The 230,686-nt window shown below is 40.2% G+C and carries 193 protein-coding genes and 1 tRNA gene (2 of these 194 running past the window's edge); 94 read left to right on the top strand and 100 right to left on the bottom strand.

Annotated features, from left to right (window positions below; translation table 11 throughout):
- Positions 1 to 1,495 carry the 3' portion of a translocation and assembly module lipoprotein TamL gene (gene tamL / locus H8B21_RS11340; protein ID WP_190313855.1) on the top strand. It extends 857 nt beyond the left edge of the window, so the window shows 1,495 of its 2,352 coding nt (coding positions 858-2,352); its start codon lies off the left edge, out of view; the stop codon is at positions 1,493 to 1,495.
- Here tamL (H8B21_RS11340) and H8B21_RS11335 read toward each other — a convergent pair.
- Entirely contained in the window at positions 1,492 to 2,025 is a 534-nt protein-coding gene (locus tag H8B21_RS11335; protein WP_165296018.1) for a hypothetical protein, read from the bottom strand. The genes tamL (H8B21_RS11340) and H8B21_RS11335 overlap by 4 nt on opposite strands.
- Positions 2,026 to 2,100: 75 nt before the next feature.
- Here H8B21_RS11335 and H8B21_RS11330 point away from each other — a divergent pair, with 75 nt between their 5' ends.
- A complete protein-coding gene (locus H8B21_RS11330) occupies positions 2,101 to 2,361 on the top strand; it encodes a hypothetical protein (RefSeq protein ID WP_165296017.1) in 261 nt (86 codons plus the stop codon).
- Between the two features lie 58 nt (positions 2,362 to 2,419).
- Here H8B21_RS11330 and H8B21_RS11325 read toward each other — a convergent pair whose 3' ends face one another.
- The 3 genes from H8B21_RS11325 to H8B21_RS11315 are packed head-to-tail and all read right to left on the bottom strand — an operon-like array spanning position 2,420 to position 5,219.
- A complete protein-coding gene (locus H8B21_RS11325) occupies positions 2,420 to 2,836 on the bottom strand; it encodes a hypothetical protein (RefSeq protein WP_190313854.1) in 417 nt (138 codons plus the stop codon).
- A 48-nt stretch (positions 2,837 to 2,884) separates the two neighbouring features.
- Entirely contained in the window at positions 2,885 to 4,549 is a 1,665-nt protein-coding gene (locus tag H8B21_RS11320) for a M28 family metallopeptidase (RefSeq protein ID WP_190313853.1), read from the bottom strand.
- Positions 4,550 to 4,586: 37 nt separating this feature from the next.
- Positions 4,587 to 5,219 carry a SprT-like domain-containing protein gene (locus H8B21_RS11315; protein WP_190313852.1) on the bottom strand — a complete coding sequence of 211 codons (633 nt, stop codon included), beginning with the start codon at positions 5,217 to 5,219 and terminating at the stop codon, positions 4,587 to 4,589.
- Positions 5,220 to 5,321: 102 nt separating this feature from the next.
- Here H8B21_RS11315 and recN point away from each other — a divergent pair, with 102 nt between their 5' ends.
- Positions 5,322 to 6,983 carry a DNA repair protein RecN gene (gene recN, locus H8B21_RS11310; protein WP_190313851.1) on the top strand — a complete coding sequence of 554 codons (1,662 nt, stop codon included), beginning with the start codon at positions 5,322 to 5,324 and terminating at the stop codon, positions 6,981 to 6,983.
- 222 nt (positions 6,984 to 7,205) lie between these two features.
- Complete coding sequence (locus tag H8B21_RS11305; protein WP_190313850.1) at positions 7,206 to 10,607, top strand: TonB-dependent receptor; 3,402 nt, start codon at positions 7,206 to 7,208, stop codon at positions 10,605 to 10,607.
- A 295-nt stretch (positions 10,608 to 10,902) separates the two neighbouring features.
- On the opposite strand, the gene H8B21_RS11300 is transcribed toward H8B21_RS11305, so the two are convergent.
- From H8B21_RS11300 to H8B21_RS11290, 3 genes are all read right to left on the bottom strand, one after another.
- Positions 10,903 to 11,880, bottom strand: coding sequence for a bifunctional metallophosphatase/5'-nucleotidase (locus H8B21_RS11300; RefSeq protein ID WP_190313849.1), 978 nt, complete (start codon positions 11,878 to 11,880; stop codon positions 10,903 to 10,905).
- Positions 11,855 to 12,607 carry a 5'-nucleotidase C-terminal domain-containing protein gene (locus H8B21_RS11295; RefSeq protein WP_190313848.1) on the bottom strand — a complete coding sequence of 251 codons (753 nt, stop codon included), beginning with the start codon at positions 12,605 to 12,607 and terminating at the stop codon, positions 11,855 to 11,857. The genes H8B21_RS11300 and H8B21_RS11295 overlap by 26 nt, the downstream gene beginning before the upstream one ends.
- Positions 12,608 to 12,712: 105 nt before the next feature.
- Positions 12,713 to 13,273 (bottom strand): type 1 glutamine amidotransferase domain-containing protein, encoded by a 561-nt coding sequence (locus H8B21_RS11290; RefSeq protein ID WP_190313847.1) that lies wholly within the window; start codon positions 13,271 to 13,273, stop codon positions 12,713 to 12,715.
- Between the two features lie 290 nt (positions 13,274 to 13,563).
- Between H8B21_RS11290 and H8B21_RS11285 the strand changes: the two genes are divergently transcribed.
- Entirely contained in the window at positions 13,564 to 15,090 is a 1,527-nt protein-coding gene (locus H8B21_RS11285) for an FAD-dependent oxidoreductase (protein WP_190313846.1), read from the top strand.
- 2 nt (positions 15,091 to 15,092) lie between these two features.
- Here H8B21_RS11285 and H8B21_RS11280 read toward each other — a convergent pair whose 3' ends face one another.
- The 4 genes from H8B21_RS11280 to H8B21_RS11265 form a co-directional block, all read right to left on the bottom strand.
- A complete protein-coding gene (locus H8B21_RS11280) occupies positions 15,093 to 16,160 on the bottom strand; it encodes an AI-2E family transporter (RefSeq protein WP_190313845.1) in 1,068 nt (355 codons plus the stop codon).
- A 107-nt stretch (positions 16,161 to 16,267) separates the two neighbouring features.
- Entirely contained in the window at positions 16,268 to 16,870 is a 603-nt protein-coding gene (locus H8B21_RS11275) for a hypothetical protein (protein ID WP_190313844.1), read from the bottom strand.
- Between the two features lie 29 nt (positions 16,871 to 16,899).
- A complete protein-coding gene (locus H8B21_RS11270) occupies positions 16,900 to 17,265 on the bottom strand; it encodes a hypothetical protein (RefSeq protein ID WP_190313843.1) in 366 nt (121 codons plus the stop codon).
- A 146-nt stretch (positions 17,266 to 17,411) separates the two neighbouring features.
- Positions 17,412 to 17,666 carry a SemiSWEET transporter gene (locus H8B21_RS11265; protein WP_190313842.1) on the bottom strand — a complete coding sequence of 85 codons (255 nt, stop codon included), beginning with the start codon at positions 17,664 to 17,666 and terminating at the stop codon, positions 17,412 to 17,414.
- Between the two features lie 414 nt (positions 17,667 to 18,080).
- Between H8B21_RS11265 and H8B21_RS11260 the strand changes: the two genes are divergently transcribed.
- Positions 18,081 to 18,479 (top strand): SPW repeat domain-containing protein, encoded by a 399-nt coding sequence (locus H8B21_RS11260; protein WP_190313841.1) that lies wholly within the window; start codon positions 18,081 to 18,083, stop codon positions 18,477 to 18,479.
- A 53-nt stretch (positions 18,480 to 18,532) separates the two neighbouring features.
- Here the strand turns inward: H8B21_RS11260 and H8B21_RS11255 are convergent, their stop codons facing one another.
- Positions 18,533 to 19,432, bottom strand: a complete 900-nt coding sequence (locus tag H8B21_RS11255; protein WP_190313840.1) for a diacylglycerol/lipid kinase family protein — start codon at positions 19,430 to 19,432, stop codon at positions 18,533 to 18,535.
- 74 nt (positions 19,433 to 19,506) lie between these two features.
- On the opposite strand from H8B21_RS11255, the gene surE reads away from it, so the two are divergent.
- Positions 19,507 to 20,232, top strand: coding sequence for a 5'/3'-nucleotidase SurE (gene surE, locus H8B21_RS11250; RefSeq protein ID WP_190313839.1), 726 nt, complete (start codon positions 19,507 to 19,509; stop codon positions 20,230 to 20,232).
- A gap of 75 nt (positions 20,233 to 20,307) precedes the next feature.
- Positions 20,308 to 21,333, top strand: coding sequence for an aldo/keto reductase (locus H8B21_RS11245; RefSeq protein ID WP_190313838.1), 1,026 nt, complete (start codon positions 20,308 to 20,310; stop codon positions 21,331 to 21,333).
- 69 nt (positions 21,334 to 21,402) lie between these two features.
- Here the strand turns inward: H8B21_RS11245 and H8B21_RS11240 are convergent, their stop codons facing one another.
- The 3 genes from H8B21_RS11240 to H8B21_RS11230 all read right to left on the bottom strand — a co-directional run bounded on the left by H8B21_RS11240 (position 21,403) and on the right by H8B21_RS11230 (position 22,765).
- Positions 21,403 to 21,582, bottom strand: a complete 180-nt coding sequence (locus H8B21_RS11240; protein WP_190313837.1) for a spore protein — start codon at positions 21,580 to 21,582, stop codon at positions 21,403 to 21,405.
- A 27-nt stretch (positions 21,583 to 21,609) separates the two neighbouring features.
- Positions 21,610 to 21,680, bottom strand: a tRNA-Cys gene (locus H8B21_RS11235).
- An 86-nt stretch (positions 21,681 to 21,766) separates the two neighbouring features.
- Positions 21,767 to 22,765, bottom strand: coding sequence for a sensor histidine kinase (locus H8B21_RS11230; RefSeq protein ID WP_190313836.1), 999 nt, complete (start codon positions 22,763 to 22,765; stop codon positions 21,767 to 21,769).
- Positions 22,766 to 23,197: 432 nt separating this feature from the next.
- On the opposite strand from H8B21_RS11230, the gene H8B21_RS11225 reads away from it, so the two are divergent.
- On the top strand, positions 23,198 to 23,842 hold the full coding sequence (locus tag H8B21_RS11225; RefSeq protein ID WP_190313835.1) for a porin family protein: 645 nt from the start codon (positions 23,198 to 23,200) through the stop codon (positions 23,840 to 23,842).
- A gap of 65 nt (positions 23,843 to 23,907) precedes the next feature.
- Here the strand turns inward: H8B21_RS11225 and rpsJ are convergent, their stop codons facing one another.
- The 10 genes from rpsJ to H8B21_RS11175 all read right to left on the bottom strand — a co-directional run bounded on the left by rpsJ (position 23,908) and on the right by H8B21_RS11175 (position 32,063).
- Positions 23,908 to 24,213, bottom strand: a complete 306-nt coding sequence (rpsJ, locus tag H8B21_RS11220; RefSeq protein WP_002993539.1) for a 30S ribosomal protein S10 — start codon at positions 24,211 to 24,213, stop codon at positions 23,908 to 23,910.
- A gap of 64 nt (positions 24,214 to 24,277) precedes the next feature.
- Positions 24,278 to 26,401: an elongation factor G gene (fusA, locus tag H8B21_RS11215; protein ID WP_190313834.1), complete on the bottom strand. Its 2,124-nt coding sequence runs from the start codon at positions 26,399 to 26,401 to the stop codon at positions 24,278 to 24,280.
- Between the two features lie 103 nt (positions 26,402 to 26,504).
- Complete coding sequence (rpsG, locus tag H8B21_RS11210; protein ID WP_190313833.1) at positions 26,505 to 26,972, bottom strand: 30S ribosomal protein S7; 468 nt, start codon at positions 26,970 to 26,972, stop codon at positions 26,505 to 26,507.
- A gap of 19 nt (positions 26,973 to 26,991) precedes the next feature.
- Complete coding sequence (rpsL, locus tag H8B21_RS11205) at positions 26,992 to 27,399, bottom strand: 30S ribosomal protein S12 (RefSeq protein ID WP_130140989.1); 408 nt, start codon at positions 27,397 to 27,399, stop codon at positions 26,992 to 26,994.
- A gap of 178 nt (positions 27,400 to 27,577) precedes the next feature.
- The gene (locus H8B21_RS11200) at positions 27,578 to 27,922 is read right to left on the bottom strand and encodes a DUF488 domain-containing protein (RefSeq protein WP_190313832.1); all 345 of its coding nucleotides are present in this window, start codon (positions 27,920 to 27,922) and stop codon (positions 27,578 to 27,580) included.
- A 44-nt stretch (positions 27,923 to 27,966) separates the two neighbouring features.
- Positions 27,967 to 28,392: a cytochrome C gene (locus H8B21_RS11195; protein WP_223814973.1), complete on the bottom strand. Its 426-nt coding sequence runs from the start codon at positions 28,390 to 28,392 to the stop codon at positions 27,967 to 27,969.
- Positions 28,393 to 28,399: 7 nt separating this feature from the next.
- Positions 28,400 to 28,660, bottom strand: a complete 261-nt coding sequence (locus H8B21_RS11190; protein ID WP_190313831.1) for a hypothetical protein — start codon at positions 28,658 to 28,660, stop codon at positions 28,400 to 28,402.
- A 4-nt stretch (positions 28,661 to 28,664) separates the two neighbouring features.
- Positions 28,665 to 29,675, bottom strand: a complete 1,011-nt coding sequence (locus tag H8B21_RS11185; protein ID WP_190313830.1) for a cbb3-type cytochrome c oxidase subunit II — start codon at positions 29,673 to 29,675, stop codon at positions 28,665 to 28,667.
- 12 nt (positions 29,676 to 29,687) lie between these two features.
- Positions 29,688 to 31,529 (bottom strand): cbb3-type cytochrome c oxidase subunit I, encoded by a 1,842-nt coding sequence (locus H8B21_RS11180; RefSeq protein WP_190313829.1) that lies wholly within the window; start codon positions 31,527 to 31,529, stop codon positions 29,688 to 29,690.
- 99 nt (positions 31,530 to 31,628) lie between these two features.
- The gene (locus H8B21_RS11175) at positions 31,629 to 32,063 is read right to left on the bottom strand and encodes an RrF2 family transcriptional regulator (RefSeq protein WP_190313828.1); all 435 of its coding nucleotides are present in this window, start codon (positions 32,061 to 32,063) and stop codon (positions 31,629 to 31,631) included.
- Positions 32,064 to 32,261: 198 nt separating this feature from the next.
- Here H8B21_RS11175 and H8B21_RS11170 point away from each other — a divergent pair, with 198 nt between their 5' ends.
- From H8B21_RS11170 to H8B21_RS11120, 11 genes are all read left to right on the top strand, one after another.
- Positions 32,262 to 33,884 (top strand): DUF6377 domain-containing protein, encoded by a 1,623-nt coding sequence (locus H8B21_RS11170; RefSeq protein ID WP_223814972.1) that lies wholly within the window; start codon positions 32,262 to 32,264, stop codon positions 33,882 to 33,884.
- Between the two features lie 222 nt (positions 33,885 to 34,106).
- The gene (locus H8B21_RS11165) at positions 34,107 to 37,088 is read left to right on the top strand and encodes a SusC/RagA family TonB-linked outer membrane protein (protein ID WP_190313826.1); all 2,982 of its coding nucleotides are present in this window, start codon (positions 34,107 to 34,109) and stop codon (positions 37,086 to 37,088) included.
- A 12-nt stretch (positions 37,089 to 37,100) separates the two neighbouring features.
- Complete coding sequence (locus tag H8B21_RS11160; protein ID WP_223814971.1) at positions 37,101 to 38,774, top strand: RagB/SusD family nutrient uptake outer membrane protein; 1,674 nt, start codon at positions 37,101 to 37,103, stop codon at positions 38,772 to 38,774.
- Positions 38,775 to 38,814: 40 nt separating this feature from the next.
- Positions 38,815 to 40,110 carry a histidine-type phosphatase gene (locus H8B21_RS11155; RefSeq protein ID WP_190313825.1) on the top strand — a complete coding sequence of 432 codons (1,296 nt, stop codon included), beginning with the start codon at positions 38,815 to 38,817 and terminating at the stop codon, positions 40,108 to 40,110.
- A gap of 198 nt (positions 40,111 to 40,308) precedes the next feature.
- Positions 40,309 to 40,494, top strand: a complete 186-nt coding sequence (locus tag H8B21_RS11150) for a DUF1801 domain-containing protein (protein ID WP_223814970.1) — start codon at positions 40,309 to 40,311, stop codon at positions 40,492 to 40,494.
- Positions 40,495 to 40,592: 98 nt separating this feature from the next.
- On the top strand, positions 40,593 to 41,339 hold the full coding sequence (locus H8B21_RS11145) for a YoaK family protein (protein ID WP_190313824.1): 747 nt from the start codon (positions 40,593 to 40,595) through the stop codon (positions 41,337 to 41,339).
- Between the two features lie 202 nt (positions 41,340 to 41,541).
- Complete coding sequence (locus tag H8B21_RS11140; RefSeq protein ID WP_262891554.1) at positions 41,542 to 42,324, top strand: substrate-binding domain-containing protein; 783 nt, start codon at positions 41,542 to 41,544, stop codon at positions 42,322 to 42,324.
- Entirely contained in the window at positions 42,314 to 43,204 is an 891-nt protein-coding gene (gene pstC / locus H8B21_RS11135; RefSeq protein WP_190313822.1) for a phosphate ABC transporter permease subunit PstC, read from the top strand. Before H8B21_RS11140 ends, pstC begins: the two co-directional genes overlap by 11 nt.
- Positions 43,194 to 44,051: a phosphate ABC transporter permease PstA gene (pstA, locus tag H8B21_RS11130; protein ID WP_190313821.1), complete on the top strand. Its 858-nt coding sequence runs from the start codon at positions 43,194 to 43,196 to the stop codon at positions 44,049 to 44,051. The genes pstC and pstA overlap by 11 nt, the downstream gene beginning before the upstream one ends.
- The gene (gene pstB / locus H8B21_RS11125; RefSeq protein WP_190313820.1) at positions 44,041 to 44,787 is read left to right on the top strand and encodes a phosphate ABC transporter ATP-binding protein PstB; all 747 of its coding nucleotides are present in this window, start codon (positions 44,041 to 44,043) and stop codon (positions 44,785 to 44,787) included. The genes pstA and pstB overlap by 11 nt, the downstream gene beginning before the upstream one ends.
- Before the next feature lie 83 nt (positions 44,788 to 44,870).
- Positions 44,871 to 46,076 carry an NAD(P)/FAD-dependent oxidoreductase gene (locus H8B21_RS11120; RefSeq protein ID WP_190313819.1) on the top strand — a complete coding sequence of 402 codons (1,206 nt, stop codon included), beginning with the start codon at positions 44,871 to 44,873 and terminating at the stop codon, positions 46,074 to 46,076.
- Here the strand turns inward: H8B21_RS11120 and H8B21_RS11115 are convergent, their stop codons facing one another.
- Entirely contained in the window at positions 46,077 to 46,676 is a 600-nt protein-coding gene (locus H8B21_RS11115; RefSeq protein ID WP_190313818.1) for a nitroreductase family protein, read from the bottom strand.
- Positions 46,677 to 46,788: 112 nt separating this feature from the next.
- Between H8B21_RS11115 and H8B21_RS11110 the strand changes: the two genes are divergently transcribed.
- On the top strand, positions 46,789 to 47,268 hold the full coding sequence (locus H8B21_RS11110) for a GNAT family N-acetyltransferase (RefSeq protein WP_190313817.1): 480 nt from the start codon (positions 46,789 to 46,791) through the stop codon (positions 47,266 to 47,268).
- A gap of 28 nt (positions 47,269 to 47,296) precedes the next feature.
- On the opposite strand, the gene H8B21_RS11105 is transcribed toward H8B21_RS11110, so the two are convergent.
- Positions 47,297 to 47,683, bottom strand: coding sequence for a DoxX family protein (locus H8B21_RS11105; RefSeq protein WP_190313816.1), 387 nt, complete (start codon positions 47,681 to 47,683; stop codon positions 47,297 to 47,299).
- 93 nt (positions 47,684 to 47,776) lie between these two features.
- Between H8B21_RS11105 and H8B21_RS11100 the strand changes: the two genes are divergently transcribed.
- Positions 47,777 to 48,151 carry a hypothetical protein gene (locus H8B21_RS11100; protein WP_223814969.1) on the top strand — a complete coding sequence of 125 codons (375 nt, stop codon included), beginning with the start codon at positions 47,777 to 47,779 and terminating at the stop codon, positions 48,149 to 48,151.
- A 408-nt stretch (positions 48,152 to 48,559) separates the two neighbouring features.
- Here H8B21_RS11100 and rnr read toward each other — a convergent pair whose 3' ends face one another.
- From rnr to fsa, 6 genes are all read right to left on the bottom strand, one after another.
- Positions 48,560 to 50,689 (bottom strand): ribonuclease R, encoded by a 2,130-nt coding sequence (gene rnr / locus H8B21_RS11095; RefSeq protein ID WP_190313814.1) that lies wholly within the window; start codon positions 50,687 to 50,689, stop codon positions 48,560 to 48,562.
- Positions 50,690 to 51,215: 526 nt separating this feature from the next.
- Positions 51,216 to 51,662, bottom strand: a complete 447-nt coding sequence (locus tag H8B21_RS11090; protein WP_190313813.1) for a Fur family transcriptional regulator — start codon at positions 51,660 to 51,662, stop codon at positions 51,216 to 51,218.
- Positions 51,663 to 51,738: 76 nt separating this feature from the next.
- The gene (locus tag H8B21_RS11085) at positions 51,739 to 52,419 is read right to left on the bottom strand and encodes an anaerobic ribonucleoside-triphosphate reductase activating protein (protein ID WP_190313812.1); all 681 of its coding nucleotides are present in this window, start codon (positions 52,417 to 52,419) and stop codon (positions 51,739 to 51,741) included.
- Complete coding sequence (gene nrdD / locus H8B21_RS20750) at positions 52,412 to 52,585, bottom strand: anaerobic ribonucleoside-triphosphate reductase (protein ID WP_190313811.1); 174 nt, start codon at positions 52,583 to 52,585, stop codon at positions 52,412 to 52,414. Before nrdD ends, H8B21_RS11085 begins: the two co-directional genes overlap by 8 nt.
- Positions 52,582 to 54,687 (bottom strand): ribonucleoside triphosphate reductase, encoded by a 2,106-nt coding sequence (locus H8B21_RS11075; protein ID WP_190313810.1) that lies wholly within the window; start codon positions 54,685 to 54,687, stop codon positions 52,582 to 52,584. The genes nrdD and H8B21_RS11075 overlap by 4 nt, the downstream gene beginning before the upstream one ends.
- A gap of 188 nt (positions 54,688 to 54,875) precedes the next feature.
- Positions 54,876 to 55,535, bottom strand: a complete 660-nt coding sequence (fsa, locus tag H8B21_RS11070) for a fructose-6-phosphate aldolase (RefSeq protein WP_190313809.1) — start codon at positions 55,533 to 55,535, stop codon at positions 54,876 to 54,878.
- A 121-nt stretch (positions 55,536 to 55,656) separates the two neighbouring features.
- On the opposite strand from fsa, the gene H8B21_RS11065 reads away from it, so the two are divergent.
- Positions 55,657 to 56,880: an MFS transporter gene (locus H8B21_RS11065; RefSeq protein ID WP_190313808.1), complete on the top strand. Its 1,224-nt coding sequence runs from the start codon at positions 55,657 to 55,659 to the stop codon at positions 56,878 to 56,880.
- Positions 56,881 to 56,888: 8 nt separating this feature from the next.
- Here H8B21_RS11065 and H8B21_RS11060 read toward each other — a convergent pair whose 3' ends face one another.
- From H8B21_RS11060 to H8B21_RS11040, 5 genes are all read right to left on the bottom strand, one after another.
- On the bottom strand, positions 56,889 to 58,139 hold the full coding sequence (locus H8B21_RS11060) for an acyloxyacyl hydrolase (RefSeq protein ID WP_223814968.1): 1,251 nt from the start codon (positions 58,137 to 58,139) through the stop codon (positions 56,889 to 56,891).
- 14 nt (positions 58,140 to 58,153) lie between these two features.
- Positions 58,154 to 58,591 (bottom strand): retropepsin-like aspartic protease, encoded by a 438-nt coding sequence (locus tag H8B21_RS11055; RefSeq protein ID WP_190313806.1) that lies wholly within the window; start codon positions 58,589 to 58,591, stop codon positions 58,154 to 58,156.
- Between the two features lie 42 nt (positions 58,592 to 58,633).
- Positions 58,634 to 59,578 (bottom strand): malate dehydrogenase, encoded by a 945-nt coding sequence (locus H8B21_RS11050; protein WP_190313805.1) that lies wholly within the window; start codon positions 59,576 to 59,578, stop codon positions 58,634 to 58,636.
- 77 nt (positions 59,579 to 59,655) lie between these two features.
- The gene (tamL, locus tag H8B21_RS11045) at positions 59,656 to 61,983 is read right to left on the bottom strand and encodes a translocation and assembly module lipoprotein TamL (protein ID WP_223814967.1); all 2,328 of its coding nucleotides are present in this window, start codon (positions 61,981 to 61,983) and stop codon (positions 59,656 to 59,658) included.
- Positions 61,952 to 67,237 carry a translocation/assembly module TamB domain-containing protein gene (locus tag H8B21_RS11040; RefSeq protein WP_223814966.1) on the bottom strand — a complete coding sequence of 1,762 codons (5,286 nt, stop codon included), beginning with the start codon at positions 67,235 to 67,237 and terminating at the stop codon, positions 61,952 to 61,954. The genes tamL (H8B21_RS11045) and H8B21_RS11040 overlap by 32 nt, the downstream gene beginning before the upstream one ends.
- 358 nt (positions 67,238 to 67,595) lie before the next feature.
- Here H8B21_RS11040 and H8B21_RS11035 point away from each other — a divergent pair, with 358 nt between their 5' ends.
- The 4 genes from H8B21_RS11035 to H8B21_RS11020 all read left to right on the top strand — a co-directional run bounded on the left by H8B21_RS11035 (position 67,596) and on the right by H8B21_RS11020 (position 70,550).
- A complete protein-coding gene (locus H8B21_RS11035; RefSeq protein WP_190313802.1) occupies positions 67,596 to 68,267 on the top strand; it encodes a response regulator transcription factor in 672 nt (223 codons plus the stop codon).
- A 4-nt stretch (positions 68,268 to 68,271) separates the two neighbouring features.
- Positions 68,272 to 69,555, top strand: a complete 1,284-nt coding sequence (locus H8B21_RS11030) for a sensor histidine kinase (RefSeq protein ID WP_190313801.1) — start codon at positions 68,272 to 68,274, stop codon at positions 69,553 to 69,555.
- Positions 69,556 to 69,628: 73 nt separating this feature from the next.
- Positions 69,629 to 70,072, top strand: coding sequence for a PepSY-like domain-containing protein (locus H8B21_RS11025; RefSeq protein WP_190313800.1), 444 nt, complete (start codon positions 69,629 to 69,631; stop codon positions 70,070 to 70,072).
- Positions 70,073 to 70,085: 13 nt separating this feature from the next.
- Positions 70,086 to 70,550 (top strand): PepSY-like domain-containing protein, encoded by a 465-nt coding sequence (locus H8B21_RS11020; protein ID WP_190313799.1) that lies wholly within the window; start codon positions 70,086 to 70,088, stop codon positions 70,548 to 70,550.
- Here H8B21_RS11020 and H8B21_RS11015 read toward each other — a convergent pair.
- The 3 genes from H8B21_RS11015 to H8B21_RS11005 all read right to left on the bottom strand — a co-directional run bounded on the left by H8B21_RS11015 (position 70,547) and on the right by H8B21_RS11005 (position 75,739).
- Positions 70,547 to 70,744, bottom strand: coding sequence for a YqaE/Pmp3 family membrane protein (locus tag H8B21_RS11015; protein WP_190313798.1), 198 nt, complete (start codon positions 70,742 to 70,744; stop codon positions 70,547 to 70,549). The two genes, H8B21_RS11020 and H8B21_RS11015, sit on opposite strands and share 4 nt — an antisense overlap.
- A 400-nt stretch (positions 70,745 to 71,144) precedes the next feature.
- Positions 71,145 to 73,757: a CHAT domain-containing protein gene (locus H8B21_RS20815; protein WP_190313797.1), complete on the bottom strand. Its 2,613-nt coding sequence runs from the start codon at positions 73,755 to 73,757 to the stop codon at positions 71,145 to 71,147.
- Complete coding sequence (locus H8B21_RS11005; protein ID WP_190313796.1) at positions 73,745 to 75,739, bottom strand: PKD domain-containing protein; 1,995 nt, start codon at positions 75,737 to 75,739, stop codon at positions 73,745 to 73,747. The genes H8B21_RS20815 and H8B21_RS11005 overlap by 13 nt, the downstream gene beginning before the upstream one ends.
- Positions 75,740 to 75,913: 174 nt before the next feature.
- On the opposite strand from H8B21_RS11005, the gene H8B21_RS11000 reads away from it, so the two are divergent.
- Both H8B21_RS11000 and H8B21_RS10995 read left to right on the top strand, forming a co-directional pair.
- Positions 75,914 to 76,483, top strand: coding sequence for an RNA polymerase sigma factor (locus H8B21_RS11000; protein ID WP_190313795.1), 570 nt, complete (start codon positions 75,914 to 75,916; stop codon positions 76,481 to 76,483).
- Positions 76,480 to 77,193, top strand: coding sequence for a hypothetical protein (locus H8B21_RS10995; RefSeq protein WP_190313794.1), 714 nt, complete (start codon positions 76,480 to 76,482; stop codon positions 77,191 to 77,193). The genes H8B21_RS11000 and H8B21_RS10995 overlap by 4 nt, the downstream gene beginning before the upstream one ends.
- Before the next feature lie 46 nt (positions 77,194 to 77,239).
- Here H8B21_RS10995 and H8B21_RS10990 read toward each other — a convergent pair whose 3' ends face one another.
- The 3 genes from H8B21_RS10990 to H8B21_RS10980 are packed head-to-tail and all read right to left on the bottom strand — an operon-like array spanning position 77,240 to position 81,067.
- A complete protein-coding gene (locus tag H8B21_RS10990) occupies positions 77,240 to 77,992 on the bottom strand; it encodes an isocitrate lyase/PEP mutase family protein (protein ID WP_190313793.1) in 753 nt (250 codons plus the stop codon).
- 46 nt (positions 77,993 to 78,038) lie between these two features.
- Positions 78,039 to 78,452: a DUF6157 family protein gene (locus H8B21_RS10985; RefSeq protein WP_190313792.1), complete on the bottom strand. Its 414-nt coding sequence runs from the start codon at positions 78,450 to 78,452 to the stop codon at positions 78,039 to 78,041.
- Positions 78,449 to 81,067 carry a valine--tRNA ligase gene (locus tag H8B21_RS10980; protein ID WP_190313791.1) on the bottom strand — a complete coding sequence of 873 codons (2,619 nt, stop codon included), beginning with the start codon at positions 81,065 to 81,067 and terminating at the stop codon, positions 78,449 to 78,451. Before H8B21_RS10980 ends, H8B21_RS10985 begins: the two co-directional genes overlap by 4 nt.
- 219 nt (positions 81,068 to 81,286) lie before the next feature.
- Here H8B21_RS10980 and H8B21_RS10975 point away from each other — a divergent pair, with 219 nt between their 5' ends.
- Complete coding sequence (locus H8B21_RS10975) at positions 81,287 to 83,221, top strand: LTA synthase family protein (RefSeq protein ID WP_190313790.1); 1,935 nt, start codon at positions 81,287 to 81,289, stop codon at positions 83,219 to 83,221.
- Positions 83,222 to 83,258: 37 nt separating this feature from the next.
- On the opposite strand, the gene H8B21_RS10970 is transcribed toward H8B21_RS10975, so the two are convergent.
- From H8B21_RS10970 to H8B21_RS10955, 4 genes are all read right to left on the bottom strand, one after another.
- On the bottom strand, positions 83,259 to 84,269 hold the full coding sequence (locus tag H8B21_RS10970) for a hypothetical protein (RefSeq protein WP_190313789.1): 1,011 nt from the start codon (positions 84,267 to 84,269) through the stop codon (positions 83,259 to 83,261).
- Positions 84,270 to 84,359: 90 nt separating this feature from the next.
- A complete protein-coding gene (gene odhB / locus H8B21_RS10965) occupies positions 84,360 to 85,613 on the bottom strand; it encodes a 2-oxoglutarate dehydrogenase complex dihydrolipoyllysine-residue succinyltransferase (RefSeq protein ID WP_190313788.1) in 1,254 nt (417 codons plus the stop codon).
- Positions 85,614 to 85,661: 48 nt separating this feature from the next.
- On the bottom strand, positions 85,662 to 88,391 hold the full coding sequence (locus H8B21_RS10960) for a 2-oxoglutarate dehydrogenase E1 component (protein WP_190313787.1): 2,730 nt from the start codon (positions 88,389 to 88,391) through the stop codon (positions 85,662 to 85,664).
- 126 nt (positions 88,392 to 88,517) lie between these two features.
- Positions 88,518 to 89,753 (bottom strand): deoxyribodipyrimidine photo-lyase, encoded by a 1,236-nt coding sequence (locus tag H8B21_RS10955; protein WP_190313786.1) that lies wholly within the window; start codon positions 89,751 to 89,753, stop codon positions 88,518 to 88,520.
- 212 nt (positions 89,754 to 89,965) lie between these two features.
- Here H8B21_RS10955 and H8B21_RS10950 point away from each other — a divergent pair, with 212 nt between their 5' ends.
- From H8B21_RS10950 to asnB, 3 genes are all read left to right on the top strand, one after another.
- Positions 89,966 to 90,823 carry a Rossmann-fold NAD(P)-binding domain-containing protein gene (locus tag H8B21_RS10950; protein ID WP_190313785.1) on the top strand — a complete coding sequence of 286 codons (858 nt, stop codon included), beginning with the start codon at positions 89,966 to 89,968 and terminating at the stop codon, positions 90,821 to 90,823.
- A 68-nt stretch (positions 90,824 to 90,891) separates the two neighbouring features.
- Positions 90,892 to 92,730 carry a UbiD family decarboxylase gene (locus H8B21_RS10945; RefSeq protein ID WP_190313784.1) on the top strand — a complete coding sequence of 613 codons (1,839 nt, stop codon included), beginning with the start codon at positions 90,892 to 90,894 and terminating at the stop codon, positions 92,728 to 92,730.
- Positions 92,731 to 93,510: 780 nt separating this feature from the next.
- Positions 93,511 to 95,202, top strand: coding sequence for an asparagine synthase B (asnB, locus tag H8B21_RS10940; protein ID WP_190313783.1), 1,692 nt, complete (start codon positions 93,511 to 93,513; stop codon positions 95,200 to 95,202).
- Positions 95,203 to 95,253: 51 nt separating this feature from the next.
- Here the strand turns inward: asnB and H8B21_RS10935 are convergent, their stop codons facing one another.
- Positions 95,254 to 95,988 (bottom strand): 3-keto-disaccharide hydrolase, encoded by a 735-nt coding sequence (locus tag H8B21_RS10935; protein WP_190313782.1) that lies wholly within the window; start codon positions 95,986 to 95,988, stop codon positions 95,254 to 95,256.
- A 93-nt stretch (positions 95,989 to 96,081) separates the two neighbouring features.
- Here H8B21_RS10935 and H8B21_RS10930 point away from each other — a divergent pair, with 93 nt between their 5' ends.
- The 8 genes from H8B21_RS10930 to H8B21_RS10895 all read left to right on the top strand — a co-directional run bounded on the left by H8B21_RS10930 (position 96,082) and on the right by H8B21_RS10895 (position 105,561).
- Positions 96,082 to 96,447 carry a dihydroneopterin aldolase gene (locus tag H8B21_RS10930; protein WP_190313781.1) on the top strand — a complete coding sequence of 122 codons (366 nt, stop codon included), beginning with the start codon at positions 96,082 to 96,084 and terminating at the stop codon, positions 96,445 to 96,447.
- 149 nt (positions 96,448 to 96,596) lie between these two features.
- Positions 96,597 to 97,040, top strand: coding sequence for an Hsp20/alpha crystallin family protein (locus tag H8B21_RS10925; RefSeq protein WP_190313780.1), 444 nt, complete (start codon positions 96,597 to 96,599; stop codon positions 97,038 to 97,040).
- Between the two features lie 140 nt (positions 97,041 to 97,180).
- Positions 97,181 to 97,819: a TetR/AcrR family transcriptional regulator gene (locus H8B21_RS10920; RefSeq protein WP_190313779.1), complete on the top strand. Its 639-nt coding sequence runs from the start codon at positions 97,181 to 97,183 to the stop codon at positions 97,817 to 97,819.
- A gap of 33 nt (positions 97,820 to 97,852) precedes the next feature.
- Positions 97,853 to 99,208: a TolC family protein gene (locus tag H8B21_RS10915; RefSeq protein WP_190313778.1), complete on the top strand. Its 1,356-nt coding sequence runs from the start codon at positions 97,853 to 97,855 to the stop codon at positions 99,206 to 99,208.
- A gap of 2 nt (positions 99,209 to 99,210) precedes the next feature.
- Positions 99,211 to 100,269: an efflux RND transporter periplasmic adaptor subunit gene (locus H8B21_RS10910; protein ID WP_190313777.1), complete on the top strand. Its 1,059-nt coding sequence runs from the start codon at positions 99,211 to 99,213 to the stop codon at positions 100,267 to 100,269.
- An 11-nt stretch (positions 100,270 to 100,280) separates the two neighbouring features.
- Positions 100,281 to 103,331: an efflux RND transporter permease subunit gene (locus tag H8B21_RS10905; RefSeq protein ID WP_190313776.1), complete on the top strand. Its 3,051-nt coding sequence runs from the start codon at positions 100,281 to 100,283 to the stop codon at positions 103,329 to 103,331.
- Between the two features lie 295 nt (positions 103,332 to 103,626).
- On the top strand, positions 103,627 to 104,853 hold the full coding sequence (locus tag H8B21_RS10900; RefSeq protein ID WP_190313775.1) for an MFS transporter: 1,227 nt from the start codon (positions 103,627 to 103,629) through the stop codon (positions 104,851 to 104,853).
- Positions 104,854 to 105,093: 240 nt separating this feature from the next.
- Positions 105,094 to 105,561 carry a DUF2721 domain-containing protein gene (locus H8B21_RS10895; RefSeq protein WP_190313774.1) on the top strand — a complete coding sequence of 156 codons (468 nt, stop codon included), beginning with the start codon at positions 105,094 to 105,096 and terminating at the stop codon, positions 105,559 to 105,561.
- Between the two features lie 27 nt (positions 105,562 to 105,588).
- Here H8B21_RS10895 and H8B21_RS10890 read toward each other — a convergent pair whose 3' ends face one another.
- Genes H8B21_RS10890 through treY form a run of 4 tightly spaced genes read right to left on the bottom strand, consistent with a single transcriptional unit; the run spans position 105,589 to position 114,196 of the window.
- Entirely contained in the window at positions 105,589 to 106,107 is a 519-nt protein-coding gene (locus tag H8B21_RS10890; RefSeq protein WP_190313773.1) for a DUF421 domain-containing protein, read from the bottom strand.
- Between the two features lie 29 nt (positions 106,108 to 106,136).
- Positions 106,137 to 107,966 carry a malto-oligosyltrehalose trehalohydrolase gene (gene treZ, locus H8B21_RS10885; RefSeq protein ID WP_190313772.1) on the bottom strand — a complete coding sequence of 610 codons (1,830 nt, stop codon included), beginning with the start codon at positions 107,964 to 107,966 and terminating at the stop codon, positions 106,137 to 106,139.
- A 40-nt stretch (positions 107,967 to 108,006) separates the two neighbouring features.
- Positions 108,007 to 110,124: a glycogen debranching protein GlgX gene (gene glgX / locus H8B21_RS10880; RefSeq protein WP_190313771.1), complete on the bottom strand. Its 2,118-nt coding sequence runs from the start codon at positions 110,122 to 110,124 to the stop codon at positions 108,007 to 108,009.
- A gap of 34 nt (positions 110,125 to 110,158) precedes the next feature.
- Positions 110,159 to 114,196, bottom strand: a complete 4,038-nt coding sequence (gene treY, locus H8B21_RS10875; RefSeq protein ID WP_190313770.1) for a malto-oligosyltrehalose synthase — start codon at positions 114,194 to 114,196, stop codon at positions 110,159 to 110,161.
- A gap of 286 nt (positions 114,197 to 114,482) precedes the next feature.
- Here treY and H8B21_RS10870 point away from each other — a divergent pair, with 286 nt between their 5' ends.
- From H8B21_RS10870 to H8B21_RS10860, 3 genes are read left to right on the top strand one after another with little or no spacing between them, the layout of a single operon-like run.
- Positions 114,483 to 114,965, top strand: coding sequence for an adenylyltransferase/cytidyltransferase family protein (locus H8B21_RS10870; RefSeq protein ID WP_223814965.1), 483 nt, complete (start codon positions 114,483 to 114,485; stop codon positions 114,963 to 114,965).
- A 43-nt stretch (positions 114,966 to 115,008) separates the two neighbouring features.
- Positions 115,009 to 115,446 carry an adenylyltransferase/cytidyltransferase family protein gene (locus H8B21_RS10865; protein ID WP_190313769.1) on the top strand — a complete coding sequence of 146 codons (438 nt, stop codon included), beginning with the start codon at positions 115,009 to 115,011 and terminating at the stop codon, positions 115,444 to 115,446.
- A 43-nt stretch (positions 115,447 to 115,489) separates the two neighbouring features.
- Positions 115,490 to 115,906, top strand: a complete 417-nt coding sequence (locus H8B21_RS10860) for a hypothetical protein (protein ID WP_190313768.1) — start codon at positions 115,490 to 115,492, stop codon at positions 115,904 to 115,906.
- Positions 115,907 to 115,921: 15 nt separating this feature from the next.
- Here the strand turns inward: H8B21_RS10860 and idi are convergent, their stop codons facing one another.
- The 8 genes from idi to H8B21_RS10820 all read right to left on the bottom strand — a co-directional run bounded on the left by idi (position 115,922) and on the right by H8B21_RS10820 (position 122,543).
- Positions 115,922 to 116,443, bottom strand: coding sequence for an isopentenyl-diphosphate Delta-isomerase (gene idi, locus H8B21_RS10855; protein ID WP_190313767.1), 522 nt, complete (start codon positions 116,441 to 116,443; stop codon positions 115,922 to 115,924).
- A gap of 29 nt (positions 116,444 to 116,472) precedes the next feature.
- A complete protein-coding gene (locus H8B21_RS10850; RefSeq protein ID WP_190313766.1) occupies positions 116,473 to 117,774 on the bottom strand; it encodes a cryptochrome/photolyase family protein in 1,302 nt (433 codons plus the stop codon).
- Positions 117,758 to 118,462: a lycopene cyclase domain-containing protein gene (locus H8B21_RS10845; protein WP_190313765.1), complete on the bottom strand. Its 705-nt coding sequence runs from the start codon at positions 118,460 to 118,462 to the stop codon at positions 117,758 to 117,760. Before H8B21_RS10845 ends, H8B21_RS10850 begins: the two co-directional genes overlap by 17 nt.
- Positions 118,462 to 118,917, bottom strand: a complete 456-nt coding sequence (locus H8B21_RS10840) for a sterol desaturase family protein (RefSeq protein WP_223814964.1) — start codon at positions 118,915 to 118,917, stop codon at positions 118,462 to 118,464. Before H8B21_RS10840 ends, H8B21_RS10845 begins: the two co-directional genes overlap by 1 nt.
- Complete coding sequence (locus H8B21_RS10835) at positions 118,914 to 119,750, bottom strand: phytoene/squalene synthase family protein (RefSeq protein WP_190313764.1); 837 nt, start codon at positions 119,748 to 119,750, stop codon at positions 118,914 to 118,916. Before H8B21_RS10835 ends, H8B21_RS10840 begins: the two co-directional genes overlap by 4 nt.
- 6 nt (positions 119,751 to 119,756) lie before the next feature.
- On the bottom strand, positions 119,757 to 121,226 hold the full coding sequence (locus tag H8B21_RS10830) for a phytoene desaturase family protein (RefSeq protein ID WP_190313763.1): 1,470 nt from the start codon (positions 121,224 to 121,226) through the stop codon (positions 119,757 to 119,759).
- A 3-nt stretch (positions 121,227 to 121,229) separates the two neighbouring features.
- Positions 121,230 to 121,895 (bottom strand): MarR family winged helix-turn-helix transcriptional regulator, encoded by a 666-nt coding sequence (locus H8B21_RS10825; protein WP_190313762.1) that lies wholly within the window; start codon positions 121,893 to 121,895, stop codon positions 121,230 to 121,232.
- Between the two features lie 174 nt (positions 121,896 to 122,069).
- The gene (locus tag H8B21_RS10820; RefSeq protein WP_190313761.1) at positions 122,070 to 122,543 is read right to left on the bottom strand and encodes a hypothetical protein; all 474 of its coding nucleotides are present in this window, start codon (positions 122,541 to 122,543) and stop codon (positions 122,070 to 122,072) included.
- Positions 122,544 to 122,674: 131 nt separating this feature from the next.
- Here H8B21_RS10820 and H8B21_RS10815 point away from each other — a divergent pair, with 131 nt between their 5' ends.
- The 9 genes from H8B21_RS10815 to H8B21_RS10775 all read left to right on the top strand — a co-directional run bounded on the left by H8B21_RS10815 (position 122,675) and on the right by H8B21_RS10775 (position 133,498).
- On the top strand, positions 122,675 to 123,646 hold the full coding sequence (locus H8B21_RS10815; RefSeq protein WP_190313760.1) for a TolB family protein: 972 nt from the start codon (positions 122,675 to 122,677) through the stop codon (positions 123,644 to 123,646).
- A 16-nt stretch (positions 123,647 to 123,662) separates the two neighbouring features.
- Entirely contained in the window at positions 123,663 to 124,268 is a 606-nt protein-coding gene (locus H8B21_RS10810; RefSeq protein ID WP_190313759.1) for a hypothetical protein, read from the top strand.
- 49 nt (positions 124,269 to 124,317) lie between these two features.
- Positions 124,318 to 126,345, top strand: a complete 2,028-nt coding sequence (locus H8B21_RS10805; RefSeq protein WP_190313758.1) for a tetratricopeptide repeat-containing sensor histidine kinase — start codon at positions 124,318 to 124,320, stop codon at positions 126,343 to 126,345.
- A complete protein-coding gene (locus tag H8B21_RS10800; protein WP_190313757.1) occupies positions 126,338 to 126,958 on the top strand; it encodes a response regulator transcription factor in 621 nt (206 codons plus the stop codon). The genes H8B21_RS10805 and H8B21_RS10800 overlap by 8 nt, the downstream gene beginning before the upstream one ends.
- 78 nt (positions 126,959 to 127,036) lie before the next feature.
- Entirely contained in the window at positions 127,037 to 128,158 is a 1,122-nt protein-coding gene (locus H8B21_RS10795) for a vWA domain-containing protein (protein ID WP_190313756.1), read from the top strand.
- Between the two features lie 67 nt (positions 128,159 to 128,225).
- Complete coding sequence (locus tag H8B21_RS10790) at positions 128,226 to 129,689, top strand: sigma 54-interacting transcriptional regulator (RefSeq protein ID WP_190313755.1); 1,464 nt, start codon at positions 128,226 to 128,228, stop codon at positions 129,687 to 129,689.
- Positions 129,690 to 129,741: 52 nt separating this feature from the next.
- Positions 129,742 to 130,932, top strand: coding sequence for a hypothetical protein (locus tag H8B21_RS10785; RefSeq protein ID WP_190313754.1), 1,191 nt, complete (start codon positions 129,742 to 129,744; stop codon positions 130,930 to 130,932).
- A gap of 48 nt (positions 130,933 to 130,980) precedes the next feature.
- Positions 130,981 to 131,850, top strand: a complete 870-nt coding sequence (locus tag H8B21_RS20810; protein ID WP_190313753.1) for a helix-turn-helix domain-containing protein — start codon at positions 130,981 to 130,983, stop codon at positions 131,848 to 131,850.
- A 145-nt stretch (positions 131,851 to 131,995) separates the two neighbouring features.
- Entirely contained in the window at positions 131,996 to 133,498 is a 1,503-nt protein-coding gene (locus tag H8B21_RS10775; RefSeq protein ID WP_190313752.1) for an acyl-CoA dehydrogenase family protein, read from the top strand.
- A 3-nt stretch (positions 133,499 to 133,501) separates the two neighbouring features.
- On the opposite strand, the gene H8B21_RS10770 is transcribed toward H8B21_RS10775, so the two are convergent.
- Entirely contained in the window at positions 133,502 to 133,948 is a 447-nt protein-coding gene (locus tag H8B21_RS10770; RefSeq protein WP_190313751.1) for a GNAT family N-acetyltransferase, read from the bottom strand.
- A gap of 78 nt (positions 133,949 to 134,026) precedes the next feature.
- Here H8B21_RS10770 and mgrA point away from each other — a divergent pair, with 78 nt between their 5' ends.
- Both mgrA and H8B21_RS10760 read left to right on the top strand, forming a co-directional pair.
- Entirely contained in the window at positions 134,027 to 135,058 is a 1,032-nt protein-coding gene (gene mgrA / locus H8B21_RS10765) for an L-glyceraldehyde 3-phosphate reductase (protein ID WP_190313750.1), read from the top strand.
- Positions 135,059 to 135,082: 24 nt separating this feature from the next.
- Positions 135,083 to 135,631, top strand: coding sequence for an AAA family ATPase (locus H8B21_RS10760; protein WP_190313749.1), 549 nt, complete (start codon positions 135,083 to 135,085; stop codon positions 135,629 to 135,631).
- A 25-nt stretch (positions 135,632 to 135,656) separates the two neighbouring features.
- Here the strand turns inward: H8B21_RS10760 and H8B21_RS10755 are convergent, their stop codons facing one another.
- Complete coding sequence (locus tag H8B21_RS10755) at positions 135,657 to 136,274, bottom strand: MCP four helix bundle domain-containing protein (RefSeq protein ID WP_190313748.1); 618 nt, start codon at positions 136,272 to 136,274, stop codon at positions 135,657 to 135,659.
- Between the two features lie 229 nt (positions 136,275 to 136,503).
- On the opposite strand from H8B21_RS10755, the gene H8B21_RS10750 reads away from it, so the two are divergent.
- Genes H8B21_RS10750 through H8B21_RS10740 form a run of 3 tightly spaced genes read left to right on the top strand, consistent with a single transcriptional unit; the run spans position 136,504 to position 139,119 of the window.
- Positions 136,504 to 137,202: a type 1 glutamine amidotransferase domain-containing protein gene (locus H8B21_RS10750; protein WP_190313747.1), complete on the top strand. Its 699-nt coding sequence runs from the start codon at positions 136,504 to 136,506 to the stop codon at positions 137,200 to 137,202.
- 27 nt (positions 137,203 to 137,229) lie between these two features.
- A complete protein-coding gene (locus tag H8B21_RS10745; protein ID WP_190313746.1) occupies positions 137,230 to 138,168 on the top strand; it encodes an NAD-dependent epimerase/dehydratase family protein in 939 nt (312 codons plus the stop codon).
- A 39-nt stretch (positions 138,169 to 138,207) separates the two neighbouring features.
- Positions 138,208 to 139,119: a helix-turn-helix domain-containing protein gene (locus tag H8B21_RS10740; protein WP_190313745.1), complete on the top strand. Its 912-nt coding sequence runs from the start codon at positions 138,208 to 138,210 to the stop codon at positions 139,117 to 139,119.
- A 45-nt stretch (positions 139,120 to 139,164) separates the two neighbouring features.
- Here the strand turns inward: H8B21_RS10740 and H8B21_RS10735 are convergent, their stop codons facing one another.
- Positions 139,165 to 141,534: a TonB-dependent receptor domain-containing protein gene (locus H8B21_RS10735; protein ID WP_190313744.1), complete on the bottom strand. Its 2,370-nt coding sequence runs from the start codon at positions 141,532 to 141,534 to the stop codon at positions 139,165 to 139,167.
- 377 nt (positions 141,535 to 141,911) lie between these two features.
- Between H8B21_RS10735 and H8B21_RS10730 the strand changes: the two genes are divergently transcribed.
- Both H8B21_RS10730 and H8B21_RS10725 read left to right on the top strand, forming a co-directional pair.
- Positions 141,912 to 142,550 carry an OmpA family protein gene (locus H8B21_RS10730; protein ID WP_190313743.1) on the top strand — a complete coding sequence of 213 codons (639 nt, stop codon included), beginning with the start codon at positions 141,912 to 141,914 and terminating at the stop codon, positions 142,548 to 142,550.
- Between the two features lie 34 nt (positions 142,551 to 142,584).
- Complete coding sequence (locus H8B21_RS10725; RefSeq protein ID WP_190313742.1) at positions 142,585 to 143,349, top strand: PRC-barrel domain-containing protein; 765 nt, start codon at positions 142,585 to 142,587, stop codon at positions 143,347 to 143,349.
- A gap of 76 nt (positions 143,350 to 143,425) precedes the next feature.
- Here H8B21_RS10725 and H8B21_RS10720 read toward each other — a convergent pair whose 3' ends face one another.
- The 4 genes from H8B21_RS10720 to H8B21_RS10705 are packed head-to-tail and all read right to left on the bottom strand — an operon-like array spanning position 143,426 to position 148,842.
- Positions 143,426 to 144,355, bottom strand: coding sequence for a hypothetical protein (locus tag H8B21_RS10720; protein ID WP_190313741.1), 930 nt, complete (start codon positions 144,353 to 144,355; stop codon positions 143,426 to 143,428).
- Between the two features lie 19 nt (positions 144,356 to 144,374).
- Positions 144,375 to 145,427, bottom strand: coding sequence for a hypothetical protein (locus H8B21_RS10715; protein WP_190313740.1), 1,053 nt, complete (start codon positions 145,425 to 145,427; stop codon positions 144,375 to 144,377).
- Positions 145,428 to 145,473: 46 nt separating this feature from the next.
- Positions 145,474 to 147,813 (bottom strand): alpha-L-rhamnosidase-related protein, encoded by a 2,340-nt coding sequence (locus tag H8B21_RS10710; RefSeq protein ID WP_190313739.1) that lies wholly within the window; start codon positions 147,811 to 147,813, stop codon positions 145,474 to 145,476.
- A gap of 30 nt (positions 147,814 to 147,843) precedes the next feature.
- A complete protein-coding gene (locus H8B21_RS10705) occupies positions 147,844 to 148,842 on the bottom strand; it encodes a hypothetical protein (protein WP_190313738.1) in 999 nt (332 codons plus the stop codon).
- 223 nt (positions 148,843 to 149,065) lie between these two features.
- On the opposite strand from H8B21_RS10705, the gene H8B21_RS10700 reads away from it, so the two are divergent.
- The 8 genes from H8B21_RS10700 to H8B21_RS10665 all read left to right on the top strand — a co-directional run bounded on the left by H8B21_RS10700 (position 149,066) and on the right by H8B21_RS10665 (position 160,813).
- The gene (locus H8B21_RS10700) at positions 149,066 to 149,629 is read left to right on the top strand and encodes an RNA polymerase sigma-70 factor (protein ID WP_190313737.1); all 564 of its coding nucleotides are present in this window, start codon (positions 149,066 to 149,068) and stop codon (positions 149,627 to 149,629) included.
- A gap of 87 nt (positions 149,630 to 149,716) precedes the next feature.
- A complete protein-coding gene (locus H8B21_RS10695; RefSeq protein WP_190313736.1) occupies positions 149,717 to 150,886 on the top strand; it encodes a FecR family protein in 1,170 nt (389 codons plus the stop codon).
- A 210-nt stretch (positions 150,887 to 151,096) separates the two neighbouring features.
- Positions 151,097 to 154,558: a TonB-dependent receptor gene (locus H8B21_RS10690; protein WP_190313735.1), complete on the top strand. Its 3,462-nt coding sequence runs from the start codon at positions 151,097 to 151,099 to the stop codon at positions 154,556 to 154,558.
- 13 nt (positions 154,559 to 154,571) lie between these two features.
- Positions 154,572 to 156,248, top strand: a complete 1,677-nt coding sequence (locus H8B21_RS10685) for a RagB/SusD family nutrient uptake outer membrane protein (RefSeq protein WP_190313734.1) — start codon at positions 154,572 to 154,574, stop codon at positions 156,246 to 156,248.
- Between the two features lie 36 nt (positions 156,249 to 156,284).
- Entirely contained in the window at positions 156,285 to 157,463 is a 1,179-nt protein-coding gene (locus tag H8B21_RS10680) for an IPT/TIG domain-containing protein (protein WP_190313733.1), read from the top strand.
- Between the two features lie 38 nt (positions 157,464 to 157,501).
- Entirely contained in the window at positions 157,502 to 158,515 is a 1,014-nt protein-coding gene (locus H8B21_RS10675) for a hypothetical protein (protein WP_190313732.1), read from the top strand.
- A 147-nt stretch (positions 158,516 to 158,662) separates the two neighbouring features.
- Entirely contained in the window at positions 158,663 to 159,550 is an 888-nt protein-coding gene (locus H8B21_RS10670) for a hypothetical protein (protein WP_190313731.1), read from the top strand.
- A 174-nt stretch (positions 159,551 to 159,724) separates the two neighbouring features.
- Positions 159,725 to 160,813, top strand: coding sequence for a hypothetical protein (locus H8B21_RS10665; RefSeq protein ID WP_190313730.1), 1,089 nt, complete (start codon positions 159,725 to 159,727; stop codon positions 160,811 to 160,813).
- A gap of 160 nt (positions 160,814 to 160,973) precedes the next feature.
- Here H8B21_RS10665 and H8B21_RS10660 read toward each other — a convergent pair whose 3' ends face one another.
- Complete coding sequence (locus tag H8B21_RS10660) at positions 160,974 to 161,660, bottom strand: YceI family protein (protein ID WP_190313729.1); 687 nt, start codon at positions 161,658 to 161,660, stop codon at positions 160,974 to 160,976.
- A gap of 144 nt (positions 161,661 to 161,804) precedes the next feature.
- Here H8B21_RS10660 and H8B21_RS10655 point away from each other — a divergent pair, with 144 nt between their 5' ends.
- Positions 161,805 to 162,167: a winged helix-turn-helix transcriptional regulator gene (locus H8B21_RS10655; protein WP_190313728.1), complete on the top strand. Its 363-nt coding sequence runs from the start codon at positions 161,805 to 161,807 to the stop codon at positions 162,165 to 162,167.
- A gap of 351 nt (positions 162,168 to 162,518) precedes the next feature.
- On the opposite strand, the gene H8B21_RS10650 is transcribed toward H8B21_RS10655, so the two are convergent.
- The 9 genes from H8B21_RS10650 to H8B21_RS10610 all read right to left on the bottom strand — a co-directional run bounded on the left by H8B21_RS10650 (position 162,519) and on the right by H8B21_RS10610 (position 177,964).
- Positions 162,519 to 164,087, bottom strand: a complete 1,569-nt coding sequence (locus H8B21_RS10650; RefSeq protein WP_190313727.1) for a choice-of-anchor Q domain-containing protein — start codon at positions 164,085 to 164,087, stop codon at positions 162,519 to 162,521.
- A gap of 56 nt (positions 164,088 to 164,143) precedes the next feature.
- The gene (locus H8B21_RS10645) at positions 164,144 to 166,261 is read right to left on the bottom strand and encodes a glycoside hydrolase family 20 zincin-like fold domain-containing protein (RefSeq protein ID WP_190313726.1); all 2,118 of its coding nucleotides are present in this window, start codon (positions 166,259 to 166,261) and stop codon (positions 164,144 to 164,146) included.
- Entirely contained in the window at positions 166,239 to 167,918 is a 1,680-nt protein-coding gene (locus tag H8B21_RS10640; protein ID WP_190313725.1) for a glycoside hydrolase family 32 protein, read from the bottom strand. Before H8B21_RS10640 ends, H8B21_RS10645 begins: the two co-directional genes overlap by 23 nt.
- A gap of 5 nt (positions 167,919 to 167,923) precedes the next feature.
- On the bottom strand, positions 167,924 to 169,606 hold the full coding sequence (locus H8B21_RS10635) for a DUF4091 domain-containing protein (protein WP_190313724.1): 1,683 nt from the start codon (positions 169,604 to 169,606) through the stop codon (positions 167,924 to 167,926).
- A complete protein-coding gene (locus tag H8B21_RS10630; protein ID WP_190313723.1) occupies positions 169,603 to 170,934 on the bottom strand; it encodes an IPT/TIG domain-containing protein in 1,332 nt (443 codons plus the stop codon). Before H8B21_RS10630 ends, H8B21_RS10635 begins: the two co-directional genes overlap by 4 nt.
- Before the next feature lie 31 nt (positions 170,935 to 170,965).
- Entirely contained in the window at positions 170,966 to 172,597 is a 1,632-nt protein-coding gene (locus H8B21_RS10625) for a RagB/SusD family nutrient uptake outer membrane protein (RefSeq protein ID WP_190313722.1), read from the bottom strand.
- A 21-nt stretch (positions 172,598 to 172,618) separates the two neighbouring features.
- Positions 172,619 to 176,026 (bottom strand): TonB-dependent receptor, encoded by a 3,408-nt coding sequence (locus H8B21_RS10620; protein WP_190313721.1) that lies wholly within the window; start codon positions 176,024 to 176,026, stop codon positions 172,619 to 172,621.
- Between the two features lie 151 nt (positions 176,027 to 176,177).
- The gene (locus H8B21_RS10615; protein ID WP_190313720.1) at positions 176,178 to 177,338 is read right to left on the bottom strand and encodes a FecR family protein; all 1,161 of its coding nucleotides are present in this window, start codon (positions 177,336 to 177,338) and stop codon (positions 176,178 to 176,180) included.
- Between the two features lie 62 nt (positions 177,339 to 177,400).
- Entirely contained in the window at positions 177,401 to 177,964 is a 564-nt protein-coding gene (locus tag H8B21_RS10610; RefSeq protein WP_190313719.1) for an RNA polymerase sigma-70 factor, read from the bottom strand.
- Positions 177,965 to 178,280: 316 nt separating this feature from the next.
- On the opposite strand from H8B21_RS10610, the gene H8B21_RS10605 reads away from it, so the two are divergent.
- The 3 genes from H8B21_RS10605 to H8B21_RS10595 all read left to right on the top strand — a co-directional run bounded on the left by H8B21_RS10605 (position 178,281) and on the right by H8B21_RS10595 (position 181,542).
- A complete protein-coding gene (locus H8B21_RS10605; protein WP_190313718.1) occupies positions 178,281 to 178,862 on the top strand; it encodes a hypothetical protein in 582 nt (193 codons plus the stop codon).
- A gap of 58 nt (positions 178,863 to 178,920) precedes the next feature.
- Positions 178,921 to 179,634: a hypothetical protein gene (locus H8B21_RS10600; RefSeq protein ID WP_190313717.1), complete on the top strand. Its 714-nt coding sequence runs from the start codon at positions 178,921 to 178,923 to the stop codon at positions 179,632 to 179,634.
- A 270-nt stretch (positions 179,635 to 179,904) separates the two neighbouring features.
- Positions 179,905 to 181,542, top strand: a complete 1,638-nt coding sequence (locus tag H8B21_RS10595) for an ABC-F family ATP-binding cassette domain-containing protein (protein ID WP_190313716.1) — start codon at positions 179,905 to 179,907, stop codon at positions 181,540 to 181,542.
- Between the two features lie 389 nt (positions 181,543 to 181,931).
- Here H8B21_RS10595 and H8B21_RS10590 read toward each other — a convergent pair whose 3' ends face one another.
- Complete coding sequence (locus H8B21_RS10590; RefSeq protein WP_190313715.1) at positions 181,932 to 183,062, bottom strand: TlpA disulfide reductase family protein; 1,131 nt, start codon at positions 183,060 to 183,062, stop codon at positions 181,932 to 181,934.
- 548 nt (positions 183,063 to 183,610) lie between these two features.
- On the opposite strand from H8B21_RS10590, the gene H8B21_RS10585 reads away from it, so the two are divergent.
- The gene (locus H8B21_RS10585) at positions 183,611 to 184,822 is read left to right on the top strand and encodes a TPM domain-containing protein (RefSeq protein ID WP_190313714.1); all 1,212 of its coding nucleotides are present in this window, start codon (positions 183,611 to 183,613) and stop codon (positions 184,820 to 184,822) included.
- 35 nt (positions 184,823 to 184,857) lie between these two features.
- Here the strand turns inward: H8B21_RS10585 and H8B21_RS10580 are convergent, their stop codons facing one another.
- The 3 genes from H8B21_RS10580 to H8B21_RS10570 all read right to left on the bottom strand — a co-directional run bounded on the left by H8B21_RS10580 (position 184,858) and on the right by H8B21_RS10570 (position 187,059).
- On the bottom strand, positions 184,858 to 185,046 hold the full coding sequence (locus tag H8B21_RS10580; protein ID WP_190313713.1) for a hypothetical protein: 189 nt from the start codon (positions 185,044 to 185,046) through the stop codon (positions 184,858 to 184,860).
- A gap of 158 nt (positions 185,047 to 185,204) precedes the next feature.
- Positions 185,205 to 185,774: a Crp/Fnr family transcriptional regulator gene (locus H8B21_RS10575; protein WP_190313712.1), complete on the bottom strand. Its 570-nt coding sequence runs from the start codon at positions 185,772 to 185,774 to the stop codon at positions 185,205 to 185,207.
- A gap of 10 nt (positions 185,775 to 185,784) precedes the next feature.
- A complete protein-coding gene (locus H8B21_RS10570) occupies positions 185,785 to 187,059 on the bottom strand; it encodes an adenylosuccinate synthase (protein WP_190313711.1) in 1,275 nt (424 codons plus the stop codon).
- Positions 187,060 to 187,402: 343 nt separating this feature from the next.
- Here H8B21_RS10570 and H8B21_RS10565 point away from each other — a divergent pair, with 343 nt between their 5' ends.
- The 3 genes from H8B21_RS10565 (at position 187,403) to H8B21_RS10555 (ending at position 188,970) form a co-directional block, all read left to right on the top strand.
- Positions 187,403 to 187,762: a MarR family winged helix-turn-helix transcriptional regulator gene (locus H8B21_RS10565; protein ID WP_223814962.1), complete on the top strand. Its 360-nt coding sequence runs from the start codon at positions 187,403 to 187,405 to the stop codon at positions 187,760 to 187,762.
- A gap of 10 nt (positions 187,763 to 187,772) precedes the next feature.
- Complete coding sequence (locus tag H8B21_RS10560) at positions 187,773 to 188,195, top strand: organic hydroperoxide resistance protein (RefSeq protein WP_105715840.1); 423 nt, start codon at positions 187,773 to 187,775, stop codon at positions 188,193 to 188,195.
- Between the two features lie 142 nt (positions 188,196 to 188,337).
- Positions 188,338 to 188,970 carry an NAD(P)H-dependent oxidoreductase gene (locus H8B21_RS10555; protein ID WP_190313709.1) on the top strand — a complete coding sequence of 211 codons (633 nt, stop codon included), beginning with the start codon at positions 188,338 to 188,340 and terminating at the stop codon, positions 188,968 to 188,970.
- A 14-nt stretch (positions 188,971 to 188,984) separates the two neighbouring features.
- Here the strand turns inward: H8B21_RS10555 and H8B21_RS20890 are convergent, their stop codons facing one another.
- Positions 188,985 to 189,098, bottom strand: a complete 114-nt coding sequence (locus H8B21_RS20890; RefSeq protein ID WP_380906749.1) for an ORF6N domain-containing protein — start codon at positions 189,096 to 189,098, stop codon at positions 188,985 to 188,987.
- Positions 189,099 to 189,119: 21 nt separating this feature from the next.
- On the bottom strand, positions 189,120 to 189,257 hold the full coding sequence (locus H8B21_RS10550; RefSeq protein ID WP_190313708.1) for a hypothetical protein: 138 nt from the start codon (positions 189,255 to 189,257) through the stop codon (positions 189,120 to 189,122).
- A gap of 283 nt (positions 189,258 to 189,540) precedes the next feature.
- On the opposite strand from H8B21_RS10550, the gene H8B21_RS10545 reads away from it, so the two are divergent.
- Entirely contained in the window at positions 189,541 to 190,662 is a 1,122-nt protein-coding gene (locus H8B21_RS10545; protein WP_190313707.1) for a Fic family protein, read from the top strand.
- Here the strand turns inward: H8B21_RS10545 and H8B21_RS10540 are convergent.
- Entirely contained in the window at positions 190,659 to 191,264 is a 606-nt protein-coding gene (locus H8B21_RS10540) for an ORF6N domain-containing protein (protein ID WP_190313706.1), read from the bottom strand. The two genes, H8B21_RS10545 and H8B21_RS10540, sit on opposite strands and share 4 nt — an antisense overlap.
- A gap of 356 nt (positions 191,265 to 191,620) precedes the next feature.
- Here H8B21_RS10540 and H8B21_RS10535 point away from each other — a divergent pair, with 356 nt between their 5' ends.
- A complete protein-coding gene (locus H8B21_RS10535) occupies positions 191,621 to 192,202 on the top strand; it encodes a hypothetical protein (protein ID WP_190313705.1) in 582 nt (193 codons plus the stop codon).
- Between the two features lie 6 nt (positions 192,203 to 192,208).
- On the opposite strand, the gene H8B21_RS10530 is transcribed toward H8B21_RS10535, so the two are convergent.
- The 3 genes from H8B21_RS10530 to H8B21_RS10520 form a co-directional block, all read right to left on the bottom strand.
- Positions 192,209 to 193,021 carry a hypothetical protein gene (locus tag H8B21_RS10530; protein WP_190313704.1) on the bottom strand — a complete coding sequence of 271 codons (813 nt, stop codon included), beginning with the start codon at positions 193,019 to 193,021 and terminating at the stop codon, positions 192,209 to 192,211.
- A gap of 76 nt (positions 193,022 to 193,097) precedes the next feature.
- Complete coding sequence (locus tag H8B21_RS10525) at positions 193,098 to 193,553, bottom strand: GNAT family N-acetyltransferase (protein WP_190313703.1); 456 nt, start codon at positions 193,551 to 193,553, stop codon at positions 193,098 to 193,100.
- A 171-nt stretch (positions 193,554 to 193,724) separates the two neighbouring features.
- Entirely contained in the window at positions 193,725 to 194,063 is a 339-nt protein-coding gene (locus tag H8B21_RS10520) for an EF-Tu C-terminal domain-related protein (RefSeq protein WP_190313702.1), read from the bottom strand.
- A gap of 174 nt (positions 194,064 to 194,237) precedes the next feature.
- Between H8B21_RS10520 and H8B21_RS10515 the strand changes: the two genes are divergently transcribed.
- Together H8B21_RS10515 and H8B21_RS10510 are read left to right on the top strand one after the other, a co-directional pair.
- The gene (locus tag H8B21_RS10515; protein WP_190313701.1) at positions 194,238 to 195,125 is read left to right on the top strand and encodes a sce7726 family protein; all 888 of its coding nucleotides are present in this window, start codon (positions 194,238 to 194,240) and stop codon (positions 195,123 to 195,125) included.
- Between the two features lie 65 nt (positions 195,126 to 195,190).
- Positions 195,191 to 196,333: an ImmA/IrrE family metallo-endopeptidase gene (locus H8B21_RS10510; protein ID WP_190313700.1), complete on the top strand. Its 1,143-nt coding sequence runs from the start codon at positions 195,191 to 195,193 to the stop codon at positions 196,331 to 196,333.
- A gap of 62 nt (positions 196,334 to 196,395) precedes the next feature.
- Here H8B21_RS10510 and H8B21_RS10505 read toward each other — a convergent pair whose 3' ends face one another.
- From H8B21_RS10505 to H8B21_RS10490, 4 genes are all read right to left on the bottom strand, one after another.
- Positions 196,396 to 197,565, bottom strand: a complete 1,170-nt coding sequence (locus H8B21_RS10505; protein WP_190313699.1) for a hypothetical protein — start codon at positions 197,563 to 197,565, stop codon at positions 196,396 to 196,398.
- 226 nt (positions 197,566 to 197,791) lie between these two features.
- A complete protein-coding gene (locus tag H8B21_RS10500; RefSeq protein ID WP_190313698.1) occupies positions 197,792 to 198,439 on the bottom strand; it encodes an SEC-C domain-containing protein in 648 nt (215 codons plus the stop codon).
- A gap of 2 nt (positions 198,440 to 198,441) precedes the next feature.
- The gene (locus H8B21_RS10495) at positions 198,442 to 199,323 is read right to left on the bottom strand and encodes an adenylate/guanylate cyclase domain-containing protein (protein ID WP_190313697.1); all 882 of its coding nucleotides are present in this window, start codon (positions 199,321 to 199,323) and stop codon (positions 198,442 to 198,444) included.
- 115 nt (positions 199,324 to 199,438) lie between these two features.
- Positions 199,439 to 199,951, bottom strand: coding sequence for a hypothetical protein (locus H8B21_RS10490; protein ID WP_190313696.1), 513 nt, complete (start codon positions 199,949 to 199,951; stop codon positions 199,439 to 199,441).
- A gap of 233 nt (positions 199,952 to 200,184) precedes the next feature.
- On the opposite strand from H8B21_RS10490, the gene H8B21_RS10485 reads away from it, so the two are divergent.
- The 9 genes from H8B21_RS10485 to H8B21_RS10445 all read left to right on the top strand — a co-directional run bounded on the left by H8B21_RS10485 (position 200,185) and on the right by H8B21_RS10445 (position 212,022).
- The gene (locus H8B21_RS10485) at positions 200,185 to 201,240 is read left to right on the top strand and encodes a helix-turn-helix domain-containing protein (RefSeq protein ID WP_223814961.1); all 1,056 of its coding nucleotides are present in this window, start codon (positions 200,185 to 200,187) and stop codon (positions 201,238 to 201,240) included.
- Positions 201,241 to 201,255: 15 nt separating this feature from the next.
- Positions 201,256 to 201,774: a PIN domain-containing protein gene (locus tag H8B21_RS10480; protein WP_190313695.1), complete on the top strand. Its 519-nt coding sequence runs from the start codon at positions 201,256 to 201,258 to the stop codon at positions 201,772 to 201,774.
- Positions 201,775 to 202,470: 696 nt separating this feature from the next.
- A complete protein-coding gene (locus tag H8B21_RS10475; RefSeq protein ID WP_223814960.1) occupies positions 202,471 to 203,712 on the top strand; it encodes an exonuclease SbcCD subunit D in 1,242 nt (413 codons plus the stop codon).
- A 1-nt stretch (position 203,713) separates the two neighbouring features.
- Positions 203,714 to 207,448: an AAA family ATPase gene (locus H8B21_RS10470; RefSeq protein ID WP_190313694.1), complete on the top strand. Its 3,735-nt coding sequence runs from the start codon at positions 203,714 to 203,716 to the stop codon at positions 207,446 to 207,448.
- Positions 207,445 to 207,582 (top strand): hypothetical protein, encoded by a 138-nt coding sequence (locus H8B21_RS10465; protein ID WP_190313693.1) that lies wholly within the window; start codon positions 207,445 to 207,447, stop codon positions 207,580 to 207,582. Before H8B21_RS10470 ends, H8B21_RS10465 begins: the two co-directional genes overlap by 4 nt.
- 20 nt (positions 207,583 to 207,602) lie before the next feature.
- Positions 207,603 to 208,121 (top strand): hypothetical protein, encoded by a 519-nt coding sequence (locus H8B21_RS10460; RefSeq protein ID WP_190313692.1) that lies wholly within the window; start codon positions 207,603 to 207,605, stop codon positions 208,119 to 208,121.
- 28 nt (positions 208,122 to 208,149) lie between these two features.
- Positions 208,150 to 210,429 carry an AAA family ATPase gene (locus H8B21_RS10455; RefSeq protein WP_190313691.1) on the top strand — a complete coding sequence of 760 codons (2,280 nt, stop codon included), beginning with the start codon at positions 208,150 to 208,152 and terminating at the stop codon, positions 210,427 to 210,429.
- Positions 210,429 to 210,734, top strand: coding sequence for a hypothetical protein (locus H8B21_RS10450; RefSeq protein ID WP_190313690.1), 306 nt, complete (start codon positions 210,429 to 210,431; stop codon positions 210,732 to 210,734). Before H8B21_RS10455 ends, H8B21_RS10450 begins: the two co-directional genes overlap by 1 nt.
- Complete coding sequence (locus H8B21_RS10445; protein ID WP_190313689.1) at positions 210,700 to 212,022, top strand: hypothetical protein; 1,323 nt, start codon at positions 210,700 to 210,702, stop codon at positions 212,020 to 212,022. Before H8B21_RS10450 ends, H8B21_RS10445 begins: the two co-directional genes overlap by 35 nt.
- Positions 212,023 to 212,485: 463 nt before the next feature.
- On the opposite strand, the gene H8B21_RS10440 is transcribed toward H8B21_RS10445, so the two are convergent.
- Positions 212,486 to 212,929, bottom strand: coding sequence for a DUF4145 domain-containing protein (locus H8B21_RS10440; protein ID WP_223814959.1), 444 nt, complete (start codon positions 212,927 to 212,929; stop codon positions 212,486 to 212,488).
- Between the two features lie 425 nt (positions 212,930 to 213,354).
- Positions 213,355 to 213,807 (bottom strand): hypothetical protein, encoded by a 453-nt coding sequence (locus H8B21_RS10435; RefSeq protein WP_190313687.1) that lies wholly within the window; start codon positions 213,805 to 213,807, stop codon positions 213,355 to 213,357.
- Between the two features lie 838 nt (positions 213,808 to 214,645).
- Between H8B21_RS10435 and H8B21_RS10430 the strand changes: the two genes are divergently transcribed.
- From H8B21_RS10430 to H8B21_RS10420, 3 genes are read left to right on the top strand one after another with little or no spacing between them, the layout of a single operon-like run.
- Positions 214,646 to 216,397, top strand: a complete 1,752-nt coding sequence (locus tag H8B21_RS10430; RefSeq protein WP_190313686.1) for a TlpA family protein disulfide reductase — start codon at positions 214,646 to 214,648, stop codon at positions 216,395 to 216,397.
- The gene (locus H8B21_RS10425; protein ID WP_190313685.1) at positions 216,387 to 219,590 is read left to right on the top strand and encodes a SusC/RagA family TonB-linked outer membrane protein; all 3,204 of its coding nucleotides are present in this window, start codon (positions 216,387 to 216,389) and stop codon (positions 219,588 to 219,590) included. The genes H8B21_RS10430 and H8B21_RS10425 overlap by 11 nt, the downstream gene beginning before the upstream one ends.
- A gap of 2 nt (positions 219,591 to 219,592) precedes the next feature.
- Positions 219,593 to 220,936, top strand: a complete 1,344-nt coding sequence (locus tag H8B21_RS10420) for a RagB/SusD family nutrient uptake outer membrane protein (protein ID WP_190313684.1) — start codon at positions 219,593 to 219,595, stop codon at positions 220,934 to 220,936.
- Between the two features lie 47 nt (positions 220,937 to 220,983).
- On the opposite strand, the gene H8B21_RS10415 is transcribed toward H8B21_RS10420, so the two are convergent.
- Complete coding sequence (locus tag H8B21_RS10415) at positions 220,984 to 221,301, bottom strand: hypothetical protein (protein ID WP_190313683.1); 318 nt, start codon at positions 221,299 to 221,301, stop codon at positions 220,984 to 220,986.
- Positions 221,302 to 221,324: 23 nt separating this feature from the next.
- Positions 221,325 to 221,834 carry a MauE/DoxX family redox-associated membrane protein gene (locus H8B21_RS10410; protein ID WP_190313682.1) on the bottom strand — a complete coding sequence of 170 codons (510 nt, stop codon included), beginning with the start codon at positions 221,832 to 221,834 and terminating at the stop codon, positions 221,325 to 221,327.
- Between the two features lie 303 nt (positions 221,835 to 222,137).
- Between H8B21_RS10410 and H8B21_RS10405 the strand changes: the two genes are divergently transcribed.
- The gene (locus H8B21_RS10405; RefSeq protein WP_190313681.1) at positions 222,138 to 222,707 is read left to right on the top strand and encodes an RNA polymerase sigma factor; all 570 of its coding nucleotides are present in this window, start codon (positions 222,138 to 222,140) and stop codon (positions 222,705 to 222,707) included.
- Between the two features lie 21 nt (positions 222,708 to 222,728).
- Positions 222,729 to 224,009, top strand: a complete 1,281-nt coding sequence (locus H8B21_RS10400; protein WP_223814958.1) for a FecR domain-containing protein — start codon at positions 222,729 to 222,731, stop codon at positions 224,007 to 224,009.
- Between the two features lie 63 nt (positions 224,010 to 224,072).
- Here the strand turns inward: H8B21_RS10400 and H8B21_RS10395 are convergent, their stop codons facing one another.
- The 4 genes in view from H8B21_RS10395 to H8B21_RS10380 are tightly spaced (at most 23 nt apart) and all read right to left on the bottom strand, a layout consistent with a single transcriptional unit that may run on beyond the window.
- Positions 224,073 to 225,749 (bottom strand): IPT/TIG domain-containing protein, encoded by a 1,677-nt coding sequence (locus H8B21_RS10395; protein WP_190313679.1) that lies wholly within the window; start codon positions 225,747 to 225,749, stop codon positions 224,073 to 224,075.
- A gap of 5 nt (positions 225,750 to 225,754) precedes the next feature.
- Positions 225,755 to 227,428: a hypothetical protein gene (locus H8B21_RS10390; protein WP_190313678.1), complete on the bottom strand. Its 1,674-nt coding sequence runs from the start codon at positions 227,426 to 227,428 to the stop codon at positions 225,755 to 225,757.
- A 16-nt stretch (positions 227,429 to 227,444) separates the two neighbouring features.
- Entirely contained in the window at positions 227,445 to 229,178 is a 1,734-nt protein-coding gene (locus H8B21_RS10385) for a hypothetical protein (RefSeq protein ID WP_190313677.1), read from the bottom strand.
- 23 nt (positions 229,179 to 229,201) lie between these two features.
- Positions 229,202 to 230,686: the 3' portion of an IPT/TIG domain-containing protein gene (locus H8B21_RS10380; protein ID WP_190313676.1), read on the bottom strand. The gene runs 189 nt beyond the window's last position; 1,485 of the gene's 1,674 nt are visible here — the last part of the coding sequence; its start codon lies off the right edge, out of view — the gene reads right to left on this strand; its stop codon occupies positions 229,202 to 229,204.

The following is a 230,686-nucleotide window of genomic DNA, read 5'->3' as shown; positions in this document are numbered from 1 at the left end:
GTATATGTATTTACGGGCGGGTATGCGCTATGATCTCAAAAAGGAAAATCAATCTTACGACCGTCTTTATGAAATGAATGGTTTTAGGAATGTAAAGATCAATCATCAGAAAACAGGAAACGGCCGTTTGAATACATTTTATGAACTGACTCCTCGTCCGGTTATGGCAAACCAAGTAGAAGGGGAATTTACATTTAGTTCGGGTATGAGTGGTTTTAATATCGGAAATACCTTTTCCCATCGTAATGTATTTGGTGGGGCGGAGCAACTGGAGATAAAAATGCGGTATGGGGTGTTGTTTGACCCTCGTTTGGAAGGGAACTTAGCGAATAAGATTTTTAATAATGATTTTCAAGTAGGCGTCAATCTTATTATCCCGCGTTTGATGACACCTTTTGAAAATTCCAGCACGGGAACCTATGGCCTGCCACGAACCACGTTTTCCAGCACATTGCAGTTTTTTCAACAAGACCGAACCTATTCCAATAGATATTTTACGAACTCACTAAATTACATCTGGTATACTAGCCCGCGCTCGCAACATAGTCTAACGCCGGTTTCTATTGAATATCGCGTTGGGAGATTAGACGATGCATTTCAGCGGCAATTGGAGGATGAGGGGTATCTGTTGTATGTGCGAAGTAATAATCGGGAGTATTTTGGTTTAAGTGCACAGTATAATTATACCTATAATGCCGCAAAGCTAATAACTAGGGAGAATTTCAGTTACTTCCGTGTTGGATTGGAAAGCAGTGGAAATGTATTAGGCGTATTAAGCGATGTATTGAAGTTGGAGACATCGCAGGAAGGTGAACGCTTGCTATTTGGTGTACCTTATCTACAATTTGCCAAAACGGAAATTGATTACAGGTGGTATCGTCATTTAGGAGGCAATAAACAATTTGTGCTACGATTCAACGGCGGAGTTGCTGTTCCGTATGGCAATAATTCCAGATTATTGATATTTGAAAAAAGCTTCTTCGGTGGGGGGATGAATGGAATTCGAGCCTGGCAGGCACGTACATTGGGCCCGGGTAATTATAACCGGGCAGATCTACCGGAACGTTTACGGCTGAATTTGCGAAACCTGGATCAGCTGGGTGAACTTAAATTAGAAGCAAATGCAGAATATCGCTTTCGGATGTTGAATAATTTTTTGGGTGCGAAGTTGAATGGAGCTACATTTCTGGATGCCGGAAATATCTGGCTATTAAGGGATAATGAAATAACGACTAATGGCACGTTTAAAACGAGTGAATTTCTTTCGCAGATTGCTCTTGGTACAGGGTTTGGCGTTCGGTTGGATATGGATTATTTCATTATCCGTTTGGATGCAGGACTAAAATTAAAAGATCCGCAATTTGCAAAAGGGGAACAGTGGGTGATAAAAGAGTTCTTTAATAGTCGCGAATTCAAACAGAACTATTATGAAACACACCGTCCCGACCGTTATAATTTTATCCAATACAATTTTAGTGTGGGATTACCTTTTTAGATCAAATTCTTCAACGCATCCAGTATACTTTCCATGATCGTGGAAAAATCCAATCCTTTAGCAAAGTGGAAATAGGCGTATACGATGGCTATGATGACGAGGGTCACGATAAATCGTCTAAATAGATAAGCTATCAGTAGGATGGCCAGCGGAATAAGTAATAGCAACAAACCGTTAATTTTAAATGGCTTCAGTTCCTTGTCTTTCTTATGGATGTAGTATAGCTTGCTTACTGTATTTTCCTGATTTTTGTGTTTGAAGAAAACAAATGTAGAGGATTCTACTGGCTGTTGTACAACTGCAACTCCATCGTGAAATTGGAGGTTTTGTTGAAAACCATTTAGATTAAAAACAAACGTCCCGTTGATTCTTTCTAAAGGTTGTTCGGTACTGTCAAGAGCGATAATGGCAAGCTTGCTGTTTTGGGTCAGATTCTCTTTGACGATAAAATTATCAATGCGTTGGGGTTGGGCCTGAGCGTGTGCAACAGACAAAAGAACGAAAACCAGTATGCGAATGATTTGCTTCACGTTAGATTAAAATCTCCGCTGCAATAATAAGAAAAAAGTAATATATTTGTGGAAATAAAAAAGATATAGACTGATATGGAAAATACTGTGTCTCAAAGACCCGCAAAAAAGACAGACAATAACGCAAACCGTACAGAATATTATGTACAGTTAACAGTTGCAATTGTCATTGGTTTGGTAGGTGTATTCATCCGGTTCGTTCCTGATGTTTTGCCTTCATTAGACCAGATGACTTTTGTATTTTCTCTAATAGCAAACATATTGATGATTGTGGCATCGATCATTGCATTTAAAGTGGTATTCGATATTTTGGGATTTGGAAAGAACAAAAACTAAGTTTCCTTTTTCAGTAATTAAAAACAAAAGCCCGGACACATAAATCCGGGCTTTTGTTTTAGGCGAAAAGTGACCATGTACTCCAAGGAATACGGGATAAAAATACGATTAAGCCAATAGTGTACATAATGAACACCGTCCTATTGGCGGCATAACCCTCGGTTGCTCTTTTTGCTTTTGAATAACCGATGGTAATCAGTACAATCCCAATAAGCATCATCAGCGGATGCTCTAAAAAATATAATCTGGATAAGCTGTTGCTCATGTTCGCTCCGGAGAAACTCTGTATCCCGAGAGGGGAAACGAAATAGATAACTAACCCGACAACAAGCTGAAGGTGCGCAGTGATGAGTCCAATCAATGCTATTTTGCGGTTGTAAGGATTTGCCTTGAAATAATTGACTGCTGTAATTACGATTGAAATAACTAAAGCCAATAATAAGATAACGGCTAAAGTGGAGTGTAGATGTTTCATTCCTGTTAACATGTTTGTTTGTATTTAATTGTTCTCTCTCTAATAAATCTATAATCCCAAACGTTTATCGCCCAGTTCCTTAAATTCGGACTTCGCTTTAAAATTAGGAAATGTACTTTCCATACTCATGGTATAGCCGATGTCGAAAAATAAACGTATATCTTCAATGATACCACCAAAATCCCAATTTTCATCCACTTCATCAGCTACCGTATGATATCTGCCTGCAAGCGCCTCTCTTCTCCGCTCGATATCAGCCGTATCGGTAGACAGAAGTTCGCTTCCAGCCCCCATAAAAAGCCCAGGAACACCTGCTTTGACAAAGTTGAAGTGATCGGAACGATAAAAACCACCAGAAGTCGGATCACTTTCTCCTTTCATTATACGGCCAAATTTGGCTGCTGATTTTTCTACATAATCTTCAATTTCTGTTTGTCCGATGCCTACTACTGAAACGTCTTTGGTCGCTCCCAATGCACTGAAAGCGTCCATATTGAGGTTAGCGACGGTCTTATTTAAGGGATAAATAGGATGTTGTGCGTAATAAGCTGACCCCAATAGACCCTCCTCTTCCGCTGTTACAGCTAGAAAAATAATCGAACGCTCGGGTTTTACCTGCGCCGATTGGAAGGCCTTTGCTATTTCAAACAAGGCTGCTACACCGGCTGCGTTGTCAATTGCACCATTATAAATAGCGTCTCCATCAACAGGCTCGCCCACACCCAAATGATCCCAGTGTGCCGTATAAATGATGACCTCGTCCTGTCTCTTTGAACCTTCCAATTTCGCAATAACATTATTCGAAGTTGATTTTCTAAACGTATTATGAATACTTACAGACGTGGTTACATTTAACGGTACAGCCTTAAATCCCGGTTTCTTGGCATCTTCTATGATATTCGGCGATATTCCTGCCAGCTGGAAGAGTTTCTTTGATGTTTCATTGGAAATCCAGCCTTCGAACTCAGCGAATGAAGCGCCGTCGTCTTCTGACACCAATTCTAGCTGCGGTCCGGACCATCCTGATCGCACGACATTCCAACCATAACTTGCCGCCTCTGTTTCATGGATTAATAGAATACCGGTTGCACCCTGCCGGGCAGCTTCTTCATATTTATATTTCCAACGCCCATAGTAGGTCATCGTATCGGCTTTAAATAAGCTTTTATCATATCTGCCCGGGTCGCTCACCAAGGCTACCACTGTCTTACCTTTTACATCCAAACCCTCATAATCGTTCCAATCGAATTCCGGAGCGACGATGCCAAATCCTACGAAAACCAATTCTGATTCGGATATATCGATATCGTCTTGTAGACGTCGGCTTCCAATAACATAATCGTCGAGATGGTTTGCTGAAACAGTACCCAATTCGCCTTTGAACGTTAGCACTTTATTTTTGGGCTCCGAGGCAATCTCCACCAAAGGTACTTCTTGAAAAAAAGATTCACCATTGCCCGGTTGTAGTCCCAAATCTTTAAACTGCTGCTCGATATATTGTACGGTGAGTGTGTCTCCCTTCGTAAATGGCTTCCGTCCAAGAAACTCATCAGAAGAGAGTTTAACTACATGTGCTTTATAGGCGTCCTCTGTGATGGCAGACAAAGCGGTAGAATCAAGCCCATCGGTATTATGGCTGTCTTGTGTGCCCTCCTGACAAGAGAATAGTATACTCACAAGAGCAGGAATCAATAGTAAATTTGGTTTCATCATATATATTGAAAGATTATGCGTGTTTAAAAATACGAGATTATTTTTTAATACCGTCTGCTTCCTTGATTAAAATGACCTCTGCCATAGGGTGAATGAGGTAGGTGCGATCGGTATTAAGCTCTACACACTTATATCGCTTTCTAAGTTTTTCTCGTTTTTCAAAAACGCGTCCGTTCTCTAATGCAAATATACTATTTGGTGGAATAGATTCTATGGTACATTGTTCGTCGGCGTTTTCGTCGTATTTTCTTAATGCCCGATATAGATGTATATCTGTACAGCTGGAAGCCGCCGGATTTTCCATGTATTGAACAATAGCATGTCGAACGTCCGCTGGAAAAACGCCCAATTGGAGAAAAGGGGCCATAAGTTGTTTGTAGTGACCTTTCCATTCGATACCATGTGGTTTCACCCGATGTTTGTACTGTTTCCACGTTTGTAAATGTGCAAATTCGTGTATAGTCGTAATGAGAAAAGCATAAGGATTGAGATCGTGATTGACAGATATCTTATGTGAAGCACCGCGGAAAGGTGCGGTATAATCGCCGAGTTTCGTTCTGCGACTGCGCGAAACTCTAAATTGGCAGCCCGTATCGTTAATCCATGCGGAGATAATCGGAGCAGCGGCCTCCGGCAGATATTGACTGAGTTGTTTAGAAAAATCTGGCATGTGTTGCAAACATATTGATTTTTTTCTACATGACTTCTAGAGATAAATCGTTTTTTGCAAGCCCGCTGAAATCGTTATCTTTGATAGCACGAATCAGAAGCCATGCTAAATAGACTTTTTATTAAGAATTACGCATTGATTGAAAACCTGGATATCCTATTTGATGCAGGGTTGAACATAATCACTGGCGAAACAGGAGCAGGTAAATCCATTATGATGGGAGCGTTGGGACTCATATTAGGTAACCGTGCGGAAGGTAAGCATTTCTTTCGGGAAGACCAGAAATGTGTAATAGAAGGTTTTTTTAAAATAGATGCTTATGGTTTGCAAGATTTTTTTCAAGAAAATGAATTGGATTACGACGATGAAACTATCATCCGTCGGGAGATAGCCGTTGACGGTAAGTCACGTGCCTTTGTAAACGATTCCCCTGTAACCTTAAATATCTTAAAATTGTTAGGGGAGCAGTTGATCGATATCCATTCGCAGCACGCTACTTTGCAGTTGAATACCGAACGTTTTCAATTGATGATACTGGATAACGTAGCAAAGAATCAAGCGATTTTACAAGATTATAAACAAAACTTATCGCAATACAAGCATCGGCAGGAATCCTTGAGCCTTCTGCGTGAAGATATTGCCAGTGCAAATGCTGCCTTGGACTTTAACCAGTTTCAGTTTGATGAATTGGATCAAGCTCATTTAGAAGATGGTGAACAGGAAAGGCTGGAAGCGGAGTTGAGCCAATTGGAAAATGCAGAGGAGATAAAAAGAGGACTGTTGGGGGCTAGTCATTTGTTGAGTGAAAGCGAACAATCTGCTACTTTTTCTTTAAAAGAGTCGTTGCAACAACTCCAATCCGTAGAGCGTTTTATGCCTTCAATGGAGGAATTAGTGAAACGTTTGCAAAGTGTATGGATTGAAGTGAAAGATATTGCGGACGAAGTCGGTGCCAAGGAGCAGGAGGTGTTTATGGATGAGGGGCGATTAGTAGAGGTTAATGAACGACTAAGCGTATTATATAGCTTGCAAAAAAAGCATAGGGTGGATACTGTTTCGGAACTCATTACATTGCGAGATGAATTGGAACAAAAGGTTTTGGTTGTGGCTAATCAAGGCGAACAGCTGGCGGCTTTAGAGCAGGACGTCGCCAAGTGTTTGGAGGCATTGGAAAAAACGGGGAAATATTTGCATGATGCCCGACAACAGGCGGTGACACATGTGGAAAAATATGTGCAAGAGGTTTTAGCAGAGATAGGAATGCCGAATGCCCAGCTAAAAATAGAACTTTCCTTGTTGGAAATTGATAAATATAAAACGACAGGTGCGGATGATGTTCGGTTTCTGTTTTCTGCCAATAAGGGGCAGCCTTTGCAGCCTATACACCGTGTCGCATCGGGCGGAGAGTTGTCCCGTGTTATGCTTGCCGTTAAGTCACTCGTAGCACAAACGTCAGCGTTGCCAACGATTATATTTGATGAGATAGATACCGGTATTTCCGGTGAAGTTGCATTAAAAGTAGGAGAGATTATGGAACGCTTAGCCGGCGACATGCAAGTACTGGCCATCACCCATTTACCGCAAATAGCGTCAAAAGGCCAAGCCCATTTTAAGGTGTTTAAGGAAGACGAGGGAGAGAAAACCAAGACCGATATCACGCTGTTGGCTAGAGAAGACCGTATCTTGGAAGTTGCGCAAATGCTCAGCGGGGCCAATCCCGGAGCGTCGGCTTTGCAGCATGCGAAAGAGCTGATTGAAAGATAGATCTTCAAGCGTAATTATCCATGTGTTTCGAAGAGTCTCGTGTGTGCAGATTATATGTTTAAACAGAATAAAATATATATTTTTTTATCGTTAAACGAATAATTGATATATAAGTCTTATGGAATCAATATTAAGTTTGTGTTAAGTGATCAAAGTACTCATTTTATATGTATAACTTTGTCGTGTTAAATTTTGAAACAAACAACAAACTAAAAGTTGATTATGAAGAAATCTTTACTAATCTTCGCCCTAGCTTTATCTAGTTATGGGGTAATCCAAGCTCAAGTAACGACAAGTAGTATGCAAGGGGTAGTAACTCAATCTACAGGACATGCTACAGTCGGGGCTACGATCAAGGCAACCCACGTACCTTCCGGGACGATTTATTCTGGCTCGGCCAATGTGGCGGGCCGTTTTAATTTGGCAAACATGCGTGTAGGAGGCCCTTATCGTGTGGAAGTAACCTATGTCGGTCAAAATCCTGTGGTTTACGAAGGCATTTACCTGCAATTGGGACAGCCTTTTGTTTTAAATCCTACATTCGGTGAAAACGCGATGTCCTTGGAGGAAGTCACTGTTACAGGTCAAGTCGTGCGTAACCAAAAAACAGGTGCGTCGACAAGCGTTGGTCAAAAGCAATTGCAGGAGTTGCCACAGGTAAATCGGAGTATCACGGAGTTTATGCGATTGACACCACAAGCCAATGGAACCTCATTTGGGGGACGTGACGCGCGCTATAACAATCTGCAAATCGACGGTGCAAACTTTAATAATGGATTTGGATTGAATGATGATCCTCTTCCCGGAGGAAAATCTCAGCCTATTTCATTGGATGCGATTGAGGCTATTTCGGTAAATATAGCTCCTTTTGATGTTACTCAGTCGGGTTTTACAGGAGCAGGGATAAATGCGATTACCAAAAGTGGTACGAATACTGTAACAGGTACAGCCTATTATTTTCTTCAAAATCAGAATTTGCAAGGTCATAAAATCGGTGACGTAACATTAGAGAAAACTGATGCGGCAAAGAAAAATTTTGGTTTTAGTTTGGGTGGACCAATTGTGAAAGATAAGCTATTCCTTTTTGTAAATGCAGAGCGTGAAGAGGCGACGGGTGCGAATGCTTCTGGAGCAAACTTATGGCGTGCTTCTGAAAATGGTGTTGCAGACGCTGCTAACAATATTGCGAGAACATCTCGTTCTGACCTAGAAGCTGTTCGAAATCATTTGATTAACCAATGGGGGTACGATCCAGGAAGATATGAAGGTTATGCGAACGAAGCGGAACAAGTAAGTACGAAGTTCTTAGCAAGATTGGATTGGAATATCAATGACAAACATAAACTTGCCCTGCGTTATAATCAAGTAATTGGGGAATCTATGAATGTAGCGAATGGTAATTCGGGGCCTCGACCTAGGGCTGACTTTGAAGCTTACAGCCGGGTGGGCCAAAATTCAATTGCCTTTGAAAATGCTAATTATGGATCAAAAAATGTAGTACGTTCTATTACGGCGGAACTTAATAGTAATTTCAATTCAAGATGGAACAATCAATTTTTGGCAACCTATACACGTATCCAAGATACACGGACTACACCAAGCAATCATTTATTTCCGTTTGTAGATATAGGTGACGGTAGTCATCAGGAATTTCTGGATAACCGAACTCCAGAACAAATTGCGGCAAATGCTCAACCTGGTTTCCATAATAATTACATGAGTTTTGGTACAGAATTGTTTTCTTATAATAATGACGTAATCAACAATAATTATTCATTTATCAATAATCTTAGCCTACAGGCTGACAAACATAATTTTACTTTTGGTGCAGCATTCGAAATTCAAAATTTTGGAAATAGCTATATACGTATGGGGAGTTCCTATTATCGTTATAACTCGGTTGAGGACTTCTTAACAACGGGTACACCGAATGAGGTGGCTCCAATTATGTTTGGATTGACCTATCCGTATGAAGGACAGGATACGTATTCCAGAGTCAATTTTGGATTGGCGTCTTTGTATGCGCAAGACCGCTGGTCCGTAGCTGACAACTTAACGTTGACATATGGTATACGTGCGGAGTTACCAATTTATATGAATAAATTAACAGCGAATCCGTCCATAGATGAACTTACCTTTCTAGATGTCAGTGGTATGCCAAAAAATTACGATTCGGGACTTTGGCCTAAATCAAGACTGTTGGTTTCGCCTCGGTTAGGCATCAATTATGATGTATTTGGAGACCGTTCTTTGGTACTACGCGGAGGAACAGGCTTCTTCTCGGGTCGAGTACCCTTTGTATGGTTGACCAATATGCCGACAAATGCTGGTGTGTTACAAAACGTTGTTGAACCAGGATCTTATGGTGATGTGCAAGGATGGATAGGAAATGTACGTTTTAACCCCGATCAATATTATCACCTGAATAATGTTCCTCAGGGGGCGGAAGATGTATTTATTCGTACACCCAATGAAGGTGCGCCGAGCTCTTTTGCATTAGTGGACAGAGATTTTAAAATGCCGATGGTTTGGCGTACTAGTATTGGTGGAGATTACCAGATTCCGAATACGCCATTGGTATTAACAGGAGACTTTTTATATACTAGAGATATTAATGCCGTATTCCAATTTGGTGCAAATCGTGTAACATCGAATACTTTCTTAAATTACGGATCGTCCGACGAGGCAGGTGACTACGGTGACAACCGGTCTTTTTATCCTTCGGGAGCACAGCGCTATAATGATGCCATCGGAGCCAACAACGCCACCGTTTTGACGAATACTAACGTCAAAGGTCATGCTTTGAGCGCGACTTTGGGATTAAGTGTGCCAAATTATCAAGGGTTTAGTGGTAGTGTATTTTATACCTATTCAGATGCACGTGAAGTAACCGGTAACACGGGATCAAATGCAAGTTCCGCTTGGGGAGCTTCTGCTAATATTCATGGTCCGAACGATCAATTCTTATATAAATCCAATTTTGCTGTTCCCCATCGTGTAGTAGCGAATATAAGCTATCGCATCGAATATGCAAATACGTTAGCGACGACGGTTGGTGTATATTATAACGGTGCGCATCAAGGCCGGTTCTCGTACATCTACGGAACAGATATTAATAACGATGGGCAAAATGCAGATCTGATTTATTTACCTAAAAATTTGAATGACCTTCCCCTTGTGGATATCGTGAATGATGGAGATGTTGTAAAAACTGCTGCTGAGCAACGCGATGCTCTTGAATCATTTATAAATGAGAACGGGTTAAGTAAATATAAAGGAAAATACTTGCCAAGAAATGCATTTTTAATGCCATGGCTGAACCGCTTCGATGTACGTGTTTTACAAGATATCTTTACCAATATCGGTCCTCGTAGACATACCTTACAGTTGAGTTTAGATGTCATTAATTTTGGTAACCTTCTCAGCAAAAGTTCCGGTATCCGAAGTACGTTGACTCCCGCACAACAATTATTACGGACTACTGGAGCAGTTCCTGCTTCTGGAGTTCCGTCATTTAACATGACGATGGTTGATGGAGAACTTCCGAATACACCTTTCCGGGATTTTACTAGTGATTTATCTACTACATGGCAAATGCAGCTAGGTGTTAGGTATATTTTCTAGATAGTTTACACTATTATAAAGAGGCTGTCTCAAAAATATGCGAGACAGCCTTTATTTTGTATCCCTATACAATAGCTTATCTTTTAATCACAACGACTTAAACTCCTATCAAGATAGCTCTATTTGTAGTTGGAGAATAAGCTGCACTTTGTCGTGAAGCACGTTTGTATTTGCGGAATAAGATGGGTTTTGTGGTGAAAAAAGCCCTTTTTACGTAAAAAAGGGGGGGTAAAATGTCGCCAAAATTTTTTGTTTATATGTTCGCTATCGTTTTAGCACGAAATTATGGATTCGTCTATAGAACGGCAAGCTGTGAATGTGAAATGGGACGATCTAGCTTGTGATCAATAGGATAATGCTGTGCCATTATCTTTTTTTCGCCGGTAGCTTTATTGAAAACAACATCCAGACGTCCTAGGCGTATGCCTGCAAAACCGACCTGATTGACCCAAACCTCGTTGCCATCCAGATTGTGTATACGGGTAGGCTCGTTCAGAAAAGTGTGTGTATGGCCGCCTAGAATAATATCTAGATTTTGGCTAGCAGCTGCGAGTTTCAGATCATCAATCTTATCGTCGTTATATTTATATCCCAAATGGGAAAGGCAAATGACCAGATCACATTTTTTATTTTCCTTAAGCATTTTGGCGATACGGTTCACAACCGGAACGGGATCGAGGTAAGCCATGCCTTTGTGATTATTGGGGTCTACTAATCCTGTTATATCGATGCCTACACCAGTGAGGCCGATGCGAATACCTCCTTTTTTGATGATAACGTATTCTTTAGTACGACCAGCTAAAGGCGTTCCGGAAAAATCATAATTGGCGGTCAAAAAAGGAAAGTTGGCATTGTGGAGCTGTTCAGCGAGTCTTTCGATCCCATTGTCGAATTCATGATTGCCAAAGGTTCCTGCTTCATAACCCAATTTAGACATCAATTCCAACTCTAGCTTTCCATCAAACATGTTGAAGTAGGGCGTGCCTTGAAACATATCTCCGGAATCGACCAACAATACGTTTTTTTCCTCTCCACGAATCTTGTTTATAAGTGTGCTTCGTCTTGCCACACCGCCTAAACCTTGATTCCTCGAACCATCCATAGGAAAAGGATCGATTCTGCTATGCACGTCGTTGGTATGCAAGATAGTCAAACGCTTGGTTTTAGGCGCGGTGGCTGCTTGCGCTGGAAAAGGCCCCAATGTTGCAATTGCTCCTAACATGAGCGATTGCTTGATAAAGCCTCTTCTATTTAATGATTTGAACTCTTCCATCTAATTGACTCTTAACGTGCTTTCCTTGTTTTTTTAAATCCAAAACATATTCCATCAACGTTTCGCGAAGAAGTTGCGTATAATCTTCGCGTGCGATAGGACTGTCGAAAAATTTTATATAATCTCCACCATTTGCTAGATAGTCATAAGTAACTAGTTTATAATGTGCGTTTGGGTCAATCGGTTTCCCCTGCACCAAAAACTCCTTGATCTTTCCATTTTCGATGATGAGTTTGATACCACTAACCGGTTGTCCTCCTGTTTTTACCATATAGTCTGCCAAACGCAACATATCCACGCCACGTAACGTTAAAATAGAGACGACATTTTCAAAAGGCATAATCTCAAAAATATTGCCCACTGTTATGTCTCCAGCGTTAATGTCTGCCCGGATGCCGTCTTTGGTGGCAAAACTTGCCTGTACCTCCGGGTCCAGTAGCCTTCCTTTCCACAATAATCCGTCTGCAAAGAAATTACCCATCAGGCTCTCTGGTGCATTACGGTTACGTGTGACATGATCGTTGGCATAACCCACCACCCGGTTCATTTCGGCTTCCAATTTTGCTTTGTAAGGTGCGTAATAGTTAATAATACTGCTGTCAGCGATGATCGAGGCGTCAACCTCATAATATTGCCCCTTATTTATGTGGTGATGAAGTTGTGTTCTACAGGAAAATAACCATAACGTAACAGAAAACAATGAGCACCATAATACGGCACGTTTCATACACTTGAAATTTTTAGTAAAGCTAAAGATTAAAAATAAAAAGGAGAACATTTAATGTTCTCCTTTTGTTGTATTTTAGTTAAAAAATAATTACTACAAATGGCGTTAAACATGTTGTCCATCATGTTCTCCTTCCGCGTATTCTTCTACAATTTTTCTGTTAAAAGCAGGAAGATCATCCGGTGTGCGGCTAGTCACCAGTCCTTGATCAGTCACTACCTGGGTATCTTCCCAACGTGCTTTTGCATTGATCAGATCCTTTTTAATTGCCGCGACTGAAGTAAGTTTGCGACCTTCTACCACTTCGGCATCGATCAACACCTGAGGTCCATGACATATAGCTGCAACAGGTTTACCGGCCGCAAAGAAATCACGCACGAAAGATAGTGCTCTTTCATTGGTACGCAATTTATCCGGATTAATTACACCTCCTGGAATCAGTAATCCATCATAGTCATCGACTCTTGCCTGACTTAGTGGCATGTCAACCGGATATTCATCGTCCCAATCATCACCTTTTTTCGAGCGTACAACCTTTTCTCGTGGAGAAACGATATCTACCTGGGCACCCTCGTTTTTTAATGCTTCTTTCGGACTTGTTAACTCAATTTGTTCAAAACCATCTTCTGTCAATATGGCAATTCTTTTTCCATTTAATTTTCCCATAACAATTATCTTTTTTAAATTTTTCACTTGAACATTCTTAATCAGAGAACAACCGACGAATTATCTAGTTCTGATAAATTCAAAATATTGACACTGTTATTATTTACGGCCTTAATTAAGCGTATCAAACATTCCGCCTAAACTATGGAGCATCGTATTTAATTTTATAAAAACGAAAAATACGTAGACCGAGGTAATACTACCTGTTTTGGAGTCCGTAGGAAACAACGAAGCTCCTTTGTGCATTCTATTAATGGAGATAGACAATAAAAATAAATAAATAGAATTATATGCAAAGAGACGGAACAAACAAGAGCATTTGGCAGGAGGTTGATGCACCAGAACTATCCGTGCCTTACGATCAGGAGCATGTTGAGATAATTGTTGTTGGTGCGGGTATCACCGGACTTACAGCAGCATTAATGCTCAAAGAAGCTGGCAAAAGTTGTATCGTTATGGAAGCCAATACAATAGGATTTGGTACCACGGGGGGGACTTCTGCTCATATAAATACAGTACTCGACACACCATATACTGAAATAATTGAGCAACATGGTTTAGAAGCGGCTCGCACGGTGTTGGCATCTACACGAAAAGCGATATCAATAATCAAGGAAAATATAGATCGTTATAAAATTAACTGTGACTTTACACCCTGTTCGGGTTTTATGTATGCTGAAAATGATGAAGAAAAGAAAGAGCTCATAGAAATAAAAGATGCGTTAGAACAAGTAGGAATACCCTGTTCTGAAGTAGACGAAATTCCTGTTCCAGCTCCGTTTATTTATGCAATCGAATTTGATGAACAGGCCCGGTTCCACCCGACGAAATACCTTGTCGGGTTAGTGAACGCTTACAGTAGTTTAGGAGGGCAGATCAGAGAAGGAACGATTGTGCAACACGTGAAGGAGGAAAACAATGTGCTGTTGGTCAAAACTGCTGAAGGTATGGTTTTTTCTTCCGATTTCGTTCTATATGCTACGCACACCCCGCCGGGTATACAATTAATGAACTTTCGTTTAGCACCCTATAGAAGCTATATACAGGTATGGGAATTAGTACGCCCGATAAATTTTCCAGAAGCGCTGGTCTACGATATGCAGGAGCCTTTCCATTATTTTCGAACCGTAGAACACGACGGTAAATCTTATCTTTTAGTAGGTGGGCAGGATCATAAGACAGCTCATCATGATAATGAAAAGCAGAATTTCCGAGAACTGGAAGCACATATTAGAAGTCTTTATACGGTAGACAAAAAGATATATGAATGGTCGTCTCAATATTATGAAAGTCAAGATAGTTTGCCTTTTATTGGCTATTATCCAGGTAAGAAACATCATCGAGAGCTACTGTCTACGGGGTATGGTGGAAACGGGATGATTTTCGGGTCACTCGGTGGCACGATGATGGCAGATTTAGTACTACATGGGAAAACAGATTTTCAAGACATCTATTCGCCTAGTCGTGTAGGACCGATTTCGGCAATCCGTGATCTGCTTGTAGAAAATTATGATGTAGCAAAACATTTCGTAAAAGACCGTTTTTTTCTAGAAGAGATAGAAGAACTCGCGGAATTGAGCCGTGGCGAAGGAAAGATATTGAATTATGAGGGAAAAAGGATAGGTTTGTTTAAGGATGAGAAAGGTGAGCTATTTGCCATTGACCCCGTGTGTCGCCACGCTGCATGTATTGTAAAATGGAATAATACGGAGCGGAGCTGGGATTGCCCGTGCCATGGAGCGCGATACGCGCCTGATGGAAGTTTGTTGAATGGCCCTTCTATCGCACCCCTGAAAGTATGGCAATTGGAAGAGTAAAATTACTTTTTACGCTTCCAAAAAGTCCGTTTATTTTTTTTATCGCTGCCTATCAAGTAACCGTAAGGTTGCAATCGGGGGATACGGTCACATATAATCTTGATCATGCCGGTAACTGGAATAGCGAGTACCATGCCTGGGATACCCCACACCGCTTCAGCAGCCACCAAGCTGAATATGGTAAACAACGGATTGATGTTAACCTCATTCCCGACGATTAGAGGTTCCAGCAGATAGGTTTGAATAAATTGAACAAACCCGTATATCAATATAACACCTAAAATTATGTCGGTCTCACCACCTTGAGCCGTCACTCCTAATATTGTTATTGCGGTGCCTGTTAGATTTCCTATGAAAGGAACAAGCTCTAATAACCCGCATATTACGGCAAAAAATAATGCATTTTCTACTCCAATCGCTGTAAACCCTAATCCATAGAGAATCCACAAAACTACGATCATTTTCGCAAGACCCGTCATATAATTCGCTGCCACCTGGCTTGCCGATTCAGCGATCTCTATGGTTTTTTCTTGGTCTCCGGATGGTGTTATTTTAAGCAAAAATTTCTTCAACCGAGAGCGGTAAAAGAGCAAAAGGTAAGTATAAACCATCACTAAGATGAAATCCACAAGCAGGCCAAAAAAGACAGATGCAATTTGAGTGACTGTGGAACCTTCTTTAGACTGGCCTTTCATTTGCTCTTCTGCTATGGCTTGTTGTTTAGCTTGATCGATGTCCAAACGGTTCTGTATCCAAAGTTGTAAATTGGAAAGCATCTGCGATAGGTTTTGTTTCAAAGAGCTGATCTGTTCGGCAAAGTTTTGTAACTGCCAGCTCAAAAGGAAACCGATTCCTACCAGACATATTCCTAGAATACCGACCGCGATCAGCGCACTTGCCCACCGAGGTAAGCCCTTTTTTTCCATCCAAGTGGAAGGTGCGACAAACAACATCGATAAAATGCAGGCAATGGCCAACGGAGCCAGTATGCTCTTTCCATAATACAAGATAACTACAATTAAAACGATGGTGAAGGTTATTTGCAATACGCTAGAAATTGATTTGCTCATATTTTCGCTGTGAAAAATCTTTTATTTTTTACAATACAACAATTGAGATAGTAAATAGTTGTTGAAATTATAAATGATATTCACCGCGTACATTGACACATGTATTATTAGCTATCAACATCACCGAGCCCTTCAACTAGCGCCTTCCACTGTGGAAATGACGCACCCATTTTTGCTCCCAAACCTACCATAAAATTGCGCAAATTGTCTAACATCGACTCATTATCCGTGTTGATGATTTCATTACGTCCGGCGTAGTGCAAGGAAATATGTTTGCCTTTTTGTTCCACCAGGAAAGACGAAGTTGCTAGTCGTTTGAAGAAATGTGCTGTATCCGTACCATCTTGTGTTGGATCGGGGCAAGGCCTTAATGTCAAAAGAATGCTAGCGTCTTCGGTATTGGCCGTCTCTGTTATGTCTTCTACTTGTACCCAGTCATATCCTTTAGCAGAGGGAAGTCCAGGTCCGGGAATATCGATTTGGATATAGTCACCTTGTTGAACCGTGCGTTCCATCGTACGACCGGAAGCATCCTTGATGGTAAATGTGGCAGAAGGTGCTTTTGTGATTTCGTTCCAATGGTTGACATCGAATAATTTGCTTCTTATACGTTCAAAAAATGTCGTGGCCTCCTCATGGGATGGCAAATTTACAGACTTAAAACAATCCAGAGATTTACCCTCCACTTGTTCTGGAATTTTCTTTTTCATAATACTTTTCTTATCGCATCTTAAAACAGTTATCGCCCATTTGTGATATCCTCATTATCTTCTAGATTGCTGATATCCAGATTTTCCTCTTCTGAATCAGTTGGCATATCAGACTCTTCTCTTTTTTCTTGATTTCTCTCGATTTGTTTATCTTCATCTTTTAGATGTTTGATATCCTCTTGGAGAGGTTCTGCGTCTACTATGTCAGAATCCCGCAGATCGTCCGTGGGGTTCTCGCGATATACATCATCTGCACCTCCTATAATAGGATCTTTATTAATTTCCTGACCTTCAGCGTCTCCGAATTCCTCATCTGTGCGACCCGGACTATCGGTAATCATCGTTATTACAACCCAAGCTGATTTTTCCAAGTTTATTTCGTAATTTGCTTTCATCTGTTTATTTTTTTCTCTAAGTCACTGCTCATCTTATTATTGAACAGTCGATTTACCTTTATGTTTAAGAGGATTAACACGTGATTTTTTATTTATATACGTGTATCTTATAATATAGTTTTAAGCAATAAAAGTTTATTTGGGATCTACTGCTCCCTAAATAAAAAATAGCAGACTAATAAGGTTGCATTGACGAGCACAGAAAATAAGTTCGAAAGGATAATAGGCCATTCATGTAACATAAAACCGTAAACGACCCACAACGATACACCTGTTAATAGGATAGCAATCATATAGGGAGAGAGGTTCTCCACATCTTTTTCCTTTAAAACCTTTAGTAATTGTGGCACCATGGAAATAGACGTAAATATGCCAGCTGTAATCCCTATGATTGTTTCCATATTTTTTTATTAGAGTACGCAAAATCAATCGAAATTGTTTTGTAAAAAGCTGATTCATAAAAAATCCTGAGGCGGGGAACCTCAGGATTTTAACTAACTAACCAATTATAAACCTAAATTATGAAGTACTATTATAGTATCAATTTCTATGCCTTTTGGTATATACAACGTGTAGTTTTAACACCTCTTTAACATATTGGCGCGATAGTCTTTTATACAGTTGACAGATCTTTGGCATATTTAGTTTTTTTGTCATTTCCGACCTGCCAACATTGCGTATACTATGACAAGAAATATAGACGACTCATACTTTTTGTCAGTATAGCTTGTTATAACTACGCGTTTTGACAAGACGAACAACTATTTGCCGTGCACTTTGTCCATTATAAAGAACACACCAAAAAATAAGAAGGTATGAGAAAATTGATTCCAACCCACTGGCATGCATTTATGGATTATATATTGAGCATTGTACTCTTGAGTAGTCCATGGCTTTCCACGTTTCATCAAGTGGAGGCGGCGAAGATTACGAGTTTATGTAGCGGCGGTCTTATCGCGCTACTTTCCATTCTCACGGCGAATGAGGGCGGAATAGTTCGCCTAGTACCCATGAGAATTCATTTGATTATGGATTTTTTATTAGGCATTTTTCTTATTTTATCGCCATTTCTGTTCGGATTTAGTAACGACACTTATCTGTTTCATATATTTATAGGATTTGTTGTTTTAGGTTCTGCACTCTTTACGAAAGTAGAGCCTAAGAAATATAACCCACCAAGACCTGTAACTGGACCGGAGGAGGGGGGACAATAACTCCTGTTCCTGTCGTAAAAGACTATCGCTTTATCGGAACATACAGCCTTGGTCTACATAATGAGATCAAGTATATGTTCACGCACTTCTATATTAAGAGAACCATTGGGTATGGATAGGTATTTGTCGTCGATATGGATATTTTTGTTAGTTGATTGTATCTCGAATTTTTTTGCCCGAAGCGTCTGAAAATCAAAAGATGTTTCTTCTTGATTGATAATTTTTTTAACATGCAATGCGAATGCATTCCGCTCCTGTTCCGCGATCATCACTAAATCAAGATAGCCGTCGTCTATCTGAGCAGCGGGGGCTAACACAAGGTTGGGACCTATGGACGGAATATTCATAGCTTCCAATAACAGATATCTACCTTCATACGTTTTTTCATCCACATGGATTATGTAATGATATGCTTCTTCGGTTAATATAATTTGATACAGTTTCTCCAGCGCAAATTGCAATTGCTCTTCTGTCGTTTCTAAATGACTGACGTCTATCTTATCCATTGTTTGGATGAGTGTTGGAAATAGACCGTACCCGACACCTTCTAGAAAAAAATCAAAACGACCATCGTACGCGAGGCTACCGATATCAAATCGCCGGCGTTTGCCATATTTCCAGGTACCTATTTGATCTTCAAAACTTGCTTCTTTGTCCAGGAATAATGTCTTGGACAAATTGTTCGCCGTGCCCATAGGTAGAAGTGCCATTGTTATTCTTTTGTCGCCAGTGCGTATTTGGACAAGTGCTTTAACAACTTTTCGCACAGTACCATCGCCGCCAGCTACGACAGCAAAATCTGCTTCGTCGAGCTGATTCTTCCACCTGTCATCTTCTTTAATCGAAAAGTAAGTACATCGATATCCTTCTTTCTCGATAGCTTCGATGAGATCCGCCTTAAAATGGTCGGCGTCGCCTGCATTGGGATTGTGTAATAGGATTATCTGCTTCATATATCATGTTTAATAGGAGAACATTTTGGTAGGCTTAATTGTTGTTAGATTAAGAAAAAAATATAGAAAGTGTTATGAGAATTTTAGTGACGAATGATGACGGTATATACAGCCCAGGTATTGCAGCCCTGGCGAAAGTAGCAAAGAATTTTGGAGAAGTGAGGGTAGTCGCGCCAGATGTGGAACAATCTTCTATGGGGCATGCGGTAACACATTCAAGGCCATTAGCTTATAAAAAATCGCCTATTGAATTCCCTGATATAGAAGCTCACCGCGTAAATGGAACACCTGCTGATTGCGTAGCGATGGGAATGCACTTATGGAAGAATGTGGATGTGGTGTTATCGGGGATTAATATGGGGCCTAATCTAGGGAATTCCATGTGGCATTCAGGGACTTTAGCGGCGGCTAAACAGGCAGTGCTATTCGGTGTGAAAGGAATAGCCTTGAGTACACCCGTTGGAAAGGACGAGCCTGATTTTGAACATTTAGAGACGTATGTATCGAAGACGTTAGAACTCTTGCTGAAAAATAATGAACTCGCATTATATAATGTCAATTTTCCACCTGATCCTACTGATATTGCATGGACGAGACAGTCCGTGCGACTATATGATGGTACTATCGTTCCTGGAACGGATCCGCTGGGTAGAAAGCACTATTGGTTTACGGTGACGCCCTTGGATCCGGCAGAAGAAGGAACCGACCGCTGGGCGATAGAAAATAATATGGTTTCGATTACACCTTTACGTTTGGATTTAACAGATGAAAAAATATTGAACGAGAAATCTCATTTTTAACCATTGGAATGAATTGGTTTTAGCATAATTATACATATTATTGCATCTATTCATTCGGTCAAGAAAAGGATATAAATGCGAAACAACAATAAACATCTGAATTTAAGTCATCAATTACCTCCCATAGTATTCGGAACAAGTGGACTGGGAAATCTATATGTAGATTTACCCTTCGAAGAAAAATTGGCGATTGTGAAGGAATGTATAAAATACGCTCCAGGAAAAGTGGTGTTTGACACTGCCGGAAAGTATGGTGCTGGTCTCTCTCTGGAATCGATAGGAAAGAGCTTAAGCCAATTGGGCGTTGAGCCTTCAGAGGTGCTGATTAGTAATAAACTCGGCTGGTATCAAGTGCCGTTGATAGCAGAAGAACCGACATTCGAGCCGGGTGTATGGAAAGGGTTGAAAAATGATGCGGTGCAGAAAATAAGCTATGACGGTATCTTATCATGTTTCCACCAAGGCAATGCATTATTGGGTGGTTACACGGCACAGTTAGTTTCAGTTCATGATCCAGATGAATATTTAGCCAATGCAAGAAATCTGGAAGAAGAGGAAGAATTTTATCGAGACATTCTAGATGCTTATCGTGCGCTTGCAGAATTGAAGGCTGAAGGAAAAGTTTTGGGTATAGGTGTGGGGGCAAAAAATTGGAAAGTTGTTCAACGTATAGCAAATGATGTTGCACTAGACTGGGTGATGATAGCAAACAGCCTAACAATATACAATCATCCCAAAGAGCTTGTTGATTTTATAGGAGATTTGGGAAGAAGAGGTGTTGCTGTCATTAACTCCGCCGTATTCAATGGAGGGTTTTTAGTGGGAAGCGATTATTATAATTATCAACTTATTGATAGGGAAACTGAAGAGGGAAAAGCGCTATATGCTTGGCGAGATAAATTCTGGGAACTTTGTGCTAAGTTTGACATATTGCCCGCTGAAGCTTGTTTTAATTTTGGATTTAATATCTCCGGTGTCTGTAGTGTAGCGTTGAATACTACAAAATCTGAAAAAGTTCGTAATAACGCAGCAATGGCTACAAAAGATATTCCTGCTGTTTTTTGGAACGCCATGCGAGAAGAAGGACTTATATTATTATAGGTAGGAAAATAAAAAAGGAGAACCTTATTACTGCGTTCTCCCTGTACTTTATGATCGTTAAAACGATTATTATTTTGCTTCTGCAGCTAATTTATCCAAAATCTCGTTGTTCTTTGTGATTTGGCTGTTTTTAGGCATTCTGCTTCTTGAGCCTAACTCAACATTGCGACCTAACTTCAAAAACTGTACTTCCATACGTGAAGTAGTTTTATTTCTTCTATCTTTTCTTTTTAAACGTGTAACTCCCATGGTTCAATTTTTTTTATCTTTAAAGCGAGGTCGGAAGCGGATTCGAACCGCTGTAGGAGGTTTTGCAGACCTCAGCCTAGCCACTCGGCCATCCGACCCTTTCCCGTTGAGGGAACGCAAAAATAAAACTTACTTTTGATATATCCAACTAATTGAAAAGTAAAAGTGATAAAAATCTTCGTGGCTATGGTACGTGTGTTTTTTTTGAGAGTGGCAGCGAGATGCTGAACACCGACCCCATATTTGGTTGGCTTCGCACACTACAATCCCCGTCATTTTGCTGTAGTAATTCTCGGCTTAGAAATAATCCAAAACCACTGCCTCGTTCCCCTTGGGTTCCATGTGCGGGAACCTGTATGTAATTAAATAGGCTGCTTAATTGATCTTGGGGGATACCTATTCCTGTATCCCTGATCTCAATAAACACTTTTCCATGGTTACGCATGGCCGAAAAATGTATGGTGCCTCCAAAATGACTATACTTGATGGCGTTGCTAAGTATATTTCGGAATACAATAAGTATTTGATCCCGATCGATGTAGGCTATTAGGTTCTTTTCGATATTTTCTTCCCATATGATCGCTTTTCGTTTTGCTTGTGGCATAAGGAATTGGTAGACTTCTTCGTATAATGCATCTATACATACATCTGTCCGCTGGATTGTTGTACCTTGCATATTACGCCCACCCCAGCGGAGGAGATTGTCCAATGCATCATTTAATAGGGTTATTCGCAGCTTTATAAGAGAAGCATTTTCGTGAGCAGTTTGTGAGGTAATGATATTTTTTTCGAATAGCGATAACATGTCGTAAACCGAAGTTAGCGGTTCTCTTATATCGTGTGCTATGATGGAGAAAATATTTTCCATCGTGCCGTTTATCTGTTTCAGTTGCGCATGCTGTTCTGCAATCTTTTTTTGATAGGCGTATTGTATATCTTTAAAAACAGCAATAATAATTAAGAGAAAAGAAATAGCACTTACGAAATTGAACATTACCCGTTGCACAGGAACATAATTATCCGAAAAAAAATCACTTGGGTAAAATATCACCAATATAATAGCTAGTATAGTAGCGCAACTGGCCAAAATTTGTATATAAATATTATCATAAACTAGTAAGGTCACGATTAACACACATAGAAGCAAGTACTCAGCACCATTGTGAAAATAATATCCTCCCATAGTAAAGAAGATTAGGTTAAAGATGATAAGGGTGGATCTAGCCGCTTTATAATAGCGGTAATGGTGAAGTATGAGAGTGGAGAGCGAGGATATAAAACTACAGGCATTAATGAAGGCTAGAAAGGGTCTATCACCGATTAAATTAGTGCAAGTGAAAAAGAAGGTTAATGGAATGCAAAATAAGACAATCAAATTGAGCATTTGGATTTTTTTTCCTTCCAAATACGGCAAATCGGGGTATATACCTATAGATTGTAGTGCCTTAAGGCATTTCCATATTCTTCTCATTTTGATTTATTCAACATTTTACGGCAGTGGCTATATAGGTAAATCCCACACAAAACTACAAATAAAACAGTAGAGTAGGGGACAGCTGATAGTTTTGGTCTGAATATTGTATACCCTACATTGTTAAAACAAATTTTAAAGAGTATGAAGAAGATTTTACTTTCATTAGGAGCAGCTGTTTTATTGGCTGCAGGAGCACAAGCCCAAACATCTTGGGGTTTGAAAGCAGGTGTTAACTTGGGTAAATATAGTAACGCGCCTGATGGAGCAAAAGACTATCAGAAAATGAATACGTCTTTTTATGTAACAGGTTATGCTGACCTTCCGGTAGCGCCGAATTTTTCCGTTCAACCAGGATTATCTTTACAAGGCAAAGGTGATAAGTACAGTTTTGATGGAGATAATTTAGATGGTAGCAGTACAACGAATGTGATGGCCTTAGAGGTGCCGGTTAATGCTGTTTATTATATCCCTACCGGATATAGTGGATCGGTATTCTTAGGAGCGGGCCCTTATGTAGGATACTCGCTTAGCGGAAAACAAAAAATAAAAGGAAATATAGGTGGCACGCAGGCAGAAGGAGAATACGATATTGATTTCTCGGGAGATGATAAACACCAAAAACCATTTGATTTTGGTTTGAACTTTATGGCGGGATACAAATTGTCTAATGGATTTCTGGTTAATGCAGGATACGGTCTTGGTTTGACAAATTTGTCACCAAGCAGCAACAGCGACAATAAGTTTTCTAACCGCGTATTATCTTTTGGAGTCGGTTACCAATTCTAAGGAATACATTATCAAAAAAATAGGCTGCTTTGAAAAAAGCAGCCTATTTTTTGACTTGAAATCTATCACACTTTGATTTCCACTTCAACACCCGAAGGTAATTCAAGTTTCATTAACGCGTCAACAGTTTTAGAGTTGGACGAGTAGATGTCCAATAATCTTTTATAAGCACATAATTGGAATTGCTCACGTGCTTTTTTGTTAACGTGTGGTGAACGCAAAACCGTATAGATTTTTTTCTCTGTAGGCAATGGAATAGGACCACTTACTACTGCACCTGTAGGTTTTACCGTTTTTACGATTTTCTCAGCAGATTTGTCTACCAAGTTGTAATCGTAAGATTTCAATTTAATTCTGATTCTTTGGCTCATTTTTATTTGTTTAAATATGACTGCTGATTAGAGCTATTCACAACCAGCAGCCGGTAAATTATTATTAATCTTCGATCGCTTTGACCTTACCTTTAGATTTCGCGATTACATCGTCTTGTACGTTACGAGGAGCTTCTGCGTAGTGATCAAACTCCATCGTAGAAGTTGCACGTCCAGAAGTAATCGTACGCAATTGCGTTACATAACCGAACATCTCGGAAAGAGGCACGTGTGCTTTGATAACCTGCGCCCCGCCGCGTGTATCCAAACCTTGCATTTGCCCACGACGACGGTTCAAGTCGCCCATTACATCACCCATGTTTTCTTCCGGAGTCAATACTTCTACCTTCATGATAGGCTCCATCAATACAGGAGAACATTTAGGTAATGCATTACGGTATGCCATTTTAGCTGCCAATTCGAATGATAAAGAATCCGAGTCGACCGCGTGGAATGAACCATCGATCAAACGAACTTTCATGCCCGAAAGAGGATAACCTGCCAATACACCATTGCTCATAGATACTTCAAATCCTTTCTGTACCGAAGGAATGTATTCTTTTGGAATAGCACCACCCACGATTTCGTTTACGAATTGAAGAGGAGATTTTGATAGATCGTAGTCCTCATCTGCAGGAGAAACAACCACTTTGATGTCGGCAAATTTACCACGACCACCGGATTGTTTTTTGTATACTTCGCGGTGTTCAGTAGTTCCATTGATAGACTCTTTGTAAGCTACCTGTGGAGCACCTTGGTTAACTTCAACTTTAAACTCACGTTTTAAACGGTCGATCAGGATATCCAAGTGAAGTTCACCCATACCAGAAATAACCGTTTGACCAGTCTCTTCATCCGATTTTACAACGAACGTAGGGTCTTCTTCAGCTAGTTTACCTAAAGCAATACCCAATTTATCTACGTCAGCTTGTGTTTTAGGCTCGATCGCTAAACCAATAACTGGCTCAGGGAATACCATAGATTCTAGAACGATAGGGTTCTTTTCATCACAAAGAGTATCACCTGTTTTGATATCTTTAAAACCAACTACTGCACCAATATCACCCGCACCGATGCGTTCAATTGGATTTTGTTTGTTGGCGTGCATTTGGAAGATACGTGAAATACGTTCTCTGTTGCCCGAACGCGTATTTAAAACATAAGAACCGGCCTCCAATACGCCCGAATATGCTCGAATAAAGCAAAGACGACCAACAAAGGGGTCAGTAGCAATCTTAAATCCTAAAGCCGCGAAAGGCTCTGCTTCGGATGGTTTACGCTCGATTTCGTTTTCGTTGCGAGGATCTGTACCTTTAACGGCTTCGATATCCAATGGAGAAGGCAATAGTTCCATTACCAAATCAAGCATGGTTTGTACACCTTTGTTTTTGAAGGATGAACCACATACCATAGGAACGATAGCGTTATCCAATACCGCTTTACGCAAAGCGTCAAGGATTTCACGCTCCGTTAATGAATTAGGATCATCGAAGAATTTCTCCATCAATGATTCGTCGTAAGAAGCTACAGCTTCCAATAATTTCTCACGGTATTCAGCAACTTCGTCAGCCATATCGTCTGGGATAGGTACTTCTGTAAAGGTCATACCTTTATCTTCCTTATTCCATACCATACCACGGTTATTGATCAAGTCAACTACCCCTTCGAAATCATCTTCTGCGCCGATAGGCAATTGTAATGCAACTGCCTCGGAGCCCAACATTTCTTTTACTTGTTTTACAACTTTCAAGAAATCAGCACCTGAACGGTCCATTTTGTTAACAAAACCGATACGGGGTACTTTATATCCGTCAGCCAAACGCCAGTTCGTTTCTGATTGAGGCTCAACACCATCAACTGCCGAGAATAAGAAAACCAATCCGTCCAATACACGCAAAGAACGGTTTACCTCTACGGTAAAATCCACGTGTCCGGGGGTATCGATAACGTTTACTTGATATTTCTTGTTGCGGTAATTCCAGAACACGGTAACAGCAGCAGAAGTAATCGTGATTCCACGCTCTTGCTCTTGTGCCATCCAGTCTGTTGTAGCAGAACCTTCGTGGGTTTCCCCCAATTTGTGGTTAACACCAGAGTAGAATAGAATACGCTCTGTTGTTGTTGTTTTACCGGCATCAATGTGAGCGGCGATACCGATGTTTCTTACTAAACTTAAATCTTTTGCCATTTTGTTTTTAAATGAAAATTACACAAATCGAAAAAGGATTACACAGATTTCAATTATATCCATCTGTGTAATCCCTTATATCTGTGTAATCAATTTCATGATATTAGAATCTGAAGTGTGAGAACGCTTTGTTTGCTTCCGCCATTTTGTGCGTATCTTCTTTCTTCTTCACAGCAGCACCTTCGCCTTTAGAAGCGGAGATGATTTCCCCTGCTAATTTTTCACGCATGGTTTTTTCACCGCGCTTACGAGAGTAGGAGATTAACCACTTCATACCCAAAGCGATTTTACGTTCCGGGCGTACTTCCATAGGAACCTGGAAGTTGGCACCACCCACACGGCGAGATTTAACCTCTACAGAAGGCATTACGTTGTTCAAGGCTTTCTTCCAAGCCTCTAAACCGTTCTCTTGTGTTTTTTGCTCAACTATTTCTACAGCATCGTAAAAGATGGAATATGCGATAGATTTTTTACCGTCTACCATCATGTTGTTTACGAAACGTGTTACCTGAACATCATTAAACTTTGGGTCAGGTAAAATGATTCTTTTTTTTGGTTTTGATTTTCTCATTTTCTTTTCCTCCGTTTAATTATTTTTTACCTTTTGCTGGAGCTGCAGCTTGTCCTGGTTTAGGACGCTTAGTTCCATATTTAGAACGACGTTGGTTACGACCATTAACACCAGAAGTATCCAATGCACCACGAATGATGTGGTAACGAACACCTGGTAAGTCTTTAACACGACCGCCACGGATTAACACGATAGAGTGCTCTTGTAAGTTGTGTCCTTCACCAGGGATGTAGGCATTCACCTCTTTACCATTGGTAAGACGTACACGAGCGACTTTACGCATTGCTGAGTTTGGTTTTTTAGGGGTAGTAGTGTATACACGAGTACACACACCTCTTCGCTGTGGACATGAGTCCAACGCCGGAGACTTACTCTTGTCTTCCAGAGCTACTCTACCTTTTCTAACTAATTGCTGAATAGTAGGCATTTACCTGTTTTTGTTTTTAATTTGTTTAAAATTAATTTTTAAGTCTGCAAAGATAGTGATTCTGTTTTGAATAATAAATAGTTGATATATAAAATTTTAATGTGCAGGTTTTAGCCACGACCAATAGAAGTCAATAAAATGGTTAAACTTTTTTTAATTTGATACTGAAGAAAATCCACTATTTGATCCCCTCTAGTACTTCTTCCAATACAACAGCTTGATTTATCTGTTCGTTTTTTGCAGCATAGAGTAAGGTCAGGTTTTGTTTTTTAGCAATGGCTTTTATTCGTTTCAATTCTTCAGTTTTGTTACGCAGTTCTACTTTATAGCGCTTGGAGAATTCTTCAAAAAATTCCGGTTTGTGTCCAAACCATTTTCTTAGTTCGGTGGATGGTGCTATATCTTTGTTCCATTCATCCAAATTAGCCTCCCCTTTAGATACACCACGGGGCCAAATCCTATCTATCAGCATACGGTAGCCATCTTCGGGTTCCGGTGCTTCGTATATGCGTTTAATCTTCATGGCAGCTTTTTATGCTAAGTTCTATAAATTTTTTGGTTGATTCATCATACAAAAGATTTATATAGATCAGGTTTCCAATACATAATCAAGTAAAACAGCGCAAAAGCCACGAAAGCAATAAGAAGTGCCCAAACCCAGGCAGGGATAGCTTTGGGTGTTTCTGAGCCCGTAACGACAAAAATATCTTTACGTTCGCTACCATAGGCATTGATGGTAATGGATATTTGCTCATTGACGGTTTCATTTTCCTTTAATCCTACGACCGCTATGGCAGGCCCGTTCCGTACTTCAAACGGAATGGTTCGGATGCCCTCTACATTATCGGTAGATTTCGCGACGATTTTAAGTTGATGTTTTCCATCTGGAATTTTGGTGGTATCAAATACAAATTTTATTGGAGGGGAGAACTCTGCAAAAGGTATAGGATCATCGTCTAAAAATATTTTTATGATTCTGTTGTCTTCCATCATCGTATTATTAATGAATAGTTACGTTCTTTATATGATCTGGGGCAGATTCTTTGGGTCTGACGAGGTATTTGATGCTCAGAAGCAACGTTATGGCTACAATGATAACAGCCCCCCAGATAATAATATAATCTATGTCTCCATTTGGTCCTGTTCCGTGAGTGATACCTCGGAGTGCCTTGGGCTGTTTTTGTTGACATAATTCGCAAGCTAATAACTCAAACGGCATGAGAAATAGTAAGATGGCTATGTATGTGTTGGTCCTTTTCATTTAATTATTCTTTTAGGTTTTGAATCAATTTCCTAATCTCTTTTACTTTCTGCGGACTTACGGCGGGGGCGTTGTTACCCCAATTGCCACGTTCATGCGTAGCGATAGCTGCTATTTCTTCATCCGAAAGCATATTAGCAAAAGGAGCCATTACACCGTATTCCGGTCGGGTATCATAGCCTTCTAAGATGATCCGGATAAGGGTTTCAGGATTTTCATCATTGACGATTGCGCTGCCGGCCAATGGAGGAAATGCTCCCGGAAGTCCTTCCCCATCAGCCTGATGGCAGGCAGCACAAGTACTCGCGTAGAGAGCAGTCCCATCAGGCAAATTACCTGTCTCTTCGCTTTCACTGACAGTAGCCTTTTTCTTTTTAATGGAAGCGATAAATTCTGCTGTGCCATCGCCTTGAAGAGCGGGCTGCTCCAACGATTGGAGGTAGGCTACCAAATCAAGTGCTTGTTGCGTTGCCACAATCTTCTTAGATGGATGGCGTAAGAAAGAAGCTGGCACGGGGATAACCCGATCATCAGGTGCTATATCTTGTTCATTTTTTTCTTCAAATAACCAAGGATATCCGGGCATAATGGATTCTTTTACAACGGTACGGGGGTTGTACAAATGCAGTAGATGCCATTCCTCTCCCGATTGCCGCTTGCCCACATTGGTAAGATCCGGTCCGGTGCGTTCACTGCCTAAAATGGAAGGAGACTGCCGCCACACATCCATGCGCTTCTTACTGAAATAATAATCGGACGGGATAGATGGCCGTTCGCCCCATGCATTATCCATTTCTATATTACGAACTTGTTGCGTATGACAAGACACACAATTCTCCGCTATATAGATATTGAACCCACGATGTTGCTGTTCTGTCAACGGTTCCATAGATGGTAAAGGCTTCGTCTCCTGCATTTGAAAAGCGGGGACTACAGCAATGAAAATGCTTAACCCTACAAAAACAAAGAGGGCTGTATTGGCTAAACTTTTATGATCTTTATGAAAATTGAACATCACTTTTTTGTTTTATATATTGACGGATTTTAATGCAGCTGTTTCAGCTTGTGTGCCCGTATCTTTTTTCTTCACCATGACATAGAAATTGTAGGCAAAAACCAAATGTGATAAGAACATCAAGCTTCCGCCTATCGCACGCCATACCCAGTAAGGCTGCATCAGTATAACCGAATCGATAAAGGGTTTACCATCAATCCAGCTTAATCCTTTTAGCGTACCACCTATCATTAATGAAATCATATAAGCAAATAGTCCGATGAATGCCATCCAAAAATGTGCACCTACAAAAATTTGCTTGGGCTCACTACCAGTAAGCTGTGGAAGAATGGCATAGACACAAGCCCAAAGTAGAAAACTGATGATACCGTACATGGTCATGTGTGAGTGAGCGACATTGAAGTCGGTGAAGTGCCATACATAATTGGTAAAGCGAAAAGCTTGAAAACTTCCTTGGGTAGAACCCACGAAATAGAAGATGACACCGACTAAGAAAAACGGTAAAACATAGCTTTTTGATATCTCGCTCCAACTTCCGCGCATGGTCATCAAGAAATTGGTCGTTCCTGCGACAACAGGGATAAACATACCTGCACTGAACACGATGGCAACTGTCTGTAGCCACCAGGGTAAAGGGCTAAATATAAAATGGTGGGTGCCAATAAGGGTGTAAAATAGCATTTGTGTCCAGAAAGCCAATACGCCGAGCGAATATGAGTAAATCGGTTTATTTAACGAAGATGGCAAATAGTAATAAACCAACCCTAGCGTAAAAGTCATAAACCACATCCCCACACCTTGATGCATATAGTAACCCTGGATCACTGTTTCACCTAACCCGTCTTGGTAGTTTGGTAAATATCCGATGATGGCTAAGGTAATTGTCCAGAGCAAACCACCAAACAGATACCAGTTAGAAACATAAATATCGGAAATCCGGCGATTCGCTACTGTTTTATAAAAATTTCTGAAAGTATAGATCAGACCTACCATGAACAATACAGCCACCGACCAAATGTATTCCCGGTATTCACCACCTCCGTTGTTGATGCCCGCCAGTAGAAAGATATTGCCAATTAACACGGAGAGATTGATGAGATACCAGCTCCGCCATGCCCACTTATATTTATAGATAACAGTGTTTGATGTTCGGGCGATTACAAAATACCCTAATCCGATCATAGCCATGGAAGCCCACCCCCAAAAAACAGTATTGGTATGCACAGGCCGTAATCTGCCAAATGAAAGCCAAGGAACGGTATCCATTTCTGGCCATATAAATTTCATCCCAACATATTGACCTATCAATGTGCCGAATACCAGCCAGAAAATGGAGGCGCCTAAATACCAAATAACAATTTTCTTCAATGGAACGGGTGTCTCCATATTTAGACGTGTCTTCTTTTTTTCGTCAAATAGTGGGTTTTCCGGTTCATGTGTAACTTTGGAAACGATACCTTTCGTATCATTTGCCGTTTCTTGGCTACCCAGTTCCCTCCCTGTTAGCCGGTATTTCAGCGCAGCTTTTCGTTTTTCTAAGATATCGTCAATTTCGGCTTCATCCATATCTATAAGCTCTTCCGAAAAAGTAAGTTTCTTTTTCGCCTTTGCCTTGTGGTTCATCATATCCAGATAGGTCGATAATCGGATATATACGATGACAACCACCACTGCCAATACAATAAAAATCAGGACAATCGTTCCGATGATGCCGGGACTTAGAAACCAATTGGAGGTATCTGGGTTTGGAGTGGGCTGCGCAAGAGCAGCATGACTGGACAATAAGAGCAGTGCCAATATACAAATTCTATTTGCGATAAATTTGTCGTAAATATGTTTAAATTTTTTTTTCATCTAATTTAAATTATTTATGAATGTTAAATCATTAATGAATCAGTAAGCTAATTGCAAGCGGTTTGTTTTTTTAGTTTAGTAATTATTCCCTCAAATGGTTTATCGTATAAGGATCGATATCCCCGATTTTAGCTTCGTAGCTAAATCGTATATTGTTGTCGTCTGGAGCATCGTTTTAAGCCGGCCTCTCACTTTGACAAAATTCTCGTGCATAGGGCAAGGTTCCATTGGATTACATTCACTTAGTCCCAAAGCGCAGCCATTATAAATCGAATCACCATCTATAGCAAAAACAATATCACTGACATTTAACTGTTTCATTCTATTTACATCGATCTCAAAACCGCCGTATGGTCCTTTTACAGATCGTACGATATCGTATTTATTTAACGTGCCGAGTATCTTCGCCGTAAATGCTTCTGGTGTACCTGTATTTTCCGATACATCGCCTATTTTCACCCGATTTCCTTCCAAAGACTGGGTTGCAATGTAAATAACGGCCTTAATGCCATGTTGGCACGCTTTTGAAAACATAGATTATTAGTTTCTTCATCAAAGTTAGTAGATATTTTTATTTCGGACAAATTTATCTTAAAATGTTTTTGCAAAAAAATATTGATAATAATTTCATTACTTTGTGGTTATCTTAACATCCAAAGAGCCGATAGAGCAATTGATTGTATTTGAAGTATAAGGAATATAGCGCGGCGATATTGTTAACGTAATCTAATAATGATAAAAGGATTTTTGTGCTTTTTGTTTTTGGTTCTATGTCACATGTCTATCGTAGGCATGACTGATGCGACAGATTCGCTGTTGAAAAAACTCGATAGAGCAATTACACAGAAGGAAGAGTTTGCTGTCCGTCGGATAGCTAGAATGGATTCCATCAGAAAGGAAGCTATGTTGGCGCCTGATAAAGCCAAAAGGTTTGAGGAGTTGCAAAAGTTATTCCGACGCTATCGTTCCTATCAGTTGGATTCTGCATTTACTATTGCACAACAATGTATACAATTGGCTGAAACGATCGACGATGAAAAAGTTGCTGAAGCTGAGATGAATATGTCGGAAGTTTTGGGGGTTATGGGAATCTATAAGGAATCGATGGATATCCTACATGCTATACCGAAAGATCGTCTAGATACTTCTTTATTGGCGCACTATTATCATTTACACCATGCCACTTATTCCTTATTGGCAGAAAACGCATTAACGAACATAGAAAAAGACAAGTATAATAAGTTAATACAGTTATACAGAGACTCGTTGCTTCGTGTGAATGATCCCGCTACATTAGGCTATAATATGTTAAAAAGTAAGCAGTTATTAGATTCCGGACAATATGAGGAAGCGCTGTCTTTAATGCAGGATTGCTACGACCGATATCATACGGATGAAAGTCTACTAGCTTCGGTGTCTTATGAATTATCCTTGGTTTATGAAAAGCTTCAAGATACAGAGCAAGAGAAAAAATACCTGACCATTTCGGCGTTGGCCGATATTAGACGAGCTGTAAAGAGTTATATCGCTCTTCGTAAGCTGGCTGTGATGTTGTATCAGGAGGGGGATTTGGATCGTGCATATTCCTATATAAAATGCGCGATGGAAGATGCTACTTTTTGCAAAGCAAGGTTCCGTACCATGGAAATTTCCGAAACGCTGCCCATTATTATAGCAGCATACGATAAAAAAATGCAGCAGGAAAAAGAAAATCTGTTTAAATACCTGATATTGATTTCTGTCCTTTCCCTAGTATTGGCAGCCAGCATATATTACGTATATAGACAGTTACGAAAACTCTCTGCAGCAGAAAAAGCCATGAAGAAGCTAAACGACGAGTTATCAGATATGAATGTTGGCCTGCAAGAGTTGAACAAAAGTTTGTCCGAATCCAATTTGGTAAAGGAAGAATATATAGGCTCTGTCTTTAATCTATGCTCATCTTATATCGATAAACTGGATAGTTATAGAGTTAGTATAAATCGAAAACTACGCGTACAAAAGATCGAAGATGTGATTCGGCTTACGGATTCTAAAAACTTTGTATCGGAAGAATTGAAAGAATTTTTCCAAAACTTTGATGCAATTTTCTTAAACATCTATCCAAACTTCATAGATGAATTTAATGCGTTGCTGAAAGAAGGCGAACAGATTCATCCTAAGAATGAAGAGCTTTTATCTGCCGAACTGCGAATTTATGCACTGATCAAATTGGGAATAACCGATAGCAGTAAGATTGCTACCTTTTTGCATTATTCTCCACAAACGGTATACAATTACAAACTTAAAGTGCGTAATAAATCGCGTATACCGAAGGATGAATTTATGGATGCTTTACAAAAAATTGGCCGATAGACATCTTTTTATCTACCCAAAAAGCTTCCAAAGTCTACTTATTCGTGTTATTTAATCCGTACACAAATTACTGTATTTTAGTGTTTTATGTTTTTTATTGAAGAATAAAAATCTACTTCCTTACCTTACTTTGCTGGCTTTACGTTTTGATTTGCTATAGATTTGCTTCATACGCTTTTGGGGTTAATACCTCACCAAATAAATCTATAAAAACGAAAACTTATGAAGTTAAAACTTTATGTATTCCGTAAGTCTTATTTAAGTCTAGTAACCCTTGTGGTAGGACTGTTGTTTTTTGACTATGCAACAGCTCAGGTAGACCAGCAGGTTTCTATCACGGGAAGGGTAATTGATGCCTTGTCTAACCAACCGCTGGAAGGTGCAACGATAAAACGGAAAGGTGCATCAGAAGCGACTTCTTCTGATGGGACGGGAAATTTTAAATTAATGGTTTCGGCAGGGTCGATTATCACGGTTTCTTATACAGGATATGTGCAAGAAGAAATAACCGTAGATTATCCTGCGGAAAACCTTATTGTCGCAATGACCTCGGAATCAGAGCAGTTGGACGATGTGGTGGTAATCGGGTATGGAACGGTAAGGAAAGGGGATGTAACGGGTTCCTTGACAACCATAAAGCCTGATGAAAAAAACAGGGGGATACAGCTTAAAGCTGAAGATGCGCTTGTCGGAAAGGTAGCGGGTGTTAATATTGTGCCGGCAAGTGGCGCACCGGGAAGCAGTAGTACCATCCGCATCCGTATGGGAGCTTCGCTATCCGCTACTAATGATCCGTTGATCGTCATTGATGGTGTGCCAGTGAGCAATGTCGCATTAGATGCGATCAATCCCAACGATATTGAGACATTTACTGTCCTTAAAGATGCCTCGGCAACCGCTATTTATGGTTCCAGAGCCTCCAACGGTGTGATCATTGTTACAACAAAGAAAGGTAGTCTCGGTGCTACAAAACCTTCATTTTCCTATAATTCAAACTTTAGCTTGAGTAAGCCCGGCGGATATTTTGATGTGTTGGATGCCGATGCCTACCGCACCGCATTCCAACAACACGCCAATGCACCCGATGGTTTTGAATTGGGGAATGCAGCTACAGACTGGCAACGCGAGATCTTCCGCAATGCAGGTGGTATGGACCACAATTTTTCTGTAACGGGTGCGACAGCAACCATGCCGTATCGTTTATCGGTAGGGCATCTGGATCAAAATGGCACGTTGATAGCGAACAATTTTAAGCGTACAAATGCCGCTATTGGTCTTGCACCGAAATTTTTTGACAATCACCTTTCAGTTGATGTAAACCTAAAAGGTAGTATCCAGCGCAATAGATCTGTTTCGGAAGGAAGTATCGGTAGTGCGATTGGTTTTGATCCGACAAGACCGGTATATGAAAGCTATGCATCCGAGATGGGTTTAGGATATTATATGTGGATGGACAGCGGTGTACCTATTGTGCTTGCACCAAGCAATCCGCTATCGGATCTGGAACTTCCTGACCGTCTTGAAAAAACAAGACAATCTACCGGAAATATCGCGTTGGATTATAAAATACATGGATTTGAAGATCTCCGTATAAATGTCAATACCGGCTATGATATACGGGAAAATAAATATGATGAAATGATTCCGCAGTATGCTCCTTCGATGTATACGGGTAATTTAAACGACGGTACCGGACGCATAAGCCATCGTAATGGTCTTCAGCGGAATTATCTATTCAATACTTACCTTAACTATAACAAAGATTTCGGAGGTAACCACCATATCGATGCCATGGGCGGATACGAATGGCAACGATTCTGGTACAACGAACGTACACCTGTTGCAACAGATTTAGATCATAATCCTATTTCCAGCGACGTAGAGCGATACGATGAACAGGAACTTTATCTTCTTTCGTTCTTTGGACGGCTAAACTATTCATTTGCCCAAAAGTTCATGTTGACGGCAACCTTGCGTGCAGATGCCTCTTCGAGATTCGCCAAAGATAACCGATGGGGTTATTTCCCATCCGTTGCCGCTGCCTACCGCCTTTCGGACGAGCCCTTTTTACAAGACAACACCTGGTTGTCTGATCTTAAAGTTCGGTTGAGCTATGGTGAAACCGGTCAGCAGGATATCGGTAATTATTATGTCCATCTGGCGGATTATTCGGCATCTTATAACAACGCACAATATCTGTTTGGAAATCGGTGGATAACCATGTACAGGCCTAATGGCTCTGACCCCAATATTCGCTGGGAAACTACCGGCACCTGGAATGCCGGGTTAGATTATGGATTCCTAAATAACCGTATACAAGGTACGGTAGATGTATATAAACGTTATACACGTGATTTGTTGAATACGATTTTCGTACCGGCGGGAAGTAATTTTACCAGTGTGCTCAGTACGAATATCGGTGATATGGAAAGCCAGGGATTCGAACTGGGTATCAATACGGTACCTGTTCGTAATAGTGACTGGGAGTGGACATTGTCCGGTAATTTCTCTTATGGAACGGCTAAAATTACGAAACTGAATACCATCGATACCGAAGATAATTATGTCATGACGGGAAATGCAGGAGGAACGGGACGGTACTTGCAAGTACATATGGTCAACGAAACGCCAAACACCTTCTTTTTATTGCAGCAAGCTTATGACGATCAGGGAAACCCATTGGACGGACAGTATGTGGCGAAAGATGGCTCATTGACCTCCAGCGAAGCGGATGCAAATAAATATGTGACAGATAAAAGTTCGCGCGTTCCATATTTCTACGGTCTTTCAACACGGGTCAATTACAAAGATTGGGATTTTGGTTTGAACGGACACGGTAGCTTTGGAAACTATGTATATAATTACCAGCAAGCATCGATCTCCATGGATGATCTTTTTACAGCGAACAGGGTGTCGAGCAACATCACACCGCAGACGTTAGCGAATCAATTTACCCAACAGCGGATCTACTCCGATCACTTTTTGGAAAAAGGAGGGTTTTTCCGAATCGATAATATTACCGTTGGTCGCGTATTCCAGAACCTATGGAACAATAACAGCTCCCTTCGTATAGCATTAAGTGCGCAGAATGTAGCCACCTTTACCGGGTATTCCGGGCTTGATCCCGAAATTTTTGACGGTATTGACAGAAATACCTACGTGCGCCCAAGAATTTATACCATGTCATTAAACCTGAATTTTTAAATAAAGATTGTTATGAAGATGAAACCTATATATAAAATAGCAGCTGCGGCGTTGATGTTCTCTTTTACATCTTGTCTAAAAGACTTGGACACCTTGCCCTTGGACCACAATCGTTTGGTGGCAGAAGATGTATATGCGACGCCTGAAGGTTACGAAGGGATCTTGGCTAAATGTTATGGTTCGCTTATCATGACTGGTCAAACCGGCCCGGATGGTAATCGTGACGTACCAAATATCGATGAAGGATATAGCGGATTTACGAGGGCTCTGTTTTATCTGCAAGTAGGAGGTACGGATGAAATTGCTGTACACGCTGGCGGTAGCCACGGTACCCGGGATATTCTCTTTATGAATTGGGATGCGTCTACGAAGGTGGTAAGTTATCCGTACTATCGGCTTTATATGACCATCAATTACTGTAACGAGTTGCTGCGTGAAACAACAGAAGAGAAATTGCGGGATAGAGGAGTGTATGAAGCGCTAGCGAATGAATATGAATATTACCGTGCAGAAGCACGTTTCATCCGGGCGTATTGCTATACGGTTATTTGTGACCTCTATGGTTCAGGTCCTTTTGTGGACGAAAATAGTGTAGTAGGAGAAAATCCGAATCAGCGGACGAGGAGGGAGATTTATGATTATGCCGTTGCAGAAGCCGAGGCTGCGGCAGATTTACTTAAAGCCCCGAAATCCAATGTATATGGACGTGTAGACAAAGTTGCTGCCTGGTTTTTATTGTCGCGGATTTATCTGAACGCGGAAGCTTGGGTAGGTGAAAATGAATATGAGAAAGCCTATCAGAATGCGAAAAAAGTGATCGATGATGGTTCCTATCCGTTGGATAAGGACTACCGGCATATTTTTCTGGCAGATAACCATACTGCCAGTGAAATTATTTGGCCGTTGGTACAGGATGAAGACCATTCTCCCGGACATGCCGGAACAAATTTTATGGTCAAAGCCCTCGTGAACGGCGTCATGAATAACTATTATCCTACTGGTGTTGGTGCACGCGGATGGGGAAATGCGCGGGTGAAAACACAATTGGTGAATCTTTTCGACGTGCAAGACCAGACATTTGACGCAAATGATATCTGGGGGAATAATAAAAAAGATAAACGGGCGCAGTTTTTCACCATTGGACATACGAAAGAAACGTGGCGATCCGGTCAAGCTTTTCAAAACGATTTTAATACAGGATATGCCAGTATCAAATGGCGTAATGTGTTGAAAGACGGAACAGACCTCGATGCCACTTATACAACGATTGACTTTCCGATGTTCCGTACGGCGGATGCCTATTTGATGGCCGCAGAAACTATTTTAAGAGGAGCTAGCGGTTCTCGTGCAGAAGCGCTGGAGTATGTCAACGAAATTCGTGATCGTGCTTACCTGTCGGGTAGTTATGGTACCTCAGCATCTGGACAGATTACAGATAGCCAGCTTACATTGGATTTTATATTAGACGAACGGGCGAGAGAGTTGCATACAGAACTTGTAAGAAGAACAGACCTTATCCGATTCAATAAATATACGAGTGGATACAACTGGGACTGGAAGGGAAGTGATGGCAATGCTGGAAACCATGTTGGTAAAGATGTTTCTGCCAAATATAAGTTATATCCAATTCCACAAGATGAGTTTACGGTGAATCCAAATCTGGCGCAGAATCCAGATTACAATTAATGCTGATTTCACATTTAGTTTTAGAAAGATACATAAGAAAATGAGGTTAAAATATTTGTTTGCATGTTTATCATGGTTTAGTATATTGTTCAGTTGGGCGCAGACATCTCCCAAAGAAGTATTTGATAAAGTTGAGCGGAGTGGAGGTGTCTATTATGCTTACCCCTATCAGGAGATAGGGGTGCATAGCGCTCCCCCTAAAGGATACAAACCGTTTTACATTAGTCATTTAGGTAGACATGGTTCCCGTTATCTTATTGATGATGCGGACTATAAAAATACGTTGGATTTATTGGCATCCGCCGAATCGCAAAGTGCGCTCACCCCTTTGGGAAAGGATGTCTATCATCGCTTGTTGAAAGTATGGGATGAGGTGGAGTGGAGAGGTGGAGATTTATCACCACGAGGTGTACGGGAGCAGCGGGGGATAGCAGAAAGAATGTTCGAAAGGTATCCAGAGGTATTTCGTGACGAAGCAAATATCACGGCATACTCCACGACGATTGTCCGTTGTGTATTAAGTATGGATGCTTTTAGCGAAAGACTAAAAGAATCTAACCCGAAGCTACACATATATCGGGATGCCAGTGTGTTCCATCAACGATATTTAAATCACCACACAGAAGAAGCTATCGCTTTTCGTTCAGCTAAAGATACTTGGCGGGAAGAGTATCGTAAATTTGAAGATCAGCATATACAACCCGATGCATTGATGACAAGATTGTTTTCTGATAGCAACTTTGTACGGAAGAAAGTTAATCCAAAAGAGGTGATGATAGCACTTTTTGAGATTGCCAATAATATGCAAAATATAGAAACGGATGTCTCTTTCTACGATATTTTTGAAAAACAGGAATTATTCGATCTTTGGCAGTGTAAAAATTACAAACTGTATGTGAATGATGCGAATGCTGCGCTTAACGGAGGGCTAATGTTTGAAAACTGTAAACCTTTGCTGAAACAAATGATAGCAGATGCCGAAAATATGATAGATAATGGAGGCTATGGTGCTAATTTTCGCTTTGCACATGATGGTAATATTATTCCGCTGGTCATGCTGTTGCATCTGAAAGATACCTATAACAGCGTTGATAATCCGGCAGATTTCTATAAAGCGTGGAGTGATTTTAAGATAGCACCTATGGCTGGAAATGTACAACTCGTATTCTATAAACACGAGAAAACAAAGGATATATTGGTTAAGTTTCTTTTACATGAGAACGAAATCACCGTTCCACCGATAGCCGGACAAAACTTGCCTTATTATTATCGCTGGGAAGATGTGAAAGCTTTCTATCTTTCTCTTATTAATGAGGGGCAGCCGAAAAGCAAATAGTAGAAGAGATATCACATAAATTTAATATCATGGGTCCATAAAACCCATGGCCGTCTAAATGAAGTGCCGCTGTATAACAACGGTACTTTTTTTGTGAAAGCGTCCTATAAAGTGTAGTAGGATTTTTATGTTATACTCGGTGACTGTAATTCAGAGAGGTTTTGTATTTTTAATCATAAATCCAAAACAGGATATTAAATGGCAGAGCTAAATACCAAACAATACGATTCGGATGTCGTTGGATTTAGCCAATATCATTATAAGTCCGATAAAAGTAAACAAGAAGGAGATTGGCCATTGGTCGGTTTTTCGCCAAGAAAAGCCGCAATTTCGCTATACGTTTATAGCGGTTGCAGCGTACAAGATGAGCAGTTCTACGATTGAGTTTCTTCAATCTAAATATGAGCACCTTCCTATGTCTCCACGGCATAGTGATTAGATTCCTATATAAAAGTTGTGTATCTTAGGCGAAAAAGGGCATCATGTTTAGGCATCGGGATAGAGGGCGTACATATTACCATAACGTACGTTTGGCGGCACTATTGTCAACAGTGGCGGGTACAGTAAATATAGTCGGCTTACTGTCACTTAAAACATTGACAACAAATGTAACAGGACATTTTGCTTATTTTTCAGAAGGATTGTTTTTGAAAAACTATACGTTAGCTTTTACGAGTGTATTATATGTGCTGTTTTTTTTTGTCGGGGCGTTTGTGGCCAATTCAACGATGGAACTAACATCCAAAAATAAATCACATTTCTCCTATATGTTGCCCATTTCGTTAGAAATTATATGCCTTGCTGTTGTCGCTTTTTCCGATCTGCTACTATCGAATATTTTATTACCCTTAGGCTGTATATTGTTGTTTACTATGGGAATGCAGAATGCATTGGTTACCAAAATATCGGGATCTGTTGTTCGCACTACCCATTTGACGGGTTTATTCACCGATATGGGGATTGAACTTTCCCAAATGCTATTCTATAAGAAGGATAGTGAGCGTTCTCGGTTAAAAAAAAATGTATTCCTGCGGGTAATCATTATAAGTGGATTTTTCATTGGCGGCGTTATTGGCGCATTGCTCCATAAAGAGTATCATCTGCGAACCCTGTTGATTCCTGTTGGAATGCTTATACTAGCAATCTATTACGATAGAATGCTTCTCAACTATTACCATTGGAGAAAAAAAATAAAGCTGGTTTCTCGAAAAAAACGAATGAAGCAATAGTTGCCACAATTAACCTATTTATTACGTAAAATTTATATTAAAGGAAGAGAAGTATGACCTTAATATTAAATTAACAATTTGTTAATATGTGTTTTTCATCTTTGTAAAGATGAAACAGAGGCTATTAAAATTGTTTCCATACATAGGACTGGTTGTAACATTGCTATCTATTTCTTGCAGCAATAGCAACAACTCAATAAAAATGAAGGGCTCGGATACAGAGGTTAATCTTGCTGTTAATCTTGCGGAGAAATTTACGGAGCAAGATCCGACTTTTAGCATTGCCATTTCGGGTGGTGGATCTGGATTGGGTATAACCTCACTTTTAAATGGACAGGCAGATATCGCGAACTCATCTAGACCCCTTTCCGAAGAAGAAGAACAACAGTTTAAAGAAAAAAAAATTGCATTGAAAACGGTCGTCTTTGCGGAAGATGCCACAGCTTTCGTTGTTCATAAAGATCTGCCGATAGATGAAATTGACGTCGAAACGTTGGCGAAAATTTTAAGTGGTGAAATTCGAAATTGGTCGGAATTGGCCAACGTATACTACCCTATTAATATTTATGGTCGCCAAAGTAGTTCAGGTACACATTCTTTTATTAAGAAAAAGCTAACGATCGAATTTTCTAATGCAGCTAAAGAAATGACGGGAAATGCCCAAATTATTGAAGGAGTAAAAGCAGATAAAACGGGAATAGGGTATGTAGGAGCAGGCTATGTGGCTCATGACCCTTTAGCAACTCAAGGAATAAAAGTGTTGGAGATTATGGAAAAGAAAGGAGAGAAAGCAGTTTCTCCCTTGGACGAGGAAGCAATTAATAAAGGTGCCTATTTTTTTCAACGACCCTTGTACCAGTTTGTCTTAGCTGAATCCTGGGAGAAAGTTCGTCCTTTTATTGCTTTTGAAAGAAGTACCATAGGTAGAAAGCTCATCGAAGATCATGGATATTATATATTAGACAGTCAAGAAGATGAAATATAAGACCCGTTTATCCTTAGATATTCTTTTTAAAATTGTATTTAAAGGGACAGGACTGTTGGTTTTAATATTATTAGGAGGTATCCTAGCTATGTTGGTATATAACTCGTTTTCATTTTTTATAGACGTAAAACCATTAGACTTTATCACTGGCATGGAATGGAGTCCAACAGCCAAGGTTCCAAAATATGGCATGTTGCCTCTAGTGCTCAGTACGACGATAGTTACTTTTGGTGCAATGCTTATTGCTATTCCACTGGGGATAGGTACGGCAGCTTATATTGCCGAATATGCCACTCCGCGTGTGAAAAATTTATTGAAACCTGCTATTGAAATGTTGGCAGCAGTTCCTTCTGTTGTGATAGGTTTTCTAGGGATCGTAGTTGTAAGCCCAGGTATAGCAAACCTAGCAGATCTCTCCAATGGATTGAATGCCTTGAATGGAGCCATTTTACTAGCGGTAATGGCACTGCCGACTATTATTACCATAGCGGAAGATGCTATACACGCTGTACCCCAAACATATAAAGAAGCCAGTTACGCGGTAGGAGCAACGAAATGGCAAACGCTTCGCAAGGTAATTATTCCGGCGGCTGCTCCTGGCATTATCGCTGCAGTCATGTTAGGGGTCGGTCGGGCTATTGGCGAGACAATGACTGTTTTGATGGCAACAGGGAATGCCGCTATTTTGCCGACAGGTATGTTTGACTCTGTCAAAACAATGACAGCCACCATCGCCATAGAGATGGGAGAGGTTCCTTATCAAACTACACATTATTTTGCACTTTACGCCATTGCCACGGTATTGTTCTTAATGACATTGGCCGCAAATATGTTGGGTGAATATTTTATTAACCGTTTTAGAAAATATCATGCTGTTTAAACCATCGAAACTATCTACTTTTATAGAATGGGGAACGTTGTTGATAAGTACTATTTTGGTTTGCTTTTTTCTGGTTGTTGTCATTTGGGAGATTGTTTCTAAAGGAGCGGGTCAATTATCATGGGATTTCATCAGTAGGGTTCCTAGCGATGGGATGACCAAGGGCGGAATTTTAACGCCTATTATCGGTACGGTGATGTTAACGATACTCACTGCCCTATTTGCGATTCCGTTTGGTGTGTGTTGTGCTATCTATCTAAACGAATATGCGGAGAACAATTGGTTGACACGTACCATCAGAGCTTCCATCCGTAATCTTTCAGGTGTTCCCTCTATCATTTATGGATTATTTGGATTAGCCTTGTTTGTTCAAGCACTTCAATTCGGGACGTCTTTGCTAGCCGCAGGACTTACACTGGGCCTATTGTCTTTACCTTATATTATTACAACTACAGAAGAAGCGCTGTTGCGAATTCCTAATAGTACTAGAGAAGCAGCATTGGCCGTGGGCGCAACCAAATTTGAGACAATTAAAGATGTGGTATTGCCTTCTGCTATGCCGGGTATACTAACAGGCGTCGTGCTTACGCTGTCACGTGCTGCGGGGGAAACAGCTCCAATATTGTTCACCGGAGCAGCGTTCTATATCAATAACTCCAGTGGTTATCTGAATCAAGAGTTTATGGCTTTACCTTACCATCTCTATATGCTTTCTACGCAACATCAATCCATTGATGAAGTACGGCCTATCGCCTATGGAACTGCGTTGGTATTGATTATTGTTGTATTTCTTATGAATTTGACCGCCTTCTATATTCGATTTAAATACAGGAAAAATGAAAGTTAAGTTGTCTGCTGAAAAGCTCAATATAAGTTTTGGAACCAAACAAGTACTGAAAAATATCGATATACAATTTGTCGAAAATGAAATAACCGCTTTAATAGGTCCATCTGGTTGTGGAAAGAGTACGTTATTGCGTTCCTTTAACAGGATGCACGATCTCTCCGCTGATGCCAAGATTACGGGCACACTAAAGTTGGAGGATTTAGACTTATACTCCAGATCAGTTCCTGTTACAGAGATACGGAAGAGAATAGGTATGGTCTTTCAAAAAGCGAATCCTTTTCCTAAGAGTATTTATGAGAATATAGCTTATGGCTTGCGTATCAATAATCTGCCGTGTGATAGATCAATCGTGGAGAAAGCCTTGCGGGAGGCTTTTCTTTGGGAGGAAGTTAAAAACGATTTGAAGATGCCTGCAACGCGTCTTTCGGGCGGTCAGCAACAACGTTTATGTATAGCTAGAGCCGTGGCTTTACGGCCAGAAGTGATTCTAATGGACGAGCCGTGTTCGGCACTTGATCCTGTTAGTACACTGAAAATTGAAGAATTGATTGTGTACCTAAAAAAGAAGTATACCATTATTATCGTGACGCACAATATGCAGCAGGCCCAACGTATTGCAGACAAAACGGTATTCTTATATCTGGGAGAAATCAAAGAAGAGGGGTCTACCCGTAAGATTTTTGACTTTCCGGAAAATGAAATGACTGCCAATTATATTCATGGTCAGTTTGGATAGGAAGGACTAGTTTTAAAATTGTATGGGAGAAGTCATTAAAACTATTGATTTATAATTTTGTTATAGGATATAAATCGATATTTATGGACTTAAAATCTAACGAACCATTTTGGTTAGTTAAAAATGGTGTGATAAACAGCTTTCCATCATTAAGGGAAAATGCCGTATGTGATGTCTTGGTCGTGGGCGGTGGTATTACAGGAAGCTTAATTGCACATCAATGTGTACAGGATGGTTTTAAAACGGTGCTGATTGATAAACGGGAAGTAGCCAATGGTAGTTCGTCGGCAACGACTTCGATGCTCCAATATGAAATTGACACACCATTGTATAAGCTGATCGAAATGATCGGAGAAAAAGGTGCTGTAGCGAGTTACAAAGCCTGCTCACAAGCGATAGATCAATTAGGTGAAATTGCCCATAAATTAAAATCTAAGGCTGGTTTTATCAAAAAAGATTCTCTTTATTTTGCTGCTTTGAAAAAGGATGTCGCATGGCTAACGCGGGAATTTGAAGCAAGAAAGAAAGTAGGGTTTGACGTGAAATGGATGGAGGCTGATGATGTCCTCAAGAAATACAACTTGCAAAAGGCATATGGCGGTATATTGTCCAAACAAGGCGCGAGCATAGATGCCTTTCTATTTGTTCACGAAATGCTGGCGTACAATGTTAAAAAAGGTTTGGAGGTATACGATAAAACCGAACTTGCCAACGTCACATACAAGGTGCGTCAGAACGAAGTGACACTAAACACCGGAGCTAAAATTAAATGTAAGAAAATTGTGTACTGCGTAGGGTATGAAAGCGCGACCATGATAAAAGAAAAATTTGTTGATCTCGTCAGTACGTATGCAATTGTTTCGGAAATGATACCCGAGGAAAGTAGAAAATATAAGGATATACTGCTCTGGAATACGGCGGACCCTTATCATTATATGCGAACAACGGACGACGGTCGAATGCTTATCGGTGGAGAAGATGAAGAGTTTAGAAACCCGCAGCAACGTGATTCCTTAATTGGGAATAAAGAACAGAAATTGCTTAAATCAGTTGAAAAATATCTCCCTAACCTTCCGTTCTATCCGGATTTTGCATGGGCAGGTACTTTCGGTACAACCAAGGACAGTTTACCGTATATCGGCGAACATAAGGATTTTAAAAATTCCTATTTCGTTTTAGGGTTTGGCGGCAACGGCATTACTTTTTCTGTTACGGGAATGGAAATGGTTTCCAACTGGTTGAAAGGAAAGAAACACCTATTGACGCCTTACTTCGCGTTCGGACGGTAGTTATATACTCTCCACTACCTCCTCTAGCGGTCGCCGGAATTTTGGTTTGAACGTAGGTTGATTAAAATCCGCCACATCCCTACGGCCTATCACAGCTGCAAACAGTGCTGTATATCCATCATATTTCAATATTTTGTTATACTCATCTGGTTGAATACCCTCCATAGGAGTCGAATCAATACCCATGCTTGCGCAGGCGGCTAGAAAAAAGCCCAACGAAAGGTAAACTTGATGCTGCATCCAATTTTTGATGCCGGCTTCACCTAATGATTTTACACGTTGATTGTAGAAGTTTGTAGCGGTTTCGGGTAATTGCGAGAGGTTCTCGTTCTCAAATTTTTCTACGTTATCAATTACACTGAATACAACTAAATGGCTTGCTTGCTCGATTTTTTCCAGATTGTGGTATGATACTGTCGCCAAGGCACTTTTGATTTTTGTATCGGAGATAAACGTAAACTTCCACGGTTGGCTATTGATAGAGGAGGGGCTTAACCGTAAGATTTGCGTCAATTGTTGAACGATATCTTCTGATAGTTTTTCGTTTGGATTATATTGTTTTGTGCTATATCTGTTTTTGGCAATGTCTAAAAAATGCATACGTTGAAATGTTATTAATTGTTTATGTTTGGCAAAGCTAATTATTTCGTCTTTTGGATATAGATACCAAATGTTTAAATAATGTAATTTCAATATATATATAACTTTTCTTATGCTTCAACTTCTAAAATATAAATGGGAAGATTTACATGATTACCGTTCGTTAGTTGCGGACGATCATGTCATGAAATACATTACAGGAAAGGGGATGTCGGAAGAACAAGCCAGAGAAAAATTTATGTCAATTATGCAGATTAATGAAGAAGATGATTTGCTGGGCTATTTTAAAGTTATAGATTACCATGCTGGATTGATTGGAGATTGTAAGCTCGTAAGATATAAATATGACCGTTCTATATTGGAAATGGGATATCTCTTAAAACACGCTTTTTGGAGAAAGGGCTTCGGAACAAAAATATGCGAAAAACTTTTGGAACGAGCTACGGAGATAGCACCTAATGACAATATCATCGGGGTTATAGATCCCGATAATATTGCATCACGCCGATTGTTAGAAAAATTTGGATTTAAAAGCTATTTTGTAGGAGAGGAAGACGGCATTCCTACAGAAAAACTTGTTCTTTGCAAATAATCGGTAGAAAATATCTTTTTTTGCTACGTCAAGGTCGTGCGATTAAATGACGGTTCACCTTCTGATTGTAGATATAGGAGACTGCAAGTATAGCCCCGATGATAATCGGCAATAAAATAAACCCAATATTGCCATCGACTACTATATGGCTTAGGGCAGCAAAAATTAAATTAAAGGTCAAGCCGGCATATGCCCATTCCCTTATTTTTGGGTGTAGACTAGGGATGATTAAGGCTGTTGCCCCTAACACTTTGCAGACCATAAGCGAATATGCAAAATAATCAGGATATCCCAAAGGTTTTGTGCCGACATTGAATTGTTCGGGAGCAAAAATTAGCGAACTCAGTGGCATCACGGCTTCAAACAGGAATATGAAAATTGTTGAAGCCCAAAAAATAATTTTATCTCTTTTCATGTTATTTATTTTTGGTCATCTAAGCTACGGGCATTTTTAGATGATAAACTTTACATAGGGCAAGAAATTTGTATATTTAAACAGAACAACACTTTGAAGTTATTATCGACCTCTATGTTTACAATTGATAAGCAGACTCTTTCTGATTTAAATGCGGTGAGTTGGAACGCTTCCAGCCTGTTGGATTTTTTTGATAATACCATTACTGTTGGAGGAAGAGACGTCCTGTATGATTATTTTCTCCATCCGCTGAATGATCAAGAACAAATTCAGCATAGACAAGAAGCGATAGCTTATCTTGCTAAGATAAATATAGACAAGCTCCTCGATAAATATATGATGGATGATCTGGAGCGATACCTCAATCTACCCCAAGAACTACATTCCCAAAGTCAATTTTTTCATTATCTGGATAAGCTATCCACCAACTTGGTCTCTCAATTACGAAAAAGAACAGCTGTTGATTAAGCAGTCTATTGGTGAAATAGCACAAATTTTAGTAAATATTTTCACACTTTTTGAGGATGCTCGATGTTCAGGGAAACCCATAGGGCTCCTGAAAGCGTTATCCGATTCGTTCCGTGAGTTATCGAAAGATTTTGATGTAGAGGAGTTAAAAGAAGTTTCTCTAGGTAAAAATAGACTTCATACTGTCATAAAATATGATTACATTTTTAGGAACATAAAAAAAAGCAACATAAGAGAGTGCTTTGTGATTTGGTATACGGTGGATGCTTTACGGAGTGTATCAAAATCATTTAGTAAAAATACTAGTTTTTCCAAAGTTTGTAACAAAAGGAGAAGGTTTAAGCAAGTTAAGTCGGGTAAGTAACTTTTCCAAAGTTCGAAACTTTGGAAAAGTCATGAAGTTATTTCCTATGATACCAATGTAAAATCAATCTGTCTTTTTTCTAGATCGACCTTTTTTACCTTAATCTGTACTTCATCTCCAAGCTGATATTTCTTTTTCTTCCGTTGGCCGATGATGGCATAGTTTTTTTCGTCAAGCGTGTAGAAATCGTCCGTGATATCGCGTAGACGTACCATGCCCTCACATTTATTTTCCTGAATTTCCACATACATACCCCATTCGGTGACACCCGATACGATCCCTGTGTATTCTACGCCGATCTGGTCTTCCAGAAATTCTGCCTGTTTATATTTAATAGAAGCACGTTCCGCTTCGGCAGCCCTTTTCTCCATTTGGGAGGAGTGCTCTGCTAGTTTTTCGTAATGCTCTGCATTGATTTTCTTGCCACCTTCTAGATAAAATTGCAATAGACGGTGTACCATGACGTCCGGATAACGACGGATAGGGGAGGTGAAATGTGTATAATAATCGAAAGCAAGCCCATAGTGGCTGCTGCTTTTAGTCGTATAAATAGCTTTTGCCATGGAGCGGATAGCGAGTGTCGTTAAGAGGTTCTGTTCTTTCGTTCCCTCGATTTTTGTCATAAGCGCATTCAGTGACTTGGCGGCTTCTTTGTCTGTTCTGATGGTCAGTTTATGTCCAAATCGTGAAGCAAATTGCGAGAAGGTGGTCAATGTTTCAAGATTGGGGTTGTCGTGAAACCGATAAACAAATGTCAGTTTATTTTTACCTTTTCCTTGTTTTCCGATATACTCCGCAACTTTCCGGTTGGCAAGAAGCATGAAATCTTCTATAAGCTTATGCGCATCTTTTCGCTCTTTGGTATAGACGCCTAAAGGTTTTCCTTTTTCGTCTAGATGGAATTTAACCTCTTCACTTTCGAAGCTGATGGCGCCGTTCTTAAACTTGCGCTCCCGTAAAATATAGGCAAGTTCATTTATTTTAAGGATTTCGGGAGCATGATCTCCTTGTTTGGTTTCAATGACCTCCTGCGCTTCCTCATAGCTAAAACGACGATTGGAGTTGATAACCGTGCGCCCAAACCATTGGTTTAAAACGTTTGCCTTGTCGTCCATTTCGAATACAGCGGAAAAACAGAGCTTATCCTCGTTTGGGCGTAGAGAACATACACCATTTGATAAACGTTCGGGAAGCATAGGGATAACACGGTCAACCAAATATACAGATGTGCCCCGTTCAAAAGCTTCCTTATCTAACAGGGAATCCGGCTGCACATAATGGGAAACGTCGGCAATATGGACACCTATCTCGTAATTTCCATTATCCAGTGTTTGGAAAGAAATAGCATCATCAAAATCCTTTGCATCAAACGGGTCTATGGTGAATGTAAGGATATCACGGAAATCACGCCTTTTCTTTATTTCGTCTGAGGGTATTTGTTCAGGGATAGCGTTAGCCTCTGCTTCTACCTGAGCGGGGAATGATAGGGGGAAGCCAAAGTCTGCAAGAATAGCATTCATTTCGGTGTCGTTTTCCCCTTTTTTACCTAGAATACTTTTAACTTTTCCGATCGGATTTTTAGCATTCTTTGGCCACTCGACAATTGACACAACAACTTTCTCTCCGTGTTGAGCGCCATTTAGATTATCCAATGGAACGAATATATCATGAATCATCTTTCTATCGTCGGGTAGAAAAAATGCATACGATTTGGAAATGTCTATCGTTCCGGTGAAATCTGTTTTTGCCCGTTGGATAATTTCGACGACTTCTCCTTCTCGCTTCCGGCCTTTTCGACGTTCGTATACATGTACTTTGACGATATCATTGTGAAGAGCCTGCCGAAGTTTTCGAGGTGCGATATGAATATCATTTTCAAGCTCATCATCGGGGACGACATACGCCGACCCATCGGCTGTCATATCGACCTTTCCTTGGATATAAACGTTCAATTGACGCAACTTAAATTTGCCGCGTTCTACTTGCAGGAATTTGCCGGATTTAGATTCGTCAGAAAGGATCTCTGCAATTGCACTTTTTGAGTCAGCATCACTAAGATTGAGTTTTGCTGCTACCTGTTTATAGTTGAGTGGCGTGTTGTTTGATTTTTCGAATATGTCGACGATAAGATGTGTCAGTACTTCTTTGTAAGCGTTCTCCTTTTTTTGTTTCATGTGTCTAAAATTATTACTCGATTCCAGTTCTCTTATTGCCAGATCTAATAGGAGATCCAACAGGAGGGAAGGATGTATGTAAGCTCCAAATGGAATGGTATCGTTGTCTCATTTATATAAACTAAGATACATAAAAATTGTTCTCTTTCTTTGCTCAAAAAATAACCTGTTTCCAGTTTAATTGTCTATGTTTTATTTTTATTCACTTTATCTGTTATAATTATTTGATAATGTGTATTATAATTTTTTTTTTGCTAAAAAAAATTTTATTTAAGGATTGTTTTATGAGAAGTGAAGCTGGTTTTACGTTCAAACATTGGTTTTCTTACAAAAATGGTAATAGTGTTATTATATATTATAACATTCGTTTACCTAAATTAAATATTTTATAATAAGTGTATTATATTATTTTTGATAAAATATATTATCGATTTTATAATTGTATTTTACTCCGGTTTTTTGTTAAAAAAAATGCTTTCCGGTTTGGGAAAGCATTTCATTAAATAATATGTTTTAGAAAGGATATTTAGCTTTCTTTTTGGCAATTCGCACATAATCCAACAGCGTTTATCGCGAGGGAATGAAGTGCAAAATGACTAGGTAAAGTGATCTTTGGGAGGGACACCTCGTCGAGACAATATACGCTATTGCATACCGAACAAATGAAATGAACATGTTGGTCATGATGATGATTTTCGGTACAGTTCGAAGTACACATGGCATAGGTTGCTGTGCCGTTCAAATCGAATATTTTATGGACAATTCCCTTTTCTTCAAAGCTCGATAAGATGCGATATAAGGTTACTCTATCAATGTCTTTCCCTACGATTTTTTCTAAATCAGGTTGGGATATTGCTGCTTCTTTTTGCGTTATTTCCTCTAAAACACGCAATCTTGGGGAGGTTACTTTTAGTCCATTCTCCCGAAGAAGTTCCGTGAAGTCTTTGTTTTTTTCTATTTTTTCATTCGTCATGATAGGAGTAAATTTACGGATTTTTTTTTACCTATCACTTCGGTAAACTTGAAAGGGCGTATACGCATTTCCATACTTATGTCGCGCGGATCTCAACCCGGATTTTTGCTGTAGATAATTGAATCGGATCGAGGCTATGGTTGTTATATGGAAGAGGAGATAATGTTTGAACGCCATTCATAAAATATTGTATGAAGTATTTTCCTTCGTATCCTTGTTGTTCCAGATAAGTAACCATTGTTTCGATATCTTCAATCGAAAGCAGGTTGGCATGCCAAGTGGTTCGTATTTCGAAAGGGATGGAGGCGGTATTCAAAAACATTAAGCTGTCTGTAAAAGTCGTAAATGTATCTGTTAAGGTGATATCGTGGTACTTTTTACGAATCCCTTTGAAGTCTAATGCTACATAATCGAGCAGTCCTTCTGCCCATAGTTGTTTTAGCACACTGGGTTTTGTGCCATTCGTATCGATTTTTACCCGATAGCCCATTTCCTTAGCTATTCTGGCAAGGCTAAATAATGTAGGGTGTAGCGTGCATTCTCCTCCGCTGAAAACAACACCCTGTAGCAGCGATTTCCGGGAGTGCAAGAAATCTCGTGTATCTTCTACGGAGAGTTTTCCTTTTCCCAACACGATATCTGGGTTATAACAATATAGGCAACGCATATTGCAGCCTGCAAACCAAAGGATGCAGGCTGGGTAATGTGGATAATCCAGTAAAGTGAAAGGTGTAATACTGTAAACGGGTTTAGTCATGCTGCTCTTTGAAATGCGTGCGCTGACGATGTTCCCCTTTTTTTCCAATATTAAAACTCTCAACAGGTCTGTGGTAGCCCATAACCCTTGTGTAGACCAAACATTTACTGCGTTTTTGTTGATTTTGCTGCAAGATCAACAACTGTTTTTCTGTATTACTTGTCATTCTATATATGTTTGTTGATGGTTTGAAATGATAATGTCATCGCATTGTGGGCAATATTCGTGTTCACCTGTTAGATAACCGTGTACCGGACAGATACTAAATACCGGCGTAACCGTTATATAGGGCAATTTGAAGTTTGAGATCACCGTACGTACAAACTCCCGACAAGCTTCGGGCGAACTAATACGCTCGTTCATATACAGGTGGAGTACGGTGCCACCCGTATACTTGCATTGGAGCTGATCCTGTAATAAGAGCGCTTCAAACGGGTCTTCTGTATGGTCAACAGGGATCTGGGAACTATTGGTATAGTAGATATGCTTGCCTTCCCCAGCTTGAATAATTGCTGGAAATCGCTTTTTATCTTCTTTTGCAAAGCGATAGGTTGTGCCTTCGGCGGGTGTTGCCTCTAAATTATATAGATTACCGGTTTCTTCTTGAAATAAGCGAAGACGGAGACGTATGTGTTCCAGTATATCGGAAGCGAATGTGATTCCCCAATCGCTCACAATGTTCTCTCTATCGCTACTAAAATTGCGAACCATTTCATTCATCCCATTGACGCCAATGGTCGAAAAATGATTTCGGAAATGGGTCAAATACCGTTTGGTATAGGGAAATAAACCATTATCATATAGCTGCTGAATAAATTTTCGCTTCTTCTCTAAGGTGGATTTGGCCAATAACAGCAATTGGTCGAGGCGTTCATACAGCGCCTCCTTTTGATACGGATAAAGATAACCTAACCTAGCCATATTGATGGTAACCACGCCAATGCTTCCTGTCATCTCCGCACTTCCAAATAATCCGTTTCCACGTTTAAGTAACTCGCGTAGATCTAATTGTAAACGGCAACACATGCTACGTACCGCGTTAGGTTTATAAGCTTCGGGGTTTTCAACCTTTTGGCCATCGGTATCGATAATATATTGACTACCGATAAAATTCTGGAAGTAGGATGACCCGATTTTCGCTGTATTTTCAAATAATAAATAGGCGTTCTCACTATGCCAATCGAAATCTTCTGTGATATTAACTGTAGGAATAGGAAAAGTGAACGGTTGTCCATTGGCGTCTCCTTCGGTCATTACGGTATAATACGCTTTATTGATCATATCCATCTCCGACTGAAAATGTCGGTAACAGAGATCTTCCAGATTCGCTATTCCACGTTCCCGAGCTAAATCTGACAATTTTCGGTTTCGGATGTCAGCAAATAGATGTCGGCCTCCTTTAGTAGGTATCTGCTCTCTTAGATCTTCAGGTACGTTCCAATCCAAAGTAATATTGGTGAACGGCGATTGACCCCACCGCGCAGGAACATTAAGATTATACACAAAGCTGCGTACCGCTTTCAGCACTTCATCATAATCTAATTGATCTTTAAAAACATAAGGAGCCAAATAGGTGTCAAAAGAGCTAAAGGCTTGTGCTCCAGCCCATTCACTTTGAAGGATGCCGAGAAAGTTTGCCATTTGACCCAACGCCTCCCGGAAATGAGAGGGAGGACGGCTCTCTACACGTCCTCGCACACCATTAAAACCTTCATCAAGTAATACCCGCAAGCTCCAACCAGCACAATAGCCCGTCAAGCAGTCTAAATCATGGATGTGGATATCACCGTTGCGATGAGCATAGCCTTCTTCTTTATTGTAAACTTTATCTAACCAATAGTTAGCAATGATCTTTCCGGCAGTATTGTTAATTAGCCCGGCGTTCGAATAAGAGGTGTTAGCATTTGCGTTAATGCGCCAATCCTGTTGACGGATATATTCTTCTACCGTTTGACTACTGTCAACATAGGTTGTATCATCATTAAATTGATCGATATGTTCTCGTTGCAACTTCCGCGTATGTCTGTACAACATAAAAGATTTCATGACTTCGAAATAGCCTAACTCATAAAACTGTCTTTCAATGATATTTTGTATATCTTCCACTGCCCAGACTTCCTTATCTGCCAAATCTTCCAGTACACGTTCGAATACCCTATCGTCAACCGGATAAGATATGCTTTGAAAGCCTTTTTGGATCGCATCTTGTATTTTGTAGGTTTCGAGGGATACATAAGCACCGTTGCGCTTGATCACATATTTTTCCATAGCTGTTATTTTTTAAAAGGGTCTCTGTGCCCCCGTTCGCTGGAGGTTCTTTAACAAATTTAAGATGGAAACAGCTGTTGTTTTTATGACCAAAAACATAAAACGCAAAATGGTGGGAAAAAGATCAAAAAATAAAAAAGCCTCTCCAAACGGTCTTTGGAGAGGCTTTAAAAACATAGGAAATATTTTTATTTTCCTGCTGCTTTCGCATGGTCGGCTAAAAATTGCGCCAATCCACTGTCTGTTAATGGATGTTTTAATAAAGATACGATAGCGGATAACGGTCCTGTCATCACATCTGCTCCAATCTTTGCACATCCTAATATATGCGCACTATGGCGAACAGATGCGGCTAAGATTTGTGTTGTAAAACCGTAATTATCGTAAATTAAACGGATTTCTTCAATTAATGCTAGACCATCTACTGATATATCGTCCAGCCGGCCGATAAATGGTGAAACATACGTAGCTCCTGCTTTGGCAGCCAATAAAGCTTGACCAGCAGAAAATACAAGTGTACAATTCGTTTTGATACCTTTTTGGCTGAAATATTTGATAGCTTTAACGCCATCTTTGATCATTGGAACTTTCACTACAATTTTTGGGTTCAAGGCAGCCAATGCTTCACCTTCTTTGACCATATTGTCAAAATCCGTGGAGATAACTTCCGCACTGACATCACCATCAACAATATCGCAGATGGCTTTATAGTGATTAATTACATTCTCTTCTCCACTGATACCCTCTTTTGCCATTAGGCTGGGATTCGTGGTTACGCCGTCCAACACGCCTAGATCTTGGGCTTCTTTGATCTGAGCAAGGTTTGCGGTATCGATAAAAAACTTCATGTTTAATAGATTGTTTTATAGTGATTTAAAATATTTAAAACATAATATACGTATGTATGTTACAAAAGTAATTATATTATCTCAATCTGATTGAGTTTAATCAAAACATTTTTTGCCGTTCATGGATATATTTAGATCGCTTTCTTATCCTAATTTTCGATTACATGTCATTGGCCAAGCCATATCACTTTTAGGTACTTGGATGCAGCGAATCGCTATCAGTTGGATGGTCTACGAAATGACAAACTCTGTTTTTTGGTTGGGTTTTGTACAATTTATCGCCCTGCTTCCTTCACTGATTCTTTCTCCGTTTGTCGGTTCATTTGTTGATAAGCATAGGAAATACAAATTGGTATTTCTTACCCAAATAGGATTAATGATACAAGCAGGTGTATTGACTTTGGTCGTGGGATTGCAGCTGCAAACTGTTTTTATCTTGTCTATGTTAGGTTTTTTACAAGGCGTCATCAGCGCTTTTGATGTGCTTGGCCGCCAATCATTGATGATATCGCTCGTAGATAATAAAAGGGATTTGCCCAATGCCATCGCCTTAAACTCTTCCATCTTCAATGCGGCGAGGATGGTAGGGCCTGCCATTGGCGGTATTCTGTTGACCAAGTATGGGGAATTTGTTTGCTTCGGCATCAACTTTATTAGTTTTGTCCCCGTTATTATATGTCTGCTACTGATGCGTGTGACAGAAGATCCATCGAAACTGATAAAGGAAAGCAACTGGCGGGCACTTATAGAAGGGTTTAGCTATTTACGGCGTTCCCCACATATTGCTTCGTTGATTGTCGTATTGGTCTTTTCGAGTTTATTCGTTATTCCCTATACGTCTTTATTGCCGGCAGTGGCAAAAGATCTTTTTTTGGGAGACGAATCAACATTCTCTTGGTTTGAAAGCGCAGCAGGTTTTGGTGCAATGATCGGTGCCATCAATATGGCAAGGTTAAAGACGGGTGAAAATCTCCGGTATCGTGTTTTATTTTCTGCTTTTTTAATGGGGACAGCACTTTGTTTATTAGCATTTGCGCGTTTCCTGCCATTAGCTTTGGCATTCACTATGATGGTGGCGTTTGCCATGATGATGCAAAATTCTTCCATTAACACGTATATCCAGACGCATGCTGTTCCAAGCTATCGTGCTAGGGTAATAGGTTATTATGTAATGGCTTTTCAAGGCGTTGCCCCGATTGGAACACTGTTGGTAGGAGCAATGGCTGAATATATTGGAATTAAAAGTACACTCTATGTAATGGGCGCAGCAGGTATCGTCATTGCATTGAGCTTTTATACCTATTTACGGCTACATATTCATCGGAGATTGTTTAAAAAAATATAACATATTTATCAATATAATAGCGACGGTGCTTTATTTTTAAATCGGTAACCTAGACCTAACATTAGATAATTTGGCTCGTGGAAATCTTTCAAATTATAGCCAATATGCAAAAATGAATTTTTGGTAGTTGCTATTTTAAGAGCAAATGTCTGATAAGTACCCCGGAGGTCTCCTCCTTTATGAAGTACATTACCACCCAGGCCGATACCAATAGTAAAAATCGGCATGATATATTCGGCTCTTGCCGATAAGCCTAATGCCAGCTGTTTATCTATAGATGGTTTAAAAAACTTTTCTTCTGCGGAGGCCGAAAAATAATTTTTAGTATAAACGTTTGCGCTGCCGTCATATACAGCGTCAATAGAAACGCCTCCCCTAAACCTATAGCTAAAATTGTACATCGGACCAAAATACATTCCCAAAACCGGATATTGATGTGGCGAAGGGACAGGTTGTCCCATAACTTCGACTCCTTTTCGTCGCCATGATCCGAAAAAAACTAAATCATAGTTGATATGTTTAGGATATTGTGTGAGCAAAGAATCGGGAATTCTAGCGGGCTTTCCGATGGGGTCTTTTTTTCGGAAATCATATAAAACACCAATTTTTAGTCCTAGCATGTTGAGTCCCGCATTGGGAAAGTTGGTGTTACCGTTTGAAAAATGAGTGAAATCTATACCGGTTGTCAAACCCATACGTTGCGCTAATGTCCATCTTAAATAAAGTCCGGCATTTAGATAGGCGTTGGTCTTCGAGCCGATCGCAACATTATAAGGATTGTGCTCAAAATTGTGTGGTTTCCAGCCGGTCGATAAGCCAAAATTCCATTCATAATCTAAAGCTAGGCTTGTGTTGAATTGTGTGATATTGGAACGCTGAAAGAAATACATCGTTTTAGGAGAACCCAATTCTCGCTGGTTACCGAAACTATAGAAAGACACGCCTATTCCTTGATAGGTATGGGCATAAATTTGGTCGCCCAATGATCCATTTGGGAATCGAAAGGCATATTTGATGTGCCCCGATAATGCGTTTTGAATAGGTTTTCGTTGTTGATTAACTCCCGCGTAAAATGGTACATTAGGTAATACATAACCCGGACGAAGTTCTACTCCCAAGTGATGTACAAATCGACCCGCGCCATTTAGTTTATGTGCGGTATCAACTGAAAGTGAGTCCCGCGATAATGCATCAAATGGGAAAGCGATGAGGGGGCCGCAGAAGAATAATAAATGGAAAAATATTGATTTTAAACTCAAAAACATATCCCATCTCAACTTACTTTACGGTCCCGTAAGGTTAAAAGTTGTTTTCTATAATCAATCCGAGCAGCATACGATACCAGAATGTCTCCGCCCAATACACCGATGACAGGAGGTAAGTTCATCTGTTGATAAGCATAATTAACAGCACTCAAGTCGAGTACGGCTGTAATAAATTTCTTTATTTTCCAGTTGCCTATCTCGAAAGTTGGTAGCTCCAATATAAAACTTTCCATAGAATTTGTACCTAATCCCGTCGAGATGATATTGGTGTTTTCGATTTTTTCTTCCGGAATACCCGATTGTAGGAGAGTGGTTTTATCGAGTACGGTTTTTGATGCTCCGGTATCCAGCACCATTTTAAAAGGTTGGTCAAATAAACAAACATCAATCAATATATGGTAACCATCGCCTTGTAGTTCCAATATTTCTAACGGAATTTTTTGCATGGGTGTAAATATATAAAAATAAAACCCATGCAAAAAAGTGTGTTATATGATATTACTATCTTTCAATACTTGGTTCATATTTCTTACGGCATTTGCACTATTTTTAAACAATGTTTTTTCCTCTTCCGATAGTTCCAATGGGACAATGCGATCCCAACCTTTTTTGTTTATAATGACAGGTACGCCTATATTGATGTCTTCTTCGCCGTACTCCCCCTCTAGGAATACAGATGCTGTAAATAGCCTATTTTGGTCACGTACAATACTTTCCACCATAGCCGCTGCTGCTGCTCCTGGCGCATACCAAGCGGAAGTACCAATCAATGCTGTCAATGTAGCACCCCCTACCATTGTTTTTTTGACAATATCGTCTTGTTCTTCCTGCGTTAAGAAACTGCTTACGGGAATGCTGTTCCACGTAGCGTGCTGTATCAATGGAATCATCGTAGTATCACCATGTCCACCTATTACGATAGCATTTAAATCATTTGCTGACGCCTGTAGCTTTTGGGAAATTTGGTATTTGAAACGTGCTGAATCCAATGCGCCGCCCATGCCTATAATTCTATTTTTAGGGAGACCGCTCGATTTTAATGAAAGATAGGTCATGGTATCCATCGGGTTGGACACAATAAGGATGATAATGTCCGGGGAATGTTTCACTAAATTCTCCACGACCGATTTGACAATACCGGCATTGGTGCCGATTAGTTCCTCGCGCGTCATTCCTGGTTTTCTCGGCATACCGGAAGTAATGACAGCTACTGTCGAACCCGCTGTTTGTGTGTAATCGTTGGTGACCCCTTTGATGGTAGAATCAAATCCCAAGAGAGCTGCTGTTTGCATCATATCCTGAGCCTTACCCTCGGCAACACCTTCCTTAATATCCAACAATACAATTTCTTCTGCGATGTTTCGTCGTACAAGATTGTCTGCTGTAGTTGAACCTACAGCCCCTGCTCCAATAACCGTTATTTTCCTTTGCATATTTTTATCTCCTTTGTTGTTGGTGTAGAATTGATGTGTAGATAAATGTACGGAAAAGAGAGCAAAGATAAAAGAAATTAGAACGGATAACCGATAGCTAAATTAAATACAAAGTTTTCGCGTCTCCATTGCCTATCTCGAAAGTCAATGTATTTGAATACCCAACGATCTCCAGGATCCCGATACGGTACACGTACGGGGATTGCGAAATCGGTACGAATAATCAAGAAATCCAAATCAAGACGTAATCCCAAACCTGTACCTACCGCCAATTCTTTATAAAAATCCTTAGACAATTTCCCACCAGGTTTGTTTTCATCCTCTCGCTGCAGCCATATATTTCCCGCATCTATAAAAGCGGCCCAGTGTAACATACCGGCTATCTGTGCCCGGTATTCTGTATTAAGTTCCAGTTTGAAATCACCTGTTTGATCGGCAAAGAAATTGTTTTCACCCAAATTTTCGGGGTAAGCAGATCCGGGACCGACTGCTCTGGCGCGATAAGCGCGCAATCCGTTAGGACCGCCAGTGAAAAATTGCTTTAAATAGGGGAGAGAACGGGAATTCCCATACGAATGACTCATACCTACCATAATTCTGGAAGCGAGTTGCGAGTTAGGCGTCAATTTCATATAATGGCGAAAATCAGCTTCCGCTTTGACAAATTGTGCGTAGGGTGTTCCGAAAATCTCTTTCGGGCCTTCGTCATAGTTTGCTCCTTGAATCAATCCTAATACGTTCCCCGAGGTATTTAAGCCCGCTTTGGCATAAAAGGTATGTTTGCGAGACGACTCCATAGAATTGGTAAAAGTATAGGAGTAGTTAGGACCAAAAGAAAATTGTGGGTCCACAATGTGTCGAAGCGTAGGAACTGTGTCCATTTGTGCCCTATATTCGTCTGAAATATTACGAGGCTGTACGTAGATAATTTCGGCAACAGCTAAATCGTGCTGTTTTTGTTCATTTTCTTTCCAGTTATAACCATAATTTATAGACAACGAATTGAGCGTGTAGGCGTTTCTTCTATTTAAAAACTCATAACCCACCTTTGCATAGGTTTTTGGTATATACCGTTGTGCAGGTGCCCATTTATAGGGAGATAATAAACGTGGCCACACCACACCTACTTCCGCACCATAACGTATATAACTGGAGTTCAAGTTGACGCTTCCGCCAGTTTGGGTTTCATACCCACCAAATACGGTCAAGCTTAGCGTTTCAAAGCCTTTAAATGCATTACGCAATGTCCAGTTGACATTTGCTTCTGTACCATTATATACGGCTGCTGTTTTTCCCAACACCTCGAAACGAATCGATTTGCGTTCCATAGGGGTGAGGTGATAATACACATCTAAGGTATTCGCAGAGTCTGGACTATCGACAAATGTATTTTTTACAAACTTAAATGCGTTTAGATTTACGAGATGACTGATAGTCAAGTTGTGGTCCCACCGATTGTAGGTCTGACCCGTATTGAAAAAAATATGGTTCGCCAATACCTTTTTTCGATATGTATTCTCCGGATCGATAATATAGTATCTGTTATCAAATAGCTCGGCACGTCGTGGGCGTGCCAATTGGAGACCCGCAGACGTCTGCTCATAGTTAGGATAAATATAAACATTTCCTATTTTTTGTGGCTGTCGGGCTTTCTCGGGAGTTTCCGGTTTAACAGTGACATACATGTCTACTTCGTTACTTCCTTTGCTACTATCTACTTCTAGCAAGATATTGTCAGGAGAGAAGTAATAATATCCTTTATTTTTCAAGTCATTATCGATACGATCGCGTTCATTTAGAATAACATCAAGGTTATATGGGCTTTTCGGCTTTAATAGGGTATGCTCTTTGGTACTTAAAATATCTCTACCAAGCTGTTTAGCCGAATCCACTTCAAAATTGATCTTAGCGATGCGGTAGATACTCCCAGGAAATGCATCGTAGGTTACCTCTGCAAACTTACCATCTATTGTCGTATCAGAAGTAACGTAAGCGTTGAAAAAACCAAGATTTTCCATCCGGCTGCGCAGAAGCGTTTCGTTATACTCACGGTTTACATCGCTAAGCAGAACAGGTTCTTCGCCCTGCTTTTTTAGCCACCTTTTGATAAAACTATTGGTCGAATCTGGCCCGCCACCCATATTATAGAGCCCGAGCTTGTACCGGATACCCAAAATCTTTTTATTTGGCTTCGGGCGTAGCATATCTTCGAGATGAGCTTCAAATGCCTCTTTCCTGTCTTCCGGGATACTATCTTGATGAATCACTACATGGCCTTTATTATAGAGCTTTTCGTCTTCCGCAAGATATTTCGTAGGATTACAGCTTGCTGCGAAAATTAGTGAAACCATACCTGCCACAATAGTGTGTTGATTAATTTTCATGTGGCCCCCTTTCTTCTTCATCGTCTCTGACGGCATTTGGTGTCGCATCTATTTTTGTGTTCGTTGAATCTTTTTGTTCACGTTCTGTTTCCTGTTCTTCTTGTTCCTCTACTTCTTCTTTGCGAATAGCGCGTTGTGTAGAATCTGTCCGTGTATCGGTTGTTGAACTGTCCGTGTGGTTTTCTTGACGTTTTAATTCTTCGTTTTTCTGACGTTCTTCAAAACGTTTACGGAACTCCGGACTGTTTTTCATCAAGCTATCCCGAATGACTATGCGGACACTATCACGGTACGCCGAGTCGGATTCCATGCGCTCCACATCGAAACGGCGACGGAAGCCTTTGCTATCCGTATTATAATATTGCTCCAATGCCCGCGAACTCATAAACAACTCCTTGAATTTATCATAACTCATCGTAATGATAAAACCGATACCTGTTTCGACAAATTGTCCTTGCAAGGTCGCTTGGTATTGATTTTTCCGATATACACGTGCAAAGTAGCGACCGTCTTTAGAAAGTTGATAGTCTAGCGAAACATCTCCCGCAATATTAGATGCTTTTTCGCCTGGACGTGTATTTCCTTCCACTTCAAAATTAGAGCCAATAGTAATTTTTAAGCGATCATCGAATAGCATTTTTGATATGCCTACGTTTAAGTCTGTTCGTGTTTCTGCGCTTCCAGACAGGTAATCTTCTTCCGACTGTAAGTTGAAGTCCAGTTCCACACCTTTGATTAAGTCAGAAGCCATATTATTCAACTGACTTGTTAAGAATGAACTCACTGTGCTCCGTGCCATACCTTCCGCTCCGCCGCCACCCGAAAGACTTTCGAACGGGTTAGCCGACATAAAGCGACCAAGTGCAATCAATGAAAATACCTGTTTGTTCAGTTCGGCCGGATCTTCGCGTATGCTCGCCAATGCAATATTAACTTTGCTTACAACATCCTGCGACACAATGGCGTTGTTTTCGTCCAGATCAATGTCAAAATTAATTTCTGGTTTGAAAAGCTCGCCCGTTAGAATAAGTTTTACGTCAAAAGGAATACGTTGTTTATAGAGATTTTGACTTTCTGCTCCAATCTGGGATTGCACCAGCTCCAGCGTAGCAAAACGATTCCTGTAAATAGCTGTAATATCCAAACGAGCGTCCAGTGGATCGCCGTTCCACGTGATCGTACTTCCTTTTTGGAAAGTGAATGGTTTTGAAATAGGGCCTAGAGAAAAGGTATAATCTCCTTTTTCTACGGTGTATGTCCCAGACATCGTGATTTTATCGCTGGCATCGATAGTAGCATTTAGCTCCGCTACACCTTGGACGTTAAGTGCGTCTTGTGTACCCTCATCTAATATCACTTTAAATTTAGCTTCACGGTCAGTGGATAGATTGAGTGCTATATCCATTCCCGAGAGCTGACTTGCTGTGGTCAGCGAATCCAAGCGTGCGAAGACATTGGCAGCGGCAGTATCGCTTCGGTTTACGAATTTGACAACACCATCCCGTTGCGCAACTCCCGGATCGTCATTCGGAACCACGAATACAAAATCTGTCTTATCGTTTACCGTAATGTCACCATCCACACGTGGTTGATCTAAGTTTCCACGGATACGGAGATTTGACGTTAAATACAACTGCCCGAAGAATAAATCATTGTCTTCCCTTGTAGAATTGACTGCAGCAAAGTCATTCATCGTCAGATTCAGATTAAAATCGAAATCGGTATAAGTTGCTGTACGAATAGAGCCGTTTAGGAGGGTCGTATTTCCACGCAGATCCTTAATCTCAAACTTCTTAAACTGTATGCCTTGATTGTTGAAATAGATGGTTTGATTGTCCATAAGGAAATCAGCATTCAACATGGCGACATTCAGTTTGCTATTTTGGAACGTGAGTCCACCATTGATTTTCGGCGCATCTACTGTACCGGATATTTTCAGATCACCAGTCAAATCACCTGCACAATCCTCCAGATAACCTAAGCTAAATGCCTGGATAGTCGTCATCTTCATAGGTTTCAAAGAGAGGGTGGCATTCAACGTAGCAGGGCCATCCGGCGGGCTGATGAAATCACCTAGTAACTGTACATCATTGCCGTTGCCTTCAATTTTAACATCGGCAGAGAACGTGTTCTGCTTTATATTATCGACTTTGACCAAAATATTTCCTACCGTATCTTTTCCGAAATAAAATCTATCGATCGTTAAATCAGAAACGAATACCGGGCTGCTTTCTAAACGGGACACCGTTGCCGTACCATTAATACCACCACCCAAGTTTAGTGTTTCAGATTCTAACATCTGCGTAAAAGTCTCTATTCTAAAGTTGTTAAACGATACGTCGATAGGCGCGTTTAATGTAGAATCTTGTGATTGAACCAACAACTCCTGTCCGTTATTCGCCAACCGGAAATTAGAAGCATGGATTCCATTTTGACCGAAACCGATGCGGTTGCTCGGATCGATATTCCACGTGTCGTAGTTTAATTTTAAACCATCCTCATTTAGTGTAAAAATAAAATTATTGTCGGCTACCTGCATCTTCGCTCCGAGATGATATTGCTCCTTGTCCTCCTTATCTTTTATCCATAAACCTAATGATACGTTATTATCCATCACATCACCACTTAGCACGGTGTTGTTAAGCTCGATATCGTTTACTTTAATCTTTTGGATGAGCGCGGAATAATATAAGGCACTGTCAGCGGTTGTAAGATCTACACCGATATCTTCGATGAGCATACCATCATACAGAATCTTGGGTGCTACCAGCTTTGCCATGAAGCTTTTTGATTCACTACTGAAGGCGCCGTCAAGTGTGATATCGCGCATTTCTTCCAACGTAGGCAGGAACTCACGGATAAGGCGGGAATGATTGAGTGTAGCACTGAATTCGAAGCTCTGTGGAGTATAGGATGTCGTGTCCTGTGGTGCACCACTGGGGTTGTAATATTGTTGTATCACATCCTGTATAGCTGGAGCCAACGCTGTCAGCTGGTATTTGCCAACCATATGGGCTTTGAGAAATTCAGATCGTAGCAATAGCATACTTCTACTGGTATCTGCGGACGCCACTAACGAGATGCTATCTAATGTGTAGCGTTCGTCATTATAAGCAATAGCTGAGTTAGAGACGATGATAGAGCCATTTAGGAAATCTGGATCAGCCGTTTCCAGATCAGCAACAATCTTTCCGTGATAGCGGAACTCGTCTTCCATCAATTTTAGATTTTTCAAATTCACACTGTCGATCATCAGCGTCGCGTTTACCTTTGGATAGGTATTACGCATATCTGCAGCGAAATCTAAATTGAGTTTTAGGTTAGGGTCAGGGCTGTTTAGCGTACCATTAATATCGCCACCCTTTGCATCTGCATCTAATTGTATATCATGATATCTATACCCCATCGCATCGAGGTGATTCAAACGTGCTTGTACGGAGGCGACCATGTTTTGTGGGTTTAGTCCCTGTCCGCTCACATTTGCCTCTGCGGATATAATTCCCAAAACAGAATCTTGATTCAAAATGTTCCCGATATCCAAGTCATCGATGGATACATAAGCGTTGTAAGTGGTATCTGCCCCCATTTGCATGTTGCCATTAACGGTTGCATTTCCTTTTTCTGTTACCAGACTCATGTTGGCATCGAAACCCGACATTCCTCCTTTGAATGTGCCTGACAGACTTATAGCATTGGGAAGTTGCAAACTATCGGGCATCATGGATTTAGCAACCAAGCGCTCTATATCCGCTCTGCCGGTTGTAAACTTTTTCAAATTCAAATCGATGTAGAGCTTGTCTGTATCAGGAAGCCCCTTAATAACAGCACTTGCTATCAAGTGTGTGCGATCGAGCGTCTTGAACTCAATGTTTGGAATAGTGAGGTCATTCATCCTGCCTTTTACACTTCCATTGATATAAAAGGAGCGTGCCAGGAGTGGTTTCATAACTTCCATCGTATCCAGATCCGGCACGAAATAGCGAATATCGCTCATATCAAGTGTGGATTGTTTGATGTTAGCTTCTACGAGAACTTGGCTAGGATCTTCTGTTAAGGCATCTAGTGACGGATATGACAGTTTGATATAATCCCGGATAGTCGTTTTTGGTGTTTGTGCAATAAAATTCCGAATTTCCACCCCCGTATTATGATAGACAAAATCTGCTTGTAGCTTTTTGATAGCAAATCCTGAATGGTCTGCCATCGAGAGATTTTTTAACGATCCGGAAATAGAGTCGGTAGAATAGTATAAGTCCTCTAATTCACCCAGAAAGTCACTGATTTTAATGTTCGAATAATCAAACCCTTTCATACGCGGTTGGTTATCGTCTTTAAACCAAACGTTTGTTTTGTTGATTGCTAATCGGTCGGCCGAAACAATCCAATTTACGGAACTGCTGTCGGCAGAAGCGGTAGTATCGGTGCTCACGGTAGTAGCAGATGCCGTTTTTCCCATGAAGACTTGGGCATCGGTTTCATCCAGCGTAACATCGCCTAAGCGTGCAATCTCTTTATTTAGGTCTAGTTCTTTGATGTCGGCCGCTAATTTCTTTATTTCAAAATGGGTATCCATGGCGGAAGAGGAATCCTGATAAGCTACAAAGATGTTGCTTAAGTCCAGTTTTTTTATCTCGAGGTCTGGGAGTAAGGAAGATTCCTCAACAGATGCATCTTTAATACCGAAATCTTCTGCCGACGGAGCTTCTGCTTCGGATGCCGGTGCCCACTGTTTAATCAGCGCGGTTAGTCCGTCTAATTTAATATCCGGCATCGAAAACGCCATATTATTGGATAGGTCAAATTTTTTGACTTTGGTGTCAAAGTGTTCCAGCCTAATATCGGCGCTCGTTCCGATAACATCATCGTTGTAAACAAAATGAATCCGTTCAAAAAGTACATCATTAATATCGAAAACAAGGGCTGAGGTAGTATCGGCATCTGTCGTGCTTTCCTCTTCAGAAGCAAAGGCTTCGACAATGTAGTCAAAGTTAAAACTACTATCAGGAAGCGTTCTGTTTATTTTGGCAGTAATACCCTTCAATTCCAACTGCTGTATCTCCACGGTATTTTTCAACAGTTTAAACATATTAATGTCTACCAATAATTTTTCTCCAGCAATCAATGTATCCTGGGATTGGTCTTCAAAATAGACATTTTCCAACACTAAATTTTTAGGAAAAGTGATATTGATATATCCGATATCGACCGGTGTCCCAATCTTGTTTTCCAGATAGTTCGTAACCTTGCCAACCACATAGTTTTGAACCGCTGGCATTCGTATAAGTAAAATAATCAATAGCAGAAGGGCAATAATACTGCCGATAATCCATAATATTGTTTTTAAAGCTATTCGTCCGAATCGATTCAAGGTGATTTTCTATTAAATTTTACGTGACTTTATTTTGCAATCCTCTTTTATCAACAAACGCAAAAAGAACAGAAATGTTCATTTCTAATTCTATTATTTGTCAATTTAAAGCGACAAACAAAGATAAGGTTTGCGAACTATTAGCAATAAAAGAGTTTAAAAAACGTCAAGTAATGAAATTAAAAAGCCTAATTTACAGGATATTATATTTGCTATTTCCAAAATCTTTCCTAATTATGTTGTTAATATTGTAGTTTAGTTTACTATGAAAGTATTGATTGTCGAAGATGAAGCTGACCTTTGCGATGTGATGAAATCATTTCTCGAGGGCGAAAAATACAATGTGGAGACCGCTAATGATTATGCTAGCGGATTGGCTAAATTGGCTAATTATGACTATGATTGTGTGCTGCTCGATATTATGCTGCCAGGTGGGACAGGTATGCAATTGTTGTCCGAGCTAAGGGCACTCGGAAAGGACGATTCGGTCATTATCGTTTCGGCTAAGGATTCTGTAGAGGATAAAGTGGAGGGATTGGAATTGGGAGCAGACGATTATTTGGCTAAGCCTTTTCATCTGGCTGAATTACTAGCTCGTATCAAGACGATTATCCGTCGGAAAAACCATCATGGTGAACAAGCTATTCAATTCAAAGACGTCAAGTTGTTTCCAGAAGACCGTAAAGTTCTTATCGGGACAGAAGAGGTACAATTAAACCGAAAGGAATATGACTTGTTATACTATTTTATGATACGACCTGAAAAACTGGTCACGAAGACATCACTTGCAGAAGCTGTCTGGGGCGATGACGCCGATCAATCAGATAACCTTGATTTTATCTATTCACAAATAAAAAATTTACGAAGAAAGCTTAAAAGCCATCAAGCAGAAGTAGATTTTCAAGCAGTCTATGGTGTAGGCTATAAATTGGTATAATACGATGCAGGTCTCTCTTAAGAATTATACGTTGCGTTATTTGAGCATCGCTTTCCTGATTATTATCACGATCTGGGCAGCTTTGTTCTACGCTTTCATTCTGGAAGAGGTATACGATAATGTGGACGACGGACTTAAAAACCAAAAGATATTGATTCTAAGAGAGGTTTATGAACATCCGAGACTTCTGGAAACAAATGAATACGGCATTAACCAATTTCGAATTACACCCGTTGATGATGAAGATGATTTTTCGGAGGAAAATTATCTAGACAATGAGTTTTTCTATATGCCTTATGATGATGAGATGGAACCCTATCGGGTGTTGCGAACAGGGTTTTACGCACCGGATCAAAAACCGTATCATTTGGAAATTCGTACATCCACGGTTGAAGAAGACGATTTAATCCTGAATCTAACCACGGCACTTGTTGTATTGTATTTAGTTCTGGTATTGGGGGTATATTTAATTAATGAATTGGTTCTTCGCCGAGCTTGGCGTCCGTTTCGAATTATTTTGGAGAATTTGAATCTCTATCGCTTTGGAAAAAAGGAGGATTTAAAGCCTGTATCCACGAATATTGTTGAATTTAATCAGCTAGATGAAGAGATACACCGGATGTGGAGACGAAACGAAGAGGTGTTTGATGATCAAAAACGTTTCATCGAGAATGCTGCGCATGAATTACAAACGCCTTTGGCCATTACGATCAATAAGTTGGAAATGCTAATGGAAGACGAGTCGCTCACCGAAACCCAATTGACGCAGTTGGCCGATTCGAAGTCATCGTTGCGACGGCTTGTAAACCTGAATAAAGCGTTGTTAATGTTGTCGAGAATTGAAAATAAACAATATAAGGATGTTAAACGGATTAGTCTAAATCAAATAGTAGGAGAGATTAGCGAAGACTTTCAAGATTTTTTGTCCTTTAAAGACATCACGCTGCAAGTGGAAGAATATGGAACTTTTGATGTATCGATGAATAAAGACTTGGCGCTTGTATTGATTTCTAACTTGTTCCGAAACGCTATACGGTACAATATTAAAGGTGGAAGAATCGCCATAAATATAGACCAAAATCACCTTGCAGTAGCGAATACCGGAAACCAAGTTAAACTAAATCAAGAAAAGATTTTTAACCGGTTTCATAAGGGTACGCAGGATAGTCAATCAAATGGCCTCGGGCTTGCCATCGTGAAATCTATTGTCGATACTTATCCTGAGCTATCTGTCGATTATCGATTCGCGAAAAATATGCATGTTTTTTCTTTGAAAAAAATAAGATAAAAATCCTTCCTTCGTTCCCAAATCTTTCCTAAATCAAATAGAATTTTTGTAATACTAAAAGAAGGTATTAAAAATGAAAACGCTACTAAAAATAACCGCAATAGCAATGTTGCTATTTGCTGTAACAAACGCTTCTGCACAAGATAAAGTTATATCATTTACGAAGCTACCGGCTAAAGCACAAACATTCGTGAAAAAGCATTTTTCAGAAAAAGATGTGGTTACCGTCAAAATGGATACAGAGTATCTTATAAAAAAAGAATACGAAGTGATATTAAAAAATGGCTCGAAAATTGAATTTGATAATGATGGAGAATGGGAAAAGGTAGAGATGAAGGAGACGGCTGTGCCGACTCAACTTGTACCAGCTACAATTTCTCAATACGTCCATAAAAGTTTTCCGAATACGTTTGTGAAAGAAGTGAAGAGGGGGAAAAACGGTTACGAGGTGGAGATTTCGAACGGACTTGATTTGGAGTTCTCAAAACAAGGCGAGTTTATAAGGATTGATGATTAAATAAATTATACAAATGAAAAAAACACTATTTGGATTGTCTTTATTGGCAATGGTATCGTTTACAATGGTTTCTTGTGATGACGATAAGGTAATTCCGGAAGGAGACTTACCTCAGAACTCGAAAAATTTTATTTCTGAGCATTTCTCAGGACAATCTTATTCGCGGATTGAAAAAGACGGAAGAAATTATTCCGTAAAGCTTGGCGAACGGGGTAGCGAAATTGAAGTTGATTTTGATGCTAATGGTAATTGGATAGAAGTGGACGCTGATGATCACATGCATCTTCCTACAGGATTTATTGACGCTAAAATCGTGAATTACGTGAAAACGACTTACCCTGTTCCCGCTCCTGATGAAGCGAAATCAAATATCAACAGTATTGAGAAAAAGGCATCTGGTTTTGATGTAGATTTGGTCGCACCAGATATAGATCTAATTTTCAATGCCAACGGTGATTTTGTAAGAGTAGATAATTAAGAGCGTTGCATCCGTCTCTCCAATTGGCGGATGCGGTTCTTGTTTTTCTCATCGATACGGGAGGCTACTGCCCATATCGCTGCCGGTAGCCAACCGATTAACGTAAACTGTAAAATAAGACAGATAAAACCAATTAATATCTTTCCTCTTAAAAAGAATGATAACCAAGGGAATAGAACTGCGATCAGTATCATTGTGTTATTGTTTTAATGTTTTGTAAATTTAGTTATTTTTAAGTACTACAAAGATAGACCGTTTACCAATACCGATCCAGATAGAATAGGTGTGCCAAAAGCATTTCTCGGTAAATACAGCGTAGCGCTCGGTAAAAAAGATGTGAACTAGATTTTTTTGATCTAAACGGTAACATTTCCGGTTACCGGATGATATATCTATGCAGTTAACAGATTTATTCAAAAAAAAAATAGCACTATGGAAAAACCTTTGTCGAGAATGATTGTTCTAGAGAAGAACATGAATGTTACAATGAAAGAAAGAGGGGTAAAACATCAAATGATTTAAATTATGGAAAAGAATTTTGACGTGCCTCAGGGAAGCCATGAAAGTATACAACAGGGAATGATACCAAATGAATCATTTCTGATGTTTATGGTAGGTTTTATTTTGTTTGTTTTTAAACTTTGTAAACCTTAATATGCCATAGAGGCAACTAGCTAGCATAAGGAAAGAAATTGATATTTTCCATGCGGATTGGCGTAGACTTGCATGCTTTTGCAAGTCTATTTTTATATCCGTTCCGGTATAAGCAATATTAGACCAGTACCAAGGGTTTTTACCTGATGTTAATTGTTCTGAAAGATACGTACGTTTTGCTTCTGCTAGTGCACGGATAGGACTTTTACATGTGACCAACTCGTCATAGAATTTTGCAATAATATTCAACGTGGCGTCGTCACTGGCAAACCAATGTGTTGCCATAACACCTGGAATCCCTTTGCTTAAGAATGCTCTATTGATACTTTCTAGTCCCTCAGATGGAAGAAGGTTACCTGACGCCGTATTACAGGCAGAAAGAACAACTAGCGGTGATTTGATGTGATAATAACGGAGTTGATCGGCAGATATAGACTGATGAAGGAGCAATCGGGCCTCTTGCTGTGGCGTGACAACTGTATGAGCTGCAATATGTATGATAGACAGCTTTTTGAATGCATTTTCCAGCTTTTGTGCTGGCAAGTCCTGATAAGCAAAGGTTGTCGCGTTATAATGTGATTGGAGGTTTTCTACTTCTTTTTTTACAAAATAGAGATTAGCAAGCGGAGGACTATATTTATCTCGGTATAAGATATTGATTTGAGGATTCTGAAACGATATATGAGGATACAGATCTTTAATTAAAAGGGAATTAACATATTGGATGTCGAAGTCCTCAACTAAAAACCTATCAGATTCAGTTAGCGCATCAAAAGGAAGGATGTATAGTTCATCATGGAGCGAAATCCGGAGTGTTATAGATTGTGCCGGAAGGAACGGCAGTATCTGATCTTTCAAGTACTGCGCTCTTCTAAAATAATGTTTCGGATCGTTATTGAAGAGATGAGGGGATGTCGAAAAATAATCTTTTTTAAAATGAGCGATAGCGTTTAATAGACCTTTGGTTTTCTGATGTATATAGGATATTTTACCATCATCTACTTTGAATATGGATAAGCTGCTATCAGGGTGGACGAAATAAGAATAAGTTACTGATAGGCTATCGGTCAGTTGTTTTTGGAAATTATCGAAGCTTGGGAACGGTACTTTTCTCGTAAAATACTGTTCTTCTAATTGGAAATCCGTGAGCATGGTCTGGATAGACTCGTTGATTTCCGCAAGATCACTACTGTCTGTAAGGTTATCACGTATCATGTACAGTTGTTGAAGTTGTTTCATACCATCGTTCAATACGGTCGTATCATTATCCCAAAACGAAGTTCTATTGATGTCGTTCCATAGCATACGGCCTTTTGTTAATTCCGTCAACCATAATAGTTTGATCATCTTTTCTTGACTAAAATCTTCCGGATTTCCAACGTGGTTAAAAACCAAGCTCAAAAGTTGTTGACCCCATTTATTCCCCGTAATATGGCTGGCTTTACTTGTAATGTTTTGTTGATATGAAAAATCGCTTTCAATAGCTAATCCAAAATAGTGTAATGCAGAATCACTTTGTAGTTGAGCATGTACAATCCCTAGATTTTTTAAGGTGTGGATAAGAGTATAGCTAGATGTTTGCTGGCTAGCTTCTTGTGCCTGTTTTCTTAGTAGTGCATTAGATCTATCAAAATAATTTTTTGCAGATAAATATGATTTCTGAGATAGACAATTTTCACCTAAGAGATTATAGAGATTCGCTTTTTCTTTGAGACGAGTGTCCGGAAACCATCTGTTTTCCAATGATAAAGCTTCGATAAGAACTTGTCGTGCCTGTGTTAAACTTGACGATTTATCAAGCAATAGAAATTGTGATTTGCGTTCCAACGCTGCAATCTTCGCAGCTGCAATCGGCTTATTCAATATCTGTTTGGATGTTAGTGCTAACGCCAGTTTATTATGGATATTGGCAGAATCCAGTTGGTCGGTTAAAGCATAAGTAGAAGACAGACTATTGTGTAATAATGCACTTAGGTAATGGTCGTTTGGGCGAAGCTGCAAGCCAGCTAAACCTGCTTCTTTCGCGCGCGACACTTCTTCCTTATAAATATATAGGAGCGTAAGATTATTATAGAACGAAGCCTTTATATCTGCATCCGATGCTTCATTGATTGCCTTTAATTGCAATGATTCTGCTTTTTCATAGTCCGCAATAATAGTATAATTATTAGCAAGAGGCTTGTATAGAAAGATGAGCCGGTCTTCATTGCTAAGAATGCTATGCGCATAGTCATATAATAATGCTTTTTCATAGTATTTGATGGAAGCCAAAAATCGACTGTGTTCTTGAAAAGCATAACCCATGTTGATAAGAACCCATATAAAAGCTTCCTGCTGTTCCGGATTCAATCTAGCAGTTTCCAGTGGTCTGATAAATTCGTCGGGTTCTTTTTCAAAGGCAGCAAAATTTCCATGTACCAGCTCTCCGATCGAATCTACGAAACTATTGGTTAATGTATCTGGCTGAAGAGGTGGTACGGTCTCCGTACCACCTTGTTGACAGGATAGCAATAAGCAAATGAAGAAATATATTAATCCTCTTACAATCGCCACATCAAATAGAAATTAAGGTTACTCTTGTAGGTTTTGTCAAAATGGTAGCGGACACCGAATGCAGGGCCGAGGTATACTCTCCCTATGTTGAGGTCTACTAGAGGCGAGAACAATAAAGGAGACATTTTCTCTTTCTCCGTTGGTATGTCCACTGTATGTGCTCTTTGTATCCCGTTTGCGTTTATTAGATGATAGGTCACTTGTTGATCGTTTTGCAAATTGACGTTCGTCTTGACTAACGCACCTACACCCGCCGATATATAGCGGCTGATATTGTAACGGATCTGTACAGGCATCTGCAGGCTGAGATATTTTTTTGTAGTGGCACTATCTATACTATTGTATCCGTAGTAGGTTAAATCTCCTCTCTCGTTGGGTAACTGTATTTCCCCTTTTCTGTCAGAAAATGAAGCAGCGTAGTCGATGCCAAACGTGCTCGCAAATAATTCTACTTGCCAATAAGGTTTCTTGTAAGGAGCGATAGGTGCGAGCCCCACGCCAATGGTCAACCCCTTTGTTAACTTTCCGATTTCGTCATTAGGATGTTTGGCGGGAGTATTTAGTCCTAATGTGACAATCGGGGATAATCCCGGTCGGAAACGGGCAGTTGATGTATTGGTGCGAATCGGATCATTTTTGTCAAAGTAGATATTGGTATAGCTCGGAAGCGATTTATTTTGTAATTTCTTGTGCGATTTCAACGTAAAACGGATAAATCCCTTGGTACTATCCTGATCTGTAATCGTCGGGGACGCTGTTCCGGGTAACGCAATCCCACGAAAATGGAAAATGATTTTATCGTCATCCTTAATCTGATACGTATAACATCCCAGTTCTTGATCGGTTAAACAGGTGTCGCATTTTGGATAGAGGTTGAGTAGCTTAAAAGTGTTTACATCCACTTGACTGGGAAAGAACATCTCCAAGCGGATATTCTTCGCATCGCCTTCGCCATCGTTCTGAAATTGTACTTTATAAGTCAATGTCTTCTTTTTAAACTGTAAACGATAATCCATTAGCGCAGGTCTTACTGACATTTTATTGGGGTCATGTGATTTGATGATCGGGACATCGAGTTTATGGATAACCGGATTCCCTCCCTCTGCAAAATATATTCCGGTAACCGTGATAATCGCATTCGTATCTGCAAGCATTTCCGGCGTAATATCCAGATTGATAAGAGAAAACTGTGTATCGCCCGCATTGCCCTCGATTTCATATTGCGTAACCGTGTTATATTCATCCAGCAGACTGTTAAAAAATCGTGAGGCTTCGTTACCTGAGAAGTTTAACTCCTCACGGATCCCATAATCGGGACTGCCGCTTTGTGTTATAGACGTATGTGTTACATTTGCCCAGAGCGATTCCAATTCCTTTTTGCGCTCGATAGGATGAATATTCTCGTTATGGTAGCGGCTTTGATTGGCGACAACAAAACCATTCGGATTGATAAGCTTTTCGTTGGTCAGTACCAGGATTTTTCCCTTAGGAGTACTCGGTTTCACACCGACGATCAACGACATATCTTCGCCAGGTACTGCATTAGCATTTTTAAACAGTTGAAAAACCTCATTCGATTTGAAAAAATTTCGTTCGAATGTATTCGGAAGTTTATCTATACGTGCTAGCTTGGACTCTACCTTCACTTTCGTTTTAGGTTTTTTAGGACGTGGGCCATTGTCGTAGTTGTTAACAATGTAAAGAGAAACATCATATTCCCCGGGTTCTTCATATTGATGTTCCGGTGACTCTTGCGTACTGAATTGCCCATCTCCAAAATCCCACAGATAAGTATAGTAAGCTTGCCGACCTCCCGGAATTGGAACCAACGGCCGTATAACGGGGGTAAACTTGATGCTATTGGAAAGATATTCTGTTTGGATGGATGATGGAAACGTATCTTGTCTAACCACCAAAGTATCCTGACCCAAAGCAATATGGCAATAAAAAGCCAAAAACAGGTAGTAGAGTTTTCTTTTCATAACTTACCAATTGGTAAAATTCTTTTGTATTATTTTCAAAAATAGCTTTATTTGTTATAAACTTAACAAAAACGAGATGTAAATTTTATTGATATAAAAGATGCAACTACTTACGTTACGTTTTTAATTGTCATTAAAAGCAATTTATTCTAATGTAAAAATACTGACCAGTTAATGCATAGCGATCAAAAATATATTCAATTTCTGCTCCAAAATAATGGGGAAGGGATACAGCATATTTATCGAAAATTTGCCGATAAAGTAGTGATAATGATCCGTCGCAACAGTGGAAGTGATGACGATGGCTTTGATATATTACAGGAGTCATTAGTCGATATTTACCACATGGCGAAATATAAAGATTTTCAATTGACAACTACTTTTGAAGCGTTTCTACTCCTAGTCTGCAAAAGAAAATGGCTAAACGAATTGAAAAAAAGAAAAAATAAAGAGGTAACAAATACGGAGAGCTATGTATTTGATATTGAAGACGATTCACAAACGACTTATCTAGAACACATGGCATTGGTTGAAAAGGAAAATATATTGATGGAAGTATTAGATACATTGGGTGAAAGATGTCAGGAAATCATTAAACGTTGTATGGTATCTAAGAATCAAGAAAAGATTGCAGCGTCTCTCGGGCTGACGTATGCATATCTTCGGAAGAAGAAAAGTGAATGTATGGCAAAACTGGGTGAAAAAGTTAAAGCTCATCCTTTTTTTAAAGCTAATAATAGATGAAACCCAAAGACGAACTTATTCAGGATTATATTGACAAGGTCTTATCAGCTGAAGATAAGGAACTATTTGATACACTTTATGAAAGTGATAACGAATTTCGGAATGCGGTAAAGCGGCAGATAGAAATGACGGATCTCCTTACCCGTAGACTTTCATCTGAAGAGGAAGCTTTACGCGCAAATCTTACGGAAGCAGAAACAAAACACCGGACTGGAAAGGTTATATCATGGAAACAATGGCTTACACCGCTGATTGCTGCTGCTTGTATCCTTATCGTGGTGAAGTTTGTCTTTTTCCCGTCAGATAAGGCATTATATGAGTTGCCGGAAATGCGTTCAGAAATTGTACGGGGAAGTCAAAATAACGAAGCAGATCAATACGAGGATGCGGTGAAGGCTTTTAATGACAAGGACTACCAAAAAAGTACACGGATTTTGATGCAGCTACACCGTGCGGATAATACAATTCTGCAATATCAATTTTATCTTGGACTTAGCTTGATAGGAGAAAAGAAATTTGATGACGCCCAGATGTCTTTGTTGCCAATCGCGGAAGGTGAATCCGTTTTCCAGCAAGAAGCTAATTACTATTTGGGAATTGCTTTGGTGGAGTTAGGACAAACGGAACAAGCAAAGGAAAGATTGTCTAACATTGATCCTTCGGCCAAAATTTACGAGAAAGCGAAAAAGTTATTGGATAGTATAAAATAAAACAGGGACCTTCCGTCCCTGTTTTATGGTTTTCTCATGATCCAGCTTACGATTTTGGAAGCCTAGGATCATTTACAAAATACTGAAATACGTCTTTATTCTTTTCAACCAACCATTCATAGATTTTCGCTCCATGACTCAGCCGTCTTACTCCCCACTGATTTAATGTTGATAAATCAGGCAGATTATCAGTTAGGAAAATATTGAGTGGAAGTTGGGTAGACGAAACTATTTTTTGAATATCTTCTTTTGTTTCCACGAGTGGAATAAAGAGTCCGTCAGCACCGGCTTCTTCATACAAAGTCGCTCGCTTAATAGATTCTTCGAGGGCTTGGGGATGTTTTGTTGTGTATGTATCAGCGCGAGCATTGATAAACATTTCGGATGTTGTGGCTTTGATCGCTTTAATTTTATTCGCCAATAATAAGGCATCCTGCAGCTTTCGTTCGCCGTTAATGACTTCACCATCTTCCAGATTAATTCCTATGACACCTAGATCAGCCAACTGTTGAACATGCTTAGCAACAGTATCCGGATCATCGGAGTAGCCCGCTTCAAAGTCCACCGATACCGGAATATCAACCGCTTTCACAATTCGTTCTACCATAAAAAGCAATTCGTCTACCGATATCTGTTCGCCGTCTTCGTAGCCCAAAAGATTTGCAATAGCATGGCTGGAACTTCCTAGTGCTTTAAAGCCTGCATCTTGTGCTATTTTTGCACTTTGTGCATCCCACACATTTCCTAGTACCAATAGCTGATTTTCCTGATGAAGCTGTTTAAATATAGTATACGACATAATAACGTGTTTTACTAAAATAACAGCAGGGACGGGATTTGGTTTTCTATTTGCTTGATTTCATGGCTTTGACATGCTTTAAATGCTTGTCGGCAATCAACTTTTGGTATTCGGGCGTTTCCATACCATAAGTAGCCATTTTACCTTGGTCATCACAATGTATACCAAAACCATATGTCTTGGTTAGGGGAGAGGCGCGGAAGCAAGGCTGCCCTTTCGAAAAAAATTGTTCACGCGCCTGTTCATATTCTGTTTCGGTTAAATCGTTTCTATCTGCAAATACTTGGAACAAGACGTCATCGGAGGTAAATTTATAAGGGTTTTTTGCTAATAGTTCATACTGAATTTCCGCAACCGTCTTTTTATCGCCTCTTGAAGGCGGTATAGTTCCACAAGCTACTTTCGTATCTTCCGCTACGGCGATGAAAGTATTAACGTAGTTTGTTGTATGTGTTTTCATCCCAAACTAACTAAACTTTCTTCCAAAATCTTAATCTTTGCTTCGGCGTCCACTTTTTTGTTCCGTTCGTTTTCCACAATTTCCGGTTTAGCATTTTGTACAAAACGCTCGTTGGATAACTTTTTGTCTACGGAAACTAAGAACCCTTGCAGATAGGCTATTTCTTTTGTGATGCGTTCACGTTCCGCTTCTATATCTATATTTTCCGTATCTAGTTTGACATAACACTCACTCTTTCCGGCGAGAAAACTCAATGCACCTGTTACTTTCTCCTGCACGAAGGTCAGTTCCGAGATATTGGCCAATTTGATGATGCTATCCTGATATGTTGTAAAATCAATGTCTGTCGCATTAATAGCGAGCGGGAGGGACGTTTTAGGTGACATACCCTTGGAATTTCGCACATTGCGTACCTCCGAAATAATTTGCTGTACGATGGTAAACTCTTTGATGATCTGCTCATCGTAAGCTTGTACGGTAGGATATTGGGCCACGATTACGCAATCTTTGGCGTCGCGTGTTCCGAACAGTTCGTCATGCCATAATTCCTCTGTTAGGAACGGCATAAATGGATGTGCCAATGTTAAAACTTTTTGGAAAAAAACTTTAACAGTTTCCAATGTTTCATTTTCAATAGGAGCTTGATAGGCTGGTTTGACCAATTCCAGGTACCACGCGCAGAAATCATCCCAAATCAATTTATATGTCGCCATCAAGGCATCGGAAAGACGATAATTCGCGAAATGTTCATCAATTTCTGCCACCGCTTGGTTGAAACGGTTTTCGAACCATTGTGCTGCCGTTTTTTGTGCGGCGGTAGCCGGTGCATCTATACTTTCCCAACCTTTTACCAAACGGAAAGCGTTCCAGATTTTATTGGCAAAGTTCCTGCCCTGTTCGCAGTAAGCTACATCAAACATGAGGTCATTACCTGCAGGAGAAGAGAGTAGCATACCTACACGTACCCCATCAGTGCCATATTGCTCCATCAATTCGATAGGATCGGGCGAATTACCTAACGATTTGGACATTTTACGACCTAATTTATCACGGACTATTCCTGTAAGATATACATGACGGAATGGAGGCTTTTGGGTATAGTCATGTCCCATAATGATCATACGTGCCACCCAGAAAAATAGAATCTCCGGTGCGGTTACCAAATCATTGGTCGGGTAATAATACTTGAAATCTTCGTTTTCCGGATGACGTACCCCATCAAATACAGACATAGGCCATAAACCCGATGAAAACCAGGTGTCCAAAACATCATCTTCTTGACGAATGCCGTTTACAGATTTTCCTTGCGCCTCGAACTCCTGTAGAGCTTCTGCTTCTGTTTTGGCGACTACCCACTCATTGTTTTCATTATACCAAGCGGGGATCCGCTGCCCCCACCATAATTGACGGGAGATACACCAGTCTTTTACATTTTCCATCCAGTGCTTGTAAGAAGCAAAGAATTTTTCGGGAATCAGTTTTATCGTACCATTTTCTACATACTCCAAAGCAGGTTTGGCCAACTCATCCATTTTGCAGAACCATTGCATCGAAAGTTTAGGCTCTATTGCCGCGTCTGTACGCTCAGAAAAACCTACTTGTGATTTGTAGTCCTCTATTTTCTCAATCTGACCGGCTTCTTCCAACATTTTAACCACGCTCTTGCGGGCGGTAAAGCGGTCTTCGCCAACAAGTATTTGCGCCTTTTCATTCAGCGTTCCATCATCGTTCAAAATATCGATAACCGGAAGGTTATGTTTCTGTCCTAACTCATAGTCATTCAAATCGTGTGCGGGAGTAACTTTTAGACAGCCCGTACCAAATTCCATTTCAACGTATTCGTCCTGGATAATGGGAATTTCGCGATTTACTAAAGGAACAAGGATTGTTCTCCCTTGGAGATGCTTATAGCGTTCATCATGGGGATTGATACAGATAGCCGTATCCGCCATGATTGTTTCGGGACGTGTAGTCGCGATAATAATGTATTCATCGCTATCTTTTATTTGGTAGCGAACATAATATAGTTTCTGATTGACCTCTTTACGAATAACCTCTTCATCCGAAAGTGCGGTTTTTCCCTGGGGATCCCAGTTCACCATACGCACGCCGCGGTAGATATAACCGTCTTTATAGAATTTAATGAAGGTATCGATAACGGCTTCCGATAAATCCGGATCCATCGTAAATTTCGTGCGTTCCCAATCGCAGGATGCACCCAGTTTCTCCAATTGCTTTAAGATGATGCCACCGTACTTTTCTTTCCATTCCCAAGCATGTTTAAGAAAGTCCTCGCGGCTCAACGATTTCTTATCGATGCCTTGTTCTTTAAGCATAGCGACAACCTTAGCTTCCGTAGCGATAGAAGCATGATCGGTTCCCGGTACCCAACAAGCGTTCTTTCCTTGCATACGCGCACGACGGATTAATACATCTTGGATGGTATTATTCAACATATGGCCCATATGCAAAACACCGGTGACATTCGGTGGCGGCATCACAATCGTGTACGGTTCACGTTCATCAGGTGTAGAACGGAAAAAGCCATTCTCCATCCAGTAGGAATACCACTTTTCTTCTGCTTCTTTTGGGTTATAAGTTTTTGCTATGCTCATTATTGTAAATCGTTCAAAAAAATCGAGACGCAAAAATACGGAATTAGCAGCAATTGTACGAATAACCTTTTAATGTATAATATTCTGTAAATTTGCGGTTAATTTCATGTTAACTTTCTCTTTTCGCTTTGTCTGATGAAACCTCCATGGTAACGTTTAACAAAAGAAGCAATGAAAATTGAGTTCCCATGAGTCAGTTGAAGAACAAATTATTTACGAATGAAATATAGGTTATCTTATAACTTAGTCAATACCTTTTGGTTATTAGCTATTCAATTTTTTCTTTTACTATCTTTATATACGCTATTGCGTGTAGGATTTTATGCGTATAATATTGCACTCTTCCCTAATGTGGGAACAGGCGATTTTCTTCGTATGTTATGGGGGGGGATAAAATTTGACGTAGTCGCGTTGCTGTATCTGAATATCGTGTATATCTTGATGCAGGGGATGCCGTTACCATTTAAATATGGACGTTTTTATCAAAAAGTAGCCCAGTGGGTATTTATTATTACGAATAGCTTCGGTGTGGCGCTGAATCTGATTGATTATGCCTATTATCCATTTACCTTAAAAAGAACAACGGGCACGGTATTTAGCCAATTTGCCAACGAAGAGAATCTCGGGAAGCTGGCTTTCGATTTTGTGTGGGGATATTGGGGATTAGTCCTGTTATTTATTGCGCTGGTTTTTGTGGTACGGGCTATCGCCCGTATTGTTATCGTGTATCGTCCGAAGAAACTTTCTTTTGCTTTTTATACTGCGCAGGCTGTATTGTTTTTATTGGTCGCTTTCCTGTTTATAGGAGGAGTACGCGGTGGTTGGGCGCATAGCACGCGGCCAATCACATTGAGCAATGCAGGCGATTACGTACGTAATCCAGAGGAGATGAATATTGTCCTGAATACACCTTTTAGTATTTTAAAAACGTTGAAAGCTGTTCAGTTGGAAGAGGTTCATTTTTATACAGAAGAAGAACTGCAGCAGGTTTATCCTGTTATTCATGAACCGAACGATACGTCTGACTTTAGGAAAATGAATGTCGTCATCTTGATTTTGGAGAGTTTTGCAAAAGAACATGTCGGTGCCCTAAATAAAGATATACAGCATGGGAATTATAAAGGATATACACCGTTCCTAGATTCGCTGATTGCAGAATCCTATACATTTTCCAGATCGTTTGCAAATGGACGAAAATCCATTGATGCGCTACCGTCCATTATTACTGGGATACCATCGATAGGCGAACCCTTTGTATTATCTATCTATTCTGGAAATAAAACGACGAGTATGGCGAAGTTATTGGGAGACGAGGGATATGAAACAGCATTCTTTCATGGAGCTCCCAATGGAAGTATGGGGTTTTCAGCATATATGCAACTGGCGGGAGTTCGACATTATTTTGGAAAGAATGAGTATAATAATGATAAAGATTTTGATGGCATGTGGGGAATTTGGGACGAGCCTTTTATGCAGTTTATGGCGAAGGAACTAGACAATCTCCGCCAACCGTTTTTTACCAGCTTCTTTTCTTTATCCTCTCATCATCCTTTTAAGGTGCCTGCTCAATACGAAGGTAAATTTCCCAAAGGGCCTCTTCCTGTACAAGAGCCTATCGGGTATACGGATTATGCATTGCGTCGATTTTTTGAAACCGCGTCTAAATCATCCTGGTTCAAAAATACCTTGTTTGTTATCTGTGCCGACCATGCAACGGTAAGTCATTTGCCGGAATATAAAACATCTGCAAATAGTGTGGCGATCCCAATTATCTTCTATCATCCAAATGATGAAAACTTGCGGGGGATTTCTGATAAATTGATACAGCAAATCGATATTATGCCTACCGTAATGAACTATCTTGGTTATGATAAGCCCTATTTTGCGTTTGGTTTTGATGCTTTTTCTGCAGATAGAAATAATTTTTCGCTTAATAATTTCGCCGGAACATTTAGTTTCTTTCAAGACGATTATTTTATGACACATAATGGGGAAAAGCCTCTTTCCTTGTTCAACTTGAAAGAAGATCGTTTGGAACAACACGATTTGTTAGAAACGAAACCCCAAATTGCAGATAGTCTTGGTCGTAGCTTGAAAGCCTTTATTCAACAGTATAACAACCGTATGATCCATAATGATTTAGTTGCGCCCTAAAAGTATCACAACATGTTTTAGTGTAATAGCAATTACATTAAAACAACGCTTTTCCAAACCGATACCGTAAAGTAAATGCTTGTTGATTACTCACTTGATCGGGAGCAAAATGGAAGGAAGCTATAAATTTTCCTTCCAGGTTTCCTTTTTTGAAAGGCGTCCAGCCTAAATCAAGTCGGTTGTACGTATCCCGGTGATAGAACGAATCTCCGTTTGGAAGATTTTGGGCATCTCCCAAGTATAAGGTATTGCCTAGGAAAAACTGTTTATATCCAAGGTAAATATTGGAAATAAAACCTCTTGCTACACGTAGGTCGTACTCATTGCGCACCCGATCGAAGCCAATGGCCATACCGGCATCTATAGTCAGGGAGTCCAAGAATGTCTTGCGGCTCAAGTCAGCACCCACGCGCAAAAGCGCGATACCATTATCCTGTATATTATCATCAAGCTCCTCATTGCTCGTTTTTGCATTATGATAGAGGAGGGCATCATCCGCTATGTAAAAGTTTCCGAAAGTATATTTGCCCGAAAGACCAACCACAAAACGTTCTCGGTGTTGATAGCTTTGTTTGCTCAGCCAATCTATATAAATAGCTTGCTTGATGTATCGATTCTGGAATGCAAAATACATGCCTTCTATATTCGGACGATCATACATAAATGTATCGGCTAATACGATTCTGGGCACATCAGCCAATCGCTCATGGCGGGGCATAAGACCTAAAGCGAAATCAATATTTTTGTTTTTGTAATTATAATAAGCAATGGGGGAGATGTGTTCCTTGTTTTCGCTATGTATGCCAAAATCCTGATTGTAATGAAGTCCACCATAGACGCGGTGGTTACTGTCCAGCGCAAAATAAAGCTTAGGAGATAAAATGGCACCAAAGAACGTTTTATCCTCTGTATAGATGGATTTGTATTCCCTATTATCAGCATATCCGAAGAAATCAACTTCCAAACCGATCTGTTGTGCGTTAGATACAGAACTGATACTGCAACATAGGAATAGAAGGATAGCTATAACGCGTGTAGATTGTTTCATGAGTGGACGGTTGACGAACGAAAACTTGTTTTCAGAAAAAAGGTCGTCCCTATTGAAGAAGACGACCTTTTAGAAAGTATCGGTTTATATTTACACCTCTAATAACAATCTAGCAGGGTCTTCCAGCAATTGCTTTACGCGAACGAGGAAGCTTACGGATTCGCGACCATCAATGGTACGGTGATCATAAGATAGTGCAATATACATCATCGGACGGATAACCACTTGTCCATTTTCCGCTACTGGGCGTTGCACGATGTTGTGCATACCTAAAATAGCCGATTGAGGAGCGTTGATAATTGGTGTAGACATCATAGAACCAAATACACCACCATTGGTGATCGTAAATGTTCCGCCAGTCATTTCCTCAATCGTCAACTTATTATCGCGTGCTTTTGTTGCGAGATTAATAACTTCTTTTTCAATCTGGTACAGGCTCATAGACTCCGCGTTCCGAATAACCGGAACTACTAATCCTTTAGGAGCAGATACTGCAATAGAAATATCAGCAAAGTCAGAGTATACAATTTCGTTCTCTTCGATACGTGCGTTAACCGCAGGCCATTCTTTTAATGCCATAGTCACGGCTTTCGTGAAGAATGACATAAAACCTAGTCCGACACCATGTTTTTCTTTAAAGGCATCTTTATATTTTGCACGAAGATCCATGATAGGCTGCATATTTACTTCGTTAAAAGTAGTTAACATAGCCGTTTCATTCTTCACGCTTACCAAACGTTTCGCAATTGTTTTACGTAACGAGGTCATCTTTTCCCGACGTTCGTTACGTGAGCCGGCAGCAGCGACAGGCGCAGATGAAGCTGGTTCAGCAGCAGGTTTGTTTTCTGTTTTAGGTGCAGCAGGTTTTGCTTGGGCTTTCTCTGCATCTTCTTTAGTGATACGTCCGTCTTTGCCTGTACCTTTTATTGTTGACGCGTCAATTCCTTTTTCTCTTAATATTTTTGCCGCAGCCGGCGATGCTGTTCCCGCAGCATAAGAATCCGGGCTTTCCGTTTCTTCCGCCGGAGCAGATTCCGTTGTTTCTGTCTTCGCAGCAGGAGCCTCTTCTTTTTTATCTGTACCCTTATCCGAATCTCCCGTTGGAGCATCCCCATCTTCGATAGAACATACGACCGCACCAATTTCTAACGTATCACCCTCTTGTGCAATAATTTTCAGTATGCCTGCTTTTTCCGCCGGTAATTCGAAAGTTGCTTTGTCGGATTCCAATTCAGCGATGTTTTCGTCCATTTCCACGTAATCGCCATCTTGCTTTAGCCATTGTGCCAAGGTCACCTCTGTGATCGATTCTCCTACGGCGGGTACTTTGATTTCTAAGCTCATATTTTTGTCCTCTATTATATCAACAACAAGAATACTTGTCGATATGTTTTATATTTCAAATGCTTTATTAATGATCTCCGTTTGTTGTGCCAAATGGCGCTTCATATATCCTGTAGCAGGTGATCCACTTTCTGGACGCGCTATGACGCGTAGGTTCAGCGATGAACCACTAAGTTTACGACAGTAGAAAGGCCATGCCCCCATGTTTTCATTCTCTTCCTGTACCCATACGAACTCTGCTTTCGCATATTTTTTACGAAGTGCTTCCAGTTGATCGTATGCAATAGGGAACAATTGCTCTACACGTACCAACGCAACATCTTTACGTTTATCAGCCTCCTGTTTTTCCAACAGGTCGTAATAAATCTTACCCGAGCATAGCACAACACGCTTAACAGATTTTGCTGTTACGTTTGCATCGTCCAATATCTCTTGAAAACTTTTTTGTGTAAAATCAGCAAGGGAAGAAACCGCTTTAGGATGCCGTAAAAGACTTTTTGGCGTTGCTACGACCAATGGTTTACGGAAGTCGCGGTGAAGCTGACGGCGTAAAAGATGGAAATAGTTTGCCGGCGTGGTACAGTTCGCCACGATAATATTATCGTTTGCACTCAATTCTAGATAACGTTCTATACGGCATGAAGAGTGCTCCGGTCCTTGTCCTTCCATCCCGTGGGGAAGAAGCATAACAAGCCCATTCGAGCGTTTCCATTTGGTCTCTCCCGAGGAGATGTATTGATCAAATACAATTTGTGCACCGTTGGCGAAGTCCCCAAATTGAGCTTCCCAGATTGTCAGTGAATTTGGGTTAACCGATGCATAACCATATTCAAAAGCGAGTACCGCATATTCGGAAAGAAGGGAGTTATAAATATTAAATTTATCACCTCCTTTGAGTTTACATAGCGGTGTGTATGTTTCGTCAGAATCTTCCAACGTTACGACAGCATGGCGATGCGAGAATGTACCACGTTGTACATCCTGTCCCGAAATGCGGACGCGATAATCTTCATTCAACAATGTAGCATAAGCCATCAGCTCACCCATAGCCCAGTCGTATTTGTCCGTTTCGATCATCTTTAACCGATCCTCATACACCTTGGTGATCTTCCGGAAGAATTTTTTATCTTTTGGCAAGGTGTTCATTTCCTTTGCCAATTCTAAAAATAATGTCTTTGTAACTTTCGTGATCACAGGTTTACCAATATCCGATTGTCTTGCAGGACGAAGACCTTTCCATGCCCCCGCAAACATCGGGCGTTCATCGCTAATTTCTTCTACCGTTTTTGCTGCATCCAGACGATCCTGTAAAATAGCACGGAAATCTTTTTCTAAAGTCTTAGCATATTTTGCATCGATAGAATCTTGTTTGATAAGTTTATCTACATAAATAGCCAACGTATTAGGGTGCTTTTCGATTAGTTTATACAACGATGGTTGCGTAAACTTCGGTTCATCCGCTTCGTTATGGCCGAAACGTCTATATCCCAAAAGATCGATAAATACATCTGTTTTGTATTTCTGACGATATTCTACCGCTAAATTGATAGCGTATACCAAAGCTTCTACATCGTCTCCATTGACGTGGAAAACGGGAGATAGGGTTACTTTCGCAATATCCGTACAATAGGTTGAAGACCGACCGTCTTTATAGTTTGTCGTGAAACCGACTTGATTATTGATGACAATATGTATAGTACCACCGGTTTTATAACCATCCAGTTTTGACATCTGTATGGTTTCATATACGATACCCTGTGCTGCTACAGCAGCGTCGCCATGAATAAGGATAGGTGCTATCTTCGAAGAATCACCTGCATATTTCATGTCGATTTTAGACCGCACCATACCTTCTGCAACACCATCCACTGTTTCTAGATGGGATGGATTTGGTGCAAGACTAAGATGAATATTCTTGCCTTCTTGACTGGTGATATCTGAAGAAAAACCCAAGTGGTATTTTACGTCTCCACCGAACTGAGTTTCGGGGTCGGCTTCATACATTTTTCCTTCAAATTCCGAGAATATGGTTTTGTAGGGCTTGCCCATGATATTGGAAAGCACATTCAAACGGCCGCGGTGAGCCATCCCGATAACAAATTCCTCGATACCAAGTGATGAGCCTTTCTGTATAACAGAATCTAATGCAGGTATTAAAGATTCGCCACCTTCTAACGAAAATCTCTTTTGTCCCAAAAACTTAGTGCCTAAAAAACTCTCGAAAATGACCGCTTCGTTTAATTTCTTTAAAATGCGTTTTTTGGTTTCTATCGGGAAGTTGGGCATATTTCTATCCGCTTCCATCCGATCTTGTAGAAACTTGATTTTTTCAGGATGGCGGATATAACGAAATTCTGCGCCGATAGAGCGACAGTAAGTTTCCTCAATAAATTGACGGATATCACGGAGCTTTGCAGGGCCGAGACCAATTTCCACGCCAGCGTTGAAAACGGTATCCATATCCGCATCAGATAACCCAAACGTTTCCAGTTCCTTTCCAGGGAAATACTTGCGGCGCTCACGAACAGGATTGGTTTCGGTAAACAAGTGTCCACGGTCACGATAACCGTGAATCATGTTTAATACCTTGATTTCTTTAATCGTGTGTTCGGGAGTTTGTTCGGCTGTGGTTTCTCCTCCGTAGGTCTGTCCGAAATCGAATCCTTCAAAAAACTTTTGCCAGCTGGCGTCTATTGAATTTGGGTCTTCCTTGTATGCTTGATATAACGAGTCAATATATCCTGAATCCGCGTTACTCAAATATGTTAATTTATCCATGAGGAAATCTTACGTATAAAAATTTTGTCCAAAGTTAATAATTATTACATATTATGTCACGGATAAATGTAATAAAAAACAAGTTTAAACAGCAGGTATCCGCCAGTAATCGGGCAAGTTAGGGTTTCATTTTTTATTAAGGTAGTTTTTCTTCAATAACTCTTCCCAAGATATTTTTAAATTGTCTTTTGGACTAGTGCCTGAGCCGGCAAAGTGAAGCCAATAACCGTATGTCGTTGCAGGGGCATAGTCCAATAAATATTCTTCAAAAAAACTTGCTCCGGTCAAATGGTCGACATCCCACTCCTGTAGCATATAGGCAGCTAAGATTTCCCGATACTCATAAGGTAGATTTCCTGTTGTCTGTAATTCTTGGATAAGTTCACCGATAGCAGGGGGATAGTTGCCATCCGCTATGAGTTCTTTTAAAACAATTCCGGAAGTCACTCGTGCACTTGTTTTCGAATCGCTTGGCTTAAAAAATATATTTGGATATTTTTTTAACATAAATCGAAAATAATCCCGCCATAAAAGGCGCATCAGTAACCGATCATATTTCTTCTTGTTTGCGGAATGGTAGTGCTCTTTGATTTTGTGATAGTAAAAAGCTGGTGAAATTGCACCGTTTGCGATATAAGGCGATATGAGGTTATAATCGTTTACATCATCGTAATCTGCGGCTAGTGTCATTTCAATCATTTCCAACGCCTTTTCCTCTCCTCCATATAAAGGAACTTCTACATCGTCCAACGATGCTATAACTTCTGGCGGAAAGCCTAACGCTTCCAATGTCGGGATATGCGTTGTTTCCAGATGTGGATGCGTCGTGATACGGGTGACAGCCGGTAGGACAGGTCGTACGAAACTCTCTTTTTCTACTTTTTTCTTGAACGAGTTAAAAGGGTCAGGGATGTCTCTAATAGGGATGGGCAAATCTTCCTTATGATATAACGTATGCCCTATAAAATGCTTTAAGTTAATTTTTTCTTTCCAAAGTGCCTCTTCCACACGTTCTGATATGCTTGTTTCTCGTTGGGCAACCTCCCGGTGATGATACACTTCGGTTACCTCGTATTTGGCGCAAAGCGTGCCCATGACGTCTTCAGGCTGTGCGTGAAAAACGAGCAAGTCGGCACCTATTTCTTGTAGTGTAGATTTAAAATGGGTAACGGAATCTAAAAGAAATTTAGCCCGGATAACACCTGTATTCTGAAAACTTGAATCGTTTGTTCTGAAATAGCGTGGATCAAAAAAATAAACGGGTATGACAATATCACCCTTTTGCACGGCTTCATGTAAAATTTCATTATCATGAACACGCAAATCATTCCTAAACCAAACTAAAATTACCTTTTTTGTCATACAAGAAAATGCAAAGCGGAAATGTTAACGATTGGCACAAATATAGGGTAAAATATGATGCTATTTAGGTGTGTGAGGTCTTTTTACAAAGGGGAGACAAATGACGCGGCAAAAAAGTAGAACTTGTTTTTTGTAACAAATGGAATTTGCTGCGAACATTCACCGTCCTATTGTGTTATGAAATCAGATAATTATATAACTGAATTTTTTTTATGGATATATTGATAAGCGGACTCAATAACTACGTAGGGAGGCGATGTACCAGCCTGATGGCCGATAAGGATTTTCGCTTGTTCGCTATCACGAGAAATAGAAAGTTGTTCGAAGAGCGTATGGCTGACCCGATACGTGCCCAAATATTCGAAGTAGATTTGTTGAAAGGTGATACCGACGATAATATTGGACTTCCGTATCTAGATGCATCTTTTTACTTTACTCAAGTTCCTGCATTGGATGACATGGTCAACGTAAGAGTGGAATTGTTGTGCTTGCGTAATTTTATACGCTTGATAAAACGCCTAAATTGTGATAGACTGGTTTATGTAGCGAGAATAATGGATAAGCGATGCTTACAGCCCATTTTAGACTTATTGGAAGAGTTTAAAATGGACTATACGGTGGTTTTGAAAAATATCGTCGTGGGTGAAGATTGCTTACTCTATGATATTTATGAGCAGGTGTCTGGTTATAAAATGGTATTTTATTCCAAACAACATGGTGGCGGGTTGTTTCAACCTATCGGGATACATGATTTTATACGGTGGTTAAAGGCGATTTTGCATGTTCCTGCCTTCCATCATAATGTGCTGGAAATAGGGGGGGGAGATATGATTTCTGCTGTTGATTTTTATCGTCTTTACCGAAAATTAAAGTTGAAACTGAAATCACAATGGATCATAACCTTGCCGAATTGGTTGTTTAGATTGATATATCGACGAAAGATTAACGACAATACAGAGACAGCAGAATTTTTACGGCTTATACAAGTTGATGGAATAGTTGATAACAGTTGGCGAGCCAATTTACCTTTTACATTTACATCATTGAAAGAAATTCTTTTGGCAAAGTAATATTCCTTAGCCATTGCCCGTTTTCGGGTTATTCTGTTATTTTTGTTGTTCACTATATTTAGCATGGCATGGGATACAATAGTTTAGCAGCATGTGTCGCTGATTTGGAGCAACACGGGCATTTGGTGCGTATCAAAGAAGAGGTCGATCCATATTTAGAAATGGCGGCTATCCACATGCGGGTATTTGATGCAGAAGGGCCGGCACTTTTTTTCGAAAATATCAAAGGTTCTGAGTTCCCTGCTGTTTCTAACCTCTTTGGGACTTTGAGTCGTTCTAAATTTATGTTTCGTGATACATTAGACCACGTGAAAAAATTAGTCGACGTGAAGATGAATCCCCTGTCCGTATTGAAAAATCCTTTTTCTTACGTCGGTTCATCTATGGTTGCACTTGGTGCGCTTCCATGGAAGAAGAAAAACGGAGCTCCTATTTTGTATGGGCAGACGCAAATTTCTGCTCTACCCCAAATCGTCAATTGGCCGATGGATGGCGGTGCATTTGTCACTATGCCCCAAGTATATACGGAAGATATTTCCCGCCCAGGCATTATGCAAGCTAATCTAGGAATGTATCGTATACAGTTGTCCGGAAACGAATATATACCCGACAAAGAAATTGGTCTTCACTATCAATTGCACCGGGGAATCGGCGTACATCAAACGAAAGCAAACCAGCTAGGTATGCCCTTAAAGGTCAGTGTTTTTATTGGTGGGCCGCCTTCGCATCCGCTCTCGGCAGTAATGCCATTGCCCGAAGGGCTTTCTGAGATGATTTTTGCCGGAGCATTGGGTAACCGACGGTTTCGTTATTTTTATGATAATGAGGGGTTTTGTATTTCAGCAGATGCAGATTTTGTCATTACGGGTACGGTATACCCCAATGAAAACAAACCCGAAGGTCCATTTGGAGATCATATCGGTTACTACAGTTTGACACATCCGTTTCCTTTAATGAAAGTGCACAAAGTTTATCACCGTCAAAATCCTATCTGGTCGTTTACCGTGGTTGGCAGGCCGCCACAGGAAGATACTAGTTTTGGTGCGCTGATTCATGAGATTACTGGCAATGCGATCCCTCAGCAGATAAACGGTTTGCATGCCGTCCATGCAGTTGATCCGGCAGGTGTACATCCATTGCTGTTCGCGATAGGGAGCGAACGGTATACACCTTATCAAACCGTGGATCGTCCCCAAGAGGTCCTAACGATTGCCAATCAGATATTGGGGACGAACCAGCTTAGTTTAGCGAAATATCTTTTCATTGGCGCTCATGAAGATAACCCGCAGTTGGATATTCATGATATCCCGGGGTTTCTAATGCATATTTTAGAGCGTATTGATTTAACCCGTGATTTGCACTTTCTGACGAATACGACCATTGATACGTTAGATTATTCCGGCGACGGCCTGAACGCTGGCTCAAAGGTTACATTTGCAGCTGTAGGACAAAAAAAGCGGGAGCTATTGAGAGAGACGTCGTTCTCCTTGAACCTTCCTAGGCCCTTTAACCAGGGCAAAATGCCGCTGCCAGGCGTTATCGTGCTAGACGGACGACCCTTTACTACTTATAAACAAGAAGGTGACGTTGTTGAAACATGGTGTAGAGAAGCGCAATCACAAGATTGGGCCGGTATTCAGCTGATTGTATTGGCAGATGACGCGGACTTTACGACAGATACCATCAATAACTTTGTTTGGGTAACGTTTACCCGCAGTAACCCTGCCTACGATATCTATGGTATCGATAGTTTTACGTCCTTTAAACATTGGGGGTGCAACGGACCTGTTATTATCGATGCGCGTAGCAAACCCCATCATGCGCCAGATTTGATCAAAGACGAAGCCGTGGAACGGAAGGTCGATCGTTTAGGTGTAAAGGGTGGCTCTTTGCATGGGATTATCTGATATTCACAGGTTTTTCATCAAAACGAAAGATATGTAACCTTATCGGAAATGTAAAGATACTACTTTCTTGTAGGTGTAAATTTCTTTTAACATATATAAACACCTGCTTTAAAGAAACTAGTTTAACTGGAAAAAATCCAAAAGTACCGGTTTTGAAGGTGAAAGTTGGAGGTTTTAAAATGACCGCGGCTATTTTTTAAATGAAAGTTCGATTTTCTCAACTCAAAGTTTGTTTTGAACAAATGACCACGGTCATTTAATAAAAGCAAAGCTTGTTTTTGTCAAGTGACCACGGTCATTTTCGCCTTTTTTATCAAAAAAATAAGCCGGCATCCAAAAAGATGCCGGCCTAGTATATAGCGACCTACACGAGTGAAATCACTCGTTTTTCTTTAAAGTTAAATTTTCGATATGTGTTTTTTCCTTTTTTCATGTGTCAAACAACACTGTTTTCGCTCTAAATCTTTTACTAATATAATTATTTTTTATAGCATGACAAAAAATAAAAGAAATAGGGGGATTGCTAGAAAATCATATTCATCATATAATCAAACAAATCATTACAGAAAGTTAAGTTGACGATTCTGCGCCGTATGATATGTTGAAAAGTGTTTGTTAACATCAAAAAGGCATTTTTTGTATTATTTTATCAAATAAATAAGTGTTTCGTTGTGTTATTTTCAATAAAAATTAAATAATATTATGAATTTAATTTTTAAATACGTTTCTTTGTGTCATGATGCTAATGAAAGCTAGTAAACAGTATTAAAATTTAAATTTATGTGTGGAATTGTTGGTGCTTTTGAATTAAAGCCATTCTCCTCGGAGAAGTTGAGACCGCAGGTGTTGGAAATGTCGAAACGCATTCGTCATCGCGGGCCGGACTGGTCGGGTATCTTTACCAGTGAAAAAGCTATTTTGGCGCACGAGCGCCTGGCTATCGTGGATCCTATATCGGGAAGTCAACCGTTGTTCAGCCCGGATGGAAACGTTGTTCTTGCCGTGAATGGCGAAATCTATAATCATCAACAACTTCGAAATACACTACCTAATTACGAATTTACCACACAGTCGGATTCGGAAGTTATTTTGGCATTATATCTGGCGAAAGGTGCTTCGTTTATAGAAGACTTGAATGGTATATTTGGTTTTGCGTTATACGATGCGCGCGATAACTCTTTTTTGATTGCGCGTGATCATATGGGTATCATCCCCTTATATTATGGTAAAGACGAAAGTGGACAGCTTTTCGTTGCTTCGGAATTAAAATCGTTGGAAGGCTTCTGTGTAGAGATAGCACAATTTCCTCCGGGACATTACCTGTATAATAAGGAGGGAAGCGAACCCAAGAAGTGGTACGTGCGTGATTGGGAGTCTTACGATGCCGTGAAAGATAACGAAACTGATGTGGCAAAATTGCGTCAAGCACTAGAAGAAGCGGTACAACGCCAGTTAATGTCAGACGTTCCCTATGGCGTATTACTATCTGGCGGGCTGGATTCTTCTGTTATCGCTGCCATCACAAAGAAATTTGCTTCTACACGTATCGAAACCGGTGGGAAAGAAGCCGCTTGGTATCCGCAATTGCATTCTTTTGCAGTAGGATTAAAAGGTGCACCTGATTTGATTGCGGCAAAGAAGGCCGCTGACCATATCGGTACGATCCATCATGAAATAAATTTTACGATCCAAGAAGGTTTAGATGCTATCCGTGATGTCATTTACCATCTGGAAACCTATGATGTAACGACTGTTCGTGCCTCCACACCAATGTACCTCTTGTCGCGGGTAATTAAATCGATGGGGATAAAAATGGTGTTATCAGGTGAAGGCTCTGATGAACTATTTGGCGGATATCTCTATTTCCATAAAGCGCCTAACGCACAAGAATTTCATGAAGAGACTGTTCGGAAATTGAACAAACTATATTTGTATGATTGTCTTCGCGCCAACAAATCGCTGGCAGCGTGGGGGGTTGAAGGGCGTGTACCTTTTTTAGATAAGGAATTTATGGATGTCGCTATGACGATCAATCCTGCCGATAAGATGATTAAAGACGGAAGGATGGAGAAGTGGGTTGTGCGCAAAGCATTTGAAGACTATCTGCCTGAAAGCATAGCCTGGCGACAAAAGGAGCAGTTTTCTGACGGCGTAGGATACAGCTGGATAGATACACTAAAAGAGTTGGCGGAAAGCAAGGTTTCGGATGTTGAATTTGAGACAGCAGCGTCTCGTTTTCCGATCAACACACCTAAGAATAAAGAAGAGTTTTTATATCGTTCCATTTTTGAATCCCATTTTCCTTCGGAAGCTGCAGCTAAAACGGTACCATCTGTAAAATCCGTTGCTTGTAGCACGCCGGAAGCACTGGCTTGGGATGCTTCTTTCCAGAATATGAACGATCCGTCGGGTAGAGCAGTAGCTCATGTACATAACGATAGTTATGAAAAAACGACACAAACAGTCATTTAACATTATTTACGGATCTTTTATAAGTAAAGACGTTACATACAACGTCTTTACTTATAAGGGTCTAATCCAGATGTTACGGAAATTCACTAAGTCGCCGTGATCCTGCAATATAACAGGCCCCGCACCATGTGCTTGCATTTTTGGTAAACCAATATATTCTGTAGTACCTTCGATTTGCGTGTTATTCTGTATTAATATGCCGTTATGTAACACGGTAACGCTACCTTTACTGATCAGCATGCCATCTTTGTTAAAGCGTGGTGCTTTATAGACGATGTCGTAAAGATGCCATTTATCTTCTTTGGCTCTTACTTCCACCAATGGCGGTCGCTGTTTGTAAAGACTTCCTGCTTGTCCGTTGACATAGGTTGGATTGTCATCATTATCCAATACTTGGATTTCATATAGCCCTTGTAAAAATATGCCGCTATTTCCACGTCCCTGACCTTGACCTTTTATCACTTCCGGGCTTTTCCACTCTACATGAAGTTGAAAATCCTCAAACACTTGTTTGGTCTGGATGTCACCTGTTTTCGGCTTTACGGTAAGTACCCCGCTCTCCACAGTCCAGTCGGCCGGTTGTTCTGGATTGTTGCGGCTTACCCATTGATCAAGGTTTGTTCCGTCGAAGAGAACAATCGCATCACTGGGCACTTGGTTTTTGAGCGTTACCACTGGAGGCTTAGAAGAATAAAATTCGGTATCTTCTGGTTTGAATTTTGTCTGTGCCATACTGGTTATCGATAATGCCAAGAATAACAATGTACTCCCTAATTGAATCTTCATTTGACTAAATGTTTTTTTGGTGCTTTCTGTAAAGCAATAATATGTATTAATTTTTACATTTACATCTCGGTTTCATTTTTTATATGTTTGTATATGGGTTCTGTCATACAAGAAGTAGCATTACGTAATGTGCGTTTTTTTTCACCTATTGGTTATTATGAAGAAGAACGTATTCTCGGGAATGAATTTTTCGTGGACGTATCTGTTTATTTTCCTTTTCGTAATCCCGATGCAGAAGATTTAATGAATACCATTAATTACGAAGAACTTTACCAACTTACTTGTGCAGTTATGAAAAAAGAACGGAAACTGCTTGAATCTGCAGCGGAAGAGCTGCTTTCGGATGTACAGGCACGTTATGGTTTTCTTAATGAAGTGCGGGTTTCTATTCGTAAAATAACGCCGCCGTTTGGACACGATGAAGTACAGACAGTCGTTTCATTACATTATAAAGCATAAAAACTTATTTTTAAAGACATTTTGTCTTGTGTTTTTAGAATTAACAGACATAATGTCTTGTTTATTGTATTTTATCTCTTCGGTATAAACTTTGATTAATACCAAGCATAACAATTAAAGAAAAATTAAAAAATTAGGAGGATATAAAAATGGCATTAATCAAATTTCCAAACAGAACTGTTAATTCAGATGTAGTTAACCCTTATGTTAACAGCTTTTTTGATAATATTTTCAATGATTCCTTTATTTCGGATCGTTTAGTAACACGCGTACCCGCAGTAAATATCGCTGAAACCGATAAGTCTTTTAAAATTGAATTGGCTGCTCCGGGATTACAGAAATCAGATTTTAAAATCAATGTTGATAAAAATCTGATTACCATTTCTGCGGAGAAGAAAGAAGAAACGGAAGTAGAAGAAAAATTGTACAGTAAAAAAGAATTCAATTATACTTCTTTTACACGCTCTTTCTCCTTGCCAGAATCTGTAAACTATAATGACATCGAAGCAGAATATGTAGACGGTGTGTTGCAAGTAACAGTTGGTAAGAAAGAAGATGCTATTGTAGCAAAAAGACTTATCGAAGTAAAATAATTGTAAGTAGTGTGGTGTTGTTTTAAGGTGAGGAGAAAGCCCCTGCAGATTTTTGCAGGGGCTTTGTTTTTTATAGAAAGTAATTTAAAATTTGAAAAAGTTAACACTGTTCATTAATTTTGTTTCCGAATAAAATTTATATGGGTATACAAGAACGGAAAATCAGGCACAAAGAAGATTTACGTAAGCGTATTTTGGAAGCAGCTAAAAAATTGTTTCTCACAGCTGGATACGAAGCGACATCCATACGGAAAATAGCGAAGGAAATCGAATTTAGCCCGACGACGATATATTTGTATTATAAAGATAAAAGTGATATTATATACGCGCTACATCAGGAAGGTTTCCAGATGATGCGGCAGAGCTTTCAACCCTTGATGCAGGTAGAATCTCCTTTTGAACGGTTAAAAGCACTTGGAAAATGTTATATAAACTTCGCATTTACACATCCTGATTTCTATGAACTCATGTTTGTGATGAAAGACCCCATGGAGTATTTGGAAATCAGCTGTGTAGAAACGTCTTGGGAAGAAGGTGAACGCGTTTTCGATTTTCTTTTACAGACGGTCCGGGATTGTCAGGATAAAGGCTATTTCAATGGACTGGATACTAAACATGTAGCGATGGAGGCATGGGCCTCCGTGCATGGTATGTGTGCGTTGTATGTTTCAGGACATCTTAAAAGCATGATGAAGGTCGTTTTTGGAGACGAGAACCACGAACGGATGATTGAAGATGCTTTTCGTGTCCTCGTACATTATTTGGAATCGACAAAATAAAAAATTTTAAACATAAACTTAACACTGTTAATAATGAGAACGGTATTCATAAGTTTGATTTTGATTTGTTTTTTAAATGGAAAAACCGTGGGTCAGGAGTCGCCTCTATCAAATTATATCGAAGAGGGGCTGGACAATAATTTGGTGCTTCAACAAAAAAACCTCTCCTTGCAGCGGGCGATGAATGCTTTACAGGTGGCAAAATCCATGTACCTACCTGCTATCGACTTAGATGTCGCATATACGCATGCAAAAGGCGGACGATCCATTAATTTACCTGTCGGAGATATGTTGAATCCGGTTTATAATACATTGAATGCACTCACGCAATCGCAAGCTTTTCCACAAATACAGAATGAAACCATCAATTTTCTACCTCAAAACTATTACGATGCGAAAGTTCGTACGATAGTCCCGCTTATCAACACCGATATTACACATAATAAGCAGATTAAAACGGATGCGGTTCGTCTACAGGAGTCAGAAGTGGGGATTTATAAACGAGAATTGATTAAGGAAATTAAGGAGGCGTATTATCAATACCTCAGTGCGCTACAGGTAGAGGGCATTTATGAATCTTCGTTGGATTTAGCCCATGAAGGACTTCGAGCCAACCAAAAGCTGTTGGATGCAGGTAAGGGATTGCCAGCTTATATTGTCCGGGCAAAGGCCGAAATTGCACAGATTGAATCCCAACGGGCAGAAGCAGAAAAAAATATAAAAAACAGCGCCCTGTATTTTAATGCACTCTTGAATAGGGCTGCGGACGCATTTATCGAACGGGATAGTACACTTTTTCTAGAGCAGAATCAGAGCTTGCAGGATGGGAGTGAAATCGATGTTTCGCAACGTGAGGAACTGCTCGCCATACAAGCCGGCATCGCAATGCAAGAATCTGTATTGCAAATGAACAAACAATATCTGGTGCCTAAAGTAAGCGGATTTCTTGATTTGGGATCGCAGGCGGAAGGCTTGAAATTTAACCAAGATTCGCGCTATTTTATGGTTGGTCTGACGTTATCCATGCCGCTCTTCCAAGGCAACAGAAATCGCTTGAAGATGGAGGAGACAAAAATCGACCTTGCCGAATCATGGAATAGGAAAGCGCAAGCAGAGCAACAACTGAGAGTGGCGGCGCAAGCTGCCCGGAATGATGTGCTGGCAGCGCTCAAAAACTATGAAAAATCGAAAGTACAGCTCGAAGCAGCGTCTACCTACCAGCGACTCATACAGCGAGGTTATAGAGAAGGCGTTAACAGCTATATAGAAACTATTGATGCACGCAATCAATATACTTCCGCCAAACTTTCTGTCAATCTCAGTCAGTTACAGGTGCTTGCGGCATTGGCTAAATTAGAACGTGAATCGGCAACCTTTCAAATTCCTTGATCATGAACAAATTCTTTAATCTTTCAGTATCTGTTATTTATTTAGCCGTATTTTTATCTTCTTGTGGTCAAGCAGATCGCAAATCGGCTATTCCGGATACGGATACCATTCCTGTAACATTGATGCGCTTACATTCGGACGGGACCGGAGCCAGTTTTGAGGCAACCGGTACGTTCACCACAGATGATGAAACACTGCTGGGTTTTAAAAATGGAGGTGTTATCGGCCGGATTTATGTTCGGGAGGGTGATCCTATTAAAGCAGGCCAGCTTCTGGCACGTGTGCACACCGATGAAATCGAGGCAAAGGCCTCACAGGCATCCTTAGCGTTGGAAAAAGCTAAACGGGATTATGAACGGGCTAGTAAACTGTATTACGATAGTGTTTCTACCTTGGAGCAGATGCAAAATGCGAAGACAGCGCTTGATCTGGCGCAACAAGATATCAGGAGCGTACGCTTCAATCAACAGTATACTGATATACGATCGACGAGCAATGGCTATGTGCTCGCCCGATTGGCACAGGAAGGGCAGGTGGTCGGCCCCGGTACGCCAGTTTTTCAAGTAAACGGGGCAAATGATGGGAATTGGCAATTGAAGGTCGGTGTATCGGATAGACAATGGGCAGCAGTCGATGAAGGAGATACCGCACGCATCTCATCGGACGCGTTGGGTGAAAGGATGTACCCTGCAATTGTACGAAAAAAATCAAAAGGATTAGATCCTAAAACAGGTACTTTTAGCGTATACTTAACGCTTGCCGATAATCCTCCTGCAAAGATAGCTGCAGGTATGTTTGGTAAAGCATATATACAACCTCGCGCTGTAAAACAAGCTACATGGTCGATTCCGTATGAATCGCTCTTAGAAGGGGATGGAAAAGAAGGATATGTATTTATAACAGATGATAGAAAAACAGCTCGAAAAGTAAAAGTGCATATTGCATCCATTCAAGCAGATGAGGTGCTAATTTCTGCTGGACTGGAAGAAGCGACAGCATTAATTGTATCAGGTAGTCCGTATTTGGTTGACGGGGCACCTATAAAAGTGATCGAGCAATAAAAACTTTCTATATGAACCTCATCAAATATCCTATTAAGAATTACCAGTTTACACTCATTATGGTATTGATGGTCGTTGTCGTTGCCATCAGTACCATGTTGACGATGCCCCGGGCGGAAGATCCAGAAATGAAGCCAGTGAGTTTTCCTGTTATTGTGGTATATCCTGGAACAAGTCCCAAAGATATGGAGCAACTTGTCGTGAAACCGTTGGAAAGCCGCTTTTACGCTTTAGATGGGATAAAACGTATCAAGACAACTATTACCAACGGAGTAGCTTTTATTTTTGTGGAGTATGTGTATGGCGAAGATTATGAGGGGAAATACCAAGAACTGATAAGGGAACTGAGTGCAGCGCAAGGGGAACTTCCAGAGAATATTTATAGTGCAGAGGTTAAGAAAGTTGATCCCACGACGGTCAGTGTAATCCAAACAGCGTTGATTTCTGAAAATGCATCGACCGCTACGATGAAACGTCTGGCAGAAGACTTAAAATCTCGCTTGGAGAAAGTGAAAGCATTGAAAGATATAGAAATCAGTGGTTTGCCAGATCAGTTGATCCGTGTAGATTTAAACTTGTCACGGCTAGCTAATTTAAAGATACCGATGGATCAGGTCGTGCAGGCGATGCAAAGTGAGAACCAAAATATCCCCGGGGGTGCAGTTGTTGCCGGGGGCAAGTCCTTCAGTGTAACCACCAGTGGCGATTATAAAAGTATCGAACAAATCAAAAATACGGTCATTTCAAGTGCAGAAGGACGAAATATCGTTCTGAACGATGTAGCCGATGTGTATCCCACATTTGGACAACCTACACATATAACTAGATTGAATGGGTATCATGCCGTGTTAGTGAATGCGGCACAAAAAGGTGGGATGAATATCAGTGATACGCAGGCAGCGTATAGTCAAGTCTTTGAAGAGTTTCGACAAACGCTTCCTACCAATGTAGACTTTATCGTGAACTTCGACCAAGCGGATCAGGTAAATAGCAGGCTAAGCGGTCTTGCGATAGATTTCGTGATTGCCATTTCGTTGGTTTTGTTTACGCTATTGCCTTTAGGCTTCCGCGCATCGTTGGTCGTTATGATTGCGATACCACTTTCGCTGGGTTTAGGACTCATTACATTAAATATCATCGGTTATTCCTTAAATCAACTCAGTATAGTTGGTTTTGTGATTGCTTTAGGATTAGTGGTGGACGACAGTATTGTGGTCGTCGAAAATATTGAGCGATGGATGCGGGATGGATATACGCGTTTGGAAGCTGCGATCAAAGGAACGCACCAGATTGCATTAGCTGTTGTCGGTTGTACTGTTACATTGGTGATCGCCTTTCTTCCCTTAATGTTTATGCCCGAGATGGCCGGCGATTTTATACGCAGTATGCCCACAGCTGTTATCGCATCTGTCGTTGGATCCATGTTTATCGCCTTGCTTGTGGTTCCTTTTCTATCGAGCAAATTGTTGAAACCTCATGCTTCCCAAGAGGGGAATGCTATTTTACGCGTGTTAAAGAAGATTATACACAGTACATACGCTGTCTGGCTAGACAAGGCGCTAAAACATCCTGCACGTACAGCCATTATCGCATTGGGTATATTCTTGGCTTCCTTGGCATTGATTCCCGTCGTTGGATTTTCACTTTTTCCAGCATCTGAAAAACCACAATTCATGATTCACGTTGCCGCACCATTACAAGGTAGTTTACAAACAACGGATAGTATAACCAGGAAAATAGAAGGGGAGCTCCATCAAATAGAGGATATTAAATTTTTTACGAGTAACGTCGGAAAAGGAAATCCAACAATTTATTACAACATGAGTCAGGCTAGCGAAAACGTAGGGTACGCTGATATTTTTGTTCAGTTGCATGACGATGTGAAAGCAAAGGAAAAGGAGTTATTGATTGAGGATCTGCGACAGAAATGGACAAATTACTTGGGGGCCAAAATTGAGGTGAAGAATTTTGAACAAGGCGTGCCCGTTATATCTCCTGTAGAAGTGCGTTTATTTGGAGATGATCTGGATACCTTACAACGTCTGGCAGCTGAAGTAGAAGCACTGTTGAAAAATACGCCGGGCAATGTGTATATAAATAACCCGTTAAAAAATAAGAAAACGGACTTACGAGTTTTAGTTAATAGAGAGAAGGCATTGGCGTTGGGAGTCCCTACGGTACGGATTGATCAGTCGGTGCGGATAGCGTTGGCAGGGTACGAGGTTGGGATATATACCGATCCCAAGGTGGATAACAACGAATATAGCATTGTGGCCACCGTTCCACGGCCAAATATGCCTGATATGACCGTATTTGACGGTATCTTCGTTAACAATGTGGAAGGAACGGCCATACCTCTTGCACAGTTAGCAACGTTAGCGTTCGAATCTTCACCGCCTAATATTTATCGTCAAGACAAAAACAGAATGGTATCTGTAAATGCTTCTGTTGCTAAAGGCTTTACCAATGATGCAGTGATTCAGGAAGTTATTAAGAAGATGGATACTTTTTCTTTTCCAACTGGTTATTCCTACGAAATGGGCGGGGAAGTAGAAAGTCGGGAGACCGCTTTTGGCGGCTTTGGTACCATTATTATGGTGACGGTATTTTTATTTATCGCTGTGCTGATTTTAGAGTTTAAGACATTTAAGAGTACGTTGATTGTTTTGTCCGTAATTCCATTAGGTATTGTAGGTGCTGTGTTAGCACTCTTGGTTACAGGCAATACGTTGTCTTTTGTCGCAACAATTGGCTTGGTGGCACTGGCGGGTATTGAAGTGAAAAATACCATCCTGTTGGTGGATTTTACGAACCAGCTCAGACGGGAGGGTGTAGCACTTAACGATGCGATTGAACAAGCAGGTGAAATCCGCTTTCTGCCCATAATCTTAACCTCGCTTACGGCTATTGGTGGTTTGTTACCCATCGCGTGGTCTAGTAATCCATTGATATCTCCGTTGGCTATCGTTATGATCGGTGGGTTGATCAGCTCAACACTGTTGTCACGGATTGTAACCCCCGTTATCTATAAACTTATTCCACCGATAATTGAAAAAGATTGATTTTTTTTCTACATTTGTCCTTATCATGAAACCTGCATGAGCTCCTACTTAGAAAAAGGCATCAATAAAATCAGTTCATGCAAGCTTCATTGCCTTATAAAACAATATACTCCAATGAAAATTACTTCTCTATATAGGGTATTAACCGTACGCAATAGAATAGCGTAAGTGCTAGGCATCCTATTATGCCTAGATATCCGTTAAAATAAGCTGTTTCGCGCTTATTTTATTCATATATACATTTTATTTTTGATTACAAAACGTTCGAAAGACTACGTTTTATACATAAAAGTTTATGCAAGAGAAAGAAAACTGGAAAAGAAAATTCCTCATTATATGGATTGGGCAGTTTATATCATTGATTACGAGCTCAGCCGTCAATTTTGCTATTATTATATGGTTAAGTATCGAGCATGGATCTGCTGAGGTGCTTGCGTATGGTGCTATCGCAGGGATGTTGCCTGCTGCGGTTATCGGTCCATTTGCTGGGATATATATTGACCGTTGGAACCGAAAGAAAACAATGATGTTTGCCGATGGCTTCGTAGCGCTGTGCACATTGGTGATGTCGATTAGTTTTTATCTTGGATACGAAAGTCTTATTCTAATATATGCTATGCTCGCGCTGCGTTCGGTAGGGTCGGCCTTCCATATGCCCGCTATGCAAGCATCCATTCCGATGATTGCGCCCGAGAGCGAGTTGTTACGCATCGCTGGTATTAACCAGATGATACAGTCAATTTCTGCAATAGCAGGTCCTGCTTTGGGAGCACTGGCGATCACGTTGTTGTCGATTGGTAATGTTTTGTTGCTGGATATTGTTGGTGCCGTGGTAGCTATCACCGCACTGCTATTTGTCTATATTCCCAACCCTGACATACCCGAAAAGGCAAAGGCCAGCTTCGCACAAGCTCGGAACGATCTAAAATTAGGCTTTAGGGCTATTTTAGATAACAAAGGATTAACATGGCTGTTTATTTATACTTCGGTTGGTACCTTTTGTATTATGCCTGTAGCTGTTTTGTTTCCATTGTTAACCTTGCAATACTTTGGTGGAGGCAAATGGGAAATGAGTATAGTAGAAATGGTGTGGGGAATTGGTATGCTGGTAGGAGGGGCTGTATTGGGAATTTTTAAACCCACCATACGAAAAGTAGTGATGATTAATATAATGAACATTGTACTTGGTCTAACGCTGTCTTTATCCGGTATTATCCCGCCCAACACCTTTTGGATTTTGGTCGGTTTGACGACTATTGGTGGCGTGGCAGCAACAATTTATAACGCAAGCTTCATGACGGTATTGCAAGAAGAGGTGCGCCCTGAAGTGATGGGACGTGTTTTCTCTCTCTATTTCAGTATGGCTATTATTCCTACTGTCATTGGTTTACTTGGAACCGGATGGGCGGCAGATTTCTTCGGGGTAAATAATATCTTCATCGCGTTAGGCGGAATTATAGCTCTTATTGGTGTGTTATCTTTTTTTAACCGCTTTATTATGGGGTTGGGAGAGAAGACTTGAGCATGAGAGAAGAAGAAAATTTCTCCTTTACGATGTTGACGTAGGATCCGCTTTGAAATCTCCACCAAAAACTCTTACTTTTAAGAAATTTTACCAAAATGAAGTATCTATTTCTCCTTTTATTGAGTATGTATTTATTATCTAGCTGTGATAAACAAAATGAAAATATCCTGCCCGATAAAATCAGCAAGCAATAAGAGGAAATATAAAATATCAATACGACGCTCGACAAATAGGAACATGATAACGTACAATACAGCAGCTTTGCTCTTCCCGGCTATCAGTTTAATTATGCTGGCTTACACCAATCGTTTTTTGGCGTTGGCGGCCTTAGTGCGGAGCTTGCATGCCAAATATCTTGAACATAATAAAAAAGGGGTATTGCAAGGCCAGATTGGAAATCTTCGTTACCGCCTTAAATTATTACGACATATGCAAGGCATGGGTGTATTGAGCTTTATAAGTTGCATCGTGTGTATGTATGGTATCTACTTAGACAACGTATTGGTAGCCGAGGTTGCTTTTGCAATGAGTCTTTTGTTTTTTACCATATCATTAGTTATTTCTTTTATAGAGATCCAGTTAAGCAACAAAGCCTTAGAACTTGAATTGAGTGACATGGAGGAACATACTGATCCTTCCTTAGTTAAATATTTAAAGAAAAAATTGGATACTCGGAAAAGGCCGGATGATAAATCGGAAGAATAAACAGATTCGTGTCTACTGACAAAAACATCATATATCAGGATTTAAATCCTTTAATGACGTAGGCTCCTCACCGGAATCTTTTTTTATAACGCTAAATGTGCCGTTTATTTCCATGATCACTGCACGGACTTCGCTCAGTTGTTCTAAGCGATAGCTTCGGATCTCCGCGAGTACTTCTTCCTTAGTGATTCTTTCCTTTTCTAAGGCTTCTTTAATGAACTCTCCATTATAAAAAAGGATAGTAGGGGTAGAGTTGATCGTTTTTTCGATTGTTTGCGAGCGTTGTGCTAAATAGGCTATCAGATATTGTAAAGATACTATGATCAGTACAGCAACCGTACCATCTAGTACAGGAACTTTGTTGAGCAACATTGACGATAAAGTTGAACCGAGTGTTACGGTGACTACAAAATCAAATGCATTCATTTTAGCCAATGTTCTTTTCCCCATAGTCCGGATAATGGCCAAAATTGCAAAATACGACACGACGGTTGCGATAATGATTTTTAATAGGTTTTTGCCGTCGCTAAAAAATATGTCTTCCATATCAATTTATTTTTAGTTAAGATGATTGCTTACTGTTTGCCTAAATCTGCACCTTGTATTATAATACCTGTTTGAGCGGGAATATGCACGAAGTTGTCAGTCCATACAGTCGGGCAAATAGCGCCCCACCTGCTTTCGGCTGTATCCCACACTTTTTCCCACGCTTTATCCTTCTGAATAGCGAAGCGCTGTATCGACGATGAAAAATTGAGTATGCAAATAAGCGTTTCTTTCGCATGCTCGAAATGTAGGATCAGTGAGTCTTTCTCCGTATCGCTACTTACACGGAGATTTTCCCTTCTTCTATTTCGAAGTACGGTATTGGACTTTCTTAAGGCAATTAAGCTTTGATAGTAGTGAAACATGCGTTGGTGGTCCGCTATATCCTTTTCCGTCCAATCCAGTACACTGTTGTTGAAGGTTTTTACATCCTGTGGGTCGGATACCTCTCCATCGCCGTGAAAATCAGAAAATTCTTCGGTGCGCCCTTTACGAACAGCCGCGATCAAATCGGGATCACTATGACTTACAAAATAAAGGAAAGGCTTTTGTGAAGCCCATTCTTCCCCCATAAATAATAGAGGTATAAATGGAGATACCATTACAGCCATGGCCATCAAACGCTGTAAATCGGGCGTAAAAAGCACACTGCTACGTTCCCCAAGCATGCGGTTGCCGACTTGATCATGGTTCTGGGAAAAAACAATGAATTTTTCTCTAGGAATCCTCTCCGTGCTGCTGCCAAAAAACTTCTGGCGATGAGTAGAATATTGACCTGTAAATACATAGGCCTGTTCATAAGCTTTTGCTAAATGTACTATGCCATTAAATTCTTCATAATACCCTTTTTTTTCTTCACCGGCAGCGACGCGCAGCGCATGGTGGAATTCGTCGAGCCACTGCGCGTCTACAGCAAAGCCGTTCTGCTCTAACGGTTCTAAGAAACGTCTATCATTCAGATCACATTCCGCTATCAGATAATGCGTCCGTCCGGTTTCACGTATTATAAGATCTGTCGTACGTCTTATATCCTGAAGTATATGAGAGGGACTGAAATCCTTGATGGCATGAACGGCATCAAGGCGAAGTGCATCGATATGAAAATCTTGGAACCACATCCGTACATTTTCACAGACGAAATCCCGTACTCCATGACTCCACGAATCATCATAATTGACAGCTTTTCCCCATGGTGTCTGATATTTATCCGTAAGATATGGGCCATATTTGTCAAGATAGTTTCCTTCCGGACCGAAATGATTATAGACAACATCCAGAATGACTGCGATACCTTCCCGGTGACAGGCGTCTACCAGCCGTTGCAGGCCTAGGGCGCCACCATAGGAGTGTTGTACAGCAAATAAAAAGGTTCCATCATACCCCCAATTTCTTTCACCAGGAAATTGGGCGACGGGCATAACCTCTATCGCTGTTATGCCAAGATTCTTGAGATAAGGCAAGCGCTCGATAATACCATTAAAATCGTGTGTCGGAGAAAACGTTCCCACATGAAGTTCGTAAATAATGAAATCACGTAAAAGCGGACAACGATAATCTTGATCGGTCCAATCAAACCTTAGATCAATAACGGCTGACGGCCCGTGTACCCCTTCCGGTTGGGAACGTGATACCGGATCTGGAAGTGCTTCACCATCAATAACAAATTGATAAAGTTGTCCAACGGTTATCTCCTTGCTTTCCGCATACCAGTATCCATATGCCTGCGCAACCAAAACAATATCTGCATTGGGTTGATAGGTGCGGCATATAACGCTTTTAGCTTTTGGTGCCCAAACCGTAATCTGTGCTTTATTATCTTTAAGAGTAACCCCTAACGGTATTATTCTCCCTGTATTCATGTGCAATCAGCGTTGTATCAATAGTAGATAAAATTAGTTCTTATACGGACATTAGGACAATAATGGAACGCCCCGGTACCTTGATGGAAGCATTGGAGGTGTATCTATCATGGGCGCCTATAGTCTCCAGATTGGTGTCTATAACCAACGTCCACTCTTTACCGTATTTTGCTTCCGGTAGTTTATAGCTAATATCCTCCCAGTAGGCATTAAATAGGATGTAAAAACTGTTGTCTACGATTTTAGTGCCGTCATCGCTTAGTGTCCGAATACCTTTGCCATTTAGAAAAACAGCTAAGGATCGGGCGAAATCATTCTGCCAATGTTCTTCTTCCATTTCCTGTCCTTCAGGGTCAAACCAGGCTATATCTTCCAGGCCGATGCCTTTTACAGGAATCCCTTGAAACCATTTTCTTCTACAGAATGACGGATGTTCATCTCGGAAAGCAATCAATTGCCGGGTAAAGTTCATAAGACTTTCATCCTTATTCTCCCAATCGAGCCACGATATTTCGTTGTCCTGACAATACGCGTTGTTATTCCCTTGTTGGGTACGTCCGATCTCATCTCCGGCAACGAGCATCGGGACACCCTGCGAGAGGAACAGCGTGGTAAGGAGATTTCTTTTCTGTTTTGCGCGTAGCTTGTTAATTTCTTCATCTTCAGTGGGACCCTCTACACCACAATTCCAAGAACGGTTATGGCTGTCGCCATCATTGTTATCCTCGCCATTTGCTTCATTATGCTTCTCGTTATAGGAAACAAGGTCATGTAAGGTAAAGCCATCGTGGGCAGTAATGAAGTTGATGCTTGCTGTCGGCTTACGGTAATCTCCCTGGTAGAGATCCGATGATCCTGTCAGCCTATCAGCGAATTCACCAAGCATGCTATCAGCCCCAGTCCAGTAATCGCGTATACAATCACGGTACTTGCCGTTCCACTCCGCCCAGCCGGGAGGGAATTCCCCAACTTGGTAACCACCCTCTCCAATATCCCAAGGTTCCGCAATAAGCTTTACCTGCGAGATAACAGGATCTTGGTGGATGACATCAAAGAATGAACTTAGTTTGTTTACATCGTACAGTTCACGGGCGAGGGCAGAAGCAAGATCAAATCGAAATCCGTCGATATGCATCTCTTGGATCCAGTAGCGCAGGCTATCCATAATCAAACGAAGAACATTTGGCAGACGCGCGTTAAGCGTATTTCCCGTCCCCGTAAAGTCCATATAATAGCGCGGATCCTCAGTCAGACGATAATAAGAAGCATTGTCAATGCCGCGGAAAGAGAGAGTCGGACCCATCTCGTTGCCTTCCCCCGTATGGTTATACACCACATCCAATATGACTTCTATTCCGGCACGATGGAGCTCCTTTACCATATTTTTGAATTCTATCACCTGTTCTCCCTGACTGCCGATGGATCCGTAACGAATATCAGGAGCAAAAAAACCAATAGTATTATAACCCCAATAGTTTGTCAGATCTTTTTCTTTAAGATGTCTATCTGTAATGAAATGATGTATGGGTAAAAGTTCTATTGCTGTTATACCGAGCGACTGGAGATAAGAAATGGTTATAGGATGGGCCAATGCAGAATAAGTACCCCTTATCTCTTCTGGTATTTCAGGATGTTGCGCCGTAAACCCCTTAACATGTGCTTCATAGATAACACTACGGTGCATCGGGATTCGAAGAGGTTTATCTCCTTCCCAGTCAAATGAGCCGTCGATCACAACACTTTTGGGAATATAGGCTGCGCTATTTTTTTCGCTAAAACTTAAGTCGGCGTCTGGGTGACCTACTTCATAACCAAATAGGGCGTCGTCCCAACGTAGTGTACCTGCTATAGCTTTGGCATACGGATCGATAAGAAGTTTGTTCGGGTTAAAGCGATGTCCTTGTGTAGGCTCGTAGGGACCGTGTACCCTGTAACCATATAGCTGCCCCGGACCAATGTCGGGGATATAAACGTGCCATACTTGATGTGTTCGTTCGTTGATCTTAATTTTTAAAGATTCCACCTCATCTGTTTCGTTTTCGAAAAGGCAGAGTTCGACGGTTTCTGCATTTTCAGCATAAATAGCAAAGTTTACGCCTTTGCCGTCATAAGTAGCTCCTAGAGGGTAAGGAGATCCCACAAGTATTTTTGTATTCATTTTTTTTATTAAAATGGTGTAGTTAATATAATATCTATATTCGATCGTATAATTCCATATACAGTCGCATTTTTGTTCTGATAGTTTCACCGAAAGCGTCGTGTGGCGCTATCCAGCTCCAATTGCCTATTGCACCAGCTGGATTGTTCATGCGGTGCGTTCCCGGAAGAGATAAGAGATCCTGCAGCGACACAATTACGGTATCCGCTACCGATGCATATGCCATCTTTAGTATTGTATCGGCGATGTTCGTTTGATCGACAGCAATAGATGTATATTGTGATAGGCGCTCTTTAGCTGCGTTATCTAGTTCGTCATTAAACCAACCCACGACAGTATTGTTATCATGTGTACCGGTATATGCAATGAAATTTCGGTCATAATGATGCGGAATATGGGGTGACGACGCCGTATTATCGCCAAAGGCAAACTGAAGAACTTTAGTTCCGGATAATTGAAAAGTATCCCGCAGCTCGTAGACTGCGTCGTCAATGTCGCCGAGATCTTCTGCAACAAAAGGTAATTTACCCAATTCAGCCTGTACCTTAGTGAAAAAATCTTTTCCCGGGCCGGGTTTCCATTGACCGCTTTGTGCCGTCTTGTCCTGGGAGGAGACCTCCCAATACGCTGCGAACGCTCTAAAATGGTCAAGTCGGACCTTATCAAAAAGCTTGCAGTTATGTGCTAATCTTAGTATCCACCATTCATAGTTATCCTGCTTGAGTGCTTGCCAATCGTATACAGGCATTCCCCAGAGCTGGCCTTCCGCATTGAAATAATCCGGTGGTACGCCGGCCACGGAGTGGAGACTTCCGTCCGTTTCCAACGAAAATAAATGTGAGTTTGCCCATACATCCGCTGAGTCGTGCCCCACATACATGGGAACGTCTCCTAAGATACGCACGCCACGTTCCCGGCAATACATTTTCAATTTTTTCCATTGCCTAAAGAAAATATATTGCGTCCATTTTTCTTCGAGAAGTTGAGAATGATGTTCGGTTTCAAATTTGGCAAGCGCCTGTGGATTACGTGATTTCAACGGGTCCGGCCACGTAAACCAAGGAGCATCTGAATAAGCGTTCTGTAAAGCGACAAATAATGCGTAGTCATCCAGCCAATATGCTTCTTCCGCACAAAAAGATTTAAAATCATGGTTATTGGCAAGATCCGCCCGTTCAAATGCTAGGTGTAGCCATTCTCTTTTTACGGATTCGACCCTCGCGAAATCAACTTGTGCACGTCTACCAATAGTCGCCTTTTCTAGTTCTTTTTGCGTCAGCAGACCGTCGTCTGCTAGTGCCTCTAAGCTTATTAATAAAGGGTTGCCCGCCATTGCGCTCCGGGTACTGTAGGGAGAATAGCATTGGGATTGGGAAGTAGGCCCTAAAGGTAATATCTGCCACCAGCGCTGCCCGCTGGACTGGAGGAATTGAACAAAATCATATGCTCCCCGCCCGAGATCGCCAATGCCAAAGCGAGAAGGCAGCGAGGTGATATGCAACAATACGCCCGCGCTTCTAGGATTCGGTGGTTCGCTGTAACGAACGACGGCTATGGGCAAATCCTTAAAAACAGACGATAGCTTTAAAGCTGTACTCTCTCCTTTGACGGGGCGTAGTAGATGCTGCCAGCGTACCGATAATCTGTTTGGCAAAAAAACGGCGGTATCTTCCCAATCGAATTCGTGAGCTGCAGAGGTTCGCATTTCCTCGATAGCGGCCAGATGGAGAGGTATGATAACCACCAGCCAATCTTGTTGATATTTACGGGCGTAAGCCAATATATGCTCGCTATATTTTCCTTTCACCTCTAAAGGGATATATTCTCCTTCTGTAAATATCGTGTGATATTTCTTACGAAGAGTGAGCAAAGTGTTCAGTAACCAAAGTTTGATCTTACCGTTATACCGCTGTTTCCAAAGTATGGGAAGGACATTGTCGTTATCTAACTCGTCGATTTCCTGTAGATATCGTTGCCGGATAGCATAATCAACTTGGCGTCTGTTATCAGGATCAACAAAGCTCAGATCCCAGAGTTCTGTACCTTGATAAGTATCCGGTACGCCCGGGCAGGTGAGTTTTAATAACAGCTGGGCTAGCGAATTCATGATGCCAAAGTCTATCATGCGTTTTAAATAAGCATGAAAAACGGGGAAGAAAGGACGCTCCTTATCTGTCAGAAATTGGGCAAAATGCTGAACACGCTGTTCGTAGGTTTCGTCTGGTGTCGCCCAATCAGAATGTTCTTTCCCTTCCCTTAAGTACTTTGTCAGGTAATTTGAAAACCGTTCCTCAAAATCATCCTCCGGACAGCCGGGCATCGGATAGGAACCAAATATCGCTTGATAGACAGCGTAAATGTCATTAGGATATGGTAGATCTTCCTCATAATGTTCTTCTACAATTTTTTGCCAGGTATTAACCTGTTCAACCCAGGCTTCAGGCCAAGCCGTCAGCACTTGAAGGCGGGCTCTCGCATCTTCACCTCGTTTGGTGTCGTGTGTAGCGGTAGTATTGAGCGTAGAAGGCCATGATGCTTGCCGTTTCTGCATCGCGTCGTGGAAGGCAGCAATGCTGATACCAAAATTTGCCGGATGATCACCGACTTCGTTATGGCCAATGAATCGATTATATGTGTACATGAGCGTATCTTCGACGCCCTTTGCCATTACAGGTCCGGTGAATTGCATGCAACGCTGGAAGAAAATCATCGCGTTATTGCGATAAACGAGATCCGGTTCGTGTTGTGCCCGCGTGATAACGTCCCGTAATCTTTCTGTTCCTTGAATATTATTCACCTCTTTCTGCAATATCAAATCAAAAATAGCCATGGTTGCACGATACGCCTCTGTACCGAATGGGAAGTTTTCCTCGTAAAGGCGGTATACCGGAAAATATACCAAGAATGCCTGTATAGCCGGTCGAAGCTCCTCCGCAGCAATAGGAGGGTTACCAAGATCAAGCTCTAGATCTAAAAATAATTGGCATAGGTTGTCAACTTCCCCCTGCATATGCTGGGATAAAATCGCCTTTTTTTTCTCTATTTGTTGATCTGCTAAGGAGACGCGCTTCCCCACCAGTTCGTCGTAAAATTGAGTAAGAAGTTTCTCACTACTGCTGTCTGTACCGACGTTATTACACATTGCTAGAAAATCATAACCGGTCGTGCCTTGAATGGGCCAATTATGGGGAAGATTTTCCCCATGTTCTAAAATCTTTTCCGCGACGATATAAGTATCCGATCTACAGATTTTCCGCAGATCTCTTAAATATTTAGTAGGGTTATGAAGACCATCTATATGATCGATCCGGAAGCCGTCCACAATTTGTTTCTCGAGCAGTTCTCTCACAAAGCGATGCACGTCTTTAAATACATCATCATCCTGTACATTCAAACAGATCAATCCGTTGATGGTAAAGAAACGCCGGTAATTTATGCGCTGATCTGTTTCTGTCCAATGGCAGAGTTGATAATGCTGCTTGAATAATATATCCAGTAATTTTTCTTTATTGTCATTGATGTCATCCAAACATTGGTTTATTTCATCATAAGAGGCTGGGTTAATCGGCAGCCTATAATCAAAATAAGTAAAGTACAACTGCTGATTGTCAATTGCAATGGTAATTTCACCGGATTCGACGGTTTCCATCAGATCCTTTCCAAGGATAGGGATCATCAGTTTCCCTTTTTTAAATAATATACTGTGGTGGACCGTATCGAAATAAGTGCTGTATGGGGATAGATCACCATATTCCAGAACATCCATAAGCCAACGATTTTCATGGTGAAAGGCCATGTGGTTTGGAACGATGTCTTGCAACCACTTTATATTAAGGGCGGTGAGTCGCGCTTTCAGTTTTATCAGTTGCTCCAGTGTTCCCAGTTCCGGGTTGATCTTGTTAAGATCCGTTCCATCATAGCCGTGCACACTACCTGGGCTTGCTTGGAGGATAGGGGAAGCATAAATGGTATCAATACCCAGCTTATGCAGGTAGTCCACTATCTGTTCGAGATGTTGAAAAGTGAAATTTTGATTAAACTGGATACGGTACGTGCCGCTCGGTATGTCCATTATAGTTTCGCTAAAATAAAGTTATCTTGAAATGGGGGAGATATTGTGATTTACTCCCACGTATATTGAACGTTGAATAGATGGTTTAGTTTGGAGAAAAGTAAGCATTTAGTCATAAAATAATAAAAAGAAAAATTTTCAAAACGAGATTAACGTAACGGTGTTCTCTATATACCTATGTGAAACCGAAGTGTGAGTAATACCTACGCAATATTATTTACGTCGAGTTCCCATCAGCTATTTGAAAGAAACTGAATAGATGCATTTGAAACTAAAATAATTTACCATGATGAAAATAGGAATAACTTTTTCTGCTTTTGACTTGTTGCATGCAGGACACATAAAAATGCTTGAAGACGGCAAAGAACAGTGTGACTTCCTTATCTGCTGTTTGCAGACCGACCCTACCTTAGACCGTCCGGAAAAAAATAAACCCACGCAGACGGTTTTTGAACGTTACATGCAATTGCGGGGATGCAAACATGTAGACAAGATTATTCCGTATGCTACCGAACAGGATCTGGAAGATATACTGCGTTCTTACAAAATCCACGTACGCATTTTAGGGGATGAGTATAAGGACAAGAATTTTACGGGAAGGAAGTACTGCGAAGAAAAAGGCATTGAGCTTTATTTTAATCGCAGGGAAAATCGGTTCTCCAGTTCGTCATTACGTAAAATCATTGCGAAGAAACAACACGAAGAACCGGCTTCCATTGTTCATCTAAAAGAAAATATAGAGTTGCCATTACAGCGACTAAATGCATAAAACACCTGGAGTAGAGGAGTAATAGTACGTTAACAGTGAAAAAATGAAAATAGGAATTATTTTTGGTGAATTCGACCTTTTACATCTAGGTCATCTCGTCATGTTGGAAGAGGCTAAACGGTATTGTGACCATCTAATCGTCGGATTAAAAACAGATACCAAGGAACGGGATCAAAGTAGTTCGCATCCGGCGCAAACTGTTGTCGAGCGGTTCATTAAACTAGAAGGTTGCAGGTACGTAGATGAAATTATCCCTTACGGTTCAGACGAAGAATTAATGGATATGTTGCAGTCCTTGCCTGTCGATATACGATTTGTGGAAGGTATGGTATCCCATTTTCCTGGAAAAGACTATTGTGTAAAAGAGGGGATCGAAATTCATTATACAAAGCGTAAACATCGCTTTACAAGCGATAGGCTACGAAAGGTCGTGACGGAGAAAGAACTTAAAAAAGAACAGCTGGTTAAAACAATTAATTAGTTGTTCCGTAAATAAGAATAACCAACATTTTTAGATACTAGATATGAACAGAATAACAGTAGGCATTGTAAGCAATAATAGGCGGTTGCGGGTAGCATATAGATTATTGTTGGAGCAGGAGGCTAATTCCAACGTAGAGATTTTGTGGGATACACTATTGGGCGAGGATGTAAAGGCATGCCAAATGCAATACGGGCAGCCGGACATTCTCTTGGTTGATTATGAAGGAGCTTGCAACCAAACTTTCGGTTTAGAGGATCTGAAACTTATTTTCTCCGAAAGCAGTTTCTTGCTTATCTGTGACGATTGTGAACAAAGTCGAAGTAAGGAACGGGGCGTAACACTGCGTCAATTTATTGTTTCAAAGTATTGCTCGGTACAAACATTATTATCGGTCATTTCAAAGGCGGTCTTGTCGGTCATGTTATCTAAAAGACAAGTAAGAACAGGGATTGTTTAATGTACCTGTTACATTTCAATCTATTTTCAGATTATGCATTACCATTGGCAGGGCTACCTTAAACCAATACGTGTAATTTTCTGGATTTTGGCTAATATCGGTTAAGATATCGTTCAAGTCCATCCATTTATAATCTTGAACTTCGTCTTTGTTTATTTTCGGTTCCTCATCGGAGTAACCGATACAAACGTAGTCGTATTCATTCTCTATCAAATTGTTTTCGACTTCGATTTTATAAATAAACGAATGGGAAAACTCCAAATCACATTTCAATCCCATTTCATACGCTAAGCGCTCTGCAGCACTCAACAATACATCTTCATCCCATTGAGGGTGAGAACAACAAGTATTTGTCCAAAGCCCAGCGCCGTGGTATTTATGATTTGCTCTCTGCTGTAAAAGCAGTTTGCCTTTATCGTTAAATATAAATACCGAAAATGCCCTATGAAGGTGACCTTGTTTGTGGGCTTCCAATTTTTCCATTTCACCAAGTGCGACGTCGTTATCGTCTACTAATATGACTTTATTTCTTTCCATTATTGCAGTTTAACATGGTTCTGGATAGTTCATTTTAACGCTTCTCCATATACGCGCAGCGCTCTGTCTCTTGCAAAGCTGTGTTCAACTATTGGTGGAGGATAAGCATCGGTTCCGAACTCCGGCAACCATTTTTTTATATATTCTAAATTTTTATCGAATTTTTCTATCTGGGTAGTAGGATTAAAGACCCGAAAATAAGGCGCGGCATCGCAACCTGATCCCGCTGCCCATTGCCAATTGCCGTTGTTAGCTGACAAGTCGTAATCGTTAAGCTTGCCAGCAAAGTAGTTTTCACCCCAACGCCAATCTATAAGCAGATGTTTACATAAAAAACTGGCAGCAACCATCCTTGCACGATTATGCATATACCCCGTTTCATTGAGTTGTCGCATACCTGCATCCACCATTGGAAAGCCCGTTTTACCAGCACACCATTTTTCAAATTCCGTTTCGTCATTCTGCCATTTAATATGATCATATTGCTTTTTGAACGACTCCTGTTCAACGGCTGGGAAATGATAAAGGATTTGCATAAAAAACTCCCTCCAGATAAGTTCGGACAGCCAGATTTGATTGTGCTTGATAGCAAAAGCTACACACTTTCGAATGCTTATTGTGCCAAATCGTAAAGCAATGCCTAATTGCGTTGTTTTTTGCAGAGCAGGATAATCCCGAAATTTGTCGTACTGATCAATGATACCCGCTTTTAACGTAGGATTCTCAAAAACCATATCTGTCTTCCCAAACCCAATATCATCTAAAGAAATAATTTCCGAAAAAGATTGAGGATAAAGATTTTCTAATTTTATGTTATACGACTTATAGTGTTCAACCTTTAATTTTTCCCTCCACTTTTTGGCATAAGGTGTGTATATTGTATAAGGCGAGCTATCGTTTTTTACGATATCGTTTTTGTCAAAAATCGCCTGATCTTTGCATGCTTGAAAACGAATGTCACGTTCATTTAAAAAATTATATATTTCTGTATCGCGCCGGATAGCACTAGGTTCATAATCCCTATTGCAAAAAACGGTTTGGATCTCAAATTCATCGACCAGCATTTTAAAGATATCAAGTGGGGATCCGTAAAAGGTTTTGAGAGCAGAACCCCGTGATTTTAAAAGCATATTGATCTGTGTAAGTACCTGATGGATATAATCTACCCGCCTATCATTTTTATTGGTCAATCTATCCAATATATTTTGATCGAAAATAAAAATAGGCAAAACAGGAAATTCTGAAGAAAGAGCCTGATATAAGCCTACGTTATCCGTTAAGCGTAAATCTCTACGAAACCAAAAAAGAGAAATTTTATTTTTTGCCACCATATTGTTTACGTTGAAATAGTTTGAAAAAATAGAGAACCAACAAAAACTGTTTGTAACCATAAACAGCGTCTTCAATGGGAATCGTCAGGATTCTTATTCCTAAAAAATCAGCAGGGTTATAGTTTACAATTGGCGCATCTAGCCCTGTGCCGGTTAGGATACCATTAACCGGAAAAAAACCTAACAATAATACGGTGAATATCAACGATGCTTTGCCAATCCAATCCACTCGGGCAATAAGATGTAAATACACGAGTGTGGCTATGGCGGTGATTGCTGTTACAAGGGTGTATATTTTATCATCGTTCAATAAGGCTGTAACAGATAATATAATCACACTCACAAAGACAATGATGTTATTAAAAGCACTGAGCCACGCTAAATGGAAAAATTTGTCGATGCAGAAATAAGTGAAGATGCAGGAAAAAGGAATACAGAAAAAAAATAGCCATTCTTCAATAGGTAATCCCGCCAATATGATTCCCAACGTATAATCATTGTTGAACCACCAAACACCCTTAGCAGTAAACCAGATATCCCAAGCGATAAAAGGGATCGCAACTACGATACTTGCAAGCAGAAATGTGCCGAAGTGTTTATGAAACCGGATTCTCTTGTCAAAAGATGCGATAAAGCAAATAATGATCGTAAAGAAGTTAATCAATAGATAAGTATAGGGCTGTAACATTATTTTTTATTGAAGTACATTTTAAAATATTTAACCGGTACCCATAAAAATCCAAAACATTCACCATGTTCCTTTCCTATGTGTTTGTGATGTTGCTTATGCGCTCTTCTGATGGATAGCAAATATGGATTCTTGGTATCTCTCAAAATACTTATACGTTGATGTATAAATATATCATGTACAAAAAAATAAGCCATGCCATATAACGTAATACCAACTCCTACATAAAATAAATAATTATATCCAGCCTCCGCTCCAAAGTACATTAGTGCGATAGCAGGCGTTGCAAATATGAAAAAGAACCAGTCGTTTCGCTCTAATGGGCCATCGTGGCCATGGTCGTGATGGTCTTTATGTAAACTCCAAAGAAGACCGTGCATAATATATTTATGGATAAGCCAGGTAGCGCCTTCCATTAATATAAAAACCATGAGTATAATTACAAAATTCATCATAGTAATGCCATTTTATAACGTACGTAACTTGTGAGTGCAACGAATGCTTTTTGAGCATTCGGAATTCTGATCCTATTTTCCAAGATTTCCGCAGATGATTTCTTTTTAATCTTGCGAAATAACGATAGATAGTATTTATAAGCTAAATACACACCAAACATGGACGAAGTAGGGAGTTTCTTAATGCCGATGAGAGCTTCCTTAAATTCCGATTCTATGTCATGCTCGATCTGACCCTTTACACCATTGTCAAATGCACACATGTCAATATTAGGGAAATAAGTGCGTCCTAATGTTTGATAATCATCTTTCAAATCTCTTAAAAAGTTCACTTTCTGAAATGCCGAACCAAGCTTCATGGCATGGGGCTTCAACTCTTCGTATTGCTTTTTATCGCCTTCGATAAATACCTGCAAGCACATCAAGCCCACCACCTCGGCAGATCCGTAGATATAATCCTTGTACAGTTCCGAGTTGTAATCCATTTTTTGTAGATCCATTTCCATGCTGTGAAGAAACTGCTTGATGAGCGCTTTGTCAATGTGGTATTTATTAACCACTTCCTGGAATGATTGTAAAATAGGGTTTAGTGCAATACCTTCCGCTAACGCAACATCGGTTTCTATTCTGAGCCTATCGAGTAATTTTTTTTTGTCATAACCGTGAAAACTATCCACAATTTCATCTGCCAATCTTACATATCCATAAATAGCGTAAACTGCTCGGCGGATCGTAGGACTCAAGGCTAAGATGCCTAACGAAAAACTGGTACTGTATTTTTCAGTCGTTTTTTTACTTACTTCGTAAGCTAACTCATCAAATAATCTTTTCATAGCTTTTTATTTTAGGTGGTGGATTTCGTTGGCCGCTATTTTTCCCGAGATAATAGAGGGAGGTACTCCTGGTCCAGGAACTGTCAATTGACCAGTATAAAACAAATTGCTTATCTTTTTATTTCTAATTTTGGGTTTCCATACAGCTGTTTGCTTTAAGGTATTGGCGAGACCGTAGGCATTACCACCATAGGCATTATAATCCGCTACAAAATCACTTACACAATAACTTTTCTTGTAATCAATTTTCGAAAACAAATTATTTGTGCGTGTATGCTGCTCTACTCTTAAAAGCATTTCTTGCAAGTATTTTTCCCTTATTTCTTCTCCGTCGTCGATCCCGGTGGCCAATGGCATGAGTAAAAACAGATTCTCACAGTTTTTCGGAGCAACATTTACATCTGTTTTTGAGGGACAACAAGCATAAAACAATGGTTTTTCCGGCCATTTTTTTTCACTATAAATGCAGTCAATATGCTCGTCCAGATCATTTTCAAAAAATAGGGTATGGTGCTTTAGGTTCGGGATGGATTCATTGATTCCTAAATAATATATCAGGCAGGAGGGAGTAAAAGTACGCTGCTGCCAATATTTTTCGTCATAGTTCCTAAATTCTTTGGGCAAAAGTTTTTCTGTATGATGATAATCGGATGAAGCAATGACTGCGTCAAATTCGTAATGTTTTCCATTGATAGCAAGTGACGTTATTTTTCCGTCTGCTACATTTATTTTTTCTACGGTATGATCGAAATGAAAAACTGCTCCTTCATTTTCCGATACATTTTGCATCGCTAATACCAATTGATAAAAGCCACCTATAGGATAATGAGTCCCCAAGGCGTATCCTCCATAATTCATTAAACTATATAATGCAGGGATATTTTTAGGAGAAGCCCCCAGAAATATCACAGGAAATTCCATTAAAGCCCTCAATTTTTTATCGGTAAAATATTTAGCGACATACGTCCTGAAATTTGTTAGTAAATCAAGTTTGAAGGCGCTTTTGGCAATTTTTGGCGAGATAAACTCTAACCAGTTGTGACATGGCTTATTAACAAAATCCTGCATACCGACTTCATATTTGAATTTTGCAGATTGCATAAATCTTTCTAATTGATGATCTGCTCCAATCTCTATTCGTCCAAATAGGTCTTTTAAATCTTCGTATCGTTGGGGAATGGAAATTTTATCGTCGGTAAAAATCATCTCAAATTGAGGATTTAAGGAAATCAATTCAAAGAAATCAGCGATTTTGTGTCCAAAATCAGCAAAGAAGTTTTCTATAATGTCCGGCATCCAATACCAACTTGGCCCCATATCGAAAACATAACCCTGTTCCGTGGAAAATTGTCTCGCCCTACCCCCGGGTTGGGGATGTTTCTCAAAGACATGCACCTCGTTTCCTGCTTTTGCCACGTACGCCGCAGCAGACATCCCTGAAAAACCAGAACCTATTATGGCTATTTTCTTACTCATTTTTTACATTTTATCCGATAAATATTCTCTCGTTACACTATCCAGCAATTCGGGATTCTCGATATTTCGCAGAAAGATAGGTTTGTGAAAATGATCCAATTTGTCCAAGAGCCTTATCAATTCCATCTTCTCTAAATGATTCAAGTTTCCTGTCACGATGGAAGTCGCTTGTCGTATTTTATCCATCTGTTTTTCCAATACCTTTATGCCGGAGGCTGTAATATTGATTATCTTACTTCTTTTATCCGTTTCTGATTTTTTTTGTACTATCCAACCCTGTGCGATAAGCCGATTGATGATTTGCATACCTGTGGGTTTATCTTGAATGTTTTTTTTGATCAGTTCCATTTTTGTCATGGAACCAAAGGCTTGAAGATTGATGAGATAAATAAACTCTTCCTGTGTAGAAAATTCGGAATTATGCATAGCAGATTTGGAATAGGTCTTTGCGTAACGATTCATGTGTACAATCAGTGTATTAATAACACTTTCTGGACTGCGTCCGTTTTCTTTACCTTCCCAGTCTGGCTCATCTATGACGTTTTCCTGGACGCGTATTTCATCATAAATCCAATGTTTGAATCCCGATATATCTGCTGTATAGTTTTTATTTTCCATCTCAAACTTTTCAACTAGGTTTATAATATCCCTTAGAAGTATATAGTTCATTATAGTATATTTTAATACTTTAACTCTGTTAATTAGAACGTAAATATACTTTATTAGTTTTGATAAAGAACTTTTTTATACTATTTTTTTAATAAGGATAAAAAAAATAGCCCTATAAGGGCTATAAGATCCGCAATGGAAGAATTAGGGGATTTCGCAATAATTTGCTGGTCTTTAGTTGTCACAACCAATCGGTGTATACAACAATGTATAGTCTGCAGCCTTGTCAGTCTCCTGTACGCCGGTGCTGGTGTTGACCTTTAGTGGTTTTTGAGCTAATTGATCGGACGTAAACTTAAACGCCACCTCCATCGAATCTTTCATACCTTCTTGCATGTAATGCCATACCGCATTGATTTCATCTCCAGAAATAATTCCGACCAACGTTCCTTTACGACTGTCTTTTTCTTTTGGTATCCAATTCATCTCACCTTCCACCTTATTAGTATTTACAGTTAATCTAACCGTTGTTGTATCCTGCTGGTCCGCTCCCTCTGTTCGGATGAAACAATGTGATTTCTGCTCTGGTTTGTTGTTTACGGTTGCCTCTATCGTATCTTGGTGAATCCGTTTTGACTCCTCGCTGTTCCGATTCGTGTTACCTGTGCATGAAGCTAGCGCGATAACACATAATATAAAATATTTCATCTGTATAAGTAGTTTGTTGTTGTAATACTTTACAATAGTAGTGCCGCTAATTTAAAAACCCTTGTTTTCGTGGATTGAATGCTTTTGCATTCTCCCGTAACTTTGAGAGTAGATATTTTAAAGATGAAGATATGAAAAAGTTAGCTGCATCGATATTGATCACGATTTGTTTTCTTTTTGTTGGATGCTCCAAGGATGAAAACAACGGGGAAGGCAATCCTGACGGAAGCTATCCGTCCGAAATGAAAGGAACAATCTATTACGACTGGGCAACGGAAGGTATTCTAAAAATAAGTTTACCGGACGGTACGGGGAGTTCTTTTATTCCGAATGACTCGAAACTCAACAACTTTGATATTTCACGGGACGGAAAGACGAAACTGACGGTTGTGAATGCCAGCACTTTAGGACAATATGATGTCCGGTTCACAATCAGTGACATCAATAACGGTAACGTCATAGAGGAGTTTATATACAACAGCCCTGAGGGGAATAGCTACTGTCAGGGCTATCTGTCCCCGGATAACAGCTTAATTCTGGTAACCTCCAACGATAGAGAGGATGGTATTACGATTCTAAAGAGAAACGGTGAGTTCGTGACACGTATTGTAGACATTAATGGAGAGCGGCTTGGTTTTAACGAAGCACGTCTTTGGTTGCCTGACAATAACATCGTCATTACCCATGGTAAATATATTATCCGGATTGCTCCTCCTTACAGTTCCGGAACATTAATAAAGGAAATGGATTATGAAGATTGGGACGAATTGACGGTTAATCAGGCAGGAACACAACTCGCTTTGCACATCGCAAATCACATTTACACGATGGATATTGATGGTTCCAATTTAAAACAAGTGACCACCAGTAATTTTAAGGAATCTGTACCTCAGTTTTCCCCTGATGGAAAATACCTGTTGGTAGGTAGCGAATATAAGCAAACGGGGCCATTTGGTTACATGTGGTATATGAAGATTATTCCAAATGACGGAAAGCAGTATAATGTAGATCCAATCGAACCCAACTCGCCGGGCGTTATCCCCGTCATTGTCAACGGTCAGGATCGTATTGCCGCAGCAGGTGGACAAATGGTATGGAGATAATTTAAATGAGATAGCAATGAAGAAAATAATATTATTCATGGTATCCATCCTGTGTTTAGGATGTACCAAAGAAGATAACCAAGCTCAGGAAGGCGAAGATTTTAACAGCCTTTACGGTGGCATACCCTACAAAGGAACAGTTCAAGGCAGTATTTCATTGGATGGGGGAAATGAACTGGATCTTTCGGGAGAGGGAAGTATCGCCCTTATCGAAGATACGCAAGATTCGGTGTCAATTGTTTTTCTGTCAGATATAGAAGATTTGGGTGAGATCAATATTAAAATACGTGGAAAATTCGATCAGAAGTCTTTTTATATGGGAAATGAAAATCCCGATATTTATTTTAAGGTTGTTGATCAGATTATAAATGGAAAATTCGTTTCCGAAATGCAAGAGATGGATTTCGATGGGAAATTGGAGCGAGAACTTGGACAAATGAAAATGATCGCCATATTCAAACAGGAGACGGAGAGCTTTCCCAAAGGAACGAGATTGGAGCTTGATTTCGATACCAGGCGTGAGGTCACAGAAAATGATGACGACGGATCCGGCTGTCAAATGCGTATGGTTCCGATATGGGGACCTAATGGTATGACCATGGGGATGGTTCCCGATTGTTAGTTTGCGTATTTATCCGTAATTTCAAAAACAATCAGTGATTACATTTCACATGACACAGAAACTCGGATTGCTTGTTTATTGGCTTTTTATCATAACGCAAGGGTTTAGCCAATCTAAAGATGAACTAAATCAGCATAGCGATAGCTTGTATCGACAACTTCAGCAGATAAAAGACCATGAAGAAAAAGCTCATGCGCTGTTTGATTTAAGTTTTTTTTGGTCAGACTACGATACAACTAAAGCGTTTTCGTTTATACGCGATGCTGAAACAGTATTAGGGCAAACAGGCAATTCCATATACTATCGGGGAGTGAAAAGCTTTTATCGTGCAGCAGTGTATTTTGAGGCCGATCCTGATAAAGCCAAACAAAATTATATGGAAGCGGAGAACTTCCTTAAAAACGTAAACGCAGAAAAACGTACGGAAGCTTCACGCTACCGTGCACGTTTATGGGGAAGCTACGGGGCTTTATTGCAACGCGAAGGTAAAGCATATGAATATGTTGAAATTCTAATAGAAAAAGTCATACCCTTAGCTAAAGATATCGGAGACTCTTCCTTAATGGGAAATAATTTCCAAAATGTCGCGATGAATCTGATGAATTTGGGAGATTATGAAAAAGCGGATGAATATTATGAAAAAGCGCTGCAGTTACTTAAAGGGAAGAAAGAGGCATTGGAAGTGCGTTTTACACTTTTTATCAATGTAGCACGTAATGCTTTGCTCTATAAAAATTACCATAAATCGGGTGACTTTTTAGATAGCGCTGCGGTATTGGCCGTCCAGATTCCGCGCTCTGCCTATATCCCGATATACCATTCCGTTTCGGGAAGTCATTGGGCAGCGATAAAAAATTATGAGAAAGCACATGCACATTTCGAAAGCGGGCTCTCCGCAGCAAAAATGCAGAACAATGACGATTTAGTCGCTACGTTACTTTTTGACCAATTTGCGGCCTACCAAGCGAATAACCAATACGCTCCCGCAAAGAAAAAGTTGCTGGAGGTATTGCCCTATGTACGGCAAAAATCCTCTTTGCGAAATAAGCAAATGGTATACTATAATCTAGCTACTACCGCCACTGAATTACGCCAATACCAAGAGGCGGTCAAATGGTATGAAGCATATAAAAATGTGTCCGATACCCTTTTTTCTGATAAGAGCCAAGAACAAATCCATGAGCTGGAAAAGAAATACCAGACGGCTGAAAAAGAGAAAGCATTTCTTCAAATAAAGACCGAAAACCAAAAACAGCAACTTTCCTTACAAAATACACGTATGCTGGCGGGTGCTCTGTTGCTAACCAGTATTATATTAGGTGTGGTCAGCTATATTTGGTATAACGCGCTGAAAAACAAAAAAAAGTTAGCGGCACAAAAAGAATTGCTGTTGCAGGAGGAACTAAAAAATCACCGTCAGCAAGAAAAGCTGAACCTGTATCATGCGATGCTGCAAGGGCAGGAACGTGAACGTAGTCGAATAGCCAGAGACTTGCACGACGGCTTAGGCGGCATGTTGGCAAGTGTTAAACTGAAATTATCTGCAGTTGCTACAAATGTTGACAAACAAGAGATCAATAAGGAGTCCAACATGGAATTATATACCATTATCAATCAATTAGACCATTCGGTTAACGAACTACGCCGAGTGGCGCGTAACATGATGCCCGAGTCCTTATTGTACATGGGGCTTGAAGCCGCTTTGCAGGACCTATGCAATGCGATGAGCAATGCTGAATTAAAGGTTGATTTTCAGTCATCAAATTTGAACGACAATTATCCGCAACCTTTTCAGATCGCTGTATATCGTATTGTACAGGAATTGTTAACCAACGCGGTAAAACACAGCGGAGCTTCGCAAGTTTGGGTACAATGTAGCCAAGACGGCGGGAAATTTTTTATCTCTGTAGAAGACAACGGACGAGGATTTGACGTCAAAAATGATCTGTTTGAAAAAGAAGGAATTGGGATTTCCAACATCCGCAACCGCGTAGAAATATTAAATGGGCAATTGGAGATCGATGCGGCGGCAGGTAGAGGTGCGTCGTTTCACATTCAACTTGATATATATGGATAAAGTTATCTCTGTTATCATTATCGACGACCACCCGTTGGTGCTAAATGGGTTTGAGTTTATTTTAAATAGGAGTACCGATATCCTACTTAAAAAGACGTTCACCCGAGCTAACGATGCTTTGGACTTTTTACAGACCGAACAGATAGACATCGCGCTGATGGATATTAATATGCCCGATATAAACGGGATTGACGCTACCGAACTTATCCAGAAGTCATACCCGAATACACGGATCATTGCCATTAGTAACCTAAACGAAGGAAGTATTGCTTCGCGCATGATGCAGGCCGGCGCAGCCGGTTATCTGCTAAAGAATGTGTCCGCAGAAGAATTGATCGACGCCATACAAGCCGTCTATCAAGGAGAGCAAGTGTTGAGCAAAGAAATGAGCGAAGTATTGTCTGATAAACGGGATACCGTGCCTAAAATAACAGAAAGGGAGCGAGAAGTACTTGCTTTAATGGCTAAAGGATATACGACGCCAAAGATCGGCGAACTCATGTTTATCAGCCCGCTGACAGTGGAAAGCCACCGGCGGAATCTCCTGCAGAAGTTCCGCGTGAGCAATTCGGTATCGTTGATCCATAAAGCCACGGAAATGAAGTTTATTTGAACACTTCGTGCGCATCTATTTTAAATATTCTTACTTTTTTCAGACGCGATAAAGATTATTATATCGTAAATTTATCATATGAAGAAAGCGGAAAGAAATAAAGGGTTTGTCTTCAAGCAATTTGAAGAGCCCTTTCAGACGCCTTTTGACAAGTTATTTGATATTTTCAAAGAGCTCGTCACCCATACTTCCGGTGACTTTGACGAAGCCATTGATTGGTTACGGGAACTGGATAAGGAATTCAAGTTGACCACCCCGGAATATACGATAGACGATTTTATTGAAGATCTGAAGAATAAGGGGTATATTGTGGAGCGTATCGGTTTTGGTGGAGAAGGCGGTACCGACCTCACTTCTAAGATGGAGAAAGCCCTCCGACAAAACGCCCTCGATCAGATTTTTGGCAAGATGCGCAAAGGTAAGTCCGGGAATCATAAAACCAACTACCAAGGGCATAGTGATGAGAACACGGGAGATTTTAGAGACTATCAATATGGGGATAGCCTAGAGAAAATATCCGTGACCGAGAGTTTGAAAAATGCGCAGATTAATCATGGAATAGGGGATTTCAGTTTGTCAGAGAATGATCTAGTTATAGAGGATACGCAGTTCAAATCACAGATGAGTACGGTGCTGATGATTGATATCAGCCATAGCATGATTCTATACGGGGAAGACCGGATTACGCCAGCGAAGAAAGTCGCCATGGCGTTGTCCGAACTTATCCTTACACGCTACCCCAAAGATTCGCTGGATGTTATCGTCTTTGGCAACGATGCTTGGCCTATAGCGATCAAAGATCTGCCGTACTTGCAGGTTGGCCCGTTTCATACCAACACCGTTGCCGGTGTGCAGCTAGCTATGGACATACTCCGGCGGAAGCGGCACGCAAATAAGCAAATATTTATGATTACGGATGGTAAACCCAGCTGCTTGAACATGCCAGATGGTACATATTATAAAAACCCTATGGGCTTAGATCCTTTTATTACCAGCAAATGCTACAGCGTGGCTGCACAGGCACGAAAGTTGGGGATACCTATTACAACATTTATGATTACTGCTGATCCCTATCTGCAGGAATTTGTCGATGAATTTACCGCGTCGAATCGGGGTAAAGCCTACTATACCGGACTGGGAGACTTAGGCGAGATGATTTTCGAAGATTATGAAGAAAATCGCAAAAAGAGAATCCGGTAAACATTGGTTTAAGAACATTTAGAATAACGATTTTTCGCGCGCTCATGCGCGTCTTTAAAAAGAATATATGGATTATACGAATATTAAAACTTTTGGAGAATTAAAGAAAGCAGGTTATACACCCAAAACGATAAAAGAAGAGTTACGCCAAAATTTGGTAACAATGATACAGAAGGGTGAAACAGTTTTTGAAGGTGTCCACGGCTACGAAGATACCGTTATCCCAGAATTGGAACGCGCTATTCTTTCCAAACACAATATCAATTTGCTGGGACTTCGTGGTCAGGCGAAGACCCGATTGGCGCGGCTAATGGTCAATTTGTTGGATGAATACGTCCCCGTCGTGGAGGGATCGGAAATCAACGATGATCCGTATAATCCCATATCGCGTTATGCTGTCGAATTACTGCGCGATAAAGCGGATGACACACCCATCAGCTGGCTTCATAGGAGCGAGCGTTTTGCAGAGAAACTGGCGACCCCGGATGTAACCGTAGCCGATCTGATCGGTGATGTTGATCCCATCAAAGCGGCGAATCTGCGGCTGAGCTATGCCGACGATCGCGTAATCCATTTTGGAATGATACCTCGGGCGAACCGTTCGATATTTGTAATCAACGAACTGCCAGATTTGCAAGCCAGAATTCAAGTGGCGCTCTTCAATATATTGCAGGAGGGCGATATACAAATACGAGGATTCAAATTACGTCTGCCGTTGGATGTACAGTTTGTGTTTACAGCCAATCCGGAGGACTATACCAATCGGGGAAGTATCGTAACCCCATTGAAAGACCGCATAGGATCGCAGATTTTGACACATTACCCTACTTCGGTAGCGGTGGCCAAAACAATTACGGCACAGGAAGCGGATCTGGAAGCTGGACAAAAAGAACAGATCTATGTGCCAGAATTAGCGCGTGAAATCTTGGAGCAGATCAGTTTCGAAGCCCGGAATAGCGAATATATCGATACGAAAAGTGGCGTCAGTGCGCGCATGAGTATCACCGCATTCCAGAATCTGCTGAGTACAGCAGAACTGCGTATGTTGCGGAATGGTGATACGTCGACTACAGTACGGCTAAGCGATTTTATGGGGATCGTGCCGGCTATAACTGGAAAAGTGGAACTGGTGTACGAAGGTGAGCAGGAGGGAGCGGCATCGGTCGCTATACAGCTGATCGAAAATGCTATAAAGACGTTATTTCCCACCTTATTCCCCAAAATTGAAAAACTGGAAAAGGAAAACGAACGATATCCATACGATGAAATTGTACGCTGGTTCTCGGATTCGGACGGTATCGAATTGCCGGATGATCTCACGGATGCGGATTATCAGCAAGCATTGGATCAAGTAGAGCCTATCCGTGCATTGATACGGCAGTATCAACCAGATACCAAACCGGAAGATATCTATTTTCTAAGTGAATTGGTGCTTTGGGGATTGACTTTATACAATAAATTAAGTAAATATAGGTTGGATAATGGGTTGCAGTTTCAAGATAGTTTCCAAGGTTATCTTCGGAATATATAGAAATTGCCTCTGTTTTGAAACTTTTCGATATTCGTTATTCTAATATATTGGTATGTTAAACCATAAGCAGACAATAGCGACTTTACTTTTTCTAGTGATTAGTTTTGCGTCTTTTTCTCAAGTTTACGACCGCAAGCTGGAAAACCACAAGCAAAAAATTAAAGAAGCTTTTTTTCGATTTCTCCCGGAAATAACGGACAAATTATCCGATTCAACACTCACGGTTGAACAGCAATATGCTTTATTTGATCCGATGGTTGATTTTACAGATAAAGAAAGCGCCACGACCACGGCATTACGTAAAAAATATTTACGGGAAATTCCACAACCACTGAAAGGTCTATTGGCTATACCCTTTGATAGTGTACAGAACCGTGATTTAATAACGATGCTAAGCAATCCGAAATTTACAACGGTTACGTTATCGCAGTGCTATAAACCTGTCGAAATTGGCAACTTGATACATGGTTTAATACAACCGGGTATTTATCAAGCTGCGGGAATTGGGATGACAGAAGCGAGTATTCCCTATACATTTGGTCAGCAAATTTTTGCAACGAACGTAGAAGATGACAAATGGCAAATCTGGGTTGTCAATAGAGCCTATGCGTTACGGTTCGATTTAGATCTCAGTACGATGATAGTAAGCGATTTGTTGTACACGGCACCAAATATGCCGGAATATCTGCAACTTCAACTTCCTTTTATCCCTTATGCACAACGTTTTGAGATAGATGCGCTTTATCAAGACATGACTGAGGTTCGTTGGAATACGTATACGGTCGATCTCTTACGCGGAGCGGATGCGCATGCATGGCGAGATACAGTCAATCAACGTCTCAGCACATTTTATACAGAACATCAGGCACGTTTTTCCAACGTACGAAATGGGATACTTAACGACCTTGAAAAAGGTGTTGCCCTTGGAGCAGACTGGGAAGAGCTCAGTAATCTACCCACGGAAGAAGAAGAAAGGTTAAAAGAAGCATTGCCGTCAAATATCATACAACCCGATGAAGCCGCGCACTATCTATTTTCCGTTACCAACGGTATGTTTCCTTTCAATCAAGATATTAATGAAATCGGGAAAAATGCGATGTGCGGTTTTCGACATTATATACGTAGTACAGTGAACGACGATACATATATCCTGCAATCTAAAGGGTATTCTATCGCGTTTGAATATACGTGGAATATCAAAACTGGTGATTTCTCAATGATCCGGGTCTTCCGGAAGAAATAGGTTTACTAAATTTATATGTAGGACGTAAGTGGAATACAAGGAAAAGGTATGGAAAAGAATCAAATAAACGCAGACGAGTTTGTTTCCAAGTTCATGGACGGCAGCGTCGATCACCTGACCTACATCCAAACACCGATTAAGATATTTTCATTAAAGGATATAGCGCCCTATCTAAAAATACCTATTCCTCCGATTTTTTTTGGCTATAATCTGTTGATTTATATCACCGAGGGATATTTCACGCAGCAAATTGAATCGACAACTTTTATGGTTCAGGCTCCGGCCGTGTTAATTTGTAACTATGGACATATATCCGCCATCCATTCGGTTGATAAGTCTGCACAAGGCTATTGTGTCTTGATTAAAGAACAGGCCATGACATCCTTGTTCAGAGAGCAGGAAATCTTAAATATCTTTACGATTTCCCCCTTACTTAATCTAGTGGAGTCCGACAGCCAAGAGTTGAACATACTGCTTGATCTATTGTATAAAGAGATCTATAACGAATTACCTTACAAAGAACTGTATGAAAGTATTTTCAAGACGGTTATTTTGAAGATAATCAAATTGTCTGAGGCAAATAGGTCATTAGAACGTCGGCAAGAAATTGCCATTGCTTTCAAACAATTGGTACATCTACATTTTAAAAAACATAAAGCGGTTGATTTTTATGCAGATCGACTGGCCGTATCGATCAATTACCTCAATCGATGTGTTTCTTCTGTATTTAAAAAATCGTCAAAGGAACTCATCTTGGAGGTTACGATTATTTATAGTCAACTTTTATTATTGGAGACCAGTAAAAGCGTGGCGACCATCGCCTATGAGTTAGATTTCGCTGATCCTTCTTATTTTGCGCGCCTTTTCAAAAAGATTGTGGGTATATCACCTTCCGACTATCGGAAAAATGTTAAGTGATTTAAAATAGTGATATGCACGTTTTGTCCTATATATTGTCCAAGTCCTCATGGTCTTTTTTTTCCTAACTACTTAATTTTGTTTCAAGTTGCTTAAGTCTTTTTATAGACAGCACCAACGGATATTTAAGAAAAATAGGATTGACATGAACGCAGTAAGAGAACAGATTGACTTTAACACGTATATTACCGATTTCAGAAAGCACCTAAAGCATTTGTTTCGTGAAGAATTTGATTATAATGCAATGAGTCTTCATCGGGACCTTCCGGCCGACTTTCTTTCCGAGATCATGAGAAAAAAGCCTTTGGCAGTTGCGGTTCCGGCACTGTATGGGGGGCGGGGTGTTTCTGTTAAAGAATGTTTGAGTGTTCTTTCAGCAGCGTCTTATGAATCATTGGCACTTTCCCTGATGTTCGGGATCAATATCGCGTTGTTCTTAGAGCCCCTGGCAAAATATGGAAATTATTCTGTTCAAGAGCGCGTGTTTAAGCAATTTATCGAAAACAATGCTATGGGTGGGCTGATGATCACGGAAAAAGCTTATGGAAGCGATGCGTTGAACATGAAAACAGCTTACCAACAGGTAGGAAACGGTTACCATATTAAAGGACAAAAGCATTGGCAAGGCTTGAGTGGTGCAGCAGACTTTTGGTTAGTAACTGCTCGCAAATTTAACGCAAATGGTGATTTAGCCAGAGATATCGATTTCTTTGTTACGGATAATAGTGTACCTGAACAACATATTCCGATGGTACACCGTTATAATAACCTTGGATTATATGCGATTCCCTACGGTATCAATGAGATCGATGTTGTAGTACCCGAGGAACAGAAGCTACTGCCAGAAAGTACTGGGATCAAATTGATGTTAGATATGCTCCACCGCAGTAGGTTACAATTCCCTGGTATGGGTATGGGGTTCATTAAAAGGTTATTAGACGAATCGTTGCAACACTGTCAGACAAGAATAGTAGGTGGTGTTCCGTTATCAAATCTTGATTCCGTAAAATACCAGCTGGCAAGAATTCAGGCAGCTTATACCATCTGTTCGGGCATGTGCGCATTTAGTGTGGAACAAAGCGGCATTGAGCACAATCTAGCAGCACTTAGTATTGAAGCCAATACGTTAAAGGCGCTGGTAACCGACCTGATGCAAGAATCGGCACAGGTTAGCCTACAACTGGCCGGTGCGAATGGGTTTCGCTTAGATCACGTGGCAGGTAGAGCTACCGTTGATAGCCGGCCATTTCAGATTTTCGAAGGCTCCAATGAGATGTTGTATGCGCAGATTGCAGAGGGTATACTTAAATTGATGCGTAAAGTAAAAGAGGACAACTTATTAAGATTCTTAATTGCCTACAACCGTACGAACTTAAGTGCAGACTTCTTTCGGACGTATTTAGACTTTAATATCGATGGCGCAATAAAACAACGTGATTTGGTAACGCTTGGCAGTATGATCGCTCGGGTAATCAGTTTCCAATTTGTTCTCATATTGGACGGATTTAATAAGCAACTGGTTGAAATTACACGTCAATATATCCTTAGAGATTTAGCGATGTTCAATGGACAACTGAATTCTAAAAACGATGCTGATCCTGTATTGGATTATGAGACTAATTCTGATTGGGCTACTTTTTTAGTATAAAAGCTATATTTTGACCATTTCTATATGCGGTATTCCATCTTCGTCGTAAGGTTCTCCTGTTTCTATAAAGCCTAATGCGTTATAAAATTTTTTCAAATATGTTTGTGCTCCTATACGGATAGTTGAACTTCCAAAAAGCTCTTCACAAGATGCGATGGAATTTTCCATAAGCTGTTTCCCTAATGTCAACCTTCTGAAATCAGATCCAACCACTACTCTTCCGATAGAGGCTTCGTCATAAGATACGCCTGGTGGAAGAAGTCTTGTATATCCGGCAAGATGATCGTTTACAAAACACATCAGATGATAACTATTTTGATCTTTATCATCTATATCCTGATAAGCACAATGCTGTTCTACAACAAAAACCTCACTTCGTAGCTTCAATATTTGATAAAGTTCCGTCGTATTCAGTTCTGTAAATGCTTTAATAAAAAATTCAATTCTCATAGTAATCGTATATAGATTGCTGTCTATTGTGGTATATTAGCGTACGATAACGGACGAACAAAAAAATAAATCGAAGATATGCATTATACTCCAAATCCAGATAGATACCAGCAAATGGTATATAATAAATGCGGCAACAGCGGTTTGAAATTACCCGCGATATCGTTGGGCCTATGGCATAATTTCGGTGACGACAAACCCCACCGTATCAAACAGCAGATTTGCCGGACGGCATTTGATCTGGGGATTACCCATTTTGACCTTGCAAATAACTACGGCCCACCTCCAGGAACGGCAGAATTAGCTTTCGGTAGGATATTAAAAGAAGACTTTGCAGGTCTGCGTGATGAGCTTATTATTTCTACAAAAGCGGGTTACGATATGTGGCCGGGACCATATGGCGAATGGGGAAGCAAAAAATACCTTATAGCAAGCTGTGATCAAAGTCTTAAACGAATGGGGCTTGAATACGTTGACATTTTCTATTCCCACCGTTTTGACCCCAATACGCCGCTGGAGGAAACAATGCAAGCGCTGGATCAGATTGTACGATCCGGTAAGGCATTATATGTAGGGCTTTCTTCCTACAATAGTAAACGTACGAAAGAAGCCGTCGCTATACTTAACGATCTCGGAACGCCATGTCTTATACATCAACCAAGTTACTCTATGCTTAATCGTTGGATTGAAGATGACGGTCTAATCGATACACTTGATGAACTTGGCTTAGGCTCGATTGTCTTTTCTCCGCTTGCCCAAGGCATGCTCACTACAAAATATCTAAAGGATATACCCGAAGGCAGCCGTGCAAGTCAACATAAGTCGTTAAATCCGAATTTTCTAAGCAATGAAAACCTGGAAAAGGTAAGAGCACTCAACGCCATTGCTGAAAGCCGCAGCCAAACACTTGCACAGATGGCGATTGCTTGGGTTCTCAAAAAAAGACGGATTACTTCAGCCCTTATCGGAGCCAGTAGGCCAGAGCAGGTTATGGATTGCGTAGGCGCTATAAATAATCTTGATTTTACCGAAGCCGAACTTACGGAAATAGATCGTTTTGCAACGGATGGCGGGCTGAATATCTGGGCGAGATCGGCAGAACTCGATTAAGATTTTGGTAATAAGACCCAGTGAATGAGAAAAAACAATTTTCATATAATTAGCGGTGGTCCAGGGGTCGGGAAAACAACACTTATAAATGAACTTAGACAAGCAGGTTTTTTAACGGCTGAAGAAGAGGCGAGAAGAATTATTAAAAATCAGTTAGCGATTGGTGGTGACGGTTTGCCCTGGAGAAACAAAGTCTTATATGCTCAATTGATGTTCGACGCATCTGTAAGGATCTTTGAGAAAATCAAAAATGACAATTTTACTGGACCCATATATTTTGATCGAGGGATTTTAGATACAGTTTGCTATATGAATATGGAAAATATTCCTGTATCCAGGGAAGCGGTGGACGTTATCCATACATACATGTATAATAAAAATGTCTTTATCCTTCCTCCGTGGAAAGAGATCTACGAAACGGATAATGAGCGGAAGCAATCTTGGAACGAGGCTTTATTCACCTTTAATAAAATGAAAGAAACCTATTTAGAATATGGTTACAACGTAATTGAAGTCCCTAGAGTTTCAGTTTTAGAGAGACGACAATTTGTGGTCGAGAAAACTAAAACGTGAGGTTTTACGGAATTTTTCGCATACGTTAATTCATGTTTTCGCGTGTCGGCTTTCTGGCGCCTATGATTGTCTTCGAAGCAAATACGAGCATTTGGATGATTACGGCGATGATGATCAGAATCGCCAACTCTAAATAGGATAGTATGTTTGAGAAATTAGTCATATTTAGTACCTCGTCTAGTTGATTTTTTCCTTCCTCTACTTGTATCGAGGAAAGTGTTTGCAACGTTTCCCCGGCTTCGTGAGCAGCCAATAGTGCTGAAGTATGGTTGCCAATTTTGTTGTTTAAGGATATAGTCTGACACAGTTGTTTGAAAATATCAAAATTAGCTTTTTCCATTTCCGTAAGTATCGTCTTTTCGTATAATTCATTTAGTGCGGTTACGTCCGCTAGATGGTTGTTTATCTGTATAGTCACGTCATCTTTCTCCTTTTCCAAAACGGCGATGATGCTATCTATTTGTTTTGATAGTCGAAGAATATATTGTGCTACTACCAGTCGATCTTCATAGATGGAAGTAACTGCAGCGCTTATCCGTGTGGCGATTCGTTGTTCACGCATATTGGTCAACATAACCAGGCCAATCACACCGAATAACAGTATCGCCGCCGTCATTTTCTGTTTAATCGCAAATGTCCACATAATCTTCAATTTAACGATACAATGTGCTGGGTTTATAAAGCAGGCAATTTAAGGAATTATTTATTGTTCTTCCCCGTCTTCACAAAATTTAACGTGTTGACTTATCTGTTATTTTGCCGATAAGCATGGAAGCTGGTTAGAAGGCAGAGATTTTGTTACAACTTACTTCGATAGGGCTACATCTGCTTTGATTTTTATTATGAATTTTGTAATACTAAAAAATAGCATTATGGGCATTTTGAAAATTCTAATCATTGTGACAAACATCAATACCTATGCCATTGGAAATCTGGAAACAGGTTTGTGGTTAAGTGAACTGACACATTTGTATCACGAAGCAAAAGAAAAGGGCTATGAAATTACCATTGCGAGTCCGAACGGTGGAAACGTACCCATTGATCCCGAAAGTCTAAAAAGATTTACGCTTGACGAGGTTTCTAAACAGTATTGGAACGATATGTCATTTCGCGCGTTATTGGAAAATAGCAAAAGTTTGAACGAAGTAGAAAGCGAATCATTTGACTTGGTTTATTTAGCTGGCGGACATGGCACGATGTACGATTTTCCCGATAATGAGACAATGCAGTCCATTATCAGAAATCAATACGAAGCGGGTAGCATGATAGGTGCGATCTGCCATGGTGTTGGCGGCTTGTTGAATGTAAAATTATCCAACGGTGACTATCTAATAAAAGATAAAAAAATCACGGGTTTTAATTGGTTTGAAGAAAGTCTTGCCAAACGAAAAAAGGAAGTTCCGTTTAATCTGGAAGCCGGTCTAATAGAAAGAGGTTCTGATTATAGGAAAGCATTTATTCCGATGACATCCAACGTTGTCGTAGATAGAAATCTAATCACCGGACAAAATCCATTCAGCTCTAAAGAAATGGCTAAAGTGATTATGCGGGAATTAGGGAAATTAAAGTAATATAACGACAATTTAAGTAAAAAAGAAATGCAAACAATATTAGGTGCCAATGGTCAGATTGGCGAAGAACTCGCGAGGGAATTAAAAAGAAATTTTACTTCCGACATCCGCATTGTGAGTCGTGGGGCAAAAAAAGTTAACGATACAGACGAAGTCTTTTCGGCAGATTTATCCATTAAAGAAAAAGCTATTGAAGCTGTAAAAGGTAGTGAAATTGCCTATTTTACGTTAGGATTGCCCATCAGTTCGGATTTATGGGAAGAACAGTTTCCGCTTATCCTTCAAAATGTGATTGATGCGTGCAAAGTCAACGGTACGAAATTAGTGTTTTTTGACAACACCTATATGTATCCGCAGGACGACCGCTTGCTGATAGAAGAAACGGTTTTCGATCCGGTAGGAAGAAAGGGACAAGTGAGAAAACAAATGGCAGAAATGGTTTTGAAAGAAATACAGTCGGGCGGATTGGAAGCTGTTATTTGTCGTGCACCAGAGTTCTACGGACCTGGAAAAACGCAAAGTATTACCAATACCTTGATTTTTGACAATATCAAAGAAGGTAAGAAATTGAAAGTACCGATTTGTTCCGATAAAAAAAGAAGTTTGATTTGGACGCCTGATGCCAGCCGGGCAACAGCATTGATCGGTAATACACCTGATGCGTTTGGTCAAACTTGGCATTTGCCGGTAGATGGTAGTCATCCGACTTACAAAGAATTTATTGCTTTGGCATCCGATGTGTATGCAAAAGAATTCAAATATACCGTTGTTCCGAAATTTGCGTTCAAAATTGGTGCTCCATTCAACAAGAGAGTAGGTGAATTGCAGGAATTACTGCCGAGATATGAATATGACAATATCTTTGATGATTCAAAATTCCGAAAACGTTTTCCGGGGTTTCACGTAACCACCTATCGAAAAGGAATTGAGCAGATTAGGGATGAACAACTTCTTCCTAAACAATAAAAACAGTAATTTAGTATGATCAAATGTGAAGATAAAAATATGAGAGCTCCACATAAAGTTTCATCGATTAATGCACTTTATCAGTTTTTAGGATTGAAAAAACCTTCCAATCCGTTGATCAGCGTTTTTAATTTTGATGATGTAAAACTGGAGCCGGAGACTATTTTGAGCACGATAATGACAGATTTCTATGTCGTTGCCTTAAAGAAAGATTGTGCTGGTGGAAAATGTAAATACGGACAGCAGTATTATGATTTTGATGAGGGAATAATGTATTTTATCGCTCCGCATCAGGTGTTGCAATTTGAAGATGTATTGCTTAATGGCGTAAAAGGATTTGTGTTGGTGGTACATCCCGATTTTTTACAAGGTTATTCGTTAGCGTCACAAATCAAAGATTACGGTTATTTTTCTTATAAAAGCAACGAAGCTTTACATGCTTCGGAAAAAGAAGAGAAATCTATAATGGACATTATAGAAAATATCCATAACGAAATAGATACGAATATGGATGGATTTACGCAAGATCTATTGGTTTCCAATATAGATCTCTTGCTTAAATATTGCGACCGCTTCTACAATCGTCAATTTTTGACAAGAAAGAAAGTTAACAATGATTTATTGACAAAACTGGAGGCCTTGCTGGATGATTATTTCAGAAATGATAAGTTGCTAGAAACAGGTGTTCCAAGTGTTCAATTTGTAGCAAATGAATTGCATTTAAGTCCCAACTATTTAAGTGATATGTTGCGCGTACAAACCGGACAAACGACGCAACAGCATATTCAAGATCGTGTTATCGAAAAAGCAAAAGAGCTATTGTCCACCACATCCATGTCCGTTTCTGAAATTGCTTACTACTTAGGTTTTGAGTATCCACGATCTTTCCATCGGTTATTCAAAAATAGAACTTCGAATTCTCCGTTAGCATTTAGAGCTTCGTTTAATTAATTTTCGTATCCGAGATCCGGTTATAATTTGTGTGATCTTTTATTTCTATTGAATCCTTCCACTTTCAATTTCTAAAGCAGATTTTCTTGTGCGCTGTAAGCTTGATTGACCCTTGCTAAATTTATAACTGAAACTAAGTCGGGCCTGTCGAGATTCGAAGTACCCATAGTTACTCGATTGAAAACCGGGAAAACTTTGATTACTCTTGCTTTGGTTTCCTTTGTATATATCATTTACCGCTATCCGAAGCACTGCTTTATCATTCAATAGCGCTTTTTGGATCCCAATATCTACTTGACTAATTGCCTCACTAAAAATATTTGCTCCGCTTAACCTATTCGAATTATAAGAAGCGGAGACCTCTGCTTTCATTTTAAATGGTAGACGAAAGGACTGTAAGAGACTCAATCGCCCAGCGAATTGTTGTAAGCTAAGATTCCTGTATTCATCGAATGATACATCATTTTGGATATAATATATTAAACCATTGAATGATAGATCCCACCATGACTTTGGTGGAAAGTTTTGTGTCAATGCTAAAGACCAATGCTTTTGCGTGCCAACATTTCTGCTGATCATGACTATTTTTTCCGTCTCGAGCGTATCGGTTACCTTAGCGTTAAACTGATCCGAGTAAGCAAAGTTGAAGGTTACAACTGTTGAATTCTTACGAGAATACGATAAAGTAAGACGATGGGTCAACTCTGGATTTAGGAAAGGATTGCCTTGCCAAAAGGACAGTTCATCAAGCATGTATATGAATGGATTCAAGTCTTGATAAGCAGGTCGTTCAATTCGTTTGGCATATGACAACGATAGGTTTTGATTTTCTCCGGGTTGCGTTGTTATAGAGAAAAATGGGAAAAGGTTAGTAAAATCTCTTTTTATTCGATTGTTTTTGTCTAGACCATCCTCTTTGTAGAGTAAGAGTCCCTCTGAGTCGGCGACCTCAAATCTTAAACCTGCTTGAAAAGACCATTGATTTATTGTACGTTTATAATCCAAGTAAGCACTTGAAATCGCTTCGTTAAACTTAAAGTCATTTGACCTTCGGTTGTCTAAACTATCCGCGGTTGGACCAACATGATAAAATCTAGAATCATTGGCGGAACCGACTTGGGAGTATTTTGCGCCGGCCTCGAAAGTTCCCTCCCATAGTTTTGTAGAATAGTCGATCTTAATTCCCTTCATATCAATATCTATTCCGTTTAAAGTACGATATAAGTTGTCCTCAGTTATTCGTCCGTGGACATCTCTATATGTATTTGATTGGAGATTTTTGTTCCATTTATCAAATAATCCATAATCAGCATCAATATTTAAAATATGCCCGAGTGTATCTTCATATCGGTAATTGAAATTAAAGTTATATCGGCTGGTACCCTGTCCGTAATAATCATTTACAGCGTCCAGAGTTTCTTCGATGATGGAGGAAGGTATTGTACTGATGCCGGTTCTGGTATCGGTTATGCCCCCACCAAAAATAAAGTTGCTATTTGCAAGAAAGCCGATCGTGTTTTTATCGTCAATAAAATAATCTATGCCAAATCGAGCTGACATTTTTTGTCTTTTATCAATATCGTCTGTGTGGCTACTATATAATTTCCCATTCTGGGATCTGTCAGAGCCATAAAGATAATTGTAATTTCCGAGTGTGTGATTATAACTCCCAAATACATTCACTTTATCCACTCTGTAGTTCACGGACATATTTTGTAGCTGTTTTGGGCTGACACCATATGCTAACGTGCTGGATATATTTCCGTTTAAGCCTTTAATTTGATTCTTCTTCGTTTTAATGTTTATAATGCCCGCAGAACCCGATGCATCGTACTTTGCTGTGGGACTATTAATGATCTCTATGGCCTTGAGGTCGTTAGACGAAAGTGATTTCAGTAAGTCAGTCAGTTCGTTCTGAGAAAGATATGTCTGTCTTCCATCCAACAATATCTGAACGCCTCCTTTGCCATTCAGTGTAATCGAACTTTCATTTTCGACATATACACCGGGGGCACGTTTAAGCGCTTCCAGGGCAGAAACATCTTGACCGCCAATCGAGTTTTCTACATTATAAGTGATGATGCCTCCGCTAACGTCTATGATGTTCGGCTTTGCCTTGACTTCCACTGCTTTTAGAATATTGTCCAGTTCTAAAAGCTGAATTGTGCCGAGGTCATTGTTATGTACTTCTTTTATCGAACTTTGATATTCTTTATATCCTAGATGCTGGATCTTAACTAAATAGTCGTTACCACTTTTGTCATATCTTAAAATGAATGATCCCAAACTATCTGTTATAGCGGTAGAAATGGTCTTCAATTCTTTATCTTTTAGGGTAACCGTTGCCGAACCAATAGGTTGCGAATCTTTATTAATTACCTTCCCAATGATCTGATAACTAAATGGTTGTCCCAAAGAAATTATCGATAGAAGAGAATAGAATATAAGTAATATACATCGTAAAAAGGCTTTAGTCAAGGTCATGTTCAGCTCTAAAATGAATATAAATATAGGATAAGAAAAAAATAAATACGCAATAAAGCGCATAAAAAGTCTTTTAAAAAGTGCTTTAAAAAATATTAAGTGTTGATATTTAGTTGTTTATAGTTTTTTTGTGGATATTGTTTATCTGTAAATTTTTATGAATATGGCATAAAAATGCATAGGGGTATAAAAATATATAACAGAGTTTTAACTAAGGTCTGTGTTTACTAAAATTTTTTGAACGAAATAATCTACAACGCTGTTCTATTGGAGTAGTTACAAAAAATAACATTAAATAAATACAGATTATGGCACATTTAGAAGTACAACCTAAAAGCGGAACACCCTGGTGGGTCTGGCTTTTGCTTGCAATCATCGCACTGGCAATTATAATATTTGCCGTAAATCAGTGTAATCCAGATTCTACAGAGACGGGAGTAACGGACACCACTGCTAACTCGACAATAGATCGGTCAGAAGTGTTGGCCGCAACAGAGCCAGACTGGAATTCGGTAGATTTTAACACACCACAATCTACTAATCCGGATATTACAGATACAGATATTATGACACGCGAAAACGCGGATTACACGATTTATACGATTGGTGAAAATATCCTGTTTGCAACGGATCAAAAAGAAATTCAGGGTAGTTCCGAGACGAAACTCAAACAGATTGCAGACGCTTTAAACGAACGTTTCAAGGGGGCGTATATTGGTGTATATGGTAGCGCCGACTCTACGGGGACAGCTTCGCATAACAAAGAATTAGGTGCCGAACGTGCTAACGCGGTAAAAGACTGGTTGATTAACAGTGGTGGTATAGAACGAAGTAAAGTATCAACTCATTCATTGGGCGAAGAAGAGCCCGTGACGAGTAATGCGACTAAAGACGGAAGACAACAGAATCGTAATGTACAGATTGTTGCGTTTCGACATAAACAATAAATAGTACATATTGGAAACTTAGAAAAACAAAATCATGGCATTAGAAGAAAACAAATACGACCATCTGGTTGAACTGGGTGGAAGTGATTACGAGATAGTAGACGGGGAACCAAATATTAAAGGATGGGATGTGAAAAATGAACTTGGTCAGCAGATCGGTGAAGTAGATGAATTGCTTTTCAATCCAGACAGCCGTAAGGTTCGCTACCTTGTGGTTGATCTAGATGGCAACGAATTAGGTATTGAGGACGACAAGAAAATTTTGGTTCCTATCGGCATTGCTGATTTATATGATGATGGCCTTATTCAGGACACAGATAACCGCATTGCGGAGGAAAATGAAATTTCAGATCAGGTAGACCGCAGATTGGAAGACGATCCTGCGATTGCTCCGCAAGGTTATGCAGGTGAAGGCACGTACAATCCAGATGATGACGGAAAAGTGGTCGTTATTCCGGTAAACGCACAACAGATTATGCTATTGCCCAGCTATGTAAAAGACCGTGTAGATCCCGAAACAGAATTGTCGGTCCGCAGGATTTTTGAAGGACGCGATGAAGCCGGTCTTCCCATTGTAGTTACGGATTATAACCGTGATGAATTTTATACACACAGTCATTTCGATGAGGATAGGTTTTACCGGAGACGTAGACCATCTTCTATAGAAGATATTGAAGAGAACCGTGATGATATGACAAACGATCCGAGCACATTTGACACAGAGCGTAGTAGCAGAATTGTAGAGCGTCGTAAAAGAGAAAACGATTCTCTAGACCCTGACAGAGACGACTTATTATAGTTTTATTTCTACAAGTATATTATTCAAGGTTAAGCAAATTGAAGGTGCCTTATTAAAAGGCACCTTTTTTATACTTTCACATGGACATCTTATACCGTGTAAAAGCCGTAAAATGACTGAGTTCAACCATACTTATGTTACTGCCACTTTCGACATAATTTGGAAGTTCAAACAGTACGCCTAAAAACGCAATTCGGTATTTGGATAAATCTTGTGAAAGACCAATATTTGAATCCTTTATTCCCTTTAGCAAATTTTCTCTGGTAATTGATACTTTGAAAAATTTCTTTTCAGCGTAAGGTTTAGACTGTAAGCTTTCCGACTTGGGATATTTTGTAATATATTGGCTATTAGACTCTAAAGGACTTGAAATAAAACTGGTGTAGGTATCATGATTGTTTGCCGATTCTTGGTAGGTTCCTCGCGACTCATAAACGGGAATAATATAGGCAAACGTCTTATTACTGCCTTCATCATGTAGATAAATCCCAAAACTTAGTTGTGTTACTGGGGCTCGATCGGCTGAAAAATCAGAAGATCCGGTTTTTCCATCTTTATCTTCCAATTTAACATGAGGTACAGCAGCCCGCATTTGCAAAATAAGTTCATTGGACGTTGCCCAAGGTGTCACCTTTTTTGTTGTACTAGGTTGTTTGCTGATCCAAATATGTGGGCCGCCTCCTTGTATAGGTTTATATAAATTTCTATGATTTAAATCTTGTGTATTTATAACCATCCGGATATTTCCCTGTGAGTTAATGACTCCAGATTTTTCCAATGATATGCCGTTATCGATGAACAGATCACCTATATACCTCGTTTTAATGACTAATTGATCTAGAGATTCGTCTCCTACATAATCGGGAATAATGGTATTCACGTTTTCACTTTCAGCAACAATAACTTCTTCTACCGATTGATTTAAATTAGTGTTTTTACATCCAAATAAAAATGTTAAAACGATTATTGAGCTAACCGGAAATTTAAAGAATTTTCTTTTTTTCATTTGTCCCAGAATAAGTTTATTAATAGGCTATCAAACTTAAGTTACGGGTTTTCATCGTGCCAATATTGAGCCCGGTACATTCAAATCCCATTGTAAAAAGAGATACCTTGTAATCGTTGTATGATTGCGATTCAAGTAGATATCCTCTGCTCCAGGCTTCGTTCAGCCCTTGCTTGATCTGGGATAAAAGATCTCCTTTCACGGTCTTCCATTGCCCCTGTACAAGACCAGTGGTACTAAAGGATGCCAAGCCTACATCGTAAATAAGCTGACCACTAAATATATCTTCTCCAATAGAGAGTCCGGGCAAGCTATATCTATCGTCAAACAGCATAATTAAGAAATACATAGACTTGCCGTAGCCAGCACTGCTGGGATTGAGATTCTGGACAAGGAACACGCAGCTGAACTGCAAGGCATGGATAGCAGAATTATATCCTGCTTTCTGGTTTCTTGCATGGTAGTCCAGATAGGCATCAATCTGGAAATTGAGGCTATCCAACGCTCCGATAAATGGTGTTGCGCTGCCTAACCAACCATCGGGATCCGCAATCCTTTGATCGATAATCAAATGAGGAAACGGTTGAGACGATGTTCTATATGTATCACCAAACTCATTTTGACCATTGATGGCAAAAATAATATCCCTATCTGTAGAAGACGCTGGCCCTATAGTAATCGCTTTATTTGAATCGGCAAAACGGTATGAACCGGATGATAGGGGAGTTGGTGTTGCACCATATAAGGAGGAGTTACTATACCACTGAGACAAATTCCATTTTGGAGACGAACCTCCTCCAGCATATAATATTGATCCCTGTACCACGCCGGTGGATGGATGGAGTACATGGAATCCATGTTGGAAATTTTGATCGGTTAACAAGGATAGAGGACTTGTTAAGGCAAAAAGATGCTCCGATGTCCCGACGCCTTTTGATAGCCCATCGCTAAATTCTTCTTGTCCATCGTGCGCTTTGTTACAGCTACTTAAACCGAGGAAAACGATGCCAGCAAGCAAAGCTATTTTTGAAAGTCTGTAAAAATAGCGTTTAAGGTTCTTTTTTGTTCTCATAGAAATACAATTAGTTAATGGATCTCCTTATGCGGGAGTATGTGGTTTATATTTTGTTTGTTCCAGCAGTTAGCTTGATTGATTTGCCCTTATACCCATATGTTCCCGAAACACCGTTCGGGAGCGTAATTTCTCCAGATAGCTTGTCTATCTCTTTTTTTAGATATAGTTTTATAATACCTGATGGATGAGGGATTTCAGCCTCAATAAATTCTAAACTCCCGAGATTTGGGCTTATTTTTACGGTTTTGAATCCCGGTGAATCAGGTTCTACACCACATATTGTAGCCAAAAAATCATAATTAGGGCTGGCACTCCAGGCGTGGCAGTCGGATCTGGAAGGTTCAGGGCGTTCCGCAAAAGTCGTCAACCCTAGGTCTAGCATGTCTTTCCATAATTGCAATTGATCTACATATCTATTAGCTAAACCTGCTTTTTTCATTGCCCTTATAAGATAGAAGCGGTAAAATAGTGTCGCTTGTATGAGAGAAGTATCTGAATCTAATCTTAACAAGACATCGGCTTGCTCTTTTTTAGGGATTGCATCGGCTAGTATTCCCATGATGTTGGCATGCTGGCTATAGCTGCTCCTTTTAATATCGTCTGCCAGCAATTTACGATGCGGATCATAACAATGTGTTAAAACAGCATGGTTTATCTTATTATGAAGTAACCGATATTCCTTTGCTTTCGCATTTTCACCGAAGTAGGACATCAAATCAATAGCATCTTTTAAGGTATAGGCAAACTGAAGACTAATAATAGAAGAACCTCCTTCTATTCCCCCCGGAGGAACACCGCCGGAAGGCCGCTGTGCAGACCAAGGCCATTCGTTTGGCCAATCGACAAAGTTCCAGTGGGACATTGGTCCAAGCATGCCCGTAGCAGGATCGACACGTTCGGTATACCAACGTATTATTTGTTGAGCAATCGGTAAATACTCCTTTACAAAGTTTTCATCCGGCCTGTGCATCCAGTAATCATGCAACATATTGATCCAATACAACGAGAATGGCGGAATAATCTGTATTCTTTGTGCTGGATAACGGCTTTGTAAGATGCCTTCACGGACTAAAGAAGACGCTAGGTCGGTAATAGCTTTGCGCATTAAACGGTCATCCCCACTTACATAAAGTGATATCAGGGATTGAATGCGGGTATCTCCGGTATATTGCATACGCTCGTAGTATGGGCAGTCGTAATAGAGATCTACCGCGCATAACCTTGCTGTGCGCCAGCCTGTTTTCCAGATCGTGGACAACACCGGATTGCTGCTTTCGAATCGGCCAAGCTCTTGAAAAGGGTATCCGACAAATGTACAGTCAAGCTGTTCAATTATCAAGGGCTGCTCTTTTGTCTCTATATCTAGCTGTATATATCTGAATGTCTTAAAATTCAGCGGACTATAAGGTCTGTGCTTACCTCCATCTGGGTAAATAATATCTTTAACCCCAAGTAGTTTCTTTCCATCGATTTCATCTCTATTTCCTTTATTCCCTTCCGTATCGTACAATGCCTCTGCATAGGCAATGGATAGACTCCCTTGCTTGCCACCACTTAATACAACTTCTATAAAGGCATTTGTGAGATATGTTTGATCCAATAGCAGGCTGGCTTTTGTAAATGGAGGAATAGTGATTGCCCCTTTTTCTAAAAAAAGGCCATTCATCGTAATCCCTGATGCTCGTCGAACATGCATGGATTTTTCTGCCTTCAATTCCGGTAAAGGGATGTTGCGAGGCTGTAGCGCACGTATATATTCTGTTCCCTCGCCATAGTTCATCCCTCTCTCTTGAACGGCCGCTTCCTCCCAATGAGAATCGTCATAATCAACCTGCTGCCATCCCCAAGGATAAAGTGAACCGTAGATTTGGTCTGCCGGTTCGATATCAATTACCTCCATGTGTTCTAAAGAAGGTTTATATGCTTTATTTTTTTTTGTTTTCCAGCTCTTGTCCGTATTTAATACCTGTTCTGCTTCACCGTCACCTTGCATAATGAACCCTGTAGATAATGTCATTTGTGCACCCGGAGTCCATTTGCCATAGTTTACTACTTGTAGAGTAATGACATTTTCTCCTACTTGAAGATAAGGAGCGATATCTATCGTATCGTAATTCCAACGTAATGGCGAGCCTGCTGCCGGCCCACGGTTAATGCAATGGCTGTTCACGAAAAGGACATAGCGCTGATCTGCAGATAGGTGGATAACGAAATGACCCGGTGAATGCGGAATATTGATTTTCTTTCGGAACAGATGAACCCCATAATCAAGAGAAGAGGACGAGCTCGGAGCAATCCAATGTGCAGTCCAATTTAGGGCGCTGGCCTTTTGTACAATAGCAAAAAATATCCATAGATACACAAACAAAATCTTTCTTGTCATTTTTCTTTTTTTATAATGGCTTTCTCGGTATTACTTTGAAGGTAGCTTCTCGACAAGCATATAGATATCAAAATTCTTGAATTCCACTCCAGCATCAATGGGCCCCGGATTTTCCCAGCCAATATTCATGCTTGTAAGCTCCATATCCTCCCATTGGCTGTCTTTCAGATAACCCTTGTTCTTTGCTTGCTCAAACGCCGTCAATAAATACGGTAAGATGTCTTTATGTATAGATAACAGCTTGCCGTCATGCAGCGATCCTCCCATGACATCTTTACTCCCTGCCATGTAAATAAATTTTTGGGATGCATCATCTTTTCCCACATCGGCAGCTTGATAAATTTCGACATCTTTATATCGATAGTCATAGAAAGGAAGTCCGAACCAGAGGAAATCTTTATAGCCTTCAGCATCAGGGTTATTATTTTGAAGGGTAAGGAATAGTTGAAACTGAGCGGTATGCAGTTGCGGATTTAAATCTTCTTTTGCTGTTTTCAATTCGACAGCTATTAAGTCCACATCCATTTTTACGAAGAGATGTCTGGCATTGGTTAGGGGTCTAGGGCTCTGGAATCTCTGTTCTAATAGCAGATGTGGCCAATATTCTCCGTCAGCCCTTATTTTGCTATATTCGTTTCCGGCATTTAAGAACATCTTAACGGCCATCGTACGGGTGTCTTCAGAAAAAGCAATTTTTTTTAGCTCATTTTCATAGATTACTTCTCCGTTAGTTAATCTAGGCGTTTCCTTCAATAATTTTTTTGATCCCCATTCTGCTAATCTCCATGCTGCCATAGTATCGTTTTGCAACTTTCCGAAGGGGTAGATAAATTTGTCTTCTACCAGCTGGCCGGTGTTCGAACCAACTAACGCGATGCCTTTTTGAAAAAAGCGATCTTCTAATATAGAAATCGTATCATACACTTGTTGCCCATGTTGTCCGGTATGTGCATTATGTGAACAGCTGATCATCGAAAGAAAGATCGCATAAGCACCTAAAATCCTGTAATTCTTTTCTTGTTTTATCATTGTAAGGCCGTGTTTAATTTCCATTATCATTGATTATATCAAATGACTATCTTGAACTGTTATTTATAGGTATGATAAAATGCATAAATCCCTTACTCCAATTTTTTTATTTATTTTACGCAAAATATCTTTTACCATGACAGTCCATGACAGAAAGATGAAAAAGAAACTTTACTTTTGTTGCTATGCTTGATAACTCGAGCGAGTTAGCCTTTTTAAACTTATGCATTCTTACCCAGATTTTACAGACAACGAGCTCATAGATTTGTTGAGGCAAGGAGACGAAAATGCCTTTACGGAGATTTACAATCGCTATTGGAAGAAGCTTTTTACGATTGCATCAAACAGGGTGGATAGTTTGGAAGATGCAGAGGAAATCGTTCAGGATATTTTTATCTCTTTATGGAATAGAAAGAATGATTTGCAGATTAGACTAGAGCTCTCGAGTTACTTGGCAGTCTCTGTGAAATATCGGGTATTTCAAACGTTGAACAGGTATTTTCAAAAAAGGAAATATCTTGATTATATTCTTACAAAAGAACAATTCGACAATTCTACACAGCAGCTGCTTGACTTTAAGGAACTACAGCATGAGTTGGCCAAATATGTACAACGTCTGCCAGAAAAATGTCAATTGGTTTTTCGACTCAGTCGTGAAGAAGGCTGTACCCAAAAACAAATAGCCGAAAAACTAAATCTCTCCGAAAAAACAGTGGAAGCGCATCTTGGAAAAGCATTCCGAATACTCAGAATAAAACTGAGCAGCTTCCTGACAACTTTATTGTAGAATAAAGCTAAAACTTTCTTTCAAAAAAATATGAATCACCACTAAGGGAAGTAGTGGGTACAACACACCTATTATTAAAGCGATACTATGAACTCAACGAATCGATATCAAGAATTGGCCAATAAATGGTTAGCGGGCACTATCAACGAAACAGAAAAGATGGAACTTTCCGCATGGTATAACAGTTTTGATGACGATACTATAGATATTCCTGATTCTTTTTCCGAAAGTGAATCCGAGCTAAAGGACAGAATTTTGGCAAAGGTCAAGGAAAGGGTAGATATACCCTCTCCACATCGTCGTATTCGTTACCGGTTCAATAATTTTAGGACAGTAGCGGCGACGGTGGCATTTTTCTTTTTGATTGGGGTCTGTTATTATACGATGGTGGCACCTAGCGTAGAGACGAAACATTCTCTTAGTCTTAATGATATATCTCCCGCCGATAATAAAGCGAATCTCACTTTTGCTGATGGAAGGGCAATTGAGCTGGACCAGGAACAATCGCAACTAATCATCGATGGCGACGTACAATACTTAGACGGTACCAAGCTTTATGACAAGCACGATAAAAATAGCACCCAATACGCGATTTTATCTACACCTAAAGGAGGACGATATCAATTGAGGTTGGCTGATGGTTCCAAAGTGTGGTTAAACGCATCTTCCTCCATACGGTTTCCTTCCGAATTCAACGGATCATCCCGTACGGTTGAATTGCTCCGCGGAGAAGCATATTTTGAAATTAGTAAACAGACGTCAAAGGATGGATCGCGTATCCCTTTCTTTGTGAAATTGGATCAGCAACTAGTAGAAGTATTAGGCACAAAATTCAATATCAATAGCTATGTGGCAAAAAAAGGCGTTGTAACAACAGTTACGGAAGGCGTTGTAACCGTACAAAAGCTGGATGCTCTAAGCAAACAAAAGCCTGATAAAGTAAAATTGACTGCAGGCAGGCAAGCTATAGTCGATCATTCAGGTATTAAGGAAAACCAAGTTGATGTGGAAGGATTTACAGCATGGAAACAAGGATTTTTCTATTTTAACGACGATGACATCCATGCCGTAATGGACGAGTTTGCAAGGTGGTACGACATCGACGTTACGTATGAAATAACGGGATCAAATGATCTTTTTTCAGGTTACATACCTCGAGATGTAACACTTGGGCAGGCTTTACATCTTTTAAAGGTTGCAGGTGTCAATTTTGAACTAAGAAGTGAAAAGAATCTAGTCGTAAAACATAAAAAATAGATATATGATAGAAATAAAAGATCCTTGAGAGTTGTATTGCCTAGTATAGATCAAAAAGCCGGAAATGCTCGCTACATTTCCAGCTGAAATTTGGACAAACAAACTAGACTTTTTTGTGTAAACAGTATCCATTTGTAAACCAAACCATACAAAAGTATGCATTTAAAATTATTATCAAGCTTGTTGTTTTTACAACATAGACAAAATCTTATGCGATTGAAATTAACGCTTCTATTATTAACATTTTTTTCCGTACAACTCTCTGCCAATGTATATGGTCAGCGGGTTACACTTAGCGAGCGTAGAGCTACGCTTGGATCGGTAATTAAAAAAATAGAACAGCAAACAGGTCTAAAATTTTTTTACAATAAACGCGATGTTGTCGTAGAATCTGTGAATATCAATGTACAGAACGAAAGCCTGCAACATACACTGGAGTTGCTTTTCAAAAACCAACCCTATGGCTATGAAATACAAGATAAAGTCATTGTACTTAACAAAAAAGAAATACCATCGATTGTCAATAGACCATCCAATGCCCACAACATAGACCAGAACCACAATATACAAGATCCTTCCTTCATCCAACAAGTCATAACCGGCATCGTAAGGGATCAGGCAGGAAATATCCTTGTAGGCGCTTCCGTAGTACAAAAAGATGGTAATATCGGAACTGTAACAGATGCCAAAGGGGCTTTTTCCATTACCGTCCCTGGCGGAACGGATTTACATATCTCCTATACGGGGTTCATCAGCCAGACGGTCAGAACAGCAAATCTTAACTATATCGAAGTCACACTTATGGAAGACGTGCAAAATATGGAAGAAGTCACGGTTGTAGGTTATGGCACGGTAAATAAGAAAGACCTGACTGGTGCAGTAACGGGGATAAAATCCGAAGACATCATGCAATCTCGACCAGTTTCCCTTGTCAATGCCATGCAAGGACGGATGGCCGGTGTACAGATATCTTCCCAATCGGGAGAACTTGGTGCCAATTCACGCATATCTATCCGCGGAGCTACTTCAGTATACGGATCTTCACAGCCTTTGTATGTCATAGATGGTATTCAAATGGATGTCAATGCCAATGAGATAGCTTCCGCAAAAATGGGTAACGGTAGTCAATTAGATCCTTTGGCCAGCATTAATCCTGCGGATATCGAATCGATAGAAGTATTGAAGGATGCTTCGGCCACCGCGATCTACGGTTCCAGAGGAGCTAATGGTGTTATCTTGGTCACAACAAGGAGCGGTAGAGCCGGAAGAAGCCGGATCAATTACGATGGAAATGTCAACCTTGGTGTAGTCTCGAAAAGAATTGATGTACTAGGGGCTTCCGACTTCATCGATTATCGAAAGATAATCGATCCGAATTCGCCACTGTTTTATTCCGATTCGAATAGAGACGGTGCCTACAATGAACTTGATTCTCCTCTAGATCCCTACGCCCTACCTAGCCATGACTGGCAGGACGAGATGTTACGTACAGCCATATCGCATAACCATAACCTTTCGCTGGATGGAGGTAACGAAAAAACGCAATATTCTGGAAGCGTTGGGTATACAAAATATCAAGGGATTATAATCAACAACAATTACCAGCGAGTTACCTCCCGTCTAAAATTAGATCACCAGTCTACGGAAAGGCTCAAAGTGGGCACAAACTTCAATACGTCGTTTTCGAAATTCAACGGCGCCAGCCAGAGTGGTGGAGAAGGAGGGACATTCAACGGTGTCGTACAGAGTCTGGTCACATCACGCCCTGTAGAAGTATTTGTCCCCTCATGGGACAATACTGGAGTATATGTATCGCCCATATCCATGTTGGAAGATGCCATTAAAAGTACTTCTATCATCCGTGCTAATATGAATGCGTATGCGGATTATAAAATTATGGAAGGATTAACGTTCAATACCTCCGTGGGTGGTATACTTTCCAGCTCTAAAGGCGACGAATTCTATGGTAAAAATACGGAATGGGGAGCCGGCAATAACGGGCGGGCAATAGTTTCGGAAAGTAGAGCTTACAATATTGCCAATACCAACCAGCTGACGTACAAAAAAGATTTTGGATGGAGCAAATTAGACGCCATTGCCGTCTTTGAGTCAAACCACTACAATTACGAATCGTTTGGTGTGGACAACGGTAACTATCTCGATGAAAATAACGGCCCATACAACATATCCAAGGGATCGGTTCTGAATAGCTTATATTCATTTCGGGATGTAAATAATCGCGTTTCTTATCTTTCTAGAATAAACTATGACCTGTACGGACGTTATCTTTTTACGGTCAGTCTACGCGCAGATGGCTCGGACAAATTCGGAAAGGCTAATCGATATGGCTATTTCCCTTCTGCGGCAGCTGCATGGCGGCTGTCCGAAGAAAAATTCCTACAAAATGTAGATTTTCTAAGTGATTTAAAATTGAGGCTGAGTTATGGACGCACCGGCAACGAACGTATCCCGTCACATCAGTATATGGCGAATATGGAAAATACTTATTATAACGGTACACTCGGGCTTTCACCATCGACCATGGCCAATCCGGATTTGAAATGGGAAGCTACAGATCAGTATAATGCCGGACTTGATTTAGGTATATTCAATAATCGGATACAGCTAACCATGGATGCCTATCGGAAAATTACAAACGACATGCTCATGCCCGCGCCGGTGCCTTCTCAATCAGGCTTCTCCTCACAATGGAAAAACATGGGGCGCATAGACAATGAAGGCATAGAAATACAATTGTCGACCGTAAACATTAGAAACAGCAACTTCGAGTGGTCTACAAACTTTAACATAAGCACCAATAGGAATACGGTGAGAGATTTAGGTGGCGTAGATTTTATCCCCGTCAATATCGGTGGAGGTTGGATTACCAATGTTGGCCGTGTCATGATTGGCCATCCGATAGGAACGGCGTACGGGTATGTTTTTGACGGCGTATATCAATTGGATGAGTTTACCTGGCAGAACAACAGCGATCCTAGTATTCCTTTTGACGATAGAAGCTTTACGTTAAAAGATGGCGTAGTCAGTGTACAAGGAACAAATGTGAAACCCGGTTCATTTAAATTTAAAAACTTGAATGGTAGCGCAGATAATATTGTTGATGAGGAAGACCAAACGATCATTAGCCGTAGCAATCCTAAATTTTTTGGCGGTATCAATAATACCTTCCGATATAAAGGCATTGAACTATCCATCTTTTTAAATGGGTCTTACGGAAATCAAATTTTTAATGAATCACGTTTCCGTTTGGAAGGAGGAACTCCACTTGCCTGGTTAAATTTATCACAAGATTTTTGGAATAACCGATGGACTCCAGAGAATCCAACGAACGAATATGGAACCTTCAGTCTCGATACCAAAAATACAACTTCTATGAAAACCTCTAGCTATTACGTAGAGGATGCTTCGTTTTTACGGTTGAAAACCCTGTCTTTGGGATACACGGTTCCGAACGATTTGTTAAAACGTGCTGGAATGGGCAATGTATCCAATCTTAAACTATATGCGACCGCAGACAACCTGTATACGTGGACGAGTTACACTGGTTTTGATCCGGAAATAGATTCGAACAACGCATTATTGCCCGGATTTGACAGGATATCGTATCCGCGTACACGTTCCATAATTTTTGGTATAAACCTAACTTTCTAAATTTACTAAGTATATGAAAACGAGTTATTTATATTATATTTTGCTTTCTATAACAATATTCTTTGGCGGTTGCGGTAAGTTTCTGGATACAACCCCATACTCCAATACTGTGGTAGACAATTTCTATAAAACGGCCAGCGACGCCGAACTGGCTCTTACGGGCTGCTACAATACCGTAGTTGCGGCTGTCGCTCAGGGCGAATGGGGAAGAGCTTCATTCAATTCAGGGATGCAAACATTGCTTGATGGAGGTACGGACGAAACTATTATGCGCGATGGACTCGCTGACCCGCTCTTTGGAGCTATTCCTACAGCAGCTTTTACGGAGCAGCATGAGCTTCTCAAATTCAGCTGGAGTTTTCTATTCAAAGGGATCAATAGGGTAAACTACCTGTTGGATCATATCGATGGCGTCGATATGACGGAAGCCAGAAAGGAAGAGATTAAAGGCGAGGCTCGCTTTCTCCGAGGGTTCTTTTACTATTACGCAGGTATACTCTATGGCGGTGCTCCTGTCTACACCACTTCGGTACAAGATCCTATGGCGCCACGAAATAGTTTACAGGAGGTATTTATGCAAGTATTGGATGACCTTCAATATGCTTATGATGTGCTTCCTCATCGGGCAACAATTCCGGGGAGAGCGAATAAATGGTCTGCAGCGGGTTTTTTGGTAAAATCATATAATTACCTCGCCAGTTCAAAAATGAATGATGTCGGTAAAAATCTAAATTTTGAATTAAACAGTTTTGACTGGGTCAATTCGACCGATTTGTACACAAAGAGCAAAGTTGTATCACAAGATATCATCGATAACAGCGCATATAAACTCACGCAACATTACGACTACCTTTTTAGAGAAACCACGGAGAGTGCCCAGTACGAAGAATGTCTTTTTACAGGAGAGTCTACGTCTGCACAAGTGTCAAGCAATGATTACGGTGCGTGGTTGTTTTATTTGATACCGGTGGGTGCTACGAACATTACCGGAGGTGGGTACGGTTATTATCGTCCTACGGCAGAGATGTACTATAACCTATACGATGCCAATGATCCGAGGAGAGCGCATAACTTAGGCGGTATGTTGGTTGATCGGGAAAATGCAGTTGAATTTATAGATGGTGTGAAATATTTTATGCCTCTGCCGGCTACCCCTGAGGATGAAAACTATTGTATTACGAAGTTTCGTTACAAAGATCCAAGCATAAAAAACATCAATGTTGCACTTTCCGAAGGAAACTACCCAATACTGCGCTTCGCCGATATCCTGTTACTAAATGCGGAGGCTGCGTATTTCACGGGCGATGAAGCTGCGGCTAGAAGTAGACTTACCGAAGTTAGAAGAAGAATCGCCCGCGAAAACATTGGGAATACAGCTCCACAGGTTTCCTATCTGGACTCGCGTTATAGGCGATCAAACTTTGTGACCGAACTGCTGGAAGAACGCTCGCGCGAATTATGCTTCGAAGCACAGCGCCGGACGGATCTTATACGTTTCGGCAGGATGGAATCTGCGATAGCGGGATTGTCAGACGGAAAAGGAGAAAACAAATCCCGGTGGAATGTTATCGTACCTATTATGCAGGAAAATTGGGACAAAGCTCCTTACAAAATTTGGTTCCCCATACCGATAAACGATGTTTTGTTAAACCACAATTTAGTACAAAACCCCGGATATCAATCCAGGTAACAGGAAGGTTTTTATAGATGAATTAAAAATAAGCAAATGAAGAAACTACATATATCAGTTATCATCCTCATTTCGATCTTGACACATGCATGCAAAGATACGTACGACAATGAACCGAAAAGAGGTATAGAAATATTTTCCATCTCTCCCGAGCAAGGCAAGGTGAGAGATATTATTACCATCAAAGGAAAGAATTTCAAGCCTATCAATACGAACGTAGTTCTATTCGCTGACAATATTCCAGGTCGGATCGTCTCGTTTAGTGAGAACGAAATTCAAGTCATGGTACCGGATAGCGGCGTTGTAACCGGCCCATTAAAAGTTCGGGTTGGCGTAAATGAGATCGCTACCTCGGCACAGACATTCACCATAGACAAATCTTTACCGGTTATATTTTCAGTCTCGCCAAATTACGGCTTGGCTGGAACGGAAATTACGATAAAAGGAGCCAATTTTATCGAAACAGGTAATAAAGTATACTTTGATATGGTAGCAGCTAATATAATCAAGGAAGACGAGTATAACATTACGGTAGAGTTGCCACAGGGACTTCCGGATGGCGAAGTGGATCTGGTGGTCGAAAGTAATGGCGCAAAATCAGAAGCTTCCAAATTTGAGGTTGGTATTATCTTCCGTGATAATTTTAACAGAGTAAACAGTTCCTGGATTAATAGGGACGGTATACAGGAAGATTTAGGAGTGGGTTGGGCTGTCGTCAATGGTGAGTTTCAGATACAGGATGGACGTTTTAATTCCCGATCTAACGGTGTCGCCTTTTACCGTGCAAACGGTGCAGAGATGATTAGCGGAGACGGCAATACGTTTAGATTGTCTATGGATTACAGAATACGCGTGGCGGCAGGCTCCGTATTTGCCGGCATTATGTTCAATGCACAAGACAACGATCGTTTTTACGTGCTGCGTATGAACGGGGATGGCCTGATACAGTTTTTGGCAACAGCAGATGGTGGGGTTAACTGGCCGGGTGTCTTCTTTTCTGAAATGGCTCCACTACCTGGAGCGCAGACCTATCAAATAGAGGTGTATTCAGATACGCCTGGAACATTCCAGTTTAAAGTGAGCAACACCGCCGGAAATGTTTTGTTTGATAAAACTGTTTCTGATCCGTCCGCACGTTACACAGGTGGTTACGCCGGTGTATGGGGGTTGGGAGATCATAGTGATTACGATAACTTCTCGTTATTACTTAAATAATTAGGGTGAACATTTTTTATAAAACTTACGAGATAATTATGAAATATTGGAAAGCTTCTTTGTACACATTGCTATTGTTATGTAGCTACGCCTGTTCAACGCAAGACCCCTCTTTTGATAAGGATGAAGAGGTGGTGCCGCCGGAAGAAGAGCAGAAAGAATATGAAGATTTATTTACGGATTCGAAATATCTGCGAGGCTTCAAGGTAGGTTCGACAGATGAGTCCAACGGGCAGGCACAAGGATATTTGAATTATAATGAGGTTGCCACAGGGACGCCTGTTTGGCTCATTGCGCAGTGGAATTGCATTAACAACGATATACTTCGTTCTACTTATACCGGATCAGGATCAACCCATGAATACAAAACAGAAGGTGGGAACAGCATCAACGTCAACACCCAAACAGGAGTTATCATTTTGGATTTAAACACGGTCTCTGAATATGGTAAAAACGGTATAGCGAGCAATCCACGTAAAGCAAACGAGCCTTGGCCCACCATGTTACTGGAGTATGGGCTTACCGAGCAAGAGATACTTAAAGTTTCCGACAAACAGGAAATACGTATGGCCGTTGATTTTAACGTGTTGAAAACTGAAGATAAAATGCCGACGGGATCTACGGATCCCGGCTTACATACTGCACAGTTCCAGTGGTTCATCACGGTTCAGAATAGGAATTTGTCGTCACCGGATTTTGGTCGGTATATCTGGTTCGGGTTAAATCTTTACGATAAGAGGTTTGACTTTGCACCATTGTACGCTGCTGAAGATGGCGGTAAAGAACAAAATACAGGAGCATTTATATATATGCCTGATATGCGAGATATTATGGGGCAACAGGGAAAAACCGAGATCGGAAAAACCATGCGAGTTGACTATGATGTGTTGCCGGTGATAAAAAAAGCTTTTGCGCTTGCCCAACAACGAAAATATCTTATCCATACCAGTTGGGAAGAACTATATATTGGGGCTTCAAATATTGGCTGGGAAGTTCCTGGAACTTATAATACTGCCGTTCAGATCAATTCTTTCAATGTAAAGTATCGGTAATTTGCTCCCTGACGATAAATAAATCTGATTATACTTATCACCTCACTTGATGTTGGTTTGTAAGAATGCCACGAATCTGTTAGGAGGGGGTAAAATTACCGAATTTCAGCTATTGTACTATTTCTATATTTTCATTTATTTTGAAGCATGAAGAGATTTTATCTGCTATTCTCCATGTTGGTGTCTTTTGCGACGTATGGGCAGCAAGATAAGCCTGCAGCTTATGAAGTATCTGAACAATACAATCTGTGGAACATACAAAAAGGAGATACTGCCTATGTTTTCGCTGATGTTGCGTATGTTCGAGATTATCCCGATACGTATGGAGTTCTGTTAGATTCGTTAACGCATGGTACCATGCTGATCATCACGAGTAATGGTTACAATGAGCGTACTATTCGCGGATATGAGGCTCCTTGGCACGAAGTTCAATATGAAAAAAATGGCCATATAAAAAATGGATTTATTTGGTTAGGATTGCTAGCTTTAGGACGTCACGTCGACGCTAAAGATAACCAGTTCATCCATGGGTTATTACGCTATGAGAAACCTTCAGAATATAGTGGGAATACATATATCTGTGAGGTAAAGTATTTGACGCCAGATAATAAGTTAATCGGCAAAGGCCATTATCCGGTATATAGGAATGGTCAAACATATACAGAAAGCAAACTTTTGCCCAATATGGGTTTAGAAGGAATACAATTCATTCATCGAGTTGGTTTCCATGGTGAAGCCTGTGGAATCCCAACTACTCACTATTATCTCGGTTGGAACGGACAAAATTTTGTCGATATGCTTTCTAAGAGTTCCGTAAGTGATGCAGGTGTAAGTTATTATGAAGAGAAAATACTATTTCCTTCCGAGCATAATTTAGATCACACGCTAATAATTAAAGATATTGTGGAGGGAGAAGTGATTGATTATGAGGCCGAGGATCTGCAATATTCGGAAATTAGACGTCGAGAAAAGTATTTGTGGGACGGCAAACACATTAGCCAAATTCTTGAGATGGCGCCTATAGGCGCTGAGTAACGTCATCGTTGATCGCACCAGCACCCCGACGATATCCATCTAATGGATTAAATTCGGATGTAGATACTTTGTAGATGAAGGTTTTTCTTCGTAAAGCCACTTACATTATACCTTTGCTAATTATACACAAAGCCGACTATTTGCAATATACATCTGTCGGTTTAAAAGCTAAAAATGGATAAGAGATTTATTATTACGGTATGTTGTTTGCTTGGTTTAGCTATTGTTTTTCAAGCATGTAAAAAAGGCAGCGATGAAGAAGAAGATGAAGTAGAAGAACATCAGATAGTGGACTGGGCAGATGTTTATTTTATCGCTTTTTCCATGGAAGACAATACAGGGGTGCCTAGCTATTTTAGGAATAATAAGGCTTTTCCGTTAGAAATCACTACAGGTGCGCAGTTTATTCCTTCCGATATTACAGTAGCGTCGGACGACGTATATGTCATCGGTATCGAAAATAAGGAGCCATCTGTTTCTGATTTCCCACCCAAAGCATTATTATGGAAGAACGGTAAACGGTCGGAATTGCGTACTCCGGAAACCAAACATGAAGAGGCTACTTCTGTATTCATTAGTGGAACGGATGTTTATGTCGCGGGATCGTATATTCCTATGGACGGTGAGAAGAGGATTGGAGTTGTTTGGAAAAACGGAGACACCTTTATGGTCACCGATGGAAAAGAATCTACTACCTTTGCGGATATTTTTGTATCGGGCAATGATGTATACACAGTCGGTCATGAGAATAAAAAAGGAGGAATTGTATCCAAATATTGGAAGAACGGTAAAGCAGTGACGCTGTCCACCGAGGACGTTACTACCTACGCCAAGAGTATAGCGGTTGATGGTGCCGATATTTATATTTTGGGATATGTAGATAATTTATCGACAGAAGGTAGAAGCCTCAAATTGTGGAAAAATGGGAAAGCGGATAAACTGATTAGTGGCCGGTCTGTGATTAGAGGAGGTAAGGTGGTGGTCGACAAGGGAGATGTCTACGCGTGCGGGTATGAACAGGTGGGGAGTAAATATGAACCGAGATTTTTTAAAAACAGTGTACAGCAGCCTCTGGACGATTTCAACAGTGGGCATACTTATGCTGTTGATCTTCAGGTCAATCAAGGTAATACACTTGTTTTAGGAAGTATGAATACTGATCAAACCGTTAAATCCGTTTTATGGATGAATGGGCAACCCGTTAATCTCTATGATCTGGAAAATGATATTTCGTTACTGGGATTTGATATTGCGCCGTTTTAAAGTGAAGAGTGCACGGCGAATCGTGGGGGATAGGATGGAAGGCTTAACCATCATTGTGCTGCAAAAAAAATGTGAAAGTAAACAGGCAGGCATCTGACACATGCCTGCCTGTTCACTTTCACATAGATGGATTTTTGTCTTGGATTTATATAGTGAAGAGCTATAGTTGTTTTTTAGCGATGATATCAAATTCCAAGTCAACCTCTTGTGAAATCATCCAATCCTTAGGATCACCATCTGTTCCGTAAGTAAGACCCCAATCCTGTCTATTAATGCTGAATTTCGATTGTACAGTTACTTCGTTTTCATTGATGGATACTTTAGCTGGGAAAGAGATATTCACCGTTTTTTCCTTAATGGTTAGATTACCGCTAATAACGTTTGTCGCATCCGCTAGTACACTTTTATCCTTTGCAGGATCAAAAGGCCTTACAGATGTGATGTCTAACTTCGCTGTAGGGTATTTTTCAACTTCGAAAAAATCCTCATTTTTCAAATGTCCATCTAAATCTGCAGCTGTCTTTCCGCCTGTTTTCGCTACATCTACAGCATCGTCATCCGTGCGCAAAGAATTCATGTCGATAGTGAATTTACCACTCGCAATTGCATCATTTTCCAATGTCAGGCTTCCTTCGCTTTCCAGTGTTCCAAACCGTGGATCGAAACCACCTTTATGATATGCTTTCCATTTTATGGAGCTGCTCGCACGATCAAGATGAAATACCGTGCCTTTTTCCGTCGCAATTTCCTGCGCTGTTGATGTCTGTACTTTGTCTGCGTTGGAATTACCTCCACAAGCCGCTAATGCTAACGCGGCAACGATTGTTAAAGCTGATAATTTTCTCATTTTTTATTTAACTGTTATTGATGTCTGAATAGCGTTGCAAAAATAATATAAGGTCGGTTTAAAAAATGCATTAGTTACCAATTGGAAACTAGTTTCCAATTGGTAACTAAACTTCATTTGTTTATTTTTGAAAAAAACTCCAGTATGATAAAGAGGAAAGCGGTTAAGAAATCGTTAGAATGTAAGGTTAGAATAACGGCGATAACAGACACGATGCAAGTCTTATCGGGTAAATGGAAAATTCATATCCTCGGAACACTTTTACAAGGCGGTAAAATGCGATTTATGGATCTTTTGCGAGAGATTGATGGTATTGCCGCCAAAATGCTTTCCAAAGAATTGCAAGATTTAGAAATGAACCAGCTCGTAACGAGGACTGTCGTCGATACAAAACCAATAACTGTCGAATACGAAGTCACGGAATATGGAAAAACGATGGAACCAATCATAGATGAAATCGCAAATTGGGGTGTTTTCTATAGAAATAGGTTGCATGGTAAGGACTGATTTACGTGAATTGCCAGAATGAATCCGAATTTTCCGTTTCGGGAATACCCAAATCCTTAGAGCTTCTTTCATACCGACCTACTTTTTCCATCCTATGTACAGGTAGATACAGATATGTATAAGGAGAAAGAGGCTGATTAAGTTGATATAATTCCGGTTTATGTTTTCATTGCGCTGCATGAAATACAGATTTGTGTTTGCGACGGTCGCATTCATCTCATGCCATACCACATTTAGGACAGATCGCCGTCTCCTCTGTTCGGGTTAATGACGAGTTTTTGGAGATGGCGACCTAAATAAACGCATATGGCGGTAATGTCCAGCATATTAAGCGACAAAATTATTTTCTTATCACTGGTATTCAAACGCACCCATATCTATTGTCGAGATATAACGTGGAAGGCCCAAGAAATCAATGTTCCCTGCGGAAGTGGTATGGCTATTGGTACCAGCATTAATGGCTGGCGAACTTATTTGTAAACTAAAATCGGGCGGATACGCGCCCAAATTATTAAACATGGGATTTCCAAAAAGACCGTTGCTGTCTCCACCGCTGTTGCTGTTCCAGCTCGTCAATGAATTGTATATATTACCGTTCCAGAACCAACGTGTTATACTTCCAGTGGTATAGTATAAATTAAAATCGATTCCGTTAAATGACCCTGAATTGTCATTCTTACGGATGAATGTTCCCATATCGGGACGGCTCACCAAGATATTATTGTGGATCTCGTTATAATGACAATTTGCGTTGATACGGATCTCACCAACTTGTTCGCCATAATAACCCAATTCCCCGGCATTATGGTATAATGTATTATTCAATACCAGGCTGCTCCGCGTTCCGCCGGTTGGATAATTAGCGTAGCCACCAATATAAATCCCTTCAGCTCTGTTGTTATAAATCAGATTATTACGGACAATACAATATGCTGTAGGAAAGCCATCGTTTTCGCTTACTAAACCGATTCCCCGATCGCTATCCCAGATTTTATTTCGTTCAACAGTAATATTTCTAGCGCCATCAATATATATTCCAATCGTACCTGCAGCTTGCAACAACACAGGCACCTGACCTGTCTTACCATTAATATTCCAGATTTTGTTTTGCGTAACAAGTCCATTTCTAGCGTAATCTACGCTTGTTGTTCCGTTTGCGCCATAGCCACCCGCGATACAAATAGCAATATTCTCCGCATCGTAAATTTCATTGTTTTGGATTATAAATCCATCGACGAAACCATTAACTGTTAGGTTTTCACTCGTGCCTGTTCTATTATCATGTATTATATTGTTGGCGATAAGAATGTCGGTCATTGCTGTAGCACCATTTCCTTTAAAATGAATGGCATGTGCCTCTCTACCGATGGATGGAGAAGCATTATTGTGAATATGATGAACATGATTATTGGTTACTTCGATATGGGAAGATGAACCTTCGACCAATATCCCATCAAGCATCTTGCCCCCATCAGATGTACTAAAATGAGCGATTTCCATTCCATTAATACGGATCCAATCTACCGAAGAAAGTTTGATTAGTGCATCGTGGCCACTTGATGCAAGACCATTGCCGCTGATGAGCGCGTTTTCACCAGCATAAGAAGTCAACGTTATATAGGCATTGGTCGATCCCGACCTTGGAAAGTTTAGTTTTTCAAAGTAGATGCCTTCACGGACAATGATGGAGTCACCAGCTTCAGCTAATGTTAGTGCGTAAGCGATACTTTTTAAAGGATCCGAAATAAGACCGCTATTACTATCATCTCCTTCGTTGGAAACGTAATATTTTTGGCCTGAAACGCTAACGGCTTTAGCGCTTTCATTGAACATGGTGTATTGCTCACATGAGCTGAGCAAAACAAGTAAAAACAAACTAAATGAATTTACGCTGTTGTTTTTTTTCTTACTTATTTTCATACGTTTAAAAATTGATTTAAGCGCTCTGCGCTCAATTAAGTTGATTAATAAGACAATTAGTCCTCTTTTAGAGATAGCCATTCCCTGATCTTGAAGAGAAATTCGAGTTCGTAAACGTGCATCCAATCATCATTTTTGGTTCCATTGGCCAAATGATGATGAAAATTTGTATCTAAGATGTAATCATCAGGGTTACCTCGAAACCTAACTTCATAGAAGACCTCAGAAAAAGCTGCCCGGATATGATCATATCGGTCTAAGAGATTTTCAATTTCCTTTATTGCCAAAAGGCGTCCTGCATCATTTTTTGCCCGATCATATTTTTCTAGAGCTACTAGTAATAAAGCGGGAAAAACATGCAAATCATTGATCTGATTGAACACCGCTAGTGTAAATTGGTTACGAGTCGCATGTGCTTGTAAGTTATGTATTTTTTCTCTTATCTCACTGTATGTCAAGATACAGTTTTTTGCATTACTTAAACGTTCCCTGTGTAATTCAGACCAAGTGCCATCACCAAAAAAATCGGAAATAGCAAGGAGTTCGGTTTCCATGCTGTCTACGGGGTATTTGTACCGATGTCCTTTCATCAACAAGGCAGTATCCCAAAATGCTACTGATTTTTCGAGTTGATCTTGGAAAGTATATCCATTATTATGAATGTTTAAACCATAAAATCTATAATTAAAAAGAGAATCAGCTAGTTCAGCATTGATTTCCTGATAATTCCAATTCAATGCTGCAAAATAATATAGCCCGCGCCATACGGTTTCAAAATGAGGAGATGAATCATCCCAAACGGTACATAGCATTTCTTCCAGGTTGTTCTCTTTCGCTATTTTCGCGAATTCTTTAATAGCTTTGAAATTAGACTGATCTCTAGGCATCATCGGCGCTACCTGTTGCGCCGCTGTAGCACCCATTACTCTTAAATTATTATCGCGATACCATGAAATGGCTCGATCGTTCCCATAAGTCCATGGTGTACTATAATTCCAACGCATAAAGATACATTCTGGCGGGAATAAAGCGATATTATCCTGTAGAGCATTTATGTTCTTGTCCCAAATTGCCTTCGCGGAATCCAAAGGAATGTGGTCATCGTAGGTAGTCTCATATAATCCTTTAAGCTTAAATACCATATCGTCCCAAAAAATGGGAACACGGCCTTTGTCGACGATATACTTCGATACTTTTCTTAACCAGTGCATCTGTAGTTCGAAGGCTGTCATTTTAGAGCTTTTAGACAGTTCGGATTGTCCCAGTGTCCCAACCTCGTCTCCTCCTATATGAACGTAATCGCCGTAAGGAGTAGCCTCGATAGCATCATCATACAGTGCGAACAAAACCTCATAAGTTCCGGAATCCAAGGGGGAAAATACCCAATCTGATGAAGGATCCTCGCGCAAATGGCTGTATGTGGGATGTTTTAAGATAAACGAGGCGTGTCCTAGCCCTTGTACAAGAGGACTTATTTTAATAAAGCGTTCTTGGGCGTATCGACTCAAAGAAGCGAAATCTGCGATTGGAATAGCGTGAGACGCCCCCGCCAAAGGCACCCGTTGGTATTTCAGTTTATCTTCAAATTCTAAAATTACAGCATTGACTTTCATCTCTGATAGACGATCAATCACACTGTAATAGTAGGATATATCGTCCAAATGATGTTTAAGATCAATGTGAACAGCTCTACGTTTTATGTCTGGATAGTCTACGATATTACAAGCTGGTATGGGAATATGTTGCTCGTTCATATCCAGCAACATTTGATTTAAAGTTTGAGCTCCATAAAAAAGACCTGCTCTTTCTTTCGCTCTTATGGTTATTACGTTATTTGAAATTTCCATAACATATCCTTCCGTCTCTACGGGCAGCTTTAAATTTAAGTCTATAATGAATCGAATTGTACCCTTGCTTACTCTCTTTACCACGGGTAAATCCGTCATAGTTTCAGGTAATACAAGTGGTTGTGTATCTTTCTCATACAGAACACTATTGGGACTGCTAGTCAAGCCTATGCCTGTGTGGATGTTTACTTCTTGAGGCATGGGGAAAAGACGAAGGCCTTTAGATAATGGAGTCGCGTAAGTACCAGTTGTTGCAATAATGTAGGTAATCAATATAATGAAGATAAATCTTACCAATAATAGATTACCAGATAGCAGATAATTCATAAACATCAAATTTTAAGCAGGCCATCTCTTCACTAGATACATGAAATGCGTACTGCGGAGTAGAAGAATTTGTATTTTTATTAATAGGGATGTAGAACTCCCCATCCTGGGCAAAGATTTCGATACCGACTCGATCGAGAAATAACCTGAGTTTCAACAAGCCATCTTGCAAAGGAATGGTGTTTACTACATCATCGACTTCAAAACGGCCTGTATAAACGTCATAATTGATTTCGATACCATTCATCTTCATTAAAAAAGAACTTTTAGGACTAGGTTGTAACACCATATCTATTTCAAGTAATCTCGGTTGTAAGTCAAGTAATGGATTGATTGACAAAGAATCGAAAGTATCGCGCCTGCAATCATACTTTTTTGTTCGTAAACTTTCCAGTTCCTGTACCGGCGTACGTGTTACAACAAACTTTGCTCCTCGCTGCTGCAGAGACAGAGACATAGGCAGGCTCATGGACTGATTAAAGGTCATTCCATCGAGATCTGTATGGGTGTGTCGCCAACCCATTTCTATACGTCTGCCCTTTGGATCATTGTTGAACAACTGTGCTGCATAATAACCACGGCCGTGGTTTCCTTGTATACGTTCGTAAAGTGGGTAAAACGTTGTACCGTCAAAATCTCCTATTGCATATACGCCATTAACTGCAGAAAGGACCCACTTGATGTTACTGGAATCGGCACCTAGTGGAAGTTCGTAAAGTTCTGGGCATTCGTAGAGATATCTATCTTCACCGATTCCGCCGTTTACGATACTGACCTGACGCCAGTTTAGAAGGTTGTCAGATTGGAAAAAATAGATAGCATGCTGTTCATCAGCTTCCGTCACATACAATGTCATCACCCATTTCTGCGATGCCTCGTGCCAGATCACCTTCGGATCACGATTCCCAGGCACGATTGATGGCATAGCGACACCAGGCAACTTTGTAAATGTACGACCATCGAGGGAATACGCAATGCCCTGTTCCCAAGTGCCTTCCGCACATGTGTAAAACAATAGTAGGGGAGGGTCATCAATTGTGCCAAGTCCGCTACTATTGTGCGTATCTACGATGGCGCTTCCAGAAAACATGGTGCCGCGCTCATCAGGATAAAGCGCGATATCAAGTTCCTTCCAATGTACCAAATCCGTGCTTACAGCATGTCCCCAATGCATGTTTCCCCAACGAAGACCATAAGGATTATGTTGAAAAAAGAGGTGGTATTCCCCTTTATAATAAACTAGACCATTGGGATCGTTAAGCCAGCCTCTTTTAGGCGAGAAGTGGTATTGTGCTCTATGGCGCTCCATATAAAGATCGGCGTTAAACAAAGGTGTATCAACCTGCGTAACTAGTTTGCAAAAAGATGAATCCGAAATTATGGTATCTAGATGCATATCGACCTCCTTCCCTAGCCAGGGGCGAAGATCAACGTAGGTATACCAATCCGCTTGATCAAAACCGAACTCGATATCAAAAAAACGGATTGTTTTCTCCTGCGCCTGCATAACGACGTTCCGCTTAGGCGCGCCATTTTTAACAGGCAGTTTTAACCATCCCTTCTCCAGCTTGAAAACGCTGTATGTTGATTGTTTTTCTGTCTGCTGGGCACATACTAGGAAAGGGACGAAGAATAATAAAATAAAGGTATATTTCATACTTCCTATCCATTCATTATCAAATCTGCCATTTGCTTTTTCACTGTCAGATAAAACTGAACATCGTCGCTAAATCGCTTCATTGAAGGTGCAATCTTGGCAGCCCATTGTTGGGCTTGCGTCTTACCGTATTTTTTTTCCAATAATACGTAGTACTCATATTCTTCCAGACCCTTCCGAATGTTTTCCATCCGTAGGCTACTAATAGGTCCATCTACTCCAGGATAGAGGAGGATTCCATCGCCATGTAGCCATTTGTATTCATCTGTTGGTGTTGTAATGGATAGATTTAATTTAAGATCAGCATTTCTAGCGATGACTTTCGGATAAGACCAACCGATTTTGTTATACTGATTGACTCCCCAGTATAGAAAACCATCAAAGCGCTCGTGATAGGCCATGGCACTTAGCAGCACGCGAGTATCCAAAAGCGGGTTTTCAATACGCCAGTTGGGCATGGGGTGATAGGGTTGCAGCGATATATATCCCCACACTTTCTTACCGGCGGCCCGGATCTGATCGGCGAAATTATTATTATAGATATCATCGGTGATGTGGAGCACGAGGATATCGATCCCCAGTTCCTCCAAAAGCGCGGCTGAATGGATATGCATAGATGTCGTTGCGATAGGTATCTGTGGGTAAATAGCCTTGATATGCTGGTGCACCTTTTTCATGGTTTCAAAATGTGCGTCATCATTTTCGTCAAATCCATAAAAAACGCCGTTACCTTGTGCTGCTTTGCCGGAATTGATCATGGCGTCAATATATGGCCTGTTGGCTTCAAATCTAGCTATCAGTTCATCGGCACTAGCATCACGATCTTCCCAAGTCGATGTAATCGGGTAAATTACAAAACCGTTCATGCGGTCGATGAGTGTATTGTATTCTTGCGGTTGTATCTTGAGCTGACCTTCTCGTCCCGATAGGTCAATATACATATCAGTGGGCGATATCCTATTGATCGCTAGAAAATTAAACCACCTTTTTCGCAGTGTCTCATCGAAATTGGGATATACTTTGTCTAGATAGTCTAAAGACAAAGAAAAAAGAGAAGGTAAACTTGACCTATCGGGAAGTTCGAAACCAAACACCTCTAAGTTGACATTAATCTTCTCGATTTGCTTTCCGATTCGAACCGAGATTTCCCCCGTATAGATACCTGCGGTAGCACCTTTAGGAATAGGGCAGTCCACCCAAATCACATTAGATATATTACGTTGTACAGTAGGAGTATCCCTTTGGAGGAGTGGATCTGGATACCAACCCGGTAACAAAGTTCCGACATCTTGTGGCGCAGGATGACCGTCAAACGTCGAAACATATACATAACCTACCTGTCGCCATGTTAATCCGTCTATATGATGTGCGTTGCTTGTCAAGGTTCCTAATTCTATCGCCACATCATCTGTCGACTGTTCCCCACGTATCACAATCTGAAAGCTCTCTATTTCGTTCGCTGCACCGGCCAATTGTATTGTGTGCCCTGCTGTTAATATTTCCTCCGGAAGTACCTTTATGGAGCTGTGTACTACAGAAATGATGTGACCTTTTTTTTCTTCTGTTGGCGCGGGAATCGGGTGGTTGTCTTCTTTGCACGATAACGCATTGCCACTCAGGAATAGAACTCCTGATCCAAAAAGTGCGCTGGTCTGGATAAATCTCCGCCTGTTTATTTCTTTTTTCATAGTACCTCCTCCCTTTTAGCTTTACGAATACAGTGGTTATTCGCATCTACGATATAAACACTGCCATCAGAGCCTATCGTGACACCCGTGGGGTTGTTTAAAAGAGCTTCTGCTTGCAGTCCATCTACAAAACCTGGTTCCCCTGTCCCAAAAAAGGTACTTACATCCCAAGTTCTTGGTTTGATCACCCGGATACACTGGTTGGTGTGATTCCCACCATCACCATACCATGGCCCGCCATACGGCCCTGAATCTCCAGCAATATAAAGTTCCCCAGTCGTCGGATGCCAAGCAATGCCCCATGGACGGTCAAACTTGGCGCTCGTTCCTGCGCCATCTTCATACCCTGCAACACCTGCTATACCTGCTATGATTGTTGTCTCCATCGGTGAGCCGTTAAATGCTTTTAAGTCGACCCGATGAACAACCGAACTGCCCGTCTCAACAATATATAACCATCCCTGTGCATCGATCGTTATGCCACCAACCCAGCCTAATCCCGATACCACCGGATCCAAGTTGCCATTTCCAAGCACCTGATACACGGCACCGTTTGTAAGTGACGCTGCATAGATATTGTTGTTCCTGGGGTCAATGGCTGTACAGACAATATCACCAACTCCAGTCAATGTCGTAACATCTCCGCTGGGTGTTATTTTCCTCAGCTTCGCGTTCCAAGTATCCGAAACGTATAGATTTTTATCCTTGTCTATACTGACGTGGAAGGGGGTATCAAACTTCGCATTGGAGGCGTTTCCATCTATATAGCCTGCTGCACCCGGTGTGCCTGCGACGGTGGAGACTTGGCCTTCAGGTGTTATCTTACGGATACAATGGTTTCCGGCATCGGCTACATAGACATTCCCGTCGGTATCCACTGTCAGCCCCGGCGCGCGTACAAAATTAAACTGTGCAGTATTGCCTTCACCATCTTGAAATCCTGCACTACCATTGCCTGCGAGTGTTTCCAATCGCCAGCGGTAAACCGGCGGATATTTGAACGGAACATCGCTTTTCGCGGTTTGATCACCTATGTGGACCTCAACCAAACCTGTACCGACTCCCGGGGGTACAATAAGTAAAATTCGTTCCATGTTCGCTCCCGTAATCCGGGCTTTAGCGCCATTTATGTATACGGAAATCTGCGTTGTATCCAACGAAAAATTATTTCCAAAGATCATCATCTCCGTACCCTCGTCTCCCTCTAGTGGGATAAACCGTGATAACTCCATATTGGCAGAAGGATTGTGCCCAATGTTGTCCGTATCTTTGCAGGCCCAGAAAGACATGCAAAGGAATATATATGTTAATCGTACTATAGTTTTCATAACCTAATAAATTATAATAAGTATATCCGTATTAGTTGTATTCTGGGTTCTGTACCAGAGCATGATTTCTATTCATCTCGCTTTGTGGAATGGGAAACAGGTCATACGTGTTTTTATAAAATCTATTTTCTACTTTAAATCGTTGATAGTTATATGCATTTCCACTTTTGGTAATTTTCATGCCGTGGACTTCTTTCATGACCTGTTCACCTATCTTCCATCTTCTGATATCCCAAAAACGGTGGGATTCGAAAGCCAATTCTACCCGTCTTTCGTTCCGAATCCTTGTGCGCATCTGGTCCTTAGAAAGTCCGGCTGGCAGTGCCGGCATACCAACCCTCGCGCGTACGGCGTCGATTGCCTGATAAACTGATTGATCTGGAGCAGGTAACGCCTCATTTTTCGCTTCAGCATAGTTCAATAAAATCTCTGCATACCGTATAAAAACAAAGAAATGACTGCCTGGCCGCCATATGGGAGTGATACTTCCATTTTCGTCCAGTGTTTTTGCTAAATAATAACCTGTTCTGGTGTAATTGTCTCCATTCCCGTTAATGCCATCTAAGCCACCCTCAAATGTTTCTATTGGTACGCCACGCCAAGTCAACTCGTTATGGATGATGGTCATTTTAAAACGTGGATCTCTGTTGTCATACGGCCTCTCGGGGTCATACATTGACGATTCGCTTATACTGTGCCCGTCTTGCATTTCGAACGCATCGACTAGTTCTTGACTGGGTGTTACGATTGCAAAACCGCCTTGGCTTGGCATCAAGTTATTACGAAGCTGATCTTCGTAGTTTGCCGTATATTGAAAGATCGTTTCAGAAGAGGTTCTATTGTGCAATACATCTTTAAATGATTGATGCAGATTATATACGCCAAGTTTCATGACTTCTTGGGCAGCGGTAGCCGCTTTTTCCCAGCGCGACAGATCATTAGCTGAATTATGGAGAGCACTTGCAAAATAAAGTAACATCCTTGACTTTAAAGCTAATGCGGCACCTTTAGTTGCACGTCCTATGTCCTTAGTTGTATAAACGTCTGGCAGTAGGGCAGCAGCTCTATCACAGTCTTCCGAAATAAAGCTGATGATATCCGATGCGCTTGCTCTAGGAATATTTAGGTCGTCGCTGACTTGCAAAACGCGGTCGATCAATGGAACGGCACCGTATCTCTTGAACAGTTCAGCATAGAACCACGCCCGGAGAAAATACGCTTCCCCCTTCATGCGCACTTTACCGGTTTCCTCTTCCTGATTGCTGACGGGTAGTTGGTCAATCTTTTCCAAAAACATATTGACCCGTCGTAGAGCTGCATACGAATCAGCCCATTGATCAATAGGGTTATTGGCTGGTGTAAGCGTACCGTCGTACACAAACTTTGGACTGGGCCAATACCGATACGCACTATAACCGTTGTCGGTAGCACCATCATACGAAAACGACCATAAGCCGCCTCCGACCCAATCAATTTTTAATCCGCTACCATAAACCTGCGCTAAAAAACGTTCCGTTTGCCTATAATTGCCAAATACTTCTTCCTCAGACATTCCACCAGATTCCGCCTTATCTAAATAGGAATCGAATTTATTGCAGCTTGAAAGGAAAGCGATCCATAAAAACACCGTTACCTTTATGCTATTTTTAATGAAAATATTCATGTTGATATGCTATTTAGTTGATTAGAAATTCACGGATAAACCGAAATTGTATATTTTTTGTTGCGGATAGTTGTTTCCACTTCCACTTCGCATCTCGGGATCATACGACCCCCCAACTTTATCCCATGTAAAAAGGTTCATTCCGTTTGCGTATAGCCTTATCGAGTTAAATTGTTTGTCGTTAAACAGTTTGACTCGTTTGAATGTATAACCGATCTCCGCATTCTTTAACCTAACATAGGATGCATCTTTGAGGAAAAAAGAAGAAGGTCTATGATTATTATTATTGAAGCCATAATGGAGTACGGGATAGGTGGCTGAGCCCGCCGTTTCGGGCGTCCATCTTCCGAGATGGTGTGCGAGCACATTTCGTCCTTCCACAAACTCATAAGCCGCTTGGTCGCTCAGCAAAATGTTAAACCCATCTGCACCCTGAAATAGACAACTGGCATCAAAGCCCTTCCAATTAATGCCGAGATAGATGCCGTAGAAAACTTCCGGCACATCGCTTTTACCTATCGGGCCTGCATCATTTTGATCGATGATGTCGTCGCCATTTAGATCCACATATCGTAAATCACCCGGAATCACCTGACCGAACTGCTGCGGATGATTATCTATTTCCTCCCTGCTATTAAAAAAACCGTCAGATTTTAAGCCAAAGAACTGGCCAATCGGGTTGCCGGTAATACTTAGATAAGGAAAAGGTTTTGGTTCTTCGTCCATGAAAATGATTTTATTCCGAGCAAAAGAAATATTTCCTTTCACGAAGTACGAAAATTCACCAATGGCCTTACGGTGGCTTAATTCTGCCTCAAAACCTTTGTTTTCCGTTTTTCCAAAATTCACAGGAGCTAAATTTCCCCCCGGGATGCCTATAATACTGGGTACAGAGCCTCTTGTAATGAGGATGTCGTTTCGTTTTTCATGAAAGAAATCTAGGTTAAGCTCAAATAGGTCATGTAGAAACTTCGTTTCGATACCGATATTGGTTTTCTTGGCGACCTCCCACGATACGTCCGGATTAGAGATTGCTCCCTCACCAACGCCGCTAAGCCATACCAATGGGTCGCCAAAGTTGTATCCAGAAAAATCATTAAACTCCGAAATAAACAACCATCGCCTGCCATTGAGCTGGTCATTTCCCGTTAGACCGTATGACCCTCTCAACTTTAAGAAAGTGAGCACGGGATTCTCGCGCATAAATGATTCTTCGGACACGACCCAACCAGCGGATATCGCTGGAAAAAATCCATATCGGTTATTCTTAGCAAAATTGTCGGTACCATTAAATCCCGCATTGAATTCTGTGAAATACTTATTTTGATAATTGTATGTCAGCCTCGATACAATACCTTGCGAAACATACGGGATTTCACCACCTAACACCTTTTGTGTACGGTTTGCTAGCAGCAGGCCGGTAAAAGTATGCTTGTCGAAAGTACGGGCATAATTTATCGAAATATCCATCCAGATGTCCCGGTTTTGACTGAACGAGGATGATGGAGCTGTTAAAGGCAGATCTTCCTGCGTATACGAATAGCTATCTAAGTCCGTGTATTCCCCCGTGCCGTTGTAGTAGGCAGCACGCTCGCTACGCGTTCTTCTAAATCGATTTCTAAAATAGCCGTCAAAAGAATAATTACCTTTTATAGATAAACCTTCCGTAATGAAATCCAGCTTTCTGGACGCAGAGAGCATCCCAGAGAGTGACGAATTAAAGTTCTGCGAATAACCTTGCGTGTTAAGCCAATAGAAGGGATTCAACAATCCAGGGGTTTGTGCATAAAATCCCGTTGGGTATTTTATCGGAAACGCGTTGGGCGTTACTTTCTGTAACATATCGAAAAGTTCTGCAGCCGTTGGAATAGGATAGTTACCATTTTCGATTGCACCGAATAGATTAAGCGACATATTAAAATCATCGTCAAAATCAACATCCACATTTGATCGGAAGTTGTAACGTTTAAACGAAACATTCGGGTCGTATTTCGGCTGTTTCTCTGATTTATAGATACCATCCTGATCGGTATATCCGATATTAACAAAATACCTGGTCTTGGGACTGCCGCCGCTGATATTAAAATTTGTCTGAGACAATCGCGAATTTTTTAATGCCTCGTCCATCCAATTGACGTTCGGGTATTTCAGCGGATTGATGCCTGTTCTATACGCCTCTAATGCAATCTCCCCGTAAGGGATCAGAATACCCTCCGGATTATCGTTGCGGTAGGCTTCATTAGACAAAAGAGCGTATTCGTACGACCCTAAAATCTGGGGCAGCCTTGTCGCGCTTTGGACCGCTGTCTGGGAAGAAACTTGTATCTGCGGCTTGCCCGCAACACCCCTTCGTGTAGTAATGATGATCACACCGTTTGCTCCTTTTACCCCATATAAAGCCGTAGCTGACGCATCTTTCAGAATGGTGATATTTTCAATTTCGTTTACATCTAATAAATTAATAGCACTGTAGTCTTTTTGAACACCATCGATAGTCACAAGGGGAGCTACGCTATTGAAAGTTGAACGTCCCCTAATCAATAGATCGGAGTTATCGTAGCCTGGCTCACCACTCCTTTGTATGGTGATCAGACCAGGTAATCTCCCTGCTAAAGCGTTGGTTACATTTGCTACCGGGCTCTGTTTGAGGTCTTTGGTTGAAATCGAAGCTAAAGATCCGGTTTGTGCAATTTTCTTTTGTGATTGTCCAAATCCCAAGACAACAACCTCCTCAAGGTCAGCAATATCAGGTACTAACATGACGGTCATTTGTTCTTCAGATGTGATAGATTGTACATGTTCCCGATAACCTACTACCGAAAAGGATAACCGTTCGCCGAGTTTTGCCATGATCTTAAACTCTCCCTTACTATCCGTTGAGGTACCACGTTCACTTCCCAACACCCTTACAGATACACCGGAAATAGGATTGCGTAGTGAATCGGTGACCGCCCCCACGATTTCATATTGCTTACTTTTTGCAGAACTTAACTCTTCCCGCTGGGGTACGGTGGGAGTTGGCCGAGATTTATGTCTAATGACTATAATCTTATCGTGAAGCGAATAGCTGTATGGTTGATTGGCGAAGATCCGATCCAGTGTATTCACCAGGGTCTCATTTTCCACCTGTATATTTACGGGAATCTGTTCTTTTAAATCCTTCTTGTTGTAAAAGAAGGTATATCCCGATTGTTGTTCCACCTTCTTTAATATTTTCTCTAAACTCGCATTGCGTTCCCGCAAATGGAGCCGTTGGCCATAGACTCCAGCGTGAAGCTGCATACACATACCCAACAAGATGGCGATAATGATTTTCATTCTCATAATACCGTATAATTGTTCATTAGATACCTTCGTCTGTAAGAATAGCGGCTTTAAGCGATATCTATACTGCACAAGGTATGGCTTGAATTTTACATTAAAATTCATAGTTTTGTTATGTTTTGGTTTATAATTTATCACACAATAAGTTTCCTTCATTTCTGATGAAGGGGTCATGGCCGAGACGTTATTCCAGATGTGTTCTAGCACATCTGGTTTTTTCTCTAATTTTTTGTAAGGCTAAGTCATTTTTTTAGATTTAATAAACAATTAATTTCCGATTCTCTATCTTAAATTGGACACCCGTAGTCTTTAATACATCTAGGGCTGTCTCTAATGGTGTATTTCTGGGGATCTTACCTATAAACTGATATTCCCTAACCGGCGCTTGGTATGCAATTTCGATGTCGTACCATCGGGAAAATTCCGCAAGTATGGTGGGTAAGCTGGCATCCTGAAAGTAGAACATACCATCTTTCCAGGCAATTACCTGGTCAACTTGAATAGGCGCCACGCTTAGTTTGTTATTGCTGCTTTCGAACAATGCCTGTTGTCCTGGGTAGAGCCGCATTTTCGACTCATTGGAATGTGTGCCGACATTAATTAATCCCTCCACCAATGTGGTCGCTATCCGTCCGTCGTCATAGGCATTGATATTAAATTTTGTACCTAGCACTTCAACAACCTGATTGCCTGTATGGACCAAGAATGGTATTCGTTTACCCATCGCTGTCTTCTTGTTGATCTCAAAAAACGCTTCCCCCTGCAGCAAGGTTACCTCTCTCTTGTTGTCCGTAAAGCGTATCGGATATTTCATGGAAGATGCCGCATTTAAACGGACGTCCGACCCATCAGGAAGCGTCAATCTATACTCGCCCCCACGTGGGGTACTAATGGTGTTGTATACGGTTGTGTGGTTGTCTCTTGCCACTGGGGAGTAGCTATATCTCAGGTGTCCATTTTCATCTTTTTGGATAATAATATCGCCATCGTAAACTTTGACACCAACTGCTATCGTATCCAATAGTATTTGGCTATTATCAGACAGCGTTAAAATTGCTTTCGGACTGCCAGGCTCAATCACACTTACCATCGAATCATCAGCGAGTTCTGTGTATTGGTAAACGACCAAGGATATGGAAAAGATGATCAGTACTGCTGCAGCTACGCGCGTCCAGATTGTTGTTGTACGAGGTCGTTTGGCTGGCGTCATCTGACCTTCCGCTGCTAAACGCTGCCTAATATTGTTTAATATCTGGGTTCTAAGCTCCTCCGTATCGCGAGCGTACGATGGAGGCACTGGAATATCTTTTTCGGGAACGTTGGAGAACCACGCAGAAAATTTATCCTTTTCCTCTTCCGTGATGGTGCCGTCAATCCATTTCGAAGCGAGGTATTCATAATATTGTTGCTTTTCCATTTAGGGCGCTTTTCATACTATGTACCCGATGGACGAAATATCCCTTAGTCTATTTTGAAAAATTATAAAAGTAAATGAAAGAAGTGGGCCAAACGGGAGCGTAAATGCTTTAGTGCCTTACTTAAATGGGCTTCAACGGTCTTTTCAGAAATTTGTAATTCGTCTGCAATTTGCTTTTGGCTATGACCTTTTTCTCTACTAAGTTGAAAAACTAAACGACATTTCTCTGGCAGTTCGAGGGTATATTTATCTAACTGCTCTTTCAGCTCATTGAAAAAAATATGTTCTTGAGTCGAATTATCAGCTATATTGGACTGGAGCAAGGTGTTAATATAGCTTTTTTGTTTATAGTGCTTGTCCAGAACTTTTATAACCCTATATTTTACAGAAATAACCAAGTAGCTCGCTAAGCTTACCTGAATCTGCAAAGTTTCTCGTCTTAACCATAAGCTAAAGAAAATATCCTGAACAATCTCCTCTGCAGTTTCTAAAGAATTGACCTTATACATGGCTAATGTATAAAGCTTTTGCCAATACCTATCATAAATCACGGTAAACGCAGCTTCATCACTATTTTTCAACAGAGATAATAGCTTCTCGTCGGACATTTGTTGTAATAGTGACATTGCAAATCTTATTCGAATCGGTTATTTTAGACTAATATACAAATTCATTTAACCTTCGAAGAAATTTGTAACAGTAAAATTAATTCGACCTCTTATGCAACATGGCCGGATTCGATTCTATCCATTGGTAATATTCATTAAATATTTCGTCACCCTCGTTAATAGATATTATCAACGTTGTTTAAAAAAAACAGAGCCTTTTTCTTCGGGATGTAATCCATCTTTAAATGGAGCAATTTTTTTGATAATAATTATATTTAACTATTTCAATAATGATTTATTTTTGTACTTTTGCGGATCAAATTATATATCCAAAATGAAAAGCTATTTTCTTACATCACTTTTGTTGATGGCCTTTACCGGTATAACTCTTGCTCAATCAGCGGGGGAAGCTGAAGCCAAAGTGGAGAAGCACCAATTTGCTTGTAATATCCTTATAAACGTATCCTACGAAAAGGGTATTAGCAATAAAACAACGCTGCGCTTTTCGGGTCCTATAGCAGGAAGTGTTTTATACACTAAAACCTCCATAACAATTAATGATTATCACTATGAAGAATCGGAATGGGGATATGCAATCCGGCCAGCTCTTGATGTGCAAATCAGGCATTACTATAATTTAAACAAAAGGCTCCAGAAAGGGAAAAAAGTTGCACGTAACTCGGGAAATTATATAGCTGGAGTTGTTGGAGCAGCCGGTCCTTCTATAGCCAAAAGTGATAATTTATATGTGCCTGACTTTACCTTACTGTTAGGAGCGATATGGGGTATACAGCGTAATTACGGAGAGCGTTTTATGATGAACGTCAACATCGGTCCCGGTGTAAATTTTTATGATAGCAAAAGCGAATTTGCTCCGATCGGTGGCGTAACACTTGGTTTTAGATTAGGGAAGTAAAACTCCCTAAGCTCAAACTTCACTACATCACCCTGCTTGATAGTTATAGATATCAATTATGAAAATGAAAAAACATACTCTATTGCAGATTTTTATACTTGCACTCTTTTTAGCATGTTCTAAGAATGAGCCTAAATCATTCGAGTATTGGGATGATTTGGCAAATAAAAAGCGTGCTGAGATTACGGCTTTGACACAATCTATTCCGTGTTCAAATATTGAAGAATTTGATATCGTTTCAACAGGGGGGAACTATTACCCCGTTCATTTATCAATTATTGAAAAATTCGCCAGAATTAAATTAGAGCTAGAAGATATTCTAAGAGAACGAGAGATCGCAGGTTCTAGAGAAGGTTTCGCATGGGCGAGGGAGGAATCTTTATTACCGAATCCACCTGTTAGAAAAGTTTGTCAGAATAGTAAACCTTTACTAATATACTCACATGACCTCTCACTTGAAGAAGTTAATTTAGAGCTTCCAATTTGGTATGAAGAGATAAAGACTTTCTACGAAAACGTTTCTTGCAACGACGCAAATCAGTGGACTGGCCGTTATATTTTGTTTCAAAATTGTAGTATTGAAGCTTTTGCTGTTCATAAAACAGTGGGAAAAGAAGAGATGGATAATAAATTAGATGTTTACAACATGTTAATGGTGAGAAAGATGTCTTTGGAAAAAACAAAATGCGAATCCGGATTTCCCTCTGAAAAACTCGTTAAGAATCAGCCGGTAATATGTGAAGCTGGGAAGCCAGTAGTTATTGAAAATTGAAAGGAATGCATACTTTATTTCTATACAAATGCATGCTTATTGCGAAACTTTCAGTGGTCAAGGTGTCGGCGAAGAGCTTGTCACGGCAGATGTTCACTATGCCAGAGCTAGGCTGATACTTCGTAGCGAACTGTTTTGGATACAAAAAAACAAATTACTAAAATGGATAAGTATATCAGGACAGTCAGGCAAAGCATTTCCCAAAGTTTAATAGGCAGAACACATTATATTGCTGTATCTTTGCGGCTGTTTTTTTAATAGACACATATCGTGATAGACGTAAATAATATCTCCGTATCCTTTGGCGGAACAACCCTTTTCAGTGATGTATCGTTTTCCATCAATGAAAATGACAAGATAGCCCTGATGGGAAAGAATGGTGCAGGAAAATCCACCTTACTAAAAATCATTGCCGGCGTAGGGAAACCCACTACCGGCCATATCAGCGGACCGAAGGAAGCGGTGATCGCTTACCTCCCTCAACACCTGTTGACCGAGGATAATATGACGGTTTTTGAGGAGACCTCTAAAGCTTTTGATGAAGTCTACCAGATGCGTGACGAACTTGAAGCGCTCAATGAACAACTAAACATCCGTACCGATTATGAATCGGACGAGTACATGAAGTTAATTGAGCAGGTTTCCGAGCTAAGCGAAAAGTTCTATTCCATCGAAGAAACCAACTATGATGCAGAAGTTGAAAAAGTATTAAAAGGCTTGGGTTTTGAACGGCGGGATTTTAGCCGTCAGACAGCTGAGTTTTCTGGTGGTTGGCGTATGCGTATAGAACTCGCCAAAATTCTGTTGAAAAAGCCCGATTTAATACTTCTTGATGAGCCTACCAACCACATGGATATAGAAAGTATCGAGTGGCTGGAGGATTTTCTGGTCAATTCGGCCAAAGCTGTTATCGTCATCTCCCATGACCGTGCATTTGTTGATCATATCACGAACCGCACGATCGAGGTAACAATGGGGCGTATTTACGACTATAAAGCAAAATACTCTCACTACCTGCAGTTGCGTCAAGAACGACGTCAGCATCAACTGAAGGCTTACGAAGAACAACAACGTTTTATTGCCGATACGCAAGAATTTATAGATCGTTTTAAAGGCACTTATTCCAAAACATTGCAGGTGCAGTCCCGCGTTAAGATGTTGGAAAAACTGGATATCATCGAAGTGGACGAGGTAGATACCTCCGCGCTACGTTTAAAATTCCCGCCATCTCCCCGTTCGGGACAATATCCTGTCATCGTTGAAGAACTTACCAAAGCCTACGGAGAGCATGTCGTTTTCGAAAAAACCTCGATGGTTATCGAACGTGGAGAGAAAGTAGCTTTCGTCGGTAAAAATGGAGAGGGTAAATCCACCATGATTAAAGCGATCATGGGTGAAATTGATTACGAAGGCTCTCTAAAAGTAGGGCATAATGCCCAAATCGGGTATTTTGCACAAAATCAGGCATCGTTGCTGGATGAAGAACTTACCGTGTTCGAAACCATTGACCAAATTGCCGTAGGTGACGTACGTGTCAAAATCAAAGATCTCCTGGGTGCATTCATGTTTAGCGGAGACGATACGACCAAAAAGGTGAAGGTACTCTCCGGAGGAGAAAAAACACGTCTGGCTATGATCAAGCTATTGTTAGAACCTGTGAATGTGCTCATCCTTGATGAGCCTACCAATCACCTGGACATGAAAACCAAAGATATCATTAAAGATGCCCTGCAAGAATTTGATGGTACGCTGATTTTGGTATCGCACGATAGAGACTTCCTTGATGGATTGGCAACGAAAGTTTTCGAGTTTGGCAACAAGCGCGTAAGAGAGCACTTTGAAGATATCAAAGGCTTCTTGGAATATAAGAAAATGAATACCCTTAATGATATAGAAAGGGTAGGATAGCACTGCACATCCCTCCGCAACATATGATAAGGAAATAGAAAATTTTATTTAAGTATTATAATTGAACAAAATGAAATTTCTTATCTTTCTATGATTGTACATGAATCTATAACAATAATATGTTAAAGCATCTAAAATATATAGACGGCACGTCTGATAAATTTTGGGAAATACAAACAGAGGGCACTATGCATACGGTGACTTATGGAAGAAATGAGATATCTTCGCAAGCTTGCAGGAGGTCTGGTTCCAATTCCATTCGCTTCTGGTAGCCAAACTGAAGATTGGGATTAAAATTCAGATCAGCGATGTTAATCGAACGAACTTCCGCCCCAGATTCTTCGGCCCCTTCTCTGTAAACGGCAGCAATGCCAAAATTGAAGGATGCTCTATTGGGGTGGCGTCAAAAATAACTTTGCTAATTCCTCTTTTAAAAAATCTCCTTTTAGATCTTTCGCGATGACTACTCCGTCGGGATCAATTAAAAAGTTAGCCGGAATAGACGTTATACCATATTTAAGATACACGTCACCTTTATTTCCTTGTAAATCTGATACCTGTGTCCATGTTATTCCATCTTTTTCTATGGCTTCCATCCATTTGTTTTTGTCTGTATCTATGGAAACACTCAAAATAGTGAAGCCTCTATCCCAATAGTGCTGATAGGCGTTGATGAGGTTCGCATGTTCCTCCCGACAGGGACCGCACCAAGAAGCCCAAAAATCTAAAAGGACATACTTGCCTTCAAATTCGGAAAGATTTATTATCTTACCGTCTGTATCCTCCATACTGAAATCAATTGCTTTCATACCGCTCATGACTTGGCTCTTCTTTTGGATCCTTTCGTTGATAGTCTTTCCTTTATCTGTATTTTTTAGAGACTCCGCAAGTTTATTGTATACCTTTTCTACCTTGAAAATATAGGTGTTATTTCTTGAAAGCTGATGCAATATGTCTAAGCTCACATAAGTGTTTGGATATTGGTTTGCAAAAGCTAACTCGATATCTGCTCTTTCATAAAAAGCTTTATCAAGTTCTCTTCTATTGCGATGTAGTAAAGCTGTATCCCTTTTTTCTGTTTCATCGAATAAATCGGGGTCCTTTATGGATCTCATCCTTTCCCACACGATAGCCAGCTGACTGTGTAGTAGCTGTAATGTATCATTTAAGGGCGTTCCGCTTATTTCCGCCCCTGTTAACGTGTCGGGACTAATAATTTTTATATCACCCGGTTCTAAATATATACTTACCGACTCCGTAATAAATCCTGCCAATCCTGGGTTCTCATTCCTGTAGATGTTCGCCTTTGTCGGGTGTTTAACCATACCGGTAAAAGAAAAGCGCTCGTTTATAGCTGTTGTACTTTCTAAAATATGTTTACCTTTTTCTAAGTACGATAAATATATCGTATCTCCATCTTGTATTTTTTTTCCGTAGCCGGAGATAGTAAAGATAGTCTGTCCAAATGCATTACCCATGGAAAACAAAAAACATATAATATAGAGCAATTTCGTAGCCATCTAAATCCTTGAATTGAAAACGTTTTCCTCCGGGGAAACTGAAAATATCCTTAACAATAGTGCCACCTGCGCTTATTACTTTATTTTTAGTTGTTTCAATATCTTTCGTATAAAGAATCACTAAGATGGTACCTTTAACCGGTTCTCCAGAAGTAAAGCCGCCATCAACGTAGTCACCTGTTAAATACGATCACGTTCCATAAAGTTCTAAAAATTTAATGAATATTAAGATTGTTTTTTTATCTGGTTACCAAAATAATTTCATTATGTCTTTAGACAGCGTAAAATCCAATAAAACTGTCACATGTTTTGTATTTAAAGTGTCTTCCCTAAAATATCATTGAAAGCGTATTTCGACTTAATCGTGCCTATTTGTAGATGTTTTGTGTATACTTTTAAAATGATGTAGATGATTTGTGGAGCAGAATAGCCCCGTTGTTCGTTTTTTCTTTCGATTTTTGTTTATGCGTTATCTTCTAATCATATTTTGCTGCTGTTTTTTTACAGCCACATTGTTTGCCCAGGAAACTCCTATACAGCAAAAATTTGTGATCAAAAAAGTTAGCATCATTGATCATGAAAATATTTTTACCTCCATAGAAATCCAGCAATTAGACAGCATTGTTGCCCGTTGCTGGGAAAACGGAGTTGCAGAAATCGCTATCGTAACCGTCGACGACCGCCATACCAATAAAGAAAATTTTGACAACTATGTATTGAACAATCTTACATCTTATGCTTTAGGCGAATATGGGAAAAACAATGGTATAGTGATTGCCATCTCCAAAAAACTGCGTCAAATGCGTATCGAAAACGGGTATGGGATAGAGAAGATCTTGAGTAATGCCGCCACAAAAAAAATCATTGATGAACAGTTTATCCCAAAATTCAAAGAGGGAAAATATTTTGAAGGCACGCTAGATGGACTGAATACGATTATCAGCCATGTAGAAAAAGCCATGAAAGAAGAAGATTTCACTCTCGTATCGTCTATATTCACACCTTCCATTTTTAACAAGATAAGAGCTTTTGTATCGGAAAACGGCACACCGCAAACATTTCGTGATCTTGACAGCGACAATCCTTGGTACAACTTCACGTCGCTGGACGTATTCCTCGGGCCGTCAAGAAAGAACTCTTTTGTATTGAAAGATTTTCGGGAAGAAGATTATTATGAGATGACCATCAGGGATCATGGTGGTAGTCAATATCAATTTGTGTATTTTGAAACGCCTACACCCGAACAAACATTTATCCATCAAAAAATGCAGACCGGGAAAGTGTACTGGTGGTATCCCGGAAAAAAATTCCTTTCATCGGACGTATGGCCTTTGTTGGCGCAGATAGAAGACGAAATATTACAAAGTTCGGAAGTGAATAATGCTAAGACATTTACCAGGTACCAATGGGTATTGAAGCAGGAATTCCATCCAATGGAACGCACCTACAGAGATATCGGCAATAACGATACGTTGTCTTTTATTGGCAATCATCTTTCTATCAATGGTAAACACGTTGGTACATTTGATATTAATCCAGCCGAAAAAATTTTAGCGCTGAAAATGGCGGAAGGAAATCAACCTGCATTTGCAATTTTTAAGATGGATGATGGTTACAACTACCGTTATCACTTCAACAAAAAAGAAAGAAAGTTATACCTCGTACCGTTGGACGAGAAAGAAGGAAACGATCTCGTTTGTGTGGAGGGATGTACGTTGTTATTTGAACTTTTAGATTATTCTACTCCTATCATGGAATAAACAATGTGGCATTACTGAAACATAAACGTTGATTTTTACTCCGCATCAAAATCATCCAAGACCTGCTTTATTTCTTGTAGCGGGGTTATATATCTCTTTTTCAGTCGACGGTCTGCATAAAACAATACAAAAAATAAAAAAGCGATCAGTCCAAAGGCATTCCACAAGAGAAAAGAAGGATCCGTTTGTAAGGTCTGTCCCAAGTGATAATAAAGCAATAACATCGGTCCTAGTGTAAATTTTTATGATAGCAAAAGCGAATTTGCTCCTATTGGTGGCGTCACACTTGGTTTCAGATTACTTTTACACTGCAAAAGTACGGGAGATATCAGAAAGCTCACTTCAAACCAATAAGTTTCGGGTGTTAAGCATCATGGTATACTTATATAATATTTTTTCGGATGCGGCTTAAAGAGGATGCAGTAATACCCAAATAGGAAGCTAGCATCACTAAGGGAACGCGATTTGCCAGTCCGGGATAAAGTTTTAGAAACAGCAGATAGCGTTCGCTAGCATCGAGATTCATCATGGTATTTGCTGTTTTTAATTTGCTTTCGATAACAAATCCGTACAGCTTAACCATTAAAAGGGGCCAGATTTTGATTTCTTTTTCCAACAGTAAAAAATTTTGGAAATTGAGGCTCCATAGTTGTGCGTCTGTTACGGATTCGATATAATCGTTGGATGGAGTACGATCCATAAAACTTTGAAAATCTCCAATAAAGCGACCTTCGTAGATAAAATATCTTGTAAAATCGTCACCTTTATTATTATAATAAAGGGAACGAAATACACCACTTTCTACGAAAGCTATACTATCAGTAACCTTTCCACAGGCAACAAAATAGGTCGTTTTTGTAATATGCTTCTTCTCAAAGGTCTGCCTGATTAAGCCCTCTTCCCGCTTATCAAGCTGACCAAATTTTCGGATATATTCTAAAAGTTGCTCCATGTTGATTGTGTTAATTACCCAAGATAATCAATTCTTCTCGTTGCGGTCCAGTGGATAGGTATTTTACTGATATTTTTAATTCCTCTTCCAAAAAGGAAATAAATAGTTTCAGTTCTTTCGGAACTTGTATTTGCTGGTTGATTTTGCCGAGTGGCGTATTCCATCCGTCTAAAAATTTCCAGACAGGTCGCGCGGCATCGTCTACACTTGTTGGAGAGACTAAGGTCCTTGTCTCGCCATCTCTTTCATATGCTGTACAAATAGGCACTTCGGACATTCCATTTAGGATATCAGCCTTAGTCAGCACAAGATCTGTCACACCGTTTAACATAATAGCATATTTTAATGCGGGAAGATCCAGCCAGCCCACTCTTCGTGGTCGTTTGGTATTAGATCCGAATTCGTCTCCTTTTTTACGCAACTCATTGGCAGGAGATCCCGTTATTTCCGTTGGAAAAATACCTTTTCCAACGCGTGTGCAATAGGCTTTGGTTACACCATAAATTTTATCAATAAGCTTGGGGGATACTCCCAAACCCACACATGCTGCGGATGCGATGGTATTGGAAGAGGTGACATAGGGGTAGCTACCATGATCAATGTCTAATAACGTAGCTTGAGCACCTTCTGCCAATACTTTTTTATTGTTCCTGAGTGCTTCATTTATGATAATTTCTGTATCGGTAATTTGTGTTTTTTTTAAAAAATTGCATGCTTCCAGAAAATTGTCATATAATTCCTGTAACATAGGCATATCCTGTCCTAAAGCTTGGAGCTCAAGGTACTGCTTAGCCAAGATTTGGAATACCTCTGCTTCGAAATTTTTGGAAAGTATATCGCCCACGCGTATATTTTGCCGAAGTATTTTATTGGAATAGGTCGGTGCAATACCATTTTTAGTTGTTCCAATAGTACGGTATTCCGGTGATTCTTCGAAATAGATATCCCAGTACTTGTAGGTTGGCAATACAAGGTGAGCCTTCGCTGATACCAGAATCCGATGAAACAAACCGGTATCAGGCAAACAGGCTTGAAGCTGTTCCACCTCGGCTTGGAGTGCGATAGGATCGATCACCACACCAGTGCCAATAATATTTTTGATATGGGGATAAAAGATACCTGAGGGTAGTAATTTAAGTGTAATCCGTTTGCCTTTATGATAAATACTATGTCCCGCGTTCGCCCCACCGTTAAACCGGGCAATTATGTCATAATCACGGCTGATCAGATCAATGATTTTTCCTTTCCCTTCGTCTCCCCACTGGAGTCCAATTAAAATGTCCATATTGCTATTGTGTTGAATTTATGGAACAAAGCTAGGGCATAGGGAGAAGGGGACAATTGTCATTTGGCAAAAAAGCAAATAATGTTTAAATCTAGCTTTCAAAAACGATTCTATCATTTCCATATCGTGGTGTATTTACCTTTCTTATATATGGTCTGCAGAATTTTATTGAATATACTGTTTATGAAACTTTAAGGCTAGAATTAAATATACATTAATTTGACAAAATTATATTGCGCACAATATATAATGGCTTTATCTTTGTGTAGCAAACGATTACAAGATGGATCATTTAAAATTAGAAAATCAAGTGTGCTTTCCCATTTACACTTTAGCTAAAGAGATGGTGAACAAATACCGATCCTTGCTAGAAGAATTGGAACTAACTTATCCACAATATTTGGTGATGCTGGTGCTTTGGGAGAAAGATGAACAATCTGTTTCGGCCATAGGAGAGAAGTTGAATCTAGACAGTGGTACATTGACACCTCTTTTAAAGCGGTTAGAACAAAAGGAAATTGTAATGCGGAAGAGAAGTCAGGCAGATGAAAGAATGGTAGTCATTTCCCTTACAGCAGCGGGTCATCAATTAAAAACGAAAGCACAAAATGTACCTTCAGCAATGGTTGATGCCATGTCGATACCTGTAGCAGAATTAAAAGTATTGAAAAATAGTATAGACAAGATATTATCAAATTTGTAAAAATAGAAAAATGAAAACTTTGTATACAACACGTGTTACCGCTCAAGGAGGACGAGACGGACACATTAAAAGTGAAAATGGTGTATTGAATGTAGATGTACGTGCACCGAAAGCATTGGGCGGTAAAAGTGATGACTTTACTAATCCTGAGATGTTATTTGCAGGTGGATATGCAGCATGTTTTGATAGCGCTTTGAATTTGGTGATTAAAAAATCACGTATCCAGACAGGAGAAACTACTGTAACCGCTAAGGTGGGTATCGGACAGTTAGATAATGGTGGTTTTGGTTTGGAGGCCGAGTTAGAGGTTAATATTCCAGGGGTCTCTATAGAAGAAGCCAACAAACTCGTAGAACAGGCGCATCAAGTTTGTCCTTATTCTAATGCGACACGCGGAAATATAGAAGTAAAATTGGTAGTAACTAACAATTAAAAGTAACAAATAAATGGTATTGACTTTAAAGTCAATTCACTACTAGTTCCTCTTTTGAATGCTGGAATGGACTTGTGGTTAAGGGTTTTATAAATATCCTAATCCAAGCTTTAAAGAAAAAGATTTTTTAAAATAAATAACAATGTCATTAATAGAAGATTTGAAATGGAGACATGCTGTCAAAGCATATGATCCGAATAAAAAAGTAAGTCAAGAAGATATTGACAAAATAGTCGAAGCAGCTCGTTTAGCACCGACTTCCTCTGGTTTACAACCCTTCAAGGTAATCGTAGTAGAAGATCAAGATGTGAAAAACCAATTGGTAAAAGGTGCGCTTAATCCAGAATGTATGCGTGATGCTTCACACATCATTATTTTTGCAGCTTGGGATAGATACACGGCAGATCGTATAGATCATGTGTATAATTTCACAACAGACGAAAGAGGATTGCCACGTGGACGATTTGATTCGTATACCGATATGCTCAAAAATGTTTATCTCAACGAACCTGCTGAACGCAACTTTGCTCATACAGCACGTCAGACCTATATTGCGTTAGGCATGGCATTGGCTCAAGCAGCTGAATTACGTGTAGATACTACTCCAGCCGAAGGTTTTAATAATGCGATTATAGACGAAGTTTTAGAATTGGAAAAACAGGGTCTGAAAAGCGTTTCTTTGATGTATGTAGGTTATGCGGATGTAGAAAAAGATTGGCTTTCGACCATGAAAAAAGTACGTGTACCTAAAGATGATTTTGTATTAACTTACTAAAATTTTGCCAATCCTTATTGGATTCTTAGTCCTGTAAACGCATATGGTGGCTTTCTCGTCCCACCCCAACTTGATGTTCCATTTTGGAATATCAAGTTTTTGAATTCATCTTCGCTTAGCTGAAACATAAAATCCTCAAAATGTAAATCCTACTGATCACGATCTCGAGTGTAGGTGAATATTTTAGGCTGAATGATCGTCAAATGAACAGCATTATTGCTGAAGTTTTGATCGCTGTAAAAGGATGAGAATCCATTGGCATCACCCCCGTAAAACCTTTTTTCCATTGCTCAAGCAAGTTATTATTTTCTTTGCATTTTCAGGATTTGACAAATACACCGTCAACGCGCCAACAATTGTTGGTGATAGAAATAAAAATGTAATAGACATTAGTAGTAACGGATAAGAAAAAAGTGGTTGATTAAAAAAAGAGTATTTTATTTTAGTATCAAACTCCTTATTTAAAAATATGTAATGATTTTTAAATAAGGATGCTTTTGTTTAATTTAGCTTGTTAAATTTTAAATAAGCATATATCGTATTTAAAATACTATCATAAATTCTATTCTAATGAAAGATTTCAAAGCAGGAACCTATATTAACCAAGGATATTACAGAAGCTTTCAGCCTGCCGAACTGAACAAGCAATGGCTATTGAACGATATGGAGATACAACAATTGCTGTCCCAAGCCGACCGACAGATGGGGCGTTTGGATATGTATTCCGAATATATCCCCAATATCGATTTGTTCATTAGTATGCACGTCGCCAAGGAAGCAACACAGAGTAGTAAGATTGAAGGTACACAAACCAATATAGAAGATGCTTTTTTGGATAAAGAAGATTTGGGAGTTGAGCGAAGAGACGATTGGGTAGAAGTTCATAATTATATAGAGGCTATGAACAAAGCTATTCAGAAACTCCACGATTTACCTTTTTCATCTCGGTTGATCCGTGATACACATCGTATATTATTGCAAAGTGTTCGTGGAGAACATAAATTGCCTGGCGCATTCCGTACCAGTCAAAATTGGATAGGTGGTGCCAGTATAAATGATGCTACTTTTATACCACCTGTACATACTTCTGTGCCGGAATTGATGAATGATTTGGAGAAATTTGCTCATAACGATGAATACTTTTTTCCTGATTTGTTAAAGATTGCATTGATACATTACCAGTTTGAGACCATTCACCCTTTTTTGGATGGAAATGGTCGTGTAGGGCGTTTATTGATTACGCTTTACTTGGTAGATAAAGGAATTCTTAAAAAACCTATTTTATATTTATCGGATTTTTTTGAACGTAACCGAGGACTATATTACGATAATTTAATGCGTGTTCGTACGCATAGTGATGTAAAACAGTGGCTGAAGTTTTTTTTAGTAGGCATCATAGAAACAGCGAAAAGTGGGGTTGCTACATTCGATGCCATATTAAAATTGAAAAAGGAAAAAGAAGAATTAATACAAAGGAAAAGCATACGAAGCCACCATTTACTCAATATATTAGACCACTTATATCAACGCCCCATCATCAACGCCCAACAGGTAGTAGAATTTACAGGCGTATCAATGCCAACTGCCTACAAAATTATTGATGAAATGGAGCAGTATGATATATTAAAAGAAATGACTGGTGGTAAAAGAGGGCAAATATTTATGTTCGAACCTTATATAAAATTATTTTAATGGCAATTATCTGTATTTTCATTCTCGTCACCAATTTTAAAACCTATTACCTTTTTTACTTTTGACGCGGTAGGAGAGGTATCCTGCTTCTCTTGCAGTCGGTCGATGTATTCGAAGAGCAGTTCAATGTTTTGATCATGACCTTTCTGTTTTTTAGCGATTTGTTCTACAGTGTATTTGATCTCGGCTATTTCCATCTTTATCTCGGTGTTGTCCGAAAAATATTGACGTATCTTAGCGAAAATTCGCATTATCTGTATGTTCACCTGAATAGCTTGCTCGCTATTGAGGACACTTGATAGCATGAGTACTCCATGCTCTGTAAATACATTAGGTGCTTTTCTACGACCGCCCCATCTTGAAGTCGCAATTTGCGACTTCAAGATTATAATTTCGTCATTAGACAGGCCGAACATAAAATCATCAGGGAAACGAGATGCATTTCTTCGTACTTGCTCATTTAGGCGCTTAGTTTCTACCCCATATAACTCCGCCAGATCACTATCCAACATTACTTTTTGTCCTCTAAACTCGTATATCTTGTTGGCGAGGACATCGTCCGCTATGGCTACTGCTTTTACTTCTGTTTTGGTTTTACTCATAACTTAATGGTTTCGATCATAATTCATTATACCAATAAAGGTAACAATAAACTTTTATTGTAATGCGACGAATCCCTCATTTTGTGCATATACATAGCCCCAACCTCCACGTACTTTGCGGCTATGTACAATGACTTAACCGATAAATCAGTGTAGTTGGCGGCTTTGTCACGTTACATTGTGGATTTGTTGGTTGACGTAACGAAAAAGTCCATGTATTGAACGTCGTTTAGCTTCAATGTGTGAACATGTTGCTTGCAGTAGCGCACAATGAACATGTAGTTGACGACTTTGTCACATAACATAATCACGAACGCACCTGACATACTCCCGTTGTTTCGGTACAAAACAAAGATGTGCCGTGCAGGCATTCACATGTACATATACATAGCGGTAAAGAAATAACTATTTGCCATTTTCCCGTACGCCGGCGTAATGTCGTCGTGCGACTTGAACGGTATGCCGGGCAACGACATCGTGTAGTGGTACGGGGATGTGAACAATCCGTATGGGGAAGTTATACTGATGGTCATCTGTTTAATCTCCCCATATGGGGAAACCATTCTTTCGCGCACCGAGGTGATACTTCCGTCTATCGGGATGGTTTTCCCGTATGCCGAAATCATCTCCCCGTATGCCGGTACGTTTTCGATATACGGGGACAACGTTTCCCCATGCGCCGAGACGAGTTTGTCGTATGCCGAGATGGTTTTCCCGTATGCCGACGCGATACAGATGGACGGAAGTTGCGTACCGTCGTACGCCGAAGCGATGTCGGCGCACGACGACGTGCTACTTCTGTACGCCGAAGCTACACTTCCGTGCGCCGACGTCGCATTTGCGTTAGGGTTCTACAGCGCGTTTTTAATCCCCGTCAAAACCCTCGCTGTAATCAATTAGCTCGAACTTCACTACAGCTAACAGTCTTTGCGCTTTGAGAAGATTCATTGATAGGTTATTTTCCTTGTAATGACAGCATCAGTCATATTTTTCATTTTACTTCTTCTTGTTTGCTTAATCCAATTACCTTTCTTGTCGTACTTATAGTGGAATTTATATCTGTCATCTTCGACAACTTCTCCATACTCATTATATTGGTAACGTGGATTTTGAACTGCGTTATAAATTATGGATTTCGAAGTGCTAACCGTATCGTCTTCATTATTAATGACGGATTTATAGACAATATTGTTACGGTAGTCATACTTAGCTACTTCATGGCCATATTTTCCTTTATCGATCACCAGTTTAATTGGATTGCCTCTTTCATCATTCTCATATTCTATTTCTTGATAAATGTCTGTTGTTGATCCTTCCGTTTTAACTTGTCTGATTAGATGATTATTTTGATCATACTGATATTCGATTACAGACTTATCACGACGAACATACCGCCCAGAACTTATAATCGACCTTCTGATTAATAATGTGTCATTTTTGTATTCATTTTCATAGCTACTTTTTAAGTCCCCTTCGATATAATAGGTTTGACCTCTTAGTGCCTTTTGATACTTATTAAAATAGTGAACACTTTGCCTTGTCTCTGTGCTACCGGAACTACCATATAGAATAGTTTTTAGCTCTACTTTATCTATAATGCCACCTGCTTTGAACAGTAAGTCTTTGCTTAGAGTTAGTCTGCTTGAGATATTCTGCCCTATCGATACATTTATAAATGTAACTGACACTAAACAATAAATTAATAATATGGTTTTTGGATGCATCATAAAATATTTTAAATCAAAACCAACATTCATTTATCTGTTCCGATTTCCTGCGCAGTTGTTTTGAAGGTATATAATCATCTGTTTTTGAAGTCGCGTTTTTACGACCCTAATTCAATTCTCGTATATTATAATTATAAAATTTAAATGAACTTTCTTTGAACCCCATTTTTTCATAGAGGGTTTGAGCGGGATTATCTTTTGCGGTACTTAAAGAAATTCTAACACACTCGTCTCTTTCTGCAATTTCTATACTCTCGTTTATTAATAATTTGGCTATCCCTTGTTTCCTTTCAGTTTCTATAACATAAAGATCATTTAATACATATGCTTTTCTTAACGAAGCGGATGAAAAAGTAGGGTAGAGCTGGGTAAATCCGATAATATTTCCATTTCTTTCTGCATAGAGTAAGATTGACTCATTGCCTTCAAGTCTTTCGCGTAAGAAATCTATTGTTCTTTGGATATCTTTTTCCATTCCGTAGAATTCCCGATATAGCGAAAAAATAGGTTCTATTTTAATAGCGTCATTTGCGGACGCAAGTTTTATTGCAATATCTTTCATAATTATAATTTTTTTAAGAACAATTGATTCCAGCACCCTTATTGCTAATATCTGAGAGTATCGCATTTTGCGACCATAGATCGGAGTCATATTCTTCTTTATTTAACTAAAACATAAATGTTGGTAAAGAAAAATAACTATTCGACATTTTTCCGTACGCCGACATGGCATTTACGTTGGGTTTTTTATTTCAAGTATTTCCGCAAATCCTAACGTCCTTGCCGCCTCATTTATAAACCATTTTTGACCAACCCTAATGAACGTTTCAATTTTAGGAACTTTTAAAAATCTAACTGTCACGATTTTAGTTTCGCCAGGTTCTATCAATTCCTGGTCATCAAACTGTATGTCACCGATGTAAGTTTCAATGTTTCTTAAATCCTCCGGTAGTTCAAATACGTGATTAGGTCTATAACCTGATTTGAAACCGAATTTTCTTCCACCTTCTTCTGCAGTTTTCATCGTGACTTTTGCTTTCACAATTATTAAATCGTTTCGTTTTTCGTCCATAAGATTGGATATAATTTCAAATATATGCATTGCTAGCATATTTCATGATGAGATCACATCTTATGGTTCGTTGATTGATGGCTTAGAAGACCGATAATTAATATAAAATATCTGGATGCGTATTTCAGACTTTGCAACGATTGATAAATCTAACCAAATTACTAACTTTGCTTTATGCACACCTGCCCGACATACCACAAAGCACAGTTGCGCGAATTGGCTTCGTTGGTGTCGCATGCAGCATTTAAAAAGCTATCAACCAGTAGTAATCAGTCCTCCTATATCCGGAGGATGAAGAAATATGCAGGGTGGGAAAGCCTTGTGCAAGACAAGCCCGCTCGGCTCGGTGATTTGATAGCCTATTCCTATAATCTTCTGGAACAACATTATCGGCACGAGTATATTTATAAGAACAAACTTTTAAATGATTACGTGCTAAAATACTATGCTCTGGAGGATACTATCTTGCTGAACGAATTCCGGATAGGGCAGTCTATTGCTGATACGGTTTTAATCAACGGTACGAACAAGGTGTTTGAAATCAAGACAGAGCTCGATACACCTGAACGCCTGCATAACCAACTTGCTGACTATTATAAAGCGTTCACGGAAGTTTATCTGTTTACACATGTGTCACTGTTAGAAAAATATCTTCGTATCCTTCCATCGCATGTTGGCGTGTTGGTGTATACAGAAGAAGGTGAAGTTGTCGAGTATCGCAGTTCCCAAAACCATTGCGAAGAACTGGATGCATCTTTTATGATGGCTTCCCTACGTAAACCAGAATACACAAAACTCCTGAAACAGCTGGTGGGTTTCGTGCCTTCCGTCACGCCGGCGTTTTTCTACCGGTCATGTTTAGCTGTTTTACAGGAACTTCCCGTTGACGATGTTAGAATTGCCTATCACAATATTCTTAAGGGGAGGATTAATTCACAAACGAATCTATATCTGTCCGAAGGCGCAGTGCCCCCATACTTAAATTTTTCGTTCTACCAGCAGAAATTCGATAAAAAGTCGTATCTTACTATCGTTAATAATTTAAGTAAGAACCTTTTATAATGTGTATTCATCCACTTGTTTGCCTCGCATAACAAGTTTTGTGAAAGAATCAATAACTTTGCATTATGGCAGTAACGGTACCAGTCAACGAAAATATCATTACATGGGCATTATCCCGTGCAGGATATGATATAACTGGATTTTCTCTAAAATATCCGACACTGAAAGTTGATAGGTGGTTGCAAGGAGATAAACAGCCTACGGTTAAACAGCTAGAAGCATTTTCCAAAAAAGTCCATGTGCCTTTCGGTTACATGTTTCTGCAAGAACCACCCAATGAATCTATTGACTTTCCTTTTTTCCGTACGGGAAAGCCCAATCCCACCTATCAGGTGAGTCCGAATGTTTACGATAGTATACTGGAATTAACCCGTAGACAGGAATGGCTGCGCGAATATCTTGTCCAACTAGAAGTTAGGCCTTTGGATTATGTAGGCAAGTTCGATCAGAATACACCAGTTGAGCAGATTGTTCAAGATCTTCGTAACCAGCTAAATCTGCGAGCAGGATGGACACTTGCTTTTGCTACTTGGGAGGAAACACTTACACAGCTTATTGATACCATAGAGCGGATAGGTATTATTGTCGTGCAGAATGGCGTAGTGGGTAACAATACCCATCGGTCTATACCAGTTGATGAGTGCAGGGGTTTTGTATTGGTCGATGAATATGTGCCCTTTTTGTTTGTCAATAATGCGGATGCGAAAGCTGCACAACTATTTACATTGGTACATGAGCTAGTACACGTGTGGTTGGGTAAAAGTGCGGGTTTTAATCAAGATCAACTCTTGCCAGCTGATGATCCTACCGAATTGTTATGTGACCAAGTTGCTGCTGAATTTTTAGTTCCTGCTCATCTACTATCTGATGTCTGGACTGGCGTCGCCGATATTCGTATGCTGGCCACCCGTTTCAAGGTGAGTCCCATCGTCATCGCACGTAGGGCGTTGGATCTTGGATTGCTTGTTAGGGCAGCATTTTTTAATTTCTACAATCAGTATATGGAAGCCGCTCGCCTCAAGAAAGAGCAGCAAGCGGGTGGTGGAGATTTCTATCGTACCAACAAGCGTAGGATAAGTCCTACTTTTGCCAGTTATGTCGATAGCGCTGTTAAAAGCGGGGCATTGACCTACAAAGATGCATTCAAATTGACAGGACTGTTTGGCGATGTATACACCAATTTTATTAATGAAGTAGTCATCAAATGATAGCGCATATAGACGCATCGTATGCATTGCCCTTTTTGACGTTTCATTTGTTTTCGCCCAATCTAACTATCGATGCCCAACTGTTTTTCGATTTGATTTAGATTTTTATGTGTTATAGTAGTATAAAGATTATACCCCTTCTTCTCGTTTTTCCAGTGATTAAAATAGATGATTACGTTCGTGTATGAACTTTCGTAATTCAAATTTTTGTAGTTTAGAATACTGTTTTTGATTTTATAAGGCATATCTTCGTATATAGCTACAAAGTATAGATCTTTTAGAATGCCTAAGAACCTCATAAGGTCTTCGATTCTGGACGAATCATAGCAGGTAAGATGAAGTTTGAGTTGTTGAACAACATGCTTATTCCCTTTTATCGAATAACTACATATGCCTGCCATAAAACTATCATCCAATTTAAGATTTTTTGACTTTCCTTCCCATATGTCTCCGAGGTTGGAGTTATAGTCTTTTATGTGGAGTTTTTTGTTAGTTAAAAATTGTTTTGCATCAATTGGAGTCCAGCCCTCTAGTTCGGGATGCTGCGGTGGCGTATTTTCCTCGATCTGTAATAATCGAATGTTTCTCATAGAGCTCCATAGCTCCTCCTTCAGATTTATGTATACAAAGCTATTTCGCCACCTAATAGCACCTTTGATGTTAAAGTTAAAATATAGTAGCGCTCCAAAAAGCATTTTGTAGTAGTGCGTAGTGCTTTTAGATTCACGTTTCAAAGAATTTGCAATCTCTTCATATTGTATAGTTAGGTTTAATAATGCTAAAAAGGGACTAAATAGTAACGTTAGTAGTATAGGAAGAAAGAATTCTTTTGCCTTCTGTAAGGTTAAGTATGATTGATAGTTTATGAATATATCTCGTAGTACGTACCCCAATAAAAAGATACTAGCAATTTTTCCCATCACTTCCAGTGCTTTTCCTATCTTTTCATGCTCTTTTTTATGCTTTGAAACCGCATGCATTCCGCCCAAGAAAAACAATATGGGAATTGCAATAAATTCAAGCCAAAAAGCGAATACAGTTAGATTTAAAATAAACGATAAGAACGCAGCTATCTTTATACTATCTCTAAAAGTGTCTTTCAGAAAAACTAATGGATCATTATTCGTAGCGATTCGGAACATTAGTGATGTACCGGTCAAGATCAACCAAAAAACAGTGTCCTTGATCAATGAGTTGTCCCAAAAATTGAAATTCTCAAGGATGTTTATCATTAGTATAATGTAGCCTATTGTAGCTATATATGCAATGTTAAACTTCCAGTTAAAGAGAGAGTTAAAGATACTCCAGACAGACTTTCTTAGTTTTGAGCTTAACATCACTAAGCAAAAGGCAACCAACAACCAGGTTATGTAAGCGAGCTCACGGTTATTGATTGATGACATCAATTGATTGAAAACTAAATGTGATTCTATGTCAAATATTTTCTTCAACGTAATATTATTTTTTTTCGACTTCCTCTAATGAAATTCTATCGGTCAAAATTGTTTTCTTGCCGGAGCTGATTATTAGATTGATCTGATTCAAATGGCATTTTTTTGTCTTTTTTGTTGATCCGCATGGACACATGGAGTTTCTATCAATTTTCGTATCTTGGCTTAGTCGTTGTAGTACTTTCAGTACCTCATATATTGAGGTAAATCCAAGATCTTCTATGTAATACTGTAAAATACCCTCATTCGAATGTTTGTATTCGCCATTTGCATATTCCTTGTGATATTTTTTGTAAAGTTGATTGGCGAAATAACTGTATACTTTTTTCCTGACAAATTCAAGTATGTTTATTCCTCTTTTTGCTTCTACCTTCAAACGGTTGTTTATATCCACACAACATTCACCTTTGTCGTCTATATGCCAATCTGGATGCCTTTTAATATGGTTGCTTTTTTCAAAAACTTTAGGGATACAATGGGGGTAGCTTTTGGGGACTTTGATAATAATATCAAAAGTCTCCCAATATGCATTTGCTGTATCTTGTATATCAATTTTTCCCTCGATTTGCCAAAATGGACAGCTCTTTGATGTTCGAAAACTTAATTTGGGAAAATATCTTACTACAGATTTAAAGTCCTTTTCAAAAGAAGCCATTTCTATTTGTTCAAGTATGGTTTATTTGTTTCCGCAATTGGTTTTAGATATGTCGGGTTGTTTAAAGTTTTAGATTTAATGCTGATGCGTCCTGTATAGGGATCCGTTACTACGAAATCGAGTGTTTTTAGATATTTATCCCAACGAAAATCATATTGGGTATATCTAAAAGATTCTTCGGGTATTTGGAATATGTATCGATCGGCATTGTTCATTGTTCGGCTGGCAACGGTGCTATAAAAATCGTCAGATATTTTGGATTCGGTCACCATATTTTCTCCGATCACAATACCATTACTTTCTGCGTAACTTTGCATTTTACTAGCAAGGCTGGTGTGTAGGCTGAAAGTCGTCACTTCGCTGATTTCGCCAGTACCTGCCATCGCCCAAGTTACGTCTTCATCATATCCTAGATCAATGCCGATTCTGGTAAATATTTTTTCAATTCCTTGTTCCAAAAACAGCTCTTTTAGGTCATTTTTCACGAAGTAGGTAAATATGGTTGCAGCTTTGAGTGCATTCTTTGATGCGGTTTCTAGATTGATTTCTTTGCCGCCGAAATAAACAAATGCACCGTCGCCTTGTAACCGATGTACGTATCCACCAAAAATTAAACATGTATGTATGGCAGCTCTTTGTATTGTGTTCTGGATGATAACTATTGTAGGGTTTGAGTATTTTTTGAAAAGATTGGTAGACCCTTTTATGTCGATAAACATAGATACAATAGCTGAATCCTCTATATTTTCAGTTCCTTTTAGATGTGCAAAATCCGGGTGAAGCCCTAAACGTTGATTGAGTTTTCTCTCCGGAACTTGAATCATAAGGTCCTGAAGACTTGGCAGTATTCCGTTTTCTGAAGCCGAGAATGTTTGATAACTCATACTGTTTTTTACTAGGCTTTTTCTCTCTTTTTTTGAGTAGTTCTCATATAGCCTATCTGTCTGTATCGCCTGTTTAATTGTGTTTAAATAGTCGTTATAAATATTCATATTAAAATTATTTTAGATTAATGATTATATAAATGAATAGGGCGAAGACAGTCGCGAACTGTGTGAGAATCAAGTATCCTGCATATTTTAGTTTATCATATTTTTTTACTAAACCACAGGATAAAATGTGTGTTTGGTTTCGAAGATCATCCAACTCGTCTTCGTAACTGATGGTCTGAGATTTTTTGCAAAAATCTTCATCTAGTCTTGCAGCTACACCCCCGAAATAATAAATTGATTTTGAGTTTTTACTCAAGTAGGGTACGGATGAGTAGATTATTAAGGTCATTGTAATCAACCCTAATAGGATAGGCAAGATATACATGAATTTGAATATTATAGTGTAGTCAAGTAAGGGGTCGAGTTGCGTATAACCGGCAAGAAGGCCTCCTACTAAAAACGTGGTGAGTGTAAGATAAACTGTACTTTTGCTATTTAGGCTATCAAAGTAATGGTCATACCTGTGGATGCAAAACTCCAATCGATCTCTTTCGGTTTTTTCTCTTTCGTCGTTAGTCATATTTAATTATTTATTTCTGGTTTACAAAATGTATTCCATTTGTTAATTTTGTAAACTATATAGTGTTTTTAGGTGATTGATTTATATTGTACTCTGAAATATTGTCATGTATATTTTGAGTATGATATTCTGTCATGACAATGTTACATTATTTTGTTACATTTAACATTTTTTATGATGATATGTAAACCATTTGATGTATTTTTGGTCTATACCAAGAAAAAGGATAAAAGATGAAAGCGGTATTTGCAGAACGTTTTAAGTCTGCCCGTTTAATGAATGGATTTTCATTACAGGAATTGGCAGATGCGTTGGAAAATAAAGTCACCCGTCAGGCACTGCACCGATACGAAAAAGGAGAGGTCGTTCCTGATAGTGAAAAAATTGGCTGGTTGAGTAAGGTCATGGGTGTAACTCCAGACTATTTTTTTCGGTCTACTAAAGTAGAACTGGGCGACGTCGAGTATAGAAAACTCGACAAGATGTCTTCAAAAGAGGCGGTTGCCATTAAAGAAAAGACTAAGGAATACCTTTCTAGGTATTTGGAGTTAGAAGAGATCTTGGGTCTACCCACTGAATTTGTCAACCCTTTGACAGATTTCCACAATGTTACTTCTTATGAGCAGGTTAATCAAGCAGCAAAAGCATTACGTGAGGCGTGGGATTTAGGTTTAGGACCGATATTTAATATCGTTGAGCTTTTAGAGGATAAGCATATCAAGGTTGTCAAGCTCAAAGTGGATGATGATTTTGATGGATTACAGACTTATGTCAATCAGACTATTCCGGTGGTAGCTTATAATACTAAAAAGACCAATAAACCGGATCGTATCCGATTCACTTTACTTCACGAAGTGGCTCATTTATTACTGCACTTTGGCAAAGTGACCGAAAAGCAAAAAGAAAATCTATGCCATCAGTTTGCAGGTGCTATGTTACTTCCAGAAGAAACTATTAGAGAAGAATTAGGTCAGCATCGTACTAAGCTGTCGCCTCAAGAACTTGGCAATATTAAGAAGCAGTATGGGATTTCGATGCAGGCTATTATTATGCGTGCAAAAGATTGCAGGATTATCAATGAGCATTATACCAAGCAATTGTTTTTCTTCTTTAAGCAAATGGATTGGCGTATAGACGAACCTGTGGACTATGAAGGAGTAGAACAATCCAATCGTTTTGAACAACTCCTGTTTAGAGCGTTGGCAGAAGAACAGATTTCGATGTCCAAAGCGGCTGTCTTAAATAATCAACCATTGGCAGAGTTTAAAAAGCAACAACTGATTTTCTAGATTCTAAGTTTTGGTATGGTCAAGTTGAAGTTAGTTGTCACTGATGCCTGTATTTTTATAGACCTTTATGATCTGGATTTGGTCGGAGTTTTTTTCGATTTAGACATAGAGGTACACACCACTTCTGCCGTTATGTTTGAGCTGTATCATGATCAGAGTCAGGTGTTGAAGGCCTATCAATCTGTCGGTCGATTGACCGTGCATAATCTCGTGGAGTCTGATTTTGACGAAATCTATGCAGCTTCTTATTCCAGGGCATTGTCCGAAGCCGACAAATCAGTTTTACATATCGCGGCAAAGATTAATGCTTGTGTTTTGAGCAGTGATAAGGCGGTGCGTAACTGTGCTAAGAATAAGGATATTGATTATCATGGTATGCTCTGGATATTTGATCGCTTGGTAGAGTTGAAGTTATTATCCCGAAAACAAGCAGCCTCTAAATTGAAACAGCTTGTTGCTACAAACTTCATTTATCAAAATAATAAACGGCTCATGAACGAGATTAGCAAACGCCTCAAGGCTTGGAATGTTTGATTTTATTTAGCTTTCCTGTCTGGTAACTGTTTGATTATATTCCGTATGTGTGCCGATAAACTCATTTTACAAATGACACATATTATTTGTTAGCATCAAGTTTTTTAGACTAAATTTTCTGCTAAGGCTGGCAACAGTGTTCACCGCCATATATTATACGCGATAGCCGCCCAATTTGTTTTTACATCACTTAGCGTAGTTGTCGGCGCGTTACCTCACACGCAGTTTCCGCCTTTTTTTTCTACATTCCCCGATATACCTATACTATCCATTTTACGGTTTTCCGTATTGCTCGTATCTCGTACCGCGGTACCTTTGTTAGCAGACACAATACCGTACACTTTATGAAAATGAAAATCACTTATGAAACAAAAGAGGCTTCCAATCCGACACGTTTAGTAGCACTTTGTCAGCTATACAAATATGGAGATAAGTCTTCACGGCTCTTTGAAATCTCAAATACTTTAATTATTTTAGAGACAGATTATTAACCGTAATTCAATTTAATCCATCTAAAATATTAAACCAAATACTAAGGCGTGGAAGATAAAACGATAACCGATCATCAGCTTGCTGGTGCTTATCTGATCAAACAAACGAACCAGATCTATATCTTAGATATAATACATTCACACGAATTTGAAAAATTCATGCCAGATCAAATTATTATGGTTAACAAAGTATAAATCTAATTAAATGGCAATTAAGATCCTTCATACAGCAGACTGGCACATAGGTCAATTGTTTCACGAATACGACCGAACCTACGAACATCAACGATTCTTAGACTGGTTGGTGCATATTCTCGAAACAGAACAAATTGATGTATTGCTGGTTAGTGGAGATGTTTTTGATATTTCGAACCCAGCAGCGGCATCAATAAAAATGTTCTACACATTTTTGAACCAAGCTACAAGAGCGAACCCAGATTTGCAGATTATTATTACCGCAGGGAATCATGACTCAGCTTCCCGTTTAGAAGCACCTAAACCACTTCTAGAATCCTCTAATGTGCATATTATAGGTGTGGTCGAAAGAGATGAGGACGGAGAAATAGATTATAAAAAGATGGCCGTACCGTTGCACGATGCATCGGGAACAACCTGTGCATGGTGTCTTGCGGTTCCGTTTCTACGCATGGGCGACTATCCATCAATTCCAGATTGTACAAATCCATATACAGAAGGAGTAAGCGCATTATATAGCGAAGCCTTCGATTATATTCAGCAGAACAAAGAAAATAAGCAATCTATCATCGCTATGGGGCATTTGCATGCGCAGCAGGCCGAAGTGACCGATCTCGATAAAGCGGAGCGCCTTATCATGGGAGGAGTAGAGAGTATTTCCGCAAATGCATTTAATCCTGAAATTAAATACGTTGCCTTAGGTCATATCCACAAGGCGCAACGCATAGGAGGGAAGGATCATATCCGCTATTCCGGAAGTCCGCTTCCGATGTCTTTTTCTGAGCTAAACTATAAACACCAAGTTATCATCTTTGACTTGGATTCGGAGATCCATAACCTGAGGTCGATTGAAGTCCCATTATTTGTTCCACTTCAAAGAGTTCCGTTTAATGCCCAACCATTGCCGGAAGTCCTTATGCTGTTAGAACAATTGCCTGCAAAGGGTGGTATGGTAGAAAAAACACCTTATTTAGAAGTGCGTATACTACTCGATGGCCCCGAACCAGCTTTACGACACAAAATAGAAACAGCCTTAATAGGCAAGAATGTAAGACTCGCCAAGATTGATGTAAAATACCCTACCTCCACTAGTGAAGGAGCTGAATTCGTTACTCAAGAAATGCTCCAGGAACTACAACCTATAGATGTGTTTGCTAAAGTCTATCAGTCCCGATACAGCACTGAGGTGCCAACCGATATCATGCAATTGTTTCAGCAAGTAGCCCAAGAAGTAAATCAAGCCGGAGAATAAGATGAAGATATTAGCTATTCGAATTAAAAACTTAGCCTCGTTAGAAGGACAGACTGAGATAGATTTCACCTCCGAGCCACTGTGCTCTGCTGGGATTTTCGCTATCACTGGATCAACAGGTGCGGGCAAGTCCACCATCCTTGATGCACTATGTCTTGCCCTATATGGCAAAACACCTCGATATCTTCAAGCAAAAGAGGTAGGTATAGAAATTCACGACGTTCAGGGTAACAAGATCAGCCAAGGCGATGTGCGAGGTATCTTGCGGGATGGCACTGCCGAAGGATTTGCAGAGGTGGATTTTGTAGGCATCGACGGGCAACAATACCGTAGCACGTGGAGTGTACGTCGAGCGAGAAATAAAGCCGACGGGAGCATTCAGGCCGACTCGATCGTATTAAAAAACATCACATCACATATCGATATACCGGGTAAGAAAGTAGAAACCTATAAAGAAATAGAGCGGTTGGTAGGGTTAAACTTTGAGCAGTTTACGCGTTCTGTATTACTGGCTCAAGGCGATTTTACAGCCTTCATGAGAGCCAGCAAGGATGAAAAATCGTCCCTCCTAGAGAAACTTACCGGTACACACATCTATTCCGAAATATCGAAAAGGATATACGATAATTATAAACTGGAAGAACAGCAGCTTCGTGACCTTAATTTCCGAAAAGAAGGCATCGAAATTCTTACCGAAGAAGAAACACAATCTTTGCATGAGGAACGATTACAGCTAGAGGCAGATATCAAGATAAAGGAAAAAGAAATAGAATACCTCACAACAGAAATTAACTGGCATGAGGAGCTTGCGAAGTTGGGCACAGCACAGCATAGCGCCCATATTCTTTTACAACAAGCTGTAGACGCAAAAGAGAATTCTAGAGACCGGAAACAAAAGCTATTTCATACTGAACAAGCCCAAAAAACAAGAAGCTGGTCAGACACTCTGAAACATGCACAGCAACAGAAGGGAGATAAGAAAGCCACTCTCACGACATTAAAAGAATCCATAGCGCAGCTGGATAGTCAAAAGTTAACACTAGACGCACAACTAGCAACGTTGGAAACAGATCTAAAAGCAAAAAATAATGCGTTTAATGATGCAGCTCCGTTATTGGCCGAAGCTAGAAGACTTGATACCCTCCTTTTAGAAAAAAGAGATCAATTGGTGAAAGCCAAAGAAGATGCAGATGTAGCTTCCTTGAAAAGCAGCGAACAAGAGAAAGCGGTCGAGGATAAACAAGCAGCCCTTACCAAACTTTTGCTTGAGATAGAGAAGCTTGAAGCATGGAAGGTAGAAAATATAGATCGCAGACCCATCGCTGAAAATAGAGAGATCATTCTATCAAAGTTACAGGATGCCCATAAGCTTTTGGAAGCACTGCAGTCAGCCGTCGACGAACTTGCAGGATTACAGCAAAAAATTACTAAAGGAGAGACGGAAAAGGGTGAGCTCGAAACTTTACTCCGCAAGCACAGGCAAGGATGGGACGATCTCAAAAAGCAATACGATGCGCAATCCAGTGCATTATCCCTTGTCGCTATCGAATCCCTCAGTAAAGAAAAGGAAGAAACTGATCGTGCTGTTGAAGATATCATACAAGCTCAAGCTAGTTGGCAATTGCTTTATAAAGAGATGGAGGACTATGAGCGATTGACAAGGAAACAGTTAAAAGACCAGGCGGATTATGAGGCTAAGAAAGAGCGATTGCAAGCGCTTAGCCAACAGCTCGCCAGTGAAAATGTACAGAAAGAAATATCCGCCCAACTTTTACAGAAAGCCCGTTTGGCAGCTTCTGAAAATGTAGAAGCATTAAGAGCTACACTTGTTGATCATGAACCCTGTCCAGTATGCGGTAGTGAGGATCATCCTTACGCGCTGCACAATCCGCAGTTGGATAATGTATTAGCGACGCTTGAAGCTACTCATCTAGAAAATGAACAAACATATCTCCATACTTATCGTCGACATAATGCATTGGAGCAGGAATGTCAAAGCTTACAGCTCACCATGCAGGGGCAAAGTGAAGAAATTACTACGAAAAAATCCGCACTAGACGGTCTTATTCACCAATGGGAAAGCAGCACTGTCGGAAAAGAAAGTTTGGGGATCAGCGATGCTACCAAAGCACAATGGATCGATGAAAAAATCGAATCGCTTAGAACAACTCAAAGCAATTTGCACGCGCAGGCTCAAGCTTACCACGCTCAAAAAGGAGAATTAGAGTTTGTTAAAGCCAAACTCGACCAATTAAAGGAATCTATCGATGGCTGCAACGGACAACTAAAAGACAAGGTGTCTGCATTGGCCCTTTATCAGGAACAGCGACAGAATCAAACTATAAAAAGGGAAACCGCTCGCCTCGCCATCTGCGACGTAGAAGAATTGCTTAGTCCTCATTTCAATTTTCCTGACTGGATGGAGAATTGGAAAAAGGCACCAGCACCGTTCTTAGATCGTATCAATACATTCGCGACCAGATGGAAAGATAGTACCGATAAACTGGAAGAAAACAACCGCCAACATGCAATTCTGGTGGCAACGCTCCAGGAACTGGAAAGTCAGGCCAAAAAGCTGATAAGCGACAGTTCCGACAAACGGGCGGTGCACACCCTACAGTATAAAAACTATAAGGAGTTAGAAATCCAGCGGCAGGCTATTTTCCGTGGCCAAAGCGCAGAGGATATTGAGGTACAATTAAAGCAGGCCCTAACAGAGGCTCAGCAGCAGCTCGAGGACTTGAAAAAAGTACGACAACAATTAAGCATAGATATTACTAGAGCCATTACGCAGCAGGAAGAATTAATTGCTACAATAGAAGTATTGGAAACAGATACCACGGCTGCGATTAAAAAAATGCAAAACTGGCTTGACAGTTATAACCTACAGCATAGCTTAACATTAACTATGGATATGCTCCATGAATTACTTTCATTACCGAGCGACTGGATCGACAGGGAGCGCGCTGCGTTACAGATAATAGAAGAGGAGGTAATGAAGGGTAGATCCATCTTCAACGAACGAACGCATCAACTGGAAACGCATAAACAAAAAAGTTTATCCGAACGACCGTTGGATGAACTCAATGCATTGATCGTAGCCACAAGAACAGATGCAGAGCAAAACAAACAGACTAGGGGCGAAATTGCGTTTAAACTACAGCAAGATAAGTCCAATAAAGAACGCATTGGCGAATTATTAAAAAGCATAGCTGTGCAGACAAACATATCAGAACGTTGGGGCAAGCTTAATGAAATTATAGGTTCCGCCGATGGTAAGAAATTTCGGCAAATTGCGCAGGAATATACGCTTGATGTCTTGCTTGGCTATGCTAATATACACCTCCAAGTACTGACCAATCGATACAAGATAGAGCGTATACCGACAACACTTGGCCTACAAGTGGTCGATCAGGATATGGGTGATGAAGTACGTACCGTCTATTCGCTATCGGGTGGTGAATCATTTTTGGTATCGCTGGCTTTAGCTTTAGGGCTCGCGTCGCTTTCATCCAGTCGCATGAAAGTAGAATCCTTATTCATTGACGAAGGTTTCGGTTCGTTAGATCCTACGACACTCAATATTGCTATGGATGCTTTGGAAAGATTGCACAATCAGGGCCGCAAAGTGGGTGTCATCTCCCATGTGCAGGAAATGACGGAAAGAATTCCAGTACAGATTATGGTGAGCAAGCAGCAAAGTGGGAAGAGTAAGGTGGAACTAACAAGCGTATGAAAAAAATATTGATATATGATGTCTTTGGTATGCCCATTCCGGACTGGCTATCCAATATCAGTCCTCGCTACGCTATAGGCTCTACACTAATGTCCCTCACGTGGCGTACACATCAACAATCAATTATAAATTAACTATTTAAAGAAACAACAGTATGGCTAAATTCAATTTTTTAAATCTTGACCAAAATGTAAGGTCACTCATGTTATCCGAAATCAATGCCGACATTGAAACTGATAACTTTTATGTTAGCGAACGTTTAAACAACACAGGCAAAGAAAACTATGCTAGTTTTCTAATCGATTCTGTCACAAACAGCGACGAAGAAGCCTTTGAAGCACTTGTAGACTTAGCAACACACTTTAATCCTACATATCTAAGGCAAGGTAAGCCCGTGAAAATGCCTTCCAATGCATCATCGCTACTATGCCAAAGCGAATTTAATCGGTATTATATAAGAGCAGTTTGTGCCCATGCTATTGCCAATGACATCAGTGAAGTAGAAATATATAGAGCTAGAGAATCAAGCTGGTCGAGACCAGAATCTGAGGCAAAGATTGGCAATAAGATATCCGCTCAAGATTTATTGGATGATCTGAGATCTTCTGTAGGTGTTGAGCCAAAGCTGATGCCGGAAGTAAACTCAGGATTGAGTGTTAAAATAATCATATAATATCATTTATTCCTTTTACTAGTCAATTATGATACAAAAAATAGCTAAGCTAAAGAACGTAGGAATATTTGAAAACTTTACGGCAGATTCTAGTTTGTCAGACTTTAAAAAATTCAATTTATTTTACGGATGGAACGGTAGCGGTAAGACTACCATTTCACGTTTCTTAAATTCTGTAGAGCGTGAAAATTTCCTCACGGATTTTCAAAGTGGTGAATATGAAATTCAACTTGCAGATAGGAAGGTTACTCATAAATCCAACTCTTCACTCCCATTTAAACTGTATGTTTTCAACCAAGAGTTTATAAATAATAATATTGATTGGAACAAAAATGGAGCAAAAAGCATAGTAGTCATTTCAGAATCAAAGATTGAAGAGAGAAACCAGTATATGCTTCTTAAAGATAAAAAAATACCGGAGCAAAACCGGAAAGTACAAGCTGCTACCGAGAAATTAAATAATAGCAATAAAGAAGTTGAAGCATTTTTAACAGCTGAAGCAAAGTCAATCAAGCAGTCTTTTCAGGTAATCGATACAGGTGATAGTTATTTTGTTAGTTATGACAAGAGGAAGTTGAGGAACTTTATTGATAATAAGCGATCGAAAATATTAGCCCCAGAATCAGTACTGTCTTCAGAAGATCTAATACTTTTACATAAAAAAGTAAAGCCAATAGAAAAGTCTATTATTGAAGATTCGTATACCTTGATTGATGTTGATAAAATTGATCAAGCGAGAATAAAAATCAATCAATTATTGAATATAGCATTGATTGATACTTCTATTGATAGACTGAACAATAATAGAGATATTAATGAGTGGGTTAAGTTGGGCGTCCAAATACATAAGGCTCATGAAAGTACTAATTGTGAGTATTGTGGAGAGATGATATCCGCTGTAAGATTAAAGGAATTGAATCTCCATTTCAGTGATCTTTACTTAGATACTGTCTCAAAAATTAATAGTGCTATTAACTGGTTAACAGGCCTTTTTCCTGATTTATTTTTTCATGATAAAGGGCTTCTTTTTGAAGAATTGTGTATCGATTATACTTCTTATGTTGAAGAAGTAAAGGTGGATTTTGAGGCATTGAAATTGGGTGCTGAAGAATGGCTAAACAACTTACAGAGGAAAGCAGATAACCCGTTTTTCAATGATTTTGCCGATCAAATTGATTTAGGAGGTAAAGTTCAAAAATTCAATCAATCTCTTAATTCTTTAAAAGAGTTAATAAGAAAGCATAATGATAAAGTTGAAAGCTTTGATGAGCAATTAAAAATAGCTAAATCTCAATTAGAGTTGCATTATGTGGCAGAAAGCGTTTCGCAGAAGGGTTATTTCGATGTATTAGATAGAATTAGGTCGGAAACCCAGCTTCTTGATGCGGAAAAAAAAGTATTGGATTTGCTTATGCTAGAATTTAGTGACTTGGAAGCTATTTTGTCTGATGCTGCTTTGGCAGCAGATGAATTTAATGTTAATCTTCATAAGTTTTTAGGTAGAGCGGAGATTACTTTAGCATATGATAGTAAAGAGAAAGGATTTAAAATATATCGTGGTGCAGAAAAAAAGCATGCGACAAACTTAAGTGAAGGGGAAAAGACAGCAATTGCGTTTACATATTTTATTGCTAAATTGAAAGAGAATGGAAATGAGATTAAGGATAGCATCCTTGTTATAGATGATCCAATCTCGAGCTTTGATTCAAATCATCTGTATCATTCCTTCGCTTGTTTAAGAGATATATGTGAGAAGGCAAAACAAGCCTTTATACTTACTCACAATTTTCAATATTTTAAATTAGTTCGTGACTGGCTTGTGCGTAAAAACGTAGATAAAGCAAAAGTCAAAGCAAGCTTTTATAGCATTGAATCTGGTCGCGAACTCCCACGTATTTCTATAATTAAGAATTGTCATGATTCCTTAATAAAGTATGGGTCTGAATACCATTTTATTTATTTGAAACTTAGAGAGCATAGATCTGATTCTACACTTGATCTCGCTTCAGCGTGTCTAGTGGCAAACTTATCTAGAAAAGTGTTAGAGTCGTTCTTGTCTTTCAAGTTTCCAAAAGGGAGAAATAGTTTTAAAGATCTTTTAGAGGCTGGACATCAGGATAGAATTCTTACTGAAAAAGTATATCGATTTATAAATAAGTATTCCCATGTGGACGGATACGATATAGATACGACGTCTATAGACAATTTACTTGCCGAAGGAAATAATATAGTTGATGAAGTGTTTAGAATCATTAAAGAGCAAGATAGTGACCACTATGCCGAAATGGAACAATTAGAATCTGCATAATGAGAAATATAGATAAGTATAAAGAAGATATAGATAAACTCTGTAAAATAGGAAAGAGATTGATGATGTCTATGCATTTTGAAACAACACCGATCGAAGCTGAGAAGGCTTACAGAGGTAGTTATGGAGATATGTATGAGGAAATCAAGAAGAATTTGCCGAATTTTAAGTTGGTATATCAAGAATGGTATTCGGAGGCTAAAGTTTTAATTAAACAGCTTCACTATGGAGAAAGAGAATCGAATAAGGATGATCTAGACGATTTAATTAATGGAGTGGATAAAATCATTAAAACAGTTTTTTAAACTAAGATCTCCTGATGTTGGTCCAGCTGTTAACAACAGTGTTGTGACCTTTTCTGGTTTATTTTCTTATACTAAAAGCCAGAAAAGAGATATTCAAAAAAGAACAGGTTACTATCAAACTAAAAAGGAAAAGTTCGTTGTAAATATAATTCAGAGCCAATATTATAAAGTGTTCAGGAAGTTTGTTTTAAACGACTGTCCTGAAGATTATCTAGAGATTTGTTCTCCAAACTCCTACAGTGTTTCTGTTGACGCAGGAAATGAATTTCAAGTGGAGGTTGAAAATATTAAATTATCGTTTTTTGATGATGAGATAGGGCTTGGTATATATAGCTTTAGTGTTCGCTCTGTTGAGTCGCTTTCTTTTAAAGAGTTTATTCAAATATTCGGTAGGTTTCGAAATTTAGATGCGAAAGTCGCTGTGGGGAGACGAGCTTTTTCAATACGGGAATTTATTGAATTAAATATGTTGAGATGCGAGAATAATCCGGTAACAAAGAACATAATTAAAATAGATGAAAAATCTGAGTTATACAATTATAGCGGATCGAAACTTAAGGCATTTATCGCTGTTGAGCTGACTGAATTTAATAAAGGTTATACTATTGATGAAGCATTATTTGAACTTGGTACTTTTACCGAATACTCAACATCAAAAAAAAATAAGAACTTGTATTCACCTTCCTCAGAGTACTTTGATTATATAGTTTCAAAGAAGATATCTGTTTTTAGTAATTGGTCGGCATTGGCGCTTTTTGATTCATTTGTTATTATAGGAAAGGAAAAATATTTGATTGATTCTACTAGAAAGACACTTAGCGATTCCTATTTTAAGATATTTATTTTTAATCTATATTCGAAATTCTATCTTTTTAAAGCGAATTCCAATTTGGGTAATGTTGAAGGAAAGCCTCACGATCACAAACTATACAGCTTTCTGAGAAAGTATAATATTACACATATATCCTATAATTTTTTACCAAATCTATTACATTCTAAAATAAGAGAAGCCCTGCAGATAGATTCGGAGTTAAAGTCGGTGAAATCTAAGATTGAGTTGATAGAAAGTCAAGCGAAAGAAAAAGAAACGAATTTGATTAACGTTGTTTTGTTATTTATCGCCGCATTTGGTATCATTTCGATTCTTTCCGACTTCCCAACGGTTTATGAAAATATTGTTAATGATGGAGAAAAAAAAATAGCGACTTTTATTGCTCTTGGAATAGTCCTCATCGCAATTGTAGGGGTAGTATGTTATTACAAAGTCTACAAAAGGAATTCAGGATAGATTTTATCGTATTTCAGTCCGCAGTATTTTATACCTAATTTTTAAAATTGGGAATCCCAGACATCATATCTAAGTAGTCTTTAGATGTGATGTCTGTGTGATTGGAATTCTTTAGTTTTGGGTGTAGCTACTAGCTAGGGTAAGATTACAATCATTATTCAAAAAGAAGCTAGCTACGTTACTCTTATTACTTAGATTATGCCTGAAAAGGTAGTAGAATCCATATTCCCGACATAATATTTTATGAATGTATCTAAAAGATTGTTCTGTTTTATTACATTAGTGGTCATCAATTCCAAAAGCATCATCCCATATTTGCGTTATTTGAACTCTTAGGCTTGAGGGTATTTTGTCATATGTATATACTTCCGGTACTTCGCGTCTGAGTCTTTTTCGTCGTTCCGAGTATAGGTCAAATATTGCCATGTAATAATAATGTAGATTTGTTACTATTCTGTTAATTTTATTTATCTCTTTCTTTGATTGCTTCGCGTGACTTTTCTGGAATCTTGAAATTATAAAATTCGTCTATTTGTTTTGGTTGAGAGATTAGTAACTCTGCGATTATATTTACGAAGTGGAACAATTTATATGCAGTTTCCCTATCATCTTTCAAATCTATTTTCCCTGGATGTACTGCATTGTTACCTACTACTCTAACGCTATCTAATGCCTTTTGCATTTTTTCAGGTAGACCTTTTTTCACTAAGTTAGATATATCACTGTTTATATTGTCACCTTTCTCTCCTAGATGTATGCATAGTTTTTGTATAATCAATCGTAATAGGGCAACGGCACCTCGAGGGGATAGTTCTACAATGTTTCGGGCTTCTTGAAAATCCTCAATAATATCTTCCGGCATGTCCATATTTGGGAGAGGAGCAACACCACTGAATGGATAAATCATTTTCTCATTTAACCATATCGTGTGTTGTCTGCAATGTGAACACATAGAGAAAGCTAGATGTTCAAGAACCCCTAGTCCATATCGATTGTCATGATACTTCACTTTAGTTCCTACACTCCATTCTTGTTCTGAAAATGCTCCGCAAAGGGGGCAATTGCACGCTGTTATTAGAAATTCAATAGGTGTATACGGTGTCATTATATTAATTAAATTGTAAGACTAATTAGTGTTTTCGATTCATTGAACCAATGAATTGTAACTCCCTTCTAAGATATTCATTTTTTTATACTATTATCCTGATCATACATGGCTTGCTGCAAGCCAGCCATTATCTAACCAAATTAAATACACCCCAGAAGAAGTATAATTTTGTAATTTAGTTGGGTTATTTTATCTTAGGTGTCGCAAAATGCGACACCCTAAATTTATTCTTTATATAGCTGTTCAAAAGCAATTTTTATGTTTTTACTTCTTGAAACGGCTATTGCATATACTTCCCATGCCAAGAAATCCGAGATCTCACGATTGAGAATTCGGCTCAGTCGTATATCTTCTATTTTTGCATCTTGGGCTACATCTTGCTGTAAAACTACAAATTGCTTTATGAAGGCCTTGTAATTATTGTCAATCTCGGTAGCTTCTACATCATCTTTTGATTTCTTTTTTTTGAAGTATTCTTCAAATGCAGTAGCTGTATCATTTTCGAAATTTTGCGATATCGCAGCCACTATATGATAAAAATCCAAACCTCGGATGGTTGTTATATCCTTACTAAGTGTTGAATCAAGTTTATCTAGAACTTTCTTCGGTAAATTAGCTGCCGATATTTTTTCTTTATAATTTACATTAATTTGTTTAATAAATCTCTCAAATTTCATTATAAATAGCTGAATTACAATTTGTTGAAATAAAAAGTATATTATGGATTCATTTTTCGCGTAACTATCTGTATATTTGTGTTGTTAAATAAAGTGACGACTTAATTGACATACTCATAAATGTGTGTCATAAACGATGTCTCTCTCGTCCGAAAAACCGCCAGTTTATCCAGCGAGAAGACCGTGGGTTCGCCATTCTATTGAATATTTATAACTTTGTATTATTCAATAGGGCGGACTTCACGTTAGTCTTTCGGTGGAAAATTCTAATCCTCGTGTAGGAATAGAAGAGGTTCCTGGCGGTACCATCGGTCGGAAGCAGTGTAGTTCGCTCTATTATTTCGTTAATAGACGTTCCTCCAAGTTTCACGAGTAGAACATCGTTCATCATAAACCAAAATATTATGAAAAGAACGATTTTAAACCACAGCGCGATTACCCAAAGCCATCTCAAAGAGGTGCCGCTTCACCAATCCCGTAAACAATCCTTAAAGAACGTTATTAAATCACCAGAATAAAAAGCCATAAGCAGATCGCAAAAGGTGAAGGGGGGCAAGGCACGCCTGCAAACGCAAATGAGGCTACTTTGCCCGGTCGTCCCACAAGGGACACATTTCACCCTATGTTTTCTGCTATACCGACCTCTAAACAAAATATGCACGATTGTTTGCATGGTTTCTTCGGTCAGTAATGGCATTTTAATTCGTCGCACAATAAAAATAGCGTTTACTTTCCAATCCTGCAAAATGATTTTGCGCATATTTCTCTTTTTTCGGAAGGAGAGGAGGTCGGTTCTTTTGATTATCAAGTTAGTATTAATCATAAAACCGATTAAAACATGCAGCAATTTTATGCTAATGGGCTCGCCATGCCCTCAAAAATGGACTGGAAGGAGGAGTGCCCCTTTATAGTACCTTCGGCAGCTCGTGGAACAGTTCCTGTCGATACGCCCCAAATTTGGGTACTGTTTTTAGCGTTTTGTAAGCCCTTTTTTAGAAAATGGGTTCACAAGTTGAAGATATGGGGTCACCTGTTTCTAACTCGTGTTCCCTTATTGGAAAAACGTGATCCCTTTTTGAAGAGAGGTGTCCCCCTTTTACTAAATAGGTGCTACAGTACACAAATAGGTGTTCCCTTTTTATCTTTATGTGATACCTTATTGGCAAAACGTATTCCCTTTTTCAGAAGATGTGATTACATTTTGGAGAAACGTGTTCCCTTTTTTGCTAAATGTGTTCCCTTATTGGGAAAACGTGATTCCATCTTAGGAAGAAGTGATCGCACGTTTATAATAAGTGAACGGTATCTAGCTACTTGTGTTCCCTTATCGGAAAAACGTGATCCCATTTTAGGAGAACGTGATCACACTTTTATAACAAGTGAACAGTATTTTGCTACTGGTGATCCCCTATTGGTAAAATGTGGTCCCTATTTCGCGACTTGTGTTCCCATGTCGGCAAAACGTACCACCGTTTGGCAAAAAAGGGATATCCAAATCTCAAAAATGGTTCACGGAGAGTCAATATGTGTTCCCAGAAAGCGAAAAACCATTCCCAAAAAAGCACTATTTTGTGTAATATCGTCACGAAAATCGCTACAAGCGTCCGACCCAATAACGACCCAAGCCCAACCTAAGAATGACCTAAGGATCACCCAAGAACGACCCAAGGTTGACCCTAGTTTGACCCAAGAAACAGCTAAGGATGACCTAAGCTTGACCCAACCACGACCCAGTCTAAGAACTGGTTATAGACAAGGATCACCCAAGGATGACACAACAAACACCCAAGAAACAGCTAATAATGACACAAGGAATGTACGGTTAGTGTACCGCGAGTGTACTGTTAGTGTACGGGTAGTGTACCGAAAAGGTACTAAAGAAGTACTAAAAAGGTACTGGAGAGCTACTAAAGATCCACTAAACGCATGTACCTCTTGTGTAGATCAGCAGTATAGTAAAAGTAGGAGAGTGGTAGAGCCAATGAGGAGCAAAGCCATACCATTGATGGCGGTATGGCTTTGTTTCATGTTGTTTAATCTATCAGACGCCTGGGCGCAGTCCGCGGAACCGCGGACTGCCGAAGGGCAAACCGAAATTAAACCGCTCAAGATAGGGGATACCATACCGGAGGAATTGTGGAAATTACCTTTGCAGGTGGTAAACCACCCGGATGGTAAGGATACGATCACACTGAACGACTACCGCGATAAGAAGCTTATTATACTGGATTTTTGGAGTAGCTGGTGCAGTAGTTGCATCAATTCTTTCCCCTCGCTAGATAGCATTCAAAACCAGTACGCAAATGATTTACAAATTCTACTGCTCAATCCTGCCTCCAGTAAGGATGATAGGACGCGTATTCTATATATCATGGAGAAAAGAGGAGATAGTGATCAGAAACGTTTCGGTGTTCCGAGTATCTATAAAGATGAAGTTATCGTAGATTATTTTCGGCCGAAAGTATACCCGCGTTTGATCTGGATAAATAGTACGGGGGTTGTGCTTGCCATTACAGGAAAGAGGGATCTAAATAGCGAAAATTTGCAACAGTTGTTGAAAGGGGAAGGAGGCTATAGCGATGGCAATTAAAATATTAGGTAATCTCCTGTCTATATGTATTTTGCTGTTGTCAGCGGTAGAAAGCCGGGCACAGACAGGTATTAAACGAATTTGGGGAGAGGTGATCGATGGCAAGACTGGGAAGGCCATTAACGGGGTTAATATGGGATTGGTGAAGAGCAAAACAAAATCTCAATCAGACGGTACAGGCGAATTTTACCTGTTGCTCCGATATTCCACGGACACGCTGGTGTTTTCCCATATAGATTATGACGAATATAAATGTCCAGTTAATGAGGCGACCGAGCTTCCTTTACTGGTAAAGCTGCACCCATCAACGAAAGTGATAGACGAGGTTGTTATCGAATCAGGTTTTCAGAGTATACCGAAAGAGCGGGCAACTGGCTCATACGCTACTATCGACAGTGCACTCTGGAACCAACGGGTGGGTACGAGCGTTTTGAGTAGGTTAGACGGCTTAACAAACGGGCTATTGACCAATAACTTAAATCCAGATAATCCCACTATACAGATTAGAGGTGTCTCTTCATTAGGGAATGAATCGATGAAGCCGTTGGTCATTTTGGATAATTTCCCCTATGAAGGAGATCTGGATGCCCTCAATCCAAACGATATTGAAACGATTTCTATATTACGGGATGCAGCAGCAGCTTCCATCTGGGGAGCAAGGGCGGGTAACGGTGTCATAGTCATTAAAAGTAAAACGGCGAAAACAGGGCAACGTATAGCGACCAACGTGTTGTCAAACATCACCGTTGCACCTCGTCCAAACCTATTTACTGCAAATCATATGCGTGTATCAGATTACGTGGACATGGAAAGGATGCTATATGAAAATGGATATTATTCAGCACGGTTTACGGCGTTAAACCGTCCGTCGATTCCGCTCGTAGCTGAGTTGATGGAGAAAAACAGATTGGGCGACTTGTCGGATGCTGATCTTGAAGGGCGGCTGCAAGCTTTAAAGCAGGAGGATTATCGGCAAGATATGCAAAACCATTTATATCGTGCATCCCGAAATCAGCAGTATGCTGTCAATATATCAGGAAGCACGGATAGGCTAAACTTTATATTGTCTTCTGGCTATGATAAGAATCTAGAACAGTTGGCTGGAAATTCGCTTCAACGGTTTAATTTGCGCTCCAATAACACACTCAAGATTTCCGATAACATAAGTATGCAGCTTGGTCTATGGATGGCCTTTCAGAATAACACCAATAATAGTCCGGGTGGATATGGCGATTTTCGTGGGATTTCTGGCTATGATAGACTCGTGGACCCATTAGGAGAGCCGCTTCCACTTGAAATTTACTATCGCCGTCTTTTTACGGATACGGCCGGACAAGGACAACTCTTAGATTGGAAGTACCGCCCGCTACAGGAACTTGCCCTATCGGATAATTCCGTAAAATCAAAAGATATCATGATCAACTGGGGAATGGATTACGATTGGAAATATGGACTTAGGGGAAGCGTAAAGTTTCAGAAGCAATTTGGAGACCGGAGGTCGGTTAACTTGCATCATAGCGATAGCTATTATACACGTAATTTGGTGAACAGGTTTACACAGATTAATGATGGTGTCGTTAATAATGTTATTCCTTTGGGAGCAATAAATGAGTCATCGCAGAACGCCAGCTCCTCATACAATATTAGGGCGCAGATAGATTTTAATCAGCGCTTTGGCAAACATGAGGTGAATGCTATCGTAGGATCGGAAATAAGGGATCTAAAAAATGAATCGGCAACGGATGTATTGTATGGTTATGATCAGGACAAGCTGACTTTTACAGCTATAGACGCTACGACACAGTACGCGAGTCTTTATAACTTATTTGGGTGGAACTATATTCCTTTTGGAGTGAATTTAAACCGGTATGTGAACAGGTTTATTTCAGCCTACGGTAATGCAGCCTATACGTATGATGACAAATATACCGTAACCGGAAGCATGCGAAAAGATGCTTCTAATTTATTTGGTGTTGCTACAAATCAAAAATGGAATCCTTTATGGTCTGTAGGTGGTTTATGGCATCTATCAAAAGAAGGGTTTTTTCAGCTTTCTACGGTACAAAAACTATCGGTTAGAGCAACTTATGGGTATAGTGGGAATATCCCGTCAAATGCAACGGCATTAACGCAAATCGACTATTATACGGGGGCGTGGAGTCCGGTCAATGAAAATTTTGCGACGATAGCCATGGGGCCTAATCCTTCGTTAAGATGGGAGGAGGTTAAAACTGTTAATTTGGGTATGGATTTCAGCCTATTCTCGAATAATAGACTACAGGGGAGCATTGAATATTATAAAAAACGATCAACTGATCTGTTCAATTCGACCAAGCTCGATCCTATAACTGGTATGTCCATACAACCTAAGAATTCGGCTTCCATTGATGGAAAAGGATGGGATATAAGTTTGTCTGCTGATATAATACAGCAAGAATTTAATTGGAATAGCCTATTATTATTCAGTTATGCAGACTTTAAAGTCATCAAGAATCTGGATCCTCCGTCAATAGAAGGGTTGGCGACTTCGGGACAAATTCTCTTTCCGCTGGAAGGTTATAACCCTTATCTTATTGCAAGCTATCGCTGGGCGGGATTAGATCCGGAGAATGGCAACCCTAGGGGTTATCTGGAAGGAGAGATCAGCGACGATTATCGTGCGATGAGATCCAACGCAATAGAAGAACAGGTGTTGCACGGGCCTTCACTGCCTCCATTTTTTGGCTCTTGGCGAAATACATTCAGATGGAAAAATTGGAGTTTTCTGGCAGGACTGAACTTTAAATTCGGACATTACTTTCGAAATCAAACACTGAATTACGGCACACTTTTTCAATACGGCGAATCCAACGGAAATGAAGAATACGCTTATCGATGGAAGGAACCCGGTGATGAACTTCATACAAACGTGCCGTCTCTGGTCTATCCAGCCAATTCGTTTCGAGATAATTTTTATAGAAATGCGGAAATTAATGTGCAGAAGGCGGATCATATTCGGCTCAATGAGCTACGGCTTCAATATCAGTTACGCACCAAAAGCACTTCTACAATCCAGTCCTTATCATGCTATGTATTTGTGAATAATATGAACATTCTTCTATGGAAAGCAAATACGTTTGATGTCGATCCGGAAAATCTAATTGGTTTTCGTCGTCCTGTAAACTATTCATTGGGTATTCAACTAAGCTTATAATAATGAAATTCTATACGATTAAACTACATGTAATGCTGATTTTGCTATTCTCCTCTTGCGAGAAATTCTTGGCGGAAAAGTCATCAGCAAAAATAGCTTCTCCTGCATCTATAGAGGACGTTGAGCTACTCTCAAAAGATTATGGTAAACTCAATGCAGCATATCCGTATGCCGCCGAAATTGCATCGGATAATTTTTTTGTAAGTGATGAACACCTGAATGGTGCATCCGAGCGGGAGCGGCAAGCCTATCGCTGGGAACCAAATGATGATGTGGGACCGTTTTGGTCTTCTCCCTACCGGGCGATATTCTCGGCTAATATAATGATAGAGACATTAGACGATATAGAGACCGACGATTTACAGCGGAAAAGTAATCTTTATGCGCAAGCCTTATTTTGGCGAGCTTTTTACCACTATGCCCTCGCCAATCTGTTCAGTAAACCTTATGTGAGTGGGAAGACGGAGGCAGATCTTGGGATTCCGTTGAAAAGGACGGCAGATATTAATGAAATCCCTCAACGTGCTACAATAAAGGAAACTTATGATTTTATTGTAGATGATCTAAAAAACGCTATTCCTTCGTTAGCACTAACAGATGCTAACAAATACCAACCTAATAAAGCTTCTGGGTATGGCTTGCTGGCCAGGATATTTCTCGCTATGGGGAAATATGATGAGGCGGTGCTATATGCGGACTCGTGTTTACAGTTACAATCGACTTTGATCGACTATAACAATATCAATAGAGCGCAGAATATTCCATTTCTTGCGCGGAATGAGGAAGTAATTTTGGATGTGCAGGCTTCCGTTTCGAATTTATTGAATAGGGCACGAGGTAGGGTGGACACGCTCTTGATCAAAGCTTATGATAAGCATGATTTACGACTGGAAGCGTTCTTTACACAAAATGATGATGGAACAAACGGTTTCAAGGGACATTATTCGGGAGCGAGTGCCGCAATACAATTTGTGGGGCTGGCTACGAACGAAATGTATCTAATAAGGGCCGAATGTAACGCGCGTGCTGGAGAGATCGATAAAGCTCTTGCAGATTTGAATACTTTACTGAAAAACCGCTGGGATAAGAATAGTTTTTCGGAAGTGACGGTGCGTGAGCAAGAGACGCTCTTGGATATTATCCTGTTGGAAAGACGGAAGGAATTGCTTTTCCGTTGTTTGCGCTGGTCAGATTTAAGACGATTGAACCAAGAAGATAAGTTTAAAACGGTGCTATATAGAGGGCTTAATGACGATATGCTAGTCCTGGAGCCGGAGAGTATCCGATACGTGTTTAAAATACTTAGGGAATCTGTGTTGTTTAGCGGAATAGAACAAAATCCGTAATACATTCCCCTCTCGTCATGGTAATGAGAGGGGAATGTATCCTGTTGCTATTCCTTCATGGAAATTTGTGGACTAGCTGGTGCGCCTGCCTGTTCTGAAGACCAAAGTTGACTGCTTACAGCATCGAATTCAGACTGAACAGGTGTATTCCCATCTCCTGTATTGGTGGGGAGATTTACGCCACAAACATGTTCTCCCGGTTCACAATCTGGTTCTGCTCGCTCGTAATTATTGATATTTTGAATATCTTCTTGATCAGTAGAATTTGATGTGTACTCGTAGAAGAACGAAGTCTGGGTTTTCTCCAACCCAAATGACATTAACGTGTAACTACCTGTTGCAATCGCTAAAGCCACTAAAGCCATTGCATTTTTTTTGATGAATTTTTTCATCTGATAAAATTTAGAATGTTAGTAAAAATGTTTTTATGTTGTCTTTTGGCCGACAAGCCCTCTACAGCGACTAGCCCGGAGCCACTGCTTCGATGTAAACCTCGTTGTAAATAATAGCCCCAAATGCTAGAGGCAAGAAAAAATAGGTTAAACCAGAAATGTTGTGTCCAGTTCATACCGCTGATCACCGAGCCACAGCCGCAGGGTAGTTTCTCCCAAGCGCCCAGCAGGGCAATGCCGATGTAGCCGGTAAAGGCTGCCATCAATAGAGATGACAGCCCAAAACCCACCAACCGAAACCTACCACTCGCTATACATATGGCAGCTATGATCTCTAAAAGAGGTAATGTATAAATCAATATTTGACCCAATGCATCCGAAAACGGTTGGCGAAGAATGCCGGTTTTGAATGCTTGGAAATATACTAGCTTATCTAAGCTTGCCGGTATCCACAACAATAACAGTGCAATGCTGATCAGGGTGACGATATATCTTTTTGTTTTCATAGAGCTTGTTTTTCTTTTTATTTCTTCAGCTAATAATCACGTACTGCTACATGAAAGGTATAGCAAATTCAGGTCGCTATTTTGTTGCAACTATTTGTTAATCAATATTTTATTTATATTTTTTCTTGTTTTTCTCTGGCTTTTACTTTACCTTTGGTTTAACTAATTAAAACATTCTTATTGCTTTCTATATATGACTTGCAAAACAGTGGGCTTCGTACCTACTGGAGAGCAATGTGTTTTATAATTAACTGATTGTCAGTTAAATAATTTTGTGTAGAAATTGTTTCTAAAAATGAAGGCATGGGGAAAAGTAACCCAGATAACGACACGACATACTTCCGCTTACTGCTCGTACAGCCGGAGAAGGCTATTGCGGCCATCTACGACCGTTATAGCAGGAGGCTGGGTAAATATCTGTTTGTTTATTGCCAGCAGGACAAGGACTTTATACAAACGGTTATATCGGAGACGCTGGCCATTCTTTGGGAGAAAAGGAATGAGGTTGCCGTGTACGACAAGCCATACTTCTGGATGCAACGTGTGGCTGAAAAGCAGGCATTATATCTTTTAAGAAAGGAAGGTAAACACAACCACGTAGAACTGGAAGATAAATACCTGGAAATGGCGGGAGACGACCATGCTGACCGACAGCTTAGAGCGAAGGAACTGGAAGAGATGATAAACGAAGCCTTAGACAAATTACCGGAAAGAGAACGGGAAATTTTTAAAGCATCCAGGTTGGACGAGCTAAGCAATCAAGAGGTAATGCAAAAATTCAATGTAGCCGAACAGACGGTTAAAAATACCATTGTTCGGGCGAAGAAGAAGGTAATGCGCATGTTAAAGCACATGCTTTCCATGTTTGTTTAACAAGATTTAGGCAATAATCAGATGATCTACAAAAAGAAATATGTGAAGAAACTGATCCGGAGGCAGATAATGGGTGTTCTTACCCCACGGGAGGCAGGTGAGCTTGATGCGTGCCGGTTGATCTATACACACGAAGAAATACAGGAGATGATTGCCGAGGTACTCTTAAATATGGAGGACGACGAGTTGGGGCAAACGCCCTTGGATGGCTGGAAGCCGGATTTTAAGGCGATCATCCGAAAGGCGGAAAAGCGTAGTCGAAGCGGGCAGTCACTTTGGCGTAAAATAGGATGGGGGGCTGCCGTTTTGTTCCCGATACTGTCCATCCTTTTCTATTGGTATGCAACGCGTGAACAGCTACCGGATTTTCTACATGGGCCATGTGCTGGGTTTACTGCCGATGTGGAGGTTCCCCTTACCGAATCGGTCGTGTCTTTATCGTGGGGAGGCGTAGAGGCGATGAAGGTACCAAGTGAAAAGCAGGGGGAGTTGCTCCGTACAGCAGGTGTTCGGGTTTTCAAGACGGGAAAAGGCGTGTTTCGGCTACAAGGGTGTGATGACGGAAACAAAGCTATCGGACCGGAAGAGGATATAATGCTGACAACCGATGCCCAGCAACAAGCCATGGTCGAGTTGTTGGATGGTACACGTATACGGCTAAACGCGCAGTCTACATTGCAATATATGCCGTATAAGCAAAAAGGGGAACAGATTAAAATACTGGGGGAGGCCTATATAGAACGGCCGGATAAAAGCAAAGCGAAGACGTTGCTGATTGGTACGAGCAATGGTTTTGTAAAATCGTATTATGGAGATTTTGCGCTGTTAAGTTTAGATGATCTTACCAGAGCCGCGACCTTAAGGGGGGAGCTAAGCCTACATTCTAAACGCCGCGCTGACACCGTTGTGTTGGGGTGTTATGGTGCGCAGGGTTCAATCATTTCCTATGCTAAATCGCAAGATGGCGGTGTTAATGATACGTTGCGGTATGAAGCTATTACAAATATAGACGCTATATTGGTATGGACGAAAGCGGTACGGAAATATAAGGATGTTCCCCTGCGGGAGTTTGTAGCACAGATGAGCTTCTGGTACGGCTTTCGGGTAAAAGATTATACCTGTTTGCCGGCAGACAGACGCATCACAACGACCGTATGTTACCGCAAAGGTAGGTCGGCGGTATTTGCTGCTATACGCGAAGCGGGTGTGTTACTTTACGAAAGTAAAGGGATGATCAGTTTCTGCCCGCAAGAGCGTGGGGTGCCAGAAAAACGGGGCACCATGTTGGCATGGTGGGAATGATCCCTCTTTTTTGAAAAAATAGTTGCTTGCCGAAGTTTTTATCGGCAAGCAAAGAGGAATATACTAAAGCACTTCGAAGTATTCGTCGGAAAAAATCCAATCGTTAAATGCGCCCATGCTTAGCCGGTGCGGACCTTTCCTATCGGTATTAGGCACCATGATTTTTGCTTCTCCGTCTTTTCTGGAAACGATATTTGCTCCTGAAGTTCCTATAGAGAAACCGAAATGACTCGATCGTAGGCCTTTGCCCTTGATCGTAATGATATCTCCGGGATAACCTTTTTTAGGATAGAAACTATCGATAGTACCTCCTTTCATTTGGATAGTGTGGTCCTTGTTCGCAATATACATATCCATTTGCTGACTGAGATAGCCTATAAACACGGTGAAATTGCCCAGCTCCATAAAGGGAAGCTCAGAACGTAACTCGCCATCTAAAGCTTTTCCCTTAAAGGCTTCCCGTTCGCCAATCCGCACAACGTAATCTTGCTCGGGAAGAAAGTTCCCTTTAATAACGATTGGGTCATTAAAATATCCTTCACCCAAATCGACATCGGTTATTTTTAGTTCGGTGACTGTTATTTTTTGCTTAAGGGTCTGCGGTTGATACATAGGGGTTTTCATTGTTATATCGTATTGACCGGAAGGTAAATCGGGGACGTATATTTCACGTTCGAAACTATTGTCGCCCGCGGAAGCGAAGGTAGCGATGTTACCTATAGTTGTTTCGCTAAAATTATAAACGTAGTGTTTATAAAAATTAATACCACCGGCAGTGATGACGGTTTTGGGATGCACAATTTTTGGAAAAAAATCAATAGCCTCGGTATCAGGATGTATCAATTGCCACGGCTGGTCAAAAATTACAGTATCGCGTCCGTTATAATAGCCGATACGGTAAGCATCTCCGCTGATACCTAATTCATACGGGTGGTAGGTCGATTGGTAAGGAAGAAATTTATCACCAATGATTACCCGAAAATTGGTTTGTATGTATTCTGGCAGCCCCACCGCGGTGAGCCTAATTGGATCGGAATAATAATGCGGTCCTGCTGCTGGTGGGTTGAGTGTGGGCAGTACCATAATGGATGCAAAATGATGGATCAGCTGTCCTCGTTGTTGTAGCTGTAACGGGACGGGATTATAATTGTTCTGGATAGTAAGGGGCATTTTTAAAGTTAATGTCTTCTGATCAGCATCAATCTGAAAGGGAACCGTATTTTGAATAGGATAGCCTAACCAGAGTTGATGGTCTTCTTCGATTTGGGCGAAATCACCGTGTAGCACGATTTCCTCGCCAAGTGTTGCCTGTAACGTTCCGTAATTGTTTAAACCGAGCGTGTTCAGGGCGAAAGCCATCGAAGTTCCGCTGTATTCGCCATGATCTGTCTTTAAATAAGCACGATAACCATAATATCCTTTGATCTTGAAGGGTGTAGTGGGCCGATAGTCAAACGTGAATAAGCCTGGTTTTGCCTTCGTATCCATGCGGAAGATAATACTGTCATGGGGATTGATATAGAATATGAAACCATATTCTCTGATATCTTCGTCGTTCAGATGTACTATTTCGGCACTTAAAGTGGCGTTTACCGAACTTAGGTTGGATACGGGTAAGGTTTTGATTTCAATAGGTTTAGAATCGTGGATAAGCTTTTCTTCTTTCTTACAGGAGTATGCACCGATCAGTGTACATAAAGCCAACACAATGAAAAATTTAACAGCTTTTAGCGTCTTCATGTTTGTTATTTAATTTCTAATAATTGGTCTGCAGTAGTTTTGAAATTAGAGAATTCGGCGCTGATGGCGACTTTTCCTGCGGGCAAAAAGCCGGGAACCATAAATTGGACGTCACCATTGTCCAAATGCATCGCATACACCCATTTTCCGTCAACCGAAAGGTGACTTGCCTGCGCCAGACCTTTGCCTTTTACGGTAATAAGATCTCCAGGATATCCGTATCTTGGCGAGAAATCCTCAATAATAGGATGCAAAACTTCTATGTCCTGTTCTGTGCCTATAACAACGTGCGAATTGAAATCATCGTAGTAATCCACTTTAAAAGTGTAATTGCCGGGAGGCAGGAGAGGTACCTTCATCTGGAGTTCTCCATTTTTGGCTGGGTAGTAAAAAATGTGTTGCGAACTACCGTTGAACTGTACGCGATAGCTGCGGGACGCGATAAAACTGCCACGAAGCGTAACGACGTCATCGTAGTAAACTTTATTTACATTAGCTTTGTCCCAATAAAATTTTTTCACCTCGATTTTTTCTGTACTGGTGTAAGTGTAATAGGGACTTTGCACAACTAAAGGATATACACCTTCAGGTGTGTCGCCCACTGATATATACAGGACTTCGTAGTTTTGGTAAGCAATCTCGACAGGATACTGACCCAACGCCAACCCTTCAATCTTATTGTTGAAATAACGGTATCTATCTAAGCCGTTGACGGTTAGTACATCTCCTGGATGAACTTGACGGGCATTGAACTTCGCCAAATCTGCAGTTGGAGGTATTAACGTTATTGGATCATCAAAGTAAATACTATCTACCCCATTATAGTACCCGAGCCGGAAAGACGAGCCTCGCAATATGTCCACGTTTCGGATGTAAAATGGGTTGGAGTAGGGCACAGCCTCGCCATCGACCAACAGGTAAAAGTTTTGATAGGCATATGTTGGTAGCCCTTTCCCGGTTAGACGTATAGGATCGCTTAGACCATATGCAATCTTGTCGAGCGGATCCAGTGTAGCTACGATTTCTACGCTTCCCAAAGATCGTGTATAGGGATAAGTCCGGTTTTTTGATTGCCATTGAAGCGCAATCTCTACCACGTTGCCATGGATGTAACCTTGTTCCGGTAGCTTTAGGTATAAAGTATGTTTATCTTCGCTCAGTGTGAATGCCAAGTTGGTTTGATCAGTGAAGACTTTGAAACCATCTTCCAAAGACGTAAAGTCTCCCTGGATATGGATGGTTGATCCTAAGGTCGCTTTCTGTTTTTCTAGTGTCTCAACACGGAAGTCGTCTATTTGAAAATGTACCGATTCACCTTTATAAAAGCCGCTTTCTGTTCGGACATAGAATAGATATGCGTATGATGCCATGGGTTGGAATGGTATTTCGGATGTGTAGGTATATGCTATGCTGCCTGCTTCAAAGGTTTTTGAACCCACACTGATCTCTTTCGGTGTAGTAGGGCGCTCTGATATTTCGTACAGAAGAAAACCGACATCTATTATTTTCTCATGGTTACGCTGATTAATCTTACCATTCAAGGTAACTGCATTTGTGGTGACGTCGGATATTGGAGTAGTCTCCAGCAGGATCGGCTGGTGGGCGATGTGTACCTCCTCTACTTTTTTACAGCAGATCAATAATAAAAGAAAAGGAACGGTTAAAAGTATATTTTTCATTAAGATAGCAGGCTAATTATAATATTTCAAACAAAGCTTCTACGGGGTAAAGCTCATTCAGCATATCCAGCGTGACACGCACCTTGCCTTTACTCGGAATATCTGGTGCAGGAAATTGGACTTTGTTGATATTCACAAATAGGGGATACACGACCTTATCGCCCACCAGAATATGATTGATATACCCAATACCTTTTCCTTCAAGTGTCACAACATCTCCTGGGTATCCCTGCAACGGTGTCATTAGATCTATTTGGAAAGGCAGTGTCTCTATCAAGACACTCTTTTCAAGTGAATGAAGCGTTGTACCTTGTCCGACGTAATATCCTATTTTCATTTGTTTTTTTCCGATAAACGAAGGCGATAATTCAATAGGTAATTCGTTGTTTTTTCCGAAAAAACTGCCTATGATCTCGCCCTCTAAATTTACTTGGTATTCGAACCCTTCTATGAAAGTTCCTTGTAAAATGACTTGTTCTCCTAGATGTCCTTTGTTTTTGTCTGTCGTATTCCATACAAGATTTCGCACTTCTATCGGTTTAGCAGAAGTTAGTGTAAACAGATCGTTGACCGCTGAAAAGTAATGCTTACCAGCTGGAATATCACCCACATGGAAGGAATACGACATACCATTGGTAGGACCGCGTTCTAATAGAGTTTCGCCTAAGTAATATTTTCCATTGCCCTGGAAATAGGAGTAAAAGTTATAGTCATTCGTTCTAAAACTTGAAAAGGGGTGGATGATGTAACGATTAAACTGAAGCAGGGAAGGATTTGGCTGGTTTAATTCAATCGGCTCCGGAAATATAATGGAATCTCTTCCATTTTTAAATCCTAGCCGAAATCGATGCCCTTTCAACCCCGGAATGTCTCCGAGTTTAATTTCACGTTGATACGGTATACTCGCGTCACCGACTAGTACTTGCAGGCTTTGATCGTCTGTCCAAGAATAAGGTAGCGCGCTGCCCGTCAACAATAGTGGCTCGTTGGGATTATAATTTTTTTTCGTTGGAGGGTGAATGCTCCCCAGAATACGAACATTGGCCAGCGTTTTACTTATGGTGCCATAGTAGGGTTTAAATTTTTCGTAGCCTATCTGAACGGTGCTACCGTGTACAGACTCCAGAGATAGGGGGAGTACGAAAGATAGGGATTCTTTATCATCGCTTACTGTATAGGAAAGCGCATGTATTTTATAGTCGTCGACCAAAGTAAGTTGATAGGCGCTATGTAATCCTGAAAAATCTCCCTTTAACGCAATCGTTTCACCTAGAGTAGCTTGTAGTGCGTTTTGCTGCTCAACGACCAACCCATCGATCTCGAAAGTTTTATGTGGCCCTTTGTAAAATCCTTTTATGGTTTTTACATAGAAGTAAAAAGCATGGATATCTTCAAAGTCGAAAGGAACGTCTGGCTGATAGGTGTAGATGATGGGCTTATTGGCGCTTACTTCGGCGCCAAGGCTCAGTTCTATTTCTTTTCCTGGGCTTGCCGGAGTATAGTCGCGAATGAATACAAAACCGTGGTCTAGAATCTTTTCATTGTTGAGTTCTTTGATTTCGCCTTTAAAGGTAACACGTAAGGAACTTACATTTTCAGCCGAAAATGTTTCCAAAGTAATTTCTGTAGATCCGGAAGGTGTTTCTGACTCTTCCTTGCTGCAACCACCAACTAGCAGCATCGCAATAAACAAAATATGCAAAGCGATCAACTTTAGAGAGCAACGAATGGAAATATAAAGACAATTCATAAAGCTAATTTCTATCTGATGGATTATTTGACTTCAAAATAGGAAGAGGTCGTGAGCCAACCGGTTTTAAAGAATACGCTTAAGCGTTTTTTTCCTTTGGTCATGATCCGCGGAATTTCTACCTTGACTTGCGTAGATCCGTATTCGAAGGGATATATGTTTTGATCACCGAAAAATATTCTTCCTGCGCCTAAACCTCTGCCTTTGAGTGTGACGACAGTCCCCGGTGGGCCTGACTTTGGGGTAAAGTCCTCAAAAGTGCTTGGTGGCGCATCGATCGTCAAGCCTGTCTGTACGATTACTTCGCTATCACTAGAGTGGTTGTAACCCACTTCGATAGGGGCGTTTCCGGTTACGGCTGGTAGCTCAAAAGTAATCTGCCCATTGTTTGCTCGGCTAGTTTGTCGATATTCACCATCAATTTTGACAAAGTAGGTGTTGCCATCCACAAAATTTCCACGTAGCATCACCGGATCAAGATAGTATGCCTTCTGAGGACTTACCGAACTGATTTTTAAGCTTTCTACTTTGATCGTTTTTTTACTGGTATAGTTTAATATAGGTCCTTTTACGACAAGTGGGTATGTTCCATCTGGAACGTCACCGATACCCACGGAAATAACACCTGTCCAATGATTGCTAAAGGATGCTGGCTTACCCCCGAGGCTAAAAGATGTGTTGTAAATGGAACCATAGTTATTCAGTTCGAGGCCGGCACCTATAGTAATCCCCTTCGGGTGCACATGGCGATGCGAAAATCCGAAGGCGTCGGCGGCTGGTTGCTTCAATTTAAGCTTTTCTGGAAATATATACGTATCGCGCCCATTGGAATAACCGAGTTGAAAACTTGTTCCACTGGCATCGCTGAGCAGGTCGTTTAGCGCAAGGGGGTTATAGTATCGTACCTTTTTATCTCCTATAATAATCCAGAGATTGTCTGCGCCGCCGCGCGGTGCGCCAGGACCGGACAATTGAAGCCTGTCCGAAAAGAAATATTCATAATTGGCAGGAGGAGTTAAGGTAGCAAGTACCTTGATAGACGCTAAAGATGCTACTAGGTTGTGCTGGTTGTCTTTGTCGCGCAAGACAAAGTTTATCTCCTGGCCGTGCGAAAACCCACCAGGCATCTTAAACGTTAAAGTTTGTTTGTTATTCTTGAGTGTAAATGGGATTTCCGTTAATCCGTCCCATCCGACATATAGCCCATGCGATGCTGCAAGGTCTTTATAATTTCCCATCAAAATAACGTCCTCACCTATGGTAGCGTAAAGCCCGCGGTGGTAACCGAAGTTCGGGTTGGAGATACCGAATGTTACGTCGGCACCTCTATATAGCTGTTTGTCTGTTTTTACATAGAAATAAAAGGTGTACTGGTAATATGGATTTAGAATTTCACTGATATCCGGAACTCGATAGTTTACTTTACCAGGATCGACTCGGTTACCCATCCGATATTCTCGCGATACGGTATCGCCTTCAAACGTTCGAAATTTTAAGTAAAAACCGTG

This window comes from Sphingobacterium chuzhouense (assembly GCF_014692525.1).
GTDB classification, from domain to species: Bacteria; Bacteroidota; Bacteroidia; order Sphingobacteriales; family Sphingobacteriaceae; genus Sphingobacterium; species Sphingobacterium chuzhouense.
The sequence above is the reverse complement of the archived record's forward strand: the minus strand, read 5'-3'. Positions and strand labels throughout refer to the sequence as shown.

What these genes read in the sequence shown, in the direction of transcription:
- H8B21_RS10790 (WP_190313755.1), top strand. Translation starts at nt 128,226, where the DNA reads ATGGATTATACGAATATTAAAACTTTTGGAGAATTAAAGAAAGCAGGT.
- H8B21_RS11330 (WP_165296017.1), top strand. Translation starts at nt 2,101, where the DNA reads ATGGAAAATACTGTGTCTCAAAGACCCGCAAAAAAGACAGACAATAAC.
- H8B21_RS10430 (WP_190313686.1), top strand. Translation starts at nt 214,646, where the DNA reads ATGCAGCAATTTTATGCTAATGGGCTCGCCATGCCCTCAAAAATGGAC.
- H8B21_RS11285 (WP_190313846.1), top strand. Translation starts at nt 13,564, where the DNA reads ATGCAAAGAGACGGAACAAACAAGAGCATTTGGCAGGAGGTTGATGCA.
- H8B21_RS10745 (WP_190313746.1), top strand. Translation starts at nt 137,230, where the DNA reads ATGCAAACAATATTAGGTGCCAATGGTCAGATTGGCGAAGAACTCGCG.
- H8B21_RS11295 (WP_190313848.1), bottom strand. Translation starts at nt 12,607, where the DNA reads ATGAAACGTGCCGTATTATGGTGCTCATTGTTTTCTGTTACGTTATGG.
- H8B21_RS10550 (WP_190313708.1), bottom strand. Translation starts at nt 189,257, where the DNA reads ATGGAAAAAAGGTTTTACGGGGGTGATGCCAATGGATTCTCATCCTTT.
- H8B21_RS10450 (WP_190313690.1), top strand. Translation starts at nt 210,429, where the DNA reads ATGAGAAATATAGATAAGTATAAAGAAGATATAGATAAACTCTGTAAA.
- H8B21_RS10515 (WP_190313701.1), top strand. Translation starts at nt 194,238, where the DNA reads ATGCACACCTGCCCGACATACCACAAAGCACAGTTGCGCGAATTGGCT.
- H8B21_RS10800 (WP_190313757.1), top strand. Translation starts at nt 126,338, where the DNA reads ATGGATAAAGTTATCTCTGTTATCATTATCGACGACCACCCGTTGGTG.
- H8B21_RS11320 (WP_190313853.1), bottom strand. Translation starts at nt 4,549, where the DNA reads ATGATGAAACCAAATTTACTATTGATTCCTGCTCTTGTGAGTATACTA.
- H8B21_RS10705 (WP_190313738.1), bottom strand. Translation starts at nt 148,842, where the DNA reads ATGATAAAACAAGAAAAGAATTACAGGATTTTAGGTGCTTATGCGATC.
- surE (WP_190313839.1), top strand. Translation starts at nt 19,507, where the DNA reads ATGAGAATTTTAGTGACGAATGATGACGGTATATACAGCCCAGGTATT.
- H8B21_RS10915 (WP_190313778.1), top strand. Translation starts at nt 97,853, where the DNA reads ATGAGAACGGTATTCATAAGTTTGATTTTGATTTGTTTTTTAAATGGA.
- H8B21_RS11075 (WP_190313810.1), bottom strand. Translation starts at nt 54,687, where the DNA reads ATGGAAAAATATGTGATCAAGCGCAACGGTGCTTATGTATCCCTCGAA.
- H8B21_RS11055 (WP_190313806.1), bottom strand. Translation starts at nt 58,591, where the DNA reads ATGCAAAAAATTCCGTTAGAAATATTGGAACTACAAGGCGATGGTTAC.
- H8B21_RS10670 (WP_190313731.1), top strand. Translation starts at nt 158,663, where the DNA reads ATGAAGAGATTTTATCTGCTATTCTCCATGTTGGTGTCTTTTGCGACG.
- H8B21_RS10975 (WP_190313790.1), top strand. Translation starts at nt 81,287, where the DNA reads ATGAAATATAGGTTATCTTATAACTTAGTCAATACCTTTTGGTTATTA.
- H8B21_RS10400 (WP_223814958.1), top strand. Translation starts at nt 222,729, where the DNA reads ATGATCTACAAAAAGAAATATGTGAAGAAACTGATCCGGAGGCAGATA.
- H8B21_RS10645 (WP_190313726.1), bottom strand. Translation starts at nt 166,261, where the DNA reads ATGAATTATCTGCTATCTGGTAATCTATTATTGGTAAGATTTATCTTC.
- H8B21_RS11270 (WP_190313843.1), bottom strand. Translation starts at nt 17,265, where the DNA reads ATGAAAGCAAATTACGAAATAAACTTGGAAAAATCAGCTTGGGTTGTA.
- H8B21_RS10810 (WP_190313759.1), top strand. Translation starts at nt 123,663, where the DNA reads ATGAAGAAAATAATATTATTCATGGTATCCATCCTGTGTTTAGGATGT.
- H8B21_RS11315 (WP_190313852.1), bottom strand. Translation starts at nt 5,219, where the DNA reads ATGCCAGATTTTTCTAAACAACTCAGTCAATATCTGCCGGAGGCCGCT.
- pstC (WP_190313822.1), top strand. Translation starts at nt 42,314, where the DNA reads ATGAAATATAAGACCCGTTTATCCTTAGATATTCTTTTTAAAATTGTA.
- H8B21_RS10660 (WP_190313729.1), bottom strand. Translation starts at nt 161,660, where the DNA reads ATGAGAAAATTATCAGCTTTAACAATCGTTGCCGCGTTAGCATTAGCG.
- H8B21_RS10560 (WP_105715840.1), top strand. Translation starts at nt 187,773, where the DNA reads ATGAAAACTTTGTATACAACACGTGTTACCGCTCAAGGAGGACGAGAC.
- H8B21_RS11025 (WP_190313800.1), top strand. Translation starts at nt 69,629, where the DNA reads ATGAAAACGCTACTAAAAATAACCGCAATAGCAATGTTGCTATTTGCT.
- H8B21_RS11280 (WP_190313845.1), bottom strand. Translation starts at nt 16,160, where the DNA reads ATGAGCAAATCAATTTCTAGCGTATTGCAAATAACCTTCACCATCGTT.
- H8B21_RS10835 (WP_190313764.1), bottom strand. Translation starts at nt 119,750, where the DNA reads ATGAAAAGATTATTTGATGAGTTAGCTTACGAAGTAAGTAAAAAAACG.
- H8B21_RS11160 (WP_223814971.1), top strand. Translation starts at nt 37,101, where the DNA reads ATGAAGATGAAACCTATATATAAAATAGCAGCTGCGGCGTTGATGTTC.
- H8B21_RS11110 (WP_190313817.1), top strand. Translation starts at nt 46,789, where the DNA reads ATGCTTCAACTTCTAAAATATAAATGGGAAGATTTACATGATTACCGT.
- H8B21_RS11140 (WP_262891554.1), top strand. Translation starts at nt 41,542, where the DNA reads ATGAAGGGCTCGGATACAGAGGTTAATCTTGCTGTTAATCTTGCGGAG.
- H8B21_RS10520 (WP_190313702.1), bottom strand. Translation starts at nt 194,063, where the DNA reads ATGGACGAAAAACGAAACGATTTAATAATTGTGAAAGCAAAAGTCACG.
- nrdD (WP_190313811.1), bottom strand. Translation starts at nt 52,585, where the DNA reads ATGACAAGTAATACAGAAAAACAGTTGTTGATCTTGCAGCAAAATCAA.
- H8B21_RS10785 (WP_190313754.1), top strand. Translation starts at nt 129,742, where the DNA reads ATGTTAAACCATAAGCAGACAATAGCGACTTTACTTTTTCTAGTGATT.
- H8B21_RS10980 (WP_190313791.1), bottom strand. Translation starts at nt 81,067, where the DNA reads ATGAGCATAGCAAAAACTTATAACCCAAAAGAAGCAGAAGAAAAGTGG.
- fsa (WP_190313809.1), bottom strand. Translation starts at nt 55,535, where the DNA reads ATGAAGTTTTTTATCGATACCGCAAACCTTGCTCAGATCAAAGAAGCC.
- H8B21_RS10955 (WP_190313786.1), bottom strand. Translation starts at nt 89,753, where the DNA reads ATGACAAAAAAGGTAATTTTAGTTTGGTTTAGGAATGATTTGCGTGTT.
- H8B21_RS11255 (WP_190313840.1), bottom strand. Translation starts at nt 19,432, where the DNA reads ATGAAGCAGATAATCCTATTACACAATCCCAATGCAGGCGACGCCGAC.
- H8B21_RS11005 (WP_190313796.1), bottom strand. Translation starts at nt 75,739, where the DNA reads ATGAAAAGAAAACTCTACTACCTGTTTTTGGCTTTTTATTGCCATATT.
- H8B21_RS10505 (WP_190313699.1), bottom strand. Translation starts at nt 197,565, where the DNA reads ATGATAAACATCCTTGAGAATTTCAATTTTTGGGACAACTCATTGATC.
- H8B21_RS11145 (WP_190313824.1), top strand. Translation starts at nt 40,593, where the DNA reads ATGTTTAGGCATCGGGATAGAGGGCGTACATATTACCATAACGTACGT.
- H8B21_RS10590 (WP_190313715.1), bottom strand. Translation starts at nt 183,062, where the DNA reads ATGGCTACGAAATTGCTCTATATTATATGTTTTTTGTTTTCCATGGGT.
- H8B21_RS10510 (WP_190313700.1), top strand. Translation starts at nt 195,191, where the DNA reads ATGGCAGTAACGGTACCAGTCAACGAAAATATCATTACATGGGCATTA.
- H8B21_RS10545 (WP_190313707.1), top strand. Translation starts at nt 189,541, where the DNA reads ATGAAAGATTTCAAAGCAGGAACCTATATTAACCAAGGATATTACAGA.
- H8B21_RS11105 (WP_190313816.1), bottom strand. Translation starts at nt 47,683, where the DNA reads ATGAAAAGAGATAAAATTATTTTTTGGGCTTCAACAATTTTCATATTC.
- H8B21_RS10460 (WP_190313692.1), top strand. Translation starts at nt 207,603, where the DNA reads ATGGCTAAATTCAATTTTTTAAATCTTGACCAAAATGTAAGGTCACTC.
- H8B21_RS10395 (WP_190313679.1), bottom strand. Translation starts at nt 225,749, where the DNA reads ATGAAGACGCTAAAAGCTGTTAAATTTTTCATTGTGTTGGCTTTATGT.
- H8B21_RS11170 (WP_223814972.1), top strand. Translation starts at nt 32,262, where the DNA reads ATGATAAAAGGATTTTTGTGCTTTTTGTTTTTGGTTCTATGTCACATG.
- H8B21_RS11230 (WP_190313836.1), bottom strand. Translation starts at nt 22,765, where the DNA reads ATGGGAGGATATTATTTTCACAATGGTGCTGAGTACTTGCTTCTATGT.
- H8B21_RS10665 (WP_190313730.1), top strand. Translation starts at nt 159,725, where the DNA reads ATGGATAAGAGATTTATTATTACGGTATGTTGTTTGCTTGGTTTAGCT.
- H8B21_RS10640 (WP_190313725.1), bottom strand. Translation starts at nt 167,918, where the DNA reads ATGAAATATACCTTTATTTTATTATTCTTCGTCCCTTTCCTAGTATGT.
- H8B21_RS10465 (WP_190313693.1), top strand. Translation starts at nt 207,445, where the DNA reads ATGAAAAAAATATTGATATATGATGTCTTTGGTATGCCCATTCCGGAC.
- H8B21_RS10865 (WP_190313769.1), top strand. Translation starts at nt 115,009, where the DNA reads ATGAAAATAGGAATTATTTTTGGTGAATTCGACCTTTTACATCTAGGT.
- rpsL (WP_130140989.1), bottom strand. Translation starts at nt 27,399, where the DNA reads ATGCCTACTATTCAGCAATTAGTTAGAAAAGGTAGAGTAGCTCTGGAA.
- H8B21_RS10685 (WP_190313734.1), top strand. Translation starts at nt 154,572, where the DNA reads ATGAAAACGAGTTATTTATATTATATTTTGCTTTCTATAACAATATTC.
- H8B21_RS10570 (WP_190313711.1), bottom strand. Translation starts at nt 187,059, where the DNA reads ATGGACATTTTAATTGGACTCCAGTGGGGAGACGAAGGGAAAGGAAAA.
- H8B21_RS10385 (WP_190313677.1), bottom strand. Translation starts at nt 229,178, where the DNA reads ATGAATTGTCTTTATATTTCCATTCGTTGCTCTCTAAAGTTGATCGCT.
- H8B21_RS11085 (WP_190313812.1), bottom strand. Translation starts at nt 52,419, where the DNA reads ATGACTAAACCCGTTTACAGTATTACACCTTTCACTTTACTGGATTAT.
- H8B21_RS10750 (WP_190313747.1), top strand. Translation starts at nt 136,504, where the DNA reads ATGGGCATTTTGAAAATTCTAATCATTGTGACAAACATCAATACCTAT.
- H8B21_RS11245 (WP_190313838.1), top strand. Translation starts at nt 20,308, where the DNA reads ATGCGAAACAACAATAAACATCTGAATTTAAGTCATCAATTACCTCCC.
- H8B21_RS10410 (WP_190313682.1), bottom strand. Translation starts at nt 221,834, where the DNA reads ATGAAAACAAAAAGATATATCGTCACCCTGATCAGCATTGCACTGTTA.
- H8B21_RS10480 (WP_190313695.1), top strand. Translation starts at nt 201,256, where the DNA reads ATGGTCAAGTTGAAGTTAGTTGTCACTGATGCCTGTATTTTTATAGAC.
- H8B21_RS10895 (WP_190313774.1), top strand. Translation starts at nt 105,094, where the DNA reads ATGATAACGTACAATACAGCAGCTTTGCTCTTCCCGGCTATCAGTTTA.
- H8B21_RS11195 (WP_223814973.1), bottom strand. Translation starts at nt 28,392, where the DNA reads ATGATGGAAGACAACAGAATCATAAAAATATTTTTAGACGATGATCCT.
- H8B21_RS10905 (WP_190313776.1), top strand. Translation starts at nt 100,281, where the DNA reads ATGAACCTCATCAAATATCCTATTAAGAATTACCAGTTTACACTCATT.
- H8B21_RS10605 (WP_190313718.1), top strand. Translation starts at nt 178,281, where the DNA reads ATGAAAAGCTATTTTCTTACATCACTTTTGTTGATGGCCTTTACCGGT.
- H8B21_RS11240 (WP_190313837.1), bottom strand. Translation starts at nt 21,582, where the DNA reads ATGGGAGTTACACGTTTAAAAAGAAAAGATAGAAGAAATAAAACTACT.
- H8B21_RS10925 (WP_190313780.1), top strand. Translation starts at nt 96,597, where the DNA reads ATGGCATTAATCAAATTTCCAAACAGAACTGTTAATTCAGATGTAGTT.
- H8B21_RS11325 (WP_190313854.1), bottom strand. Translation starts at nt 2,836, where the DNA reads ATGAAACATCTACACTCCACTTTAGCCGTTATCTTATTATTGGCTTTA.
- H8B21_RS10440 (WP_223814959.1), bottom strand. Translation starts at nt 212,929, where the DNA reads ATGATTTATCCATTCAGTGGTGTTGCTCCTCTCCCAAATATGGACATG.
- H8B21_RS10655 (WP_190313728.1), top strand. Translation starts at nt 161,805, where the DNA reads ATGATAAAGAGGAAAGCGGTTAAGAAATCGTTAGAATGTAAGGTTAGA.
- H8B21_RS10760 (WP_190313749.1), top strand. Translation starts at nt 135,083, where the DNA reads ATGAGAAAAAACAATTTTCATATAATTAGCGGTGGTCCAGGGGTCGGG.
- H8B21_RS10995 (WP_190313794.1), top strand. Translation starts at nt 76,480, where the DNA reads ATGAAACCCAAAGACGAACTTATTCAGGATTATATTGACAAGGTCTTA.
- H8B21_RS10755 (WP_190313748.1), bottom strand. Translation starts at nt 136,274, where the DNA reads ATGTGGACATTTGCGATTAAACAGAAAATGACGGCGGCGATACTGTTA.
- H8B21_RS10530 (WP_190313704.1), bottom strand. Translation starts at nt 193,021, where the DNA reads ATGAATGTTGGTTTTGATTTAAAATATTTTATGATGCATCCAAAAACC.
- tamL (WP_223814967.1), bottom strand. Translation starts at nt 61,983, where the DNA reads ATGAAGAAGAAAGGGGGCCACATGAAAATTAATCAACACACTATTGTG.
- H8B21_RS10635 (WP_190313724.1), bottom strand. Translation starts at nt 169,606, where the DNA reads ATGAAAAAAGAAATAAACAGGCGGAGATTTATCCAGACCAGCGCACTT.
- H8B21_RS10845 (WP_190313765.1), bottom strand. Translation starts at nt 118,462, where the DNA reads ATGTTACAGCCCTATACTTATCTATTGATTAACTTCTTTACGATCATT.
- H8B21_RS11000 (WP_190313795.1), top strand. Translation starts at nt 75,914, where the DNA reads ATGCATAGCGATCAAAAATATATTCAATTTCTGCTCCAAAATAATGGG.
- pstB (WP_190313820.1), top strand. Translation starts at nt 44,041, where the DNA reads ATGAAAGTTAAGTTGTCTGCTGAAAAGCTCAATATAAGTTTTGGAACC.
- H8B21_RS20810 (WP_190313753.1), top strand. Translation starts at nt 130,981, where the DNA reads ATGGAAAAGAATCAAATAAACGCAGACGAGTTTGTTTCCAAGTTCATG.
- H8B21_RS11290 (WP_190313847.1), bottom strand. Translation starts at nt 13,273, where the DNA reads ATGGGAAAATTAAATGGAAAAAGAATTGCCATATTGACAGAAGATGGT.
- pstA (WP_190313821.1), top strand. Translation starts at nt 43,194, where the DNA reads ATGCTGTTTAAACCATCGAAACTATCTACTTTTATAGAATGGGGAACG.
- H8B21_RS10615 (WP_190313720.1), bottom strand. Translation starts at nt 177,338, where the DNA reads ATGGAAAAGCAACAATATTATGAATACCTCGCTTCGAAATGGATTGAC.
- H8B21_RS10775 (WP_190313752.1), top strand. Translation starts at nt 131,996, where the DNA reads ATGAACGCAGTAAGAGAACAGATTGACTTTAACACGTATATTACCGAT.
- H8B21_RS10525 (WP_190313703.1), bottom strand. Translation starts at nt 193,553, where the DNA reads ATGAAAGATATTGCAATAAAACTTGCGTCCGCAAATGACGCTATTAAA.
- mgrA (WP_190313750.1), top strand. Translation starts at nt 134,027, where the DNA reads ATGCATTATACTCCAAATCCAGATAGATACCAGCAAATGGTATATAAT.
- rnr (WP_190313814.1), bottom strand. Translation starts at nt 50,689, where the DNA reads ATGAAACAAAAAAAGGAGAACGCTTACAAAGAAGTACTGACACATCTT.
- H8B21_RS11175 (WP_190313828.1), bottom strand. Translation starts at nt 32,063, where the DNA reads ATGTTTTCAAAAGCGTGCCAACATGGCATTAAGGCCGTTATTTACATT.
- H8B21_RS10630 (WP_190313723.1), bottom strand. Translation starts at nt 170,934, where the DNA reads ATGAAAACTATAGTACGATTAACATATATATTCCTTTGCATGTCTTTC.
- rpsG (WP_190313833.1), bottom strand. Translation starts at nt 26,972, where the DNA reads ATGAGAAAATCAAAACCAAAAAAAAGAATCATTTTACCTGACCCAAAG.
- H8B21_RS10870 (WP_223814965.1), top strand. Translation starts at nt 114,483, where the DNA reads ATGATGAAAATAGGAATAACTTTTTCTGCTTTTGACTTGTTGCATGCA.
- H8B21_RS10825 (WP_190313762.1), bottom strand. Translation starts at nt 121,895, where the DNA reads ATGAACTATATACTTCTAAGGGATATTATAAACCTAGTTGAAAAGTTT.
- H8B21_RS11165 (WP_190313826.1), top strand. Translation starts at nt 34,107, where the DNA reads ATGAAGTTAAAACTTTATGTATTCCGTAAGTCTTATTTAAGTCTAGTA.
- H8B21_RS11150 (WP_223814970.1), top strand. Translation starts at nt 40,309, where the DNA reads ATGGCAGAGCTAAATACCAAACAATACGATTCGGATGTCGTTGGATTT.
- H8B21_RS10565 (WP_223814962.1), top strand. Translation starts at nt 187,403, where the DNA reads ATGGTGAACAAATACCGATCCTTGCTAGAAGAATTGGAACTAACTTAT.
- H8B21_RS10840 (WP_223814964.1), bottom strand. Translation starts at nt 118,917, where the DNA reads ATGATGAATTTTGTAATTATACTCATGGTTTTTATATTAATGGAAGGC.
- H8B21_RS10820 (WP_190313761.1), bottom strand. Translation starts at nt 122,543, where the DNA reads ATGAAATATTTTATATTATGTGTTATCGCGCTAGCTTCATGCACAGGT.
- H8B21_RS10910 (WP_190313777.1), top strand. Translation starts at nt 99,211, where the DNA reads ATGAACAAATTCTTTAATCTTTCAGTATCTGTTATTTATTTAGCCGTA.
- H8B21_RS10860 (WP_190313768.1), top strand. Translation starts at nt 115,490, where the DNA reads ATGAACAGAATAACAGTAGGCATTGTAAGCAATAATAGGCGGTTGCGG.
- H8B21_RS10960 (WP_190313787.1), bottom strand. Translation starts at nt 88,391, where the DNA reads ATGGATAAATTAACATATTTGAGTAACGCGGATTCAGGATATATTGAC.
- H8B21_RS10700 (WP_190313737.1), top strand. Translation starts at nt 149,066, where the DNA reads ATGCATTCTTACCCAGATTTTACAGACAACGAGCTCATAGATTTGTTG.
- H8B21_RS10945 (WP_190313784.1), top strand. Translation starts at nt 90,892, where the DNA reads ATGGGATACAATAGTTTAGCAGCATGTGTCGCTGATTTGGAGCAACAC.
- H8B21_RS11115 (WP_190313818.1), bottom strand. Translation starts at nt 46,676, where the DNA reads ATGCATTTTTTAGACATTGCCAAAAACAGATATAGCACAAAACAATAT.
- H8B21_RS10420 (WP_190313684.1), top strand. Translation starts at nt 219,593, where the DNA reads ATGAAATTCTATACGATTAAACTACATGTAATGCTGATTTTGCTATTC.
- H8B21_RS10495 (WP_190313697.1), bottom strand. Translation starts at nt 199,323, where the DNA reads ATGAGTTATCAAACATTCTCGGCTTCAGAAAACGGAATACTGCCAAGT.
- H8B21_RS10930 (WP_190313781.1), top strand. Translation starts at nt 96,082, where the DNA reads ATGGGTTCTGTCATACAAGAAGTAGCATTACGTAATGTGCGTTTTTTT.
- H8B21_RS11050 (WP_190313805.1), bottom strand. Translation starts at nt 59,578, where the DNA reads ATGCAAAGGAAAATAACGGTTATTGGAGCAGGGGCTGTAGGTTCAACT.
- H8B21_RS10575 (WP_190313712.1), bottom strand. Translation starts at nt 185,774, where the DNA reads ATGGAGCAACTTTTAGAATATATCCGAAAATTTGGTCAGCTTGATAAG.
- H8B21_RS10770 (WP_190313751.1), bottom strand. Translation starts at nt 133,948, where the DNA reads ATGAGAATTGAATTTTTTATTAAAGCATTTACAGAACTGAATACGACG.
- H8B21_RS10990 (WP_190313793.1), bottom strand. Translation starts at nt 77,992, where the DNA reads ATGTCGTATACTATATTTAAACAGCTTCATCAGGAAAATCAGCTATTG.
- H8B21_RS10485 (WP_223814961.1), top strand. Translation starts at nt 200,185, where the DNA reads ATGAAAGCGGTATTTGCAGAACGTTTTAAGTCTGCCCGTTTAATGAAT.
- H8B21_RS10500 (WP_190313698.1), bottom strand. Translation starts at nt 198,439, where the DNA reads ATGGCTTCTTTTGAAAAGGACTTTAAATCTGTAGTAAGATATTTTCCC.
- rpsJ (WP_002993539.1), bottom strand. Translation starts at nt 24,213, where the DNA reads ATGAGCCAAAGAATCAGAATTAAATTGAAATCTTACGATTACAACTTG.
- H8B21_RS11300 (WP_190313849.1), bottom strand. Translation starts at nt 11,880, where the DNA reads ATGGAAGAGTTCAAATCATTAAATAGAAGAGGCTTTATCAAGCAATCG.
- H8B21_RS10475 (WP_223814960.1), top strand. Translation starts at nt 202,471, where the DNA reads ATGGCAATTAAGATCCTTCATACAGCAGACTGGCACATAGGTCAATTG.
- H8B21_RS20890 (WP_380906749.1), bottom strand. Translation starts at nt 189,098, where the DNA reads ATGTTTCAGCTAAGCGAAGATGAATTCAAAAACTTGATATTCCAAAAT.
- recN (WP_190313851.1), top strand. Translation starts at nt 5,322, where the DNA reads ATGCTAAATAGACTTTTTATTAAGAATTACGCATTGATTGAAAACCTG.
- H8B21_RS10435 (WP_190313687.1), bottom strand. Translation starts at nt 213,807, where the DNA reads ATGAAATTTGAGAGATTTATTAAACAAATTAATGTAAATTATAAAGAA.
- H8B21_RS10650 (WP_190313727.1), bottom strand. Translation starts at nt 164,087, where the DNA reads ATGAAAATAAGTAAGAAAAAAAACAACAGCGTAAATTCATTTAGTTTG.
- H8B21_RS11015 (WP_190313798.1), bottom strand. Translation starts at nt 70,744, where the DNA reads ATGATACTGATCGCAGTTCTATTCCCTTGGTTATCATTCTTTTTAAGA.
- fusA (WP_190313834.1), bottom strand. Translation starts at nt 26,401, where the DNA reads ATGGCAAAAGATTTAAGTTTAGTAAGAAACATCGGTATCGCCGCTCAC.
- H8B21_RS10900 (WP_190313775.1), top strand. Translation starts at nt 103,627, where the DNA reads ATGCAAGAGAAAGAAAACTGGAAAAGAAAATTCCTCATTATATGGATT.
- H8B21_RS10890 (WP_190313773.1), bottom strand. Translation starts at nt 106,107, where the DNA reads ATGGAAGACATATTTTTTAGCGACGGCAAAAACCTATTAAAAATCATT.
- H8B21_RS10470 (WP_190313694.1), top strand. Translation starts at nt 203,714, where the DNA reads ATGAAGATATTAGCTATTCGAATTAAAAACTTAGCCTCGTTAGAAGGA.
- H8B21_RS10695 (WP_190313736.1), top strand. Translation starts at nt 149,717, where the DNA reads ATGAACTCAACGAATCGATATCAAGAATTGGCCAATAAATGGTTAGCG.
- H8B21_RS10730 (WP_190313743.1), top strand. Translation starts at nt 141,912, where the DNA reads ATGGCACATTTAGAAGTACAACCTAAAAGCGGAACACCCTGGTGGGTC.
- H8B21_RS10455 (WP_190313691.1), top strand. Translation starts at nt 208,150, where the DNA reads ATGATACAAAAAATAGCTAAGCTAAAGAACGTAGGAATATTTGAAAAC.
- treY (WP_190313770.1), bottom strand. Translation starts at nt 114,196, where the DNA reads ATGGACATACCGAGCGGCACGTACCGTATCCAGTTTAATCAAAATTTC.
- H8B21_RS11305 (WP_190313850.1), top strand. Translation starts at nt 7,206, where the DNA reads ATGAAGAAATCTTTACTAATCTTCGCCCTAGCTTTATCTAGTTATGGG.
- glgX (WP_190313771.1), bottom strand. Translation starts at nt 110,124, where the DNA reads ATGAATACAAAAATACTTGTGGGATCTCCTTACCCTCTAGGAGCTACT.
- H8B21_RS10600 (WP_190313717.1), top strand. Translation starts at nt 178,921, where the DNA reads ATGAAAATGAAAAAACATACTCTATTGCAGATTTTTATACTTGCACTC.
- H8B21_RS11200 (WP_190313832.1), bottom strand. Translation starts at nt 27,922, where the DNA reads ATGAAGATTAAACGCATATACGAAGCACCGGAACCCGAAGATGGCTAC.
- H8B21_RS11065 (WP_190313808.1), top strand. Translation starts at nt 55,657, where the DNA reads ATGGATATATTTAGATCGCTTTCTTATCCTAATTTTCGATTACATGTC.
- H8B21_RS10405 (WP_190313681.1), top strand. Translation starts at nt 222,138, where the DNA reads ATGGGGAAAAGTAACCCAGATAACGACACGACATACTTCCGCTTACTG.
- H8B21_RS10555 (WP_190313709.1), top strand. Translation starts at nt 188,338, where the DNA reads ATGTCATTAATAGAAGATTTGAAATGGAGACATGCTGTCAAAGCATAT.
- treZ (WP_190313772.1), bottom strand. Translation starts at nt 107,966, where the DNA reads ATGAATACAGGGAGAATAATACCGTTAGGGGTTACTCTTAAAGATAAT.
- H8B21_RS10390 (WP_190313678.1), bottom strand. Translation starts at nt 227,428, where the DNA reads ATGAAAAATATACTTTTAACCGTTCCTTTTCTTTTATTATTGATCTGC.
- H8B21_RS10425 (WP_190313685.1), top strand. Translation starts at nt 216,387, where the DNA reads ATGGCAATTAAAATATTAGGTAATCTCCTGTCTATATGTATTTTGCTG.
- H8B21_RS11190 (WP_190313831.1), bottom strand. Translation starts at nt 28,660, where the DNA reads ATGAAAAGGACCAACACATACATAGCCATCTTACTATTTCTCATGCCG.
- H8B21_RS10850 (WP_190313766.1), bottom strand. Translation starts at nt 117,774, where the DNA reads ATGGTGGCAAAAAATAAAATTTCTCTTTTTTGGTTTCGTAGAGATTTA.
- asnB (WP_190313783.1), top strand. Translation starts at nt 93,511, where the DNA reads ATGTGTGGAATTGTTGGTGCTTTTGAATTAAAGCCATTCTCCTCGGAG.
- H8B21_RS10805 (WP_190313758.1), top strand. Translation starts at nt 124,318, where the DNA reads ATGACACAGAAACTCGGATTGCTTGTTTATTGGCTTTTTATCATAACG.
- H8B21_RS11040 (WP_223814966.1), bottom strand. Translation starts at nt 67,237, where the DNA reads ATGCCAGCGGTTCAAAACTATGTGGTTGGCAAGGTTACGAACTATCTG.
- H8B21_RS10795 (WP_190313756.1), top strand. Translation starts at nt 127,037, where the DNA reads ATGAAGAAAGCGGAAAGAAATAAAGGGTTTGTCTTCAAGCAATTTGAA.
- H8B21_RS10490 (WP_190313696.1), bottom strand. Translation starts at nt 199,951, where the DNA reads ATGACTAACGACGAAAGAGAAAAAACCGAAAGAGATCGATTGGAGTTT.
- H8B21_RS11090 (WP_190313813.1), bottom strand. Translation starts at nt 51,662, where the DNA reads ATGACGAATGAAAAAATAGAAAAAAACAAAGACTTCACGGAACTTCTT.
- H8B21_RS11180 (WP_190313829.1), bottom strand. Translation starts at nt 31,529, where the DNA reads ATGAAAAAAAAATTTAAACATATTTACGACAAATTTATCGCAAATAGA.
- H8B21_RS10935 (WP_190313782.1), bottom strand. Translation starts at nt 95,988, where the DNA reads ATGAAGATTCAATTAGGGAGTACATTGTTATTCTTGGCATTATCGATA.
- H8B21_RS11275 (WP_190313844.1), bottom strand. Translation starts at nt 16,870, where the DNA reads ATGAAAAAGAAAATTCCAGAACAAGTGGAGGGTAAATCTCTGGATTGT.
- H8B21_RS10715 (WP_190313740.1), bottom strand. Translation starts at nt 145,427, where the DNA reads ATGAGAACAAAAAAGAACCTTAAACGCTATTTTTACAGACTTTCAAAA.
- H8B21_RS10985 (WP_190313792.1), bottom strand. Translation starts at nt 78,452, where the DNA reads ATGAAAACACATACAACAAACTACGTTAATACTTTCATCGCCGTAGCG.
- H8B21_RS10740 (WP_190313745.1), top strand. Translation starts at nt 138,208, where the DNA reads ATGAGAGCTCCACATAAAGTTTCATCGATTAATGCACTTTATCAGTTT.
- H8B21_RS10725 (WP_190313742.1), top strand. Translation starts at nt 142,585, where the DNA reads ATGGCATTAGAAGAAAACAAATACGACCATCTGGTTGAACTGGGTGGA.
- H8B21_RS10620 (WP_190313721.1), bottom strand. Translation starts at nt 176,026, where the DNA reads ATGAATTTTAATGTAAAATTCAAGCCATACCTTGTGCAGTATAGATAT.
- H8B21_RS10950 (WP_190313785.1), top strand. Translation starts at nt 89,966, where the DNA reads ATGGATATATTGATAAGCGGACTCAATAACTACGTAGGGAGGCGATGT.
- H8B21_RS10830 (WP_190313763.1), bottom strand. Translation starts at nt 121,226, where the DNA reads ATGAGTAAGAAAATAGCCATAATAGGTTCTGGTTTTTCAGGGATGTCT.
- H8B21_RS11120 (WP_190313819.1), top strand. Translation starts at nt 44,871, where the DNA reads ATGGACTTAAAATCTAACGAACCATTTTGGTTAGTTAAAAATGGTGTG.
- H8B21_RS10625 (WP_190313722.1), bottom strand. Translation starts at nt 172,597, where the DNA reads ATGAATATTTTCATTAAAAATAGCATAAAGGTAACGGTGTTTTTATGG.
- idi (WP_190313767.1), bottom strand. Translation starts at nt 116,443, where the DNA reads ATGGAAAGAAATAAAGTCATATTAGTAGACGATAACGACGTCGCACTT.
- H8B21_RS11260 (WP_190313841.1), top strand. Translation starts at nt 18,081, where the DNA reads ATGAGAAAATTGATTCCAACCCACTGGCATGCATTTATGGATTATATA.
- H8B21_RS10675 (WP_190313732.1), top strand. Translation starts at nt 157,502, where the DNA reads ATGAAATATTGGAAAGCTTCTTTGTACACATTGCTATTGTTATGTAGC.
- H8B21_RS10445 (WP_190313689.1), top strand. Translation starts at nt 210,700, where the DNA reads ATGGAGTGGATAAAATCATTAAAACAGTTTTTTAAACTAAGATCTCCT.
- H8B21_RS10970 (WP_190313789.1), bottom strand. Translation starts at nt 84,269, where the DNA reads ATGAAACAATCTACACGCGTTATAGCTATCCTTCTATTCCTATGTTGC.
- H8B21_RS10920 (WP_190313779.1), top strand. Translation starts at nt 97,181, where the DNA reads ATGGGTATACAAGAACGGAAAATCAGGCACAAAGAAGATTTACGTAAG.
- H8B21_RS11030 (WP_190313801.1), top strand. Translation starts at nt 68,272, where the DNA reads ATGCAGGTCTCTCTTAAGAATTATACGTTGCGTTATTTGAGCATCGCT.
- H8B21_RS11155 (WP_190313825.1), top strand. Translation starts at nt 38,815, where the DNA reads ATGAGGTTAAAATATTTGTTTGCATGTTTATCATGGTTTAGTATATTG.
- H8B21_RS10610 (WP_190313719.1), bottom strand. Translation starts at nt 177,964, where the DNA reads ATGTCACTATTACAACAAATGTCCGACGAGAAGCTATTATCTCTGTTG.
- H8B21_RS10680 (WP_190313733.1), top strand. Translation starts at nt 156,285, where the DNA reads ATGAAGAAACTACATATATCAGTTATCATCCTCATTTCGATCTTGACA.
- H8B21_RS10720 (WP_190313741.1), bottom strand. Translation starts at nt 144,355, where the DNA reads ATGAAAAAAAGAAAATTCTTTAAATTTCCGGTTAGCTCAATAATCGTT.
- H8B21_RS10710 (WP_190313739.1), bottom strand. Translation starts at nt 147,813, where the DNA reads ATGACAAGAAAGATTTTGTTTGTGTATCTATGGATATTTTTTGCTATT.
- H8B21_RS11035 (WP_190313802.1), top strand. Translation starts at nt 67,596, where the DNA reads ATGAAAGTATTGATTGTCGAAGATGAAGCTGACCTTTGCGATGTGATG.
- H8B21_RS10415 (WP_190313683.1), bottom strand. Translation starts at nt 221,301, where the DNA reads ATGGCTTTAGTGGCTTTAGCGATTGCAACAGGTAGTTACACGTTAATG.
- H8B21_RS10580 (WP_190313713.1), bottom strand. Translation starts at nt 185,046, where the DNA reads ATGTTATTGCTTTATTATCACTTGGGACAGACCTTACAAACGGATCCT.
- H8B21_RS11020 (WP_190313799.1), top strand. Translation starts at nt 70,086, where the DNA reads ATGAAAAAAACACTATTTGGATTGTCTTTATTGGCAATGGTATCGTTT.
- H8B21_RS10540 (WP_190313706.1), bottom strand. Translation starts at nt 191,264, where the DNA reads ATGAGTAAAACCAAAACAGAAGTAAAAGCAGTAGCCATAGCGGACGAT.
- H8B21_RS10690 (WP_190313735.1), top strand. Translation starts at nt 151,097, where the DNA reads ATGCGATTGAAATTAACGCTTCTATTATTAACATTTTTTTCCGTACAA.
- odhB (WP_190313788.1), bottom strand. Translation starts at nt 85,613, where the DNA reads ATGAGCTTAGAAATCAAAGTACCCGCCGTAGGAGAATCGATCACAGAG.
- H8B21_RS11265 (WP_190313842.1), bottom strand. Translation starts at nt 17,666, where the DNA reads ATGGAAACAATCATAGGGATTACAGCTGGCATATTTACGTCTATTTCC.
- H8B21_RS11185 (WP_190313830.1), bottom strand. Translation starts at nt 29,675, where the DNA reads ATGTTCAATTTTCATAAAGATCATAAAAGTTTAGCCAATACAGCCCTC.
- H8B21_RS11225 (WP_190313835.1), top strand. Translation starts at nt 23,198, where the DNA reads ATGAAGAAGATTTTACTTTCATTAGGAGCAGCTGTTTTATTGGCTGCA.
- H8B21_RS10815 (WP_190313760.1), top strand. Translation starts at nt 122,675, where the DNA reads ATGAAAAAGTTAGCTGCATCGATATTGATCACGATTTGTTTTCTTTTT.